This is a genomic window from Arenibacter amylolyticus (assembly GCF_002150785.1).
Taxonomy (GTDB): domain Bacteria; phylum Bacteroidota; class Bacteroidia; order Flavobacteriales; family Flavobacteriaceae; genus Arenibacter; species Arenibacter amylolyticus.
Genome location: NZ_MTAZ01000004.1, coordinates 1 through 230,686 on the forward strand (window position 1 = coordinate 1; position 230,686 = coordinate 230,686).

Here is a 230,686-nt window from a genome sequence, read left to right on the forward strand (position 1 = left end):
AGGCTAACGCCACTACCCGCTACATAACAACGGTCCGTGGTGGCGGTCAAGATAGCCGCAGGGTCGCTTGGATTTGTAATATTAAAAGTGTCGGTCACTGTACAACCACCGGCATCGGTAACGCGGATGGTGTAGGTGCCTGCTTGACTTAAACCGTTGAATACATTGCTAGACTGTGGTCCTAGGACCACGGTATTTGGTTGTACCAACTCATAGGTATACCCTCCCCAGCCCTCAGTAGCGGTGATGGTCACCGATCCGTCGGCATTACAGGTCAATGGGGTAAGGTTATAGGTAAAGGCTAGGGGGTTGGTAGGTTCGCTCACCGTAACGGTGGCCGTATCCGTACAGTTGGTAGTTTCGTCCGTAACCGTAATGGTATAGTCCCCGGCTACAAGATTCGTTAAAGTGATGGTGTTAGCAGACTGTCCTGTAATGGCAGTAGCTCCATTAATTGAGTAGCTGTACGTGGTGCTATAGTCGCTTACTTCAAAATCTATGGCTCCGTCCGCACTTCCTAAACAAGTTACATTATTAATTAGGGTACCATTTACCAGAATAGGATTTACGGGAGCAATGGTATAGGTCTCCATATAGGAACATCCTTTACTATCGGTTACTCTAAAAGAATAAGTATCGGGTGCCAAATTGTTAAAGGTGGCGGTCTTACCAGAGGCAGTAGTTGCAGCCATGGCTATGGGGGCAATAATCTCTATGGTTAAGGGATCAATACCGTTTAATGCAGTTACCGTAACATTGGAGGTTTGGGTAGGGCAGTTTGGAGCTGTAGATGAAAAGCTTAAATCGGTAGGCTCATCCATCGGATCCAATACAATGGTATTGGTAACAAAGGTACATTGGTTAGCATCTCTAATGGTAATATTGTAACTCCCACTGCCTAGGTTGGAAAAAGTTTCGGAACCTGGGCCTGATACAAAATTCACCCCATCTATACTATAGGAATAGGGCGCAGTTCCGCCAGTAACATTTTGGGCTTCTATGATGCCATCTTGAAGACAGCTATAGTCTTGCACAAGTACAGCATCCCCAGAAATTCCGGCAGTTTGCCCTCCAATGGTAAAGTTTTCTACAAAATCGCAACTAGCTCCCCCCTTGGATTGTGCAAGGGTTACCGTATAATCGCCTTGTGGTAAATTGGTAAAGGTGCCCGAGGAGTTGGTAATCATACTTCCATCGGGGTAGGTTATGGTATAACTTACCTTATATCCATTGGTTGCGGTCATATTATAGGTAATTGACCCATCTTCCGATCCAAAGCAGCTTTCATCGGATACCGAAGTAGTGTATTCCACTGCTGGGACCAGATCAATGTTAACAGTATTGGAAAGTACATAACAATTGTTCCGATCTACCACTGCAAAAGTATAGTCGCCTGGCTCAAGAATGTCAAAGATCTGACTAGTTTGAAATTTATTAGGTGGTATTGAAGTGATATTTGGATAGGAGATAATTGTATTTCCATAGTCATCCACATAAGACCAAATAGCATAGGTATGTGGTGTTTTACCCCCATAAGAGTCCATAAGAATATTACCCTCCCTACAGCTAATATGTTGGGAAATTCGGGCATTTAAGGTTAAATCGGCCTCACTGAGAACGTTCACCTTTTCTTCATAGAAACAACCATCATCAGTACGTACACGGATAATGTAATTGCCTGCATTTAAGTTTTGAAAGGTAAAGTTGTTGTCCGGTTGGGCAGTCTCCCTGTCCATTAGGGTGCCATTGCCACCGTTACTGCCATCGTCCAATCTTATTTCGTACTCATAATTGGCACGGACATTAAGCGCTTGGATGTTTATGGAACCCAAGTCTGTACAATTAGCAGGGGTGCTAGTGATATTTACTTGTAATGCCCTATTTCGTATTCCAATATCTGGGGTAGTAAATTCACAGGAACCGTCAATGGGTTCTCCCGTATTGGGATCTAATTGCATAATACCCACTCGGTAAGCCCCGTTGGTATTAATGTCAAAACTAGGTCCGTTATTGGCACTGTAGGGTACTTCAATAGAATTGGTAGAAAGGTTATATAATTGGTACCCATATCCATTAGGTAGGTTAGTAACGGTAATATTTCCAGGGGTAGTACATATAATATCATTGGAGGTATATTGTATGTCCAGATTGTTTTGGAATACATTGAAATAGAACCTACTAAAACACCCTCCCTGGTAATTTACTACCAATCGGTATTTTCCCTCCTGATTTGCTATAAAGCTATCGCCTACGGATACTTGGTTCCAAGTACAGGTTGCATTTTTGTTCCCACAGTCGTCCCCCGAATCCGCACAGCTACCTTCCACCAACCTTTCCCATACCATACTCTGGGCATCGGCAATATTTACTTGGATCAATTGGGAATCGTTCACCCCGCACAGAAAAATCTTGGGCAAGGGGCTGCCATCCACGGAACAGCTCACAATCTCTCCCTGTACGTCGTTGGTTGGGTCAGTATCGCTATTGCTATTGTTGAAAAAATCGACAATAGGATTTGTTTGGGTGGTCCCAAATCGCTCTACGGTCAACACCTCTTGAAAACCTTTACAGGGATCGGCCACTATTTTATCAACAATATAGGTGCCAATATCCCGAACCACAAAGGTACTAAGATCATTATCCGGATCTCCATCGGTTATCAAAGTATCGGCGGCATCCAATACCCCGTTTCCGTTTTCGTCCTTATACCATTTATAATCATCAAAACCTTTTCCGGCTTCCAACACCACTTGTTCCCCACAAAGTTGCACGGTTCTGGCAAAAGAGCAGTTGGAAAGATCGTCCAACAAAAAGTTGGTAGCTCCAGGAGTGGCAAAACCACATCCATCAAACTCGTACACGGAAGGATCATCGCTAATTACGTTACTGTTCAGTCGGCCTCTATAGGTAGAATAGGCCAAATTCTGAATAATATCCGAACAGGCATCTATGAAATCAAAACAGTTTTCCGCTACGGTAACCCGCATGCGAATACTATTGGCCGAGCGTCCTTTGGTCACCAAATTATTTGGAATAGTGAATATCACCGTCCTAGTAGCCGGATCGAAGGTATAAGTTACCCCTGCTGGTAGTATGAGGTTGGCCTCGTCCAGGGTAACATTTACAGGTAGAATATCCTTTATGGTATAATTTTCCGCATCATCGTTCCCCACATTTTGGAATTCCAATACGTAATCTAAGGTCTGGCCTAGGTTTACCCCCTGTCCGGTAATATCATTGCCCGCAATATCCTCTACGGTTTTCTTTAGGTTGATAACGGGTTCTATGATTTCTACATCAAAGGAAGTAAAGAAAATATCATATTTGTCCTGGGAGGAACTTGCACGTAAAATGGCCCCGGTTTCATTGTTGGGGATCACCCCATTGAGGGGGTTGTTGATATTAAATAAATCCACATCCCACCCCAGGGTGTTCACTGAATTTGGATTTCGATCGGTTACTAGAGCGTCACCACTGGTAATATTACTATTGAAGAAATTATTCGCAGGATTTACAGTGTTTCCTAATGGCGTAAACGACGCCATGGAGTTCGCTTTAATGGAGAGTCCGTCCCCACCAATTCTATTATCCCCCTCTAAGGCTGCCACCCCAAGTTGGGCTAATACCGGAAAAGGAGCGGGTAGGGTAGTAAAGCCATTGAACGGTATATCTACGGTCTCCCCGGATTTTATCCCGGCATAACCATCAAAGGTGGTGATAAATTTTCCTGGTAGATTGGGATTCTCGTAGACCACTACCATTTTCCAACCCCCGGATACCCCGCCAGAAATAGCATCACCGGAACTCGCTTTTACATTAGCAACAAAATACTCCCCATTGGGATCGGCCAAGCTGGTAACTATGGAGGTAACATCCTTATAACAGGCATAGGGACTATAATAATCAAAATCGGCATCCCCATCCCCGTCAAACAAGATCTCATCCGCCGTTAAATCCTGATAGGTCCCCCCTGGGACCTTAAACTTTAATTTATCAAAATCACTCCTATCATCTTCCTTAAAAACTGCAGACCAATAGAGTCCCGCATAGCGTATTTTGGCACAACTTATATCGGGTACCGTTAAGGTGGCACTACTACTGCTAAAGGTAGAGGGGTCGCCATCGATATCGATATACTGCATATCCAAGTTGTCATTGTATTCCGATGAGCGCCCAGTCGCATTGTAAGGATCGTTGGCTGAGACAGGAGAAACCCAAACATCTTCCCAACTTGTACACCATCCCCATCTATTCCTTTTAATACATCTTCTTTCCCAATACCCATCTGCTTGCCTATTGACAATATTATTCGCAATAAAAGTAATATCACCCCGTAATTCATCCTCATAACGAACCTCAAAATCGTTTTTCACCTGTGAAACCACAGTAAAAGTACCCAACAGTAAAAAACAAGTTAAAAACAGATGTTTGAAGGATATTGGTTTCATTTGCAAACGGGTTTGGTTGTAAAAAGCGCCCTATTCAAAAGAGGACAGATGCTAAAAAAAGGTGTTTTAAATAGTTTTAAACCATTGAATCAGGTAGTTATAACCACCCGAAACACCTACTAACAAATATTGACCTTAAGAGGGAGTACGTGAATTTATTGTTGTAGAGCGGTATAATTTTGTTGTGAAACCCCGATTAGGCATGGTCAGAATTATTTTCCTTAAACAACTCTAAAAAGGGGTGTCCGACCAAACCCCTATATAACCGATAACGGTGCCCCGGCCGACAACCGAATTAAAGATTTCTTTCGCGATTTATCGATTAATTTTGTAGTAAAAAGGGAACAAGGAGATGCCCTAATAAGGAGAAAGCGGTCTTCTAAAAACCACTAATTTGTGGCTGCATAAAGCTTCGGTGCTTAATAGCATTTTTTTAGGTAACCTGACTAGAGGATACCTTCATAATCCACATCTTATCGTTATACGTTTTGCTTAATTTGGTGTAATAAGATTCCAAGGCATTGTCCCAAGTACTGTGTTTCTTTAAGAAAACATACCGATAGTTATTTTTAGGGTTGATGAAGTAACTGGCACTATACCCTTGGGAGTTCAATAATTTAACAAACCTGTTAGCATTATTGGTATTGGCAAAAACATTGGCTATGATATAATAGGAAGTCTTCCCTCCTGTAGTAACCTCTACGGCCGCTACTTCCTTTCCGCCTACATTGTCCTTGACTATCACATTTTTGTGCAGTGAATCTTCATCATACTGGCCAGCCGTGTTCTTTAGCTTTTGAACATTGTTCACGTAGGCCTTTTGCGTATCCGTGCGGTTATCCACATTCATGATCCACAAATCGTCCTCATAAGCTCCACCAAATTTAGATTTATGGGCGGCTAGGGCCTCCTGCCACGTATCGTACCTTTCTAGGTATACGTAATTTAATCCATTCCTAGAATTTGTAAAATGGTTTGCGTGAACCCCTTTTTGAGAAAGTTTCTCCACAAATTGATCCCTATAGCGCTTGCCTTTGTAGACATTGGCCACCACGTAATACCCATTTTCTACTCCCTCTAAGTTCCGAAACTTTTTTGTTTTTACAGTTTGTTCTTTCGGGAGCTGCGAAACCCCATCTTTAACAGTAATGCTCTTATTGGTACTGCGGGCCATGTTATCAGTATGGACCACCTTACTACCGGGGCCCTTGGCCTGTAAAGCTTCTTTTATACTAATTGGTTTTTTATTCGTGTTTTCTTTGGATGCTTCAAGAGCCAAGGGAGTCTTTTGATTATTGGGCAGGTACATGTTTCTAGCTTTGGTCTCTAGGTCTGGCCGCTTTCCTTGGGTCTCCTCCCTTACCATTTTCATAACCATATGAAACCTGCGTTCCAAATCCCTTTGCCTGTTAGCCTCCAAGGAATCTAACCTAAAAATCAATTCAGAAAGAATCTGATCATTTTCTGCAAGGGTCTGTTTAAGTTTCTCCAGCTCCTCCTGTTGGGACAGCGCATCCTTCTCTGGTACAAGCTCATTAGCTACCAGCTGATCGTTATTATCCTCTAGCATAACCCTATCTTCGGTTAGATTTGGGGTGATGGAGTAGGCAAATGAAATTTCATGTGTCAATCCAAAATTGTCAAAGTTATTAGACAATCCCTTCTCCATAGTATAACCCAATGAAAGCCGCTGATTGAGGTTAAATCCGATACCTGCAGAGGCACCGTAAAAATCGTCGTAGCCAGTTTGCAACCAGCCAATTTTAGGCAGGTCTAAGATTAGGCTTCCTCCCAACACCACTTCTTCATTGCCCACCTTTCTAACGCGTACCAAGGGCATTAACCGTCCCTGTTCCAATAGGCCACTTCCATTTTTAAACTCATGGGTATATTGAAGGTGACTGGAAAATGTCTTGTCTTTAAATTCACTTACTGTGGAACTGCTCTTTAGGTTGTAGTCGAACAAGTTTTCCGCAAAAACTCCGAAATCGAAGGCACCATAGGAAATATTGAAACCGGGTTGAAAAGACAACAGATTGGATTCCTGTAGGCCATCCAAGGAAGGGTCGTTAGGATCTAATACCGATGCCCTGTTCCTATCAAAACCGCTGTTGTAATACGCCAAATTTGCACCAAAGGTAAAATTGCTCTTTTCGCTCAGTTTAATGCCATAGGCATAATTTGCCATCACCCCGTAATTGGTAATCATTCCTTCCCTTTGGGTATATAAACTTAGTCCCAGGCCATTGCGATCGCTTACCCTTCCACTATAACTTAAAAAATAATCTTGATTGTTATCGTCAAAAGATACCGATTGGTTTCTATGTAGGAGATTAATATAGGACTTGTTTTCCCTCACCGTAGAAAAGGTGGGGTTAATTAGGAACCGGTTAAACTTTAGCAAGTTTTGTGAAGGCACATCGTAGGCAATAAACGGATCATCCTCTTGGGCATTTATAGCGGTAAACGCCAGAAGGAAAAATACGATGTATATAAAATTCTTCTTGTACATAGTGCCTTAACGTATTACGGTTATAGTTCCTTTCTTTAAAGTCTTATTTGCTTTTCTAATGGTATAATAGAATACCATATTCTGCCTGGGGAAATTCATGGAAGCCGCTGGCCAATTGTTTTGGTATTGAAATTGGTTGAGCACCTCTTGTCCTTTTTGATTATAAATAATAACCTGGATCTCCGGATCCTTGGTATAGGAATTTGGGAGCACCCAAACATCATTATATCCATCCCCATTGGCAGTTACCACATTGGGTACCCCAAAGGTATCCTGATAGGTAACCACAAAGGTTTTGCTTACTTGGCAATCGTTCACCAATCCTACCACCCTATAGGTTCCTTCTTGGGTTAGGGTTAAAGAGTCCGAATCTCCCAACAACATATTATTTTCATTGAACCATTGGTAACTGCTGGCCCCACTGGCATAAATTTCTTTACTGCTCCCTTCAGGAAACAAAATCTCACCGCCTGCAGGGTTCAAAATTAGTAAAGAATCGTCCAAGGTAGTAATTACCACTTCATTTGATAGTAGGTCACAACCGTTTTTATTTACGGTTAGTTGATAAGTTCCCGGTTCGGAAACGCTTAACACCTCCGCAGTATCTGGCAACAGGCTGCCATCCTTGGACCAATAAAAAGTTTCCCCGCTCAGTGCGGTATCACTACTAATGCTCACCAGATCGGAGGGACTGCAAAATAAGGTAGCGGTACTAGAAATGGTAAGAATCTCATTAGATTGCAATTGAACAGGCAGAATATTGGAAACCGATGTAAAACTATCTAAGGAAGCGTTTATCGCATAATTTCCATTTTCAGCAGTATCAGTAAAGCTAATGGTACTGGAATTAGCTGCTGCCACGTTAGATCCATCCTTGGTCCACTGATAAATAAAGTCAGGTTCTAATTCCGAGGTCACCTCCAACTTAGATCCATCGGATAAAATCGCATCTATCTTAGTTACTTCCAAGGCAATACTCGTATTAACACAATCGGTATATTCTGTAACATAATCTATGGTCAACTCAAAATTGGCAGGTAGTACCACGGTTGTAGGATCGCTGATTTTGGTGGTAATTGGGCAACTCCCGCCACTATAGGTAACCTCCGCGTGATAAACCCCATCCGAATTGGCGGTTAAGCTACTTCCCGTTTCCCCACTCAGTGCAACACTATCTTTGTACCATTGATAGGTTACTGGCGAGGTATCTGCCGACACGTTTAAATTAATTGATTTTCCTGGTAAGAGGACCATATTTGCCGGATTGTCCCTACTCACCGTAAAGTCACCTGCCTGGGTTATGGTCAGGGGACTGGAAGTTTCGGTGCATATTCCGTTGCCTTGAACTTGGACGGTGTAATTCCCAGGGAATTGGGCATCGTTGGTATTAATAGTATAGGTATAAGCCCCCAAGGTACTTGGTTGTATAACACTACCATCTTTAAACCAGGTATAATACAGATCCGCATAGTTCATATTGGCCTCTAAAGGAGCTACTGCTTCCCCGGTACACAAAGCAGCTTTCGTTGGGGGGTTTATTTCCAATCCCACGCTGCTCCCTACCTGTACTTCAATGGAGAGAGACTGTGTATTGGATGATCCGGAACATGTAGCCCCATAATCCAATTCCACCACATAGAATCCGCCTTCAGAGACTTCAATAGACGGTCCGTGGCCTGCCACGGTGAAAGGCGAAGTGTCCTTATACCAATTATACCGATAGGTTTCTGCATTGGCTATATTGTATACTTCTAGGGTGGTGGTCCCTCCATCGCAAAGCTCTACCTTCATAGCGGGGCTAGGGGCTGTATCGCCCATTTCCCTAATTTGAAGGGGGGAATTATAATCGATATAATACATTTCAAAAGCGTCCGATACTGGACTGGTTTTAGCCGGATTGGTACTTCTTACGCGGAAGCGATATCCATCTCCCCGAGTAGTATTAGGCAGGGAAAAACTAAAGTTGAAGTCGAAATTAGCATTCTTGTCCGAAACCCTGGATAGTTCTGTTGGATTGGTAAACACGCCATTGGCATCGGACAATTCCAAAATAAATTCGTTATCCGCCGCAACACTCGGCAACCAGGTGAAATTTACAAAGTACTCATTGAAACTCTCCGAACCACAGGCCGCCGTCCAGACAGAATTCCCCGCTAAATTGGGATTATCCGCAGGTGTAGGCTTGTTTAAGGTCTGGGCACTACCAAAGGTCATTCCCAAAGCGAGATAGCTCAGAAAAATCATTAAGATTCCGTTTGGTAGGTTAAGTTTCATATCTTTTTTGATTTGAGCAACATTCAGCGGTCAATTTAGTGTGAATTAGGCCTAAAATTAATGGCTAAATTGTTGATATCTAAGGGATAACTTTTTTGATACTCCCTCTAACACCCTCATTTTCAAAGAAAGGGGGTAACAAATATGTCCTTTTACAAAGGGCTAGTGAATTTAAAGTTGTCAGCTTTCCCAAAAACGTTGTGAAACCCACTTTCTTGTATGCTTGCCACTTTTTATAGACTGCTTATACTTGTAATTTCGTTATCTTTGCTCCTCAAAATTAAGAATATGAGTGAAACATCCCGTTCGTTAAACTTTATTGAGCATATTATTGAGGAAGATCTAAGCAAAGGCTTCCCAAAGGATAAGCTTCGGTTTCGATTTCCCCCAGAGCCCAATGGATATTTACATATAGGCCATGCAAGCTCTATCTGCCTAAATTTTGGTTTGGGCCTTCGTTACCAAGCTCCCGTTAATTTAAGGTTTGATGACACCAACCCAATAAATGAGGAGCAAGAATACGTAGACGCTATTAAAAGAGACGTAGAATGGTTGGGATTTGAATGGGAGACCGAGTGCTATGCTTCCGATTATTTTCAACAACTATACGATTGGGCTGTAATGCTGATCCAACAGGGAAAAGCCTATGTGGACAGTCAGTCTTCCGAGGAAATTGCCCTTCAAAAGGGTACACCCACCGAGCCTGGTACGGAGAGTCCGTACAGAAATCGTTCCGTTGAGGAAAACCTTCGCCTATTTGAAGGTATGAAGGAAGGTAAGTTTAAGGAAGGGGAACACGTCCTTAGGGCTAAAATTGATATGGCCTCTTCCAATATGTTGATGCGCGACCCTCTGATGTACCGCATTTTACATCGCCCGCACCATCGTACAAATACCGATTGGTGTATTTATCCGATGTACGACTGGACGCATGGGGAAAGCGATTATATGGAGCAAGTTTCCCATTCCTTCTGTACGATGGAATTTGCCATGCACCGTGAGCTTTATGATTGGTTTTTAGACCAAGTGGTAGATGAGGATAAGGTGCGTCCCAAGCAACGGGAATTTGCCAGACGAAACTTTAGCCATACCGTGGTGAGTAAACGAAGATTATTGCAATTGGTGGAAAAAGGCGTGGTAACAGGATGGGATGATCCCAGAATGCCAACTATTTCTGGCTTAAGAAGAAGAGGATACACCCCAGAATCTATTAAGGCTTTTGCGCAAACCATTGGGATTGCAAAGAGGGACAATGTGGTAGATGTGTCGCTTTTGGAATTCCATGTAAGGGAACACCTAAACAAGATTGCCCCAAGGGTAATGGCTGTCTTAAATCCGCTAAAATTGGTAATTACCAACTACCCGGAAGGGGAAGAGGAGTGGTTAGAATCTGAAAATAATCCGGAGGACGAATCAGCTGGATTTAGAAAAATACCATTTTCCAAGGAACTATACATAGAACAGGAAGATTTTAAGGAAGAAGCCAATAGAAAATTTTTCAGACTTAAATTAGGAGGGGAAGTCCGATTAAAAAATGGGTATATCATAAAAGCTACCTCTTGTACCAAAGATGAGGATGGAAACATCGTAGAGGTACAGTGTACTTACGATCCGAAGAGTAAGAGCGGTAGTGGAACCGAAGAAAGCCTAAGAAAGGTAAAAGGAACCCTACACTGGGTTTCTGTAAAACACGCGGTAGAAGCAGAGGTAAGGTTGTACGATAGACTCTTTACGGATGAAACACCTGATGCGCATAAGGATAAGGATTTTATGGAATTTATTAATCCCGACTCCTTAAAAGTTATCAATGCGTTTGTGGAACCTAGTTTGGCTGAAGCCAAAGTTGGGGATAAATTTCAATTTCAGCGTATGGGATATTTTAATGTGGACAAGGACAGTTCACCGGAAAAATTAGTTTTTAACAGAACAGTAGGATTACGGGATACCTGGGCCAAAATTCAAGTAAAAAACTAGTATTACTATACTCTATTCCAATTATTATAACGATAGGTATTTACTATTGAAATCGAAAGCCACAGCGTTCATCTGCTGTGGCTTTTTTATTGAATAATGGTATTGGTCCGCCACAGCTCCAAGATGCGCTTAAATCTGCTTATATGATTAAATTAGCCAAAACTGGCCGCCTATCTCGGTTTACGTTAAAACTTTATGCGATTGCGCCCGTTCTGCTGCCTATTTACCATTAATTTTATTCCAAACGAATAAACGCCTAAGAATTAGGATAAGATAAAAAAGGGTGTTCCAAGGTTCATTTGGAAATCGTTCTTTTTTATCTTAAATTATTAATGGAATTATTAACATTTAAAAAGTTTAAAATTATGTCAAACTCAAGTGGAAATACTTTATTGGCCTTGCTCACGGGAGCAGCAATAGGTGCAGGGATTGGAATCTTATATGCTCCTGATAAAGGAATTAAGACTAGAAAGAAAATCAAGAAAAAAGCAAGGGAGACCAGTGATGATCTTTCCAACCGTTTAGTGCATGCAAAAGAAGAGCTTACCAAAACAGCAGAAGCTAAGAAGGTAGATTTTGAGCAGAAATTAGAGGAAACACTTTCCACCATGAGCTACAAGGCAGATGATATCATATCCGCGTTGGAAAAAAAGCTGACCGATCTTAAGGCTAAGAATGCCCAACTCCAAAAAAAATAAGATACTAAATGGCTTTGGAGAACTTAAAGGATAACGTATCCGAAATTGATAGAAATGTACGGGCTTATTTAGAAAATACCGAAGAGTACTACAAACTCAAAGGATTTAAAATAGGGATGCGAGGCATTAGTTCCTTGGTGAAACTTCTATTGATTGGAGGAATCGCCCTATTGGCACTGTTAATGTTGTCCTTTGCGTTCGCCTTTGGCATGGGACAATGGTATGACGATGTATTTCTAGGTTTTTTAACGGTAGGAGCGTTCTATATTCTAATAGGGATCATCTGCTACCTCTTTAGAGATCGATTGGACAAATCCTTATTAAAGAAATTCTCGCAATATTATTTCGATTAACTATGAACAACAAACCCGTATTTACTTCTTTCGAAGAAATAGACCATCGACTAAAAATTCTTAAGCTTCAACGGCAGATAGAAATGGAGCAGATCAAAATGCATGTTCAGGAGGCTAAGAACAGTTTTGTTCCCACTGCATTGATCGGTAGTATGGGAAAGTGGTCTAAGCGACTTTTCATTACCTTTATCACGAGAAAAATATTAAAAAAACTTTCCTAGGTTATTCCTCAACACATCAACGGCACTTCCATATAAGTGGATAATCCCGTACTGACAAGATTATAGATTGGTTTAATACTGGAAAATCCGATTAACCATCCTTCAGGAAATTGGGAATTTAATCGGATTTCCTGTGTTTATAATTCTAGATACCCCCAATATAATCAAACTTTCAGAACTATTTATCAATGGGTTTGTCCCCTTAGAACTCCAAGGTAAAACGATTGGTATATCAATTTCAGTATCGCAAAATAATACTACTGTATTCCTTTAAATAAAATGGGCTAAACAAAACAACCTTACCAGTTTATCTGTTTAACCCATTATAAAAATCATCTGGCTAGTACTGTTGGTCGTTAGGTATAACCAACTGGTATAAAACCAATACCTGGTACATCACCCTAGCGCAAGAAGTAATCTTTTACTACAGGCTACTATTACTCATCCTGCTTATTTTTATCCTTCTCTTCCTTTTGTTTTTTCATACTTTCCCCAATCATATTACTGGCCGTAAAGGAGGCCACCATATTATTTAACATATCACTTCCCGCCTGCGGGGAGTTGGGCAGTAAAATAAGATTGGTGTTGGTTTCTTCTCCGATAGACTGTAAAGTATCGTAATGTTGGGTAACCACGATAAGGGCAGAAGCTTCTTGGGAGTTAATACCTACTTTGTTTAATACCTCTACAGATTCTTCCAAACCTCGGGCAATTTCCCGTCTTTGATCGGCAATACCCTGGCCTTGTAGTCGTTTACTCTCTGCTTCGGCCTTGGCTTTTTCCACGATAAGGATGCGTGCAGCATCTCCTTCAAACTGGGCTGCTATTTTTTCCCTTTCGGAGGCATTAATTCGGTTCATGGCGGCCTTTACCTGGGCATCGGGATCAATATCAGTCACCAAGGTCTTAATAATGTCGTATCCATAATCCAACATGGCATCCTGCAATTCTGACTTAACCGCAATGGCAATATCGTCTTTCTTTACAAACACATCGTCTAACTTCATTTTGGGTACTTCGGCACGGACCACATCAAACACATAGGAGGTAATTTGATCATGCGGATATTCCAATTGGTAAAAAGCATCGTATACTTTATCTCTCAATACCACATACTGAACAGAAACTTTGAGTTTAACAAAGACATCGTCCAAGGTTTTGGTCTCTACAATGACATCCAATTGCTGAATCTTAAGACCAACACGGGTAACAATTTTGTCTACCAAGGGAATCTTTAGGTGTAATCCGGAATTTCGAACACTATGGAATTTTCCAAAACGTTCAATAATAACTGCCGTTTGCTGTTTTACAATAAAAAAAGCTGATAAAAGAACAATCAATCCGAGTAGCAAAATCGGAATTAAAAGAAATGAACCCATAATATTAAAATTTATTAAGTGAATGTAAGTTATTTCGTAATATACGGCTAGTTTTTTAAACCCTTACAGAAAATAACACCCCAAATTAATAATCTTCCAATATTATGGGTACACAACCTAAGAATAGGAATACTTCCCTTATGCAAGCTTAGCGATTGCGTTTTTTATTCTGTTAACGCTGTCCTCTTTCCCGATAAGCGCTAGAATATGGAACATATCCGGACCTTTCATATCACCGACTGTAATAAGTCGTAAAGGAGGCATTACCTTCCCAAAGCCCAAACCTTGTTCACCAATCCATTCCTTCACCTTTGTTTCCACATTTTCTGCGGTAAACTCGGATATGTTTTCCAATTGAACCAGTAATTGTTCCATAATCTCCGCAGTAGTTTCCTTCCACTGCTTCTTTACAGCCTTCTCGTTGTAGCTAGTGGGAGCCACAAAGAAATAGTCGCTCAATTCCCAGAAATCATTAATAAACGTAGCACGTTCCTTAATTAATTCAACCACTTGTTCTACATAGGGTAGGGCCAAACGATCTTCCGTAATGGATTGACCTTTGTTCTGCAAAATTTCTTTAAAATCAGCTGCCAATGCGGCATTGGATTGCTGCTGCATGTACTGGTGGTTATACCATTTGGTTTTATCTGGGTCGAATCGCGCACCAGACCGGTTTACACGCTCTAGTTCAAAGGCAGAAACCAGGTCTTCCAAAGAAAACAATTCTTGTTCCGTACCGGGATTCCAGCCCAATAAGGCCAAGAAATTAACCACTGCTTCCGGGAAATAGCCTGTTTCCTTGTAGCCTTTAGACTCATTCCAAGTCAAGGGAAATACAGGAAAGCCCAACTTATCGCCGTCGCGTTTACTCAATTTCCCCTTACCAACTGGCTTCATAATTAAGGGGAGATGGGCAAACTGGGGAACCTCCCAACCAAAGGCCTGGTATAATTGTTGGTGAAGGGCCAAAGATGGCAACCATTCCTCACCACGGATCACATGGGAAATTTCCATAAGATAATCGTCCACGATATTTGCCAAATGATAGGTTGGCATGCCATCACTTTTAAACAACACTTTATCGTCTAACACATTAGAATCCACTTCCATGTTACCACGGACCAGATCCGTAAGCTGAATTTTGGTGTCGGCAGGAGTTTTAAAACGTACTACATAAGGTTCGCCAGCAGCAATCCGTTTAGCTGTTTCCTCCTCGCCCAAGACTAGGGAGTTCGTTAACTTTTCTCTGTTGTGCTGATTATAAATAAAGGTTTTGCCATTAGCTTCGTGCTCTTTCCTATGGGCATCCAGCTCTTCACTGGTATCAAATGCATAATAGGCGGCGCCTTTATCCAGCAAAATTTCGGCATATTTTCGGTAGAGTTCCTTTCGTTCGCTTTGTCGGTAGGGACCAAATGCACCTTCCTTCCCCGGACCTTCATCAAAGGGTATTTTACACCAGTTTAAAGCATCTATAATATAAGCTTCTGCACCTTCTACATATCTATTCTGATCGGTATCTTCTATTCTCAATATAAAATCCCCCTGGTGTTTTTTGGCAAATAGGTAGTTGAATAGGGCAGTACGTACCCCACCTATATGCAAGGGGCCAGTAGGACTTGGTGCAAAACGAACTCGAACTCTCTTTGTCATCTTATTATTTTTAATTGCAAAGATACAAATTGTGGGTATTCCTACCCGCTGTTTAAGCAATGCTAGGCAAGCCTAGGGGCTATTTTTTTGTATCTTGGTAATAAAATAGGAACACCTTGGACAATTACCACAAAATAATTAGCAAGCTCAATGCTTTTACCACAAAGTACTACACCAAAATGTTGCTTACAGGAACGCTCTTGTTTCTGGCATTGGGCCTAATGTTCTTTCTCTTTATTTTAGGTATCGAATACTTTTTATGGTTAAATTCTACCGGTAGGCTACTGCTATTTCTACTTTTTATAGGGATAGAATTGCTTCTTTTAATTCGGTTCATCATCATTCCCCTCACATATCTATTCCGAATAAAACGCGGCATTACGCATAAGGAAGCCTCCTTGATTATTGGTAAACATTTTAAGGGTATAGATGATCAACTTTACAATCTATTAGACCTTGCTGATAATAATACCAAGTCCGAATTACTATTGGCCAGTATAGACCAACGCTCTCAAAAACTATCCGTAATTCCCTTTATTAAAGCAGTTGACCTGAGTGACAGTACCAAGTACCTAAAATACACTCTAATTCCCATACTTTTATTAGGTCTTATTTGGCTATTTGGGGATTTGGTTTCGTTCATGGGATCTTATAAGCGGGTGGTTAATTATGATATGGCTTACACACCGCCAGCACCCTTTCAATTTAAATTGCTTACCCCAAATCTAGAGGTTCTGGACGATGAACCATTTAGGATACAACTCACCACCGAAGGTAAAATAAAACCAGACGGTATAACTATGCTTGTAGAAAACAAGGAGTTTCTACTGCGGGAAGAGAAGGGGATATACCAATACGTATTTACACCTCCCTTAAATTCCCTTAGTTTTTATTTTTCCGCCAATGGCGTGCATTCCAAAAAATATAAGCTAAACGTAATTAATACCCCCACCATTCAAGAGGTGGGAATGCATTTAACCTTTCCGCCTCATACCAATAGACCAAACAGTATCTTAAGAGGAACAGGAAATGCCAACATTCCAGAGGGTACGCAAATAGAATGGAAAATACGTGCCCAGCACACCGATGAAATCACTTTAAGCACAAAGGATACCATCTTGAATTTTATGCAACAAGACACTGTCTTCTCTTTAAACCAAAAAGTATTTAAAAATACGGAGTATATGCTTTCAGCTTCCAATTCATCCTTAAAAAATCACGAAGAATTAGGGTATTCAATAACCGTAATTAAAGATTCCTCACCTACCATACGGGTGCAACAAGCGGTAGATTCCATAAATCCGACAATTTCCTATTTCCAAGGGGAGGCCACCGACGATTACGGCCTAAGTCAGATCCGATTGGTATATTTTCCTGACTTGAACGAATCTGCCACCCAACGACTGCTGATTTCACAACCTAATCTTAACTACGAGACGTTCTATTACACCTTCCCATCCGGATTAGAGCTGGAGCCAGGCACTACATATAGCTATTATTTTGAAGCCTTAGATAACGATGCTATTAACGGATCCAAATCCACAAAGAGTAGGGTATTCACCTCTAAAATCTTAAAGGAAAGTGACCTTTTGGACAAAGACATCCGGGAAAAAAAGCAAATTCTCACCAATATGGATCGTAGTATGGATCAATTTAAGCAGCAACAAAAATCTTTGGAAGAGCTAAAAAGAGATCAAAAGGAAAAGGAACGATTAAGTTTCAATGACCAAAATAATATTAAAGATTTTCTGAGAAAGCAGGAAAAGCAGGAAAAGCTAATGCAGCGTTTTAGAAATGAGTTAAAGGATAACCTAGAACGGACCAAGGAGGAGGACAAGTTAAACAAACTACTGCAGGAGCGACTAGAACGACAGGAAATGGAGGCCAGAAAGAACGAAAAACTATTGGAGGAACTAAAGCGTCTTACCGATAAACTGAATAAGGAAGAATTTGCGAAGCGATTGGAGGAGTTGGGTAAAAATCAAAAAAACAGTCAGCGTAACCTAGAGCAATTATTGGAGCTAACCAAACGGTATTATGTAGAGCAAAAGATAAACCGCTTAGCAGAGAAATTAAAGGAATTGAGTAAGGATCAACTCAATCTTAGCAAAAGTGATTTGGAAAGCGCTACGGAAGGACAACAAATCCTCAATAAAAAGTTTCAGGACATCACCGAGGAATTGGAGGAATTAGAGAAAGACAATGAAAGTCTAAAGAAACCAATGTCCTTAAGCAGGGATGAAAAAAAGGAAGCTTCTATCAAAAATGACCAAACAGACGCTTTAAAGGAATTGCAAAAACAGCCTAACCCCAAGGCTGGGGAGAAGCCCTCTAGCTCACAAAAAGCATCCTCCAAGCAAAAGTCCGCTGGCGAAAAAATGAAGCAACTGGGGGAACAATTACAGCAGGCCGCAGCAAGCTCTGGCCAATCTAGCATCATGGAAGATGCCCAGGTACTGCGCCAAATATTGGATAACTTACTACACTTTTCATTTAAGCAAGAGGAGCTTCACACCCAAATGATCGGTTTAGACCCCAACCCAAACCATATTAGCGGCACCTTAATAAGGCAGCAGGAATTAAGGGAAATGTTCAACCATGTAGATGATAGTTTATTTACGCTATCCCTAAGGCAGGCCAATATCTCTGAATTGGTAAATGAACAGATTACCGAGGTATATTATAATTTGGACAATGCCTTGGAAAGTTTCGCGGAAAATCAGTTTCATAAAGGCGCCTCGGACCAAAAGTATGTTCTTACGGCGACCAATGAATTGGCCGATTTACTAGCCAATATTTTGGAGAATCTACAACAGCAAATGCAAATGGGATCTGGAAGTGGCGGTGGCGCTGATTTTCAATTACCCGATATTATTATAGGACAGGAAGGATTGAAAGAAAAGATGGAGGGTCTTGGAAAGTCGGCCCAACAAGAAGGGGAAAATGGCGAAAAAGAAGGAAAGGGAAAAAACAAAGCTGGAGAAAATGGCGAGTCACAAAATGGGACCAATGGAGCGGACGGAGAAGGGGAAGGTAACGGCCAAAAAGAGGGCCAGTCCGGGAATCAGTTAAGTGAATCTCAACTACGGGAGATTTATGAGATCTACAAAGAGCAGCAAAAATTACGTGAGCAGTTAGAGAATCAATTAAACTCCCTCCTCAAGGAAGAGGAGCGAAAATTAGGTGAAAAACTAATAAAACAAATGGAGGAATTTCAGGATCAGTTATTAGAAAACGGCATCACCGAAAAGACCTTGAGTCAGATAAACGCGCTGCATTATGAATTGCTAAAATTAAAAGATGCCAGTATGAAACAGGGGGAGCAAAAAGAACGAGAGGGTCGCGTAGGAGAAGATATTTTTCAAAGTCCCATATTAACCACCCCGGAGGTATTCAAGAAATCCGGAAACGATGTTCAGATTTTAAATAGACAAGCCCTACCTTTGCACCAAACATATAAGAACAAAGTAAAGGAATATTTTAAAAGGGATGATTGACTTTCACTATTTAACGGATTTTCAAATCACTGAAGAATCCGTGTACACCGATTGGATAAATAGGATAATTTCCTCTGAAGAGGGCATACTAGATCAGTTAGATTTCATCTTCTGTGATGATGCTTATCTTCTTAAAATAAATCAGGAATATTTGGATCACGATACCTTTACGGACATTATCACCTTTCCTTATGGGGAAGGAAAAACCATTGCGGGCGATATTTTCATCTCTGTGGAGCGCATTGAAGAAAACGCCCAGACATTTGAAGTAGCCTTTGATATTGAATTGCGCCGCGTAATGGCTCACGGCGTACTTCATATGTTAGGATTTGACGACAAAAACGACCAAGAAGAACGGTTGATGAGAGAAAAAGAAAATGAAAAACTAAAATTGTTCCACGTGGAACACTAGAAATTATGTTTGATAAAGAATACGATGTTATTGTAGTAGGAGGAGGTCACGCAGGGGCAGAGGCGGCCGCAGCAGCGGCAAACTTGGGATCTAAAACCCTTTTAGTTACCATGAGCCTACAGAATATTGCACAAATGTCTTGCAATCCGGCTATGGGCGGAATAGCAAAAGGACAGATTGTACGGGAAATAGATGCCCTTGGAGGATACAGTGGAATCATCACAGATAAGACTGCCATTCAATTTAAAATGCTCAATAAAAGTAAGGGACCAGCAATGTGGAGTCCGCGAGCCCAAAGCGACAGGATGCGTTTTGCAGAGGAATGGCGATTAGCATTAGAAAACACCCCCAATGTGGATTTCTACCAAGAAATGGTTTCCGGATTACTCATAAAAGGCAACAAAGTAGTAGGTGTAAAAACAACCATGGGCTTAGAAATTAAATCCAAATCCGTGGTACTTACCAACGGAACTTTCCTTAATGGACTAATCCATATCGGAGATAAACAAATGGGAGGGGGACGATCTGGAGAAAAGGCGTCTACTGGAATTACGGAGCAATTAGTATCCCTTGGTTTTATAAGCGGACGAATGAAAACTGGAACTCCCCCAAGAGTAGACGGTAGAACTTTGGATTATTCCGTAATGATTCCGCAACCCGGAGATCCAAATCCAGAGACATTTTCCTATTTAGACACCAAACCATTAACGCACCAACGGGCTTGCCATATGTCGCACACCAGTGCATTGGTGCACGACTTGCTAAGGGAAGGTTTCGATAGATCCCCTATGTTCAATGGCCGAATTAAAAGTATAGGACCGCGTTACTGTCCGTCTATAGAAGACAAAATAAACCGCTTTGCAGATAAAGACAGCCATCAAATATTTGTGGAGCCAGAAGGGTGGAATACCGTAGAAGTCTATGTAAATGGATTTTCTACTTCCCTACCGGAAGACGTACAATTTAAAGCTTTGCGTTCTGTAAAAGGATTTGAAAAAGTAAAATTCTTTAGACCAGGCTACGCAATAGAATATGATTATTTCCCACCTACACAGTTAAAACATACTTTAGAAACCAAATTGGTAGACAACCTTTATTTCGCTGGACAGATAAATGGCACCACCGGATATGAAGAAGCGGCTTCCCAAGGATTGATGGCTGGTATTAATGCCCATTTAAAAATAAACGAAAAAGACCCCTTTATCCTACAAAGAGATGAAGCTTATATTGGGGTATTAGTTGACGATTTAATCACCAAAGGAACGGAAGAGCCCTATAGAATGTTTACCTCTAGGGCAGAATACAGAACGCTCTTAAGACAGGACAATGCCGATTTAAGACTCACCCCAATGAGTTATAATATAGGGTTAGCCACCAAAGAAAGAATGGAGCGTATGGAACAAAAGGAAAAAGAATCTAATTCCTTTATCCAATTTTTTAAGGATACTAGCTATTCTCCTGAAGACGTAAATCCTATTCTAGAGGATTTAAATTCTTCCTTAGTAAAGCAACCGGATAAAATGTTCAAAGTATTCTCCAGACCAAAAGTAACCATGGAGCATATGCGACAATTAGAACCGGTTTCTAAATATATTGAAGAACACCAACTGGATAGGGAAGTATTAGAGCAGACGGAAATCCAGGTGAAATATGCCGGATATATCGCCAAGGAAAAAAACAATGCCGACAAACTTCAGCGTTTAGAAAATATTAAAATCCCAGAAAATTTCAATTACGACAATATTAAATCCTTGTCTTACGAAGCCAGAGAAAAATTAAAATCCATTAAACCCATAAGCATTTCACAAGCCTCTAGAATAAGCGGAGTATCACCCAGTGATATAAGTGTACTTTTGGTTTATATGGGTAGATAATAGACCCAAAAAAAGGAGAAAGGAAGATATCCTAACAGTCTTCATTAAAATAAAAAAGGGAATGTTCCACGTGGAACATTCCCTTTTTCTATAAAATTAATTTCGTCGATGTATCAGTAGCCATAGAGAATCCATAACAGTTGTTAACCTAAATAGTCTAAGCTATTAACTGAAAACACACCAATATAAATCGTAGATTAATTAACTAGCAACAAACAAAAATTCAATCAAATAAACAGTTAGGGTACCCTAATTCGATTCATTTGTTCAGATTAATTTAAGAATCGAATATCTCTTACTCCAACCAAACTCCAAAAAATCATGCTAAAAATTTAAGATAAGATACCACCGATAGCAAAGGACAGAAATGATATGGTACAAAAAATGGTCCGATATTTAACCTGGTCACAATATTAAAAACTAATCAAAACTTACTGCCTACTAAAACCCCAATCATTTCCAATTCCCTTTTAATTGTACGCTATATTTGTCTTTTTTATACATCCCATATACAGTATCTTCGTCCCAATTAAACCCCATTTAGGAAAATGACCCAGGAGGATATTTATTTAAAATGTAAAGACCATTCCGTAAGTGGAGAAAAATTTAGCTTGCTATACAATGCTAAATACGATATGCTGGTCACTAAACCACAACCCGAAAATTTAGCATCCTATTACCAAAGCGAGGAATATATTTCACATACCGATTCCAAAAAAACACTATTAGATAAAATCTATCAGGCCGTAAAAGTCGTTAATATACGCTCTAAAATTTCCCTGTTAAAACAATATTCAAAACCAGGATCCTCTCTTTTGGATGTGGGCGCTGGCACTGGGGATTTTTTATTGGCTGCTAAAAATAACGGTTTTGAAACACTAGGAGTAGAGCCCAATAAAACAGCTCGGACAAACGCAGCACAAAAAGGTATTCGCTTAGAAAAAGAATTAGAGGCTATTTCTGATTCCAAATTTGACACCATCAGCTTATGGCATGTTTTGGAACATTTACCAGAACTAGAGGAACAAATAAAAATACTCATTAAACTCCTTAGCGAAAAGGGTACCTTCATCATTGCAGTACCCAACTATAAATCCTACGATGCATCCTATTACAAAAATTATTGGGCAGCCTATGATGTACCAAGACACCTATGGCATTTTTCAAAAACAAGTATCGAGAAGCTTTTTGAACCACATGGGTATAAAGTTGTAAAAACCAAACCCATGCTTTTTGACGCCTTCTATGTTTCCCTTTTATCCGAAAAATACAAGACCAAAAAATCTTCCTTTATAAAAGCTATTTTTATAGGATTAAAATCAAATTTCCTAGGATGGCGAACCAAAGAGTATTCTTCCCATATTTATGTGCTAAAAAAAGACAAATAAGCTATTTAAAGCTATTACAGGCTGTTTTATACAAGTATCCAACCTCTTATATACCAATTTATTTAAATCTTCTTAAATCAAATTTAAATAGGGTTATTTTAATAGGTAATAACTATCTTAAATTAAAATATCATTGATTATCTTTATATTTAAAATAAGATGCTTTTGAAGATACACCTTTATCAAATAAAATTAAATATCAAAATGGGAATCGATTTAATATTTGACAAATAATAAAAAACCTTTACTATTTTTACATGAAATATAAAAACTGGAATATGAAAAAATTAGTATTGGCAGTAGTCTTTCTAACTGTACTTTCTTGCCAACAGGAAAAAATAGCTTATGTAGATAACGTAAAATTGATGAACGCCTATCAAGAAAAAACAGATATTGAAAATAGGTTTAAAACACGTTCCGATAAATTTAATAAAAAGAGAGATAGTATCTCCCAAGCTTTTCAAATAGAGGCACAAGCTTTTCAGACCAAGGCACAAAAACTATCCCAGCAAAAAGCACAAGAAGAATACAGTGCCCTGCAACAACGAAGTCAGTTTATTGGTCAGCAATTACAACAAGAAGAACAAGAACTACAAATGAAAGGCCAGACAGAAATGGACAGCCTGGTATCCAAGGTAAAAAAAGAAATAAAAGCCTATGGGGAATCTAATGGGTATGCCTACATCCTCAGTGGAGGGGATGGGGGAGCCGTGCTTTACGGAAAGGACGCTCATGATGTTACCGATGATATTGTAAAAATCTTGAATGATAAGTACGCACCATAGAAGCAAGTAACCATAAATTTAAAAAGCCTTGAAATTAGTTTTTCAAGGCTTTTTAAATTTATAACAACCTGATACTAAGAAAACATATTAATTAAATCCCTTATATACTGTAATGCAGTGCTCCACCGCCCGACCAACCTATTATGGGTATTTATTGTATGTTTACCTACCAATGTTATAAATTAAAAGATAATGCAACAAAAAACCGCCATTCTGGTTTTTGCAAATTCTGCCAAGGAGGAAATAAAACATAAGCCCGTCCCTGGGGGCGAAGCATTGTTCACAGGTTTAAACGAACATACCCTCCGCCAGGTAAAACAAACCAATTTACCTTACTTTCATATTACGGAAAAAGAACAGGAAGGAACCAATTTTGGAGAGCGATTTTTAAACGCCATTAAACAAGTAATGGCCAATGGATATCAACAGCTGATTACCATAGGAAACGATACGCCACAATTAACCACTTCCCTTATATTAAAAGCCCAGTCTTCTTTAAATACCAAGGAAATGGTGTTGGGCCCGTCCCATGACGGAGGTTTTTATCTAATGGGATTTAATACTGCTTTAATAAATAGTTTAGATCCGCAACAATTTAAAAAGCTACCCTGGCAAACCGCCCAATTAGCAACCTGCTTTTATCAATTACTTGGACTAAACAAACAGCAAACCACAGTATTACCCACCTTGTTGGATTTGGACCGTCTAAGGGATTTTCAAATTATCACACAACAACCTACCAACCTACCACCTAGATTAAAATCGATTTTACAATCCATATTTGGGCTAAAGCAGCAGCTTAGCTATGGTTCAACCAGTTTACCTAAAAAATACTTAACCGATACCTTCTACAACAAAGGATCGCCCAAATCCATGCACCTTAGTGCTTACTGCAAGCAATTTTCCTTAGGAACATAATAGCGTTATCCTAGGGGTAAAAAATCTAAAATTTTATTTAAACCAAAATCGAGCGTAACTTTCAAGGGAATTGTCCTTTGGATTTACCCTCACTAATCACTATTTAAAAAAATAAATTACCATGTCAGATTCATATTACGATCCAGCAGACTTACGAAAGTTTGGAAAAATTAGCGAATGGAGTGAAGAACTAGGAACCAAATTCTTTGATTACTATGGAAAGGTATTTGAAGAGGGTGCTTTGAGTGCCAGGGAAAAATCCTTGATTGCCCTTGCCGTATCCCATGTGGTAAAATGTCCTTATTGTATAGATGCCTATACCAAGGATGGTTTGGAGAAAGGAATAACCAAGGAAGAAATGATGGAGGCCGTTCATGTAGGTGCAGCCATAGAAGGAGGGGCAACCCTAGTTCACGGGGTACAAATGATGAAAAAATACAACAAATTGAGTATGTAATATACCCCCTTCCAAGCTATTAAAGAATGCCACATACTTTAATAGCCTGGCAAGGGAGTATTTGAAACAATCACGATGGTAACAAAATCATTAAAAGCAAGACAGGACGAGCTTGCAATGGGAAATAAACAATTGGAGATTCTCAATGGTGGTCTCTTTAAGGAAGGGGAAATCCCCTATTTTAAAGATAAACTGGCTCAAATAGACAAGCTTCCTTTGCGTCCCAAAAAATTGGAAATCCTTCAGATCAACGTTGGCTATATGTGCAACCAAGTTTGCGAGCACTGCCATGTGGATGCAGGTCCGGACCGTAAGGAAATTATGACCAAAGAAACCATGCAAGCCTGTTTAGAGGTCATAAAAAACACCGGAGCCCATACCTTAGACCTCACAGGAGGAGCACCTGAAATGAATCCAAATTTTAGATGGTTTGTGGAAGAGGCCTCCAATTTAGGGGTGAAGGACTTCATTGTCCGGTCTAACCTAACCATTATCCGTGCAAACAAAAAGTACCACGATCTCCCTCAATTCTTTAAGAAACACAATGTTCACGTGATTTCTTCCATGCCACATTATACCAGGGGTAAAACAGATAAGCAAAGAGGGGATGGGGTTTTTGATAAATCTATACAGGCATTGAAAGATTTGAATGCTGTAGGGTACGGAATGCCCAACAGTCCGCTTAGGCTCGATTTAGTGTATAATCCCTCCGGAGCATTTTTGCCCGGAGATCAAAAAGCTATGGAGCGCGACTTTAAAAAGGCGTTGAAGGCCGATTATGATATAGAATTCCACCAATTATTCGCCATCACCAATCTTCCTATAGCTCGTTTCTTAGACTATTTAATCGCCTCTGGAAACTATGAGGATTATATGTATTCCCTAGTGGAAGCCTATAACCCTGCCGCTGTTGAAAATGTAATGTGTACCAATACTATTTCGGTAAGCTGGGATGGTTGGTTGTACGATTGTGATTTTAATCAGATGTTGGGTTTAAAGGTTGCCAGTAAGGTGCAACACATTAAAGAGTATAATGAGACACTCCTTCAGAATAGGAATATTATTATTTCACAACATTGCTACGGCTGTACCGCAGGTGCAGGAAGTAGTTGTCAAGGTAGCGTTATATAAGACCATTTACCGATAGTTTAAATACATACCACCACATTATAGCCCTTACAGACTTACCGGTCTCTAAGGGCTTTATAATTGGCTCTATTAAGGCAATTAGTGCATTTCATCGAATTTAAATCCACTTTTAACATTCTAAAGTAAATAATTGGATCAATCTGGAGTTAGGGTAACAGACTTATTGGTCTGTAACGATAATACCGAATCATGAAACATCAAATAAAAAAACTTGCCACCATGAACAGCATCCAGACCACAGGCTTGGAACTGTTCTATCAGAATGGGTACTACAACACCAGTATAGACGATATCCTTAAAAAATTATCCTTGTCCAAAGGAGCGTTTTACTACCATTTTCAATCCAAGGAAGAATTTTTTATCACCATAGCCCAGACCAACCTCTTTAGAAAGGTTTACCATCAATTAATAGCGCCCTTAGAGGGAAAGGAAGATCCCTTGAATACCATCCTTAACTGCTTGGAAAATGATCTGAAGAGAGCCGAAGAAAATTTCTTGGATTACGGGTTTGTTCTAGGAAATTTTATTAATGAATTCAATGGGAAAAATCCGGAAATAATGAGCTATCTCCTAGATATCGTAACCGTATGGAAGGTAAACCTAGTGACTCTTTTGCAAAAGGGAAAAACAGATGGATATATTAGCAGACATGTAGATAGTGAGGGCCTGGCCACTTATTTAGTTTCTTCTTATATGGGAATCCGCACCTTAATGGTAGAAGGAAACAGTAAACAACTTAGATATCAATACATCCAACAGTTACGTCAATATTTTAAGACCATGGACCAACCTACCTCGGTATAGACGGTTGGTTTTCTAAAATTTCAAAGGCTTTTTTTAGGATGGAACTAGGGGCAATGGTTTTCATGGCATTCTCATAGCCCGGTGGGAACTTATTTCCATAAACAGAAGTTGGGATAAGGGGGAATTGTTCCCTATCTGCCACTATGGTATTCCCTTTTTGTGCAAATGGATAAAATCCGGCATAGGGATGGGTTACCCCCCAAATGGTAAGGGTAGGTACCCCAAACATGGCGGCCAAATGTGCATTGCCACTATCCATGGCAATCATAAGTTGTAGATTGGAAATAAGGCTTAATTCTTCCTTAAAAGGAATCTTTCCTACCATGTTAATACAATTCCTATACTTAGATTCCCAGCTTTCCAAGGCCAACTTTTCCTTCTCACCACCCCCAAAAAGTAGTATTTGGTAATTATCTGTCTCGTTTAATCCAGCTACCACCTCTTCCATAAGTTCCAAGGGATACATTTTCCCCTCAAATGCAGCAAAGGGTGCAATACCAATCCATGGTTTATCAACACCCTTCAATACTTTTTGCGTGTCTAACGCTATGGTTCTACTAGAAAGTAAACTAAGATTTTCCAAGGACAAGGGAAATCCGAGGGCCTCAAAAACATCGGCATAGCGCTGATGCGTTGTTTTTAAGGGAAGAAATTTTTTCTTTTTTAGGGAGGTAAGGGCTTTTTTCTCGGCCCTTCCCTTATCTATCTGTACAAAAGGGGTAGATCCCAAGCCAAAATAGGCCTTTAGGACGTTACTACGCAACACATTGTGCAAATCTGCTACTAGGTCTATATCCAAGTCTTTTAACTCCTTATAGAGCTTCCAAAGACCTAAAACACCCTTGTGTTTTCCCTTTACATCGACTTCCTTTACTACCAGCCTAGGGAGACCTTCAAAAAGAGGTCTTAAAAATCCTTTTGTTAATACGGTGATGCGGACGTAGGGATGTTGTTGGAGTAGGGCGGAAAGGACCGGTACGGTCATGGCCACATCGCCCATGGCAGATAGCCTAATCACCAATAGGTGTACATCGTGCTGATCCTTTCCGTTACCTAAATTCACTTCTCCGTTTCCGATTTCCGTTTCCATAAGAATTTCTTATAGGGAACTAGGCAGGGCCTTAGTTCTTTTTGCGTAGTACCGGATTTAATTCGTCATCATTGTACATTTTCATCTGCTTGTACACCTTCATATATTTGTTCCCGGCTTCAATATCGGCCAACAGCTGGTCAATGGCAGTAGATAGATCCTTTCGCTGTTCTAATAAAATATTGAGTTTAGCCTGACATTTTTCTATATGCTCCGCGGAAGCGTCGGTCCTGTTCACCTCTTCCTGCATATGGTATATTTTTAGTGCCAAAATAGAGAGTCTATCTATGGCCCAAGCCGGACTTTCTGTATTTATAGTAGCGTCTTCCTTTATGGATACCGCTTCATATTTCTTTAAAAAATAACTATCTATATACTCCACCAAGTCTGTACGGTCCTGGTTACTGGCATCAATTTTCCTTTTCAGTTTCAAGGCTGCCACCGGATCAATTTGGGGATCCCTTATGATATCTTCATAATGCCATTGTACGGTATCTATCCAGTTTTTCCTATATAAGAGATGCGCAATATCGTCCTTGGGATAGGGGTTGGAAAAATCTTGGTCTACCCGGTCCTCCACATGATACTTTTCAATGCTTTCATTAAATATTTTAAAGGCAAAATCACTAAACATGGTATTCTATTTTAAGGACAAATATACCTTTAATTTTACTTAAAAGATGCGTGCCAACAGAACAATAAAAGGAAGAATGATGGTGGTAATAAGTACCAATTCCCTTATTCTTTCCTTTTTAATGGTCTCTACATAGGTAGTCATAAAAATTACCGCAGGAAAAAATGTAATTATTATAGGGTAATTATCGGAAGAAGATTTAAAGAAAGTGATTAGCAGGCCAACCAGAAATATGTAGAGTACCAATCGCATTCTCATTAACCACCCCAATCCTACCTTACCTAACCTCATATATCCCATAAAACCACTTAACAATATCACCAACACATAGAGAAGAAAGAAGGCAACTGTTTCATAATCCCCAAAATAAGAAGCATTAAAGGACACCTGAAATTTATAGTGATCTAACAGATAATCGGGGTTTCCCAAGACCACCAATACGGCCATACCAATAAGCAGCATAGCAATGATAGCTACAAAAGGGATAAGCCAATTTCGTATATTTTTGGAATGATAGAGATTTATGGCCACAAAAACCAGTATGAGATAGAGTAGGGCCCAATCGTAGAAAAGACTAGCGATCAAAATCCACATACTAGCATCAAAAATCTTGTGTTTTACATTTCTATAAGAGCGTAGACTCAAGATTCTACGTACTGCCAATAAAATAAAAAAACTGCAGAAAATAGCATTAACATCTAACAGCACACTTGGAAAAAACACTATTAAGAGGGTATAAAACAACATCCCCATGGAATTGGATCCGGTAATCTTATTCTTGTTTGCTATAAAATTTACGAGGAATAAACTAAACAAAATGCACCCCAGTATTACCGACTGTCCCGCTAGTTGTTCTAAGTTATAGGTCCTTTGGAACATGATTAAATGCACAAACCAATAGAAACCAAAAAGAAACCCTATAAGCAGTATGTAATTAATTGGCTTTGTTTTCCCAAAAATGCTTGAAATCATTCCAGTTTTTTATATTTTTGTAGGTAAATATAATTAAGATGAATACATTATTTCGCGGTATTGAGGATTTATTTGTAAACGTGCTTTTTGCACCGCTTGACGCCTTACGTGCCATGGAAAGTTGGTGGGCAGCCAATACGTTGAACTGGATTTTTATGATAATCTGTTTTGCCGCCTTCGTTTATTGGATGATGGAATTAAAAAAATATAACGATAGGGGAGAAGAAAACAAGGATATTACGGCACACGACTACCTTTAAAATATCGCTAAAAAACCAAACCTCAAGGAATTAAAAAAAAGATTGCAATTGCAATCTTTTTTTTATTCCCTTATAAGTTCTATTCCCTGTTCTATATTTAGTTTGTCTTTGGGTAGAAAGCCTTTAACGATAAGGACCAGTCCACAAAGAATTAGGATAATACCCAGCGCTTTTTTCACCAAATAAATTCTTCTTTTAGTCAGTTTTCTTCTCAATTGCTTGGCCAGAAGGATCTTAAATATATCCGTAACGAATAAGGCTCCTATCATGGCCCCGAAAAAAGTCCAGATTCTTTTAGGTTCATTGTCCAAACTAGGGCCCACCACAATTATAATCCCCAACCAAAATACCAAAACACCGATATTGATGAAATTCAATAAAAATCCTTTAACAAAGAGACTTAAATAATCTCCTTTGGTCACCCTAATTTTTTCTGGGGTGTGTTTGGCTTCCTTCTTTAAAACATTGGTAAGTCCGTAAACCAATAAAATAACGCCTCCAAATACATATAGCCCGGGTTGATTGCTTAAATTTTCCAACAATTGAAAACTACTGAAATAGGCGACGATTATAAAAATAATATCGGCTATTATAACCCCTAAATCAAAACAGAGCGCAGCCCTAAATCCTTTAATAGCACTGGTTTCCAATAGTACAAAAAAAACAGGGCCTATCATAAAGCTTAATAAGAAGCCTAATGGTATTGCCGCCTGTATATCTTCAATCATATTATTTAATTAACAACCTGGGAAATAGTACCCCGGTAATAGGGTTTAGTAGTTCACTTTAATTTTATTATGCTGGTAAGCTTTCTTCCGGATCCGTTACATTCGGATGATTTTCCCTCCAAATATCGTTGTTTTATCCATTTTTTTAGGGTTTCCATACACCAATACTTCACCACCTGCCTTTACGTTGGCGTCTACATGATCCGTTGCATGTATGACTGCCCTGGATCCGGCATTTACACTTACGGTACTTACTTTGGTTTTACAGTCTTTCCCATTGTAACTCCCCCCGGTATTAATATAGATCTCTTGGGTATGAGCACTGCCACTGGTGGTAATTTTACCGCCCATTATACTCTTTACATGCAACATTTCTACCGCTGTATGAATCACTAGCTCCCCTCCCTCTTGGGCCTTGAGGGTAAGCACCGCCTGTGCTATAGATTCATTGGAGGTAATCTTTGCATCCTCATTGGTATCTATCACCATTATCTGATCGGTATAATACAAATCCACAAAGGTTCTATACCCACTAAACAGTTTAGTTATATTCATACGGATCTTAAGAACCCCGTCTTTGTTTACAAAAGCAACGTCCTTAGTATTTGCTCCGGTAACCACGGCCCGGTTCACATCAGATTTAATAAGGTTTACAGACAGCCCATCATAAGCCTTTACCTCCTGAAAAGGCTTTAGCTCCTGTATAAATTTTTCGTTCTGCGCCTTAACCGATAGTACTCCGATTAATAGGCACAGCAGTATGGAAATTTTTTGTTTCATTCGCTTAAAGTTATCGTTCTTAGGACTTGGGAATTCCAAGTAATTACTCCAAATGGCAAAACTTAAATCCTCCTTTTCTTAGGCTTTCCTTACTGGACAGCTTAAAAAGGAGGTTAAAACAAACTATTTCTTAACACCACTATTTAGGCTTTCTTGCCCAAGAGGGAGAAATCTAAATGACGTTTCACCAGGTCGGTACTTTTTACCATAACCACTACTTCGTCTCCTAATTGATACGTTTTGTTGGTTTTTTGACCCACAATTGCGTAGTCTTTCTCGTCAAATGTATAATAATCGTCCTTAATATCCCTAATACGGACCATCCCTTCACATTTATTTTCAATAATCTCTACATATAGCCCCCATTCGGTGACCCCAGAAATTACTCCTACAAACTCACGATCCTTATGGTCTTCCATAAATTTAATCTGCATGTATTTTATAGAATCCCTTTCTGCATTGGCCGCCAAAGACTCCATATTGGAGGAGTGCTTACACTTTTCCTCGTAAACATCTGCCTTTGCAGAGGCGCCCTTATCCAAATAGTGCTGTAATAATCTGTGTACCATTACATCCGGGTACCGTCTAATGGGAGAGGTAAAATGGGTATAGTAATCAAATGCCAAACCGTAGTGCCCAATATTATCTACCGTATAAATGGCCTTGCTCATACTTCGGATGGCCAAGGTATCTACCAGGTTCTGCTCTTTTTTTCCCTTTACATCTTCTAAAAGCTGATTTAGGGAATTGCTAATGGACTTTTTATCCTTAAAGTTTAGTTTGTGTCCAAAACGGGAAATAATACCATTTAAGGCCATTAATTTTTCTTCATCCGGTTCGGCGTGTACACGATATACAAAAGTTTTTTCTGGCTTTTGCTTTCCTATAAATTGGGCTACCCTTCTATTGGCCAGCAGCATAAATTCTTCAATCAATTTATTGGCATCCTTGGACTCTTTAAAATAGACGCCTTGTGGCTCGTTATTCTCATCCAGGTTAAAGCGTACTTCTACCTTATCAAAGGAAATAGCGCCTTCCCTCATCCTTTCAGATCGCATTATTTTAGCCAATCTGTCCATGGTTAGGGTAGCATTAACGATCTCCTCATCTACCTGATAAGCCTTATCCCTAATGGATACCTCCTTACTGATATTTCCTTTCTTGGTTTCTATAATATGCTGTGCTTCCTCATAGGAAAATCGTTCGTTAGATTCCGTTACGGTACGCCCAAACCATTCCTTTTTGATGCGTGCCTTATCATCCAACTCAAACACTGCAGAAAAAGTATACTTTTCCTCGTTGGGCCTTAGGGAACAAGCATTGTTAGACAATACTTCGGGTAACATGGGAACCACCCTATCTACTAAATATACGGACGTAGCCCTGTTATAGGCCTCCTCATCCAGAATAGTATCTGGCGTTAGGTAGTGGGACACATCGGCAATATGGATCCCAATTTCATAATTTCCATTTTCTAGAACGGAAAAGGAAAGTGCGTCATCAAAATCCTTGGCATCCTTTGGATCTATTGTAAAAGTAAGGCTATTACGCATATCCCTTCTTTTCTCAATTTCTTCCTGTTTTATGGACGTGTCCAAGGTATTGGCAAACATTTCTACCTCTGCCGGAAACTCGTGCGGCAGGCCATACTCGGCCAAAATGGAATGAATTTCCGTATCGTGCTCTCCCGGCTTACCCAACACCTGCACAATCTTCCCAAAGGGAGAATCGGCATTGTCTGGCCATTCCTTTAATTCTACAATTACCTTATCCCCATCCTGGGCGGTGGATAATTTATCCTTGGGAATAAAGATATCTGTATACATTCTATAATCTGTGGGACGCACAAAGGCAAAATCTTTTTGCATATCCACAATTCCCACAAAATTATCTTTAAAACGGGACACCACTTTTGTAATCTCCCCTTCTAGCTTTTTTCCCTTTCTTTTAGGAAAAATATATACCTCTACTTCATCTTTGTGGAAGGCTTTTTTAAGCTTATTGAAGGGTACAAAAACATCGTCTTCCATTCCCTCTACCACAATATACGCATTCCCTCTTCCGGTAATATCCACTCTTCCAGTATGGTACGTTTTGGTACTAGCAATGGCCTTATAATTGCCCCTGCCCTCTTCCAAAATTCTTTTCTTCTCTTTTAATTCGGTCAATCGCTTTATAAGCAGATTTCTAGCGTTGGCATCTGTAATACCAATCTTAGCAGCTATTTGTTTATAGTTAAAGGTTTTCTTTGGTTCCTTTTCTAGAACCGTAAATATCCCTTTAGTTATTTCGTTTTTTAAATGATTCTTGCTCTTTTTTTTCTTCTTTGACATTAAGCGTTTAATTTTTGGAAAATTACGAATTTATATCCATTGTCTTTCTATTCTCTTTTAGAAGTTAATCTTTGTTGTTATCAACATATACTATATATACATCTTTCTTTTTTCTAAAATTTTTAAAAAAAATGATTGTTATTATTGTCTGTTGATAGGGGGAATAATTTTATGCTTTTATACTTGCTTTGAGTAGCATTGGAAGTTTATTGACAACTTATTGACTAGTAATTACAATAATTATCAAGGGATTGACAAGGTTATCAACAGTTATTGATAACTCCTTTGAACATAAAATTAGTGATAAGTAAAATTAATTTTACTGTTAATTACTTCGGATATGTGTTTAATATCTTTTGATGAAATTTGAAAAGTAAATTATTAATCTTCCCGAAACTTTTGTAAGGCAACTTTAAAACGGATATTAAAAATTTAATAGTAAGATTTTGTCGGCTGTTTATCAACAATTAACAAGTATTACTAAACCGTTAAATAACAACTGATTCCGTTTTTTTAGAAAATTATGTTGTTAATAAGGTGTAATATGTGGTGAAACCACTGGTATTTGTACATTTGTACTCTTCAATATAGTTGAAAATGAACGTTTTTATAATACTATAATCATAACCTAACTTTAAAAAGATGAAAATAGCCGTTGGAAATGATCACGCGGGAACCGAATATAAACTAGCTATTGTTGGCTACTTAAGATCCCTAGGTGTAGAAGTTGTTAATTATGGTACGGATGGGATAGAAAGTGTGGACTATGCAGATTTTATTCATCCTGTAGCTAGTGATGTTGATAAGGGCAAGGTTGATTTAGGAATAATAATCTGCGGTAGCGGGAACGGCGCTGCAATGACGGCCAATAAATATGAAAATATTAGGGCTGCCCTATGTTGGACAACCGAAATAGTAAAATTAGCTAGGGAACATAACAATGCCAATATTCTTAGCTTACCAGCAAGATATATTTCCTTACCTCAAGCTTTAGATATGGTAAAAACATTCCTAGATACTTCCTTTGAGGGGGGGCGCCATGAAGACCGAATAAAAAAAATACCCCATTGTATATAAAAAATGGTTGGTTATTGGAATCATAGGGTCCCATTCTTTAAATAATGCCAACTCCAAGCAGGATCATACCGTAGATTGTAGACTAAGATTCCTTTATATATGATTATCCAAATAAAAACTTTTAACCAATTAGAAACACAGGAATTATATGAGGTGTTGCAATTGCGATCCGAAATTTTTGTGGTGGAACAGGATTGTGTGTATCAGGATATAGATGGGAAGGATGAAGAGGCTACTCATTTAATGGGTAGAAAGAAAGATAAACTAGTGGGCTACACCCGAATTTTTGGTCCAGGACAATTATTTGAGGAAGCTAGTATTGGGAGGGTTATGGTGAAAAAAGGAGAACGTACGCACGGATATGGCAAGGAAATTATGGAGGCTTCCATAGAATTTATACGGAATAGTTTTGGGGATGTTCCCATTCGCATTTCTGCACAGACGTATTTGCTTAAATTCTATACCTCACTAGGCTTTGTAGCTCAGGGATCCGAATATTTGGAAGATGGTATTCCGCATATAGGGATGATAAGGAGATAAAGGATTATAATAAATAACACCTATATTATAAACAGAAAAACACCATATTAGCGGTGTTTTTTTTGTTTACAATATTATGAATCGGTTTAAATTCTGATAGGTGTTTTATCGGTTAGATTGATGTCTTCCAACATATTATCCGTGAATTTGTAATGCCCCTTTGTAGTGATAATTTTAAATCTATTGGATCTCATCCGGCTTAAGGTATCCAAGAAAAGCCATTTCGATTTAAGCATTAAGGGTCTTTCAGATTTCAAACTGATTTCAAAATAATATTTCCTTCCATTTTTTAAAGCCACTATATTGGGGGTAATTTTAGTATCGCTACCTTTTTTTAGAAAGGATTTTGGGCGATCATACCCTTCAATATCCGCTTTAATATTTTCAAATCCATGTGCTTCGAGATGGCTAACTGATTTTTTTATGAAGGCCTCATTTTCAGAATTTTGCATCTCGGAATTTTCAATCTTTGTCATAACGGAAAAATAATAATAAATCTTGTATATTACAAAATTTGAGGGTTCTTCTATAGGGAATTAGTACATTTTTAACAAAATTCACCTCATGTTGTTAAATTAAAGGCGCTGGTATAGTGTAGCCCAACTTTTTTGCTACTACCCTATACAAACAGTTTACATAAATAGGTTTTCCATTTAATCTTTTGGACGTATAATTTTTGGTCATCCTGGAGGATAGACCCCCTTGGGAGCAATTCTTTTTAATGAATAAATTTTTATAGATTTAGAGGTTTAATTTAAATGATATAAAAATTGGGGACGGTCCTTAAGTAAAACTAGGTAAGCTACTTGTTTTTTTATAGGGTCCCTATCTTAAAAAAAACATTATGCAACGGTATTGGAATGGATTTTTAGTTGTAATGGGGATGGTATTGGTAACTTCTTGTCTAAGTGGTAACAAGGAGGAAAACGCCGATCTAAAACATATAGTAGAGGAAATTAGACAGGAATATGCTCCGGATAAACGAGTAGCACTTTTAGAGGTAGAACTGTTGGCTACCGGCGGTAAAACGGTGCTTAGGGGCCAGAGCAACCTACCAGATGCCATCAGTGCCCTTAAGGAAAGGTTGAATGAAAAAAATATAGCTTATACGGATAGTATAGCGTTGCTGCCTGCTGCCAACTTGGAAGGGAAAATTCATGGTCTTGTACAAATATCTGTGGCCAATTTACGCGGAAAGCCTTCCCATTCGTCCGAATTGGTTACCCAGGCGATATTGGGAACCCCTGTGAAAATTCTTAAGGAAAAAAATAACTGGTATCTCATACAAACCCCAGATCGCTATTTATCCTGGGTAGACGCGGGAGGAATTACACGCTTGGAGGAAGTCGATTTCCTAACATGGAAAAGTACGGACAAGGTGATCTTTACCAATACCATGGGGCAGGCTTTCGCCGCTCCAGATAAAAACGCTGCTGTGGTCTCGGATATGGTGGCCGGAGGAATTTTGGAATGGTTGGGCGAGGAAAAAAACTATAATAAGGTGCGTTTTCCGGATGGGAGAACAGCTTACATCCTTAAAAGCGAGTCCCAGGATTACGAAGCTTGGTTAGCAGCCTTAGACCCCTCTCAGGAATCCTTGGTACATACTTCCAAAACCCTCATGGGGGTACCCTACCTTTGGGGTGGAACCAGTACTAAAGGAGTGGATTGTAGCGGGTTTACCAAAACCATATATTTTCTAAACGGTATTGTATTGCCTAGGGATGCTTCCCAGCAGATACATACGGGTAAGAAGGTAGACGAAGAGAAAAACTTTGACGAGCTGCTACCAGGGGATCTGTTGTTTTTTGGAACACCCGCCACCGAAACTTCAAAAGAACGGGTGGTTCATGTGGGGATGTGGATTGGGAATAACGAGTTTATACATTCTGCTGGAAGGGTACATATTAGCAGTGTAGATAAAACGGCGGATAATTTTGATGAATATAACCTCAACCGTTATTTACGCGCTAACAGATATCTTAAAGAGCCCACTGATGGCTTAATAGAATTGACTAAAACGCCCCTTTTTAAGGATTAAAGGAGTAGCGATAATAAATAGGCCCCATTACATTACTGATATAATGAAGGTAATGGGGCTTTTTTATGTTTAATAATCAGCGGAATATAAACTTCCCTTCTCTAAGGAAAGCTCGCTAATTTATAGGATCCTTTATTCTATAGAAGTACGGTTTTCCCAGTGCGCACCGATTCGTCTGCTGCCAGCACAATTTTTAGGCTGTTTACCGCATCGTTCAAATGATCGGAAAGGTCTAGATCCTCCTTAATGGCTTTTAATAAATAGGCCTGCTCTAACAAACATAAGCCATCGTGATCTGGTTCATCTTCGGTGGGGATAAGTTGATCCTTTTTTGTGAACTTCCCGGCCTCGTCCAGTTCGCTATAATGCAATTTTAAACTATTGGTCTTGGTATGGCCATCTATGTCCTGGGATTCGGCTTTCTCCTGGTCCATAATAGATACTGCCCCTTTGGGACCAATTACATCTTTTATAAAAACGGCGGTTTCACTCATCATGGGGCCCCATCCGGCTTCGTACCAGCCAACAGAACCGTCTTGGAACCTAACCTGTAGTTGACCGTAATTGTACATCTCGGAATCTATTTCCTCTGTTAAACGGGCTCCTATGGCGCTTACGCTAATGGGTTGGGATTGGGTCATTAAACACATGATATCTACATAATGTACCCCACAATCTACTATGGGCGACATAGAGTTCATCAGTTGTTTATGGGTATACCAATGTGTACCGGAACTTTGCTGGTTTAGGTTCATCCTCATCACCAAGGGTTTTCCTAAATCTCGCGCTACTTCTACAAACTTGGTCCAGGAAGGATGTACTCGTAGTATATAACCCACCACCATTTTTTTATTTTTTTCCTTGGCTAAATCTACCAGTTCCTGTGCCTCTTCTACGGTTAGTGCCAGGGGTTTTTCTACAAACACATGGGCATTTGCCTCCAAACTCATTTTTGCATATGGCGCATGGGTATCTGGGTAGGTATTAATAGATACCACATCTGGTTTGGTTTCTTGTAACGCATTTCCAAAATCGGAAAAAGTAGGTAAGCCGCCCAATTCCTTGGATAATTTTTCCCTGCTTTCCGGACTTCTGCTCACCAATCCCACAATTTCAAATCCATCTAATTTATGATAGGCCCTAGCATGGGATATCCCCATATTACCACAGCCCACTACTAGTGTTTTTAAGGTTTTCATGTTTTAGTTTTAGTCTCTACATTATATAATATGCAAAGTAAGAAATGTTGGTCTAAATTGGAAAGTTTCATCCTTTGGGAATATAACTTTAAACTTGGCGTATTTTCTATTTTACATATTATCACTACATTGTGTTTCCTTTCCATAGTATAGTAACCGATATGGAAAGACTATAATCAACCAAACCATCACAATAAACTTTCCATGGAGGGTTTATAAAACCGACAAACCAAATCTACTATGAGCAAGACCCTACCCCCCCTTAGCCAACGCTTGTTTTCTTTGGATGTATTTCGTGGCCTTACCATGTTTTTATTGATTGCAGAAGCAGCCGGATTTCATGGAAGTTTTAATGAATTGGTATCCGATAATAAATTATTGGAACCCATAGCAAGGCAGCTTGAACATCACCCTTGGAACGGACTTCGTTTTTGGGATTTGATTCAGCCTTATTTCATGTTTATCGTTGGGGTAGCCATGCCTTTTAGCTTAAGAAAACGATTGGCAACACAGACTAAAGCAGCTGTAAACCGGCATATTATTAAACGATGCCTTTTATTGTTCGCCTTTGGGGTGTTGTTGCATTGTGTTTATAGTAAGGCCTTGGTTTGGGAGCTTTGGAACGTGTTGGTACAATTGGCATTCACCATTGCCATTGCCTATGCTATTATGTCCTTGTCCCACAGAACTCAGATTATTATTTGTGTGGGCATATTACTACTTACGGAAGTGTTGTACAGGCTATATAATCCACAAGATCCCTTTGTAAAAGGAAGCAATTTTGGATCTTTTGTAGATCTATTGGTCATGGGAAAACTAAGTGGTGGCGGTTGGGTTTTCATTAATTTTCTACCTACTGCCGTACATACCATAATGGGGGTTTTATGTGGGCAATTATTGTTATCTGGAAAAAGCAATAGGGAAAAGCTGAAACCCATCCTGTTATGGGGCGCAATTCTGTTGGTATTGGGTTATGGTATGGATGTAGCCGGAATAACCCCTATCGTAAAACGTATTGCCACCACTTCCTTTACCTTGGCTTCTGGCGGGTGGACATTGCTTACCCTAGCCCTGTGTTATTGGTGGATGGATATTAAGGGACATAACAATAAATGGCTCCTTATTTTTTCTGTGGTAGGTACCAATTCCATTTTTATTTACCTGTTTTCGGAAACTGTGGGATCCCAGTGGTTTAGAGGATTTGGTCTAATTTTCTCTGAAGGGATCTTGGCACCCTTGGGGGTTAATCACAGCATTATTATGGTGATCAACTCCCTCCTAGTCTTATTTATGTTTTGGTATATCACCTATTTTCTGGATAAAAAGAAGGTCTATTTTAAAATATAAGCTATTGTTTTAGAGGGGGATTTCTATTTTAGAATGCCCCTATACGTTGCTTCATCTTTTAGCAGTGCCGTTGCGGTTTGGATAGCTTCGTCATGGACTAGGTGGTATTGGTATAGGCCATCTCTATAAAAATATCTTTTTAAGATTTCGTCCTCCAAATTCTTTTGAATTTCTGTTCTATACTTGTCCAAGGCTGCAGTCTTATCTTTATTCATGGCCAGTAATAGGGATTTGTATTGTTCGGTTACTTGGGTTCCGTACAGGGCACTCCCCTCGCTCCCCATTACTTCCTTTAAAGCTTTTTCTGACTTGGTTTCAAAGCTAAAATTACTATTGGATACATAGGCCTTAAACTGTTGGTACTCATTGTCTCCAAAGTTGAAATTCGCACTGCTGTTTAGTTGATTTTTATAATAATAATCGGTGGCAAAATCAAAAATAAGTTGATCTTCCATCAAGGCTTGGGTATAGGCATTTGTTTTTGCGGTGGCGATTTCGATATCTGGCAGAATGCCCCCTCCATCTTGTACCTTTCTTCCATTTTTGGTGGTAAAATCTTGGAAGCGGGTATTCTTAAGAGCATTCCCATCCTCATCCCGATTATTGTAATCCAAGGATTGGATACACCTGCCCGAAGCGGTGTAGTATCTAGAGATAGTGACCTTTAATTGAGTGCCATAGCTTAGTTTTAATGGGCGTTGTACCAAGCCTTTTCCAAAACTTCTGGCCCCTATAATAACGGCCCTATCTAAATCTTGAAGACTTCCGGCTACTATTTCACTGGCAGAGGCACTCCTGCCGTTTACTAATACTACTAGGGGTATTTCCGTATCTACCGGTTGCTTGGGGGTTTTGTACTCCCTGTTAAACTTTTTTACCTTGGATTTGGTAGTCACCACCAATTCTCCCTTAGGTATAAACAGGTTGGTGATATTAATGGCTTCAGACAATAATCCTCCCGGATTATCCCTTAAATCCAACACAATCTTCTTGGCACCCTTCACTTTAAGATCCAACAAAGCTTCTTTAGTCTGTGCCGTGGCTTTTTTGTTGAACTTGGACAGCACAATGTACCCCGTATCATCATTAATCATTTTATAAAACGGTACGGCATCTACTTCTATGGCTTCTCGGTTAATGGTGGTGGTCCTAGTTTCTCCTTGCCTAAGATAGGTAACCGTTACACCGGTATTTTTGGCCCCTTTTAGGAGTTCGTCTGCACTGTCCTGAATTTCGGAAATGGAAAGGTCCCCAATCTTAATAATTTCGTCCCCTGCCTTGAGTCCGGCTTTATCCGCTGGATAATTTTGGTAGGGTTCTACAATGAGTATTTTGTCTTTAAAACTTCGGACCGATGCGCCAATGCCGGAATATTTTCCCTGATTGTTTATTTTAAAAGTTTCTACATCCTGTTCATTCAAAAATGTGGTGTAGGGATCTAGTTCTCCCAGCATGTTCTTAATGGCGGTATCCATCAGTTCTGCAGGGTTGGTCTCATCCACATAGTTCATATTTAGTTCCTTGAACAGGGTGGTGAAAATCTCTATCTGTTTGGCAATTTCAAAAAAATCGCTCTTAAAGCTACTTCCAGCAATTAAAAAAGCAATTGCAAGAACTGGAACTAACATTCGTTTTAGCAATATCCTTTTCATATCAAGATGTTTATTATTTTTTAACGGTCCTATGTAATAAGCAGTTTTCCCTTCGTATTTGCCATAAGTTTTCTGAGGTGCTTATTGTATCTCTTTTGGGGCATTTTTTGCATTGAAGGTCTTCATCAATCGGATCATAGTGTCCGATATTTTTGCCTGTGTGGGCATCTCTTTCCCAAGATATAAAAACATAAACGCAAACTGCTTTTCGTTGTTGTTAAAAAGTAGCTGTTTATTAAGTCGGTACCCCTCCCGCATCAATCTTTTTATTCGATTTCTCTTTATGGCACTCTTAAAATTTCTTTTGGAAGCCGTGACCCCTACCTTATAGCGTGGCTGGTCCTTAAACCGCGTCTCTAGGTAGATCAGTCTAATGGGGTAATGGGTAACGGACGATCCTTCAGCAAATAACTGATCTATGAGCTTTTTGCTTTTTAACTTTTCTCTTTTTGGGAATTTATAGGTCATGCTGCTGTAAAAGTAAAATAAAAAGCACAGATATGGGATATGACCAGCATCATAGTTCACAATCTCCCTAACTATTACCTTAGGGTATCATTTTAACTAGCGAACCAAGTATGAGGTATGGGAAATTTACAAGTTGAAAAATTGAGGAACAACCCTCACAAGGCAAGATATATTAAGCAGTTATTAGGGGATATTAGGGCCTTAGAACATGTTTTGGAACACAAAATGTTTGAGCTTAGTCCTATAAGGATTGGTGCCGAACAGGAATTTTGTTTGGTAGATGCCTGCTGGCAGCCTTCCAATAAGGCGTCGGAAATACTTGAAGCAATTAGCGATTCCCATTTCACCCATGAATTAGCCCTTTATAACTTGGAGATTAATTTGGATCCCCTTCCCCTATCCGGAAAATGTTTTTCCCAAATGCACCATCAATTGAATCGCCTATTGGAAAAAGCCGATAAGGCGGCTGGGGAACAGGCGGTTAAAATTATCCTTTGTGGCATTTTGCCTACCATTTCCAAACGTCATTTAGATATGGACTATATGACCCCTATTACCCGTTATCAGATTTTGAACGAGGTGATTACGGAAATTAGAAACCACGATTTGGAATTTCATATAAAGGGGGTAGACGAGCTAAATATACGTCACGATTCTGTTTTGTTTGAAGGTTGTAACACCAGTTTTCAAACGCACTTGCAGATAGACCCCTACGACTTTGAAGATACCTATAACTGGTCCCAGGCCATTGCAGGGCCCATTTTATCTATTTGTACCAATTCTCCCATGCTGTTTGGAAAGGAATTATGGGAAGAGACCAGAATTGCCCTATTTACTCAGAGTGTGGATACGCGGGCCAGTAATTTCCTTTTAAATGAAAGTGAATCTAGGGTCCATTTTGGGAATAAATGGGCAAGAGGAAGTGTCGTTGATTATTTTAGGGAATCTATCTCCGGATTTAGAAGTCTTTTTTCTACAACAGAAGAGATGGATAGTTTAAAAGATTTGGAACAAGGAAGGATACCAAAACTAAAGGCATTGGCGCTTCATAATGGGACGGTGTACACCTGGAACCGCGTCTGTTATGGTGTTACCAATGGCAAACCCCATATTAGAATTGAAAATAGGTACCTGCCCGCTGGTCCCACTACCGAAGATGAGATTGCCAATATGATGCTTTGGGTGGGGGTAATGATGGGCAGACCCAAAAAGTATAATGCCCTCCATACCAAGATGGATTTTAAGGAGGTAAAGGGAAATTTTTTCCATGCTGCGAGATACGGGATGGCGGCACAATTTTATTGGGAAGGACAACTAATCCCCAGTCAACGGTTGCTGTTAGATCTTCTAATTCCTATGGCTTATAGGGGGCTGTATAAATTAGGGGTGGCAGCAGAAGATGTGGAACATTATTTAAAAATTATTGAAAAGCGGATTGCCACCCATAATGGTGCTCGTTGGACGGTGCTTAGCTATAGACATCTGAGAAAGGAGTTTAAGATTCCCGATGTTTTGGTCCTATTGACAGCCAAGATGTATGAGGGGCAGCAAAAGGGATATTCCGTGGACGGATGGCAGTTGCCCAGAGGAGATGTTTCTATATTGGACACAGATAACAGGAAGGTCTACCATCGGATGAGTGTGCGAACCATTACCGCCCAGGATAGTGATAGTACAGCCTTGGTATTGAAAATGATGCAGTGGAAAAATATTCATCATGTTCCCATATTAAATGATGATTTGGATTTGGTTGGATTGTTAACATGGACCGATCTTAAGGCGTATTTAAAAGAGCCCGATAAGTTTGATGGCCGGGTATCGGAAAGGATGAAAACGGAACTACATACCATACGTCAAGACGAAAGCCTAGACAGGGCCAAGGAATTAATGGAAAGTAAGGCCATAAATTGCCTACCAGTGGTACACGGCAAGAAGCTGGTTGGGATCATTACAAGCAGGGATTTATGATGAAAAAACCAGAAGCCTTGGGGGATGGCCGACTCATAGGCCATTTAAAAGGGGGTGATAAGGGGCCTACTATGGTGTTCTTTGGCGGAATTCATGGGAACGAACCTTCTGGGGAAAAGGCCATAGAAGAAGTTTTCCAAAAATTGAAGAAAGAAATTATGCCCCTTAAGGGGTCTATTTATGGAATCCGTGGCAATGTGATGGCACTTAAGTTGGGTAAAAGATTTATAGATCATGATCTAAACCGATTATGGACTGAAAAAAGAATGGAAGAAATCTTCAACAAATCGGAAGATCAACTTCTTAGGGAAGAAAGGGAATTGCTCGCTATATCCCATGTTTTGAAGACCATTCTGGATACAGAACCGGGTCCATTTTATTTTATTGATTTTCATACCACCTCCAGTGAGACTCCTCCTTTTATCACTATAAACGATGCTTTGATTAACCGAAAATTTGCAAGGCTTTTTCCCGTGCCCATAGTGTTGGGGATAGAGGAGTATTTAGAAGGTCCCTTACTTAGTTATATCAACCAAAAAGGGTATCTCTCGGTAGGGTTTGAGTCTGGTCAACACCTAGCCAAAGAAGCCGTGGAGAATAGCGTTGCTTTTATGTGGTTGGCCCTGGTATACGGCGGCGCTCTTTTAAAAGATTCCATTACCGATTTTGAGGAATACAAGACAAAACTTCAAGAATCGGGCGGTAATGATTCCAACTTTTATGAGATTTTCTATAAACACGGCCTTGAAAAAAGGGACCAATTTACCATGGAACCCGGATTCAGGAGTTTCGATCTAGTCAATAAAGGAAGTTTATTGGCCCAACACAATCATGAATCTATATTGGCAAAAAAACAGGCACGGGTATTTATGCCGCTGTATCAAAAGCAGGGAGAGGATGGTTTTTTTCTAATTAGAAAAATCCCTTCCCTGGCCTTGTGGTTATCTGCCGTATTGAGAAAAATAAAGATGAGTGCCCTGCTGCCCCTATTACCCGGACTATCCTGGGCAGATAAAAATAAGGGCATTTTATTGGTCAATAAAAAGGCTGCCCGATTTTTAGCAAAGCCATTTTTCCATCTGTTGGGATATCGGAATAGGGTACTCAATAAAAATGAAATTTTAATGATCAGTAGGGAGTCCACCGCTAAGAACAAGATGTACCAAGCTACCTGGTGGTACTAAAAAGAAAAATCCGTTTAACACAAGCTTTTGGGCCCATGTTAAACGGATTTATCCATTTGGTTAAACTGTTTTATTCTGAAGCCTGCCAAAAATTATTTTCCAAATCGACGTCTGCCATCAACTGGGAAGGATCTATAACAATGGCCTTAACGCTATCTAAAGGCTTGTTAAGCTCAAAACTATAGGTTGGGTATGCCCAGGCCCAGTTTGGTAATACGGTTCTTTCAAGGCCAGGATAAGGATTATCCTTCCCGCCGTACATCATCCTAAGCGGAGCATAATACGTTTCTTGGGTCCCGTCCTTGTAGATAACAAAAATATCTATAGGCATGGGCATGGAACCAATACGCTCTAAACTAATCTTTGTCTTATCCCCTTCTGCTACTACTTCTTTAATACCATAATCGATGGTTTTGGTAGTCTGGGTCCAGTCCGATAGGTACCAGTTTAATTCCATCTTGGACACTTTTTCTGCAGTCCTGATGAAATCGTTGGGTGTGGGGTGGGTAAACTTAAAATCCTCATAGTATTTCCTTAAGGTTTCCATCAGCTTATCCTGCCCTATTACATAGCCCAATTGGGAAAGGAAAATAGCGCCTTTGCTATAGGCAGCAACACTATATGCAAAATTGAGATCATAACGATCTGCGTGGGTGGTCTGTGGTTCTTCCATTCCAGATTCTATCAGCCTATAGTAGCTGTTATAAGATCCTTCAAAAGGATTTTCCTTGTTCTGATCCATAATCTGGTTCATACACAAACTGGAAATAAAGGAAGTAAAGCCTTCATCCATCCACTCGTGCTTGGTCTCATTAGTAGCCAATACGTGCTGAAACCATGCGTGGGCCAGCTCGTGGACCATTACGCCCACCAGGCTACCAAAGGATCTTTCCCCGGTAATAAGGGTACCCATGGCATATTCCATTCCGCCGTCTCCCCCTTGTATTACGGAGTATTGCTCATAGGGATATTCCCCAATGTTCCTGCTTAGGAACTCCATAGCTTCGGCTGTTTTAGACTGAAGGTTTTTCCAGTTCTCCAAAATGTCCTTGTTGTCCTTGTAAAGGAAATGCAAGGTAGGTCCGTCTTCCATCCGTAGCACATCGTGGATATAGTCCGGATCTGCCCCCCAGAAGAAGTCGTGCACCATAGGCGCTTTAAAATGCCAGGTAAGGGTTTTTCCCCTTTGCCTTTTCACTTTTGTTCCTGGAGCCTCGTATCCATGCCCTATTTCCTGGGCATTTTGTAGGTAGCCGGTAGCGCCAACGGTATACTTTTTATCCAAGGTAAGCTTTACATCATAATCGCCCCACACCCCATGAAATTCACGGGCTATGTACGGGGTTGCATGCCAGCCCTCAAAATCGTATTCTACCATTTTAGGATACCACTGCGTCATAGAAAGGGCTACCCCTTCCTTACTATTTCTACCACTACGTCTAATTTGTTGGGGTACCTGCCCCTCAAAGACCATATCAAAAGTAGTTTTACCGCCAGCTGGGATGGGTTGGTTTAGTTCTACCACCAAGATGGTTCCCTCTTCTGTGTATTTTACGGGTTGGCCATCCTGACTAAGTTGGCTAACACGTAAGTAACCAATTTCTTCCGGACTTAGGGTTGCAATTCTACTTACCCCTTCGTTCATCATTCTACGGTCTGGATCAGGGATAGTTTGTAAGCGAACATCCATTTCGCTTCCAGGTTGAAAGGCATTGAAATAGAGGTGATAAAATACCCGTGTTAACTCGTCCGGGGAATTATTGGTATACACCAATTTTTGGGTTCCTGTATATTGATAATTTTTAACATCCATGGTTACGTCCATGGTATAATCTACATGTTGTTGCCAATAGGCATTGTTGCCTTGGGCCTCTAATGTAGATGTTAGCCCACAGAGCGCAACGAACAATCCAATTAAAAATCCTTTACTTTTTTTCATTTTTATTATAGTTTAATTTTTCCTTTAGAAACGGCCTCGGCCATAATTAGGGCATTATAGGCATTTACCATTTTTCCGGATTTGGAGATATCTTTAAAATGCTTTGGTTTATCTGCATCGCCTCCTACAATTACTTGTAAGTTGGAGGTAAGTCCAGACTGCATTATTATTTTCTTTACCTGTGCGGCCGATAAATCTGGGTAATAAGACATAATAAGCGCTGCTACACCGGCAACGGCAGGCGCTGCCATAGAAGTACCCCCTTGAAATTCATATTCGTTACCTGGCATGGTAGAATAAATAGCGCTTCCTGGGGCAAACACGTCTACATTTATAGCTCCATAGTTAGAGAAGGAAGCTATCATTTCCGATCCATACTTACTAGTCAATGCTCCTACCGTAATAACATTATCGGCAATTTCTGGCCCGTTGTTAATTTGGTCGTTGGGGAAATTGGGGTTGTTGGGATCGTCCAGGTCTTGGCTAGAGTTTCCTGCGGCATGTACAAAAAGTACATCGTGCTCGGCAGCGTATTTAATGGCATCGTATACCCATTCTGCATTGGGAGAATAGGCTTTTCCGAAGCTACCATTAATTATTCTAGCACCGTTGTCTACTGCGTAACGGATGCCTAGGGCAATATCCTTATCGTATTCGTCTCCGTTGGGGACGGCACGGATACTCATAAGCTTTACGTTATTTGCAACACCGTTTGCACCAAGGCCATTATTTCTTTGAGCGGCAATTATCCCGGCAACATGGGTACCGTGACTCTCGTCTTCTACGCGGTTTTGCGGATTACCGTCTCCGTAGTTGGTATCGTTAATGTCATAGGGATCGTCCCCTACAATTTCCCTTCCGTTAAAATCCACATTGTAGTGGTAATTAAGTTGTTCTGCGAAATAGGTAATTCCTCTGTTTAATTCCTCCAACACCTCGGAAATAGAATCTTTAATGCTCAGCATCTGGGTTAGGATCCCCACGTTGCCAATCATGTTCTCATTTTCCGTATCTATGGCAGCCAGGTCTTCCTTGGTATAGGAATCTTTACCCAAGAAGGTTTTTACTTCAGTATCGGCATTTTTTACTGCCTGGTAAAGCTGCTCATAACGCTGTTTGTTGCTCAGGGCCTTTTCTGTATCTTTCTCCAATTCTTTCTTGGCTCTTTGCTGTAGTTCTTCATCCCCTAAACCTAGGGCAACAATCCTCGTCTTTTCTAGCTGTTCGTTATAGGAATCGCCCAAAAAGTTATAGCCATGGATATCGTCTACGTATCCGTTATTGTCATCGTCTATATTATTTCCGGGAATCTCCTTTTCGTTTACCCAAAGTACATTTTTAAGGTCTTCATGGGCAAGGTCCATACCAGCATCCAACACGGCAACTACTACAGTTTTACCTTTTCTATTTTTAATAATTTCGGAATAGGCCTTATCCACGCTCATTCCCGGGATGGTATCGGTAAGCAGGTCTAAGTGGCCCCAGTTTTTTTTCTCAGCCTCGGTAAGTTCCGAGGTTTTTAAGGGAAGGGTGTCTATATTCTCAATTGGGGTAGAAACCAGGGCGGTTCCACCACAACTAAAAAGAAGCGCAGAGGCCATGATGGCCAGCAAGGATTTGTTTACGTTCATCATTGTTTGTAGTTAAATTAAATTATAAAATTTTGTTGAAAGATCTGCCCGGATAATCCGCACGAAAGGTTTCTATACTGCCACGATCTGCCATGGTAACAAAACAGGTTTTACCATCTTTGCCACCAAAAGCGAGGTTAGAGGGTTTTTTCCCTTTCAGTTGGACTTCCGATATTATTTTTCCGTTTTTGTTTACCACTACCACGGTTCCTTTCCCATAACGGGTAATGTATAAATTTCCCTTATTATCGCATCGCATCCCGTCTAGGCCCTCGTCTTCAAAAGAGATCAATTCTTTCTTTTTGTGTACGCTGCCATCGGCATTAATGCTGTATTCCCAGACCTTGCGCTGTACGGATTCGTTCACATACAGCTTGCGGCCATCGGGACTCACTTCTATTCCATTGGTGGTCCCCATATTATCTTCCAAAAGCTTCAATTTCCCGTTAGGGGCTACCATCCAAATTCTCCCACTGCCTTCTGCCCAATTGGGATCGCTTAAATACAGGGTGTTATTAGGGGCAATGGCCAGGTCATTAGGCTGATTAAAGGTGGAGTCTTGTACCCATACCTCTGGTAGGTTGCTTCCTTTTTTAACCCTAAAGACCTTATGGCCCATATAATCTGCAATAAACATATCTCCTTGGGCATTAAAACGTATGCCGTTTCCAATGCTTCCTTTGGGCAACCTAAGGTAAATTTTTCCTTTTCCCTGCGGGTCTACCACCCCAATGGTTCCTTCTTCCTCATAATTAACGGCAAACAAGGCTCCCTGTGCGTTTACGGCCGGACCTTCTATTCCCTTGGTAAATACGTATTCTTCCGTAAAGTCGGTGCTATGTTTTTTTGCTGGGCTACAGCCTACAATTATTAAAAAACAGGTGAAGGCAAGGAGGTTGGCTTGATTCATATTATTTAAAAAGATGGTCAAAGGTATGTATTTCGTTTAAGCGCACTCCTCTCTCCGTGGTCTTTAAGGTGCAAATTTGATTATGGGCGTCGTGTTCCATAAACAAGTAATAGTCATTTTTTACCGCGGTTTCCAAAAAATGAGCTTTTTCGGAAAGGGTTACTAAAGGGCGGGTATCGTATCCCATCACATAGGGAAGGGGAATGTGACCTACCGTAGGGATGAGGTCTGCAACAAAGACCAAGGTCTTGCCTTGGTAGGTGATATGGGGTAACATTTGTTTCTCCGTATGACCGTCTACAAATAAGATTCCAAAATCTAATTCCGATTTTTCAACAAAATCGGTCCCATTCCTACTTATAAACCGCAACTGTCCACTTTCTTGCATGGGCAAAAGGTTTTCTGTTAAAAACGAAGCCTTTTCCCTAGCATTGGGTTTAGTTGCCCATTCCCAGTGGGCTTCATTGGTCCAGAAATGTGCATTCTTAAAGGCGGGTTCGTAGCCTGTTCTGTCCTTATTCCATTGAATACTCCCCCCACAATGGTCAAAATGCAGGTGGGTTAAGAATACATCGGTAATATCGTCCCGATGAAAGCCATGCTTTTTAAGGGAACGGTCCAAGGAATGGTCGCCCCATTGATAATAGTAACTGAAAAATTTTTCGGATTGTTTATTGCCCATTCCGTTATCGATTAGAATTAATCGATCGCCATTTTCGATCAAGAGGCATCGGGCAGCAAGATCGATCATATTATTGGCGTCGGCGGGATTGGTCCTGTTCCAAATCGATTTGGGCACAACACCGAACATGGCCCCACCATCCAACTTAAAATTTCCTGTTTCTATGGGGTATAGTCTCATCGAAAAAGATTAGTATGTGCAAAATAACAAAAGGAGTAGGTATAATGTTATAAACCCTATTTTATTAGTGGTTATTTAACATTTCAATTTATAGAATTAGCGGTAACTCCTACTATTCCAAATAAATAATCTTCTCATTCACACTAATATTTTCCTTAAAATGGAAGGGACGTTTATGACCCTGTTCGTCCATAATAAGAATAGGAAGGATGTCCTTATTTTTACCGTATTTTTTTACCCATTCCCTAGTAGTGCTATCTTCCTCTGCCTTTACTATTTGCTCTTTAAATTCATTGGCAGAAATTTTATAGGCCCAAGGGGTCAAATCTGTTTTACTTGCAAACAGGGAAGAGGCATCCATAGGGTCCAGTAAATTTAAGCCTGCAGCGTTTTCATCTGGAGAGATCAAAACCACCTTATTGGGGATATAGAAGGAATTATGAGCCAACTGGGTGGCAAGCATATTGATTTCGCTATTTCCCGTGAGCGCAATAAAGGTGTTTTTATCCTGGGCATTGGCCAGTTCAAAAGTGTCTTCTTTTAAGGCATTGCCGTAAATGGCATTCATCCCCATTTCCTTGGCCTCATTTACGAGGTCTTTATTAGAGTCTATCAAGACCACTTCCTGGTGTTCCTTCAGTTGGGATGCCATATAGCGCCCTAAGGGGTTTGCACCCAGAATAAGGTACCCCTTTCTTGAATCTTGCTTTACCAACTCCCCTCTTTTTCGCAACCAATTGGTAGTCCAGGTAAGGAATAAAGGGACGGTAAGCGTGGTGGAAATAGCCATAAATACCAAGATGGAAAATATTTCGGTAGTGATGATTCCCATTTGCAATCCAATGCCCGCTATAATAATTTCTACAGCCCCTCTTCCATTCATCCCAGTACCTATGGTAATACCTTCGCGCCATCCATGGCCACTAGGAAGATAGAATAAAGCAGTACCTACAATTTTTCCGACTACGGCACCTACAATGATTAAAATTAAAAGGGCAAGATCTGTTTGGAAGACTTCCAAGCTAACATGGAATCCGGCGGTGACAAAGAAAATAGGAGCTAGAAAACCTATAGACATGTCGTGAAATACCCCGGTAACTTCTTTAAAAACCTGACGGGGAAATACCCCATCCCTAATGAAGAGTCCGGCCATAAATGCTCCTAAAATCCCGTGGAGTCCGGCAATTTCTGCCAATTCTGAAAACAACAGGACAATAAGCACCATTATGGTAAAATGAAAGGTGCGGCTTATCGTCTTAAATTTGGACAATGCCTTGCCGATAAGTGGAAACATATAAATACCGATAATGACCGCGGCTGCAAAGAAGAGGATAGCCTTTCCGGCCACCCAGCTCAATCCGGCTGCATCTACACTACCCACGTCTACAAAACCGATGATTCCGGCAAATATTACCAATGCCAAAGTATCCGATATTAGGGCTCCGGCCATAAGAACATAGGCAATACGGGTGTCTAGTAATTTTAAATCTACTAAAATTCTACTTTTGGTAGCTAGGGAGGTTACCCCTACTGCAATACCCACAAATAGGGCGGCAATTTGGGTGCCATCAAAAATAATGATGGTATAGTATCCCAATACAAAGGGAACCACAAAGCCCCCTATAGCTGCAAGTAGGCCTGCCCATGAGGCTTTTCCTAAATCTTTAAAATTGATTTCCATTCCTATATAGGCCATGAGAAAGATGATACCCACTTCGGCCAAGGTGTCTAGAGCTGCAGAGGTTTCCAATAGGCCCAATAGCGCCGGACCAAGTACTATACCGATTAGAAGTTCGCCAAGAATGGGAGGAAACCCTACTCGTTTAGCTACCATACCGCCTGCCCAGGCAGCAAGTAAAACAAGTAGAAGATTTAATATTTGCAGTTCTGCCATAGGATACTAGATTTGAAAAGTAGGTCGGAAAAATACTTAAATATTGCTAATTGGCAAAGAAACCCTATAATATGTTAGGATTGTCCAACGGAATCCATTTACCCATATTGGCTTTGCAAATGGATCTTTATCAATAAGGGGATGCTAGTGAAGATAAGGTTTTTTCTGTTTTATTTTACATTTCTATGTAAGAAAACTTATCTTGTCCTAAAATATTATATGGTAGAACTTGCAGGAATAGTTGTTCTTGGTATACTGGCACAATGGGTGGCATGGCGATTTAAATTACCGGCCATATTGCCTCTTATTCTTATTGGTTTATTGGTAGGGCCCATTGCTACCTTGTTTACGGTGGATGGCACCAAATTAATTAGACCTATCTGGAATGAAAAGCAGGGCTTGTTTTTAGGGGAAAGCCTCTATCACTTTGTTTCCCTGGCCATTGGAGTGATACTTTTTGAAGGCGGACTTACCCTTAAGCGATCCGAAATATCCAGAGTAGGACCGGTGATTACCAAGCTGATTACGGTTGGCAGCATCGTCACCTTTTTTTTGGCGGGTGCAGCAGCACACTTTGTGTTTAACCTTTCCTGGCAAATTTCGTTTTTATTTTCTGCACTGATCATTGTTACGGGACCTACGGTTATTAGTCCCATTCTAAGAAATATTCCCTTAAAAAAAGATTTATCGGCCATCCTTAAATGGGAAGGTATCCTTATAGACCCTATAGGGGCCTTGGTAGCGGTCCTAGTGTTTGAGTTTATACGTATTGGGGAAGGACAGGGATATACTACTACAGGGTTGTTAGAGTTTGTTAAAGTGTTGCTGATGGGATTCACCTTCGGATTTACCTTTGCTCATGCCCTAACCCAAGTGATTAAGCGAAATTATGTACCGCATTATTTGTTGAATGTGGTGTCTTTATCCGTAGTACTTTCGGTTTTTGTGTTGGCAGAACTATTTGCGCATGAATCCGGACTGCTTGCCGTGGTGATTATGGGGATGGTGATGGGAAACACCCACCTGCCCAATATAAAGGAGTTGCTCTATTTTAAAGAATCGTTAAGCATTCTATTGATTTCCATGCTGTTCATTTTACTCTCGGCCAGTATGAATATATCGGAGTTGCAATTGCTGTACACTCCCAAAACCCTGATACTTTTTGCCTTGGTAGTTTTTGCGATAAGACCCATTGGGGTTTTCCTGAGTAGCATGGGCTCCAATCTTAATTTTAGGGAAAAACTATTTATAAGTTGGGTGGGTCCCAGAGGGATTGTGGCGGCAGGTATCGCCTCCCTGTTTGGTTCCAAATTGGTATTAAACGGAGAACCAGGTGCAGAATATATAACCCCATTGGTTTTTATGATTGTATTGGGTACGGTGCTGTTAAATGCATCTACGGCCCGACTCATAGCTAAATTACTGGGGGTATTTCTGGAAAAATCCGAAGGAATACTACTTGTAGGCGCCTCTTCCGTGGCTAGGTTGATTGGGAGCTATCTTAAAAAGAACAATAGGCATGTGGTATTGATAGATAATAACCAGACCAATATAGAACAGGCCAAAAAACTGGGCTTGGAAGCTATTGTTACCGATATATATTCCGATGCGCTTACCGATGATATAGAGTTGAGCGATATGGGTTACCTCATGGCTATAACCGGAAACTCGGACATTAACAAGTACGCGGTAGCTACTTTTAAAAAACAATTTGGGGAGAAGGGTGCTTTTAGGCTAATAGACTCCGAGGAGATGAACGACCCAGAGAACAATCCTAAGGAAGGCTTGTTTTCCCATACGGATGACTATATCAAGCTAACCGAAACCGCAAGGAGGTATCCCTCTATCAATGAAATTGAGTTAAAGGATAAGGAACACTACCAGGCCTTAATAGAAATTACGAAGGCAGATAAAGATATTGTACCTTTATTTTTTAAGGATGTGGATGGCGACCTAAAAATAATCTCCTCCTTTAGTACCGAACTAGAGGATATAGCCGAGGGAAGTAAGTTGGTATACTTGGGAAAAAAGATGGAGGCCGATGTAGGCGCCAATGGGGAAGAAGCAACGTCCCTTAAAGAGTAAGTTCCCAATGTATTATGGATGGCCTACGATTACGTACTAAATGTATTTTATAGTGGAGTTTCCAAGTAGTTGTACCCGTTTAGGAAATCATCTACTTATTGGTAGACTTTCACCCAATCTATAATCATTTGTACAGGGAGGTCCTCAGGAGCTACTTCTCCCACCCAGTTTCCGCCCAGCTGCATGTCCAACATAAAATAGAATGGCTGATCAAATGGCCATTGGCTGGGATCTACATCCGCTAATTTAGGATAGGTAAAAGTCTCTTTTCCGTTTAGGGTGAAGACCAATTTATCTGGGAACCATTCCAATCCATATACATTGTATTTTTCTGGATCAACAGCCACCGTGGTTGAATGTGGCGGAATGGAATTTTGTTTAAGTTCTAAGGTGTAGTAGGAGTGTATGGTCTGATAGATTTTATGCTCAAAGCTTAAACGCTCCATGATATCTATTTCCCCATTTCTTGGATAGGCCCCATATTTGGGTTGGTCTGCCAACATCCATAGGGCGGGCCATGCCCCTTGGGCGCTTTCCAATTTGGCTTTTATTTCTATTTTCCCGTATTGGAATGCAAATTTCCCTTTGGTAGATACGCCTCCGGTTAAATAAGGTACGGTATCTAGTGACCTATCGGGATTTACAATTCCCCGTAAATAGAGTTTTCCGTCTTTTATATGGATGCAATCTTCGTGTGGAGACATATAATTGCCCCAGTCTGCAGTATTTCTTTCTATAACGTTCCACTTCGCTGGATCCAAGAAATTTTCTTGGTCAAAATGTTCTTCCCAGATTAGTTTCCAGTCGTCTTCTTGAGAGGTGGTATGTTTAATGCCGCCACAACCCAGTATACATAATAGACCTACTAACAATAAGCTATAATGTTTCCAGGTGGTGGCAGTCATATCCCTTAGTCGTTCAATTTAAGTACAGCCATGAATGCTTCTTGTGGAATTTCTACGTTTCCTACCTGTCTCATTCGCTTTTTACCTTTCTTCTGTTTTTCCAACAGTTTTCTTTTCCTGGAAATATCCCCTCCATAACATTTGGCGGTTACATCCTTCCTAAGGGCTTTAATGGTTTCCCTAGAAATAATTTTGGCTCCAATAGCTGCCTGTATAGGAATATCAAACTGCTGTCTTGGAATCAATTTTCTAAGTTTTTCACACATTTTCTTACCAATGGTAGCGGCACTGTCAGCGTGGATCAATGCAGATAAAGCATCTACGGGCTGTCCGTTCAATAAGATATCTACACGCACTAATTTAGATGCCCTCATTCCCACCGGAGCATAATCAAAAGAGGCATATCCCTTTGAAACAGTCTTAAGCCTATCGTAAAAATCGAACACGATTTCTGCCAAAGGCATATCAAAATTAAGTTCTACCCGATCCGTAGTTAGATAGGTCTGATTGGTGATCTGTCCTCTTTTATCAATACAAAGGGACATTACGTTGCCCACATAATCTGCCTTGGTAATAATGGTGGCCTTAATATAAGGTTCCTCTACACGGTCTAGAGTGGAAGGGTCTGGAAGGTCCGAGGGGTTATTAACTATAATAGCTTCTTCTGGGTCCTTGCGGGTATAGGCATGATAACTAACGTTGGGAACGGTAGTAATCACCGTCATATCAAATTCCCTTTCCAATCTTTCCTGAATAATCTCCATATGGAGCATCCCTAGGAATCCACACCTAAATCCAAAACCAAGGGCCGCACTGCTTTCTGGTATAAATACCAAAGAAGCATCGTTTAGCTGAAGTTTCTCCATAGAAGCACGGAGTTCTTCATAATCCTCGGTATCTACGGGATAGATTCCTGCAAACACCATGGGTTTTACATCTTCAAATCCTTCAATGGGATTTTTAGTGGGACTGGCAGCATCGGTAATGGTATCTCCTACCTTTACTTCCCTAGCTTCCTTTATTCCGGTGATGAGGTATCCCACATCACCTGCTTTAATACTTTGTTTGGGATGTTGCGTCAATTTTAAGGTACCTACCTCATCAGCATAGTAATCCTTATTGGTAGCAACAAACTTTATCTTTTGACCTTTTTTAATTTCGCCATTAATTACCCTAAAGTAGGTTTCAACCCCTCTAAACGGGTTATAAACAGAATCGAATACCAATGCCTGTAGGGATTCGTCCACATTTCCTTTTGGTGCGGGGATTCGCTCAATAATGGCAGTTAAGATATCTTCTATCCCCAACCCGGACTTGGCCGATGCTGGGATCACTTCTTCGGGTTTACATCCTAGGAGTTCTACAATGTCGTCTGTTACTTCTTCCGGATTGGCACTGGGTAAATCTACCTTGTTTAATACAGGAATAATCTCCAAATCGTTCTCTAATGCCAAGTATAGGTTAGAGATGGTTTGGGCCTGTATGCTCTGTGCAGCATCCACAACCAATAAGGCTCCTTCACAAGCGGCTATGGAACGGGATACTTCATACGAAAAATCTACGTGCCCAGGAGTATCAATAAGGTTTAGGGTATATTTTTCGCCCTTGTATTCGTAATCCATTTGTATGGCATGGCTCTTAATGGTAATACCACGTTCCCGCTCAAGGTCCATACTATCCAATAATTGGTTCTGTTTTTCACGCTCGGTAACCGATCCCGTAAAATCCAACAACCTATCCGCTAGGGTACTTTTTCCGTGATCAATATGTGCAATAATGCAAAAGTTCCTAATGTTCTTCATCTATGCCTAATTTTCATTTGCTGAATTTGTCTCAGCATTTCCTAGTTCCATTTCCTTAGGTCTGATGCTAAGATGCTGCCCTTGACTGGAACTCATGGCAAAGATAGACTTTATCAACGATTTTTAAATTAAAATGTTACTCTCTCACTTGGTAGATTCCAATATTATTGCGTATTAAATCCATATTTTTTTCCCACTTGTGGTTTGCATGAGGCAGGAAGTTGATTTTTACTACAAAAAACTGCGCAGTGTCTTGCGAGCTATAAATAAAAAGCTAACTTTAACGTTTTTATAACATATCAAGTTTCTTGTGAAGACCCCTAGACTTCTTTTTTTCCCTCTGTTATTGTTAAGTACCTATCTCTACTCACAGGATTTTAAAATTTCTGGGACGGTAACCCACATGGAGGATTCAGAAATTTCATTTGCCAATATACTGCTCTATACCGCTGTGGATACTGCTTTTGTAAAGGGCTCGGTATCGGATGAATATGGCGCGTTTATTTTGGAACAGATCCCTGCGGCTTCCTATTTATTGCAAGCCAGTTATATGGGGAATAAATCGGAGTTTTTAGCCGTAGATCTTCAATCCGATTTGGAGGTAGGGAAGCTTTTGGTAGACAGTAAGGCCCAAGCCTTGGATGCCGTTGAGGTGATCTTTAAAAAGCCTACCATGGTACAGAAGGTAGACCGACTAGTATTTAACATAGCAAATACGGCACTTTCAGAATCTAGCCTCTGGGACGCATTAAATAGTACGCCCACGGTATTCATTATGAATAATGCCATCACCGTAAAAGGGGAAAAGGGGGTACAGATTCTCATAAATGATAAGAAGGTAAACCTTCCAGCAGAGGATATCCTAAATTTATTAAATGGAACTTCGGCCAATGGGGTGAAGTCTATAGAAGTAATTACTTCTCCTCCTGCCAAGTACGATGCCGAAGGAGGTACCCTGATCAACATAGTGATGAGTAAAAACTTATTGGCAGGTTATAACGGTGCAGTTTTTAATAGATATACCCAAGGAACTTTTCCACAGCATGTGCTGGGCTCCAATCATTATTTTAAAGGGGGGAAATGGGAAACCTATGTTAATTATAGCTTTAGTAGAAGAAAACGATTGGCCAATTATACGGATATCACGCATTTTATGGAAAATGGGAACATTACCGAATCATGGACCTCCAATCTAGAAAGTATAGACCATACCAAAAGACACAATGCCAGTATTTTTTTGGATTATAATATCGATGCCAACAATACCCTCAGTTTTTCATCTATTTCTGCCCTAACGCCCCAAAATAAGGGAAGGAAAAATTCGGAAACTATCATCCAAGAAACCGATGATCCCAATACTACTGGGTTTATCACTATCAACGATTCGGAATTTACTTCTGTAAATACGGCCTTCTATTTGGATTATGAGAGCAAACTGAACGATAAAGGGGCAGAGCTTTCCCTTAACGCCCACTATACGTTCTATGATTACGATAAAGATCAGGAATTAGATAACGATTTTTACGATGAATCTAGATCTATCGTCTATGAGAACGATTTTTCTACCACCAATCAGCAACGGACCAATTTGTTTAGCTTTCAGGCAGATTACAGCACCCCACTAGGGGAAAAGTCATACCTTGAGTCGGGATTTAAGTACGCCCTTACCAGTTCTAAGAGTCATATAGCCCAAGAGGGATTTGACCGTAACCAGCCAGGAATAGATCCTACGGAGGATGGTACCTTTATTTACGATGAGAATATATACGCCGCCTATGCCAGTATAGATACCCAATGGGAGAACTGGTCCTTTAAATCGGGGTTACGGGCAGAATACACTAGTACCTTGGGCGATTATAGCCTGGATAATCAGGAGATTGGAAATGATTATCTAGAATTGTTTCCCACCGTGTACGTGCAATATACCCCAGGGGAAAAGCATCGATTTGGTATCAACTTTAAAAGAAGCCTCATTAGGCCCTATTTTAATGATATTAACCCTTTTCAGGTTTTTCAGAGTAATAATTCCGTGGTGGAGGGCAATGTAAACTTGCAGCCTTCCTTTAAAAACTCCGCTATTTTTAGCTATACCTATAACAAGGATTACACCTTTGAACTATTTTATCGATATCACAAAAATTCCATTAGCCTATTTACGTTTCAAGATAATGAGAGCAAACTATTACGCTTTATTACAGATAATATAGATCGGGAACTGGCCTACGGGCTCGACTTTATCTACCGGAAGGAAATTCTTAGATCCTGGGACACCTATTTTCTGTCTTCTTATTTCTATGCCTCCGAACGTTTTATGGATAGGGATGCCACTACAAGCATAGACAATAATATGTGGACCTTGTTAGTGCAGTTTAAAAACAATTTTACCTTCCTAGAGGATAGCTCCTTGTCTGCAAACCTAAATTATACCTATGTTTCTCCTGTGGTTATCGGGAATTCTAGACAGGAGGCTTACAATATTTGGGAACTTGCGGTTAAAAAGAACTTATGGGACAAAAAAGCCACGCTTAGTCTCTCCATAAATGACCTCTTTAATCAGCTAGAATTGCATAATACCCGTAATTATGGCAATCAGCACAACATCTCTTATTACAGACCGGATAGTAGAACTATTACGGTAGGTTTTAGATATAATTTTGGGAATATGGGAATTAAAAACAACTACAAATACAAGGGTACCGCAGAAAGGGATCGCCTATAAGCCGTATTGTTGTTTGCCTTTTTACCGAACCAAGGGTGCTATTCATTCAATCTTTAGTCGCTTACACCTCCTTCGAAATATAGCGGTTTTTTGCCGAATTTAGTCCAACGATCAACAAAACAATGGCAGCCAACACCAAGGTGGCCAAGGGTACGTACCAATTGCCAGTAAGGCTAAAGAGCGCACCAAATACGGGCGGGCCACAGGCGGCAATAATGTAGCCTACCGTTTGCGACATGCCCGATAGGTCTGCCGCTTCCGTTGTGGTCTTGGTCCGCAGTACCATAAACATCATGGCAAGGGTAAAAGCCAAGCCCAAAGAAATACCGATGCTAATGACCGAGGGAACTATAAAATTGGTTTTTCCAAAAATGATTCCTGCCAAACCTAGCATCAGTAGGATAAAGGTAACCCATACTAAGGTGAGCTGATCCTTCATTTTAGCAGCAAGAATAGGACCAATGAGCATAATGGGCAATTGGGCCATTTGTATAAAGGAAAGTATCCATCCAGAGCGATCGGCATCCATCCCCCAATTTTGCAATACCGTGGGCAGCCATGCGGCCAAGCAGTAGAACAAGAGCGACTGTAATCCCATAAATATCGCAACATTCCACGCCAAGGTAGATTTCCAAAGGGTTTTGGAAGAAGATCTCTTGTGCTGCGCCTTATTTACTGGAGCGTTTTTTACTTGTGGATACCAAATAAATATGGCTAAAATGGCCAGTACTCCCCATATTCCTATAGAGCCCTGCCATCCCATACCGCTAGCCTGACCAATACGGATACTAAATCCGGCAGCTAGGGCCGAGGTAAGATTCATGGAAACTAAGTACATCCCAGTAACGATACCCACCTTGTTGGGAAACATTTTTTTAATGTAGGCGGGCATTAGTACGTTCCCCACGGTAATGGCGGCACCAATAAGGGCAGCGCCTAAAAAGAGGAAGGGTACATTGCCAACCGAACGCACAAACAATCCCAAGGCCAAGATAAACATGGAGTATAGCAAGAGTCTTTCCAATCCGGTTTTTCTGGCTACCCTAGGGGCAAATACGGATAGCAAGGCAAAGGAGATTAAGGGTATGGCCGTAAGGAGTCCTACAAAGGCCGGTGAAAGATGCAATACATCCGATATTTCGTTGATTACGGGTCCAACCGAAGTGATAGGAGCCCGTAAATTGGCAGCAATAAATAGGATGCCTAGGAGGATTAGCACTACTTCTAAACTTAATCTATACCCTATTTTATGTGCTATGCTAACATTGGTTTGCCCTTTCATAGTCTAATTGTATGCTTCAGAATTATAGAACCGACAAAGATACCTCTTAAAAATGGCCTAAGAGTTAAGGCTTCCTTAAAGCTTTTAAGGTTTGGTTTCTAGCCATTAAGCTAGTCGCACTTATTTTTTTTGACGGCTGATTTTCAGTTCCCTAGTGTAGGATTAGCGAATTTTTCTGTAATTTTGCAATCCAAAATTTATAAACGTACCGTTTTGCCGAAAATAGGAGACATAGAATTACCGGATTTTCCATTGTTGCTAGCGCCCATGGAGGATGTTAGCGATCCCCCTTTCCGAGCCCTTTGCAAGGAGCAGGGTGCCGATGTGGTGTACACGGAGTTTATCTCTTCGGAAGGACTCATCCGTGATGCCGCCAAGAGCGTCATGAAATTGGATATCTATGAAAAGGAGCGTCCGGTGGGCATTCAGATTTTTGGCGCCAACCTAGATTCCATGTTAAGATCCGTGGAAATCGTAGAGAAGTCGGGCCCAGACATTATTGACATCAATTTTGGCTGTCCCGTAAAAAAGGTGGTTTGTAAAGGAGCGGGGGCAGGTATCTTAAAGGATATAGACCTTATGGTATCTTTAACCAAGGCAATGGTAGAGCACACTAAATTACCGGTAACGGTGAAAACGCGTTTGGGTTGGGATCACGATTCTATTAAGATTGTTGAGGTTGCAGAAAGGCTACAGGACGTAGGTTGTAAGGCCATTTCCATTCACGGGCGTACCCGTGTACAAATGTACAAGGGGGAAGCAGATTGGGGACCTATTGCCGAGGTAAAAAACAACCAACGGATGCATATTCCCGTTTTTGGAAACGGAGATGTAGATACGCCAGAAATGGCTATGAAAATGAGGGACGAATACGGATTGGACGGCGCAATGATAGGTCGTGCAAGTATAGGTTATCCCTGGTTTTTTAAAGAGGTGAAACACTATTTTAAAACGGGAACCCACGCCGCACCTCCCACCATGGCAGAGCGGGTAGATGCTGCTAGGCGTCACTTGCAAATGTCTATCGACTGGAAAGGCGAAAAGCTAGGCGTATTTGAAACCCGCAGACACTATACCAATTATTTTAAGGGAGTTCCCAATTTTAAGGAATACCGGATGAAAATGGTGACCAGTGACCGCTCAGAAGACGTTTTTGCAGCTTTTGATGAGGTGTTGGATGTATTTGGAGAGTACGAGTTTGAAACCCCCTAAACATCGCTCAATCTAGCGATTACTGTCTAATTAACTTCTTATTAATACGGCTACTGGCAATCAGGGAGGCAAGGACTCCCAATACAAAGATGGTGGCTAGTACCACCAATACATTTAGGAAATTATATTCCACCGGATAGGCAAGGGTAGGGGTAATTTTAAGCCACCCCCATTGTATCTGGGAGGCAATCAATAAAGATCCCAGAAAGACGCCAATTAGTCCGCCAATTCCAGTAACCAACAGGCCCTGTAAGAAATAAATACGTCTAAGGGATTTAATGGTGGTTCCTAGATTATATAGGGTTTTGGAGTTTTGTTGTTTGTCCAATATCATCATAATAATAGCGCCTACCACGTTAAAAAGGGCGATGATAAGTACTAGGGTGAAAATGAGATAGGTGGCCAGGTTCTCGGTATTCAGCATTCGGTGCAAGGTACTGTTGAGTTCTATACGATCTTTTACCACCACCTGGTCAGAAAAAATAGCTGTAATTTCCTTTCTCAGATCTGAAATATTGGCCTTTGGTTGCAGTTTAAAATTGATGCCCGATAATTGGGTGCTGTCTTTCTCCAACAACGCCTGTACCAAGGGAAGATCGGCAAATAAGTATTTACGATCCAACTCCTCCTCTATTTGATAGATGCCACTGATGACCAAGGAAGCTTCGTTGTAAGAATCCTTTAGCTGCCGCTGTCCCAATAATCCCCCACCAGGTTTGGGGACCCGTATGAGTAACGGACTTCTAAAATTATTGATGCTTAACCCCAATAGGTTTGCAATGCCCTGGCCGGCGACCCCTTGTAGGGCATTGATTTCCCAATCCCCATAAAAATAAGCACTACTATCAATAGGGGTGGTTTTTAAGTACACAGAATCTATTCCCTTAATATAGGCAATGTGCGATTTATGATCGTGGGTAAGGTAGACTTTCTCTTCCAATTCCTTGGAATAGGCAATAACTCCAGGGAGCCCTTGGAGGGCCTTGTTCTGTTCCTCCGTAATATTGAAAAACTTACCGCTGACGGGTAGGGCTTTTAGGTCTGGATCTACCATATTGGTATAGGACAGGCTAAAAGTTTTTAGTCCGGCAAAACCCGAAAGAACAATAAACAGGGCTGCCGATCCGATAACGATTACCAAAAAGGTAATAAAATTGATAATATTCACCGCATTTTGGCTACTCTTGGAGCGCAGGTACCGCTTAGCGATGTAAAAGGGGAAATTCAATCTTAAGACTTTTTCCTTTTTTCCAATAAATCGGGGTTCTTAACCGGATTCTCCTCTCCCTTAAGGGATTTTTCAATACCATCTATATACTCCAGCGAATCGTCCAAAAAGAATAACAATTCGGGCACACGTCTTAATTGGTGTCTGGTACGTTGTGCTAATTCGTGTTTTATAATGGGCTCATTGGATTTAATTCCCTCCATCATTTCCTTGCCTTTATCGGCCGGAAAAATACTGAGATATACCTTGGCAATAGATAGGTCTGTGGTGACGGTAACTTTGGATACGGATATGAGCGTTCCTCTTAATCCTCCATCAGTCGCGGCACGCTGTAGAATATCGGCGATATCTTTTTGAATAACGCCGCCTATTTTCTTTTGTCTTTGTGTTTCCATACCGCAAAAATACGATATAAATGAATAGATTCTATCACTTTATTGGGATAAGCCGATGTTGAGCAGGGTTTGGAAAGCGGCAGTTAAAGGACGGGAAAGTGGTTTCCCTCAAATTCAGGATCATTTGGTTTATGGGCAAACCACTAAAAATGGAGCCTGGTTTTGAAAGTTGCCTATGTAATAAAGGGCTTAGGCGCTTATTCCCTGTAGTATTTTTATTAAATAAGAAGGAATTGTGGCAAAGGCTAGCCTTGCAACTCCCCTAGGAAAATGGGATATATTAGGTTTAAAAGTTGTATTTTTGATAGAAGGAAGCAACTACCATTGTGCTAGGATAGGCAATTGGGATAGGTGAAATTGTTTTTATTGGCTAAATTTATAGAAGAATGAAAAAAATAGAACACCTCGGAATTGCCGTTCACGATCTGGAAGCCTCCAATTTGCTGTTTGAAAAACTGTTGGGCGTATCCCATTACAAGATAGAAGACGTGGCCTCGGAAGGGGTAAGAACCTCATTCTTTGCGGCGGGCCCCAACAAGATAGAATTGCTGGAACCCACCAGTCCGGAGAGTCCCATAGCCAAGTTTTTGGAAAAAAAAGGAGAGGGCATCCACCATGTAGCTATTGCGGTGGACGATTTGGAAGCGGAAATAGCGCGACTCACCAAGGAGGGATTTACGGTATTGAACGAAAAGCCCAAAAAAGGAGCCGATAATAAATTAGTGGTTTTCCTGCATCCCAAGAGTACCAATGGGGTGCTTATAGAATTGTGTCAAGATGCCACTCCCCCGATAGATAAGTGGGGGATGGAGTGATTTTTTGGGTTCCGGGAACAGAAAAAAACAATAGTCACTTAAGTTTTTGTTGCAGTCTAGAAAAATAAATAGTAATATTGCACCCGCTTGCGTTTGGCAGGCCCGCAATTTTTGCGGTTCCTTATTGGATTTGTTGGGTGATCAGCCTCCCAATAGTAAGAATCAAGAAAGGAAATGGTCCTATAGCTCAGCTGGTTAGAGCACTTGACTCATAATCAAGGGGTCCCTGGTTCGAGCCCAGGTGGGACCACTTAAAGCGCAAAGCCCATATTTCGTAAGAAATATGGGCTTTTTCTTTTTGGAACAAGGGAAAACCGAAGGTTTACCCATTGGTACAAAAAGAAAAGGCAATGGCGTACGCCATGGGCTTTGCATTTTCAGGCGAGGTTGCCCTGGTCCATGCGCTTGCGCACTAACCCAGGTGGACCACAGAATTACGCTCCATATTAGTGTCTTTGTAGATAGGGATTCCCTTAGGTTTGCAGTGAATTATCGGCCCATATTCAGTAGCATTACTCAAAAGGAATAATTTTTACCCAATCGATATACATATAATCGATGTCAAAATTACTCTTGCCAATCCACCACGGAAACCAGATGCCCATAGAAAACTCGGCGGCATGATCCGGGATATTCTCAAAAGATTGATGAATTAGCTTATTGTCGTAATACCATTCTATTCTAGGTTGTTCGGTTTCTAATCCCGCATACCAGTCAAATCGATAAATATGGTATTCACCATCGGTTTGGTTGCCAATATATAGGTCTGCAGTGCTGTGATGTTCTTCGGAAACTCCACGCCAGTTAGACAATAACCCCCAATCTAGATCGGAATCCTCAGGTTTAAAGGGATATTGGTTCCGACCAGGAAATTCAAAATCAATCTCGTGATTGTACTCTTCATTTTCATAATAATAGGTCCAAAAAGCAGATAAAGCCCCTGGTTGAGGACAAATCTTAGCCCGGACCTTAAAGCTTCCCGAAGTAAACTTTTTCTTAGTACTGATGGCACCTCCTATCTTGGTATTTTGCCCATGGCCTTTAATATCCCCTTTGTAATAATCTCCCAATGCACGAATTACAAGATTCCCATCTTGGATAAATACATTTTCTGGGATAACCCCACCATGAGTTCCTTTAGGGATATTTTCTCCCCATTTAAAATTTAGAACATTCCATTTGTCAGTATCTATTTCCGAACCATTAAAATCCTCAAAAAAAACTTGGGCACTTAATGTCGAAGAAAGTTGACTCTGTAAGATAAGCACGCAAATGATGAAAATTGTTCTGGACATTAATTCGACGAATTGACTACAAACACATGTACTAATAAGAATCGTAAATATATCCTGTTTTATCCGTTAAAAGTACCTGCTTTGCTGGAATGCTAGTACAAAGTAGTATAAGATTATTAATTGATTAGTAGAATTCCTCATCTATTTTTTAACAAAAACATTATTTTAAATCAACTAAAACCTACTTATAACCAACTATTCACTACTTGTTCTTAACTTTAAAATATAATATTATTGTCTTTTAGGCCTTTATTTTGATGAGTTAGGATTTAAATAGGGGTGATAGGAAAAGCCGCCCAAAGCCTTGAAGCGGCTTAGTTGTGAGTGGAGGCTTACTACACTGGGCCGTCCCCCTCTTTATTATTTTTAGTCTTATTTGTAGGTATTTGTGAGCTGTTTTTATCCCGTATTTTATCAATAATTTCCTTAAAGTGTTCACCCGCTGCGGCTCTTCCTCCAAGTCCATAGCTTAAAGCAACCGCTACCGCAATTGCGCCCAAAATAAGACCAAATGCCAACTCAACAATCTCATTGGCAATTCCCATGGTGCGTAACGCAATAGCTATGAATAAAGCTAGTGATGCCGCACGTACAACTCCAGCAATAAAATTATTGTTATTGGATTGTTTCATCGTGTTGTAGATAATCATCGAAATATAATTACCGAGGGCTATGATTACCAATCCAAAGAGAATTTGTCCTGTCACCGCAAGAATATCATTAAGAATGTATGTTAACTGATCTAATCCCAATATTGCAACGGCTGTGATTACTCCAAAAAACACGATAAAGAAATATATTAGATTTGCTAAGAGTTTGGATAATGACTGATTTGCGCCAATCATATTTTGAATATTAATTTTTTCAGCGGCGCTATCAAGCCCTAAACTTTTGAATAGATCGCTTAAAAATGAAGCTAGATATTTTCCGCCCCAAATAAATATGAAGAGGATAAGTGCAGCAATAATTATTTCCCCAATTAAATCTGTAAACTTGTACAGGATTTCATTTGCTGGTTCCGATATTGCATTCATTTGCAATGCATTAAAAGCCTGAATCAAAAATGGAATGAAAATGATTATGAAAACTACTTTTTGAAGGATATTCACTAGCATATCCGTATCCTTAAAGCCCGTTTTATCTACCAATTTGTCAATAAAATTTCCCCCCATAGAGATAAGGCTAGAAACAAATTTCGCCAATAAATACCCTATAAATCCTATTAGTAGCGCGCCAATTAAATTTGGAATGAACGACAAAAATTCATTCAACATATTTTTAAGGGGGTCTAAAACTGCACTAACCTCCAATATCTCGAGCGTCATTAGCAAAACTATTACCATAATAAGGTAATATACTATTTTACCAAAAAAATGACTGATGCTTTTAGAGTGCTCTTCATCCATTACCTTATTACCCAGCTTGGTTTTGTCAAGTAATTTTGTAATTAGTTTCTGAAAGGCTTTCGCAATTATCCAACCAATTATTAAAACTAAAATAGCGCCTAAAAGGTTTGGTAGGTAATCCGTAATCGTATCTGTGAAGCGTTGTAATTGTGTTTCCATAATAAGATCTTATGTGTTAAATTGTTCTTCTTTTAAGATACGAATAAATTGTTAAATATTTGTAAAAAGAAGCGTCTAGATGCCTCATAAACAGCAGTCTTAATTAGGGATAGCACGCCATCCAAATGAAAGACAATTAATGGGGCTCCTTCCATTTCCAGAAATAGTGAATACTTTTAAGGGGAACTTCAGGTAGCGCTATATTTCCTCAAGGAAATATGGAGCCCTTCAATTTAAGGATTGCGTTTTTTGCAAACAGCTGTTTTTTAGGTTTTTAAGGGTGTTTTAGGCCGACTGTAAATACTATTGGGATTAAGATAAGCACTAGAGCCAGCCTATTTCTAAATAATTGAAAATTGCGTATATACGTTATGGGTTTATATTATTCTTGTCGCTATACCATCTTTTCAGCCATCTTGAAATGCCCTCCAACCCGGGATAAATAATTCTTTCAGTAATATTTGCTTGGTCTAGCTTATCCCTAATTTCCCATTTTAGTTCGGCAGGAATAATTACTTTTTTTAAATATTGAGGATGGATTTTAAGCCACTCCAATGGACTGGAATCCGGATCCAGCATAAACGAGAAAAGGGCAAATTGGTTTATGATGCGGTCGTCTAGGGAGGGCGGCTCAAAGAATATCATGGTATTTTTGTTCCTACTAGAAAAATCATAGAGTTCTTCCAAGGTATTACCGATATTTTGTTTTAGTTCCATAGAACTAAAATAGAACATATCCTTACTCAAAATAGGGGTTTTTAGTTCCTCGGGAAGATACTCTCTAAGTGCTACATAGTTTACCATCCAGATGGCACCGTCCATATGATAGGTGCTCATATCCTCTGTTAAAAAATGAAGTGCAACATTTGGGGAATGGGTCCAGTCTATAAGTCTTGTGGGAAGTCCATGGTGTTGCCCTAAGGAAATCCAGTTCCAGAGGTTGTTGTAGTCATCGATAAGGGTGTTTATTGGCGAGTACTTTTTAAAATTTCTAATCATTGTACCTTCTACCTTAGAGGGTATTCTTCCCAATCTTTGCAGACTTGTCTCTAATCCAAAATGGGCATTATAGACGCCCCTATACGCATAGGGAGATCTAAATCTGTCTATTTTTTCGTCTTTTTCTTTGAATAAAAACGCCTGTAGCTCCAACCAGTTTTTAGGTTCAAATATTTCAAAATCCACCATGTTTATAAATAGTTTTAATAGCTGCCAACAAGGCGGCCTAGTACAGTCTATTCCTCTTAAACCAATGAATACAGTGGAACAAATGGAGTTAGTCCCTAAGCGGTTTTCCGATGCATCGCACTGCAACCCCCAATTGGTTTACCATACTAAGATACAACGGTTTCGAGAAAGTTAGTTGGGCCATCATCTAGGTTGGGATTGGATTAACTTGTAAACCCGTATGATTTTGGTCAATAAAGACCCACTTACTTTCCTGTATCTTTATGGGTACAGGATTGGAAATGAATACTTTGTAACTATGTGGAGTCGCTTAAAAAAATTCTTTATAGAGACTGGCGATCTCTCCTTTTTTGCAGCCCGGTATTTTAAGGAGGCCCTAAAGCCCCCTTTCGAATTCCGAGAGCTGCTACGCCAATGTTATCAAATGGGGAACCGATCCCTGTTCTTGGTAGGCATCACTGGTTTTATCATTGGATTGGTACTCACCTTGCAGTCCAGACCTACGTTAATTCAGTTTGGTGCTGTTTCCTGGATGCCCAATATGGTGGGGATTTCTATTGTTAGGGAAGTAGGACCTGTTATTACAGCATTGATCTGTGCGGGGAGAATTGCATCGGGGATTGGGGCAGAGTTGGGCTCTATGAGGGTCACAGAACAGATAGATGCTATGGAGGTGTCTGGTACCAATCCCTTTAAATACTTGGTGGTTACACGTATCCTAGCCACCACGCTTATGTTGCCAATCCTAGTTGTTTTTGGCGACTTGTTGGCATTGTACGGTTCTGCCTTGGTAGAAAATATTAAAGGGGGCGTTTCTTTTCAACTTTATTTTAATACGGTTTTTAACGCATTAAACTTTTCAGATTTGGTGCCGGCAACTATTAAATCTTTCTTTTTCGGTTTTATTATTGGATTGGTGGGCTGCTACAAGGGGTATTATTGTAAAAAAGGAACAGCAGGCGTAGGCGTGGCGGCCAATACGGCGGTGGTAATGGCTTCCTTGCTGTTGTTTCTTGTAGATTTTATCGCAGTGTTTATTGCCGATATTTTTTACGAATTATGATATCGATATGGAAAATAAGGATCAGATAAAATATAAGGCAGAAAAACCGGACTTAGGGACGGTTATAGAAATCCGTGATCTTCGCAAGCGATTTGGCGATAACCATGTTTTAAACGGGTTTAACCTAACTTTAAAGAAAGGAAGTAATTTGGTGATTATGGGGAAATCCGGTTCTGGGAAATCCGTAATGATCAAATGTATTGTTGGGCTGGTAGCGCCAGATAGTGGTACCGTAAAAATACTGGGAAAGGAGATAAACAATTTAGATAGGGAGGCAATGGATGAATTGCGGTTAGATATAGGGTTTCTTTTTCAGGGAAGTGCGCTTTACGATTCCATGACGGTCCGTGAAAATCTGGAATTTCCGATGCGTAGGCACAAAAAAAAGTTGGGTATTAACAAGAATACCGAACCCTTAGTGCTAGAAGCTTTGGAAAATGTGGGATTGGCTCATGCTATAGACCTTATGCCTTCCGAACTTTCTGGAGGTATGAAAAGAAGGGTAGCCTTGGCACGAAGCCTGATTTTGAAACCTAAGGTAATTCTCTATGATGAACCTACTAGTGGCCTAGATCCCATTACCTCTAAAGAGATTATAGAATTAATGCACCGCATTCAAAAGATCTACGGCACAGCATCCCTCATTATTACCCATGATGTGGATTGTGCTCGAGTGATATCGGACCGAATCATCCTTTTGGTAGATGGCATAAATTATGCCGAGGGGACCTATGCCGAGCTATCCAAATCTACCGATCCAAAAGTAGCGGCATTTTTTAAAAAATAAGCTTATGGCAAAAACAAAATTGGAGAATTTAAAACTCGGGATATTTGTGGTTGTTGGCACCGTATTGTTGGTTATAGCTGCCTATTTAATTGGTAACAAGCAGAATATGTTTGGGAAAACAATTCCTATTAGCGCGATCTTTAAAAATGCAAACGGAATTCAGCTTGGGAACAATGTCCGTTTCTCCGGTATCAATGTGGGAACCGTAAAAAGGATAGAGATGATAAACGATACGGTTATTCGTATCCACATGATTATTGAGGAAAAAATGCAGCGGCATATAAGGAAAGACGCTGTGGCCTCCATTGGTTCCGATGGACTGGTGGGGAGTATGCTTATCAATATTGTACCTGGGGAAGGAACGGCTACCCATATTGGACCAGGGGACGAGTTAAAATCTTTAAGTAAGGTGGCCACTCAGGATATGCTTAATACCCTTAGCCTCACCAATATAAATGCTGCTTTACTTACGGAAGACCTACTTAAGGTATCCCAATCCTTAACCCAAGGAAAAGGCACATTTGGAAGGCTGTTGAATGATACCCTTATGGCCCAAGAACTACACCAGACTATCACCAATTTAAAACACGCCAGTAGTCAGGCCAGTAGTATGATAGCGGAAATGACCGCACTTGTAAAGCAGGTGGATATGGAGAAAAGTGCTGCCGGGGTTCTCCTAAAAGATTCTATTTCCGGGGAAAAGATGCTGAGTATAATCGCACACCTAGAAAACTCCAGTTTTGAGATTCAAAAGATGTCCGAAAACTTACATTCGGTAATCGGGGAATTCAAGGAAGGGAAGGGCACCCTAAATTATTTGGCTACGGATACTACCTTGGTTCGTCAGTTAGAAACTACCATGGAGAACGTTACCCAAGGGGTGCAAAATTTTAATGAAGTTACCGAAGCCCTAAAACACAATTTCTTAACCAGAAGGTATTTTAGAAAGTTGGAAAGAGAACAGAAAAAGGAGGACAAGAAAGCAGTGGACTAAGTGTAATACACTGCTTTCTTGGCTAATTTACCCCTTATTTTCTTATTCTATTTCCCGCTTCTTCCAACCAATTTTAGTCTGTAAGGCAAGTACAATGGCCACAAAACAGACCAAAGCAATCATTACAAGCCATTTTATTTCTGGGAGTATCGCCTCTATGCCACCACCATAGACCGCTACCTTCCTAAATCCGCTTAAGAACTGCGTTAGGGGTATGTATTGGGCAATATGCGCTATGGCATCGGGCATCGCCATAGTAGGCCACGTAAATCCGCTTAAAATAAAAGCGGGAGTAGATATTACCATTAATAGCTCGGTGGCCTTTAGCTGATTGGGGATTAGTACGGAAAACAACATCCCTATCATCATGGAGGCAAGGCTTAGCAGGGCTACTAATACAAACATAGCGGGATTGTAAACAGCTACGTCAATATTAAAGAAGGGGATAAACCTACTTACAATAAGCCACATCAGGGGAATAAATAATAGGAAGGGTGCCGACTTTAATGCTATGTGATATAGGGAGTTACGACTTACGCCTTTGAGTTTGGAAAAATATCCATCCTCAAAATCCCGAGCAAAAACCAACGCCATGGCCAGAAATATAACCTGCTGCATAATACCTCCCAATAATCCAGGGAGCATAAAAGTCACATAATTGCCCGTAGAATTATACAATTTATTAAAATTGATCTTAAATGGCTCGTAGGACTTAGCAGCTATATCCGGGGCAAGGCCCTGCTTTTGAAGTCCTGCTATTTCAATTCCCGCATTGAGGGTCAACAGCACGGATTGGATATTTACACTGGCGGTATTGGCCGTTAAAATATTCCCCATATTAAGGTCTACCCTAATTTCTGGATATCGTTTTTGTAAGAGGTCTGCCTCAAAATTGGAAGGGATGGTGATCACGGCCACATAGCCTTTAGCAGGCATTTCCTGGGCAATATCTCCCGCCAAGGGCCGTACATCACTGACCCATAAGGCTTCGTTATCACCAAAAGCATCGATTACCTTATCTGAAGCAGGACTGTTGTCCTGATCTATAATCACAATGGGGAGGTCCAGTACCTTTGCTTGCTGATAAACAAAACCAAACATAATTCCATATAGAATGGGTGCACCAAAAAATATGGCGATGAGCACGTCGTTAGAAAATATGCGACGGAACTCCTCTTTTACCAAATGGATAAATTGCTTCATGCTTAGTTTTATTTAAGAAGTACAGTAGCGTTAATTAGGAACCGTTGCCCTTCCGCGTTTTGTTCCGGCACCAATTTTAGTTCGTAAATAGCCTCGTCCAACTTGTATAAGGGAGAGGTGCTGGTAATATCCGCATACCTCGGTAACTGCTTAATAGCAACAATTTTAGAAGTACTCTCTTCCTTGGTATAGGGATTTAATACGGTAAGGGATTGCCCAATCTTGTAATCATAAATCTTAGATTCACTAACCGTAAATCTAAAATAGACCGTATTGGTCTGGTACCCATTAAAAAGGGTATAACCCGGACTGGCCAATTCTCCTGGTTTTAGGGTAATGGTCTCTATGGACATATCCGTAGGTGCAATGATGTATCGCTCGTCTTCGGCAATTAACACCTCTTTTTTGGCACCTTGGGCCCTTTCTAACTGTCCCTTTGCCTGTGCCAAGAGTTCTTCCCTGGTCCCTACGGTAACTTCGGCTTGTTTGGCTTCCAAGGCATGAAACTGGGCCTTGGCCATAGCTACCTTCATTTGTGTTTCCTCAAAGGTTTGGGTGGGGACCAAAGAGTCCTTGTACATGGCAGTTATCCGTTTTAGGGATTCTTCCGCAAATTGTAATTGTGCCTTACTGGCTTCTACCTGACTCGCTATTTGTTGCAACTGCTCTTTGGTGGCCCCATTATAGGCCATGTTCAATTGTCCTTGGGCAGCAAGAACAGCCCCCTCGGCCTGAAATAGTTTTGCGTCTATTTCGGGAACATCTATCAAGGCCAGGGTATCTCCCTGTTTTACTTTCTGTCCTTCAGTAACGTATACCTCGGCTATTCTACCGGCTAGTTTACTGCTAATAGCGAGGGTTTCAAACTTTACTTTTCCCCTTAGATCGGTAATTTCCTTATCGCGGTTACAACCGATTAAAAACAAGGTGGCGAAGCTTCCTATTATTATTGATTTATACATGATTTCTTTATTTGATAGTGAGATTAAAAACTAAGCTGTCCCTTGGCGTACAATAATTCTATAGCTGCCTTGCGCTGGTCGTAGTACGATTTCTGTAGTTGAAACTTTGATTGTTCAAGCTCGGTAAGGGCGTCCAATACCTCATTAACGGTGGTAAGTCCGTTTTTATACTGCTTGTTCGTCAGTTCGTAGTTAGATTCGGCTAAGTCTACCTCCAATTGCGTCATAAGGCTGGTCTCCTCAGCAGATTCCAACGATAATTGAGCCATGGTAATGCTTAAGGCTATCAATTCCTCGGTTTCCTTGATCTGTTCCCTATATTTTTCTCCCTCGATCTTGGATTGGTCACTTTTCAATTTTGACACAAAACCATCAAAAATATTCCATTTTACCCCTAGGCCCACATACCATTTTGGTTCCAAAAGGGAGAGGTCGTCCTCAATAAATTCGTAGTGTCCCTTAAGGGCTACTTTAGGAATAAAATTATTTCTTTCCATTTTGGATTTATAAGAAGTGGCCTTCTCTGCTTCTTTTAAAGCATTGATCTCATTGCGCTCTTTATTTTCCAGGGTTTCACTGATAGGAAAAGGCAATAGGTTGGGGCGCAGCGAATTCAAAAATTCAGGGTCGGCTCCCGTGTATTGTTCTAAGACCGATCTCACCAATCTCTGTTGATTTTTGGCTTCCACCTGTTTGGTGGCCAATTTTTGCTTGGCCAGATTTAATTTCTGACGGTCTATAGGAGTAGCTAGCCCATTTTTGATGGCAGCAGCTACAAACTTCTCCTGTTTTTCTAAATATTGGGACATACTTTTTAGCACCTCTTCCGATTTTATGGCCAGGCCTAATTTATCATAGAGGTCTATAGTTTTTAATACCACTTTGTCCGACTCAATTTTATTAGCGATTTCCAGGGAGTTGTGTTTGTGCTTGCTGGCCTTGATGGCATTGCTTACCTGAAATCCGCTAAAAAGCACCCAATCTACATCTACGGACGATTTTAGGATGTTTTTTTTCTGTAGTGGCGGTATATCGCTCAGTGGAATTCCTGGAGGAAAGGGATCGTTAAAAGGTACGCCAATGGCCTCCTTAATCAGCAATTTTTGAGTGCCAATCAAGAGGTTTTCCATATCGTCATTAAAGGTGATGTCATCGTTTAGACGGGTATAACTTCCGTTTAAATGTACTTTGGGAAGGAAGGTATTCCGTGCTTTCTGGGTTTCCTTGCGTACCTGCTCCATTTCCAAACTGTTAATCTTAATGGAACTGTTCTTGGCTTTGGCCTCCTTGATCAATAACAGCAGGTCATCGCCGAGTTCTTGGGCATGTAGTCCATTTCCTATGTTCAGGAAAAATAGCACTACTAGGCCCCATAAATGGTTCGCCTTGTTCATCATTTTGAGTGGATTAAAAAAAATAAAAAACAAAATTACCTATCCGATATAAGGTTTCCTTTGATATAAATCAAAAAACGAATTACGGGATACCAGGCCTTTGCAATAAATTAATAGCCACCCAAAGTAGACCTAATCCTTTGCCCGGATTCGGCTGAGGGTCTCTTGGGTAATACCCAGATAGGAGGCAATATGTCCCAAAGGGACCCTATGGTATAGGTTGGGATATTCATTAATCATGAATAGGTACCGCTCCTTAGCCGTCTGGAATTGAATGGCATTTAGTTTTCCCATAATATCGCCCATCAATTTAATCATCAATTTTCTTCCAAAACGCTCCATTAGCGGGAATTTTTGAAACAATCGCTCTAAATCCTCCCTAGAAATGGAGTGAATAACGCTGTCTTCCAAAAGTTCCAAGTGGTAGGTGCTCTGCTTTTGATGGAAAAAACTTTCCATACTGGTTAAAAAATTCCCCTCGTTAAAGAACCAAGCGGTGATATCCTTCCCTTCTGCATTGTAGTAGTAACTGCGAGCCACTCCCTTTTCCATAAAATAAAGCGTATTGCATACTACCCCTGCCTTGGCTAGGGTCGTGTTTTTTTTCAAGAGGTTCTCCTTAAAACTAGACAGGATTTGGTCTAGGTCTTCCTCCGGGAAAGCTACCACGGAAAGTAAATGGTCTCTTAGTTTCATTCAGCGTCTTTAAGCTAGGAATGTAATAAATAATTTTAAAAATTAGGAAGGTATTGGCTAGTAAATATAGGGGTTTTTCCGCCTAAAAGGGATAAGCTGATATATCTCATATTTATAGAATAGTCGGCAGCATACTTTTGTCAAGTGAATCTATGAACTAGGACATAGGAGATGCTTGGGAAGCCTGCAATATTCTATATCCGTATTGAATTAACGAGGATAGTATGAGTAAAGCCGTTTACATTGCCACCACCGGACCAGACAGTGGAAAATCTATTGTTTCCCTTGGGCTAATGCAGCAGTTATTGGGGAAAACCGCGAAGGTGGGATATTTTAGACCGATTATAGATGATTATAAATTGGGAGGGATAGACAATCATATCAACACCATGATTAGTCACTTCGATTTAAAATTGAGCTTTCAGGAATCCTATGCCTATACCCGGAGCCAAGTAATCCTTAAAAAAAACCAGGGGAGAGAAGAAGAAATTATAAGCACCATCATTTCCAAATACAAGGCGATGGAGGAGCAGTGCGATTTTGTGTTGGTAGAGGGGACCAGCTTTTCTGGGGAAGGAGCTCTAATTGAGTGGGACATCAATGTGCTTATCGCAAAAAACCTGGGTATCCCCGCCATTATCATTAGTAGTGGTGTGGGGAAAACCCTAGAAGAGTTTGTGGGCAATATGCAAATGGCCTACGATTCTTTTAAGGATAAAGGGGTAGAAGTACTCTCCATTATTGCCAATAAAGTGCAGCAAGAGAATGTAGAGCTAGCTATTAACGGGTTAAAAAAGGATTTGCCGTCCCATGTCCTTATCCATGCCATTCCCCTAAACCCTGTGTTGGCCAACCCTTCCATCAAGGAAATTGTGGAAACCTTGGATGGGAAGGTGTTATTTGGTGGCAATTTCATCAACAATCAGGCAGGGGCCTTTAGTGTGGGTGCCATGCAACTGCGCAACTACCTAACTTTCTTAAAGGAAGATAGCTTGGTGATTACGCCAGGGGACAGGGCCGATATTATTTTAGGCGCCTTACAGGCCCATGAGTCGGCCAACTACCCCTCCATTTCTGGGATTGTACTTACCGGCGGCGTTATCCCCGAAGATTCCATTATTAAACTAATTGAAGGCCTTTCGGATGTGGTTCCCATCATCTCCGTAAAGGGCGGAACCTTTGCTATCACCAATAAGATAGGGGCCATAAAATCGCAGATTTATGCAGAAAACAAACAGAAAATAACCACTTCTATCCTCGATTTTGAAAAATATGTGGATGTGGAGATGCTAACAGACCGTTTAATCACTTTTCAGGCAGAGGGAATCACTCCTAGAATGTTCCAACATCAGCTATTAAAAAAAGCACAAGGCCATAAAAAACATATTGTTTTACCCGAAGGTACCGATGAACGAATCCTAAGGGCGGCCGTTAAAATATTGGCATCCAAAGCGGCCAAGATCACCCTGCTGGGGAATCCAGAGCAGATCCTGGATAAGATATCCAAATTGGATATAGACCTGGATGTAGAGCAATTGGAGATTGTAGAACCAAAAACCTCTCCTATGTTCCAGGAGTATGCAGCCACCTTGCACGAGTTGCGAAAGCATAAAAATGTAAACCTTGCCATGGCGCGAGACCTGATGGAAGATGTATCCTATTTTGGTACCATGATGGTCCATAAAGGCCATGCAGATGGCATGGTATCCGGGGCAGCCCATACCACCCAACACACCATTTTACCAGCCCTGCAGTTTATTAAGACCGCTCCTGGGGTTTCTGTGGTTTCCTCCGTGTTCTTTATGTGTTTGGAAGATAGGGTAAGCATTTTTGGCGACTGTGCCATTAATCCCAACCCCACTGCAGAACAGCTGGCAGAAATTGCCATCTCTTCCGCAAGCAGTAGTCAGGCTTTTGGTATAGAACCTAGGATTGCGATGCTTTCCTATTCTTCCGGTAGCTCTGGCCAAGGACAGGATGTAGATAGGGTAAGAAAGGCTACGGAACTGGTAAAACAGCTTAGGCCAGATTTAAAGGTAGAAGGCCCCATACAGTACGATGCTGCGGTAGATATGGAAGTGGCAAAAAGTAAGTTGCCCAACTCCAAAGTGGCTGGCAGGGCCAATGTCTTCATTTTTCCCGATCTAAATACTGGAAACAACACCTATAAGGCGGTACAACGGGAAACGGGCGCCTTGGCTATTGGTCCTATGCTACAGGGACTTAATAAACCGGTGAACGACCTTAGTAGGGGGTGTACGGTAAGCGATATATACAATACGGTCCTTATAACTGCTATACAAGCCCAAGGATTATAAGGGGATAGTTGGATAGAAGTCATTAAGAAACCAAAGAAATAGATGCATATGAAAATTCTGATCATTAATTGCGGAAGCTCGTCCATAAAATACCAATTAATGCACATGCCCACGGCCCAGGTGCTCTGCCAGGGGATTGTAGAGCGTATAGGATCCCAGGATGCTATCTTTATCTATAAAACGGATAAAGATGAAGTAAACAAGACCCTAGCCGTAAAAAACCATAAGGAGGGACTGGAAAAAATAGCCACTTGGTTGGTAGATCCGGAGCTAGGGGTATTAAAAAATGCCTCCGAAATTGATGCCGTAGGACATCGAGTAGTCCACGGGGGAAATGGATTTTATAGAACCACGGTTATCAACCAAAAAGTAAAGGACAAGATCCATGAGCTATCAACCCTAGCCCCTTTGCACAACCCCCATAATCTGGAGGGCATTGTATTGGCAGAGAAGTTTTTTAGTGAAGCCAAGCAGGTAGCGGTTTTTGATACGGCCTTTCACCATACCATCCCTACCAAGGCCAGCAAGTATGCCATGCCCAATACGTTTTTTGAAGACCACAAAATTCAGGTGTACGGATTCCATGGGATCAGTCATAAATATGTTTCGGAAAAGGCCAATACCTACCTCCACAAAAAAGACTCAAAACTCATCAGTATCCATTTGGGGAATGGCTGCAGTATCACCGCTGTTCAAAATGGGAAGAGTATAGACCATAGTTTGGGGTTTACCCCTTCTAATGGACTTATTATGGGTACTCGCTCTGGGGATATAGACCATGCCCTAATTTTTTATCTGGTAGACACTTTGGGTTATCAACTGGATGAGGTAAAGACCTTGCTCACCAAAAAAAGTGGCATGTTGGGACTCACCGGGCATGTAGACCTTAGGGATATACAGGCAGAAGCCGAAAAAGGAAATAAAGACTGTGTGTTGGCACTGGAGATGAATGCATACCGAATTAAAAAATATATCGGCGCCTATGCCGCAGCGATGAACGGCTTGGACGCCATCGTATTTACTGCCGGAATTGGTGAAAACTCCTCCGTATTACGGAAAATGGTTTGTAGGGATATGGAATTCCTTGGACTGGAATTGGATGCAGCGAAAAATGAAATCCGCAATGCTGAAATCAGGGAGATAAGCACCCCAACTTCCCGAGCCAAGATCTTGGTAGTGCCTACCAATGAAGAACTGGAAATTGCCAAGGAAGCCTATAAGAAAGTCACACAATCTACGGAGGTAGAGTAGGGTAGATTTTTGGTTGTTACTTCATTTTCAGGATCTTGACTAATTATAAATATCACAAAAAGATTATCTTAGTCTGTGATAGGATTTCAGCAGCGGTAGGAAATCAATAGTGGATTTCATACGCCCAAGATGGGAGGATAGAAGGTGGGTATGACAGCAGTAGAAGAATTTATATATCAATACGAAGATGACCAAAGGAAGATTATGCTCTTCTTACATAATTGGTTGGCCTCAGATTTAAACCTAACCTGCAAAATGCGGTACAAGATCCCGTTTTACGATGGGAAATCATGGATATGTTACTTAAATCCGACTAATAAAGGGGAAGATCGAATTTGCCTTTGTTCGCGGGAACGAGCTTTCCAACGACCAGGGATTATTGGAGAGTAAAGGAAGAAAACAGGTTTTTAGCGTTGAATTCGAAAAACTAAAGGACATTCCGCAGCAAGCACTGCATGAAATCATTCAGGAAGCCATCTTGCTCGATGGTTCAAAACCTTACCCATCCAAAAGGAAATTAATATGAGACTGAACGCAGGAATTATTACCAAGAGACTCGTGGAGACTAAAAAATTCTATACGGAGAAACTCGGTTTTGATGTGGTATGGGAATCCGATTGCTTTCTTTTACTGGCAACACCAATCGGGGCTGACACAATTTCGTTCCTAGTCCCCAATCACCCTACTCAGGGAATAGATCGGTTTAGACAGGAATTTATGGGAAACGGCGTTTATTTGACCATAGAAGTGGAGGATGTGGATAGCACCTATAAAACCATTCAAGAAAAGGGGGTAGACATCGCTTTAGAACTGAGAACGGAAGATTGGGGAGACCGTCATTTTGCGGTAATCGACCCCAATAATGTGGGAATCGACTTTGTAACTCACACAGCACAGGAATAAAATTCAACTAATATGTAATGGGTATAGAGCATAGTAAGGACAATGGTTTTTACATGTTCCTGGTCCTTAGCAATCTTCGTCTCGTTGACAAGTTGGCAGCTCTGAATTACCCTTGTTCTTAGACACATATTAAAAATGAAAATACCAACAACCCTATTGCTTATATATTTTTGTATCAGTTGTCAACAGGTAACTGAGACCTACGATATGGTCATTGAGGATGTTACTATTATTGATGCTAAAAACTCGATATTACTACCCAATCAAACTATTTATATAAGGCAAGACCGAATATTAAAAATCACACCATCTAAGGGGAATAGCGGAATTATTGCCGATACCACCATCAATGGAAAAGGCAAGTACGTATTACCAGGTTTTTGGGACATGCACGTCCACACCTGTTGGAAGGACAGCTTAGACAAAACAGTGTTTCCAATATTTCTTCAGTATGGCATTACTGGAATTCGGGACTTGGGTGGAAGTTTGGAAATTTTAAATACTTTCAAGAATTGCGCTAAAGTTCGGGCTCATTTATATCCTAATTTATTTGGAGCCGGACCAATTCTTGACGGTGAGAAGCCTATTCATCCAGCCTTCAGTATTTCGGTAACCACAAATAATTTCAGAATAGTTTTAGATAGTCTAAGGAGTCAAAAGGTGGACTTTCTTAAAGTCTACTCTTTATTGCCAAGCAGTGTTTTGGACAGCATATCGGCTTATTCAAAGGAGAAGAAAATCGATTTCGCGGGACACATTTCTGAATACATTACTCCGGAAATGGCTGCGGTACGGGGTCAAAAAAGTTTTGAGCATCTTAATAAATTAGAGGAATTGCTTGATGATTCGGATAGGCTGAATAATTTTTTTGGAATTGCAGATGAACATGGGAGTTGGTTGTGTCCTACATTGGTGATCTATCAGCGAAAATATGAAATGGCAAATGGAGAATTTTTCTACCATTCCCTTTTTGAAGATCTGGATAAAGACCTGAAACTGGAATGGGAATATTTAAAGGAAGGGAGCACTCCAAAAATCGGTGATGAAATAAAAGAATCGACACTTAGATACCACAAACAAAAACAACTTGTTAAGGCTTTTTATGATCACCAAATTCCTCTTCTAATTGGGACAGATTTTGCAGGGATGCAGTTTGTTTATCCGGGATATAGTTATCATGAGGAATTAAAATTAATGGAAGAAATAGGAATCCCTCCCTTTGAAATATTGAAAATGGCAACTTGGAACCCCGCAGTGTTTTTAGGAATTTCAGAATCTTTCGGTACTATTGAAGCGAATAAAATAGCCGATCTAGTGTTGTTTTCTGAAAACCCAGTAGAAAGTATAGAAAACACCCTATCCATTGATATGGTTATAAAATCTGGTAAAATTGCTGATAAGACCTTTGCCAAAAACTAAGCATTGGTTGGCCGATACTGCCTTTTAAATATGTATTGGAGAAAGCCCAAAAAGCGCTTTACTTGCCTTCGGAATTGGCAAAACCGATTCTGACTTTCCCCTGGTAGGAATCGCTTTCCACATGAATTGCCACGGCTTTTAAGCCGTGGGTAGAAGCGCTAGCAAACCTCTGGACTTTAGTCCAATAAACTTAAAAAGGATATCCTATCGCAAAATTCAAGATGGGTTGGGAGAAATCCAACTCAAATCGGTCTCCCTTAGGTAGGTAGGGTTTCTGTAGGGGAGCAGCCAAATCAAACCGCAGCACAAAACTCTGTATATCTATACGGAGGCCCGCGCCCACGCCAATTCCCAACTCCTCCATAAAACTGGAAGTGAATTTCCCCCCTGGGAGAGCCTCATTTTCCTTTAGCAACCATACATTCCCCGCATCGGCAAAGACCGCGCCTTTTAGAAAGGAATAAATGGGGAATCTATATTCTAAATTTGCCTCTAACCTTATATCCCCGGACTGATCAAAAAAGGAACCAGCATCCCCTGTTTCGGGATTATAGGTGCCCGGGCCCAGAGAGCGAATCCTAAATGCCCGCACACTATAAGGTCCGCCAGAAAAGTACTGTTTGGAAAAAGGCAGGGTGCTACTATTGCCATAAGGAACCCCTATCCCTCCAAAGAGTCGGCCTACCAATGTTTGGGAGCTCCCTACCCGCCAGTGATACCTAAGGTCTATATCCGTTTTTGCAAATTGGGAGTAGGCCAAGCCTAAAATGGTCTTATCCCCATCTTCGGTAGATTTCTTTCCAAACAGGCCTAGGGTATTCCCTGCCAGGTCTACATTAGTGTTAAAAAACAGGGCGTTTTTCTTCTTGGGGTCTACCAGTTCGTTATAGGTAAAGGAGTAATTGAGACCGGCAATAAACTGTTGTTCAAAACTACTTCTTAACAAGGGGTTGTTATCCAAAATGGTCTCAAATTCTGCCGTGGTATTGGAGAGGTTTACGTAGTTGATATTTAGGGGATTTAGCTCATGATACACATACCTATTTTCGTTCCAGCCATAGCCAAAGATGTAACTGAAGGAGGTAAGGTTATACAGTTTACTTCTGTTTAGGTGTTCCATTCCCAGACTTATCTTGGTTTTGGGGACCGCATACCTAAAGCGTTCTTTAAATTTTACAAAGGATAACAACCTAGGAAAGATCAGGTCTGTTTTTAATCCAAATTGGGTACTGCTTAAGCCCGTACTATTGCTTCCTGCCAATTGGGTTTCATAGCCAACATTGCCAGTGATATTTAAGGTTTCCCCACCTCTAAATAGGTTTCTGTTGCTATAGGTGAGCGATAGGGTGGGGCCCGCAAAGTTGTTCGATTTGGATACGGCCTGTAACTCTGCCCGTAGGGAACGCTTGTTTAAGGGCGATAAATAGATATAGGCATCCAGTTTGGAGTACCCGTCGGTTTCCAGATTGCTATGGTCTTCCTTATACCGGATGTTCACATATTTATAGGTTCCAATGGAGGCCAATCGGTTACTGGTAAGCTTGGATTTTAGGGGGGCATAGGTTTCCCCTTCCTCCAACAAAATATAGGGTGCCAATCTCTTGGGCTTAAAAAAGTGGTTGTGCTGTATATACGTTATCTCCTCATATTGCACGGTATCCTTTGCCAGGCTATCGGTGGCCACGGAATAATTGGGGAATACCTGTATGGAATTTATGCGGTAAGGAACCAAGGATTTTTTGGGTACGTCTCGCTTCAACCGTAAAAACAGGTTAAACTGCTTGTTGTTATACTGATTGGTATCGGCTTCAAAGATTAGAAAATCGGCATTAAAATTATAATATCCCCTGGCCTTTAGATCTTGGTCTATACGTTCCCTTTCCATTTTAAATCGCTGAAGGTCGTAGCGTGTGCCAGGTCTTAGTAGGCTGTTTCCGAGCTTTTCCTTTATGTCTTGTATTATAGGAAGGGAATCGCCCTCCAATTGATAGGAAGCCAATTTGTAAGGCTTGGTAACGGCTACTTGGTGTGCCAAGGAGGCGGTTTTAGCCTTTTTATTTACCTGGGATGTGAGTTGGTTTCTAAAAAAGCCCCTGTTTTCTAGTCGGTTGTTAATTAGCTCCTGGGTTCTCTCCAAATCGATATCGCTAAGGTACACGGGTTCTTCCCCAATTTTTTTGTTCAGCCACCTATTTATAAATCCCGGTTTTTCCCGTTGTGCCATATAGTGGACCCATAGGCCGGGATACATGCCCAAGACCTTGGTATTGGGTTCTGGTTTAAGTAGGCTTTGTAATTCTCTGCTTACTTGGTTGAGGTCTGCTACGGTGGTATCTGCGTTTAGCTGAATTTCACCTTCCGTATACAACCACTGGTCCTCCGGAATATATTTCTTAACACTACATGCTTGCAGGACCCCTAGTAATAGGAGGGTTAAAAAATATTTTATTGATTGTTCGATTTTCAATGCGATGCTATTTTTTTTCGTTTTCTGCTTCCTCCTTAATGGCTTTGGCAAAAAGCTCCTTAAATTCATTAAACTCCTTGTTAAAGATCAGGGCAATTCCCGTAACGATCAATTGTCCGTCTATAACGCTTTCAAATTCATTTTTACGAAAGCCTTTTAGTCGATACCTTCCATTTTCGGTCAAGAGGTATTCTACACTTACATTCCCGATTACCGGGGTACTTTCCGCTCCAGAATTACCCCCTTCTATATTCATCTCGCTTCCCACCTGAACAATGAGTCGGTTATTGAAGAGTTGCTTGCTGGCGTTTACATCCAACTGGGTCCGCTCTTGGGGCGTATCCCCTTGGTAGTCCGTAAAACTTTCCAAACCAAAATCGAGTTCCACCCCAGTGCCTCCGATAAGCTTGTCCGAAAATTGGTTTAATTGCCCGGACAATACTTTGTTCACGTTGTCTTTGGCAATGGAGGCCGCCCCTCCAGAACTCCCATCACTGGTAGAGCCAGGGAAAAACCGATTTAAGACGAGCAGGGAAAATACCTGCTTGTTCAACTCTTCCTCCCTATTGTTTAGTTGTTGTACCCGCCCGTAAACATCACCTCCTAGGGATCCTTGTTTGTCTTCTGGGATGTCTAGGTTAAAGGATATCTCTGGTTGCAACAGCACTCCTTCTACATTCAGGTAGACTAAAAACGGCAGTTTTTGGCGGTATTTATTGGCAATTTCCGAACTGGCAGCCGAGGTCTGGGTAGCCATAAGGGGTGCGGCTGAGGTTTCCAATTTGTAAATGGCCCGTACCTGTAGTTCTGCATTGTATGGGTCGCCACTCCAAGTTAAGGTGCTTCCCGGGGCAATATCGAACCGCCGCTTTACCAGATTATAGAGACTGGCTTCGTAGTGTCCGCTACTTACCTCATACCTCCCTGCCAAGCTAGTACGACCGTTGGGATTGATGTCCAAATCAAATTCCCCCTTTCCGGTAACTTCAAAATTATCTCCGGACCGCTGGTCTATGACTATTTTAAAGGTGGCATTGTCCGCTACGTTTAGGGTGGCCGTAACGTCTAAACCTCTTAGTATTGAGGAGGTGGCGGTACTATCGGTGTTTTTGGTGATAATAGCATCCGGATTTTCTTTGTTCACAAAGAGCACCACCCCTTCGCGTTCCATCACTTCCAATTGGGATTCTGGAACTACAAAGGTTAAATTGGAACCTTCTACTACTCCTAAGTTTCCTGTTATTTTAGGGACGGATAAATCTCCCCCTACCGCTAGGTCGGCATTAAGTTTTAATGTTCCATAAAATAACTCGTTATCTTCCTTGGTGGCTTTAATGGGCTGGAATCCCTGGGTCTTTATTTTAAGATCGAAAGAAGGATTGCTAAGCTGTTCCGTATAGATACTACCGTCAAGGTGAAATAGGTGGTTATTGGCATCGGCTATGGAGAAGTCATCGAAATAAATCCCCTTATTATCTACTTTAATCTCTTCTTGTGGAAGGCTGAAAGTGGCATTTAGGGAATTCACCTTCAATCCGGCCTCCATAAATCGGAGATTCCCCTCGTACTTGGGATTTGCGGGGGTGCCGTTCACCCTAAATTCCCCTGCAAGACTGCCCGTTGGCTGAGAAATGCTTTCGGGTGCCAAGGCTGCTAGTGCCTTCATTTTTATCTCGTTGATGAGGAGGTTTAGGTTTAGTTGTGCCCCACTTTCCGCCGCAACATAATCGCCCTTAATGCCTAGGTTAACATCCCCACCAGAAAGGGAAAGGTCAAAATCATAGGTCTCTGCTGTTTTAGAATTGGCCGTTAATCTCAGATTCCCTAAGTCCGACTCCATAGCCGAAAATTGGGTTATTTCCATTTTTGCGACCATTCCGGTATCTCCATAGGGATCTTCAAAAGTAAGGTTGCCCTTTACGATCCCTGCTGCCAGGTTTTCTTCCGGATTTAAAAAACTAGTGAAGGTGCTCAGTCTAAAATTCTCAAATATCAATGAAAGGTCTTGATCTTTGTCAGCGTAATGACTACTGCTAAGCGTCATTACCTGCTGGTTTCGCTGCAGTTTAAAATCCTGAAGTTCTAAAAACCGCTCCGCTAGGACGATGTGGTTACTTTCGGGAATTTGCCATTGCTGTTTATTGAGCATCAGATTGGAAGGGTCTATTTTAAGGCGTAGGGTATCTTGGCGTACGCTTAATGTAGCACCTATATGCGCCAGTGTTGCCTCCCCATCGTAGGCATCAAAATTGAGACCTAGCTCCTGGTTTTTTAAAGTCCCACTTAAAGATATTTTGGGGATGGCAATAGGCCCTGAATTAATGGCTTTCCATCCAAAATTAACATCCAAGTTTTTTCCCGTGCCTTCCAGATCTAGGTGTAAGCTATCTAGGGTACTATCGTTATAATTGATATATGGGGCGCTGAGGTTGGCAGTTAGGTGTTGTTCTGCCTCATTAAAGCCTGCCTCTAGGTAGACGGTGTCCATTTTTTTTAATCCCCCTACAAAAACCTCTTCCAAGACGGGATCTTGTTTTATGGCCAACATCATTTTCATAGAAACCGGATCTTGCCCTGTTTCCTTGGCAGTAGTATCCTTAAAATAACCACTAAAGTGCCGCTTAAGGGCCTTGTTTAAGGAGGTTATATCGCTATTGGAACGCAGCTCCCCCTGTATTATCTTACTGTTGATATCTACTGTGGTCCTTTTCCCGTTGCTAGCGGCATTTACCTTAAGGTTGGTAACGGGATATGGAGTGTTCTCATAAACCAATAGGGCATCGTCTATTTGCGATTGCAGGGTAAAATCATCCGCATTGCCTTTAAAATTGGCCTGTAGCTTAAATTGGGCCTTCGTATCCCTTTTTGTAATTCCCAAGGCAGAAAGGTCTGCCCCTATCACATTGAGAAACAGTTCTACTTTTGAGGAAATGGAATCCAGATCTAGTCCAGCCTCCATTTGGGCGTTTAGGTTTTCATCCTTAAATCTTAGATTTATATTTCCCTTGCCTTGGTTTAGGGTCCCTTGTAATTTTAAATTGGAAAAATCATACCCTTGCCATTGTAGCTCGGTAAAATCGGTATCTACTTCCGCATGCAACGTATTTACAGAGCTACCACTCCCCGTGGCATTTAATGTAAAGGAAACTGGTCCCAATTGTTCATTGTTCAGCAGTTTTTCTAGGTGTAGTTGTACTACCTCTAACTGGCCATTGAATGCTACTAGCTCTTTGCTGGAAAAATTTCCGTCTAGGGAGATAGAACCATCGGGACTTTTTAAAATGGCTTGGGCGTCCATAGTCGCTAAGGTTCCCTTAAGTACTGCTGTTATTTGAATGGAATCTGGCAGGGTTACTCCTAATTCTTCCTCATTAAGAAATTGGGCAACATCGGTTTTAAGGGTAGTAAATTCAAGCTTTGGGAAATCTACATAGAGCGAATCTGTTTGCATTAGGTTAGATAAGGTTCCTTGTAGCTGTAGCGCGGTAGTTTTCCCCCATTGCAGGGCGGTATTTTGTAGTTGAAGATTCCCCAAGGTACCCTCTAGGAATAATTTTCCGGAAACCGACTTCTTAGCTAAAACTTGGAAAGCTTCGTTTTCTTTTAATGCAGCCCAAAAAGGGTATGCTTCCTCCAGGTGGAGCAGCAAGGAGGGCATGGCCACGGACACCTGGGCGGTTGCTGGCTTATTAAGAAAATCTGTGATGGAGGTATATTTTATTTTGATCGTTCCATTGAGCCTGCTTTTTGGGGTGGAAATATCAATATTAGTAAAGGAAACACCCTTGTCGTTGGCCTTAAGGTCTACGCCAAAATTATTTAGGGCGATGCCATCTTTTTGATAAAATGAAAATTGGGCTAGGGAGATTTCGGCAGCTTTGTTTCTTAAGAGCGCCGTCGGCATGTTTAGGTCTAGCTTGCTTATTGCTAAGGTAGTGGTAGTTACCAAATCCTTTGCTGCATCGTGCTCTTTGTAGGTGTAGGTAATATTATTATTCTCCATAACCACGGGGCCTGCTTCAACTTCCCAATTTGGCCATTTAAACTCCAAGGGTTTTTGGGTTTTAGTGGTGTCCTTGGGCAGCTGCTTGGTCACTTTTAGGTCACTATAAGCTACTTGGGAGTTGTGTAGTTCTAGGCGTTCTAGTGCTATCTTTCTATTCGCAAGATCTGCCTTGGGCAAGGCTAGGACAAAAGACCCAATGTTTAGCTGTCCTTCTATTTTACTGGGGAGGGAACTGTAGTTGGCCGCGGTATTTTCTATCGTTAACTGGTCTACCATAAGTAGAGGTAGTGTGTTCTCCGCAGAGGGTTCCGTCTCCTGTTGTAATTCTTTACTCTGGGAATAGGTGATGTGGGTGTTGGAGATAGAGGCGCTACGTATATGGAATACGAATTGCTCTAGGTCTATCTCCTTCATTCTTAAACGAAGATTACCCAACTGAAGCGAAGCGTCTAAACCGGCAACCTCATCCCGGAAATCTACCTTAAAGTCATTTAGTTTAATAGTCCCAATTTCCACTTTGGGCGGCGCGCTGCTAGTGCTGCTAGCGGTAGTATCGGTTGCAAAGGCATCTATCAGGAAATCAAAATTATAGACGCCAGTATTTTCCGAACGATCTATCTTGGCCACCACTCCCTCCCAGTCTAGGGATGCAATCCTAATTTTATCGCCCTTTATCAAAGGAAGTAAGGGGATGGATGCCTCCAAGGCTTTGGAATGTAGCAAGGTATCTCCCCGCTGGTCCTCAATATAAAGTCCCTCTACATAAGCGTTCCCAGAAAAGGTAAGATAGAGGCGGTCTATCCCTATTTTGGTATTGGTTTTCTCCGAAACATAGTGAACCACCTTGTGGATGATGATATTTTGTCCCCAGGGACTTCGGATAAAGAGGAGGAGTAAAAAAACAAGTGCCAGCAAGGCAAGGGCTATCCTGCCAATTATCTTTAGCGCTTTAGACTTTTTACTACGGTCTTTCTCTTTTTTTTGGGAACTCATTTTCTGTTTAGCTATGCACTTTTAAACAAAGCTAAGTGCAAAATGGCAGTTTCTATATCAAAGTTGATTTAAATTATGATTATTGCCATTATTAAAATCCGCTGTGGAGTATCATTGGACTACGCGGCATTAATGAAAGCTCCTTCTTTGAGACTAATAATTTAATAGGATGGCCGAGATAATAATCACGGCCAAAATAACCAATATCATCAGATTGTAAAATCTTCTCTTTTTCTTTTTTAGTTTGGATAGTTCACTCATATTGTGGGTAAAAATAGGGCTTTGCTTTTAGCTGTATTTCTGCTATCGCAATAGAAATTGACTTAAAAAGTAGGATTTTCACCACCCTAAAAAAGGTTTTTAGACCCCACTTTTAGGCTTTTCTTATGGTTTGGGAGGATATTACCCCTGCATTATTATCGATATCTTTGCAGTCTTAAATTTCGGTAGTTATGAAGCAGGACAGTAAACATAGTTTAAAAGGGATGAAGTTTTCGGTATTAGACTTGGTACCGGTGGCCCAAGGAAACACGCACCTCCAATCCATGGAAAATAGTTTGGCGCTTGCACAGCATGTAGAGCGATTGGGATATGACCGATTTTGGATTTCTGAACACCATAATATGGATACCCTGGTAAGTTCTGCCACCCCGCTTTTAATTGGGTATGTAGCACAGGGAACCAAAAGTATTAGAGTAGGTTCTGGTGGGGTGATGCTGCCCAACCACGCTCCTTTACTGGTTGCGGAGCAGTTTGGAACCTTAGAGACCCTTTATCCTGGAAGGATAGATCTTGGCTTGGGAAGGGCTCCCGGAACAGACCAGTTAACGGCCAAAGCATTGAGAAGGGACCGTCCCGAAACGGTGCACGATTTTCCCCGCGATATTGGGGAGCTGCAAACCTATTTTTCTTCGGAAAACCGCAACGCAGCCGTACGGGCCATCCCCGGAGAAGGATTGGATATTCCCCTGTACCTGTTGGGTTCTAGCACCTTTAGCGCTCAATTAGCTGGAATAAAAGGGCTGCCCTATGCCTTTGCCAGCCACTTTGCACCTACCCACCTACACGATGCGTTGCGTTTATACCATCAGAACTTTCAGCCTTCCAAGCAATGCAATACCCCTTACACCATAGCATGTGTAAATGTAATTGCAGCCGATACCGATGAGAAAGCCAAACTTTTAGAGACTAGTTTGCAACAGCTGGCCTTGGGAATTATCAGGAATACTAGAAAACCCCTAGCACCCCCAGTGGAAAGTATGGATGGACTTTGGCATCCCCTAGAAAAGGTGCAGGTAGAGAAAATGATGCACTATAGTTTTGCGGGTTCTAAGGAAACCGTGCGAAAACAGCTGGCATCGTTTGTGGAAGCTACCAGGGTAGATGAGGTTATGGTAGTGTCCCATATCTATAACCATGAAGACCGACTGCGATCTTACGAACTGCTAAGTACAATCTTTAAGGAATAGGCACGCAGGTTTTTAAAATTCCGTATTTTTGTGCGGTTCATGAAAAGTGTTTTTCAAAAAATAGCAGCATTTAGCCTAGCACTATTAGTGCTTGGTGCTACCATGTCTTTTACCGTGGGTATGCACTATTGCGGAAAGACGCTGGTAGATTATTCGTTCTTTAACAAGGTGGAAAGCTGTGGAATGGAAATGATGCAGGTTCCGGAAATTGAAAGCTGCTCCATAGTGGTAGATAACTGTTGTATGGAGGAACACCTTACCTTTGAAGGGCAAGACATTCTAAAAAGTTCATGGGACCAACTTAAATTTCAGCAACAAGTGTTTGTGGCTTCCTTTTCCTATGGTTTTTTACAGATCTACAAAGGGGAAAATACAAACACTCATCACTTTTTAGACTATTCCCCCCCCTATCTCGTACGGGACATTCCCATTTTGTATGAGACCTTCCTGCTTTGATTTTCATTACCTTATAGAAAACAGCGACTAACAGCAATAGTTGTTTAAGACCAGCTGCCAGTGTTTTTTATAGGACCCCTTTATTTGTGTAAGAATTACAAACAAGGAGCTCCATGGAGCACAGGGGATGGTTAGGGCTGCTCCCAGTTTAGATGAATATTCCCTGATGGAGTTATTGCGAAGATTGGGAGCGCAATGAACTAAGAAGCAGATTGGCGTGAAACAAGCCTATAAATTAGAATAACATTAATTATAAAATCAATTAAAAATGAATACAGTAAAACTAAAAATTGGAGTACTAGCCTTAGGATTATTAAGCATGGGAATGATGTCTTGTAAGGAGACCAAAAAGAATACCGATCAAAATGCAGCAAATGCACAGGCACAAGGAGTTGCTTCGGAACAAGAAGCGACGGGGGTGGCCTTGATCATCAACGATTATATGAAGCTTAAAGATGCCTTGGTAGGAGACAACCAAGAATTGGCTGCGAAAGCAGGGGAGACGCTGGCAGGCACTCTATCCACTATGGAGGCAAATACCTTGGCAGATTCCAAGGAGGCCGAGTTGCAGGCTATTATTGATGCGGCCAAGGAAAGTGCCAATCAGATTGCTAAGAGCGCTATTACCCAACAGCGAGAGCACTTTGAGGGACTTAGTGATAATTTGGTGAGCTTAGTAGCCATTGCCGGGACTCCAATGCCCTTGTATCAGCAATTCTGCCCAATGTATAAGGACGATAAAGGTGGTATGTGGGTAAGTACGGAAAAAGCGGTATTGAACCCATATTTTGGAAGCCAAATGTTGAAATGTGGATTTGTACAGAAGGAACTAAACTAGGCCACCACCTAGTATTTGGACAGGGACGATAGGAGTCGTATATTATCTTAGAAATAGGGTACTAGACGTCAGATATCTAGATGGGCATGAAAAAAAAGATTCTCGTAAAAAACATGGTGTGCAATAGGTGCATTACCTTTTTGGAACAGGAGTTCCAAAAGGTGGGCCTAAGGGTAGATTCCATTGTTTTGGGAGAAATTGTCTATGAAGAAAAAGAAGGAATTGGTGCCGCTGTGATAGAAGACTTGCTAAGGAGAAATGGCTTTGAACTAATAAAGGATACCGGCGAAATACTTGTCGAACAAATAAAATTAGCCTTGTTAGAAGCGGTAGATCAACTGGATGCCGGCTCCGAAGAAAACCTATCGTCCTACCTGTCCAAAAGACTTAATAGGGAGTATTCCGTATTGAGCAAATTATTCAGTAAATTAGAGGGAGTCACCATAGAACGGTATTATATCCACCTAAAAATAGAGAAGGCCAAAGAACTGATTCAGCTACAACAACTTAACTTCTCTGAAATTGCCTATGGTCTAAACTATAAGAGCAGTAGCCATTTGGCATCCCAATTTAAATCCATGACCGGGATGTCTATGAGCGATTATAAGAACTCACAGCAGTGGGGAAGGAAGCCTTTGGACCAAATAGTATAAACATCCTCCACAATTGTGATAACCATCTGGCTTTGGATGGGCTAACTTTGAGTTTTCACTTAAAACTTTTACAATGACACATACCTATACCATAGTTGGAATGACCTGTAATGGTTGCAGGAGCCACGTAGAGGAAACCTTGAAAAAGGTGGAGGGGGTTACCAATGCTTCGGTAGACCTAGCAAAGGCAGAGGCCACAATAGAAATGAAGGAGCATATTGGGATTGAGAAATTTCAAAGGGCTCTGGAGAAAGAAGGAGGCCGTTATAGTATTGCCATGCAGGGAGAGGAGCGGCTTCAGCAGCAGGAATCCCATAAAAACATCAATGGTGGCGGTACTGCCACCTATTCCATATTTGGAATGACCTGTAATGGTTGCAGGAGCCATGTAGAGGAAACCTTAAAAAAGGTGGAGGGGGTTTCCAATGCTTCGGTAGACCTGGCAAAGGCAGAGGCTACTATAGAAATGAAGGAGCCTATTGGGATTGAGAAATTTCAAAGTGCCTTGGAGAAAGACGGTGGCCGTTATAGTATTGCTATGCCAGGAGAGGAAGCACCGGACCACCTAAAAAATCCTAAAAAAGAAGTAAAGGGTACGGGAACAGGGACCTTTTACTGCCCTATGCATTGTGAGGGCGATAAGACCTACGACAAGGCAGGTGACTGCCCAGTCTGTGGAATGGATTTGGTGGAAGAAGTGAAAATGGATGCCTTTGGCGCTACCCAATATACCTGTCCCATGCATCCAGAAATAATAGCGGACGATCCCGGTGATTGCCCTATTTGTGGCATGGATCTGGTACCGGTGGAAGCAGATGTTTCTGCCGAAGAAAAGAATTACAAAAAGTTGCTCCGTAAGTTTTGGATAGCGGGAATTTTTACCCTGCCGATTTTTATCATCGCCATGTCCGAAATGATTCCCAATAATCCATTGTACAATATACTTTCCATGAATTATTGGAACTGGATACAATTTGCACTCTCTATCCCAGTGGTGTTTTATGCTACATGGATGTTTTTTGAACGGGCCTATTGTTCCATTAAAACATGGAACCTCAATATGTTTACCCTAATCGGTATTGGGGCGGGAGTAGCGTGGTTGTTCAGTTTTTTCGGCTTGTTGTTTCCCGATTTTTTCCCCGAACAATTTAAGACCCATCACGGAACGGTGCATGTATACTTTGAAGCGGCCACCGTTATCCTAACCTTGGTTTTAATGGGGCAGTTGTTGGAAGCGAGGGCACACAGTAAAACGAATAATGCGGTAAAGGAACTGCTGAAATTGGCTCCCAATAAAGCGACCAGAGTTGTTGATGGGGAGGAAGAAACCATTGCAATCCATAAGATAAAAATAGGCGATTTGCTTCGCGTTAAACCTGGAGAGAAAATACCGGTAGACGGAACCATCCGTGAAGGAAACTCGTCCGTAGACGAGTCCATGATTACCGGAGAACCCATTCCTGTGGATAAAGGGGAGGGCGATACCGTTAATTCTGGGACCATCAACGGTCAGCAATCCTTTGTGATGGAAGCCCAAAAAGTGGGATCGGATACCTTGCTGGCGCAGATAATAGAGATGGTGAACAAGGCCAGTAGGAGTCAGGCTCCCATACAAAAGCTAGCCGATAAGATTTCTGCCTACTTTGTGCCTATTGTGGTGTTGGTGGCTGTTATCACCTTTTTTGTATGGGCTATTGTAGGACCAGAACCTGCCTATGTGTTTGCTTTGGTAAATGCCATAGCAGTACTGATTATTGCTTGTCCCTGTGCGCTTGGACTCGCCACCCCAATGTCTGTAATGGTGGGGGTAGGGAAAGGCGCCCAATCTGGGGTCCTATTAAAAAATGCGGAATCGCTGGAGCGGATGGATAAGATAGACACCCTTATTATTGATAAGACAGGTACCATAACCGAGGGGAAACCCTCTGTAGAAAGTGTTAATAGTAGCTCTCCCGATTATAGCGAGGAGCAAGTACTGCAATATATCTATGCGGTGAACGCCCAGAGCGAACATCCCCTAGCAGAAGCAACGGTTAATTTTGCCAAAGAAAAGAAAGTTTCGTTGTGGTCCGTGACAGATTTTAATTCCGTAACCGGAAAAGGTGTTGCTGGAACCGTGGATGGTAAAAAAGTAGCGTTGGGGAATAAAAAGATGATGGAAGAAGCCCAGGTGAAGCTGTCTAGCCAATTGCAGGAAGCAGTTTTGGAAGAACAGAAAATGGGTAAAACCGTTCCCTTTTTAGCCGTAGATAATGTAGGTGTAGGCTATGTGGTAATCAGTGATAAGATAAAGGAAAGCAGTAAGAGCGCCATTGCGCAGCTGCAGTCGCACGGAATTGAAGTGATGATGTTGACCGGGGATAATCACGATACTGCAAAGGCGGTGGCAGAAACCTTGGGCCTTTCCAATTTTAAAGCCGAAATGCTACCACAGGATAAATTAACGGTGGTAGAGCAGTTGCAAAAAGAAGGTAAAAAAGTTGCCATGGCCGGGGATGGGATCAACGATGCCCCCGCATTGGCAAAAGCCGATGTCGGTATCGCTATGGGCACCGGAACCGATGTAGCTATAGAAAGCGCAGGGATTACCTTGGTGAAAGGAGACTTGCAAGGGATTGTAAAAGCCAGGAACCTGAGTGAAAAGGTGATGGGGAATATTAAACAAAACCTGTTCTTTGCGCTCATTTACAATACCCTTGGGGTGCCAATTGCAGCAGGAGTCCTCTATCCTGTATTTGGATTACTGCTCTCCCCTATGATTGCCGCACTGGCGATGAGTTTTAGCTCGGTATCAGTTATAGCAAATGCTCTGAGGCTGCGGGCAGCAAAAATATAACCCTAGAAAAGAGGGTGTTTTTAAGCGGACTTTGATTGATAAAATCAGAGTCCGCTTTTTTTTGTCCTAGTAGTACAAGGATGATAGGATTTCTGCCTACCCTTAGAACTAGCTTTGCGGCAAATACCCCACTCCACTCCTTAGCTAACAATAAGTTAACATAGCTTGGTTTTAATCACAATCCCTTAACATTCTACTTGAATCCGGTTAACCTGTGAAGCTCATATTTGCGGCCTATTAATAACTAATACAATCTTTAGAACAACATGATGAGGACGCAATTTATTTTAATAATGGCTTTATTGGCATTTGTAACCGGCCACTCTCAAAAACTCTTTGAGGGAACGGTTCTGGATGAGAACATGCTGCCCTTGCCAGGGGCTTCGGTAGTAATAAAAGGAAGCACCATAGGGGTGGCGGCCGATTTTGATGGGGTTTTTCAAATCGAATTGCCTACAGGTGACGAAACCTTGGTAGTATCGTACATAGGATATATTGCCCAAGAAATTGAAACGGGGGGTAAGGATAGGATGGACATTCAGCTACTACCAGATTCCCAAATATTGGATGAGGTAGTGGTTACCGCTTTGGGAATTAGTCGTGCAGAGAAAAAAATTGGCTATGCCACCCAAACCATCGATACCGAAATAATAGAGGAGGTAAATGCACCCAACGTGGGGAGTTTATTCTCGGGGCAGGTAGCCGGACTCTCGGTGAGTAATCCTACCGGACTTTTTCAAAAGCCATCCTTTTCCCTAAGGGGGAAAACGCCGCTGGTGGTTATCGATGGTATTGCCGTAGAAACCGATTTTTATGATGTTTCCGCCAATGATATTGCCAATATCAATGTGTTGAAAGGCACCACTGCCTCGGCATTGTATGGTTCTAGAGGTAGGAACGGGGCTATATTGATTACTACAAAAAATGCAAAAACCGATGGGTTGGAGGTCACCGTGTCCCATAATACCATGGTTTCAGCCGGATTTACCGTATTTCCCGAAACCCAAAACCAATACGGGAACGGTTCCAATGGGAAGTATGAGTTTTGGGACGGTAAGGATGGGGGGGTGTCCGATGGCGATATGATCTGGGGCCCTAAATTTGAACCCGGCGTATTGGTATCCCAATGGAACAGCCCAATCTATGATAAGGTAACCAATGAAACCATTCCGTGGTGGGGCGATGTTTCTGGTACCCAGTACGACGATAAGTCCAGATACTCCCGTGTACCTACCCCTTGGAAATATCACAACAACTTAAAAGATTTCTTGGAGCCGGGCTATATCGCCTCCACAGAGTTTGCCATCGCCAACAAATCGGAAAAAGGAGCCTTTAGATTGGCAGGGAATTTTTCTAGCCAAAAAGATAGGGTGCCCAACGCTAGCCTAAAAACTGGGGGCTTAAGCTTTAAGGCCACCACCAATTTATCCGAAGCACTTACGCTAGACAGTAAGTTGTCTTATAATAAAGTATACTCCCCTAACTATCCCAGACATGGCTATGGGCCCAAAAACCATATGTATACCATTCTAATTTGGATGGGGGACGATGTAAATGGAAAAGAATTGGACCAGCACCGTTACGTTCCTGGACAGGAAGGCTACCGGCAGGCAAATTATAATTACGCCTGGTATAACAATGTGTACTTTGCTGCCCATGAACTCAACCAGAAATACGATGCCGATCTTATAAACGCACAGCTGGCGCTGAACTATGATATTACTAATGAACTAAAAGTACAGGCAAGGGGATCTGCCGTGATACAGGATATTTTTGAGGACCGGCAAAGCCCCAAGAGCTATTTAAATTATGGCGATGCTAGGGATGGGGACTACAAGACGTGGAACCGAAACAGGCTAACGGTAGATTATGATATCCTTGCTACCTATAACAAAGATATATCCGAAGATTTTTCCTTTGATATCAATGCTGGGGCCTCCTCCTTTTATAGGAAATACCAGGAAGAGTACAATTCTACGGATGGTTTGGTGGTTCCTTTTGTTTATAGTTTAAACAATACCAAGGGATCGGTAGCGGCAAAAACCTATCTAGAGGAAAAAGCTACCAATAGCGTGTATGCAACCTTAGGAATGGATCTTTATAATGCCGTCTTCCTAAATATAGCGGCTCGGAACGATTGGTCTTCTAGCTTGCCAAAGGAAAATAGATCCTATTTTTACCCTTCGGCCTCCCTTAGTACAGTGGTATCCAATTATGTGAACCTTCCCTTAGGGATAGATTATCTAAAAGCGTTTGGCTCATGGGCGAAGGTTTCCAGTGACCTAGGGCCCTATAGTACTGCTTCCTACTATACCAATAATGGGGTGTTTGGAGGGAATGTTAAATTGGAATACCCCAATGGTTTGGTCAATCCCAATATTCAACCAGAAAGTTCTACCTCCTATGAATTGGGGTTGAGTTCGGCCTTTCTACAAAACCAATTGCGATTAGACCTTACCTATTACCATGTGGTAGATACCAACCAGATTATAGATTTGCCAATATCTAACACCTCTGGTTTTGAAAACCGAAAGGTGAACGGCAACGAATATACTACCAAGGGACTAGAGGTTGTTTTGGGGGCTACACCTTTTCGCACCGATACCTTTAGGTGGGATGCTACAGCTAACTGGAGTAGAAAGGTACAGCGGATTACGGACATTTATGGGGAGAACTCTACCTATAAGGACCTAAGGTTAAATGATCGTGCCGATAGTTATTATGCCACCGTTTGGCAGAAAACAGCTGATGGGGATTTAATTCTAAATGATCAGGGAATGCCCATTCGCGATAATTTTAAACAGCGATTAGGCCATTCCGATCCCAGTTGGACCCTTGGGCTTCAAAATACCTTTAAGTACAAAAACCTTTCTGTAAACATCGGTATTGATGGGGTTTGGGGCGGATTGATGCGTTCCGTAACGGTAGAGAAAATGTGGTGGGGCGGGAAGCATCCCAACTCAACGGAATTCCGGGATGCGGAATATGCCGCTGGGAAACCGGTGTACGTGCCCAATGGGGTTACCGTGACGGGAGGAGAATTGGTGCAGGATGTGGATGGTAGTGTTATTTCCGATACTAGGACGTATCAGAAAAACACCACTGCGGTAAGTTGGCAGACCTGGTCCCAAAATTATCCTTACCGGGCAGCAGTGAGCTATAAGGAAAACAAAAAGTTTGCGAATGTTTTTGATCGCAGCTTCTTTAAACTGCGTACCCTATCCTTTAAATATGACTTTACCGATTTGGCCAATATAAAAGGGGTAAAGCAGCTAGAGACTACCTTGAGCGGATATAATCTTTTCGTTTGGAAAAAAGCGGATATTATTGATCCCGACTTTGGAAACGACAACAACCTGCAAGACCCGTCTACCAGATATATCGGCATGGGGGTTAAGGTGAAATTCTAATAATGCTAATAAAAAGAACATGAATAAAATACCATTTTTAAGTTTTCTGATGCTGATGATCACCCTAACGGGCTGTACCGATCTTTCCGACATCAACGTAAATCCAAATAACGTAAGTGAGACCCACCCACAATTGTTGTTGACCAATATTGCGAGCAATGCATTTACGGTCAATGGTACATCGGCCTTATACGCCTCCAGAATGCTGGTGCAAACCGATGGGGAAAGCAACCTTCAATATTATAACTGGAGTCGCGCAGAGTTTGGGGATTACAATATGCTAGGGGAGGTAAGCAAGATGATGCAGGAGGCAGAACGTATAAAGAGTCCGGCCTATATAGCGCTATCTAAATTCTTTAGGGCCTATTATTTTTATAATCTTACGCTTCGCTTTGGGGATATCCCGTATAGCGAAGCCCTACAAGGGGAGACAGAGGGTAACTATGCCCCTAAATACGATGCTCAAAAAGAGGTGTTTATCGGGATATTAAAGGAATTGGAGGAAGCCAACTTACTCTTAAATAATAATACCGAGTTAATAGCTGGAGATATAATTTATAGCGGTAATTCGCTTAAGTGGCAACGCTTAATCAATTCTTTTAGGCTAAAAGTCCTTATTACCCTCTCTAAAAAGGAACATGATGCTCAATTGGGGGTTAAAGAAGCCTTTGCCAGTATTGTTGCCAATGAACCACTTATGGAGTCTAATGGAGATAACGGTCAGTTAGTGTATTTGGATGAGGAAGGAAGTAGGTATAGAGAGTTTAACTCCAGTAGCTACGGATCTGGGATGTATATGGATGCGACTTTTATAGACCGATTAAAGGAAAGACGAGACCCTAGATTGTTTATTTTCAGTGGAATTACTAAAAATGCCAAGGAAGCGGGACTGGCAATAGACGATTTTAATGCCTATGCCGGAGGCGATCCCCTGGCTCCCTATGCCGAGGTAAATGATAAGGCTGCGGCAGGCGATGTTTCCAAGGTAAATTTGAGATATTCCACAGACCCCACTACCGAACCACATAATTTGATGGGCTATTGGGAGCTAGAATTTATTCTGGCCGAAGCCGCGCTTAGAGGGTGGATAGGCAGCAGTGCCAAAACGCATTATGAAAATGCCGTAAAAGCTTCTTTTAGCTTTTATAATGAGTATGCCAAAAACTTGGAAGCGTATGTAACGGCATCGGATGCCGAGACCTACCTAAACGGTCCCTTGGTGGCTTTTGAAGAAGGGATGTCTATGGATAATAAACTGGAATTGATATTGACCCAAAAATACTTCACCACCTTTTTGCAGTCGGGCTGGAGCATGTATTTTGACCATCTAAGAACGGGATATCCCAATTTTGCACATTCCCCAGGAGTTACTCCTCCCACTAGGTGGATGTACCCTCAATCTGAATACAACAATAATACCCAACATGTTTCCCAAGCAATTGAAGCACAGTTTGGGGCAGGAAACGATAAGATAAGGGAAATTAGCTGGTGGCTGCAGTAATATTTTGGACTTGAATATGGGCTTCATATAATGGAATGTTTATTTTAGAGGTTGGGCATAGCTGCCAAGTAGTGGGGCACCCCTAGAGGGCCAGGGAGGCTTTGGATATATAAGGACCATACTATAGGGGAACGCAGTGTTTAGTTATGTTGTTATCCTTCCTTAGTAAGTATAGGGATTGCTGCCAAACCTTCTTGTTAAACCGTGGGTGTAGTCATAAACATCACCATTGAAACCAATATTTAGATTGGAGCAGTTGTTCCAATAATATAAATTTTAACACTATAAATAATTAATCAGATGAAAAGAAGCGTAGTAACTGTGATGATGGTTCTCCTAGCGGGAATATTCTCTAAAGGCATGGCACAAACCGACCAGCAACCCAATGTAATTCTTATAACCTTGGACGGACTCCGTTGGCAGGAGCTTTTTTCCGGAGCAGATCCCTTGTTGGTAACCAACAAAAATTATGTAGGGGATACTACTGGTTTAAAGGCCAGATTTTGGAGAGATACCCCAGAGGAGAGAAGAACTATTTTGATGCCTTTTTTCTGGAATAAAGTGAAAGAAATGGGACAGTTGCACGGAAATAGAAGCCTTGGGAATAAGGTAAACCTCACCAATGAAATGTGGTTTTCCTATCCTGGGTATAACGAGATCTTAACCGGGGAAGCAGACGACAAAAGGATTACCAGCAACAGAAAAGAGAACAACCCTAATAAGACCATCTTGGAAAGAGTGAATAACTTGCCTGCCTATAAGGGAAAAGTTGCGGCCTTTGGTAGCTGGGACGTCTTTCCCTTTATCATAAACAAAACCCGTTCTGGAGTGCCCGTGAACGCAGGTTTTGATATTGTAGAGGGCAATGACCTTACGGAAAGGGAAGTCTTTCTTAACCAATTACAGTCAGAAATACCTAGTCCATGGGGCTCGGTTCGTTTAGACGCTTTTACCAATCACTATGCTATGGAGTATATGAAGAGGAAAAAACCAAAATTGGTATTCATATCCTATGGGGAAACCGATGATTTTGCGCACGACGGCGAATACGATGCCTATTTAAAATCGGCTTTAAATACAGACGGATTAATAGAAAAATTATGGAATTTTACCCAGCAAGATCCCTTCTATAAAAACAATACTACCTTTATTATCACCACCGATCATGGGCGGGGTACACAACCTTTGGACACCTGGAAAGGTCATGGCTCTAGTACAGAAGGCTCCGATGAGGTATGGATAGTTGCCTTTGGTAAAGGCGTATCTGCCAAGGGAGAAGTTACAGAAGAAAAACAGCTTTATACCAATCAGGTGGCGCCCACGGTAATAAAATACCTAGGGGTTACCCTAGAAGGACCTGGTTTTAAAGGAAAAACATTGAAATTGGATAAATAATAATAGCTACTGACCATAATTGGTCCATTTTTAAAACTTAGTATCCTTGGAGTAGTTAATTCGGATACTATGTTGATCTAAATAAAAACTTCATCTCGAATCATCGGGATGAAGTTTTTTGTTAGTAACCACTATAAACATTGAGATTTCTAGGAAGTAGCGATTTAGATTGCCGATTGGGAATGTGATTGCACCTCAATTTCTAAATTGCTAAGAGTCTTGGTTGTACAAGCTAATTCTGCGAGTATCGCTATTCTAGCGCTTGAGAAGGTTTTCTCTAAATTAGAAAACAAGTCTTGATAATAGGCGATTCCGGAATTTAGATTTTTTATAAAGGTCAATAAATACTTTTCTTGTTTTTTATTCATGGAAAATCTGCTTTCTTCAATTTTGCTTTTTAGATAGTCCATATAGATTCCCAGTTCTTTTATAAACATATTGGGCCTGTCGGTTCTAGCTATAATATTGGTCCGACCATAGATATGATCGGTCATTTCCTGAAGTGAAACAATTTTAGAATAATAAGCCATATTTGGTCCTGGACAAACAGACACCCCCGGCCCCTCTGTTTTGGTATCCAAATCGTAGGCTAAAAGAGCAGATGTTCCCAAGCCCACACAGGTGCAAGATTTCTCGGTGATTTTATTGAATTTATAATCGTACTCGGCCTTGGAAATATCCTGGGTCTCCAATTCCTTGATTTTTATATGTTGATATTGCCTAGAAGCGGTACACAATCCTTTTTCCGTGTATTCCTTATTAAGGGCAACAAATTTCTTGGGACAAGAACTGCCAGGTCGCTTCTTATCAATTAATTGTTGTTTTTCCAGGTCTTTTGTGCTGCCTCTAAGGTTATGGAATGGAACCCCTAGAGGAGAAACGTCACTTAGATAAAGGTCTTTTTCCTTGGCAGCCACTAATTGATTCATCGTTGCTTTATCTACAGTAGTAGCTTCCGGAACCAATAGAAAAGGAGTTCCCCACCCTACGGAATCTACCTGGTAGTGGTTTAGTAAAAACTGATGTTCTTCAAAAGTACCCACACCTCCCTGAGCAGTAATTCTTAGGGGTAATTTTTGTGGAGCTTCCTTTCCCTTAGCCTCCAAGGCCGATGTTAACAAGGTGTAAATCTCTTCTTGCAGGGCCTGGCGGTTGTTCTTAAACTCAGCTAATATGGGGCCCATTAAATATCCGTCGGTAGCAAATGCATGACCCCCGCAATTTAAACCCGATTCAATTCTATATTCGGATACCCAAAGTCCCTTTTATGCCAAAAATTTTCCCTGTATCAATGCGGATCGATAATCGCTAACCTTAAGTACAATTTTCTTCTTTATAAAGCCATTACTATCTGGGTAGAAATCTTCAAAATTTTCCAGATAACTATACAATCTTGGGTTCATACCGGCAGAAAGAATAAGGGAAGAACATAGTTTACTGTTGGCGTATCCCCGAAGTGCAGCATGTGCATCATTAAATTCGGTAGGCAGTTTCACATCCTTTGTAAAATTATCCTTGTCTACCTTGGTCATGATATTAACATCCACACTCCCCATGGTTAAGTGCTCTTTTAACCATTTATTTACCGCACCTTTTTTAATTTCGTGGGAGGAAAATTTTTCCAACTCCTGTTTTAGGGTAGTGGCATCTGGAAGTAAGTTTAGGTAGGCACTTAGCTCTTTACGGGTATTGAAGGTGGAATTCTTAAGGGCTTCAAATTTTTTGTTCGCGGCATCATGGATGAGGTTCAGGTAACTGGTAATTCGTTTGGCCCTAAAATCTTCCAGCTTGTCTGAAATTTCTTGGTAGGGAACTTCAAATTTTTCGCAGTACATTTTACGAAGTTTTTCTAAAAGGATATCGTCTACCAGTGAAATAACGGAGTCTATCCCAAGGTGCGATACCTTTAAAGGAGTGTCTATGGTAAACCCTATTCCCATTACGGGTATGTGAAAATTGTGATGTGTCATAAAATTAATTTAAATATTTGATGCGGAGGAAGTAGGTGTTATTTAAAAGCGTTTTTAATAGTAGGGCGATGGTTTTCAGTGAGTTATAGTTAGCGTCCCCCTGTGTGTTAATCGTCAAAATTCACGATAAATCCAATGCTATTTCATGATTTTTATCATAGAATGAACATACTGATTAATTAAATTTCCCCTTATGGAATAGGTGAAAAGAGAGGGGTTTAAAAGTTTATGGGGTTAGTGTTTTAATAATGATAGGTTGAAGTTATGATAACCTATCGCTGGGGGATTAAGGGGATATTTGTAGGGAGTTGTTAAGGAAGTAGTTAGAGTTTGTTTTAATTGGAGGCTGGTGCATTGCACCAGCTTTTTTTTATCAACCCTATACTTTTTTATCTAAAAAGAATAAGGAAGGCCCCTATGGCAGTTAAAATCAGGATCATCCTTCTGTAAAACTGATCTTTTATAATCTTTACCAATCGCACCCCTACAAAAAGACCTAGAATAATTGCTGGAACTAATTTTAGGTTTATTAGCAGTGTTTCTGGGGTAATGGTCTTCCAGATAAATATGTGAAAGGGAAGTTTAAAGATGTTTACAATGAAAAACAGCCAGGCTGCAGTTCCGATGAATTCATTCTTAGGGAGCCTCATGGCCAAAAAATAGATGTTGGAAAATGCCCCCGCCAAATTTCCGATCATAGTGGTTATTCCTGCTAGGGTGCCTATAAAGCCTGCAAAAGCCCAATGGGTAGGGACATTTTTAGATTTTTTGCGGTCCCACCAATACATCATAGCTACGGTGAATAAGATAATAGCAGACATCCCAATTTTAAAAGTAGCTTCTGGTAGCTCTTTTCCAATGGCGGTTCCAATAAAAATCCCCAAGATCATCCATGGCAAAAAGGCTAGGATGTATTTCCATTTAGCATGTCTGTTATAGTAGATTACGGCGATGGTATCTCCTACCACTAGCAAAGGGACAAGCACTCCGGTAGAATCCTTTGCGCCAAAAGCCAAGGCCATAAGGGTAACAATGATGATGGATATACCTTTAATTCCCGCTTTGGAGATTCCTAAAACAAAAATAGCTGTAAAAGCAAGTATCCAGGTAGTAGCGGTAGTATCCATTGCGATTGTGAGATTCATTTGCAACATTTGGCGATCGTTCGGCAAAAGTATCCTAAAAAAAATTATCTTTATCGCTTTTTCAACAACCAAAGCAAAATTGATGGAATTAAGTACGCTTGATTATAGTTTTATAATCGTTTTCTTCTCAATCGTTTTATTTATAGGGGTCTATGTATCTAAAAAATCAGGATCTAGCTCCTCAGAATATTTTCTTTCTGGCAGGACCATGCCTTGGTGGTTATTGGGACTTTCCATGGTAGCCACTACCTTTTCTACCGATACGCCCAACTTGGTAACGGATATTGTTCGTACCAACGGTGTTTCTGGAAACTGGGTATGGTGGGCCTTTTTATTGACTGGATTGCTTACCGTATTTGTCTATGCCAAGCTTTGGCGGAAATCTAATGTAAGCACGGATTTGGAATTCTATGAGCTTAGGTATGGGGGAAAACCTGCCGAGTTTCTAAGAAAGTTCAGGGCCGTTTATCTAGGGGTGATCTTTAATGTGATTACTATGTCTGCCGTTACTTTGGCAGCGATAAAAATTGGAGGTATTATGTTGGGACTGGAGCCATGGGTAACCGTGGTAAGTGCTGGTCTTATTACAGTAACCTTTAGTGCCTTGGGTGGATTTAAAGGGGTGGTTTATACCGATTTCCTTTTGTTCTTCGTAGCTATGGGAGGTGCTATTGGAGCAGCCTATTACCTAGTGAACATTCCAGAAGTAGGGGGTTTAGAAGCACTTTTGGCCAATGAACATGTGTCGGACAAGCTTTCTATATTACCCGATTTTAGTAATACCAATGCCGTCATTACCCTACTTATTATACCATTGGCAGTACAGTGGTGGAGTTCGTGGTATCCTGGAGCAGAGCCAGGTGGTGGTGGGTATATCGCTCAGCGTATGCTGGCCGCTAAAAACGAGAACCATGCCATTGGTGCTACCTTCTTTTTTAACATTATGCATTATGCCCTAAGACCATGGCCGTGGATTTTGGTGGCATTGGCTTCTTTGGCAGTATATCCGGACGTAGCCAGTATACACGAGGCATTCCCTAACGTGGCTGCAGATAAGTTGGGACACGATTTGGCTTATTCTGCGATGCTGACCAAATTGCCTAGTGGACTATTAGGCCTGGTATTGGCTTCCTTGATAGCCGCGTATATGAGTACCATCTCTACACAGCTAAACTGGGGGTCTTCCTATATAGTATATGACTTTTACAAGCAGCAGATTAATCCAGAAGCATCGGAAAAAAGACTGGTTGCCGTTGGTAGAATCTCTACCGTGATATTAATGGTTTGTAGTGCCGTACTGGCCTTGTTGCTTCAAAATGCGCTACAGTTATTTGAGGTGTTGTTGGTATTTGGTGCAGGTACAGGATTAATCTTTATTCTAAGATGGTTCTGGTGGAGAATTAATGCGTGGAGTGAGATTACGGCCATGTTTGCCTCCGGGATCATTTCTATTGTATTAAAGCTTACGGCAGTGGGTCCTTTCTTGTTTGCCGCAGAATCTGGTGTTTTCCCGCAATGGGCAGAATACCCCTTTGTAGTGTTAACTACTACCATTATCTGGTTGGCGGCTACGTTTATGACCCAGCCCGAATCTAAGCAGGTGCTACAATCTTTTTATAAAAAAATACAGCCAGGAGGCCCGGGATGGTCCAAGGTGGTTAACGAAGCCGAGGCTGAAAATACGGACATAGTAAACTCCAAGGAAAAATGGAGTGTACCCTCTGGAATTAGTGCCATGCTATTGGGCTGTGTCCTCATATACTCTTGTATGTTTGCAACTGGTTATTGGATCTATGGCAAAACAACTCAGGCAATAATCTTAACAGGGGTAGCCATTGTTTCCGGACTATTGCTGGCAAGGGCTTGGAACAAGATGAAGGATCATATCCTATAAATATCAATCCAAAAGGATGTAGAAAATTAAAAAGAGCACCCATAGCGGTGCTCTTTTTAATTATGGTAACTGTTTATGAAAGTTTGGTATTACTGATATAAGGTATTGGTTGGTAGAGCGTCACGGTCGCTAAGAAAGAGGTGTGGAGAACTGGGCTAGACCTCCAAAGACATTAATTTAATCTCTAAGCTCCAATAGTCTGGATACGTATTTACCAATTACATCAAACTCCAAATTCACTACTGTTCCAACCTGGTAAGTGTTAAATACCGTATGCTCATAGGTATAGGGAATGATAGCTACGCTAAAGCTATCCTTTTTAGATCCTACTACCGTTAAGCTAGTGCCATCTATGGTAATGGAACCCTTTTCAATGGTTACATTGTTTAGGTCGGCATCGTAGCTAAAGGTAAATATCCAACTTCCGTCCTGCTCCTCAATATGAGTGCAGGTCCCGGTCTGATCTACGTGGCCCTGTACAATATGTCCGTCTAATCTTGCCCCCAAAACCATGGCGCGTTCCAGGTTTACGATATTCCCCGGTGTAAGGTTGCCCAGATTGGTTTTTTGTAAGGTTTCGTCTATGGCGGTAACCGTATAACGATCCTCCTCTATGCCTACCACGGTAAGGCAAACCCCATTGTGAGAAACGCTCTGATCTATCTTAAGTTCCTGGGTAATGGTAGATTTTATAGTGATGTGGAAATTGCTGCCATCCCGCACTGTATTTGTGACTTCTCCCAAAGTTTCAATAATTCCAGTAAACATGTGTCGTTTTAATTAATTAGTTTTGTGGGGTAAAATTAACGGTTTATTTTATATTAAACGACAATACAGTATGCAGGAAAGAGGGAAAATAAGATTGGGTATTTCCATTGGAGATCTAAATGGTATTGGGTGCGAGGTAGTACTTAAAACATTTGAGGATGTCCGAATGCTCGATTTTTGTACCCCGGTGATTTTTGCATCCAACAGAGCTATTGCCCATCAGAAATCTGCCTTGGGGATAGATATTAATTACAATGGCGTAAAAGAGCCCGCCAATGCTTTGGATGGGAAGGTGAATGTGGTTAATGTTTGGAAGGATACCCATAAGGTAGCGTTTGGCACCCCAACACCAGAGAGCGGGAAGTTTGCGATAGAATCCCTTAGGGCCGCCGTGGCAGCACTGAAGAACAATGAGATAGATGTCTTGGTAACGGCGCCTATCAACAAGAACAATATACAGGCCGAGGATTTTAATTTTCCTGGACATACAGACTTCCTAGCCCAAGAACTGGAAGGGGAAAGTCTAATGTTTATGGTGTCTGGCGATTTAAGGGTGGGGTTGTTAACAGATCACGTTGCTGTAAAGGATGTGGCAGCGACCATTACCCCGAAACTGATAAAGAGTAAGTTGGCTACAATTGAAAAATCCCTAAAGATGGATTTTGGTATACGAAAGCCAAAAATTGCCATGTTGGGAATTAATCCTCATAGCGGAGATAATGGCGTAATAGGGAAAGAAGACGATGAGGTATTGAAGCCAGTCATCAAAGAAATGACCGAAAAAGGGCATTTGGTTTTTGGGCCCTATGCCGCGGACAGCTTTTTTGGCTCGGACAACTACAAGCAGTTTGATGCTATTTTGGCCGCCTATCACGATCAAGGCCTTATTCCTTTTAAAACCTTGTCCTTTGGGAAAGGGGTTAATTATACCGCAGGCCTAAATAAAGTGAGAACTTCACCAGATCATGGAACGGCCTATGAAATAGCTGGGAAGGGAGTAGCCGATCATAGCTCTTTTAAGGAAGCAGTGTTTACAGGGATCAATATATATAGGAACCGACTGGAATTTAAGGAGTTAACCAGCGATGTTCTAAGGAAACAAAAAATTAAAAGATAGACGGTATCCATAGATTAAAAGAGGGTTATAGCGCTTGAGACCAATGCTTTAGGGCGTCTCAAAGCACTTTTATTTATTTCTTTTGATTTGTTGGGATTTTATAAAATAATAGTATCTTTGCACCCGCCTTAATTGTGGCGGGTACATTAAAAACAAGTGTGGACATGATGACGCATAAGGAGTTTAGTATTCCTTTTTCAGGGTTGAAACAGGGAAAACACGAGTTTGAATATACCATTGAAAATAAGTTCTTTGAGTCTTTTGAGTACCATGAGTTTCACGAAGCGGATATAGATATTTCCGTTACCCTGAACAAAATGAGTACTATGATGGAGTTGGAGATGCATGCGCGGGGAACCGTAAATGTAAGCTGTGACCTGTCCAACGAGCCTTATGACCAAGATTTAGAAGCTAATCTAGAATTGGCAATTAAATTTGGTGATGAGTATAATGATGACAACGATGAGATTTTGATTATTCCGCATGCGGAACATCAAATAAACGTTGCACAATACATTTATGAAATGTTAGTGTTGACCGTTCCGCAAAAAAGGGTACACCCGGGAGTTTTGGACGGCAGTTTGCAATCGGAGGCATTAGAAAAGTTGGCGGAGCTTCAACCAAAAGAATTAAAGATAGACGAAGAAGATATAGATCCCCGTTGGGACGCACTAAAAAAATTATTAACGGATAAATAAGTTTCATAATGGCACATCCTAAGAGAAAAATCTCCAAAACCAGAAGGGATAAAAGAAGAACGCACTACAAGGCTGTAGCGCCTACCGTTGCAAAAGACCCAACTACTGGGGAAATGCATTTGTTTCACAGAGCCCACTGGCATGAAGGTAAATTATACTACCGCGGGGAGGTTTTAATTGACCAAACAGAAGAAGCTGTAGCATAATTTGTACGGAAAAATTACAATATGAACTCCCACTTATATAAGGTGGGAGTTTTTTTTATCAAAGATTAAAAATCTAAGAAACACTATATAATTGGGCTGAAAGTCATAGAAAATTACTAATTTTCACAAATTTTCAGTTGTTTTTGAAGGTTTATCGATAAAAACAAATTTGGATGAGTAAAATAACGGCGGCAATTACGGCTGTAGGGTCTTATGTACCAGACTTTGTAATGACCAATAAAATCCTGGAAACCTTAGTAGATACTAATGATGAATGGATTACTACCAGAACCGGTATTAAAGAAAGAAGGATTTTAAAAGGAGAAGGTTTGGGTACCTCCTATCTCGCTATAAAAGCGGCAGAACAGCTTTTGTCCAAAAGAAAATTAGATCCCAAGGAAATAGATATGGTTATTGTAGCCACGGCCACCCCAGATATGATGGTGGCAGCTACCGCAGCCTATGTCGCTTCGGAAATAGGGGCTGAAAATGCCTTTGCATACGATTTGCAGGCAGCCTGTTCTAGTTTCCTATATGGAATGTCTACCGCCGCTAGCTATATTCAATCTGGAAGATATAAAAAAGTACTGCTGATTGGGGCCGATAAAATGTCTTCTATCATTGATTATACGGATAGAACTACCTGTATTATTTTTGGCGATGGTGCCGGAGCGGTTTTGTTTGAGCCAGATACGGAGGGATTAGGGTTGCAGGACGAATACTTGCGATCTGATGGAATCGGGAGAAACTTCCTTAAAATGGATGCTGGAGGTTCTTTATTACCCGCATCGGAGGAAACCGTTAAAAATCGCCAACACTTTATTTACCAAGACGGGAAGTCGGTCTTTAAATTTGCAGTTACCAATATGGCAAATGCCGCTGCGAAGATTATGGAGCGGAATAACTTAACTCACGAGGATGTTAATTGGTTAGTGCCACATCAGGCCAATAAAAGAATTATTGATGCTACCTCCAATAGGATGGGCGTAGAAGATTCTAAGGTGATGATGAACATACAAAAATACGGAAATACCACATCTGCAACGCTACCACTATTGCTCAGCGATTACGAGAACCAGTTGAAAAAAGGAGATAATTTGGTTTTCGCTGCATTCGGAGGCGGTTTTACATGGGGTTCCATCTATTTAAAATGGGCCTATAATTCTTAAATTAGACGAAACCTAAAAATCTAAAACGAACTAACTATGGATATTAAAGAAATTCAAAGCTTGATCAAATTTGTGGCCAAATCAGGGGCTAGTGAGGTAAAACTAGAGATGGAAGATATTAAGATCACCATCCGTACCGGTACCGAAGGTTCCAAGGAGCCTACCTACGTACAGCATGTTCCCATGAATGCTCCCGTTGCTCAACCAACTTTGCCGCAGGCAGCAGCAGAACAGCCTGCCGTTGAAGTTACTAGAAAAGCAGAGGCCGAGGAAGATGATAAACTGGTTACCATTAAATCCCCCATCATTGGTACCTTCTATAGAAAGCCTTCCCCAGATAAGCCTGCTTTTGTAGAGGTGGGGTCCGTTATAAACAAAGGGGATGTTCTTTGTGTGATTGAGGCGATGAAGTTGTTTAATGATATTGAATCGGAAATTTCTGGAAAGATTGTAAAAGTACTTGTGGATGATAGTTCGCCAGTAGAATTTGATCAGCCGTTATTCTTGGTAGACCCCTCATAAGAAATTTTTAAATGCTAAATGTGGATGACCCGATGTGATCGGAGTCATACGGGTTTAAAAATTTGGAATACTAATTAAAATTTCAAGAGATGTTTAAAAAAATACTTATTGCAAATAGGGGAGAAATAGCGCTTCGTATTATCAGGACCTGTAAGGAAATGGGAATAAAGACGGTAGCGGTTTACTCCAAGGCGGATGAGGAAAGTCTTCATGTTCGTTTTGCGGACGAAGCAGTTTGTATAGGACCTGCAGCAAGTAGCGAGTCGTACTTGAAGATCCCAAATATTATAGCTGCTGCGGAAATTACCAATGCAGATGCCATTCATCCTGGATATGGCTTCCTTTCGGAAAACTCTAAATTCGCAAGGATCTGTAAGGAACACGATATAAAGTTCATCGGTCCTTCCGGAGAACATATAGATAGAATGGGTGATAAGGCTACGGCCAAAGAGACCATGAAAAAAGCAGGGGTACCTACTATCCCAGGGTCGGACGGACTCCTAAAAGATTTGGACCACGCTAAAAAAGTAGCCAAGGAAATGGGCTATCCCGTAATGATTAAAGCTACTGCCGGTGGTGGTGGAAAAGGGATGCGCGCAGTTTTCAAGGAAGAAGATTTAGCAAGAAACTTTGAGAGTGCCGTGCAAGAGGCCAAAGCGGCCTTTGGCAATGATGGCATGTATATGGAAAAGCTGATAGAGGAGCCAAGACATATCGAAATCCAAGTTGTAGGTGATCAGTATGGAAAGGCATGTCACCTTTCAGAAAGGGACTGTTCCATTCAGCGTAGACACCAAAAACTTACCGAAGAGACGCCCTCCCCGTTTATGACGGATAAATTAAGGGATGCCATGGGTAAGGCGGCGGTGAAAGCAGCCGAATACATACAATATGAGGGTGCGGGTACCATTGAGTTTTTGGTAGACAAACACCGTAACTTCTACTTTATGGAGATGAATACCAGAATACAGGTAGAGCATCCCATTACCGAGCAGGTGATAGATTACGACCTTATTAGGGAGCAGATCTTAGTTGCTGGAGGTGTGCCCATTTCCGGAAAGAACTACTTTCCAAAATTACACTCCATAGAATGTAGAATCAATGCCGAAGATCCGTTTAATAATTTTAGGCCTTCTCCGGGAAAGATTACCACCTTGCACACGCCTGGTGGCCATGGAATAAGATTGGATACGCATGTGTATAGTGGATATACCATTCCTCCAAATTACGATTCCATGATTGCAAAATTGATCACTACGGCACAGACTAGGGAGGAAGCCATTAATAAAATGAAACGCGCATTGGACGAGTTTGTAATAGAAGGTATCAATACCACTATTCCTTTCCATAGGCAATTGATGGATCATCCAGATTATTTGGCGGGTAATTATACCACCAAATTCATGGAGGATTTTGAAATGAAACCAGTCGCGGAAGACTAATAAAGGCATCCATAATGCCTAAGATTTTTAAAAAGCGAAGTAAGCTGAACAATGAACAGCTTGCTTCGCTTTTTTTTATGCCTAAAAATAAGGGGGAATCCTAGCATTTTCCTTTAACTTTAACTGCATCATTACAAAGATATCGGGATATGAATTTAAGTTTTTGGGAATATAAGACCTGGCTCTCCAATCTAGATTTTACAGTGGTGGGCAGTGGTATTGTCGGACTCAATTGCGCTCTCCAGTTAAAAGAGCGATTTCCTAAAGCCAATATCTTGGTTTTGGAGAAGGGGATACTACCGCAGGGTGCTAGCACCAAAAATGCGGGTTTCACTTGTTTTGGGAGTATTTCCGAGGTGTTATCCGATCTTGGCTCACATACTGAGCAGGAGGTAGTGCAGTTAGTACAGAAGCGATGGGAGGGCGTACAGCTGTTGCGCAAGAACTTGGGCGATGCGCAAATTGGTTATCTTAATTACGGCGGCCATGAGGTGTTCCTAAAGGGGCAGCAAGAGCTTTATAACCGGTGTATGGATAAGATAGAGAGCGTCAATAGCCTTTTAGAACAGGTGTTTAAGGCAGACTGTTTTGCAGTGCATCCCAACAGCTTTCAGTTTAAGAATGTAGAAAACAACTATATCAGCTCTAGCTTTGAGGGACAATTGGATACCGGGATGATGATGGACGCCCTGCTCAATAAGGTTTACAAGGCGGGTATCAAGATTCTTAATGGCGTTCAGGTAAAATCGTATGCAGAATCCCATAGCCAGGTAGCAGTGGAAACAGATCAGTTTCAATTTAATACGAAACACTTGTTGGTGGCCACCAATGGTTTTGCTGGCCAATTGCTTCAAGAGGATGTTAAGCCTGCTAGGGCGCAGGTGGTAATTACCCAGCCCATAGACCAGCTTCCTATTAAAGGCACCTTCCATTTGGATGAAGGCTATTACTATTTCAGGAACGTAGGCAATAGAATTCTCCTTGGGGGTGGTAGGAATCTCGATTTTAAAGCGGAGGAAACCAGTGAGTTTGGGGAAACGCCTCTTGTGCAAAATCGTTTAGAAGAATTATTGAAGACCATCATCTTACCCGAAATTCCCTTCCAAATAGACAGAAGGTGGAGCGGAATAATGGGGGTGGGAAATCAAAAAAAGCCTATTGTTAAACCATTGTCCAATCGCGTGTTTTGCGGCGTGAGAATGGGAGGCATGGGGATAGCCATTGGGAGTAGTGTGGGCAAGGAGCTAGCGGCATTGGTAGAATAAATTATAAGCTTAAATGAAACCTACTGTAAGAGAGGCATTGTATCGGTATTGTGAAACGTATATTCAGGATAGATATGCCCGAATTGAAAGACAGATACAATCCCTACAACAGGCGCTAATCTCGGAGACCAAGAGTAGTGCCGGTGACAAGCACGAAACTGGGAGGGCAATGATCCAATTAGAGCGCGAGAAGTTGGGAAATCAATTGGCCGAGGTTGAGTTACTGCAGCAGCGCTTTAAAAAAGTACCCTTAGAAGGTGCTTCCGACCAAGTAGTTTTGGGAAGCTTGGTATTTACTTCTCAATACCATTACTATATTGGGATTAGTGCGGGTAAGGTTACCGTAGAAGACCAAACCTTCTTTGCTATCGCCCCCAATACGCCCATGGGGAAGTTATTGATGGGAAAATCCCAAGGCGAATGTATCAACTTTAATGGCAGCGAGTTTTGTATCACTGCGATTGGCTAGGGGAATTCCTGGCGAGAACTTCCCTGGTTAGAAAATGCAGGGCTTAATCCATACTTGGTTTTCCGCGATACGCTTTTTTTTGTGCCAATTGCTTCTTTTGTCTTAAGCGTTTTTCCTTAGAGGCTCGGGTAGGTCTTGTTTTTCGTCTAGGTTTCGGTTTCCTAAGGCCTGCTTCTAGCATTTCTAGTAGCTTCTCAATAACCCGTTCCTTGTTTTTGTGCTGACTACGGGTTTCTTCGCTCCAGAGTACCAAAACCTTTTCTTTGGTTAGTTTATGGGACAGTTTTTTGAGAATCAAGCTTTTCTCCTGATCCGTAAGGGAGTTGGATTTGCCAATATTAAAGTAAACCGCCACCTTGGAAGAAACCTTGTTTACATGCTGCCCTCCTGCCCCACTGCTGCGAACGGCCTTAAACTTTAATTCTTGTATAAGCAGCTCCTTGTCCAAACGGTGTTATTGTTTTAAACGTTGATTAATGGTCTCCAAAGAGATGTTTAGGAATACTTTCTTCTTAGGTTTAAGCGCTTTGTCTGAATGAAATCGGATAATTTCTTCCCCAGACAAGGCTTCTATAAGATAGTAGCTGCCCATAAAATAACTTTTTTTTACAACCACTGGGATCCCCGATTTTTTGGAGACCTTAAACTCATGGGCGTAGACAATTATTTTACGCTTGGTATCGGCATAGGATTTTACAATTTCTATGGGAATATGGTTTGCCTCGCCAAAAAGGGTAGCCGTGTAAATATTCCTAGGATTAAAGTAAAGAGTTTCCGTTTCCTCGTCTGCCAATATTTCCTGATCCCTAAGCACCAAAACCCTATCTGCATATCCCAAAATATCGTGGTGGTCATGGGTTGCGGTAATACAACTGATTCCTTTTTCCTTAAGATAGTTGAACAAATTTCTTCTAAGCTTGTTCTTTCTAAGATTGTCTATATGGGCAAAGGGCTCGTCTAGAAGTAATAATTCGGGCTCCTGTGCCAAGGCTCTGGCTAGGGCCACCCGTTGTTGTTGTCCGCCACTTAGTTTTTCTATCTTAACCTTGGAAAACTCCACCATATCTATCATTTCTAACAGTTCTTGGGTGCGCTCCTTTAATTCTTCGGGGTAGAAAACCGATAAGAATTGGCTAACATTCTCCTCTACGCTGGTATAAGCCATTAACTCTAGGTCTTGGGCCAAGTACTTCATATAGGGTTCTCCGGGCACCAAATTAAAGTTAGGTCCCAGCACTTTTTTATCTCCCCAATGTATTTCGCCTTCATTGGGTTGTAGAAGTCCATAAATAAGCTGAAGTAAAGTACTCTTTCCGCATCCGCTCTCCCCAACAATGGAGACATGTTCTCCTTTAGCTACAGTAAAGTCTATATCCGTTAGGATGGGTGCTTTGTGATATGAAAATGAAAGGGAGTCTACTTGTAACATGGTCTTGTGTTATAAGGGGTACTGGAATAAAAAAAGTCCATTTCAAAAAAGAAATGGACTTAACAAAAATATCAATTAAATTGAAACCTACCCTTTAATTTCCTTTAAAACTGACTGATTGGGAAGATTCTGGAAACCCATATTGTACAGGGTAAAGCCAAAAATGTCCGCAGTTTGCTCAATAGTCTTGCTCACTGGGGTGCCTGCCCCATGGCCGGCATTGACTTCTATCCTAATAAGTACTGGGTTGTCTCCTTCCTGCTTTTCCTGAAGGGCAGCAGCAAATTTAAAGCTATGTGCTGGTACAACCCTATCGTCATGGTCTCCTGTAGTAATAAGGGTAGCAGGATATGCGGTGCCACTTTTAACATTATGCACGGGAGAGTAGTTTTTTAGGTATTGGAACATTTCCTCGTTGTCCTCTGCCGTTCCGTAGTCGTAAGCCCAACCTGCACCAGCGGTAAAGGTATGGTAGCGCAACATGTCTAACACGCCCACAGCGGGAAGGGCTACCTTCATCAATTCCGGTCTTTGGGTCATAGTGGCCCCAACCAATAAACCGCCATTGGAGCCTCCTCTAATGGCTAAATAATCGCTAGACGTATAATTGTTGTCAATTAAATACTCGGCAGCCGCTATAAAGTCGTCAAAAACATTCTGCTTTTGCATTTTGGTACCGGCATCATGCCATTTTTTTCCATATTCGCCACCTCCCCTTAGGTTGGGAACGGCGTAAATACCACCTTGTTCCATCCAAACGGCATTGGTAATGCTGAAAGAGGGGGTTAGGCTAATGTTGAATCCGCCATAACCGTATAGGATGGTCGGATTTTTACCGTTTAGTTCCAATCCTTTTTTATGAGTGATGATCATGGGTATCTTAGTACCGTCCTTAGAGGTGTAGAACACTTGGTTAGATTCGTACTCTTCCGGATTAAAATCTATTTCCGGTTTCCAATACAATTCATATTCCCCAGTAGCTACATTGTATTTGTACGAAGAGGAGGGGGTATTGTAATTGGTAAAGGAAAAATAGAATTCCTTTTCATCTTTCTTGCCTCCAAAACCACCGGCACTACCGATACCGGGAAGCTTTACCTCGCGAATCTTTTTGCCATCATAATCGTACTGGTATACTTTAGAGATGGCGTCTACCATATATTCTGCAAAGAGGAATCCCCCACCAATGCTGGCTGTAAGAACATGCTCTGTTTCAGGAATTAGGTCTTTCCAGTTTTCGGGAGCTGGATTGGCCGCATCTACAGTAACTATTTTTTTGTTGGGTGCTCCTAAATTGGTAACCAAATATAGGGTAGATCCTACATTGTCTAAGATGGAAGTATCCGAGTCCGTATGGTCTATAATTGGATATAATTTGCTGTTAGGCTTGGTAAGATCTTTTATGAACAGCTTGTTCCCCGAAGTTGAAACAGAAGCAGATACCAATAGATAGCGGTTGTCTTCCGTAACCCTTCCACCTACGTAGCGGTGCTTTTCCGAGGGAATTCCACCAAAGACAAGTTCGTCGTCTTTTTGGGAAGTTCCCAATTTGTGGTAGTACAATTTGTGCTGATCTGTTTTGGCAGATAGTTCGCTGCCTTTAGGCTTGTCATAGCTAGAGTAGAAGAAGCCTTCATTGCCTTTCCAAGAGATGCCGCTAAATTTGATGTCCACCAGGGTATCCTCTACAATTCTGCGGGTTTCTGTTTCCATGACAATCACCTTACGCCAATCACTACCTCCCTCAGAAATGGAGTAGGCGGCTATAGAGCCATCGTCCGAAAAACTAAGACCAGATAAAGAGGTGGTGCCATCTTCAGAGAAGGTATTGGGGTCTAGGAAAACCTCTTCTTCCTCGTTATCCTTACTTCGGTATATAACGTACTGATTCTGGAGTCCGTCGTTTTTGTAAAAATAGGTGTAATCCCCTTCCTTAAACGGAGATCCCAATTTTTCATAATTCCATAAGGTCTCCAAACGTTTTTTTAGTTGGTCTCTAAAGGGAATTTGGTCTAAATAATCGAAGGTGGTTACATTTTGTTCTTTTACCCAAGCCTCCGTTTCCTTACTTCTATCATCTTCCAACCATCTGTAGGGGTCGGGTACCTCGGTTCCAAAATAATGGTCTACCGTATCAACTTTTTTAGTAACGGGATAATTCAACACAATCGCATCTTTTTTTTGATCTGTACCACAGGCCAGTACAAAGCTGGCAGCAATGGTGGTCAATACTATTTTCTTCATATGTTAATTAGATAGGTGAAGCTCAAAAATACTACAAAAAAAACCTTTGCAGCAAGTAAGGATGCAAAGGTATTTTTTAGGGTTCTATCTCCTTGCGGAGGATGTTGTAAAAACGTGGTGCCAAATGGCAGTCCTAGGTAGTGAGTTATACCAATTTATTCTCTACCAAGTACTCTGCAATCTGTATTACGTTGGTGGCGGCACCTTTTCTTAGGTTGTCTGCAACGATCCACATGTTTAGTGTGTTTGCTTGGGTTTCATCCCTTCGGATTCTTCCAACAAATACGTCGTCCTTGCCATGGGCATAAATAGGCATTGGGTAGGTGTTGGTATCTGTATTATCCTGTACAACAATACCTTTGGTTTCGCTTAGCATTTTACGAACCTCGGAAAGTTCAAAGTCGTTCTCGAACTCTACATTTACAGATTCGGAATGTCCGCCAGAGGTAGGGATACGTACTGCAGTGGCCGATACCGAGAAGCTATTGTCGTTAAGTATTTTTATAGGCTCCTGGGCCAATTTCATTTCTTCTTTGGTATAGCCGTTTTCCAAGAATACATCGCAATGAGGTAGCGCATTTTTCCCAATTGGGTACGGATAGGCCATTTCTCCTTCTACGCCGGCAATTTCATTTTCTAACTGTTGAACCGCTTTTACACCTGTCCCAGATACGGACTGGTAGGTAGAAACTACCACACGTTTCATTTTGTATTTATTGTGTAGCGGTGATAGGGCCATAACCAACTGAATGGTAGAACAGTTTGGGCTGGCAATAATCTTGTCTTCCTCGGTGAGTTCATGGGCATTAATCTCCGGAACAATCAACTTTTTGCTAGGATCCATTCTCCAAGCGGAAGAGTTGTCTATAACCGTAATTCCGGCCGCTGCAAATTTAGGGGCCCATTCCAATGAGGTGTCGCCACCTGCCGAAAAGACTACCAAGTTTGGTTTGGCTTCCAAAGCGGTTTGTAAGCCAATAAGCGTATGCTCCTTTCCTTGGAAAGTTAATTTTTTACCTACCGATCTTTCTGAGGCTACCAATAACAATTCGGTTAATGGAAAGTTGCGTTCTGCCAATACGTTCAGCATTACTTCTCCAACCATTCCAGTTGCTCCAACTACAGCTACTTTCATTGTAATAAAATTAAAATTGAGACGGCAAAGGTACTCATTAAAGCGTTGGGTACAAGCAATTCATCTAATTTTATTAAAAATATAACAGATTGTTACATATAAAACATTGGTGCGGAAAAAAACCGTCAGCTTTGTGCTAATGACAAGGCTAACGGTTTGGGTTGATTGGTTAGTTGGTGGTCTAATCTTTAGACCGGTACAATAAGATTGGTTTTATTGTTTCTTTAATAGGTCCCTAATCTGGGTCAATAATTCTTCCTGACTAGGTCCTTTGGGTGCTTCTTTTTTAGGAGCGGGTGGTTTTTTGGTTTTGTTGTACGCCTTTACAATAACGAAAAGTACAAAGCCTACAATTACTAAATTAACGATAGAATTTACCCATGCTCCATAACGGATAGCACTTTCTGGTTTGGTGACAGTCCCATCGGATGCAACTACTGCTTCGGAGAGTACGATCTGCATTTCTGAGAAATCCATACCGCCGGTAAAATACCCTACAATAGGCATCATAATGTCATTTACAAAGCCATTCACCACTAGGCTCACGGCACCCGCCAGAATAACTGCAACGGCTAAATCAATGACATTTCCCGTCATGATAAAATTCTTGAATTCCTTTAGCATACGCGATGGTTTAGTTTATTGGTTGGTTTTTGCAGTACTGCAATGTAATAAAAAAAATCTATCTTAACAAAATGCTAAAAATTATTTCCCGATGTAAACCCGCTTTATTCGTTGAGAAATTCCTGTTAGTAGTTCGTAGGAGATGGTATCGGCGTACGCGGCCATGGTATCTGCACTGTGAGTCTTGCCAAAAACAATTACTTCGTCCCCTTCTTGGCATTTTATTCCAGTAATATCTATCATCACCATATCCATACACACATTTCCAATAATGGGTGCCAGTGTTCCATTGACCCATACGTGTCCTTTGTGGTTGCCGTAGATTCTTCCCAATCCATCGGCGTGTCCCAAGGGTAAGGTAGCGGTAACCGTAGGGGAAGTAGCTATAAAGCCTCTGTTGTAGCCTACACTTTGGTTGGGTTCAATCTTGTGGATCTGGGAAATAATGGTTTTTAGGGTGGCAACCGGAATCAGTTGGGCGTCTTCGGAGGCTTCATTACCATAGCCATAGATGCCTATTCCGCTTCTAACCATATCAAATTGGGCCTGGGGATAATTAATTATTCCGGAGGTATTTAATAAATGTAAGAGTGGGCGGTCTTCAATTTTATCCAATAATTGGGTGGCGATCCGCTTAAAAGCCTCAATTTGGGAAAGGGAAAACTCCTGTTCGTTTATATCTTCGGAAGCCGCCAAGTGAGAAAATAAGGAGGCTACTTTTACTTCCTTAGCCCCTTGTAGTTGCTCTATGAGAAAATCTACCTCCCTTTCCGAGAACCCTATTCTATTGAGACCAGTATTAAGTTTTAAATGCACTGGATACCTAGTTTGCTGCAATGCTTTGGCAGTCCGTAAAAAGGAAGTTAAAACCAGTGGGGAATACAGGCTTGGTTCTAACCGGTGTTCTATTATTCTGGGAAAACAGACGCGTTGTGGATGTAGTACTAGGATGGGCAGTGTTACACCTGCTTCTCGCAAAGCCACCCCTTCATTGGTATAGGCAACGGCCAGATAATCGGCTCCCAAGTTTTCCAGTTTTTTTGCAATGGCTACGGAATCGCTACCATAGGCAAATGCTTTAACCACTCCTAAAAATTTGGTATCTTTCTTAATCTTAGACCTTAGGTGGTTGTAATTGTGTTCTAGGGCATGGAGATCTATCTCTAGAACGGTTTCTTGAACCTTGCTCATTTATTTTCTTTTGGCAATATCACCTCCTGGGAAGTAACTTGTATAGCATTCACTTTTTCCTTTAGCATTGCCTTGTAGTAGGCAGCTCTGCTTAAGGGTTCGTACTCTTCCGTTTCACCCAAGAGTACTAAATTTTCACTACGGGTCTTTCTAAAACTATAGTTGGCCAAGTTTCCGGTACGGGTGCACACGGCATGTACCTTGGTAACGTATTCTGCGGTGGCCATTAGCGCGGGCATGGGGCCAAAGGGATTGCCCTTGAAATCCATATCTAAGCCTGCTACCACTACGCGGATCCCCTTATTGGCCAAATCGTTGCAGACCGCTACTATTTCGTCGTCAAAAAATTGAGCTTCGTCAATACCCACCACATCACAACCATCGGCAAGCAATCGGATATTAGTAGCTGCTGGTACCGGGGTAGAGCGTATTTCGTTTGCATCGTGGGAAACAACCATTTCTTCATGATAGCGAGTATCTATCATGGGTTTAAAAATTTCCACTTTCTGCTTGGCAAACTGGGCTCTTTTTAAACGTCGGATAAGTTCCTCGGTCTTTCCAGAGAACATAGAACCACAGATAACTTCTATCCATCCGAATTGTTCTTTAGGGTTAACAGTATTTTCGAGAAACATTTTGTAATTTTAGACGAAAGTAATTTGTTTTCCGTTAATTTAATAGGAGGCATAAAATTATTAAAAAAATAATCCAAGTGGCATTATTGTTGAGAAAAGTTGGACTAGGGGCCATCTTTTGATTGCCACCCTTATATTACTTGTAGAATTGTGATAATGGTGCTCCCTAGGAGTCCAACTTTGGTAAAACTTATGAACATGAAAAAGAGACTTAAAGAGGAACTGAGAAAATTATCGACCGAAATCCTAACTGCCCGGGACATGGGGGACATTTCTTCCCTTTACGAAACCTCCAGGGAATTATATGAAAAGTTAGCGGTGTTAAAATATATAGAGGATAAGTTAAACGAGGTAGAGATCGATGTTTCCAAGAGTTCTATCGGCTCAAGATTTGAAACCATGGCCAATTCCGTTTTAAGTGCCAATTCCTCCGTACCCGAAAGCAATCCGCACAAAGAGGATATTATTACCCCAGGAATCGACACCATAAAGGATATGGTTTCAGAGATGCCTAGTTCTACCACCATAGATGAGGTGCTTTCCCAATTTACTTCCAAACAGGAGCTCATCAATGATAAGGACCTTTTTATGCGCAAAGAGGGGAGTCAGGCTAATCCTGTAAGTAGTAAAGACACCACCCAGGTCCATAGGAATATCAAGATAGACCTCAATGATAAACTGGCCTTTGTGAAGCATCTTTTCAATAATAGTATGGAAGACTACAATAGGGTCTTGTCTCAGCTTAGTACCATAGATACGGAAGAGCGATCTATTGCTTTTATTGTTAATATGGTAAAACCAGATTATGATAACTGGGTGGGCAAGGAAGAGTACGAAAAGCGCTTTATGGATATGATCTCAAGAAAGTTTTCCTAGAGAACTGCTTTAAAAATTTTTCAATTGCAAGCTGCCTATTCCAAAATACCATACCCAAGGGTATTTTGTGGGATATAGGTGTGCCCTTGGGGGCATTTTTCATTATTTTTACCAGCTATCACAACTGTTCATGGGGAAATTATACATTGTACCTACACCAATAGGAAATTTGGAGGATATTACCTTTAGGGCCATTAGGGTGCTAAAGGAAGTAGATCTTATTTTAGCGGAAGATACCAGAACCAGTGGTAAGTTGCTGCATCATTATGGGATAGAAACCAATATGCAGAGTCACCATATGCACAACGAGCATAAAATGGTAGACGGAATTGTAAAGCGACTACAGGCTGGGGAGAACATTGCACTTATCTCTGATGCAGGCACCCCAGCTATTTCGGATCCTGGATTTTTATTGACTAGGGCCTGTGTGCAAAACCATATAGAGGTAGATTGTCTACCGGGGGCTACGGCCTTTGTACCCGCTTTGGTTAACAGTGGCCTGCCCAATGATAAGTTTGTGTTTGAAGGGTTTTTGCCCGTAAAAAAGGGGAGGCAAACCAGGCTTACCCTCCTTGCCGAGGAACCCAGAACCCTTATTTTTTATGAATCTCCCCATAAACTGGTGAAGACCTTGGGGCATTTTGTCTCCTATTTTGGGTCGGAAAGGCAGGTCTCGGTTTCTAGGGAGCTTAGCAAAATGTACGAGGAAACTATACGTGGTACCCTGGAAGAGGTGTTGGCGCACTTTACCGAAAACCCACCAAAAGGGGAAATTGTAATTGTGTTGGCGGGTAAAAAATAAATAGTTCAAAATCCGCTTAAAAAAAACTAAATTGAGGTAATGTTATTACCTTGGTTTATTACCCTAATTACGGTACTCTCGATCTATTTTTTGGATCGATGGGAAAATAGGCATATTAAATCCCTCTTCGATTGGGTTCCCGCTATTCTTCTGGCATATATTATTCCTGCCATTATATCCTATGTGTTACAGCTAGACCTATCCCAAGCAACAATCCATCAATACAGTAAAGATTATTTTGTGCCCTTGGCTATAATCGCGGTAATGGGGAGCTTATCCATGATGCAGCTAAAATCTATTGGGTGGAAACCTATTCTATTATTTATTTCCGGGTCATTTTGTATTGCTTTGTTGCCCGTTATTCTCAGTCTGTGGTTTTCAGAAACCTCCCTGGTTTCCATTACCTTGGTCGCCGAGGGATATTGGAAGGGTATTCCGCCAATTGTTGGGAGTTGGATCGGGGGCAGTACCAGTCAGTTGGTCTTAAAGGAATTGGTAGATTGTCCTGAGAATATTTTTCTTTCCGTATTGGTGATGGATAATGTGTTGGTAAATGTCTGGACCATATTAATGTTCCAGATCATTAAGAAAAGTAAGTTCCTAAATCGAAAATTGGGGATTACGGATTTTGGGATGCCCCAAGAGCTAAGATCTGTTAAGAAACACGTATGGTCGGGATGGGTTTGTTTTTTAGTGCTCTTTTCGTTTGTTGTATTGTGCAATTGGATCCTTGATAGCTTTGTGGTTAAGATTATAGTGCTTTCTATAATTGGATTGCTACTAAGCAATGTTTTTCCTAGGTGGAACTTTAGGTTTGTTCTAAAATTTGGTGGTATACTAATAATTATCGTGATGGCCGTTTTGGGGTTGAAATTACGAATCGCGACGCTGGGCTTTAACACCTCTTTCCTCGGATTTTTAATCGTTTGGCTGCTTGGGCATTTTGTTTTTATGATAGGGGTAGCCAAGCTATTGAATATTAATATGGCGTGGGTACCCATAGCCAGTATGGCCAATGTTGGTGGAATTGCTACTGCCCCTGCAGTTACGGCTGCCTATGAGGAGAAATGGATGCCCCATGCAGTGATACTGGCCATTCTTAGTATGGCAACCGGTACCTTTTGGGGAATGTTCACCATTTATTTATTGGAGGTGTTATTAATTTGAACGTATTTATAAATCCTAGAGGAGTAGTGGAGGATTCTAAACGTGTTTTCCCTTCTCCCATCCGTATTTCTCCAAATAGCGTTTGCCACAGTCAACCGCATCTTTCTCCAAAGTGGTGCCCATGGTATCGTTCCATCTATTAAGGAATCCAAAAAGGGAAATTACGCCCAGCATTTCTACAATCTCACCTTCATCCCAATATTTGTACAGGTTTTTTTTGACTTTTGCATTCATGGTGTTGGGGACTTGGGAAGCTGCCAAACTAAAGTCTAAAGCGGCCCTTTCGGCTTCCGTGAAGGCCGCATGTGTCCGATATTCCCAAATATTGTTCAGCTTTTCGTTGTCGGTACCATAGCGTTCTGCGGCCAATATGGCGTGTGCCTGGCAATATCTACAGCCCGTAGCATTGCTGCTCACCCATGCGATCATGCGCTTTAAGGTAGCGTCTACCCGCCCATGATTGGCCATTACTGCCTTGTTTAATTGTATGAAAGCTTTGGAGATTTCGGGCCTATGCTGCATGGTCAATACAGAATTTGGACAAAACCCCAGAGTTTCGTTAAAAAATTCGGCCAAAACTTTTGTTTCGGGATCGTGGTTTATATCTAATGGGTTAACGAGCGGCATGGTTGTGTTTTTATACGTATTTTTGGGCAATACAAGTAACAAAAAATTTATATCGATGACAAATCATATTACTACTAAATGGCTTGGTAACATGACCTTTGAAAGCAATAATATCTCTGGTAACAAATTAATTATAGATGTTGCTCCCGAAGATGGAGGGGAAGGTCAAGGATTTCGCCCCAAGGCGTTAATGTTAACCAGTTTGGCAGGATGTTCTGGGCTGGATGTGGCTTCTCTAATTAAAAAAATGAAATTGGAGGTAGAAGAATTTACCATAGAAACCATTGCCGATATAACCGAGGAGCATCCTAAGTACTACAATAAGGTGAGGCTAGAGTACCATTTTAAGGGAGCTAACTTGGACGAGAAAAAATTACAGCGTGCAGTAGACCTGTCCATAGAAAAATATTGTGGTGTCATGGAAATGTTCAGGCAATTTGCAACCTTGGAAATTAAGACCATATTTAAAAAGTAATCCCCAAAATCCCCTTATATCTTTTTTGATGATCAGAAAATACCTTTCTATTCTAGGCCTCCTTTTTGGAGTGCTTCATGGCCTAGATGCACAAGAGACGCAACATATTATTTCACATAATAAGGAAACTATTGTTACCGACCCTTCCAAGGGCGCAAACAGTTATAAACGGGAAGTGGTCTTCCCTGGAAAAGAAAAAGAGATTAGGCAGATAATGCTAAATCTAAGATTTGAGTGTCCGGATGGGATGCGGTGCGCAGACTGGGATTATGTAGACCATATAAAGGTGATGCCCAAAAACGACTCCACTACCTATGAAATTGCTAGGATGCTTACCCCGTATGGAGGCCGATTTCAAAAGGATTGGAGTTTTAATTGGAAGGTAGATATTACGGATTTCAGTCCAATTTTAAGGGATTCTGTGGTGGTGGATTACATCCATACCGGATGGGAAGACAATAAAACAAGAGGTTGGAAGGTTACCGTAGATTTTGAATTTACCTATGGTAAGCCTGCTGTGGAAGCCTTAGCTGTTCATAAGATCTACGATGGCTATTTCAGTTATGGGGATAAGGCAGACCCTATAGAAAATCACCTAGTGCCGGTAAACCTCCAAGCCAATTCTAAAGCTACCTTCGGAAAAGTAAAGGTGTTGCAGACCGGTCATGGGATGGATGCCAATGGATGTGGGGAGTTTTGTGATAAATACCGGGAAATTCTTTTGAATGGTCAGGTTATTCATTCCCAGCAATTATGGATGCAATGTGGCGATAACCCCTTATATCCTCAGGCGGGTACTTGGATCTTTGATCGTGCCAATTGGTGCCCTGGATACCTCTTACAGCCAGATGAGGTATTGTTTAACCTCAGTTCTAACGAAGCCTATACGGTAGATCTGGATATGGAACCCTATGAAACGGAGAATCCGAGCGCCCGGGAACTACTGGTGGCCTATGTGTTAGAATATGGAAAAATCACCGCTGACAATGATGCTACTTTGGTAGACATAATCAATCCCTCCAATGAGGAGATCTACAGCCGTAAAAATGAGCAGGGCGCCCTAGCGGTGATCAGAATTAAGAACAACGGGAAAAACAACCTGAAATCCCTAATGGTGCACTATGGACTGGAAGGGGAAAAGCCCAAAAAGTTTAAGTGGGAGGGCGATCTCCCCTACGGAGAAACGGCATTATTGACCCTTCCCGAGGAAATATATACAGCGCAAGAAACTGCTATATTTAAGGTAGCGCTTAAGAGGCCAAATGGTAAAAAGGATGGATTTATGGCCGATAATGCCAAGCAATCTGTCTATACCCGTCCGGACATACTTCCCGAAAATGTGGTCATTTATTTTAAGACCAATAATAAACCAGAGCAGAATCAATACAAGGTGACGGATAGCTTTGGAAAAGTATGGTTTAAAAAGGATAGCGTATCCCTTTCGCCCAATACCATCTATAGGGATACCCTTCAACTGCCACAGGGGAATTATACCTTTATGGTAGAAGATTCTGCAGGAGACGGATTAGAGTTTTGGTACAAGGCTAGGGACGGCCGTGGAGACGCAAGGCTATTAGATACCCTTGGGCGTGCCATTAAGCATTTTAACTCCGATTTTGGAAGTCATATCATTTATAACTTTAGGGTAGAGCCCTCCGTTCCTTATCATTTGGATAATGCGCCATCGGTAACCATGTTTCCCGCTAGAACGGATGGGCCGGTTACGCTAGACTATTTTGCGAATGAAGCAAAAGAGGTAACGGTAACCATTAGCCAGCAAGAGGATGAATCCAAGGTTATGGAGACCCATTTGTATAGTACCTTAGACAAGGGAACATTTACCTATGACCTATCCTACCTGCCAAAAATGCGGTATACGCTAAAGGTAGAGGTAGATGGAGAGGTAATATTTAAGAATAGGATTAGGTTAAAAGAGTAAAGACTATGCGTTGGACCATTATGCCAAAACCGGAAGAGGAGCAGATCAATGCCCTTGCTACTGCGCTTGGGGTAGATGATTTGGTGGCACAGCTGTTGGTGCAACGGGGAATTACCACTTTTGACGAGGCCAAAAGGTTCTTTAGACCAAAATTGTCGCAACTCCATGATCCCTTTTTAATGAAGGATATGGAGTTGGCCGTTGCCCGTATAGAGGAGGCAGTGGCCAAGGGCGAGAATATCTTGGTCTATGGAGATTATGATGTGGACGGTACTACCTCTGTAGCCTTATTGTCTTCCTACTTGGAGTCTTTCTATCCCAATGTGGCTACCTATATCCCAGACCGATATACGGAAGGCTATGGGGTTTCCTTCCAAGGGGTAGATTTTGCGGAAGACAATGATATTACCCTTATTATTACGTTAGATTGTGGGGTAAAGGCTATCGATAAGGTGGCTTATGCCAAGGGAAAAGGAATCGATTTTATCATCTGTGACCATCATAGACCAGGGAGTGAGCTCCCAGAGGCAGTAGCCATCCTAGATCCCAAAAGGGAAGATTGTCCCTATCCATACGACGAGCTCTGTGGATGCGGGGTAGGTTTTAAACTTATACAAGCCCTAGGGTCTAAGAGAGGGCAAACCATAGACGATCTTATTCCCTATCTAGACTTGGTGGCAACTGCTATTGGAGCAGATATTGTCCCCATTACCGGAGAGAATCGTATTCTGGCCTATTGGGGATTAAAGGTAATCAATGAAAATCCTAGAATTGGGTTTAAGGCCATTATCGATCAAATAAAGAAAAAGGAACTTACCATTACCGATGTTGTTTTCATCATTGCACCCCGTATTAACGCTGCGGGACGTATGGAGCACGGCCAACACGCCGTAAACTTATTGCGAGAGCAGGATTTGGAAAAGGCAAAGGTATTTGCCAGCGAAATAGAGGTATATAATACGGATAGAAGAAATCTGGATCAGGAAATAGCGAAGGAGGCGCTGCTGCAAATCTCTGAAAATAGTGAGGAAGAAGCTTATACCTCCGTGGTTTATAAGGATGACTGGCATAAGGGGGTTATTGGGATTGTAGCATCCAGGCTAATGGAAACCTATTATAGACCTACCCTTGTCTTTACCAAAAGTGGGGATAAATTGGCCGCTTCTGCCCGTTCCGTGAAAGGATTTGATGTGTACAGGGCGCTGGAACAATGTGCAGATACCATAGAGCAGTTTGGCGGACATAAATACGCTGCGGGATTAACCATGTTGGAGGCAAACTACGAGGCTTTTAAAGCCCGCTTTGAAGAGGTGGTGTCCCAGAATATAGATAGAAAGCTGTTGTCGCCAGAAATTAAGGTCGATGCCATTATCTCTATCGATAACATAAGCCCTAAATTAATGCGCATTGTAAAGCAATTTGCGCCATTCGGTCCAGGAAACCAAGCTCCGGTGTTTATGGCAGAAAACTTGATGGATACTGGCTATGCCAAGGTGGTAGGTAATGATGGAGGGCATTTAAAATGTAGAATTGCAGATGCTGGGATAGGGTCCAGGGGACGAAGTTTTGATGCCATCGGATTTAATCTGGGGATTAAGTTAGATCGGGTAAAACAAAAGGGTTTTAGTGCGGTCTTTTCCTTAGATGAAAACGAATGGCAAGGAAAAATTAGCCTTCAATTAAGGTTGAAGGATGTTAAATAACCCAATACTTCCTAATTGAATAAAAGGAGATTCTAAAGGAATACCTATAAATATAGCATGGCCGGATTAGCGATTGCTAGCCTCGGGTTTATAGGTCTCTAAGGAGAGTTTGTTGTCTTGGAATACCGCATAGGTGAAATAAGTAATCCAATCTCCTAGATTTACGTAGGTGGATGTTGGATTCAGTTTTATTTCCAAAGGGAGGTGGCGATGCCCAAATATAAAGTAATCGTAATGTTGTTGTTCCAATTTTCGTCTGCAATAATGTACCAGCCACTCGTTTTCCTCCCCTAGAAATTGTACGTCCTCATCGCCAGAAATCATCTTGTTCTTAACGGATAGGTATTGTGCCAACTTTACGCCCAAATCTGGATGCAGCCAGTTGTACAACCACTTGGACAAGGGGTTGGTAAATACCTTTTTCATGCGCTTATAACCTTTGTCTCCTGGTCCCAAGCCGTCTCCATGACCTATTAGGCATACCTTGTTGTTTATGGAAAATACCTGAGGTTTATGAAATACCGGTATATTCAGCTCCTCTTCAAAATAGCCGTTCATCCAAAGGTCGTGGTTGCCTACAAAATAATAAATGGGGATGCCTGCATCCGAAATTTCCGCTAGTTTGCCCAGAGTACGTGTGAAACCTCTTGGAACCACCGTCTTATATTCGAACCAAAAATCGAATAGATCGCCCAATAAAAATATAGCGGCGGCATCTTTTTTAACCTCGTCCAACCATGCCACCAATTTTTTTTCCCTCGGGAAACTCAATTGGGGAGTAGGGGCACCTAGGTGATGATCGCTGGAAAAGTATACTTTCTTGCCTTCTGGGACTGTAATGGACTTCATCTAGGGATCTTTAATTGTCCGACGCGTACCATTCTGCAAAGGAAGAATCGGTTTCCTGCAGTCTAAGGGAAAATAGTTGGATGTTCTCTGGCAACCTTCCTTTAATCTTCTCGGCAAAGTGGATTACCATATTCTCACTGGTAGGTTGGTAATCGGCCAAAATAACGTTGTGTCCCCTATTGGTGAGTTCCTCAGCCAATTCTACATGGGGGGTGTTTTTGTTGAAAACGGTCGCGTGATCATATTTGTCCACCACTTCTTCCATCACTATTTTTTTTAGGTCACCAAAATCAATGACCATACCCAGCTTAACATGGGAGGTATCGGTAATAGGGGTTCCAATGACCGTTACGGAAAGTTTATAGCTATGTCCGTGTACGTTCTTGCATTTGCCATCATAGCCGTATAGGGCGTGCCCTGTCTCAAAATTAAACTGTTTGGTAATACGAATTTTACTCATAACTGTAGTTTGCGCTACAAAGGTAACCCATTCCTGTTAATTAAGGAGCTTTAAGTATAGGCTGTGTCCATGCCAACTCGTATTTCATATTTTCTATAGGATTTTCCTGGGGTTTGTCTGAGGTGATTTTTGCACGTACAAAGAGGAGGTCTTTTGGAAATTCAAATCGCGCTTTTGCGGCGTCCACAGATAGGAGTTCCCTTGTTTCTGTCTCTCCCTTCAGGCAGCCGATAAAAGAAATGGTGTAGCCTACCCCAGGCTCTGCAGCTACTGCAATGGTGAGAGCGTCATCGCTATGGTCCAAACTTGCGAGGGTAACACCGGTGCTGGCATAAAAATCACCCTTTTCCATGGCATGGATTAAGGAGGGGGCAGACAAGGTATCGGCCTGGACCATTACCCAGCCTCTTCCAGCATTGCTCCATTTATGCCCTTTTCTATGGTAGTTATGTGAATCGTCTGTGGCCAATCCGTACATCAGGGGTTTGTTATTGGCGATATAGGAGATGTTGATAAGGTCCCACATTTCTTCGGTGGAAATGTGAAGGGAATCGCCTAAATTATGTACCATGGGATGTCCGTTATATACTTCAAAAAACTGTTCTCCTTCAAGGGCTATCATGTCCTCTAAAGTAATACTGTAAAAAAAGTTGGGGTGATTAATGTGGGGCATAATGGGGGCTCCTGTTTCCCGACGCTGCTTTAAAATCTGGTTCAAATTGTTCTGCATGGTTTCTAGGACGCTATTGCCGCCCTGAGGATCTATTTTTTCTTGTATGTTTGTGGCATTAATATGCACATGCTTGTCCTCAAATCTATCCGTGATTTCTTCGGATTGGATTACCAAAAACTCCCCCTCTTTCTCAAATAGCTTACGGTATTCCTCGTAGGTTTTTAGTCGGACTAAGGTATTGGTCGACTCCTTATTGGTTTCTGCCCATTCTTCCCCATAAATGGTCAAGTAGTTATTATAGCTTTTTTGAAAAAGGGAATCGCTACGCACTGGTATCCATTTTTCCTCCATGGCAATGGTATTGTGGTCCGATAAGGCTATAAATTGATAGTTATTGGATTTGTACCAATGTAGGATTGGTTCGGGGAACTCGTCCCCATCGCTCCAAAAGGAATGGGTGTGAAGATTACCCTTATACCATGCTTTCCCTTCTTTGTGTTTTGTAGGACGAGGTTGTTCTTTGCAAGCTGATAGCACTAACAACATCACTATGGTCAGGGAGGTAAGGGGGTTTTTCATGGGTGGTTGGCTTATGCTAAGAAAGATAATAAATCTATCTCAATTTGGAGGTATGGGGTTGAAAATGATGAGGTTGTTCGTGAACGAATCATTTTTCTTTTTTATGTTTCCCTCATTTTCGTGGCTATAGATGCTCTCCATAGCTTCATGGGCATTATTGGGAAAATAGTCACGGGCCGTATGCTCATAGGAAATAAAAATGCCCGTCTACTAGCGTGGTAAACGGGCATTTCCTTTTTAAAACAGCTACCCCCCTTCATTACTGCCTCGTTTGGCTATGGAGAGAGCTGTGTATGCTATTTGGCTTCTTGTTTGCTCAATAAAAAATAACCTACGAAGGCTCCAATGATGGAGGCCACAAAGATGCCTATTTTGGCTTGTACCAGATAGGTTTCACTTGTAAACGCCAAGGAGGTAATAAACAAGGACATGGTGAATCCAATAGAGGCCAAGAACCCAAGCCCGAATAAGTTTCTAATAGTCATCCCAGTAGGAAGGGGGGCTACCTTAAGTTTTACAAGCAAGAGCGTAAACCCTACTACCCCAACGATCTTCCCTACTACAAGGCCAAGGGCTATCCCTAGTGCAATATTGGTGCTTAACAATTGCTCCATATCAATGGCTACGGAAACACCTGCATTGGCCAAAGCAAAAACAGGGATAATGAAAAAGGTAACAAAAGGATGCATTCCGTGTTCCAAGCGTTGTAGCGGCGGAATTATCTTTTTGGTATCGTCCTTTAGATTATCCAGGATGTGTATTTGCTCACTGGTTAAGGTGGGGATATTATGGTCTGGGTCGGCAGATTTAAATTTTGCAAGGTAATTTTGGATTTTTACTATATAGGTGTTTTCCTTGATGCTCATATCCGCAGGAATGGTAAATGCGGCTAGAACGGAAGCAATGGTCGCATGAACACCAGATAGCAAAAAGGCGGTCCAAACTCCCACGATTCCTAAGATGGCATAAAATAGAATGTTTCTAATCCCCATTTTATTCCCGATAAACATAATAAAGACACATCCTAAACCAATGGAAAGGCTTAGTATGGAAATATCTGAAGTGTAGAAAAATGCAATTACTAAAACAGCTATTAAATCGTCTATAATGGCCAAAGCGGTTAAAAACACCTTTAAGGATAATGGAATTTTATCACCTAAGAGGTAGAGCACGCCAAGGGCAAAGGCAATGTCCGTAGCCATTGGAATACCCCAACCATTGCTGGCTTCACCAGTAGGGTTTAATAGGATATAGATAATAGCGGGAATCATTACACCTCCAAGGGCACCACCAATGGGGAGTAGGGCATTTCTAGGATTGGATAGTTCCCCTCCTACAATCTCTCGCTTTAGTTCCAAACCAAGCACAAAAAAGAAAACCGCCATTAGCCCGTCATTGATCCAATGGAGTAGACTATAATTGAGAAAAGATTCCCCGTTGAATTGAAAGCCTAGTTTCTGTTCAAAAAAACTGAAGTAATATTCGGATAAGGGTGAATTTGCTAAAATCATGGCAATTATCACGCTAATTCCTAGAACAATTCCTCCAGATTTTTGTTGATGCATAAAAGTTTGAATGGGTTTGGTAACCCTGTCAATGGGGTAAGTTTTTTCTCCTGTCATAATTTTCTTTTCATTTTTACATGTAGCTTTACAAAACTACATTTTTAAAATTATCAGGTGCATTTTTGCCGAAAATTTTCAATACAAAAATTATCGGTCAAATCCATGAAATATTATAGGAGATTTAAAGTGGTTATAGGATTGACAGTCAGGTCTGTGTAGGGAGTCCACAGTCTTAAGGTGCTTGCTGAAAGTATGCATTCTACTTTAAATAGTCCGTGAAAATTCATGAGTTGCCGTGCTTAGGCCTATCTGCCTTGATGATATTTTGATAGGTGAAAAATTAAAGAAACATGTTTGGTAACTCGGGAACCCTAAATCCAAAACCTACACTCCATGGTGTGCAATACCATGTGCTTATCGTAATTCCCCTAAGCAGCTATTTAGGAAACGATGGGCTCCGCGCACTGCGAACCCTTTAGATAAACTACCTTTTGTATTTACGCCTATTGTTGAGTCTATTTACAAAATACATCACAAGAACAAGTAGGGCAAGAAGCGGAAATACCAGGTCTCCATTAAGAAATGCTATTATATCCATGACTATTTATCGGACTTATAAAACGAATAAAATCACTACTTATTGTTTTTTTACAAAATAAGCTACAATGGCCGAGGTAACTACCCCCATGGTTAAAGCGCCAAAAAAGGCTTGTAGCATATAACTCCCTAGGCTAAAGTACCCCTCTGCAATCTCCCTGTTCATTTTTTTGGTTTCTACGGAGTATTCAATAATGTTGTTAAAATAATCGGGAGAGATAACGGTACTGCTGATGTATTGGGTAAGCGGACTAAAGAGTGCGATGATGATAGTCATGGTTACCCCGGCGGTAAAGCCTTGTTTCCAGCTCATTTTACCTTCGTAGTCGTTGTTTCTCTTATCTAACAGGGCCAATACGTAAATAGTAATGGCTACAAGGGCAAATAAGTTGGTGTAAATAGCGTGTTTAGCAATATGTACATCGTGCAGTCCCACGTACTTTTCTAAAATCATCCAGGCCAGAACGGCTAGAAGAAACCTAATGGCCCATTTAAACTCGAGGCGGATTTTACTCATTTTTTATTTTTTAAATTTTTGAAGTACAGTTTTGGTGTGTTCGGACAGGGCTAAAGTTCCGGTCATTTCTGCCCGTTCTATTAATAGGGTCTCCCATTGGTTGGTGCCTTCCCAAAGTATCTTACGCCATTCTTCCAAGGCTTCGGGATTGTATTTTGCCAGGTTTTCCGTGAATAGCATTATTTCACGGTCCATAGAGGCAGTGGTATTAAAAATCTTGGAAAACAGGCCTTTTTCCTGTGCCCAATAGGCATTTTTCCATTCGGTGGGTGCCAAGGAAAGCTCGGACAATGCTGCTACTCCTATTTTGCGTTGTACTGCTGGAGCAATGACTAGAGGCGCAATTCCAATGGTGAGCTCGGATAAACGTATAGCGGCTGCTTCCGCCGCAAATACATAATCGCAGGCTGCAATAATTCCCAGTCCGCCACCCACGGTTTTCCCCTGGATTCTGCCCACAATTACTTTTTTACAACGTCTCATGGCGTTTATAATATTGGCGAACCCACTAAAGAACACCTTGCCCTCGGCCGCAGTGCTTACCTGTGTAAGCTGATTAAAGGATGCGCCAGCACAAAAGGTGCCATCGCCCTCCGATTTTAAGATAATAACCCGGACACTGGGATCTTCGGAACACTCATCAAAAGCTTTTGTGAGTCGATCCATAAGCTCCAATACAAAGGAGTTGCTGGCCGGGTGGCCAAATTCTACCGTTGCAATACCGTTGTCTATCTTAACGTATAAACTGCCGTTTGTTCTAGTTGTACCCATTGTCCTATAAATTTGAGAAATAATCCCCCCTATGGTCCGCTCTGGACCCGTATTGGTTATTTGTGGATTATGTTTTTAAGGAAACGTTCCTTAATGGTTCACCCAAAATTAAACGTTTTGTAGTAGCGGGCGAAACTTTTGCCTAAATTTCCAGACCAAAGCCCCACCACGTATCAACATCCAAATAGTAAAGGCTGCCCATATCCCATAAATTCCCCACCCTAAATATTTTCCAAGGTACAATAGCGGAATAAAGGCCAAAAAAGATGCTACAAGTAAAACGTTTCTCAAGTATTTCATTTCGCCAAGCCCTTTAAATAAGCCATCAAAGACAAAAGCAATCATATTTAAGGGCATACTGAGTATCAAAATAAAGAAAATAGCGTAGAAGGTTTCCAAGACCGCTGGGTCATTAGAAAAGACACGTCCAATAGGGTAATAAAATAGAAAACCAAGGGTTACTAATCCCAGGCTTACGACCAGGCCGTAGGTGGTTATCTTCTTTGCCAAGAGCCATAGACCGTTGTAATTCCTAGCGCCTAGGAGTTTTCCACCCATTATATTACCTGCGGCTCCGTATCCATCAATGAAAAAGGCCGAGAACAACCAAAGGTTTATCGCGATGGTATGTGCTCCAATATACCTATCTCCCAAGGAGGTAGCTTCCCTTACGGCGAGAATCATAGCGGCATTCAGTGCCAGTGCACGTACAAATAGGTTTAAACTCATTACTACGAGTCGGCCTAATTCTGGGTGAATTGGCAATCTAAGGGCCAAGCTGATATCGGTTTTGGTAATCAAAAGAACAAAGGCCATGATGGCCATCACCCCTTGGGCCATAAGGCTGGCCCAAGCAGCGCCTTCCAAATACATAGGAGATATATAACCCTCAATACCATACACCAAAATGATGTCTAATACAATATTTAAAACTGCCCCTGTAATGGCAATCAGCATGGGGTAATAGGTGTTTTGTAGACCGCGAAATATACCCATTACCGCAAATACGAAGAGGGTTAGGGGGAAGCCCCAAACGCGTATGGAATAGTAAGCGATACATAGCTCTAGAATTTTGCCTGTTGCATTCATCAGGACAAAAATTTCTTCCACTATAAAAATGGTGGAAAGAAGAACAAGAATACTCATGGATATATTTAAAAATATCGCTTGGGCAGGGAGGGCCAAAATCTTATCTTTTTTGTCTGCACCCACATATTGGGAGATAATGGCCGAAATGGCACTTCTTGTCTGGCCCAACACCCAAATAAGCATGGACAGGAAAGATCCAACAATACCTGTTGCAGCAAGGGATTCCATCCCGAATTCGGGAATGTTTCCTACGATTGCGGTATCTGTAATAGACAGTACGGGTTCTGCAATGCCTGCAATGGTGGCGGGTATGGCCAACTTATTAATCGACCTTAAATTTATTCCGGTATTCAATGGATCAACTTTTACAGTATTAGTTCGTAGCAAAGAAAAGGGTATTTGCTCTGTTTCGGAAAAAAGATGTGGCCCACTTCCTGGTAGCCTCTATTTTTATAAAAGGTATTGTTGCCTTCGTTTTTGCTAAAGGTGTCCAACCGCACCGAGACGGCCCTATTGGTGCGGGCATATTCCTCCGCATACTCCATGAGCAGTTTTCCATATCCTTTCTTCTGATGCTGGGGATGTACTGCCAAACGGTGTATGTAGTAATTGTGCTGGTTAGGAGTAGTCCAAGAGACGGAATGATACTCTGGATCCATAAAGGTAGAAATTACAATAGTCCCTATTATTTCTTGGTCAGTCTTTAAGAGGTAAAGTTCACCCCTACTTATATCCTTCTCAAATTTTTCTTGGGAAGGGTAACTTTCGTTCCATTGATAAATACCCACTTCTACCAAGGCCTTGGCACAGGCGGCAGTAAGCTTAAGAATTTCGGGGATGTCAGACTCCTTTGCCAAACAAATCATTCGCTAGCTTATTTAATAATTGGGCAAATTTATGGTTTTAAAGCTAGTAGAGATAGCTATTGTAGCGGCATATTTTGGTTGGACCATAGATTAAATGTAGCGAAAATTAAAGAGAATTAGTGAATAGAGGAGGATATTGGGTGTACCTGCTGTTTATAAGCATTGGTTTTGCGGGTATTTGTTAAAAAGAAGGATCTATTTGTTAAATAGCTGAAATTGTATTTTGAAAATGCAATAAAAAGTATTTTCTTTGCACCGTTCTATGGGGGATTAGCTCAGCTGGCTAGAGCGCTTGCATGGCATGCAAGAGGTCATCGGTTCGACTCCGATATTCTCCACCAAATAGATAAAAAAGGCTTCCAAAATAAATGGAGGCCTTTTTTTATTTTCTTTACTTGTGGGTATGGATAGGTGTATAATCCACGCTTAGCTTAAAGACTTTTTCGCAAAAAAAGAAATAAGTATTCCTGGAATGGACAAAGCGATTGCCAAATAAACCAAGCTCATGGGAGAATAAATTCCTAGTAATAGTCCTGCTGCAGAAGATGCGATCATAATGGAAAAGTTAAATACGGAAGACTGCACAGAAGTGGCAACGTCTTTAGCGGTTTCTACCTGTCTACTTACTGCAGCCTGAAGCAAGGTTACCAATGGACCAAAAGAAACACCCCATAAAAAGAAAGCAACATGTCCCACACCTGTTGTGCTTCCGAATAGTAGAAAAATACCCATAGAGATAATCAGCAACCCAAACATCGCAATGGTTAAGAGCCTTAAGTATTTATCGGTATATTTTATAGCCAATAGAACAGAAAGCAAAGAACCTATTCCAAAATATAACAAGGCGCTTTCCACTCCCCCTGCTAACGCTATTTCATCAACCAGACTTGTGATATACACATACACCCCATAATGTGCAATTACCCCAAGTAGGGTGAGTAGTAGTACAATTAAAACCGCTGGTATTTTTAATAGTGCAAAAGGCGATGAGCTTTTAGTGAGTTTCTCTCCAGGAATGGAGGGTAGTACAAAGAAACTGATTATGGCAATGGCAATAATCACGCCTCCAAGTCCAATAAACTCTGTTCGCCACCCGTAATCATTACCAATAGCTGTCATTATAGGCATCCCTATGCTAATCCCCAGGGTAGTTCCCGCCATAATTACTGCGATAGCCTTTCCGTGATGTTGTTCATCTACTAAACGCATCCCATAAGCAGCAATCATTGGCCACATCACCCCGGCGCAAATTCCCCCTAGTACCCTAAGAATACCAATTATGGTATAGTTGTGAACAAGTCCGGCCACAATATTGGAAACAGCGAACCCAACTAGCAAAATTAGTAACAGGTATTTTCGGTTAACCTGCATGGTCATAGAAATAAGCGGAATCGCAAAAATAGCAGAAGCTATGGCGTAGTAACCCACTAAGTTGCCTGTTTGCACCTCGCTAATATTTAAATCGGTCATCATCTGTGGGAGCACCCCCGAAGGCATCAACTCGGACAGGATTCCCACAAAAGTGACAGATGACATTAGAATCATAATCAGCCACGGAAAAACACTTTTAGTTTGTGAAGAAATACTTTGTTTGCTCATAGTTTTGCAAATATATAATGAAAGTTGCCGTGGTCTTTTGGTTATTTGTGCAATAACTAAAACAGCCACGGCCACAGTCTTTTTTACGTGCTAATAATTTAGATGAAAATTAATTTATAGGCTCAAAGGAATATCGTATTCCACTTCTTTACGGCGGAAAAGGAATTCTCCATTACGTACAGATGCTAAAACATCTACTCTTTTACGGATAGCTTCATAAACAGAGCTTTCATTTAATACGATGAAGTTTGCTTGCTTTCCTACCTCTAAACCATATTGGTCTTGAATGTTTAAACAACGAGCTCCATTATAGGTAATTAGATCAAAATTAGTTGCTACTTCTTCCGGAGACATAATTTGAGCTAGGTGGATTCCGTTATCCAGGATATTCATCATATTACCACTACCCATAGGATACCAAGGATCGTTGATGGAGTCTTGTGCGAAAGCAACATTAATCCCTAAATCTAAGAACTCTTTCACCCTAGTGAGTCCGCGACGTTTTGGATAGGTGTCTTGTCTACCTTGTAGATAGGCATTTTCCGTGGGACAGGAGATAAAATTCATCTTGCTCTTTTGAAACAAATCCATCATTCTAAAGGCATAGGAATTATCTGCTGATCCAAAGGAACAGGTATGGCTGGCAGTGGTTCTACTTCCGTAGTCTTCCATGAGAACAAGGGCATTTAAAAGCTCCACAAAACGCGAATGTGGATCATCGGTTTCATCGCAGTGAACATCTATAAGTTTATCGTATTTTAAAGCAAGTTCAACGATGTCGTGAACAGATTTTTCTCCAAACTCCCTAGCAGGTTCGTAATGGGGAATTCCGCCCACAGCATCTGCCCCCATTTTAAGAGCTTCTTCCACTAAATCACGTCCGCCTTTATACATGTACATTCCTTCTTGTGGAAAGGCTACGATTTGAATATCAACGGTGTCTTTTAGTTCCTCCTTCATTTCCAGCATCGCTTTCAATGCCGTGAAGTTTGGGTCCGTAACATCTATGTGGGTACGGATGTGCTGTACCCCTTGGGAGACCTCATCCTTTATTCCTTTAAGGGCAAGCCTTTTTACACTTTCTACGGTCAGGGTTTCTTTAAATTTCGGCCATAATTCAATGGCTTCAAACAAGGTTCCAGAACCGGCCCCTTCTTGTCCAAGCTCAGATAAGGTATATACGTAGTCTAAATGCAAATGCGGATCTACATATGGAGGTAGCACAAGCTTTCCACGGAGGTCTATTTCCTCTTCGCATTGGGGTAAATTAGTTCCAATTTGAAGGATTTTTCCATTTTCTACAATCATTTCGCTTGCTGCATCGTTGCGGTAAAACTTCGCATTGAAAAACTTTTTTTTCATCATAGATTAATTTTTAAAATTTATATATCTCATTGGGAATTACAAGTTATCCCAATGAATGTTGGTCCACCCAATATGGATAGAACTGCGATCCTCGAAGTTGTAATTTTTTGCAATAAAGTGACCATAGGCCCTAAGATATGCCACATATAAAGGGAGCCATTGAATACTTATTGTCCTATAGGAGGAATGTAGGGGGTCTTGTTGATAATTGGCACCTAGACCACCCAATAGGTGTTTCTGAAAAACGGAAGTGAAATTTCTTGTTTGACACAAAAATAGGGTAATGTTTGTGATTTCGGAAGCACCTCTGACCTGGCAAAAGGAATGTTGGCCAAGATTTAACTAATTTGTAGCGATTTTAAGAATTCTATTAAGGATTTGGAGGTTGGTTAAAGGCTTAGATGCTTCTTGGGAGAGAAGGATTGTGGCAAAGCTTAGCTAGAGAAGTGCCAAAACAGGAATAGTTTTAGAGTTTTGTTCTACGGACTTGCACATTGTTAAACGCGAAATCACGTGGATTGTGCTTCCTTAGCTTTAAAAAACAACAACCTTAAACCTATATGCCTCGTATATGGAATTTCCTATTATTTATCGTGATCCAAGTAAATTGGAAATAGGGGGTTGAAGTTAAAGTCATAGATTAACGAGGTTTCTACACTCTTCACATAATCTTTGGTTACGTGGTCCATAATAAAATCCCTTAAATGGTCTTTGTCCCTGGCCGCGATGTAAAGTAAGAAGTCACTGTAGCCAGCCATGTGATAAATGCTTACCACTTCGGGTAATTTCTTCATGGAGCTCTTGAAGTCCTCTACCACTTCTTTGGTGTATTTCGTTAATTTTATAGATACCATAGCTTCAATATTGGTACCCAGTTTAGAAGAGTCAATAAACGCATGGAACCCAAAAAACATTTTATTTCGCTCCAATTTCCGCATTCTTTCGGAGCAGGTAGACTCTGCAATACCAACTTCAGCGGCAATTTGCTTATTAGATAGCCTTGCGTTCTTCTGTAAAAGCTTAATAATAAGCTCATCTATTTCATCTAATTCGGTGTTGCTGCCTTTTCTTCGAATACTATTCATGATAAGTGGGTGTATGTTGCTTTTCTTTACCTTGCGCCGCTATATTACGAATTTAAATTCAATTCAATACGCTATGGTGAACAATATTAGGAGAAGAATTAAGGAGTTAAAGGAAATTAGCTGGCACTACGATGCTGATATAATCAATTCATTAACCAAAAATATTTCGGATGCAGACTCAAAGCATATACTGTTACAGTACGCTAACGAGTTAGACCTGGCTACCTCCTTATGGAATTCCTTTATTGAAGAGGTACAAGAATCGGATATTAGCAGGTATTTGTCAGACTTAACACATCTTTCGGTGAATACGGTGGAAGAATCCAGGCTCATCCTCATCTTAAGAACTGCTATGGCCATAAAGAGAGGTTTGTTGGATACGGTCCCCAATGAGCTTGTTGTGCGCGGGGTGATGGATTTGTTAAGGGCGAATGGCAAGCGAACCAAGGTGTTTTATTTTTCCGATACCATAAAAGATGGGGATATAGCGAAATCCAAAATCAGGGATCACTATGAAATTATAAATGAAAAATATGGGGCTTTTGTTCAAGTAGTAGACTACATAGGCTCTACGCCGGGCAGAAGCCTGCAAACAGGGAGTCAGGTACTCGATTTATTAGGTAGTAGGGCCGAGTTGGAGTCGGATTATCACGAAAATACCATATGTAGATCGGTAAATGTTTTTGTAAATAACGCCAGTAGGGCTAAGTTTGCAGGCGAAGAAAAATCGAAGGGGTCAAATTGTCTTTGGGCAAGGGTGCGGGATCCTAAAACCAATGCCTTGCACAACATCATAGGTGTTGATAACGAGGTGTTTATGCCGTTCAGGGAGTATATTGAGGAATTGTATGTAATAAATGGCGTCCCAGATCACAATATGTTAAGTGATCTAAGTAAGGGAACACAATTTAGGTCGCTTAAACATTTTATCATTCCACAGGCACTTTCTGCAATTACAAGAGGCGGATGCCCTCCAGGATTTGCAGTAACAAAGGTGGCGGTGAATGATCAGATTCCTGGTTTGGAAATAGGGCCAAATGAGGTCATTATTGTAAACCCAGACCATTATTACAATGGTAAATCGCTCTCTAAATATGCGAGTGGAATGTTTGGAATAGCGGAATACCTTGGAGTGGAATTAGATACTGAAGTGAAAGCAGAGTTTTTCCATCCAGATACGAATGAGCTTATGGATACTAGAACGCTTATCATTACTGATCACCTTGGAAAGCATGGGGGTAGGGATACTATCACCAATGGTTCTAGTAGGGGGTTAAATGGTTTTATTCTTCCAGAAGTTGGGCGGTCATGGGATAAATCCAGTTTTAATGATTATGCATTCTATATAAAGGAGATGCCAATAGGGACAAGAGTAAAATTTTCGAGGGTATAAAGCCGAATACATAAAAATGAATACTTATATAAATTAATGTAAATGAAGTCGTTATTATTATTGTTAACATTGAGTTTTACGCTTTCCGTATCTGCCCAAAACATTTTTTCGGGAAAAATTGTAGATTCGGATAATCAACCTTTAGGCGGGGTAAACATCGTGATAGAGGGAACCAGCACCGGAACTACCTCCGATTTTGATGGAATGTTTTCCATTTCATCCAATTTAGAGCAACCAATTTTAATATTTTCCACTTTGGGCTTTAAAACTCAAAAGCTAAGAGGGGCTGCAGCGATGGTGGTTGTTATGCAAGAAGGGGCTGAGGCGCTTTCTGAGGTGGTATTGGTAGGGAGTAGAAACCCCAGACAGACTAAACTATCGACCCCTGCCGCGGTAGATGTGGTAGATGTTTCCAAGATAAAGCTCACTACAGCGCAAACAACGGCTAATGACCTGTTGTCTACCCTTGTTCCTTCTTTTAACTCTAACAGGCAGTCTTCCTCCGATGGTACGGAGCACGTAGATCCTGCCTCCTTAAGAGGTTTGGGGCCAGACCAAGTACTGGTATTAATTAACGGCAAGAGAAGGCACACCACCTCCCTATTAAATAATCAAGGGACCGTCGGTAATGGGACCGTAGGTACGGATTTGTCTTCTATTCCTTCTTCGGCCATAGATAGGATAGAGGTGCTTAGGGACGGAGCAGCTGCACAATATGGTTCGGATGCTATTGCAGGAGTAATAAATATTATTCTAAAGAAAAATATTGGAATGGAAGTAGGTGCCACCTATGGCGTTACCTCCGCTGGCGATGGGGAAACTTACAATTTCAACTTTAATTATGGAGCTGAGGTAGGGGAAAATGGAGGATTTATTAACCTTACCGCAGAATACAACGATAGGGGCAAGACTACAAGAACTCAAAACCATGAGCTTATCATATACGATCAATCCGATCTAGGTAATTACTTCGCCTATTTTGGAAATGAGGAAGCAAGACAACGCGATGATGAGTTAATCGCTGCGGCCGGATTAACAAGGGATGATTTCAATTTTCAAATAGGGGATGCTGCCATATCAAATGCACAGTTCTTTCTAAACTTTGAATTGCCTACTGGTGAAACTGGGAAGTTTTATGCTGCGGGCGGAGCTAACTTTAGAACGGGTACAGGATTTGGTTTTAGAAGATTGCCTTCGGAAGGCCATGTGCTAGAGATTTTCCCCAATGGTTTTCAGCCGGAATTAAGAACTAATGTTACCGATCATTCCATGATAACGGGTTTTAAAACACAATTAGGAACCTGGAATTTTGATGTAAGTAATACCATAGGAATCAATGACTTTAATTATACGGTCTCAAATACCGTGAATGATTTTCTAGGAGTAGATAGTCCAACTTCCTTTAGGGCTGGAGGTCATTCCTTCCTTCAAAATACCGCCAATCTAGATTTCTCTAAGTTTAACGAAACGGTAATGAGTGGATTGGGGATGGCTTTTGGAGCTGAATTTAGATATGAAAACTATCAGATACATGTAGGTGAAGAGGGATCGTACATTGGGGACGGGGCCAATTCCTTTCCCGGGTTTGCTCCTACCAATGAAGTAAACGAAGGGAGAACCTCTGTAGGGCTGTATGCCGACTTTGAACTTAACTTTACCGATAAATTTTTACTGGCACTAGCAGGTAGGTTCGAAGATTACAGTGATTTTGGGAATACTATCAATGGTAAGGTAGCCGCTAGGTATCGCCTTACCGATAATTTTGCGCTTAGAGGGGCCTATGGTACTGGGTATAGAGCCCCGTCCTTGCACCAGCAGTATTTTAATAATATTACCGTTGATATTGTCGATGGAAATTTAATTCACGCAGGTACCTTCAGAAATGATAGTAGCGTTGCCCAATCCTTGGGGATTCCAGCGCTTAAGGAAGAAACATCTACCAGTATAAGTGTTGGATTAACAGCAAGGGTCGCTAGAAACTTTCAGGTTACCTTAGATGCTTACAGAGTAGGGATTGATGATAGAATTATCTATACGGGCGATTTAGGAAATGACCCTTTTGGTGAGCCCGTACCAGCCTTACAAGAAATTTTTGAACCCTTTAATGTAGCTTCGGCACGCTTTTTCACCAATGCGGTAAATACCACTACTACCGGAGTAGATTTAGTGATGAATTATAGGGTGCCAATGGGTGTCAATAGCTTAAATTTCTCGCTATTGTATAATCATAATGAAAATGAAGTAGCGGATGGTATCAAAAATTTGCCATCCACCTTTATAGGTCAAGAAGAGGTATATTTTGGTGCGAAGGAAAGAAGTCTTATAGAGACTAATAACCCAAAGGATAAGGGGATATTTACCATAGATTTTACGGGTGATAAACTAGGATTGATGCTGAGAAACACCTATTGGGGCGAAGTTACCCGTAACGAAGCGCCCTTTGGAAGAGCTCAGCGACATGATGCAAAAGTAACCACCGATTTAAGTGCGACTTATAATTTTAATGGGAAATTATCTTTGGTAGCAGGGGTAAATAACCTGTTAGATGTTTATCCTGATGAGCAAATCATGGATAACAGCTATTTCGGGGTGTTTAAATACGCGCCCGTTCAAATGGGAACCAACGGAGCATTTTACTTTGCAAGATTAAACTATAAACTATAGGTAGTCTATAAATTTCAATCGCATTTAATGGAAAATAACCAAGCACTGCATCGCTATATTTTTGTGTAATAAGCTTGTGAATCAATGAAGATAAAACATAAGATAGGGTGGAAAACTGCTGCAGCTTTGGTTATTTCCAATATGATTGGTACAGGTGTTTTTACCAGTTTAGGATACCAGCTTGTCGATATTCAGAATACTTGGAGTATTGTACTCATTTGGGTGTTGGGGGGTGTATTTGCCTTAGTAGGGGCATTTACCTATGCAGAACTAGGCACTAATTTTGATGACTCTGGAGGGGATTATATCTTTCTTTCCAAATTGATGCATCCCTTGGTGGGCTATGTATATGCTTGGGTATCCTTAACGGTAGGTTTTACCGCACCCATTGCAATTTCTGTGATGGCCATGAAAAGCTATCTCAACCCAATAAATCCGGCTATTTTCAATGAATGGTTTGGGGTGTTGGTTATTTTGATCCTCACTGCGGTCCACTCCATAAGCGTAGGACAAAGTGGGAAATTTCAAAATATCACTACCCTGGTAAAGTTGGGGTTTGTAGTGGCTTTGATTATCTTGGGTTTTAGCTATGTGCCGGTGCAAGAAACTGCTATAGATCTCAGTAATTCATGGCAAGGGGAAATACTGCTTCCTGGTTTCGCTGTTTCCTTACTCTATGTTACCTACGCCTATACCGGTTGGAATTCTGCAGCCTATATTGTAGATGAAATTAATGACCCAAGGCGAAACCTACCAAAGGCCTTGATCATTGGAACGGCCTTAGTAACGGTACTCTATGTATTAATGCAGGTGGTGTTCTTAAAGCATGCCTCCGTTGAACAGATGTCTGGTAAAGTAGAAATAGCCTTCATAGCCTTTAAGAACCTATTTGGGACTCTAGGTGGCAATTGGGTAAGCTATTTAATTGCAATTCAACTGATCGCAACAGTTAGTGGGTATTTATGGATAGGGTCCAGGATTACCTATGCCATGTCTAAAGACCATTCTTTATGGACAAAATTGGCAGTAAAAAGCAAGAGTGGAATACCCGTTAGGGCCTTGTGGTTACAAGCTATAATTAGCATTGCACTTACAGTGACAGGAACGTTTGAACAGGTCTTATTGTATGCAAGTTTTGTATTACAACTTATGGGCACCTTAACGGTTGCCTCTATATTCTGGATTAAGGGTAGGGAAGGGGCTTTTAGGAGTCCCTTTAAACCCTTCTTGCAAATAGCGTTTGTGCTTTTTAGCGTTTGGATATTGGGGTATATGCTGCTTGAGAAACCGGTGGAAAGTGCCATCGGATTGCTTTTTGTGGTATCGGGTGTAATTACCTATTATATGTCTAAAAGAAGAAGGTCTTTTAATAAAAACTAGGGTGCACCTATTCTTTAAGTCGATGTCTTATTGCTGAGGTAAGAGAGAGCAATAGCCACTTCAGAAATTTAATTGGTCTTCTCCGGCACCTTGCTCTTTACGGGCCCACTAAAACCTATGGGTGTCTTCTTGTAGGGGCGTGTAGAAAACCTGTAGATGGACAACCCTCCACGATAGCTGGTTAGAAATAATTCCTTGCCTACTTTAGAATTCCATATTACCTACAGTTTCTGCAAAAGAAAAACCCCTTACAGCATTAACTACCAAGGGGTTTTTATCATTTCTATATCTCGTCTCTCCCAGCGCATCCAACGGATAGTGAAAAGCATTGGCTTGTTACCAACATTCCAACGGAATAGCTTATAGCTTAAAGATGGCGAGATATGCGTGGTTCATTCTCACTAATTTAAGCGGCTATTTATCACTGCTCTTTACCGGGCCCACTAAAAACCCATGGGGGTCTTCTTGTTGGGCCGTGGAGATAAAATGTACATAACTAAGTCCGTGAATAGTTTCGTAGTTTAGGGGGATGGAAGCTACTTCCTTCCCATTTTCATCCGTTACCACACAGTTTTTGTTCTCAGTTCCAAAGTCATAATTAAAATGTAAGGTGTGCCATTTATTTTCTTGCAATCCGTCTAATGGATAATTGTACATGGCAAACTTATAGGCAGTGGTATCCGAGGGATTAAACCAGCGGTCACTAAGGCTTATCCTTCCTCCCTGACTGTTTTCGGGAATATAAACCGAGGTGCTGAACCGCCCCTTTTGCAAGGCTGGAAAATTCCATACCGCTCCCTGAGTGGCTATTTCTAGGGTCTCACTATCCCTTCTAGCGATTTTTAGCACCTGTTTGCTAGCATCTGTTGGATCTGTTACCAAACGGGCTCCTTCCTCCCTATTATAAGCGCAATGACCTATGATTCCCTTTTGATAAAGGAAGGTGGTCCAGGTATCCAATCCGTTTCTAAAATCGTCTTCCCTGGTAGTTTCTTTTAGCCACTCCGGATCAAATAGCAACATCTTTCTATGGTCTCGGTGCTGTCCTAAGGAAACCAGTACTTTTCCACCTGGTAATTCCACAGATTGATTTTGGTGTACGCTCATATCCAAGCTTAAGCTTTGATCGGCTACCCCAAAATTAGGATCGTTCCTATTTGGATTTAGGAAAAGCTCACGGAAACCCGTCCACGTTTTTCCATCGTCCTCGGAGATGGCGGCATGCAGTACATCGCGATTGGTAAATACATCTTCCCAAACGCCATTAACGCCTTCTTTTTCGGGCAAGGGGGTAGTGTTGTTCCAGATAAAAAGTAATTGACCATCCTTCAATCGTTTCATAGTGGGCATGGTAATGGTCCCATAAAATGAGGATGGTTTTAATGGGCTCCACGTTTCCCCTCCGTCTTCGGAAAAACTCTCGTAATGTTGGTCTTGGGCAGTACGTGCCAACATCCATATTCTACCGTCGTTTAATTCGATCACTGTTGGTTCAACGGCGCCATGGTTCCATCGTGTTCCTTTGTGAACGCCACCGGGCTGGTGTGGGGGCGACTGTACAAATTGGGAGCGTTTCCAGCTTAATCCGTCGTCATCGGAATAAAAAACACCACAACCAAAACGGGCCGTGCTGTGGGCGCCTACCAAAATGCGTTTGCCTTCCCGGATAAACACGGGAGGCTTCAACATAATATAGCTGCCTTCGTCCTCTTGCGCTTCATACACCTGGGTTTTTGTCCAATCCCCATCGATGCCTCCATTAGAGCGGACCGCCAACACGCCATTTTCTCCTGTTTCCAAGCGGACGTATTCTCCGGTCAAAGGGCTTTTAACATCGGCGCCTATCCATTTGTTTTCTACGGCTACCGAATCCCAGGTAAACCCGTTGTCCATGCTTCGTAAGTAGTACGATGTTCCTTCTTTATTGCCTTCACCGTAATTGTAGTGTCTAATCTCCCCATTGTCTAAACGGGTTAGTCCAATAAAGGCATTGTATGGGGGAGTGCCTACCACGGTAGGTTGGTATACCTGGTCTAGTGGACCATTGCAGCTGGCTAATAATTGTAAAATAATAAGGGGAATGCCTAAATTCCTTAAAAAACGCAACTTCATCATATTTCCTAGTAATAGTGCCCTTCTTGGCGATTAAAAAATAATGGCGCAAGATAGTAAATTAGGGATACTAGGGATCCAGGAGTTGTAGAATTGGGATAGATTTAATAAGGCATTCCCCTCAGCAAATAAGGTGTTTTCGTGCTTATTTCTTATTCAGGATCTTAAAGAGAAGTTCTGGTTCGTCCGTAGTGATAAAATCCACATTTTGATCCAAGAAATAGTTCATGTCCTCCTCCTGGTTTACAGTCCATACGTTCACTTTTAGTCCTAACTCCTGCGCCTTTTTAATCCAAGTGGGGTTGTTTTTGTAGACTTTGTGGTTGTAATCTATTCCGGTATAGCCATCCGCCTTAAGTTGGGCCGGGGTTTTATCCCCATTTAGGTAGGCCACTTCTGCTTCGGGGTCTAATTGACTCACCAATTTACCCGCGTCGTAGTCAAAGCAGATATATTCTACCATATCACGCCCATCTAATTCGTGCACCATGGCCACGGACAGTTCGGCTAGTTTAAGCGTGCGCTCCTTATTGGAGGGGGCCGATTTAATTTCTAGGATCAGTTTGGTGTTTTTCTGTTGTAGACCTTCCTCCAAATACTCCCTCAAGGTCGGGATTTTCTCTCCATTGGGGAGCTTCTTGGATAGCAGCTGCTCATAGGTGGAGGTGTCAATTTCTATTCCAAGAAAGTCCCTGTCGTGGTTCACTACCGGAACATTGTCCTTGGTTAATCGCACATCAAACTCCGCCCCAAAACTATTCAATGAAATGGCTTCTTTTAGGGCAGCAATGGAGTTCTGCGGAATTTCCTTTGTTTTCCATGCGCCTCTATGGGCTATAACGGGGTTTTTTACCGTTTCTGCACAACTTCCAAATAGAAGTGCTAGAACTAGGAATACTCCTAAAGCTTTACTGGTTTTAGCGGATAAAAATCTTAACATCATAGGTTTAATTATTAAAGAATGATTCGCCCCAAATTATAATTTAGGACGAATCATTTTGGGTATGTAATTTACTTATTTAAAGGGTGATCACTAATAATTTTCTAGGCTACTGATAACAGCATGCCCCTTGTTTTTCCTTTTATGATTAACTCATATCCAGGGAGAATATTTTTGGGCGCTCCATGGTTTCGGTATACACATTGCCAAAACGGTCTGTAACCCTAATTTCTAGGGTAGTATCGGGTTCAGAGGCCGAAACCTTAAACAGGTGTGCCGTATCGTTGGTCACAAAAGCGCCTGTAGGGGTGGCCCCTGCATTAAGTCGCAATGCTTCATAGGATACAATATGCAAGGGGTCTTTGGTATTTACCCGGGTAACGGCTAGCTTATTGTTGTTTTCGGTTACTTCAATATCCCATTGGCTATCGTACCCCCATAGATTGATCAACACTTCATTGTTCACACTTTTCTGGGAGTAGGGTTCGGCGTAGGGGGCGAGTGTTTCCTCCGTAGTATTCGGAGCAAATTCGGCAGCGGTTATTTGCACTTGGTTGAGGTCGTAGGTACGGAACTGGTAATCTTCTTCAAAACCTATGCTCTTGTAGCGCCATTTAATATCTTTTCCGTTCATCTGCCATATGCTATAACCTCCGGGGCTTCCATCCTTGCAAATGTGATTTCCGGCATAACCATCCCTTCCGGTCCACCACCACGTGGCGCATATTGCACCGGTATTGTGCTCCATAAGGTTGGTTTCTTCTTCTACCCTATAATTTATATGGGAGTGCCCAGATAGTACGTGTACCGTGGAGAAGTCTTTTAAGCAGTCTACGAGGGTGCTTCCGTTATCCAAGGCATATCCATTCACTTGGTTTTCGTTGGCATCCAAGGTTGGTCTTTTATACAAGGGGGTATGCATGGCCACTACAATAGGGGTGCTTTTATCGGTAATAGCGGCTAGGTCTTTTTTTAACCATGCTATTTGTTCTGGACTGATATTGGTATTGTAATTGCGATCCCCCTCATTTCCAACACTTCCACCCGTATTTAGGTATTCTACCGTATCTAACACCACGTAGTGCACCTTTCCTAGATTGAAGGAGTAATAGGTGGGGCCTATCACCTCCCTATACTTATTTTCAGCTTCCCAGTCGTCAGCATAATAAGGGTCGTAATCATGATTCCCTATTACATTAAACACGGGGGAGTGCAGCATATTCATATAGGGAAGGTAGTCGTTCAGTCCAAAGTCATTTCTGTACCAGTAGGTATCCCAGGTCATATCGCCTAGGGTAAGCACATATACCTTGGTGCCATCTGCCGCATATTGATCAATGGTTGCATTTACATCCGGTAACACCTTGCCGGTAAATTGGTCAATGTCGTTGTTTCTCTTTGCCAAATGCCAATCGGCCATAGGGATTACCACATGGTTATCGTTGTTTACCTTGATCAGGGAAAAATCCCTTTGGTCTACCGTAGAGGTGTTATTGCTCAATCGCTTAAAGAACTGTGGTGCCTTCCCTACATTGGTTGCCTCGTAATTGGAGGGTAGGGAGATAAAGACAAACCCAATTTTCTTTTGCGAGGAAAGGTAATATACCCCTTGATCATCGGTAACGGTCACTTCATACCCGTCGGAAACCACTACTCCTGGAATTCCTTTCCCATCGGAATACACCACGCCTTTCACCGTCATGCCCTCAATATCCGGGATGTTGAGATTGGCTACCAAATTTAGGAGTACCGCACCCAAAAGAAGGTTTTCTGCTCCGCGTACTACATTTATCTGATAACTACCTGTGGTTAATCCGTTAGGCACAGAAAAGGTGACCGTTCCATTGCCAATGGCGGTCACCTCGTTGTTATAGGTTATAGTGGTGTCTAGGGTGGAGGTCAATTTAATTTGATCGCCCATTTTAAACCCCTTTCCGCTAAGGGTGATGGTTTCCCCTTGTTTTACATCCATGCTGGAAGGGATGGAGACTCCCGTGATGTTCAGGTTGTTGTCCTCATTAAACTCAACAGAGTCGGTCTTCTGACAGCTGGAAAATGCCAGCCCTATGCCGCTTATTCCAGCGATGGTTGATAATCCACCTATTTTTATAAATCTTCTTCTCGTATGTTTCATTGCTAGTTGGTGCTATTATTCGATTATTTCTACTTTAATATCGTCAATGAAAATACGATTCTTATTAGGGGATGCATTGCGTAGATCATAGTCGCCACCCAGTAGCTTAAAGCGTGTTCCAGCATCGGCTCCGGTAATAGTGAATTCGTATTGTGCCGATGGCGCCTGCCATACTTCCGTACATTCAGGATCGGCATCATAATCGGGCCAATTATCAATAGTCATGGAGTTTACGCTGACGGTTCCGGCACCAAGCACCTCAATATTTAGGGTATTAGCATCCCGTGTACCTTTTAGGGTTTGGTAGGGGACTGCCTTAAAGGTGACACGTACCGTTGCGGGTTCCTCTAAGTTGGATAAGGCCGGAGAGATTAAATCCCCACCATAATTGGTTTTCCCCAACTTTACAAATCCAGTACGGGCATATACCAGCTTCTGATTACTGGAAAAAGTGTTTTCGGTACTGGTCCATCCCATGCCCAACTCTTCCGGGGTCCAGCTATCCATTCTTTTCTCTCCGGTGGTGGTATAGAATATGGTGCTTCCGTAAGTTAACCAGTTAAAGTTTTCCTCTAGAATAATATTCCCTGCAGACTGGGTAATGATAATTTCCTTGTCTAGACCAGGTTGTTCTGAGGAGGTAACAGTGACTTTGGTGGAGCGCTCTTCACTGATATTCCTATCGGCAAGGAGTTGTATGCCCTCTTCCGTTACTTCTATTTCGGAAAGCCAGCTACTGTCTTCTATGGTGTAGGTCCATGAAACATTTGCCTTTACGCCAATGGTGAGTGCTCCCTCTGCAGAGGGTACGGCTATCCCTTTTTCCTCATCATCCAGGGTGATGTAGGGCACATTGGCCTCTTGATCTACACGGAACAATAGTGGCTGCTCTTTTCCATCAACCACAAAGATGAAGTTTATGGTGCGCGGGTCAAAGGTGTCGTTTTCCGAAACGATGATTTTAAAAATACCGTCGTCCTTTCCTTCTGTAGGGAAGGTCTTTGCCCAATTCACCTCTTCTTGCGGTATAATCTGCCATGGACGGTTAGAGCGTACCACATAACTTTTGGTGTTGCCACTAACACCCACTTCCAATCCGGTAGGGTTTTCCTCTATCGCGAAGAATGGCTCCCCGGAAAACTCGCTGTCATCATCACTGCACGCGGTAAAGGTTAGGGATAGTGAGAACAGGGCCAATAGAAGCACTAACCCAATCCCGCTTTTTGTTTTATTATTAGTCGTATACATGATTATTGTTTTTTACGGTTGTTATTTTCCTTCCTCAATGGCTTGTTTACTCCACCATACCGGTGTTTTCATATTATTATCCCCTCCCATTCGCTGTAGGGCTTGCTGTGCATTTTCATTGTTCGTAGCCATGGTAGTGGTAGGATAAGCAAAACGGGTTGGAAGAATATAATCATTAAACACCGCTCCGTTCCCGATGGTTAAATTGGGATATCCGGTACGTCGGTATTCATGATAGGCTTCCATTCCAACAAAGAATAAAGCCAAGTATTTCTGGTTCCCAATCAGTTCTTCCTTATTGGTAGCTGCATCCCAAGAAGCGAGTTCGGAAGAAAGGAGCTTGGTAATATCCTCAGTGGTAACGGTAACTGGCACCTCGCTGTATGCGCCCATTTCGGCCCATCTTTCCACGGAAGCCGTAACGGCGCTTTCGTAATAGGTCTTGGCTGCGGCTTCCCCTCCAGGAATTCTTCCCTTTAAGGCTGCTTCTGCCAATATAAACTGCACCTCGGCATAGTCCATATAGGTTCCGGGAGCATCGGGTCTTACAAATACGGCTGCATTGAGCCAAGACGAACCGCGGTCTGCAGTGCTCTGATCCTGTTCCGATACCCCAGCTATGGTACCCTTCCAGATATTGTCTGGATTAACGTTTACGTTGGGATTCTTCTTTCCATAAATGGGAAGACGTGGATCTTCGTAGGTTTGATTGCCGTTTCCATCGGTTACTACGGTCATCTTTATTAGTTGCTCGGTTAGTTTTCTACCCGAACTGGTAAAGTCCCCTTCGTTGCTATTGGCAAACTGACTTCTATAGGGATCATTTCCAGAGAAGATTACCGTTGCATTATCTGCATTGGAGGTGAAAATGGGGAATTTGTCCGGATTGTTAAGAATTTCATTCATTTTTGCACCGGTCTTCATTTCACTTCTTCCGCTCACCCTATTGAGTAATCTTAGGTATAGGGAGTTGTTGAATTTTTGCCACTGCTCCATATTCCCATTGTACATACCATCTAGGGAAGGTTTGGCAAATACGGGTTTGGTAGCATAAATAGCATTGGCGGTTAATAAATCATTGAACATCTGCTCGTATACTTCCTTTTGGGAGTCGAACTTGGGCTTGGTGGTTCCATTTGGTTTTCTTGCCGAAAAAGCTTCGGAGTAGGGAACATCCCCAAACATGTCTGTTAGGTTACTCATATACAATACTTTTAAGGTAAGGGCAATAGCTTCCAAGGAAGCTTGGTTCTGCTCTTGACTCAAATCGTACATGTGCAGTGCGTTGTTGGCGTAACGGGTATATAGATTCCACACACTTTGCCAGTTCCCGTCACTAATAAAGTAACGGTGCTCTTGTCTGGTAGTACCACCGGTAAAGGCGGTAAACTGTATAAGCTCATTGTTCCAATACCAGGAGTAGTACATCCAGGCATTGGCACCATTATAGAGCAAGGGCTCAAACATACCGCTTGCTTGTATTTCCCCAACAGTGGTCCTATTAGGGTTGGTATTTATCTCTTCAAAATCAGAGGTACAGGAAAAGGTAATTCCCGTTATAAATCCAATTAACATTATTTTTTTCAAATTGTTCATATCCTGATTATTTAGAATGAGAATTTTACGTTAAAACCATAAGATCTTGTCATGGGGAAAGACATGGATTCTATCCCTTTATGGATTTGGGATCCATTGACCATTCCTGTTTCCGGATCGTATTGGGGGAAATCTGTGATGGTAAACAGGTTAGTGGCGTAAACCCCTAGGCTTATCTGCTGAAATACATCTGTCCTATCCAAGAAACGCTGTGGTAATTGGTAATCCAATCGCACTTCCTTCAACTTTAAAAAGGAGGTGTCAAAAGTATTCATCTCCGTATTATTTCGGTTCCAGATATAGGAGTTGTAATAACTCTGAATGCTTTTGGTAACCGTATTGTTTTTGGTGTAACTCACGGATCCATCGGTATTGGTTACCACATTTACTCCAGGGTGAACCAATCCATCATACCTTCCTTCCAAGGAATTTTTCAACTTTCCTTGATATGAAAGTGCAAAGTTGGTCACGGAAAAGGTATTTCCACCCATTTGTCCGGTAAAGGCGGCCGATAGAGATAGGTTTTTATACCTAAATCGCTGTACCATACCTCCCCTCCAATCGGGGTTTACTTTTCCAATTCTACGATCAGGAGATTCATCCAGTATGGGATATCCGTCGGCATTTACAATATGCATTCCCGAAGCATCTACCTGCTCTCCATTCTCATCCGTATAAAAGGATCCTTCCGGTGCGCGCTGAAAACCTCTTCCGTAGATAACGTGCATTTCTTCGCCTACATAGGAATAGATGTAGGTACGGCCTCCAATAGTGGTTCCCATATTGGTTTGTAATGGTTCATTGGGATCCCATCCGTCTTGTAGGCTCACTAATTTATTATTGTTCTTAGACCAAGTAAGGTCAAAGGACCAATCGAAATCTTGGGTTCTCACTGGTGCAAAATTTGCTGACACTTCCAGTCCCTGATTCGTAATTTCCCCTGCATTAATTTTCATGCCGGTTGCTCCTGTAATTTGATCTACATCTACGGACACAATTTGGTTGGTGGTAGAGGAGTGGTACCAGGTTACATCAAAAGAGACCCTATTTTTAAAGAGTTTCGCTTCTAGTCCTGCTTCCCAGCTTTCCACATTCTCCGGTTTAATTAACGGATCTGGGATGGTGCCTGGTAAGGTATAACCACCGGGGTAGGAGGAGTTTCCGTAGTATTGGTCCAGGGAATAGGGTGAGGTATCGTTTCCTACGTTTGCCCATGAAAACCGTAATTTGGCAAAATCTACCCAGGGTGCGTTCTGCTTAAAATCTAGGACTCTATCCATCAAGATACTAGTGGCCACCGAGGGGTAAAAGAAGGACCAGTTGCCTCTAGAAAGGGTACTAGACCAGTCGTTACGTCCAGTGACATCCACAAAATAGGTTCCGTCCCAGCTAAAGGAAGCCATTCCAAATAAACTATTTACTACCTTTCTACTGCGATAATTATAGGGCTCTGGAATTACCCCAGTAGGTAGGTTGTTGGTATGATAAATACCCTCTTCACCAAGTTTGTCCAAGGTAAGTCTGTTGTTGTAGTATTCGTTGATTCTATTGTTGCCCCCTACGAAAGTAGAAAGACCAAAACGGCCATCTGCTAGGTCATCGTTGGTATAGCGCAACATAAAATCATTATTGTTTTCTATAACACGTACGGTTTGTTCACGGTAAAATCCGTCATGATAGCCAGTGGTGTAAAAGGGTCTTCTCTGGGTACGGAACTCATCGGACCAGTCCAGTCCAGAACCAACGTCTAGCGTTAATCCTTCCATTAGATCAAAGGTGAGTCCAACATTTCCGAAAACTCTGTTTTTATCGTAAGCATTGGTTGCCTCGTATAAGGTTCTGTATGGGTTAAAGCCATTGGTGGAAGGATACACTAATCCTTGGCCGTTTTCGCCACCAGCAAACCAATTGGCATAATTGTACCGTCCTTCAAAATACTCTTCCTTCCAAGCATCAATACTATTCACGTTAAATCCCCAGACCAATGCGTACATGGGGTTGCTGGCGCTATACCCACCGCCGGGCATGTTGTCACTATTTTTAAGGTAATAGTTGATCTTGGTATTGAATTTTATTTTATCGCTGATGGGCGTATTAAAGGCTAAGGAAACGGTCTTTTTATCAAAGCCCGTATTGGGTAAGATCCAATCGTTCTTATAGTCGGTCACCGAAAAACGGGTAGACGTTCCTTTACCATTGCTTCCGCTTAGACTAACGGTATTGCTGGTGGTTAAGCCAGTTCGGAATAGGCCCGTATACCAATCGTCCTGGTACTGCCAAGGTAATTTTGTGAACTCGCCCGTATCCCAGTTTTTGGAGGCGTATAGATAGCGCAATTTTCCTGGGTCAAACTTTTCTCCAAAAGTATATCTGGAGTAACGTCTTGGGACGGCTACCCCATCCGGGGCCATATCTTCGCTCAATTCCCAAAGGGAATATTCACCTGCTCCCATATCAGAGCCATTTCCATATTCTGTTTGAAAATCAGGAAAGTATCCCGCTTGTTCAAAGGTCACGGAAGAACTAACACTTACCCCAAGGCCTTTGCTTTTTCTTCCAGATTTAGTGGTGATTACAATGGCACCGTTTGCGGCACGTGATCCGTAGAGTGCAGCTGCTGCCGGACCTTTTAGGACCGAAACCGAAGCAATATCATCGGGGTTGATGTCACTCATACCATTTCCATAATCTATCGGGGCATCCCCTTGTGCATAGTTACTTACACTTTTGGTGGCAGTAGCTCCAGAAGTTACAGGGACCCCGTCTATTACAAAAAGCGCCTCGTTGCTCCCGTAGTTTAAAGATTGGTCTCCCCTTAAGGTAACCCTCATAGATCCACTTGGTCCAGTCCCTGCCTGATCAAAGGTTAATCCGGCTACCTTTCCAGACATGCCGTTTAACCAGTTGCCGGTAACTGTTTTGTTTATTTCTTCACCGTCTACTTTGGCAATGGAATACCCTAGGGACTTTTCTTCCCTGGTAATATTAAGGGCGGTAACCACAACCTCGTCTAGGGCAGCTGCATCCTCTTGCATTGCAATTTCCAAGTGGTCGCCAGCACGTGCTGTTAGTTCTTGGGTAACGTATCCTATAAAAGAAACAGCCAAAGTTATTTCCTTCTTGCTAGCTTGTAGGCTAAAGACCCCGTCAAAATCGGTAACTACCCCATTGTTGGTGCCTTTTTCTAGAACTGTAGCACCCGGCAAGGGAGTTCCATCGGCATAAACAGTACCCGTTACTGTTTGTCCGTACGAAAACGACGTTATCGCAAATAACATCAGTAGCGTAAAAAGTTGGTCAATTTTTCTCATGAGAATTTAATTATTTAATAATTCTTGGTCAAATATAGATGCTTGGTTAATGCTTGGTATTAAGGGAATATTAAGTTCCTGATTCGTCAATTTTGGTTTATTTTAAAAGGTTGATCAATAACACTTTGGGAATTAAAATGGAGATGTTGCATAGAAGTATGGTTTCGAATTGTTATTTACATTACTCAATAATACATAATTAATCTGTATTTAAAAACAAAGTGAAATTATTGAAAGATTAATGAAACAAAATGGTCCTTGTTACGATTGAATAAGGGGGTGCTTGTACCAGTTTTTAGTTTCGATTGTTTTCTAGTGTCCTTAGTTTAGGGATGTGAGAGTGCCAACATAAGTAGGGCGGCTAGGGTTCCTCCCATTATGGGTCCTACTACGGGTATCCATGCATAGCTCCAGTCGCTGTTTCCCTTTCCCCGTATGGGCAAGATGGCATGGATAATCCGTGGTCCTAGGTCTCTGGCTGGATTGATGGCATATCCAGTGGTTCCGCCCAAAGACAAGCCAATGGCCCAGACAACAAAGGCAACTGGTAGGGCTCCCAAGGATCCAAGTCCAATCACTGTTTCTTGGTCTACGATGGTGGCATCCGTAAAATACAGCACTGCAAATATCAAAACAAAGGTGCCTATGAGCTCACTTATAAAATTGGCTCCGGTATTCCGGATGGCGGGATCTGTACAGAACACCGCTTTTTTTAAGCCGTTATCCATGGTGGCATCAAAGTGTTTCTTGTACATAGCCCAAACTAGAAAGGCTCCCATCATGGCGCCAATAAATTGCGCCAAGACATAGGAAGGGACCTCCATCCAAGGGAAGAGGCCTGCTACAGCTAGGCTTATGCTTACTGCCGGATTGAGGTGGGCGCCACTATAAGGGGCCGCTACCACAACACCTACATAGACGGCCAATGCCCAGCCGGTGGTGATTACAATCCATCCGCTGTTTTGGCCTTTGGTTAGGTTTAAGACTACATTGGCCACCACGCCGCCTCCTAGGAGGATTAATAGCATGGTGCCGATAATTTCTGCAATAAATGGCGTCATAATTAATTGGTTTAGTGGTTATTAGTTTTGTTTGGCCCAATGTTGTAGCGCGTCAATGGCCCGGTGCCAACCTTTGATCCCTTCTTCAATTGTGGCCCGATTTTCGGTTGGGGTAAAATTCACATCGGTTTGCCATATTTTTTGAATTTCTTCCAAGTCTTTCCAGTAACCTACCGCCAATCCGGCTAGGTATGCGGCTCCCATTACCGTGGTTTCTATCACTTTGGGGCGCACTGTGTTGGTATTGAGTACATCAGATTGGAACTGCATCATCAGTTTGTTTACCGTAGCGCCTCCATCCACTCGTAGCTCTTTTATGCTCACTCCAGAATCGGCCTCCATGGCCTTTAAAACATCCATGGTCTGGTAGGCTATGGACTCTAGGGAAGCCCTAGCAATATGGGCGTCGGTGGTGCCACGAGTGAGCCCAAAGAGGGTGCCCTGAGCCCGCTGGTTCCAATAGGGTGCCCCTAAACCTGCAAATGCAGGGACAAAGTAAACCCCGTCCGAATTCAGTGCCATATTGGCTAATTTTTCCACGTCCGACGACTGATTGATTATATTGAGGCCGTCCCTTAGCCATTGCACCACTGCCCCTGCAATAAAAATACTTCCCTCTAAGGCATACTGAGTTTTTCCGTTGATCTTCCATGCTACTGTGGTAAGTAGATTATTAGTAGAAATAATGGGTTTGTCCCCGATGTTCATGAGCATAAAGCATCCAGTGCCATAGGTGTTTTTCACCATGCCAGGTTTGGTGCACATCTGTCCAAATAGGGCAGCTTGTTGATCTCCCGCTATACCGGCGATAGGAATTTTTTGTGCAAAGAAATTGGGGTGTGTATAGCCGTAAACCTCACTGGATTGCTTCACTTGGGGCAACATGCTTTCAGGGATGTTGAACAGCTCCAAAAGTTCTTTGTCCCATTCCAGGGTGTTGATATTGAATAGTAGGGTCCTGCTGGCATTGGTTACATCGGTAATGTGGAGATTTCCTTGCGTCATTTTCCAGATCAACCAGGAGTCTATGGTGCCAAATAACAACTCCCCGGCATTGGCGCGTTCTCTTGCCCCGGCCACATTATCTAAGATCCACTTCACCTTGGTGGCCGAGAAGTAGGAGTCTATGACCAATCCCGTTTTTTCCCTAATTAAGTCCGATTTTCCCTTCTCCTTAAGTTCGTCACAGTAGTCGGCCGTTCGTTTATCCTGCCATACAATGGCGTTGTACACGGGTTCCCCGGTATTTTTGTCCCAGACCACAGTGGTTTCCCGCTGATTGGTGATCCCAATGGCTGCTATATTGGCGCCGCTGAGTCCTTTTTTGGTAACTACCTCTGCGGCCATGCCAGCTTGGGCAGACCAAATTTCAATGGGGTCGTGCTCTACCCATCCCGGTTTGGGAAAGTACTGGGTAAATTCTTTTTGGGCGGTGGAAACTATGTTGCCCTTCTTGTCAAAAATAATAGCCCGAGAGCTGGTTGTGCCCTGGTCAAGAGCAAGAATAAATTTCTCCATATCAGTTGGAAATCTTGGTTTTTAAGTTGATTTTCTGTTGTTTGTCACTCGCTACGCTTTCCTGTAAAACATAGTGAATGGCGATTGCGTTGTAGTCGGCCAGTTGTTTTTGTTGCCAAGCTTGATCTCTATTCAGTTCCAGCGCCATGATTTCCGCTACTTTTGGAGCCATGTCAATGGAGGCCTGTGCGTCTAAAAACAAGGCTCTAACCCTGCGTGCAAGTACATCTTCTACCGTTCTTGCCATTTCATTGCGGACGGCCCATACCACTTCTGCGCAAAGGAATTCCATTTTGGGGTGTAGTTTTTCTCCCAGTTTGGGCGATTTCTCAATGAGCTCTAAAATGGCCTTCCGGTCCGATCCGTACACAGAGAGATGATCCGTAGGGTCTAACTCCTGGGTAGCGCCGTGAATGGGAAGGTGGGTGGTGGCACATTCTTTTTTGGGCAGCTTCCCTAATTTTATAGCCTTCTCCATAGTGTCTTCTGCCATCTTCCGGTAGGTGGTCCATTTTCCTCCGGTGATGGTGAGGAGGTGCGAGTTTGAAATCAAAATCTTATGGCTTCTAGATATTTCCTTGGTTTTTTCCGAGCCGTCCTGTGGGGCGGCCAAAGGCCTTAAGCCGGCAAAAATGCTGAGGACGTCTTCCCTGCCCACTCTTTTGGAAAGGTAACTGTTCGCAGTTTCAATAATAAAGTCAATTTCCTTATCTAAGGCAATGGGCTCCAAGCTATGATCATCCAAAACCGTGTCCGTGGTTCCCACTAAGACCCTATTGTGCCAAGGGACCAAAAACAACACACGCCCATCATTGGTCTTCGGGATCATAATGGCATCTTCCCCTGGTAAGAACGATTTGTCTAATACTAGGTGGATTCCTTGACTTGGGCGGACCATGTTTTTCGCATCTTTATTGTCCATTTTTAAAATTTGGTCCGTAAATACACCTGTGGCGTTGATGACCACTTTGGCAGGGAGAACGTACTCTTTGTTGGTTTCCTTGTCCATGGCAACTACTCCGTTTACAATACCTTCCCCATCTTTTGTGAGTTGTGTGACCTGAAAATGGTTTAAAAGCGTGGCGCCTTTTTCTATACAGGTCTGGGCAATATTTACAGCTAGTCTGGAGTCGTCAAATTGACCATCGTGATAGAGCACGCCGCCTTTGAGTTTTTCTGGTTTAAGGGTGCCTATTCGGTCTAGGGTCTCCTTTCTATCAATAGGGATAGATTTCCCTAAGCTGAGCCTTCCCGCCAACAGGTCGTACACTTTTAGCCCAAGCGTGTAAAAGATGCCTCCCCACCACTTGTAATTGGGAATAATAAACGATTGGTTTTTTACCAAGTGGGGGGCATTTTGTAGCATCAACCCCCTTTCGTACAAGGCTTCCTTTACCAGGCCTAAATCGCCCTGCGCCAAATAACGAACCCCGCCATGCACTAATTTGGTACTCCTACTGGAAGTTCCTTTGGCATAATCTACCTGTTCCAGTAACAGCGTTCGGTATCCGCGAACGGCACTGTCCAAGGCAACGCCAAGACCCGTGGCTCCTCCGCCGATAATGAGGACATCCCATTTATCCGGGCTGTCTATTTGCTGTAATAATGCTTCTCTATTATATAAATTCACTTTCGATATATTTCAAAACTTTTCAATATTAATTAAAATTCCGATAAACAAAAACAAATTGATCGCTAAAAGAAAAATATCGAAGGTTTTTTCGATGAAATTCATTCCTTTTATGTATAAACCAATTAGGGGGGGAATCATATTCCTGATGCTTTGTTGTATTTTTGCCGTCCGAATTCATTTTTAGCTATATTTTGATATCTTCGTAAGGTTTCGTTTAAAGATGGAAGAGGGAAGAAACAATTAATAGGAGAGCTTAAAATAATACCCGCGAAAAACCTTAAGTCATGAAAAGACACCAAATTATATTGGAGAAATTAGCAAAGGAAAAGTATGTAGAGGTGTTGGACCTATGTAAAGTTCTAGGTGTTTCGGCCGTAACCATCAGAAAGGATTTAAAATTCCTAGAGGAAAAGGGGTTATTGTTCCGCACCCATGGTGGAGCCTCCTTGGAAGATCCTTATATCAATGATCGGCATGTTACCGAGAAGGAAAAAATATCGGTAGAGGAAAAAAAAGGGATTGCCCAAGCCGCTGCTTCCCTTATCGTGGAAAACGATTCTATTTTAATTGGGTCTGGGACTACCGTACAGGCATTGGCCAAGTTTTGTAAACCCATTGGGAAGTTAATGGTTATTACCTCTTCCTTGCATGTAGTGCTCGAACTCATAAAATTTAAGGATGTGGACGTGCTGCAACTCGGAGGCTATGTAAGGCATAGCTCTGCTTCGGTAGTGGGTAGCTACGCATTACATATCTTGGAAAACGTATCCTGTAGTAAGTTTTTTCTAGGAGTAGATGGGATCGATTTGGACTATGGGCTTACCACAACTAATTTAGAGGAGGCCCAATTGAACAGGAAGATGTTGTCTTCTGCACAAAAGACGATTGTCTTGGCCGATTCTTCAAAATTTGGAAAGAAGAGTTTTGCCAAAATTTGTAATATAGATCAAATAGATCAGATAATTACGGACAAGGGAGTTTCTACCAACGTGGTAGATAAACTGGAAGACATGGGCATTGTGGTGACTATCGTCTAAGACCTTATGGTGGGTATCTTGGCTGTGGGGCCGGTAACAATCAGTGGATTAACTAGTTCTAAGTGCCAAGGACCGCGATGGGCAGATAACTATAAAAATTACTACTTCCTTCTTAGTTTATCCCCTTATTAGACCTAACTTTGTCGCCGAAATGGGGTGCTTGCTGTTTACAGTAGGCTGAGATGATACCCAAGAGCGTGTATGCGCTGTACCTGATCCGGATAATGCCGGCGTAGGGATCTCAACCTATGGATATTTATCCATAACTTCTCTTGGTTCATCGTCCCCTTTCATTGCTTAAAACGAGATTGATGAACGTAGACTTTTTAATGAATCTTACTCTATTGGAGGCCTTGGGCACCGGCTTTGGAATTACCCAGGTGCTGTTGGCCAGGAATAATAATGTGAATAACTATCTCTTTGGCATGGTATCCATTTTGCTAGGGATATACGTGCTTTATCACTCCAAATTGTATGCAGATATCCTGCTGAGCATGTATTATTTTGTGATGAGCATCTACGGTTGGGTGTATTGGAAGTTTGGAAAGCAGAAAGAAGCGGCTCCTATTTCGGCATCCACCATACAAGAACATCTAAAGGCACTGGGAATTGTCCTAGCTTGTTTTCTTCTAATGGCCTATTGGCTTAAGTACCATACCAATTCCGATGTTCCCATCTGGGACGCTGTAGTGGTAGCCTTCGCTTGGGCCGGGATGTGGCTAATGGCACGAAGAAAGCTCGAAAATTGGATTTACCTTAATATTAGTAATATAATCTCCATACCCCTGCTTTTTTATAAGGGGTTGTATATCTATGCGGGGCTAACCATCTTTTTATTCATGGTGGGTACTTCCGGATATTTGAAATGGCGCACAATTGTAAAGAATGAGAGAAAGGATCAATTTCACCCAGCTAAGGAAGCAGTGCTTTAATGCCCATCAATTCCCAAAGGAGGTCTTAGATTTTATCGAAAGAGAGAATCTATGGAATATTTGGGTGCCAAAACAGTACGGTGGCCTGGAGATGTCCCTGGTAGAGGGATTAAAAACATTAAGGCTGCTGGCAGAGATCGATGGCAGTTTGGGGTGGACGGTAACCCTATGTAGTGGGGCTAACTTTTTTATTGGAAATCTTCCGCCAAAAGTGGCAAATGAAATCTTTGGCGGCCAGGCATCCCAAGTTTGTTTTGGAGGTAGTGGCGGGGTGTATGGAACAGCCGAAAAGCAGGGTGATTTCTATAAGATTTCGGGGAATTGGCATTACGCTACAGGAGCGGTCTACCTCACCCATTTTACCCTGAATGCCAAGATTATAGCGCATGGGAAAGAATTGCAGAATGACGATGGCTCCCCAATGGTCCGTTCCTTTTTGCTTCCCAGAAATAAGGTGAAACTTATTAAAAACTGGAATACCATGGGACTAAAGGCTTCGGTGACACATTCCTTTGAAGTGAAGGAGGTTCTGGTAGATCAAAAATATAGTTTTTGGTACAATCAAGTGCAGCTAGATTATCCCATATTTAAAATCCCTTTTACCGCATTTGCCGATCTAACACTTTTGGCTAATTATATAGGGATGGCAGCCCACTTTTTGGAGGAAGCCAAAGCAATACGGCCCCAAAAAGAGTGGGGTGCATTAGAGGAGGCCATAGAGCAGGCCGATGAAAAAATGTTCCAATCTGCCCAAGAGATAACAACTGCGAGTGTAGATCAAATAATTTGCACAGATACCAGCCTTCAAGAAATTCACACCCAAGCGGTAGAGTCGGTACAGCTAATTACCAAAGCTATATTTAGAACCTATCCCTTTCTTGGGATTGCTGCAAGTAGGGAAAGTCATCCCATTAATCAAGTATTCCGCGATTATTTTACAGCCACACAGCATCATATATTTACTAAGGGTAGATGAGCCAAAGATGGGCTAGCAGCGTCGTAGTCTTATAGCCGCTGGTTTTCAATGTTTCCTGGGAACAGAGGTGCCCTATTTTTATGGGATTATCCAGATTGGGTAGTTTATTGGTAATTATAGAATTCTTTCGTAGGACCAGGTTTTTCTTGAAGGGTTGATAGCTAATGTTTTAGGGGGTTGGGAGATGGATTCGCCTAGTTTTTAAGAAAACTATAACTACTTATTTTTCCACTTCAGGACTTATAATTTTATCTTGAGGTAAAAGTAAAATATAATGGAATTAAAAGGTAAAATAGCCTATATAACGGGCGGATCAAAAGGTATTGGGTACGGAGTGGCCCAAAAATTGTTACAAGCGGGAATGAAAGTTGCCGTGAGTGGTAGAAATTTAGAAACGGTAACCCAAGCAGCCAAGAGTTTAGGAGCAGAGGATAATGTACTTGCCTTGGCGTCCGATGTCACTAAATTGAAGGAGGAGGAAAAGGCAGTGGCACAGATTGTTGATAAATGGGGAGGCGTAGACGTGGTACTCGCCAATGCGGGAGTAGGACATTTTGCGCCTATAGACCAAATGTCAGACGATCATTGGCACCAGATGATAGACACTAACCTAACGGGTGCCTTCCATACATTAAAAGCGTCTGTAGATGCATTAAAAAAGAGTAAGGGATACTATATCACCCTGGCCAGTTTGGCAGGGACCAACTTTTTTGCCCAAGGAGCTGGCTATAACGCCAGTAAATTTGGCGTTGTAGGTTTTACTCAAGCTGCAATGTTAGACCTAAGGGAATACGACATTAAGGTGTCTACCATTATGCCAGGTTCCGTAGCTACCCATTTTAACAATAATGAACCCTCTGATAAGGATGCATGGAAAATTCAACCAGAAGATATCGGGGATCTGGTATTGGATTTACTGCGGATGAACCCCAGAACCTTACCTAGTAAAATTGAGGTAAGACCCACAAGACCAGATAAAAAGTAAGTTACACCTCTTTTTCGGTCAGGGGAATATCCGGATTGCAAATTTCGGATATCAGTTGATTTAAAACAGTGGTAAAAAGGGCGATAGTTTCTTGGGTAATTTGTTTATCCTTGGTTCTACTGCCCTTTTTCTCTTTGGTGGCAAAGCTTAAAACTCCCGATTTCAGGTTTTTAAAGGATATAATTCCAGCCTCTAAAGAGGGTGTTGGTGTGCTATGATTATACATTAGAGCATAGCATAGGAGTTGAAAGCACTTACTGTATTTATAATCTTCAATAATTGGGTCCCATGCTATCAGCTCCACATCTCCCTGCATAACCTTACCCGTTTTATAATCGATTATTCTAGGTTGGCCATCCTTTTCGTCTATACGATCTAATTTTCCCTTTAAAACAATGGGAAAATCGATCCCAGGTATTTCCAGTTCCATCCTTAGATTTATTTCAATCCCTATAACCCTAATTTCATGCTTTTTTACAGCCTCTATTTCCATGGCCAAAAAATTGGAAATATATCGGAGAACTACCTCATAGGCAATAAGATTTATCCCCTTGGAGATATCCCCTTCAGCAAAACTCTTGTTAAAGTGGTATAGCACGGTGGTTTTTACCTTCCCTTGCATGTCTTGGACCATAGCTTCCGTTAGTACTTGGTTGAGGTAGGGCTTATAGAGATCTTCTAGGCTGTCATGAACAATGGTTCCAAAGGTATTGCTCGCAACGGTTTCCTCCACTTCTATAGTTTCGTTTATCCCTAAGAGGTTTCGCTTATAAAAATCTATAGGATTCCGTACATAGTTGGTCAACGAGGTTGGAGAAAAGCCATTTTCCGCATGTTTTTTTATCAACTCCATAAGGCCGGTATCTTTGTGTACGATTTGCAGGGTTTTGGGAGTCGATTGTATTTCTGGAGCGGCGATGCTTTCCTTTATCTGGGATATTTTATTTTCGTCTGTGAGTAATTGGGTCAGTAACCTGCTCTTTTCCCCTCCTTCCAATACATCGGGTTCGGTATTGTAGACTAGGTAAATATTCTTCGCTCTTTGTAATAGTCGATAAAAATGATACGTATATACGGCGTCTTTCTCCTTGTAGGTTGGGAGCTGATAATACTTTTTTAGGTCGAAAGGAATAAAGGAGTTATTAGATTTTCCCGATGGAAGGATACCCTCGTTCACTGAGGTCAGGATAACGGTCTCAAAATCTAAGGCCCTACTTTCTAACATTCCCATTATTTGCAGGCCTTCCAATGGTTCTCCCTGGAAATCTAGCGTCTCGGTCCTCAGCAATTCCCTATAAAGACTTTCCAAGGATTTTAGGTCGTTTATAAACGCATAGGTGGCCACCATTTCCTGAAGCTGGTTAAAGAGGGAGTAAAACTTGTAGAGGTATTCTAGCCCTAAGTTATCCTTTGTCTTTAAAAATTTTTCCTTGAGACTTAATACTACTTTCTGGCAGTTAATTAAAAATTGTGCTGCGCTTTGCTGTTTCTCTAAAAAGAATAGGTCTAAGAGCAGCTGAATTTCCGGGGTGTCCAAAACTAGGTTTTTGGGACTTACAAAGGCCCAGTTGTTCTTCTTAATCGTGTCTGCCAAAAGGGAGGCATGGTTCTTATTATGGTGTGTAAAGAGTAGCTGTACATAAGGATGCGAAAGAAAATCCAATACTTGCTGAAAGTACCAGCCTGCCCCATCCTTTTTTAAATGTAAATCCAGGTACTGGGAGAACATGCTAGCCAGGGGTGTACTGCTTAAGGGGTATCCCATGGTGATGTTTACGGTATCTATTTCCTGTGGAATAGAGTTGAGCAGCGGGTTTAGGAGATTTTCATCTCCTAGGACAATGGCGGTATTCTTTAGGTTGGCCGCATTTTTCTGTTTTAATTGTAATAGGAGGTTGCCCACGTATTTGGTCTGGGAAACATTTTTTGGTACCCCTATAATATGGATGTTTTTATGATGGGAGTAATAATTGGTGAGGCCTTTTAGTGGGTTGTGCTGTAACCAGGGCCAGTTCTTTTTATGCTGTCTAATAAAGTAGCCGGCATCGTGCACGGGATCATTTAAGAAATAAGGGTCTATATCCCACAGTATCTCGGCTTTTCCTTTGGATAGTAACTCCTGTATAATATGGGACTCTGCCGTGTTCAGCGCATTAAAACCTGCAAATACATGGGTCGTTTCTGGTCTGTTTTCCAAGTATTGTGGTAATTCTTCACAGGCAGTGCGGTAAATAAGTCCTTGATGCCCTATATGTTTGTCTTTAAGTAATTTATTGAAGGTAGTATATAGGGGGTGTAATTGCTTCCAAAATTGAAGGTAATTGGTAATGATCTGGGATCGATCTGCCTGTAGTGACCAATGATTTAGCTCCTGGATGTCCTTTAAGTAGGAGAAAATATCCTGGGCGTCTATGAGGTAGCGATCTATTTCATTAAAGTCCTGAAGTAAGATCTGCCCCCATTTTGCAAATGCGGCAAAGGGTTCCCTATTTTCTTTTTCAAGGTTTTGGTAAGCTTCATATAGCGTAAAAAGTTGCTCTGTACTGCTAGCGGTTTCCAATTGGGAGATGTGTGCTACAAAGTTCTCTATGCTATATATTTTTGGCGCAAAGCAGGTTTTATTCGCCGTGTTCGCCAAAGCGGTTTTAAGCACGGTTCCCGCTCTTTTACTGGGAAGTACTACGGTGATGTTGTCTAGGGAGGGGTATGTATCTAGGAGGTGGTCTACTATCTGTTGAATAAAGCTTTTCACAAATGGATATGTTTTGCAATTGATTTACGCCCTAAATATAGGATATAGATTGTAGTTAAGGGCGGACTTGGTAACTTAATGTTTTTGGAAATATGAAGAGGGATTAACAAGGTGGTAGACTAGGTCTTAGCCGGGGTGTAAACGAAAAAAGCTCCGCAATCGCGGAGCTTTTCTTAATATCTATTGGTATTGATGATTACTTCACCAAGTTAATTTCAACTCTTCTGTTTTGAGCTCTACCTTTAGAAGTATTATTAGTAGCTATTGGCTTATCCTCACCGTATCCAATGGCAGATAATCTGAACTCTTCAATTCCTTTGTCTACTAAGAACTCCTTCACAGAAAGGGCTCTAGCTTCAGAAAGTCTTTGGTTTAGAGTCTTGCTACCTACACTGTCTGTGTGTCCTTCTACTGTAAACTTAGCATTTGGATACTCTTTAAGGATAGTAATAATATCTACCATTACAGATGTAGAGGAAGCTTTGATAGTAGATTTTCCAGTATCAAACAAGATGGTTCTAGCATACTCGTTTAATTGCTTCTGTACTTCTTCAGTAACCTCAGGACAACCTTGGTTGGCTACGGTTCCAGCAACATCTGGACACTTATCGTCTTTGTCTAAAACACCGTCTCCGTCAGTATCTGGCCATGGGCAACCGTTGTTGGCAGCAGGACCAGCCTCGTTAGGACACTCATCATCCTTATCGGCAACACCGTCACCATCAGAATCAGGACAACCGTTTAGAGCGGCAGGACCAGCTTCGTTAGGACAAGCATCATCCTTATCGGCAATACCGTCTCCGTCGCTATCAGGACAACCGTTCATTTCTTTGGAACCAGCTTCGTTAGGACACTCATCATCCTTATCTGGGATACCATCGCCGTCAGAATCTGGACATCCGTTAAACTGAGCTAAACCTGGAATTTCAGGACAAGCATCGTCTTTGTCATAGATACCATCTCCGTCCGTATCTACACCACCAAATTTGATGGCAATACCTGCCATGTGCTGAAAATGAGTGATAGCTGCAGGTCTGCTTGCGGTAGCATAATCCTCAAAAACGTGCTTGTAAGCAGTCTGAAGGGTAAGGCCAATGTTTTCGGTAAACCAAACATTAACTCCAACACCACCATTTAGGGTTCCAGCGCCAATTTCGTCTATCCAAGTATAACCACCACCGATTTCTACGAACGGATCAACCACAGTGTTGCTTAAAAAAGCGTACTTAATGGTTCCGTCTACTGCATAGTGAGATAAATCGTCTACACTAACATCCCCCCATTTATCGATACGGTTCAAGGAACCTCTTGCACCTACGGAGAAACCACTACCTACATATTTCGATACTCCTACGTAAGAGATAGACGGTAGCATATTCCAGTGGTCTGTAGCATTGAAGAACTCATTTCCAAAGCTGCTAACATCCTCTGTTGGGAAAACGTCAATTGCGTTTGCACCGAATGTTATTTGCCAAGGGTTATTATCGTCTTGCGCTTGTATGTTGTTAAAACCTACAAGGAGTAGGGCAACAACTAGTATTCTGCTAAGATGTTTCATGTTAATTGATTTAAGTTTAAGTGATTATTAATTACAAATGTAAGTTGTTAAAGTTTATTAACAAAATCATTTAATTGGTTTTTTTAACTCAATCCGTAGGAGAAAAGCTTCAATTAAATTATTTCCAAACTTTTCCCAACCTCCGTAAATGCTTTAATGGCATGGTCTAGATGTTCCTTTTCATGTGCGGCCGATAGCTGAACACGTATCCTTGCCTTGTCTTGGGGTACTACCGGATAAAAGAATCCAATCACGTATATCCCCTTTTCCAGTAACATTTCTGCCATCTTCTGTGATAACTTGGCATCGTAGAGCATTACCGGAACAATGGCAGAGTCTCCATCTATAATATCAAAGCCGGCCTTCTTGATTCCTTCCTTAAAGTAGGCCGTGTTTTCGTCCAGCTTCTTCTTTAAGCTCTGGTCCTTTTCCAAGATGTCGAATACCTTTAATGAGGCCCCCACAATAGCCGGAGCCAAGGAGTTGGAGAACAAATAGGGTCTAGAACGTTGTCTTAGGATTTCTATGATTTCCTTTTTTCCAGTAGTATAACCACCCATGGCGCCACCCATGGCCTTGCCCAGGGTCCCTGTAATGATATCTATCCTGTCCATTACATTCTTTTCTTCTAGGGTGCCCTTTCCGGTCTCCCCAATAAAGCCGGTAGCATGGCACTCATCTATCATTACCATGGCATCGTATTTTTCAGCTAAATCACAAATTTCATCCAGAGGGGCAACCAAGCCGTCCATGGAGAATACCCCGTCCGTCACAATGATCTTGAACCTAGCGTCATCTGCATTGGCCTGTTTTAATTGTGCTTCCAGATCGCCCATATCATTGTTGGCATAGCGATACCGCTTAGCTTTACACAAACGAACCCCGTCTATAATGGAGGCGTGGTTCAGCGAATCGGATATTATGGCATCGGCAGCGGTCAATAGAGGTTCAAAAACGCCTCCATTGGCATCAAAGGCAGCGGCGTACAATATGGTATCCTCGGTGCCGTAGAATTCAGCGATCTTTTTCTCAAGCTTTTTGTGAATGTCCTGGGTTCCGCAAATAAAGCGTACGGACGACATGCCAAATCCGTGAGAGTCCAACGTATCCTTTGCCGCTTGTATTACCTCTGGGTGGGAAGAAAGGCCTAGGTAGTTGTTAGAGCAAAAATTAATAACTTCCTGTCCTGTATCTGTTTTTATCACCGCACCCTGTGGGGTGGTGATTATTCTTTCTTCTTTGTAAAGTCCGGCCTCTTTAATGGCGGCTAATTCGTTCTGTAAATGTTCTTTAATGTTTCCGTACATAACTTTAATTAAATTATAAAGTCGAATATAATATCTTCGTTGATATAAACTAGAATTTTGTTTTCTATTTCATAGCCCATCCCTTCCAATGCTGCTGCATACACATGAAGTTGCTGGTGATAGGCTTCATTTTTCATCCCCGTTTTGTAATCGATGATTGTGGCTTGTTTTCCGTTTAAAACAATACGGTCTGGTCGCAGGATTTTTCCATCCTGAGTAAGGATCTCCTGTTCGTTTCTAATTTCCAAATCCTTGCCATAGTACCTGGATAATTTTGGATGCATCACAATGCCGGTGACCTTTTCCAGTATTTCAGGCTCATCGTCTTGGGATAGCGACCCGTTTTTTACCGCTCCCGTTACGGCAGGTGCAATGTCTTCCTTACCGTTTATTTGGCCCATAATTAGATGGACTAAATTTCCTTTGTTTATGGCCGTTTCCCTAGTGGTGTCCCAAAGTGCTCCCGATTTTGTTAAGATGCGAAATTCAGGGCGGTCCTTATAGCTGTACAGATAGGGGATATTCTCTTGTGAATCCGTAGCATTTTCGTTTCCGTCAGCAGCTTCTAATTCACCAAACTGGTATGTTAGCTTGTTATCCTCCCAAAGCCCTTTTTCTCTTAGGTAGTGGATAAATAGACCAGAGTAATAGTTGGTTTTATGTACATTCTTAGCGTCGAGATCCTTTTTGGAAATGATGTAAAGCCCTTTTTCGGCCCTAGTCAGTGCTACGTACAATAGATTAAAGGCATCTAGCTCCAGTTTGTGTTGTTCTTCCTCGTAAATAGCCTCGGCCATTGCGCCATAGGTAAGTACATCCTTGTTTTTGTTGATTAGAAGTTCTGGGAAACCGTTAAAGGAGTGCTCGGGAACGGGAATCCACAATTTGGGATCTATTTCTTCGTATATATTGGAGTTGGCAAAGGGGAAAATCACAATAGGGAACTCCAATCCCTTAGATTTATGGATGGTCATGATCTGCACGGCATCTACATTTTCTGGGGCCGTAATGCTCAGTGAATCCTTCTTCTTTTCCCAATGCGCCAAAAATACTTGACTGTTGGCGCCTTCCTTTTGTTCTACCTCCTGTACCACATCCAAGAGATAGGTGATATAGGCGTCCGAGCTTTCCGCTAGGTCAAACTTCTTAATGGCCTGCTCCAAGCCATCGTAGACAGAGGATTGCCTTAATTCTTCCAGCTTAAACCCGTATTGGTTCTTCAACAAACTGTCTACCTCCTTAAGATGGGTTTGTATTAACTGGTTTAGGTTTTTTTCATCCTCAAATAAAAAGGAGAGGAGCTCAAATGAGATTTCCAAATCATCGGGTTGTAGGCTGTACCGAAGAAGATTAATCAGAAACCGAACCTTTGGATTGCTGTTTAGTAATAGCGTTTCGGAGGAAATAATGGGGATGTTCTGCTGCATTAGGAAGTCGGCGATAACAATTCCATCTTTTTTCTTCCGCGTTAGGATGCATATATCCTTTAGGGAATACTTCTTTTCCAGAATCTGTTGTAAGCTGTTCCATACAGCCTGGCAATACAATTCGTTTTGGTCTAGGTCTTCCTCATTATTCTCTATAAAGGATAGCTGTACCATGCCACCCTTTTTGCTGTTATACGCTTGTTGGTTGCCCTCTATAAATAATTTATTGTAAGTGCTGTTTTCCAGAAATTCACTGGTACGGGTAAAGAAGTCGTTATTGAATTTTATGACCTCTTCATGACTCCTATAGTTGGCGGGTAGATTGGCTGTTAAAGGGGGATAAACAAATGGGTTTTCGTCTAGGTTAATTAGGTTTAGAAATTGCTCTGCCCTACCACCCCTCCATCGGTAAATGGCCTGCTTGGCGTCGCCTACTAGCATTAGGGATCCAATTTTCCCCAGTGCGTCTTCGCTTTCCAAGGCATTGCCTATCAATGGAGTTAGGTTGTTCCATTGCATTTGGGAGGTGTCTTGAAATTCATCTATAAAATAATGGCGGTACTTTTCCCCGATCCTTTCATAGATAAAAGGTGCTGGTTGATCTTTTATTTCGTTGGATATAAGACTGTTGAAGGAAGAGATTGGAAGTAGGTCTCGCTCTAACTCCAAAGTCTTTATTTCTTGTTGTATAGCGTTTAATACGGTTAGAGGGACTAAGTTTTTGTAGGCGTTCCGCATAAGGGAAACCGCGGTGTGGTTTTCTTTTATGTGTTGAAAATGTTCGTTGAACTCGGAATGGAGTCCGTCTAAAATAAGCTTGATGTCTTCTGGGCAGGTCTTGGTGTAGAGTGGTTCAGAATCAAAATTTTGTTTCCAGCCCGACTTAAAATCCATCTTTAGGTCGCCCGATGCTATTTTTTGAATGAATTTTGGAAACCAGCCCGATCTAAAGTTTTTGAACTCTAGCCCGTTTCTTTCAATAATGGCTAGGATGTCTTGGGCATCTTTCAATATTTGCTCCTCCAAAACCTTGGTGTTTTGGGACAAGGTGGTTTTCAATTTCTGAAAATCGTGAATCTGCTTACCTTCTAGCTTTTTTAGGTGTGGCAAGTGGTTTTCATTAAAGAGCAATTTTCCAACCTTATGTAGATCAAAGCTTATATCCCAGCTTTTGTCCTCATCTATCTTTTCCAGGGCAAAATCTATCATCACCTTGGTGAGCTCCTTATTGCTGCCTGCCTTGTTTATTAATTTGGCAATGGCCTCATCCAACAATCCATCGGTGTCCAAGACCACTTCAAAATTCTGGGGTAGTTTTAGGTCCTTGGCAAAAGTTCTAATGAGGCGATGGGTAAATTTATCGATGGTAGAAACATCAAAAAAAGCATAGTTGTGTAATATCTCCTTAAGGGCCTGTTTCGCTCTTTTTTGTAGAATGGCTACCTCCACATTTAGCTCCTTGGATATGTCCAATAACATATATGGGATCTCGGTTTCCACTCTTGCCCTTCCAAAAATGAAAAGGCTGCCCAGAATACGCTGCTTCATTTCGTTTACCGCCTTGTTGGTAAAAGTGATGGCGAGAATATTCCTATAACTCTTGTTTAAATCGGAGGAAAGGATTATTTTGAGGTATTCTTTGGCAAGGGTATACGTCTTTCCGGAACCGGCGGATGCGTTATAAATTTTGTATGGGGCCTCTTGCACGTCGTTTTAGTCGCAAATTAAGCAATATATGATAGTTCTTAACATATTTTTAGCTGAAAATCTTAAGTAATATCTTATTTTTGGGATAACAACATTAATTTTAAAAAACAATATTATTATGGCTTTTGAATTACCTAAGTTACCTTATGCGTATGACGCATTGGAACCACATATTGATGCTAGGACCATGGAAATTCACCATACCAAGCACCACAATGGATATACTACCAATTTGAATAATGCTATTGAGGGCATCGATATGGCCAATAAGTCCATTGAGGAGCTGTTGAAGAATTTGGATATGTCCAATGCAGCAGTTAGGAACAATGGAGGTGGCTTTTTTAACCACTCCCTATTTTGGGACGTTATGGGACCAAATGGTGGTGGTGAGCCTAAGGGCGAGCTAGCTGATGCTATCAACTCTAGCTTTGGATCTTTCGAATCTTTTAAGGATGCTTTCGCTAAGGCGGCAGCCACTAGGTTTGGTTCTGGTTGGGCTTGGTTATGTGTTCATGAGGGAGGTAAGTTGGAAATTTGTTCTACTCCTAACCAAGATAACCCACTAATGCCGGATACTGGCTGTGGAGGATTCCCAATTTTAGGATTGGACGTGTGGGAGCATGCTTATTACTTAAACTATCAAAACAGAAGGCCAGATTATATCAACGCTTTTTTCAATGTAGTTAATTGGGAAAAAGTAGCTGCTTCTTACGCAGATAAAAAGTAATTTATTCCATTGCTTCCCGTTAGCATAGTTTTTTGTTAACGACTTGCATAACATCAAAATCCCGTCTTAATTAGGTTTAAGACGGGATTTTTTTTGAAATAGAAAAGGGTGGGAAACCCCACCCTTTTCTTCCCAAATCTTACCATAGGCTTAAATCTACTCATGCTATGGTGCAACTAAAATAAGAGTATTATGGTACATAACAAAAGAGTTCAAAGACGTCTCAGCTTAATTATAAGCTGTATTCGTATGAATTTTGCTGACTGGGAGGAGTTTTGTGGGCCATTGAATATCCTTCTCTGAGACTGCAAATTTGATGTCAGTCAATGGATTCGGCCTCTAATGAAGTAACAAGAAGGCGCTGTCCATTAAATTAAACTTCTACTTGCTGTGAGAGTGGTAGGGCTTAAAAATAGAGGATGGCATCAATTCGGATAGTGTTAAAATAAAAAGACAGAGCTTATCGCTCTGCCTTTTTCCCCAAATCTTACCATAAACTTAACCTACTTATGCTATGGTACTCCAAACATAAGATTACCAAGGAAAGGGAAAAAAGGTTTTGGATGAATGTCTGCTTAAAAGAGTTGAAATGCATCTTTTGGTAAAAAAGAGGCTGGTATGTGGAGGTGGTAGGGAGAAAATAGTAGAAAATAAAAAAGGCGGGGGAATACCCCGCCCTTTTTGCCCCAAATCTTACCATGAACTTAATTCTACTTATGCTATGGTACTGCTAATTTAATAGCAGTCTGTGCGACATAGGTTAAAACTGCGATAAAAAGTGATTTTTACCGATGAAATTCCCTTTTATCCCATTCTACAAGTCAATTAATAGGCTCTTTCGTTTTTGCCTTCATAAAAGTTTATGAATGCCTTATTTACTACCCTATTACCACCTGGCGTGGGATAATCCCCCGTAAAATACCAGTCTCCTAAATTCTGTGGACAGGCTAGGTGTAAGTTGTCAATAGTCTGGAAGATAATTTCAACCTCTGCCTTAATGTCTGGCGGACTTAATATTTCGCCGATCTTTTCGGATAATTCCTCATCCGTAAAGGGATCGTAAAACTCTTTTACATAGTTGATGATTTTGGCGTCTGGGTTGTTCACTTGATTAACGCACTTTTGATAGATTTCCTCTACTAAATGCATGGTGCCCCGGTCTTTATGCAATTCCAGCGCGGCCCTAAAAGCAACAAAGTCTTCCAGTTTAGCCATATCTATTCCATAGCAGTCGGGATAGCGGATCTGAGGTGCAGACGAAACCACCACAATTTTCTTGGGAGATAAGCGGTCCAATATACCTAAGATACTCTTTTTAAGAGTGGTGCCCCGTACAATACTATCGTCAATAATAACCAGGTTGTCGCCCTTTTTTACAGATCCATAGGAAATGTCATATACATGTGCTACCAGATCGTCCCTACCATTATCTTGGGTAATAAACGTTCTTAGCTTGGCGTCTTTAATAGCCACCTTTTCTATTCTTGGCCGTACTTCTAGGATATCGTGTAATTCCTCTGCCGTAATTTTCCTACCAATAGAAAGAATCTGTTCCTCTTTCTTTTTGTTCATATAATTCTGAGCGGCGATTACCATTCCAAAGAAGGAAGTTTCGGCCGTGTTGGGGATATAAGAGAACACGGTATTTCTTATATCCTCTTTAATGGATTTAAGGATCAAGGGGAACAGTAATTTTCCCAACTCTTTTCTTTCCTGGTAAATTTCCTTATCGCTTCCCCTAGAGAAATAAATACGTTCAAAAGAACACGCCTTACGCTCCGTAGGCTCTACAATCTTTTTGATTTTTACCTTGCCGTTTTTCTTGATGATAATTGCATGTCCAGGAGCTAGCTCCTTAACATCTTCAAAAGCAACGTTAAAAACGGTCTGTATGGCCGGTCTTTCGGAAGCTACAGCAGCCACCTCGTCGTCTATATAGTAATAGGCAGGGCGTATCCCAGCGGGGTCCCTAAGAACAAAAGAGTCGCCATGGCCTAACATTCCGGCCATCGTATAGCCACCGTCAAAGTTCTTTGCAGCCCGCTTTAGAATTTTGGCCACGTTTAGCCTTTCGGCAATAATGGGGGAGGCCTCCCTTTTATTAAAGCCCTCCTTTTTAATTTCCTTGTACAATTTGGCAACCGCATCATCCAAAAAGTGACCAATCTTTTCCATAACGGTTACGGTATCGGCCTTTTCTTTAGGATGTTGGCCTATTTGAATCAGGTTGTCAAAAAGCTCATTAACATTGGTCATGTTAAAGTTTCCGGCAACAATAAGATTCCTGTGCATCCAGTTGTTCTGTCTTAGAAAGGGATGTACACTTTCTATACTGTTTTTGCCAAAGGTCCCGTAGCGAACGTGCCCTAAAAGCACCTCTCCAATATACGGAATGTAGCGTTTTTGCTTGGCTACATCATCAGCGTATTCTGGGTTTTCCTTTAGGCTGGTGTTGATGCGGTCGTTGATCTGCGCAAAAATATCCTGTATGGGTTGCTTGTCTATGGATCGTACCCGACTCATATACCTTTCGCCAACCTCCATGTCTAACTTTATGCTGGCAAATCCAGCTCCATCCTGACCCCGGTTGTGCTGTTTTTCCATCATTAGGTACATCTTATTTACTCCGTAAAAGGCAGTACCGTATTTTTCTTTGTAATACTCCAATGGCTTTAGCAACCTTATTAGGGAAACTCCACACTCGTGCTTAATGGCGTCGCTCATTTATTCTGGAATTAAAAATGCCTTGAAAGTTCAAGGCATGCGATTATTGTAATTCTATATCAAATTGGGTCAATTCCCTAAATTGGATCAACCTGTTGTTTACTTCTTCTTTGTCTAAATTTGTCATGCGTTCGGTTCCAAATTTCTCCACGCAGAACGAGGCGAGGTTAGATCCGTGGATAACGGCGCGTTTAAGACTGCTGAAATTAGCATTCTTATACTCGGCCAAATATCCGGTAAAACCACCGGCAAAGGTGTCGCCCGCTCCAGTAGGGTCAAAAACCTCCTCTAGGGGAAGTGCAGGGGCAAAAAACACTTTGGATCCCTGGAATAACAGGGCACCGTGCTCTCCTTTTTTGATGACAACGAATTTTGGACCCATTTCCTGAATCTTTTCAGCTGCCTTTACCAAAGAATATTCTCCAGTAAGCTGCCTGGCTTCTTCGTCGTTTATGGTGATAACGTCTATATGCTTAATAACTTCCATTAATTCGTCCAAAGCATGGTCCATCCAAAAATTCATGGTATCCAATACTATTAGCTTTGGTCGTTCTTCCATCTGATTAATTACACTTAATTGTGTGCTAGGGTGCAAATTGCCCAGCATCACTACGTCTGCATCCTTAAAATTTTCTGGAACTAAAGGTTCAAAATCGGCCAATACATTAAGTTCGGTAGACAAGGTGTCCCTAGAGTTTAGGTCGTTGTGGTATTTACCGCTCCAAAAAAAGGTTTTTCCGCCTTTTACTACTTGTAGGCCCGTAATATCTATGTTCTTGCTAGAAAGTAAGTCTAAATATTCTTGGGGGAAATCTTCACCAACCACTGAGACGATGGCCGATTTCAGATTAAATTGGGAGGCTGCCAGTCCTATAAAGGTTGCCGCCCCGCCCAGAATTTTGTCTGTTTTCCCAAAAGGGGTCTCAATAGCATCAAAGGCAACAGTGCCTACAATTAATAGTTTGCCCATTAAGTCTTAAAATTTGTGCAAAGATAGGATATTGAAATACCAATGCAATAGGGTTGGAAATCAATTTTTAAATATTTTGAATTTACTATACAAGCTAGCGTGAACATTTTTCTGCGGTTGTTTTGCATGTTTATATTGGTTTTGGTACGGGCGACGTCGCCTATCTTTCGAAATAGGTAGGCTGGCCTGACTGAATAGGCTGACACGCAGTAGCTGTCTTAATTGGCAGGATTTGTGAATTTGTAGCGCCTATGCTAGCGCGAGCATCATTTTGCTTGTGCTAAATATGAAATTGCGGAATCTTAGAGGAGAGCTACCTTTTAGTAAGCTTCTATTACCTTTTACTTCCTCCCAAAATCGGCAGGAATCTCTCCCCAGGCCTTGGTTTCCCATTTTACAATTACCGTAGTATAGGTATTGGTCTGTAGCCAGTTCTCTGCTCGCCTAACCAGTTCGTAGACGTCTTTGTTTTTAGTAGATTCCGTTAGCTTGGAGTTGCATTTCTTTTTGCGCACCCAGCTCATGGCCGTTCTAGAATCCGTATAGATAATCCTATTGCTATTGTGCCGTTTCAAATACGCGAGTCCGTGTACCAGCGCTAAAAACTCCCCTATATTATTGGTGCCCTGTTTAAAGGGGCCTTGCCTAAAGAGCTCTTTTTTGGTCTTGGTATCCACCCCACGGTATTCCATGATGCCGGGATTGCCACTAGAAGCGGCATCCACGGAAATGGAATGGTAATTGGGGGCGCCTATTTTTGAAAGTTCTTGTGGGGTCAAACCCTGGGTTTTGGTGTTTTTGCCCTTGTAGTCCTCGTAATTTCCATTAAAGGCTTTTTGGGCGGCCTCGCGGGTGGGAAACGACTTGTATTGGGCGCCCTTATAATTATTGATGGCTGCTTTACATTCTTTCCAGCTTTCGTAAATGCCGGGCTTTAATCCCTTCCAAACTGTATAGAATTTATTGTTTTTGGCCATTATAATTCCCTTATAATTTTGTGGATCACTTTAGGGAAGTGTTCGTATTCCAGTTGGTGTACCTTTTCTGCAATGGTCTCCGGAGTGTCTGTAGCATCCAGAGATACACTTTCCTGGGCGATGATAGCGCCCTCATCGTAATTTTCATTGACATAATGTATGGTAATCCCTGTCTCCGTCTCCTTGTTTTCTTTCACGGCTTGGTGCACATGCATGCCGTACATTCCCTTGCCCCCATACTTTGGCAATAGAGCGGGGTGGATATTTACAATTTTGTTGGGGAAATTTTGAATGAGGTTTTCAGGAATTTTCCATAGAAACCCAGCTAAAACTATTAGATCTGGATTTAAAGATCTAAGAACATCCAATACGCAATCCGATTTGTAAAAGGAAGTCCTGTTAAAATAAAGGGCGCTAATATGTAGGCGATTGCATCGCTCAAAAACCATGGCCTTTCTATTGTTGGAGAGCACACATTTAACCTGGACCTCGGTACTGTCCTTAAAGTATTCGATGATGTTTTCTACATTGGAACCAGATCCGGAAGCAAAAAGTACAATTGTTTTCATTAGGTGTTAAGGGCTAGAAATCGGAAAAAATTTTGGGTAAAAGTACTACTCTTGTACTTAAATTTATTAAATTAGGTTACATTTTAAGGACAAATGGTGGTATTAATCTAAAGTTTTTTATTTTTGCCAATCAATTTAAATTTTTAAAACCGATATTATTATGTCAGACATTGCATCAAGAGTAAAAGCTATCATCGTAGATAAGTTAGGTGTTGACGAGAACGAAGTGGTAACCGAAGCTAGCTTTACCAACGACTTAGGCGCGGATTCATTGGATACTGTTGAGTTGATAATGGAATTCGAAAAGGAATTTGATATCCAGATTCCGGATGATCAAGCAGAGAATATTGCTACAGTTGGTCAAGCTATAAGTTATATAGAAGAAGCCAAGTAATTTTATGAATTCTTGAACAAGTTTCAAAATTATCCATGTGGTAAGGACGCTGCATGGATAATTTTTTTTAATTTACGCATTACTTATTAGGATAAACAAAAATCTGTTTCAATGCAATTAAAGCGAGTTGTGGTTACTGGTCTTGGAGCTTTAACGCCCATAGGCAATAATATAGAGGAATACTGGGAGGGTCTTAAGAACGGAAAAAGCGGCTCTGCACCTATTACCTACTACGATACTGAGAAGTTTAAGGTGAAATTTGCGTGCGAGCTAAAAGGGTATAAAACCGAAGATTATTTTGATAGGAAAGAAGGACGTAAACTGGATAGGTTTGCGCAATATGCCCTTATAGCTTCGGATGAGGCCATAAAGGATTCTGGTTTGGATTTGGATAAGATAGACAAGTTTAGGACTGGAGTAATCTGGGGAGCAGGAATTGGCGGCTTGGAAACTTTTCAAAACGAAGTCATGGATTTTGCGAAGGGAGATGGGACCCCACGGTTCAACCCATTCTTCATTCCTAAGATGATTGCAGATATTGCTCCAGGGAATATTTCCATTAAGCATGGATTTATGGGGCCCAATTATACAACCGTCTCAGCATGTGCCTCTGCGGCCAATGCTATTATAGACGCGTTAAATACGATTCGTTTGGGGACTTGTGATGTCGTGGTAACCGGTGGTAGTGAAGCTGCTGTGACCATTGCAGGTATGGGTGGTTTTGGAGCCATGCATGCACTTTCTACAAGAAACGATGAACCCGAAACAGCTTCTAGGCCATTTGATGCCACTAGGGACGGATTTGTTCTTGGTGAAGGAGCCGGAGCTTTAATACTAGAAGAATACGAGCATGCCAAAGCAAGGGGTGCCAAAATATACGCCGAAGTAGTGGGTGGAGGATTGTCTAGTGATGCTTATCACATGACTGCACCACATCCCGAAGGAACAGGTGTGATTCGGGTAATGGAAAACTGTCTAAGGGATGCCGGATTAAAACCGGAAGACGTGGATGCTATTAACACCCACGGTACGTCTACACCCCTTGGGGATGTGGCAGAATTAAAGGCCATTACCGAGGTATTTGGAGATCATGCCCCAAATATCAATATCAACTCTACAAAATCCATGACCGGACATTTGTTGGGTGCTGCAGGAGCTGTAGAAGCCATTGCTTCCATCTTGGCGATGGAACACAGTTTGGTGCCGCCTACCATCAACCACACTACGGTAGATGATAAGATAGATCCAAAACTTAATCTAACGCTTAACAAAGCGCAGGAAAGGGAAGTAAATGTTGCTTTGAGCAATACCTTTGGATTTGGTGGACACAATGCGTGTGTTATTTTCAAAAAAATTAGTTAAGTCATCAGGTTATGAACTTTCCTTCCAATTTATTTTATTCCCATTCCAAAAAGGATGGGAATTTTTTTTTGGGAATGAAGAATATTTTGGGTTTTAAGCCCAAAAACCTGGAAATTTATCAAAAAGCCTTCGTTCATCGGTCTGCCAATTGGCGAGATGATGATGGTAACCCCGTTAACTATGAGCGCTTGGAGTTTTTGGGAGATGCGATGCTAGGAACCATTATCTCCAAGCATTTGTATACCAAAGTGCCCCAGGGCGATGAGGGGTACCTTACCAAAATGAGGTCTAAGATTGTAAGTAGGGAGCACCTCAATGAATTGGGAAAAGACCTGCAGCTTATCGATTTTGTGGAAAGTAAAATCCCGAAATCGCGTTTTGGGGATAATATCCACGGTAATGTTTTTGAAGCGCTGGTGGGCGCTATTTACTTGGATAGGGGATATAAATATTGTGAAAAATTTATTGCCGAACGGGTGATTGCGCCCTACGTAGATATTGAGCAGTTAGAGGGGAAGGTGATCAGTTATAAAAGTCTGGTGATCGAGTGGTGCCAAAAGCAAAAAAAATCCTTTAACTTTGAAATATATGAGGATACGGGCAACGATACCGTTAAACATTTCGCTGTAAAGTTGAAGATAGATAGTAAGGTGGTGGCAAAGGCAAGGGCTACCTCTAAGAAGAAAGCAGAAGAGCGAGCTGCCAAAAGAGCTTACTTTGCCTTACAAGACAAAATGAAAAATTCTTAGGTGAAAATATGGTGAACTCCAACGTTTTAGTTGCTTCTGGATGTTTTTATAGGTTCTATAGACTAGGCTTGTTTCTTTATTAACCCTATATTTACGACTTTTCACGGAAAGTATGGCGGCGATATATAAAATTTCGGAAGATTTTTATGATGAAGATTTTACCTTAATCGCTTTACACTCTAGCAGAGAAGATTACTCGCTGGTGTATGCACTGAACGCTTGTCTGAAATTAAAACTAAAACGAACAAAAAAGGATCTGGAGATAACCTCCAACGGGATGTTTCCGTTCTTTGATTGGAGGGATGAAATCAATGATCGTTATTATACCCTGGTTAGTAATAATAGCGTAGGAAAGGAAGAATTAAACGTTGGAAACCTTTTCCAGGACCAGCCCTCAATTACTGCCTATAGTCTAATTCCAGAGTACAAGGACGTAGATTATTTTTTAAAGGTAGCGCATGATGAACTGGACTTGGAGGAGAAAATTCTCAAGGCCGTGCTAACCATCCCAAAGGTGATTACTGCCTATAGCGTGGATGTAAACAAACTGAAATCAAGAAATAATTTAATATTTTATTAGAATGCCAGCATTAAAAAAGACAAAAATAGTAGCCACCCTAGGTCCAGCTACTAGTAAGAAGAGTGTTCTTAGGGACATGATAGGAGCAGGAGTGGATGTCTTTAGGATAAATTTTTCACATGCCGACTACGAAGATGTTAAGGAGCGCATTACTATGATACGCGAATTAAATGAGGAGTTGGGGACCAATACGTCCATTCTTGCAGACTTGCAAGGTCCTAAATTACGGGTGGGGGTAATGGCCAAAGAGGTGATTGTTTCCCCAGGAGACGAGATTACCTTTGTTACGGGAGAACCTTTTGAAGGGGACTCGGAGAAAGTATATATGAACTATGTCCAATTTCCAAGGGATGTGAAGGCGGGAGAACGTATTCTGTTGGATGACGGGAAATTAATGTTCGAAGTAGTTTCAACCAATAAGAAAGATGCGGTTAAGGCCAAAGTGATTCAAGGGGGCCCCCTTAAATCCAAAAAAGGCGTAAACCTGCCCAATACCAATATATCCTTGCCTGCACTTACAGAGAAGGATGTGGAGGATGCCATCTTTGCGATCTCTCAGAAGGTAGATTGGATTGCCCTTTCCTTTGTAAGGTTTAGTCAGGATTTGATAGACCTACAAAACATTATTAAGGAGCATTCCGAGCATAAGATCCCAATCATTGCAAAAATTGAAAAACCAGAAGCGGTAGAAAACATCGATAAGATTGTTGCTTATTGTGATGGTCTAATGGTGGCCCGAGGTGATTTGGGAGTGGAAGTTCCCGCCCAAGAAGTGCCCCTTATCCAAAAGCAGTTGGTACTGCGTGCCAAAGAGGCAAGGATCCCTGTGATCATTGCTACTCAAATGATGGAGACCATGATTACCAGCCTTACCCCAACGAGGGCAGAGGTTAATGATGTGGCCAATTCCGTAATGGACGGGGCCGATGCGGTAATGCTTTCCGGAGAGACCTCTGTAGGGAATTACCCAGTACAGGTGATAGAAAAGATGGCAAGTATCCTAGTGAGTGTGGAAAACTCGGACCTTATTAAAGTTCCCCACCAGCACCCACACATCAGGACCAATAGATATATTACCAAAACCATTTGTTTTCATGCTGCCAATATGGCCAATGAGACCAAAGCCAAGGCAATTTCTACGCTTACCAATAGCGGATATACCGCATTTCAAATTTCTGCTTGGAGACCTAAGGCACATATTCTGGTTTTTACCTCCAACAAAAGGATTCTTACCCAGCTTAACCTGCTATGGGGCGTAAGGGCATTCTATTACGATAAGTTTGTATCTACAGACGAGACCATTGAGGATGTTAACAGAATGGCCTGCGACAAAGGATTTTTGGAAGTTGGCGATATGCTTATCAGCTTGGCTGCCATGCCTATAAAGGCAAAAGGAATGGTAAATACGCTAAGAGTATCGGAAATAGGAAGTGAAAGCTTTTCTAAATAAATAGCATATTAGTTTTATAGCAAACACCTGCTGGGTCTTAAGATCTAGCAGGTTTTTTTATGCCTATCTATAGGTCAAACTTCAACTGTACGGATAGTGATTTCTGGGCTTCAGGGGTGGTTTTCTCCGTGTTTAGGTTAGAGAGTGAAATACCGAGTAAGCGCACGGAGTTCTCCAATTTTTCTTGATATAGCAATTCCTTCGCCAGTTCCAAGATTAAATTTTGGTCTGCAATGAAATAGGGAATGGTTTTGCTCCGTGTCTGAAGGGTAAAATCGCTATATTTTATTTTTAGGGTGATGGTCTTTCCTGCAATATTAGCCTTTTTGAGGCGGCGTTCCAATTCGCTGGCAATATGCTTTAAACGCTCCAGCATAAAGACCTCACTGCTCAAATTTTCGCGAAATGTTCTTTCGGCACCTACCGATTTTGGAATCCGGTTGGGCTTTACCGGACTTAAATGAATTCCCCTTACCACTTGGTAGTAATACTGACCGCCTTTTCCAAAATGTTCCATAAGGAATTCCAAGGATTTTTGTTTTAGGTCCAAGCCGGTAAATATTCCCAATTGATACATCTTGTCTGCGGTTACCTTCCCTACCCCGTGGAATTTTCGAATTTCCAGTTTTTCCAAAAAAGGTAGTACCTCTTCGGGGTTTACCGTTTTCTGTCCGTTGGGCTTGTTGTAATCACTGGCTATTTTGGCAATAAACTTATTTATGGAAATTCCTGCCGATGCGGTTAACCCTACCTCCTCCAAAATCCGTTTTCGTATTTCTGTCGCAATTAGGGAGGCAGATGGATTTCCTTTTTTATTGTTGGTAACGTCTAAATAAGCCTCATCCAAGGAGAGGGGTTCTACTAAATCCGTATATTCCAGAAAAATATGCCGTATATGGAGTGATATTTCCTTGTACCTATCAAACCTGGGAGGCACAAAAATAAGATCGGGGCAGTTTTTTTTGGCGAGATACCCGCTCATGGCGCTGCGCACCCCAAATTTTCTTGCCTCATAACTAGCCGCGGCTACCACCCCTCTTTTTTCGGCCCCGCCAACGGCAAGGGGTTTCCCTTTTAAGGTAGGATCATCCATTTGTTCTACGGAAGCGTAAAACGCATCCATATCCACATGGATTATTTTTCGTAGCGGAAAATCCATTTTCATACTGTAAATTTATAACAACTATAGGGGAGTGGACCTATTTATTGGTTAAACTCGCACTGGATAAAAATAATAAGTCTATGGATGCAGAATCAAAATCTGCCATTATATTGGGAGCCACCGGGTTAACAGGTGGTGTTTTGCTGAAGATGCTCTTGAAAGATGATCGCTATGCTAAAATAAAACTCTTTTCTAGATCTTCAGTAGGATTTACCCACCCCAAATTGGAGGAGCATCTTGGGGATTTGAGGAAATTGGAAGAATTTAAATCTCTTTTTACTGCAGATGAGGTGTATTGCTGTATAGGAACCACCAAGGCCAAAACGCCGGACGCATCCATGTATAGGGAAATAGATCTTGGGATTCCGGAAGCAACGGCAAAACTTTGTAGTGCAAACAACATCCATACCCTATTGGTTATTTCGGCTTTGGGAGCCAATGCCAACAGTAGGGTTGGTTATAACAGGCTAAAAGGTGAAATGGAAGAGGCTGTAATGGATTATCATATTCCCAAAACACATTTTTTACGTCCTTCCCTAATATCGGGCAAACGAGCAGAAAAAAGACCAGGGGAATGGTGGGCCAATCAGCTTATGAAGGTGTTGAATCTGGTGTTGGTAGGGCCTTTGGAAAAGTATAAGTCCATAAGACCGGAAGCCATTGCTGCGGCGATGGTCTGGTTGGCCAATAATAAATGCGAACAGCTGTATTTGGAATCGGATCAGCTTAGAAAGATAGCCAAGGACGAATTGGGGTAGAAGTGGGTGGATTAAAATAAAACAAATCAACAAAGTGATAGAGATAGAACGTAAGTTTTTAGTGAATTCGGAGGCGTTTAAAGAAGATTCGGTGAATGCCAACAGGATTGTACAAGGTTTTCTCAATACCGATCCCCTGCGTACGGTAAGGGTGCGCATAAAGGGCGATACTGGGTTTTTAACCGTTAAGGGAAAGGGGAATGACCAGGGTACTACCCGTTTTGAATGGGAGACCGTACTCCCTCTAAAAGAGGCGGAAGCCTTGTTGAAACTGGCCGAGCCAGGAGTTATAGAGAAGATTAGGTATGAGGTTCCTAGGGGGAAACACCTATTTGAAATAGATGAATTCTTTGGCGATAATAGCGGACTTATTGTTGCCGAAGTTGAATTGGAGCGGGAAGACGAGCCGTTTGAAATCCCGGATTGGTTGGGGAAAGAGGTCACCGGAAACCCCAAGTATTACAATTCGCAATTGAGTAAGCAACCTTTTAAAACATGGGAAAAATGAAGTATTTAGGCTATTTGTTTCTTTTTGTATTGGTAATTGGCTGTAAGGAAACACCCGAAAAAGCGGTGGATGCCAAAGCGGAATTCCCCGCGGAAAAGGTATCTGTGTTAGAGACAAAACGGGAGTTGGAAGCAAGGGGATTTAAGATCTTCGACTATGTAGACCAGAAAACCAAGGATACTATCTTGATGCAGCAATATTTTATGGCTTTTTTAAAAAGAGGCACAAATACCTCCCAATCCAAGGAGGAGCTAGATAGTCTACAGGCACTCCACCTGGCCCATTTGGGAAACATGTACGAATTGGGCTATGCAGATATCTCCGGCCCCTTCGGCGACGATGGGGAGATCCGTGGGATCACCATTTACAATGTACCTACCCTAAAGATGGCCGATAGCTTGGCTAATTTGGATCCCATGGTAGCAGCGGGTAGGCTCGCTATTGAAATACACCCATGGTGGGCTGCTAAGGGCTTTTCGCTACGTTAGCGTCTTTCCCTATCCTTCTGGCCAGCGAGGGCCTTAAACCGCCATTAGAATGGCTACGTAGTGACAAACTGCGGCTGCCAGTACAAAAAAGTGCCAGATGGCATGATTAAAGGGATATTTTCTCCACAGATAAAAAATAACCCCAATAAGATAAAGGGCGCCCCCGATGAGAATCATCGTCATTATTCCGGAAGGAATGGTCTCAAAAAAAGTGCGGCCCCCTACGATCATAATGCAGCCCATGGCAATGTAGATAAGGGTGGAAACAAGGTTCCATTTCCCGGTGAAAAAGATCTTGAAAATAATCCCTACAGCCGTTAGCCCCCACAACACGGATAAAAGGGTGATGCCAAAGGGGGTATTTAAATAAATCAATAGAAATGGGGTATAGGTGCCAGAGATGAGGAAATAAATACTGATGTGATCCAGAATTTGAAAGATTCGTTTGGCCTGCGGGTGTTGAAACCCGTGATAAAGTGTAGAGAAAGTAAAAAGCTGCAGGAAACAGAATCCATAAATGGCCGCTCCAATAACTCCTGGAGTGTTATTGCTGGATATGGCAAAGGCTATTAAAACGGGAATGCTTACAATCCCGAATATAATTCCAAATCCATGGATGATGCTGTTGACGAGCTCTTGCTGAATTTGGGCGTTGGAGTTGGTGGTTGGCATAATCTTCAATTAAAGCTATGGTATCTAAAGTATTCCCTTTGTTCAAATTTACAAAATTGGTTTCTCGATAAATACAAAGGATGCCCCTTGTCCCATATAACCGTCCCAACTTGTTCCCGGCTCAGGGGCGCACCGTACCTATACGTTGGCCCCCCGGAAAAAGCGCCAGCCTATCGCCAGCCTCCACCAAGGGCCTCATACAGGGTCACAATGGCGTTTAGCCTACCAAATTGGGAGTCTATTAATCTCAGTTCGGAATTAAGCGCATTTTGTCTGGCGGTCAATACTTCCAAGTAATTGGCAAATCCGTTGTTCAATAGTTCTTCAGAATAGGTCTCTGCTAGTGTATAAGAGGCAAGTTCCTTTTTTCGGGCTTCAATTTTCTGGCTTTCGGCCTCATAGGTGTACAAAGCGTCCGAAACTTCTTTTCCCGCAATTAAGAGCGTTTTTTTAAAGTTTAGCAGGGCTTGTTCCTGTTGGGCCTGTGATACCTCGTACTGTGTTCTTATTCTTCTTCCGTTCAATAGCGGCTGTGCTAGGGATCCCGCTAAATTGGAGAATAGGGAGCTGGCACTGAATAAATTATCCAATTCAAGGCTTTGAAATCCTCCCGAAGCAGTGAGTCGCAAGGAAGGGAAAAATTGGCTCCTTGCCACATTGGTTAGTTCAAAAGCATTGATCAAGCTGTACTCGGCCGCCATAACATCGGGTCTGTTAACCAATAGGTCTGCTGGGACGCCCGTGGTTAATGCCGTATTTATTTGCTGGTCTTCCAGGGTGCTTCTTACGACCGTTTGCCCCGCTTCGCCTAGGAGGATGGAGAAGGTATTCTCTAATAGTTTTATATCCTTTTCTAGGTCTATCAACAAAATCTCGGTAGTGTACAATTGCGCCTCCGTCTGTTTTACCGCCACTTCCGTTACCTGTCCGGCATCCTTAAGGGCTTGTGTAGTAGTAAGGCTACTTTTTCTAGACGCTATGGTTTCTTTTAGGAGGTCTTTTTGCCTATCCAAGGCCAAGAGTCTAAAGTAAGTGCTGCCAATGGCGGCTATCAGGTGTGTTTTTACTGCCTGGTGGGCTGCCACAGTTTGTAGGTAGGAGGCCTGGGCAGCTCTGTCCATACTTCTGATTTTACCCCAGATATCGGCTTCCCAAGAAAGAGAAGCAGCAAGCTGATACTGTTCCGAGGCAGATCCGCCATTCAATCCCATCGGCCCGTTTTCTGAAAAAGTAGATCGGCCATAGCTAGCGGAGGCATCCAGGGTAGGATAATAACCCGATTTTCCTTGTTTTAAATAAGCCTGTGCCGCCTGTATGTTCTGAAGTGCAACCCTAATATCCAGGTTGTTTTCTAACCCTTGGTGGATATAATCCGTTAAAATGGGATCGGTGAACAATTCGGTCCATGATACCGTGGCCATGCTGAGGCTATCGGTCATCACATAATCGGTACGGTACAATGCCTCGTTTTCCAAAGAAGGTCTAACATAATCCTTGGCAGAGAAACAAGATTGCATCAATATCGGAATTATGGTCAATAAGATCAGTCGGTACAAAGTGTTGTTTTGCATAATATCTTCTACTAATTTTCTTCAATGGTTTCTTCTGTGGGAACTCCAGTAACTTTTTCTTGAAGCCACTGGAAAAGGATAAATAAGACGGGTATAATAAAAACCCCGACTACTGTTCCTACTAACATACCGCCAACGGCACCTGTACCAATGGCATTGTTACCTGCGGCCCCTACACCCCTTGCTACTACCAATGGCATAAGCCCAAGGATAAATGCAAAGGAGGTCATTAAAATAGGTCTTAATCGAGCTCTAGCTCCCTCTAAGGCCGCCTCGGTAATAGAGAGGCCCTGCCTTCTTCGTTGAATAGCAAATTCCACAATAAGAATGGCGTTTTTTGCCAATAGTCCTATCAGCATAATCAAGGCAATCTGGAAATAAATATTGTTTTCCAAACCAAGGAATTTGGTCGATAAATAGGCGCCCGCTACCCCAACGGGGAGTGAGAATAAAACCGCAAATGGCAGTAGATAACTTTCGTATTGGGCAGATAAAAAGAAATACACGAATACAATACTGAGCAAAAAGATGACTCCAGACTGGCCGGCCGAAGCTATTTCTTCCCGTGTAATTCCGGAAAACGCAATCTCGTAGTTTTGAGGTAGATTTTGTTCTGCCACCTCTGTCACGGCCTTAATTGCATCCCCCGAACTATATCCTGCTGCTGCTGATCCATTTATAGTTACAGAATTAAATAGGTTAAATCTACTCACCGTCTGTGGACCATAGACCCTGCTCAGGGTTACAAATTGGGAGACCGGGGCCATTTCGCCATTGTTATTCCTAACAAACATGCTATTTAGGCTGTTTTCGTCTCTGCGGTCATCGGGTTTTGCTTGTACCATCACCCTAAACTGTTTTCCAAACCTACTAAAGTCGGCCGTGTACAAGCCACCTATATACCCTTGTAAGGTCCGCAGTATACTGCTTATCTCTACCCCAGCTTCTTTGGCTTTCGGAATGTTGATATCCATCTGCAGCTGAGGAAAATCCGTACTAAAGGAATTAGAGGCATAGCCAATTTCCGAACGTTGGGTAAGGGCTGCGGCAAAATTGTTTGCTATAGTGTCCATGGACCTAAGGCTTCCTGCGGAGCGGTCCAAAATCTGTACCTCAAATCCGTCCGAAGCTCCAAAACCCGGGATGCTAGGAGGGGTGAAAAATATAATATTAGCATCTGTGATATGCCCTGTCTTGGCAAATAACTGTTGGATAATGGTTTCTATGGAGGTTTCATCAGTGGTTCGCTTATCAAAATCTTCTAGAAGGATAAAACCCATACCATAGGAGCTACCCGCTCCGGAGAAAAAGTTTCTTCCTCCTTGTATGGAAGCGGTTCTTACCCCTTCTATGCTTTCAATAGACTTATAGATTTCCTCGGTAATACTAAAGGTTCGGTCTAAGGAAGCGCCTTTAGGAAGCTCCATATTCATAAAGATCACACCCCTGTCCTCAGAGGGTACAAAACCTGTAGGGGTAGTGTTGTTCGCCCACCATATGCCCGCTACAGATACAAGTAATATCACTACTGTAACCCAGCTGTTCTTTACTAAAAACCTTAGGGATTTAACGTATTTGTGCGTGGTGGCTTCAAAACCAGCGTTAAAGGCCGTATAAAATCTATTGATGACGGTCTTTTTCTTTTCCCCTTCCTTTTTGGTGGGTTTAAGGAAGATGGCACATAGTGCCGGACTCAGGGTTAAGGCGTTCACCGCAGAAATAAGAATGGCGATTAAAAGGGTAACCCCAAATTGTTCATAGAAAACCCCAGACGGTCCTTGGATAAAGGTAATGGGGATAAAAACCGCTGCCATTACCAAGGTAATAGAAACAATGGCCCCGCTAATTTCGTTCATGGCGCTTAAGGAGGCCTTCTTTGCCGAGGTGTATCCATCCTCCAGTTTTGCATGTACCGCTTCTACAACCACAATGGCATCATCCACAACAATCCCAATTGCCAAAAGAAGGGCAAATAGGGTAAGGAGGTTCAGGGAATAGCCTAAAAGGTTTAGGAAGAAAAACGTTCCTATAATGGATACCGGCACCGCAATAGCGGGAATTAAGGTCGATTTAAAATCTTGAAGGAAGAGGAATACCACAAGGAAAACCAATAAAAACGCCTCAATTAAGGTTATCTGCACCTTAGTCATGGACGCTGTGAGGAATTTATTGGTATCGAAATTTACAATATAGTCCACCCCAGGAGGGAACCCCTCTTTTAGCTCATCCATTTTCTCATAGATCTGCTCTATGATCTGTTGTGCATTGGAGCCTGGAGTTTGAAAAACCCCAAAGCCGACTCCGGGATAGCCCCTTGCGCGACCAATAGAGGTGTAGGAAAACGCATCTAATTCTACTTCGGCAACGTCACTTAGCTTTAGAAACTGACCATTTCCCAGCGATTTAATAATAATGTTCTGATATTCTTCGGCAGTCTTATAGCGCCCCTTGTACTTTATAACATACTCAAAGGATTCCCCAGAGTTTTGACCAAGGGATCCGGCAGCAGCTTCCAAACTTTGCTCTCCAATGGCTTGGGTAACATCCGTTACGGTTAAATTATAAGAGGTTAGCTTTACGGGGTCTAACCATACGCGCATGGCATAGTCCTTTCCTCCAAAAACATTTACATCCCCAACCCCTTTAATACGTTGTAACTCTGGCTTAACGTTAATATTGAGGTAGTTCTGTACAAAGGTATCGTCATAATCTGGATTGGTAGAGTATAGGGAGGCGTACATAAGCGCCGAGCTTTGTCGCTTTTGGGTAATCACTCCAGATCGGATTACTTCTGCAGGCAACAATGCATTGGCACGTGCAACCCGGTTTTGTACGTTCACCGCAGCAATATCGGGATCTACCCCTTGCTCAAAATACACGGTAATACTAGCACTACCGGTGTTACTGGCAGTAGAGGTAATATAGGTCATGTCCTCTACCCCGTTAATTTGCTCCTCAATGGGGACTATTACACTTTCCAGAATGGTTTCGGCATTGGCCCCTGGGTAACTAGCGGATACCTGTACGGTAGGTGGGGCAATATCCGGGTATTGGGTTACCGGTAAGGTAAGGAACCCCAATCCGCCTAGTAATAACAGAATAATGGATATAACGGTGGAAAGTACGGGCCTTTCTATGAATGTCTTTAGCATACTGATTTATTTAAAAACAGGATTGTAAGAGTTTATAATGCTATCCAAACTGGTAGGTTGTGGAATAATCGGCAGTCCTGGTCTTACTTTGCCAAGTCCGTTCGCCAGTATCTGTACGCCTTCTTCCAATCCCTCAATAACCGATAAGCCATTAACGGCAGCCTTAACGGTCACCGATTTAGAGACCAGGGTATCGCCTTGAACCAGGTATACAAACTTTTTTCCCTGCTGTTCGTAGGTGGAAAGGGTGGGGATCACCAATACATCGTCCATTTTATTGGGTAGAATAATGCTACCGCTGTTACCGTTTCTTAAAAGACCTTGGGGGTTGGGAAAGGTGGCTCTAAAAGTAACCGTCCCGGTTTTAACATTGATCTCTCCGCTTATTGTTTCTACTTTTCCGGGATGTTCGTACAAAGAACCATCGGCGAGGATTAATTGCACTGGGGGTATGTTTTGTACTTTTTCTTCCATGGAATTGCCTTCCAATTCCCGTAGGAAGCCTAATAGATCCCTTTCATTCATCGAGAAAAAGGCATATACGTTCTCTATACTGGATATAGTGGTCAAGGGCACGGCATCTTGGGCACTTACCAAGTTTCCTTTCCTAAAGGGTATGGAGCCTACTACGCCGTTAACCGGACTTTTTATCTGTGCGTAATCTATGGACGCGGCTATGCTCTGATAATTGCTCTTGGCCTGCTCCAGATTGGCTATGGCCGTTTCTAGCTGTACTTTGCTTATTATATTCTTTTCTACCAAAGGACGTAATTTATCTACTTCCACTTGGGCAGAATGTACCCTGGCTTGTGCCGCGGCGGCATCCTGGGTAAGGGTTTGGGTTTCCAAGGTAAACAGTAATTGTCCTTTTTTTACCCGCTCACCCTCATCTACCAATACATCTTGGATATAGCCAGCTACCTTTGCGCGTACCTTACTATTAATGGTACCCTCTATACTGGTGGGGTATTTGGTAAAATTATCCACGGATCTTTTCGCTACCTTAATTGTAGGGTAGGGAGCTGCTTCTTGCGAGCGAACCGAAGGTGCCTTTTCTCCACAGCCGCTGAACAAGGTGATGCTGAGGACTAGGGTTGCAATTAGTGATCTTTTCATTTGGAATTGGTGTTAGGGGTGTTTTCTAATTTTTCTTTGAGTTGCTTCAGATGGTCAATAAAATAGTCTGCAAGCTTGGTATAGGTTTGTATGTATTGTAAGCCGGGCATTTGATCTAAGGAGGGGACGCCATCCTTAAACATGTTCTTTTTAAAACGATAGACTTTTAAGTGCATTTCCTTTTCCATCTCCCACTGGGCTATTTTTTTATCCAATTGCTCCGTTAAATCGTTGGGAGCTATTTTAAAATAGCGTTTACGTTCCCCAGGCTTGGTAAAATAAACAATACGCCCAGCAGCCTGTAGTAGTTGTAAATTGGTGGAAATGGAACTTTTGCTGGCTTTTAGGCCCTCAACAAAGCTATCAAAGGAAATGCCTTCTTCATCGGTAAGGATTAACATGGCAAAAATCCGTGCAGCAAGGGGAGACAATATTTTGTTGTTTTCAAAATATACCCCTAGCTCTTCAATCAGCTTATTTTTTTCCAGATCGTTTGTCAACGCTACCAAGTTTCTGCTAAACATACAAACTTAGTATTGGTTCAGAAGAAAGCGAACCGAGAACGCGTTAATTTTAAGTTAAAAATGAATGCCTTAAGGTGGGGGATCAGTGGATTAGTTGGCAATTACCCCCTCTATCTCCATTACGGGGAGGGTGCTATAGTTGGCTTCCTTAATGGTGTCCTGTGCCAAGACAAACCTTTTTTCATAGAGCTTGTTATCTGCAAAATAGGTGACAAAAAACTCGTTGTTGAAAGAAAGTACCCCCTCTTGCAGCAACTCTATTTTTCTGTAGGACTTTGCAGGGATATCCCCCAGGCCGTGTCTCATGGTAGAGGTTTTTTGGTCTCCTTTATAGCCTGTAGAAACGGCAATTACCCCTTCTATGGAGCTTTCCCGATCGTTTATGATATAGGCATTCCATGTTTTTTCTAGGAATTCGTCGTTCCATTCATGGACAACGCCTATGTAGACATTCTTTGAAACAGGTATTTCTATGTCCTTCTTCACTATACAGTGTATCTAAAGATGATTGTATTCTGGATGTGTAAATTGACGGTTATGTCATTAAAGGGCGCTTTTAAATTGCTCCAAGAAACGCATATCATTTTCACTCAGTAATCTAATATCGGAAATTTGGTGTAATAACAGTGCAATACGGTCTATTCCCATCCCGAAGGCAAATCCTGAATACTCATTGGGATCTATCCCGCAATTGGTAAGGACATTAGGGTCTACCATACCACATCCCATAATTTCTAACCAGCCGGTACCCTTGGTCATTTTATAATCTGCTTCCGACTCTAATCCCCAATAAACATCCACCTCTGCACTCGGTTCCGTAAAAGGAAAGTAAGATGGGCGTAAGCGTATTTCAGATTTTCCAAAGAGTTCCGTAGTGAAAAACTGTAGGGTCTGCTTTAAATCTGCAAAAGAGACGTCCTTGTCTATATAAAGTCCCTCTACTTGGTGGAAGAAACAGTGGGAGCGGGCAGAAATGGCCTCATTCCTATATACTCTTCCTGGGGAAATGGTCCTGATAGGGGGTTTGTTGTTCTCCATATATCTTACCTGTACGGAGGAGGTATGCGTACGCAACAGAATATCTGGATCGGTCTGGATAAAAAAGGTATCCTGCATATCCCTTGCCGGATGGTATTCCGGAAGGTTTAAGGCGGTAAAGTTATGCCAGTCGTCTTCTATTTCTGGACCTTCGGATACATTGAAGCCGATTCTAGAAAATATGTCGATTATCTGATTCTTAACAATGGAGATAGGATGTCTAGATCCCAATTTTATAGGTTCTCCAGGGCGAGTAAGGTCGCCATAGATTCCGTGGGCCAGCTTTTCGTTCTCCAGTGCTTGTTTTAAGGTGTTTACCTTTTCGGTAACTACGGTTTTTAGTTGGTTAACCGTTTGTCCAAACTCTTTCTTCTGTTCGTTGGGAACGTTTTTAAAATCTGAGAAAAAATGATTAAACAATCCCTTTTTTCCCAAGTATTTTATTCTAAATGCCTCAATGGCGTCCTTGTCTGAGGAAGTAAATTTTTCTACTTCCAAAATATGTTCCTTTATCTGATCTATCATTACAATGGGTTAGCTTGGATTCTCATCAAGAATTGATCCGCAAATTTAAAACTTTTATGGCAAGCCACGAATAGATTTTATCTAAATCTATTTTGCCGAAGCCTTCTCCGGCTCCTAGGGGCTAATGTAATGATGTTTTTATGGGGGATGCTATATAAGGATGTTGCCGCTAAATAGTGTTGGCAGACACTATATAACGGCATTTTACTACCACAAGCCCGGAATACCGTAAAGACTATAGGTCTTTGTAATCCAAGCGATAGATTTCCATAATGTTGTTGAGGATTCCCTTGAAATCTATTTTTAGGTCTATTAACTTCCCTGTCTTTATGTCGAAAACCCAACCGTGAACAATTAGGTTTCTTTCCCGATAGGCGCGTTGTACCGCGGCTGTTTTAATAAGGTTGATACATTGTTCCTGTACATTTAACTCTACCAGACGATTGTATTTTTGCTCTTCGTCTTCAATGGCATTCAGCTCATTCCTATGTTGTCTGTACACATCCCTGATGTTCCGTAACCATGGGTTTAAGATCCCGAGGTCTGCAGATTGCATGGCGGCTTTAACGCCTCCACAGGAATAATGCCCACAGACGACAATGTTTTTTACCTTCAGGTGGTCTACCGCGTAGTTTACAACGGACATAACGTTGAGGTCTATACTTATTACCATATTGGCAATATTGCGGTGTACGAAGACTTCCCCTGGGCCAAGGCCCATCAGTTCTTCGGTGGTGACCCTGCTGTCCGAACACCCAATATATAGAAGGTCCGGTTTCTGACCCTTGTCGAGATTCTTGAAAAACTCAGGGTCATTGGCCAGTTTATCTTGTATCCATTGCTCGTTGTTCTTGAAGACGTCGTTTAGGCTATCCATCTGAATTGTTTTTTTTTTTTAAAGTTGGGAAAGGTCCAGCTAGAATTGCTTCCAAAGGGACGCTGTGTTCCCAATTTCTATTAATCGGGGGCAAGATAATTATAAAATTAAAGGGAAATATATCGTGGCGTTGCTTTTTTTTAAGCCGAACGCTTAAAATAGTGCCCTAATCCGAAGCGGATAAAAAAGCGGTTTTCTTGCTGTAGGCGATGGCTACCAGAAATGGGACTGGTTTTCAGCAGGTATCCTATTTAGAATTCCTTTAGTTCCCGAATCTCATCGGATACCAGCCAGCCAGTTTTTCCATCTGCGATTTCAATCTTTTTCCATCCCTGCATTTCCTCAACCACCTGTACTTTGGTGCCGGCGTGTAGATTAAAGATAGCCTGACTCCTGTTGTTGGGTTCAGATTTTATTGGCGCTTGCTCCACAAAAATGATGGCAGGCCTATCTGCGTGGTAATTATTGTACTGTAGGTAGGCTAAGGTGGCAGAGCTGAGCGTTAAAACCAGAAAAGAAAGGCTGGTGATAAATGCGATGCGTTTTTGAGATGAAAATCTGAAGAAATAAAACGCGATGTAAAACCCAACAAATAAAAACATAAATGCCACTGCCGTATAGGCCCATTGGTCATAGGTTAGGTAGCTGGTCACCGTATCGTAAAATTTGGCGAGGGTTGTTTTGGGTAAGGGTTCTATGGCGTCCATGGTCATATTTCTGGCAAATGACAGATTGTTCAATATGTCCTGGTCCCCAGGTTTTAGTAACAACGCCTTCTCGTAATAATAGATGCTGGGGGCAATATCGTTTAGTTTATAGTAGGTATTGCCAAGATTAAAATATAGGGCTGCAGAGTGCTCACCGTTCTCCAAGATCTGAAGATAGTTATCTGCTGCCTTTTGGTACTCTCCCTCATTATAGAAAGAGGTGGCCTTTTCAAATAATTCTTGGTTCTGGGAATATCCCAGGGTTCCAAGCAGAAAGAAAAGAACTGTTAATACACGTATCATGACTTAAATTTGTTTGTCTAATTGTGAAATAACCTCGCTGGCTTTGTCGTAGTCTTGTTGCATTTGCACTTCGGTAGATGGGCTGTACCTAGCCATTTCACAGCTTTTCAACAGTCCGATAAATCCGTCCTTAGTAAGCTCGTCTACCTTCTTCTCTTCTAATAAGGTGGCAATTTTCTCCTTACTGAACTCCGAGGTTTCTATCTTTAATTTCGCCTTTAAATAATTATGTAGCGCTTTTTCTAAGGCAACATAGAACGACTCCTTGGAGCCTTGGGCTTTTTTGGCGGCAGAAAGATACTTTCTGGCAAGTCTGTTTGCTCTTTTAATTTTATTGCCTTCCACGTCACTAGTGATGGCCTCCCGTCTTTTTCCAAAAATGATGGCCAACGGTATAAGGGATAAGGGGAGCAGCCACCACATAAAAAAGGCGGTAGATCCAAAGAAGGAGCGGGTGCTTATAGCGGTTAGATTGGGGGTTAATTTGTTAAAGACAAATTGATCAGATGCTGCTACCACAAGCTGTCTGCTTCCAATACTAGGTGCCTCTGCAGTGATGGCTCCGCTAGTGGGGCCCTCCAGCACATTAATCATGGCCTCTTCTGAATTTAAGGTGTAGTATCTTTCGGTCTTGGGGTTAAAATAACTGAAGGAGATACTCGGAATGGGGTATTTACCCCTATAGGTAGGTACCACCGTATAGCTGTTTACTACCTCTCCTTCCATGCCAGATAATCTAGTGCGTATATTCTCAGTGTATTCCGGATCGTATACCTCCAGAGAGCTGGGGAGGTTTAATTGGGGAATTTCAAAGAGTTTTAAATTTCCCTTTCCTTTTATAGTGACTGTCGTTTGTAGGGATTCTGAGGCGTTTAAATGGGTTTTGCTCGGGGTCACAAAAAAATCGAACTCTCCTACAGCACCACTGAAACCTGCTGGTTTGCCTTCTGTTGGAAGCGGTTTTACCTGCAGGGTTCTTCTTCCAGCAGAGACCGTTTTGTTGGCTTGTGCCATTACCCTTCCTCCAAAAAAATCGCGTTTATTGGTAGGTACCTGTAGACTAACGTCTAGGGAAAGAGGCTCTAACTCCAATTCCCCTTCTCGTTGGGGATAGAGTACTACTCTTTTTAGGATTACGGACCTATAGGGCTTTCCATCGTAGGTGGTGTTTTCTATGGTGTATTTAGTAACGGGGATATCCTGACTCCAAAAGTTATTGTACCTCGGATTGTCCAAAGCCCTAAAGTTGGTTACGTCTACATGTGGGCTGGCGTAAAGCTTGTAAACCACGGTAACAGCCTCATTGAGATAGGGGTTGGTTTTAGAGATTTCTGCAACTAAATGCAAGCTCTCATCCGCTACGTCGTCTATGGTTTTTTCTCCGGATGGCCGGTCTACAGCTGCGGTTACCTCTACCTCCTTAGGCAAGGATTTGTAAGTAGTGCCATCTATGTCTATGGTGGCCTGGGAGATAGTGAATTTTCCCCTGGCCGTTGGGGCCAAGGTATAGCTGTAGGTTTTGGAAAAACTTCTTACCCCGTTCACCCATGAAGAGCTAATAGATTGAGAAGGTCCCATGACAATTCTGAAGCCGTTAAAATCTGGCGGACTAAAATTATCGCCGTCCTTGTTCATAGTAAAATCTACCCGAAGCCTTTCGTTAATGCCCAGCTTATCCTTGCTGAGTTCCATTTTAAAAGTAACCGAATCATCATCGTTCTGGGCATTAAGCGTACTGGCCAGGAACAATATTGCTATAATCGATATGTATCTTTTTAGTTCCACTGTTCTACCAATCTTTTTCGTTCTTAATTTTAGGTCCTTTTATTTTTTTGGCATCTATCTTTTCCTGAACTTTCTTTTCTTCGTTCTGCATGGCCTCCAACAAGCTTCTTACCTGCTGTTGAGATAATTGGTTGGGTCTTGGTTGAGGTTGCTCCTGCTGATCTCCGTCTTTGGGCTGCTGATCCTCTTGTTCCTTTTCATTACCATCCCCATCTTTCTCATCTTTGTTTCCTTCATCGCCCTGCTCCCCATCTTCCTTGTTCTGATCCTGATTGTCTTGTTGATCGTTCTTATCCTCTTGGTCTTGCTCTCCCTCTTGCTTATCCTGATTCTGATCTTGTTGGTCCTTGTTGTCTTCCTGGTCCTGATCGTCCTGATCTGGATTGTTTTTCTGCTCTTCCTGTTGCTTTTTCAGCATCTCCTTAGCCAGCGCAAAATTATATCGGGTCTCCTCATCGGTAGGATCGTTGCGCAACGCCTCCTTGTAGGCTTCTACCGCTTTCTGGTATTCCTTGTTCTTCATAAACACGTTCCCCATATTGTGGAATGCCCTATGCTTATCTGCCTTGCTGGAGGCATTTTCGGCGGCTTGCTTAAACCTGCCAAAGGCTTCCGTGAAGGTTTCGTTCTGGTAATAGGCATTACCCAGGTTGTACGGGGCTACACTGTTGTTAGCATTTTCGGAAATAGCTTTTCTGTAATTTGCCTCCGCGTTTACAAAATCCTCCTCCTCCAAATGCTGATTGCCCAACCAGGTATAGTTGGTTGCTTTGTTGATGGATTTTAGGGTTTCCTTATCCACCTCCTGTGCATGGCCAAGAAACCCGAACAATATAATAAGAGCTACTATCCTTTTCATATTCCTTGGTTTATACTTCCTTCTCATTAAATAGGTTCAACTTTTTTAGCCACTTGGTTTTTCTATCCAATACAAAGATGTCTAAAAATAGAAATAAAAGCCCTGCTCCCAAAAACCATTGAAATTGATCTTGGTATTCGGCAAACTGCTTGGCTTCAAATTCTGTCTTATCTATGCGGTCTAATTGATCTTTTATGAAGGTAACAGCTTCCTTGGTGTTTTCTCCGTTGATATATGATCCGTTGCCTTGCTCGGCAATATCCTGCAAAGTCTGTTCATTCATTTTGGTAATGACCACTTCTCCTTCTCGGTCTCTTAAAAAACGTTCTACAACCCCGTTTTTCTTAATGGGGATTGGGCTTCCTTTGGTGCTTCCTACGCCAATTGTAAAAATCCGAATGTTCTCTTTCTCTGCATCGGCTACACTGTTAGAAATATTCCCTTCGGAATGATCCTCCCCATCAGAAATTATAAATAGCACCCTATTGGTCTCTTCCCCATCATCGTAATAGGTAGTGGCCAAATTAACGGCTTGGTCAATGGCGGTCCCTTGGGAAGAAAGCATGTTGGTGTTCATGTTTTGTAGGAACATTTTTGCTGCCCCATAATCCGTGGTAAGGGGTAATTGCGGATATGCCTGTCCTGCATAGGCTATAATCCCGATACGATCACCTGCCAATTGATTGATGATTTCGGACACCAAGCGTTTTGCCTTGTCCAATCTATTGGGAGCAATGTCCTCGGCTAGCATACTTTTAGAAACATCTACTGCAAAGACTATATCTAGGCCCTCCCTTTTTACGGTTTCCAATTTGGTGCCCATTTTGGGGTTCACCAGTGCTAGCGTTAAAAAAGCAATTCCAAGTAGGAGGAGAATCAGTTTTAATGTGGCCTTAAAATTGGATTTGTCCGGCGTTAATCGTCTTAGAAGGGAAAGGTCTGCAAATTTTCTTTGCGTCCTTCTTTTCCAAATTTGCAACAATACAAATAGTACGATCATCACCGGGATGATGAACAACAGGTATAAATATGTTTTTTCGTCTAATTGAATCATTTTTCTTTCTTCATTTCTAAGGATTAAGGTAGAGGGGGTTGCTTAGGCCAATGGCTAAATAAAACTCCTGAACAAGGTAATCCTTGTCAGCCACTCCAATAAAAGCAACGCTCCTGCCAAATATACCCAAGGTCTAAATTTCTCCTCGTATTTATAGTAGGTAAACTCCTCTATATCCGTTTTTTCCAACTTGTTTATTTCATCGTAAATGGCCTCCAACTTCTTATTGTCCGTCGCCCTAAAGTATTTCCCCCCGGTAGTCTCGGCAATGGATTGTAAAAGGGCCTCGTCTATTTCCACGGCTTCCATGGCATATCTAAAAGTGCCATCGGCATTGTAGGCCACGGGGGATAGGGCATTGCCGTTGGTCCCTATGGCTATGGTATAGGTTTTTATTCCAAATTCTACTGCAAGGTCGGCCGCCGTTTGTGGTTCAATAAAACCAGTATTATTTACTCCGTCGGTAAGTAGTATAATTACCTTGCTTAAGGCCTTGCTGTCTTTAAGTCTGTTTACTGCGGTTGCTAGGCCTAGGCCAATAGCGGTACCGTCATCTACTTGCCCGTAGGTGATTTCCTTTAATGCCTTTTGTACAATGGCCTTGTCACTTGTGATAGGGGTCTTGGTATAGCTTTCCCCAGCATATACCACCAATCCAATTCGGTCATTGGGCCGTTTGTCAATAAATTCTGCCGCTACCTTTTTTAGGGCTACCAACCTGTTGGGTTTTAGATCTTGTGCCAACATACTGGACGATACGTCTATAGACATTACTATGTCTATCCCTTGGGTGGTCTTGGTCCTAGTAGAGATATCCTCGGTCTGTGGTCTGGCCATGGCCACGATAATCGCGGCTAGGGCCAATAAGCGCATTGCAAACAAGAGGGGCTTTAATTTTGGCAGCAGGCTCGATTTAGGGAAACCCTCTATGCTCGATATTTTAAGGGAGGCGGTTTGCTCCTTTCGTTTTAGAAAATACCATAGCACCGCCACTGGCAGCAAAAGTAAGAGCCAGAAAAACTGTGGGTTTGCAAAGTAGATATTCTCAAACATTTATAAGGTTGTTTTTACTTCAACTGAATTTAAAATCCTCTCTACAATTTGTTCGGCATAAGGGTCGTCTGCCTGCCAGCTAAGGATCAGGTTTTGTTGAAAACCCTTGCCGCCAAAAAATAGCACGGCATACTTTCCGTTTACCAATTGCTCCGAATCCGGAACCGCAAACTTTCCGCTTCCATAAAGTTTTACTCCTCTTACGCCCGTACGAGTGGTAAACTCCTCTTGTTTGGTAATAATGTTTCTAGCTCCCTGTGCTTCAAAATTCTGCAATATCTGTTCCGAAGATTTTTCATAATCAGGTTCTTCAGACTGAGCAAGAAGGATAGAAGTGGTGGCTACGGTAAACAAGGCCGAAGGGTTTCTATAGGCAAAGGCTTGCATTTCCTTGATGGTAGCCTGCGATTCTGCCGGTAACTTTACCGCCTGGCGCAATAGCACCTTAGGGGTTTCTACGCTCACTGGAGGGAAACCGTAATCGCTCTGTACCCAATCCCCTTCCAGTAATTCTTTGGTGGGATGGCCCAATACAGTATCTTTAACATAGTCGAATCCGTAATAGCCTACGGCGGCAACCCCAGTAAATACCAATAATAAAACGGCGGCCAGGGAGGTGTAAACCAGTTTTTTTCGTTGGCTCTTTTGCCTAATTTCTTCCTGGTATTCTTCCTGCTGCATTAGCTCTTCGGGAGTAGGCTCTGGAATGGCTTCCTTTGTTTTGATAACAATCAATTCTACCGATTTTCTATCGGCTTCGGCTACGGATGTGTCGGGTTTGGACTTGGCAAATTTTACCAGGTCCGAAGTTTGCAACACTTTTTTGAATTGTTGGATGGTTTCTTGCTCCAGTTTCAATTTCCCCGCATCCTTCATCATTTCCAGCTTGTCTATCAACTGGTCCGTGGTGCTTTCCATGGCGGCTACATGAACGTCTTCCTCCAAATAGGAGCGTACAATGTTCGTTAGTTCGGAGTAGTATGTTTTATAGTCGTCCTGAATCAGATATTTGGAGTTTTCCAATTGTTTTAAACCCAGGATAGCCCTATCAAAAGGAGGTAGTAATGCTACTTTCTCCTCTTCACTGAGGGGTTTTTTTCTAAAAACAAACCAGTAAAGAAGTCCGCCTAAAACAAGGAGAATGCCCAAAATCCAAAGAATTAAGCCCCACGGAATAGAGCGACTCTTTTCTACCGCGATCAGGGGTTTTATGTCGTACATCTTTTGTACCGTGGTGTCCACGGCCACGTTGGCTACATTTATTACGAGCGAATCCGTGAAAAAGTGCTTCCCATTAATTTCAATCATCTGTGCGGGTAGGGTGTAGGTGCCAGAATCAAATTGGGTAAGGGCATAAGTTTTTTGAAGGGTTAGTCGATCTGTTTTTCGTATAGTATCGGTCATTATTGCTTCCACGGTCTCTAAAGGCGAAAAGGTTTGGCCCTCTGGAAAAACCACATGGGATAAGGTGTCGGTTTCTACGGTTACCTTCCAATGTAGCTGTTCCCCAATTTTAATGGCCGTCGTATCTACCGAAGAGGTAATAGTGGGGGCTGATTGGGAAAAACCGGGTGTTGCTACCAAAAACAGGCATACGGCCAAGGCGCGCAATAAATGCGAAGCATATTTATCTCTAATTAAAAACACAGAATCCTTCATTTGTATTAACCTCGTCGCTTAAAATAGCCTAACAATTTTTTCACATAACTTTCATCTACCCTACAGCTTAATACTCCGCAACCCGCTTTGGTAAAGGAGTCTTTAAAATATGCCACCTTATCGTGGTAGTATTTCCCATAGGCGCTCCTTACTTGTTTAGATTGGGTGTTTACCAATTGTAGGGTCCCTGTCTCTGCATCCTGCATTTGTACCACTCCCAAATTGGGAATTTGTTCTTCCCTTTCGTCAAAAATCCGAATACCGGTCAGGTCGTGCTTTTTGCCCGTAATCCGTAAGGTCTGGAGGTAATCATCCGCAATAAAATCGGAGAGTACAAAAACAATGGCCTTTTTCTTCATCACGTTCGTGAGGAATTTTAAAGCTTTGCCCACATCGGTTTTTGTACTTTTTGGAGAAAACTCCAGCAATTCCCGGATTATTCGCAGGGCATGACTTCTTCCCTTTTTAGGGGGAATGTACAGCTCCACTTCATCGGTAAATAAAATTAAACCTACCTTATCGTTGTTCTGAAGGGCGGAAAAGGCCAAGGTGGCCGAAATTTCCGTGATGACTTCTTTCTTAAATTGATTGTTGGTACCAAAGAGTTGGGAGCCACTCACATCTACCATAAGCATCATGGTTAGCTCTCGCTCTTCCTCAAAAACTTTTACATAGGGTTCGTTGTAGCGTGCAGTTACATTCCAATCTATAGACCGTACGTCGTCCCCAAATTGGTATTGGCGAACCTCGCTAAACGTCATCCCCCTGCCTTTAAAGGTAGAGTGGTACTCCCCACCAAAAATATGGTCGGAAAGACGCCTGGTCTTTATCTCAATCTTACGTACTTTTTTTAGTAATTCCTTGGTATCCATTTTACAGTTTGCAGTTTACATTGATAAGTATTCAGCCATAGCCGAGGCTGTTGTGCTGGGCTGTTGCTTATGGACTGATAACTGTAGACTGATTAAGGTACTTCGATCTCGTTAATGATCTTGTTTATGATTTCCTCCGAAGTGGTGTTTTCTGCCTCTGCCTCATAGGTAATGCCTACTCTGTGACGAAGAACATCTAAGGCAACCGCCCGTACATCTTCGGGGACCACATACCCTCTTCTTTTTATAAAAGCATAACATTTGGCTGCAGTAGCCAAATTAATACTACCCCTTGGAGAGGCACCAAAGCTTATTAAAGGCTTAAGGCTTTCCAAGTTATATTTCTCTGGGTATCTAGTGGCAAAAACGATGTCTAGGATATATTTTTCAATTTTCTCATCCATATAGACTTCCCTGACCGCCTTTTGCGCCCGCAATATCTGATCTACCGTTGCTACTCGCTGTACTTGATCAAAAGAGCCGTTGAGGTTTTGACGGATTATCAACTGTTCCTCGTTAAGCTTAGGGTAGTCTATCACCGTCTTTAGCATAAAACGGTCTACCTGGGCTTCCGGTAAGGGGTAGGTCCCTTCCTGCTCTATAGGGTTCTGGGTGGCCATTACCAAGAAAGGCTTGTCCAAAATAAAGGTCTCATCCCCAATAGTTACCTGCTTTTCCTGCATGGCTTCCAAGAGGGCCGATTGTACCTTTGCGGGGGCTCGGTTTATCTCATCCGCCAAAACGAAATTGGCGAAAATGGGACCTTTCTTTATGGAAAAGTCGTTTTCTTTCATGTTATAGATCATGGTCCCTACCACATCGGCCGGTAAGAGGTCTGGGGTAAATTGAATTCTACTAAAGCTGCCGTGCACCGCCTTGGCCAAGGTGTTAATCGCCAAGGTTTTTGCTAAGCCCGGAACCCCTTCCAAAAGGATGTGACCCTGACCCAAAAGACCTATGAGTAATCGTTCTACCATGTGCTTTTGCCCAACGATCACCTTGTTCATTTCTAAAATAAGTAGGTCGATAAAAGCACTCTCCTGTGCAATTTTCTCGTTTACAGCGCTGATATCCACCGAAGTATTTTGTTCCATATAGCCCTTTGTTTGTTTTTTGAGTTAGTTTGTAAGATCCAAAAGAGGATGCAAAATGAAAATTTATTTAGTTATCGGCTGTTAATGTATGGTTAAATATTGTTGAATGACCTATAATTTATGAAGTATTTAAGGGATTTATTCATATTTTCACAAACATATGTAAAATAAATCGACCAATCCAAAAAACGAATATTGCATTGAAATTTATAGCCTGCTTTATCCGCGGATAGTACCTTCAATAATCAGGGCGGATCTAAGCCTTCCAACAGTCGTTTTTTCTGGAATTATTTTACTCCCTTTCTAAGTTGTTGGGAGTAATTCCTAGACGCTATTACGGAAATAGTTTTATGCAAAATTTAAAATACAAAACCATGCACTCATCAAATAAAAAACCAGTAGCATTTATAACAGGGGCCACCAGTGGTATAGGGCTGGAAACGGCCAAGCTGTTTGCTTTAAATAAAATAGATCTTATCCTCTGTGGAAGAAGACAGGATGCTTTGGATGCCTTAACAAAGGAGCTATCGCGCTATGCCAAGGTGCATACCCTAACTTTTGACGTCCGTGATAAAAAGGCTGTTTTTAAGGCGATTAACTCCCTTCCTGTTGATTTTTCAGATGTGGATATCCTTGTGAATAATGCGGGCAATGCACACGGTTTGGATGGGTTTGATACGGCTAGTATAGATGATTGGGATGCCATGCTAGATATTAACGTTAAAGGGCTGCTGTATGTTTCCAAAGCAATAATTCCCAAAATGGTGAAAAAAAGGTCGGGACATATCATCAATATTGGTTCCATTGCCGCTAAGGAAGTGTATCCTAAGGGGAATGTTTATTGCGCCAGTAAGTACGCAGTAGATGCCATAAACCAGGGTATGAGGATAGATCTCAACGAGTATAATATTCGGGTAGGGGCCATTCATCCGGGGAAGGTAGAAACGGGATTCAGTAACGTCCGTTTTAAGGGCGATGTGGAAAAAGCCGCCAAGACCTATGAAGGCTATGAGCCCTTGCAGGCTAAGGATATTGCAGATATTATCCATTTTGTAGTTACCAGGCCCTATCATGTGAATATCGCCGATTTAATGGTGTTGCCAACCGCGCAGGCTTCTGCTACTATTGTGAATAAAGAACCATGATTAATAAGCGACTACTTGTAAAAAATCTGTTGGCCCATAACGATGAAAATAGTTTTTACGATAAAAAACAATCTATAAATATTGGGCAGAAGGAGGGAAAGGCAAAATTCTTAAAACATGTTTGTGCCTTGGCAAATAGCAATCCCAATAACAACTCTTTTATTGTCATTGGCGTAGGGGATGAGAAAAATGACATTATGGGGGTCGATTTTTTCGATGATAGCAAAATCCAGAATCTTGTAAATGCCTATTTGGAGAATCCGCCTCGGATCGCTTATGAGAATATTCCTTTCCCGCATCTTCCTTCGGGGAAGGTAGTAGGGCTGGTGACCATTAGGTCTAACGGAAAGGTCTGTTCGCTACGAAAGAATATATGGAAGTATTACGGGGGAACCGTTTTTTTTAGGGAGGGCAGTATTAGCTTGCCTAAGGCTTATGGGGTGGAGTTGGTGGATTTAAATTCCCAAGCCGTAGCCACTATTGAGCAACACGCCAAAAACAATATTGAGCTTACCCTAGACGGGGTGGTCAACTTCCTGATGGAGAGGCACAAAGACCTTAGTAGTTCCTATAAGGTTTTTAAAGAACAATTTGTGGTCTGCTGGGCAGGAAATGAGAAAAAAGTGAATGGAGAGATCTACTACTCGCGGGTAGATATAGAACTGATTACCGAACAAGTAAAACTCTTCTATTCGGAATTTGATGAGATTACCATTGCCTATGACGAGGATTCCTTTACTACTATAGAATATGTGCAATTGGGACTGAGCGATCAACAAAAGTATTACCCCCTAGAAAAAGTAGTGCTCACCTTTTTTGAAAATGGCACCTATACCATTCTAAGTGATTTAATTTTTGAGCCTCCCCGTTACGATAAAAAAACACTATATCATATCTACAATGCCAATTTGGCCCTTTTAAAAAAGATAGAGGCAAATAGGAAGTTAACCCCTAATGAAAAACGGGATCTCTCCTTATTGTCCGATACCATGTTGATCTGTTATGTAAATGGGTTTGAAGAGGCAAAAGAGGTCATGGAAGAGGCCAAGCCTATGATTAAGAAGTACGACCTTCCTACGTATCAATCCATAAAAGAATCGCTCCGCATCATTAGAAAGGTGAATTATAGTTAATAAAGTATAGGGGTTAAAGCCGGTCTAGTTGATTTTGGGTTGGTAGGGATTCTATGGCTCCGTAGTTGGTAGTGGTAATGGCCCCAGCCTTATTTGCGATTAAAACCATTTCTTCTAAGGTGCTAAATGGCAATGCTCTGTGGTTTGAGGTGTTTTCTAGCTTGGAGATTTGATACAATAGGCATCCTATAAAAGCATCGCCTGCTCCTGTAGTGTCTACAGGGTTTACGGAAATACTCGGAATTGTCTTTTGGGTAGTGGCCGTGCTAAGGTAGGTGCCTTCCTTGCCTAGGGTGATGGTAATGGTTTCTGCTCCTAAGCGATGCAAAAAGGCACAGGCTTCTTGTAGGTCTTGTTTTCCGGAAATTAACTGGGCTTCTTCCAGGCTGAATTTTGCCAGGTGGGCTTTCTCAATAAAGGGGAGGCATTTCTCCACAAAAGTAGCTTCCTTGCCTTTCCATAAATCGGTTCTAAAGTTGGGGTCAAAGCTTATAAACGCATCTACCAGTACCGCATCTTGTAAATAGCGGGTATAGGTGTCTTCCAATTCACCGCCCAAAAACGCAGTGGCGGCCCCAAAGTGGATAATTTGGTTTTTAAAGTGGTTTATTAAGCTGGGATCATGCCGCAACTTCTGGTCGGCACCTCTGCTAAAAACAAAATCGCGTTCCCCATCTTCTGCTAAGGAAACAAAAGCCAAGGTGGTAAAGGTGGTAGCTAGTTGTGTTAGGGAGGTGTTTACCTTGCCTTGCTCCAAGGTGTGTAAAAGAAAGGTGCCAAAGGGGTCCTTTCCAACGCATCCCACAAAATAACCGCTCCCATTTAATTTGGCTATGGCGGCCGCAACATTGGCGGGTGCGCCCCCAGCCTTTTTGGAGAAGTCGGTAGCCTTGCTAAGATCGTTACCTTGTTGAGTAGCAACAAAATCGATCAATAATTCCCCGATGCAGTATACGTTTTTCATCCACTTGGTTTTAGAGGGTTGGGTGTTTTACAATGGATGTTAAGGTAATAAAAATATTGCCATCAACTACCCCTACTGCTTAAGTGGGGGATGGTTGATGGCAATTAGTTGTGGGTTATCCACATTTAGAAGATCCGCAATTCTTACAGGTAAGGCATCCCTCCTGATAAATTAGATTGTTGGATTTACAGCTATCACATTTTTGGCCCTTAACCTCAGTGCCATCCGCTACATAGCGTTTTAAGGCTCTGGCCACCCCATTTTTCCAGGTGTTTATAGACTCGCTGTCTAGTTGTAGGCTATTGATAAGGTCTACTACCTTTTCAATGGGCATTCCGTGGCGAAGGGTGCTCGAAATTAGTTTGGCATAGTTCCAGTACTCTGGATCAAACTTATGGCTAAGCCCTTCAATAGTGGTTTTGTAGCCTCTTTTGTTTTTGTATTGAAAGTCGTATCTGGAAGATCCATCTTCATTTCTGTTCTTTAAGATCAGTCCGCTATTAACCCAACGTGGGATCAGGATACCATCTTCGTCGTCAGACATTCCAGTAAAGATCTCATAAGGTTTTCCATCGATCAGGCCAATAAAGGCGATCCATTTTTCCTTGTTATTTTGAAGTCTTACTACGTCTGCTTCCAATACTTGAGGACGTTTAATTGGGAAGGGAGTAAGTGCTTCTTCGCTCTCTTCTTTTTTGGCATCATTGCTAATTAGTACCCCAGATCTAGATCCGTCTCGATATACAGTAACACCTTTGCATCCTGCCTTCCATGCTTCTAGGTATAATTTACCTACCAATTCCTCGGTAGCGTCATTAGGGAGGTTAATAGTAACGCTAATGGAGTGGTCTACCCATTTTTGTACGGCCCCCTGTAAGCGTACCTTGCTTAGCCAATCTACATCGTTGGAGGTGGCTTGGTAGTAAGGAGATTTTTTAACGATGGTATTTAGCTCTTCTTGGCTGTAGTTTTTATCGGTATCTATGCCATTAACGGACATCCACTGCTTAAAGCGGTGGTGAAATACCGTGTACTCTTCCCAAGAATCTCCTACCTCGTCTACAAAGTCTACACGAACGTCCTTGTCGTTAGGGTTTACCTTACGTCTACGTTTGTAAACAGGTAGAAAGACAGGTTCTATCCCAGAAGTGGTCTGGGTCATAAGGCTGGTAGTTCCGGTAGGTGCGATGGTTAAAAGGGCAATGTTCCTGCGTCCATACTCTAGCATCTCATAATACAGCTTTTCATCTGCCTCCTTGATGCGTAGAATAAACGGATTGTTCTTTTCGCGCTCTGCATCAAATATGCCAAAGGCTCCTCTTTCCTTGGCGGTGTAAACGGAGGCTCTGTACGCTTCTAAAGCGATGGTTTTATGAACTTCAACAGAGAATTCGTTGGCTTCTTCACTACCGTAGCGCATACCTAGCGCCGCTAACATATCGCCTTCCGCGGTGATACCGATACCTGTTCTTCTTCCTTCCTTGGCCTTTTCCTTGATTTTTTCCCATAGCCTAAGCTCTACCGCTTTAATCTCGTCTAGTTCGGGATCCGATTGTATCTTTGCTAAGATCACATCGATTTTCTCCAATTCTAGATCAATAATATCATCCATAATGCGCTGGGCGGCAGCGATATGTTGTTTAAACAGTTCAAAATTAAAGCTTGCTTCCTCGGTAAAAGGCTGATCTACATAAGAGAATAGATTAATCGCCAAAAGTCGGCACGAGTCATAGGGACATAATGGAATTTCTCCACATGGATTGGTAGAAACGGTTTCATACCCAAGATCTGCATAGCAATCTGGAACAGATTCCTTGGTAATTGTGTCCCAGAACAGGATGCCCGGCTCTGCTGACTGCCAAGCATTGTGGACAATCTTGCCCCACAGCTTTTTGGCGTCTATGGATTTGGTTACTTTAGGGTCTGCACTGTGGATAGGGAATTTTTGGATGTAAGGCTGGTCTGTTTCCACAGATTTCATAAAAGCATCGTCCATTCTAACAGAAACATTGGCTCCCGTTACCTTCCCTTGCTCCATTTTGGCGTCTATAAAGTCTTCCGTATCCGGATGGTTAATGGAGACTGAAAGCATCAAGGCTCCTCTTCTCCCATCTTGGGCCACTTCTCTAGTGGTGTTAGAGTAACGCTCCATAAATGGTACCAGTCCAGTGGAGGTAAGGGCAGAGTTTTTTACCGCAGATCCTTTGGGACGTATATGGGAAAGGTCGTGGCCTACCCCACCACGTCTCTTCATAAGCTGTACTTGCTCTTGGTCTATTTTTAAAATACCTCCATAAGAATCGGACACACCTTCATTGCCAATCACAAAGCAATTAGAAAGTGAGGCAATTTGATAGGGGTTTCCAATACCTGCCATAGGGCTTCCTTGGGGTACTATATATTTGAAATCCTTGATGAGGTCAAATACCTGTTCCTCACTTAACGGATTGGGGTATTTTTTTTCAACCCTTGCTATTTCCCGTGCAATGCGACGGTGCATATCATTTGGGGTCTGTTCGTAAATGTTACCGTCAGAATCTTTTAGGGCGTATTTATTTACCCAAACCCTAGCGGCTAAATCGTCTCCTTTGAAGTATTCAAGGGAGGCGTTGAACGCTTCTTCCTGGGTATAGGTCTTTTTGGTGTCTGGAGCTAATTTTGTCGACATGGAATGATATTAAAATGTTAATGGAGTTGTTCCTTAGAAAGTGTAAAAGTATTAAATTTTTTGGCATAAACAACTATGTGTCATTTCATAAAGTTTACAAGAAAAAACACGTAAAAAGCTGATAATGAGTAAGTTGATATTTTATTAACATTCAGAAGTTAACAAATAAAATTAATTGTAATTGTTTTGTCTTTCGATTAATTACTTGTATATTAAAGGGGTTTTCTACCGTGTTTTTGGGGTTAAATGCTAGTGATTTAATGGATTACGACTCATTTAATACCCTCTTTTTTACATCGTATTTAAGCTTTTATACCCGCTTTCCAATTTTGCTATGGGATGGTAATTCCCATTTAAATTTTACCTGAAAATAAGTTCGTGCCGTTTTAAAGGTGTCAGAAATAAGAACTACCTAGGTGTTTTAAAGGGGTGCTATGGGGTAAATAGAGCGTCTCTTTTCCTAGAGCGGCCGTATTGCCTTTTTTTTAGCGGCTTTTCTCCTTGTTATAATGGTGCTAATTGCGATTTTTGCAATATGAGAACATTGGTAATAGGAGATGTACATGCCGGATTAAAGGCTTTAAAACAGTTGCTAGAGAGGGCAAGGGTCACTTTGGACGATCATCTAATCTTTTTAGGGGACTATGTGGATGGATGGAGTGAGGCAGTGGACACCATAAATTTTTTACAGGACTTAGAAACCAGGCAAAGGTGTACCTTTATAAGGGGTAATCACGATGCGCTTTGTAATCATTGGTTAAAAACCGGCGAACACAATGAGCTTTGGGTGCAGCACGGAGGAAGTGCTACCCTAGCTTCTTATAAGGGAGTATCCGAAAAGGTGAAACAAGCTCATATTCAATTCTATGATAATTTGCGAAATTATTATATTGATGATGGAAATCGCTTGTTTATTCATGCAGGTTTTACTAATTTAAAAGGGGTGGAGCAAGAATATGACTCCAAAAACTTTTATTGGGATAGAACGCTTTGGGAAATGGCCTTGTCCATGGATCCTTCGCTTGCTCCTAATGATAAATTGTATCCCAAGAGATTGACCCATTATAAGGAAATATTTATAGGTCATACCCCGGTTACCAGAATTGGAATGACCACTCCTAAAAAAGCGGCCAATATTTGGAATGTAGATACAGGTGCGGCCTTTAAGGGACCGCTTACAGTGATGGATATCGCTTCCAAGGAATTTTGGCAGAGCGATCCGGTGCATTTATGGTATCCAAATGAAAACGGTAGAAACTAAAATTTACTGTAAAATGGGGTGCCTTTTTAAAGAGATTATTAGGATATTTACATAAAAATAGGAACGATGTCTACTATTGATAAGAAAAAAAATATAAGGTTGGAAGTAATGAAGGCCATTGAGAGTAAGGTCGAAGGTTTTATTGACTCCTATCTTATCCCGATCGAAGAAATTTGGCAGCCTACAGACTTTCTTCCCGATTCACAGAGCGAGGGCTTCATGGATCATGTGGCTCAGATTAGGGAGGAAGCAAAAGAGCTTGGATATGACCTATGGGTTACGCTGGTTGCAGATACTATTACCGAGGAAGCGCTACCCACTTACGAATCCTGGTTAATGGACGTGGAGGGTATAGATCAGCATGGGGAGAATAAAAACGGCTGGTCTAAATGGGTACGCCATTGGACGGCCGAAGAGAATAGGCATGGTGATGTGTTGAATAAATATCTTTATCTGTCAGGAAGGGTGAATATGAGGGAAATGGAAATTACTACCCAGCATTTGCTTGCAGATGGGTTTGATATAGGTACCGATAGGGATCCCTATAAAAACTTTGTGTATACCTCCTTCCAAGAATTGGCTACCAACATCTCCCATAAGCGGGTGGGGCAAATGTGTAGAAAAGGTGGTAATACCCTGCTAGGGAAGATGTGTAATATCATTGCTGGTGATGAAATGCGCCACCACTTGGCTTATAGGGAGTTTGTAAAGGTCATTTTTGAGCAGGATCCCAGCCAGATGATGATGGCTTTTGCCGATATGATGAAAAAGAAAATTGTTATGCCGGCCCACTTCTTAAGGGAGTCTGGAGGAACCATTGGTGAGGCGTTTGAAAACTTCTCTAACTGTGCACAGCGGTTGGGGGTGTATACCGCCCATGATTATATAGATATCTTGAGGAAATTGAATGCCTATTGGGATCTTGGTAATATTAGGGCGTTGGATGATGATGCTGAAAGGGCCAGGGATTACTTAATGAAACTCCCAGAACGTTTGGAGCGCATTGCCAGTAGAATGAAATTTCCTGAAGACCAATATACCTTTAAGTGGGTAGAGGCCAACGGAAGAATGCGATAGGTCTTTAATCCTTGTCTTCCTCCTGAGGGTGGACTCGTGAAAATAGCAAGCCGATTCGGGTTTCGGTTTTACACAAACTGAAACTCGAATCGCTTTTTTTTTTTTTTTGAGGAAAAAGACAAATGCTTCCGCTTTCATTTCTAATTAATTTAGGTGGGCCATATAAAACCATCCTCTATTATCTAACTATAAAATGGAGTAGGATTATAGGGGTGTTCTCTTGCTTTAGATGGAAATTATAGACGCTCCATGGATTGAATCACAAGAGATTAGTAAACTTTTATCGGGAAATTTACCAACTACACACGTTTTAAGACCATCCATATAAATTTTGGTGCAGACTTCAATAAAAAACACAATATTGGGGCATCATTTGAAACCTGTAAGACCTATTTTTCACGAACTCAGTTCGATGTAAAATGGGGTTTTGTAGATTTAAGTTAGTTTGAGTTAGTTTGGTTAAACCCGCAGCTATTGCGAATTTGCCTATTCGGGGGGAGGGGAAATTTATAGTGGCTTCGGGTTTTAGCATGTTATATACCGAGCAGTGATGAATTTGCGAGGATGGTGTAGAGGACTAGTGGGTCTATAGGGATTCGTCTCATTGGGTTATCCCTAAAACGAGTAACATAAATTAAAAAAGCCGTTCTTTCCATAAGAGAAGAACGGCTTTTGAACTTTGATAGGGTCTTGGGCTTATAAGTCAAATTTAATTCCCTGCGCCAAGGGAAGTTCGGTGGTGTAATTAATGGTATTGGTTTGTCTTCTCATATAGATTTTCCAGGCGTCGGAACCAGACTCACGTCCGCCTCCAGTTTCCTTTTCGCCACCAAATGCCCCTCCAATTTCGGCACCTGATGTACCGATATTCACATTGGCAATACCACAGTCGCTCCCATAAGTAGATAAAAAGCGCTCTGCCTCTCTAAGGTTATTGGTCATTATGGCCGAGGATAATCCTTGTACCACTCCGTTTTGAATGGCAATGGCATTCTCTACATCCCCAGAATATTTTAGGAGATAAAGAACTGGGCCAAAGGTTTCGTGCTGAACAATATCGTAACTGTTATCCGCCTCGGCAATGGCAGGTTTAACATAGCATCCGCTCTCATAACCTTCACCTTCCAAAACTCCGCCTTCCACAACTATTTTTCCACCTTCTTCCACTACCTTTTTCAGGGCTTCTTGGTAGTTTTTCACAGCGTCCGCATCAATCAAAGGACCTACATGATTGTTTTCGTCTAAGGGGTTCCCTATCCTTAGCTGATGGTATGCGGCCACTATGGCGTCTTTTACCTGATTGTAAATGGACTCGTGGATGATGAGTCTTCTGGTGGAAGTACAGCGTTGTCCTGCGGTACCTACCGCGCCAAAGACAGCCCCAATCACGGTCATTTTAATATCGGCATCAGGGGTTACTATAATAGCATTGTTTCCGCCTAGCTCTAAAAGGGATTTCCCTAACCTTGCCGCTACTGCCTGGGCAACAATTTTCCCCATCCGTATAGAGCCTGTGGCTGCCACCAATGGGATGCGGCCATCGTGGGATAAAAATTCCCCTACCTTGTAATCTCCATTGATTAAGCAGGAAATACCCTCTGGCAAATTATTTTCCTTAAAAACCGCTGCAGCAATATTTTGGCAAGCAATTCCGCAAAGCGGTGTTTTTTCACTTGGTTTCCAAATACAAACATCCCCGCATACCCATGCTAATGCCGTATTCCATGCCCAAACGGCGACCGGAAAATTAAAGGCCGAAATAATTCCTACCGGACCCAGTGGGTGGTATTGTTCGTACATTCTATGTCCTGGTCGCTCAGAATGCATAGTGAATCCGTGTAGCTGTCTAGATAAACCTACCGCAAAATCACAGATGTCTATCATTTCTTGTACTTCTCCCAATCCCTCCTGGTAACTTTTTCCCATCTCGTAGGAAACCAATTTCCCAAGGGGCTCCTTTAATTCCCGAAGCTTATTCCCAAACTGCCTAACGATCTCGCCTCGCTCTGGAGCTGGTTTTGTTCGCCATTCCTTAAAAGCGGTGGTAGCCGTTTCCATCACCTGTTCGTAATCTGCTTTGGTGGTGGTTTTAACTTTTGCTATTAAAGCACCATCTACGGGAGAGTGGGATTCTATAGTTGGTCCCGATGAAAAATTGTTAGAACCCGTAGAAGTTCCTTCATTAATATCTTTGATCCCCAAGGCAATGAGGGCATCTTTTATTCCAAATTCTTGCGCTATTTTTGACATTTATAACTTTTTAAGCGTTAATTGTGATATTTATCAAATCTACAAATTTATAAGAGCATTTTTGCAATGCGAAACAATTTTGTTGGGTCAGAGTTCGCTTAATGCTCCCCGTCCGTTACAAATCGCGGGTCTACCGGCATTACCGTTCCGCAGTTATTACAGGTGCGTAGCTCCTTGGAGCCGTAAAAAATATTGAAATGAGCTAGAAAATCCTTTTCTATATCATTTAAGGTGAAATACACTTCGTATAGTTTGTGGTTGCAATTATCGCAAAACCAAAGTAGTCCATCCTCTACGTTCATATCTGCCCGTTTGCGTTCTATTACCAGCCCTATGGAACCCTCATGTCTAACCGGGCTATGGGGAACCTTGGCGGGGTGAAGGTACATGTCGCCGGGACCCAAATGCATGGTTTTCTTTTCTCCGTCTTCCTGAACATACACCTCTATATGCCCTTCTAGTTGATAAAAGAGTTCCTCGGTTTCATTGTAATGATAATCTTTTCTAGCGTTGGGGCCGGCCACTATCATCACAATATAATCTCCAGATTCCGTATATAGGTTTTTGTTCCCCACTGGGGGTTTTAGGACGTCACGATTTTCGGAGATCCATTTACCTAAATTAAAAGGTTTCGATATAGCCATGTGCTTTAATATTTGTTGCGAATCATTGTGTGCGGGTGTGGGGAATGGTTAATCCTTCAATGAAAGCTATCCTATTACCCATTTCAGTCTCAAAAATAAGAAAAGTAAGGCCATTCTAGGGATGCAATCGGGAATTTTAGGCCTTGGCAGTAATAAATGGGCTCTGTTAATCCTTCCTAGCAAGGGTGTGGGTTCTTATGGATTGGCATTAGAAGGGACGGACTTAATGAAATTAGGTGAAAAAAAGTTTTTGCGGTTTTGCACGCAACCATTTATGAAGTTTTGCATTTTAAAGGTTGATGACAAAATATTTATCTATGAAATTAAGAAATGCATTAATGGGTTTGGGGACCGTAGTCCTTGCAATGGGTTTTAATAGTTGTGATATATCCAATGATTCGGATTTTCAATGTCCTGAAGACTTTACCGGGGCCCTCTTGGAAAACGAAAATGGCTTGGTTGGGAAATGGGAATTAACCGGTATTATGGCAGACAAGGAGGTAGACCTTACCAGTGATGGGGAGGATAATCCCACCAAGGATATTTATGCTCAATATTCGGAATGTGAGAAAGACACCGATTTTGTTTTTTCCTCGAATAGAGGGTATACCAACTCCCAAGGACAGAATGCCGATAATTGTACCAATAAAGTAACGTTCTCTGGAACCTGGCGATTAACCAATCAGGCATTGAGTCTTGTAAGGGACTGTTCCATGGAAAACTTACCGCTAGAATTCAATGAGGAGAAATCTACTTTTTCCTATAAAGGGGATTATACGGTAACGGATGTCCATGGGATGAAGATTAGAACGGAAGTTACCTTTACCTATTCCAAAGCGCCAAACGATCTTGAGTCGGCAAAATAATATGTTGGGCTCTTTGTACTAGAACGGCCAGACTTACTAGTCTGGCTTTTTTGTGAAATTACTTTTGTGAAGGGGCAGGTATTAATAGCCTAAAATCCCATAAAGTTTTCCTCTTCGTCCTCCTGGTTGTCATTAAATAAAGGGGCTTCCTTTAGTACTTTGCTAAAAACAAAGGCCCCTATTTCCTTCACGGGGGTGTATAACTTGGATTCCGCTATATACTCGGGTTTAACAACACCTAGTTGATTGTTGCCCTTGTCAAAAAATACCAGCAATGCCCCAAGTATTACCGCAACTTTTAAGGTGCCAAACACCGCTCCGGCCAGTTTGTTTAAAAGCCCTAACATGGCAAAGTCGGCAATTTTCGTCAGTATTTTTCCAATGAGAACAATTAAGATTACAATGAGGATAAAGGTAATCGTAAAGGCAATTGTATTCATATATTTCTCATCCCAGTCCATATTTTCGGACAGATATTCCCCTACGATATAAGAAAAATGGATGGCCCCGTAAAGACCGGCGATAACGGCAATCAGGGAGGCTAACTCTACTAAAAGGCCATTTTTAATGCCTTTGTATAGACCATATAGTAATAATAGGCCTAAAATGATGTCCAAAATCTCCATTCTTAATTACGCTTTTGACAAATATAGAACTTTGATTTGTACCTTTGGTAATTCTTTGTGTTCCTAATTGGGAATGTAAGCAAAGAGCAATTTTCAGTTAAAATTATCATGTCTAGAGATATACAGTTAAAAGAAAGATGGCGGGTTTTGGTAGAAAAACTTTCTGCCCAATTTGCGGATAATGACCCGTTAGATTTGGATGCAATCATCTATTTAGTAGGACTTCAGGAATTAGGTCAGATCCATAGGAAATTTAAAAAGGATGAAAAGCTAAACCTCATGCATATCGCCATTTGTAGGGTGTTGGAGCCTTATGGGTATTATGAATTCGATTATTTTGATGAAGATGGCTGGCCGCATTATACCATTAAAGAAGAATTGCCTGCCTTAAAAGCTGGGGAGCAATCTATTTTGATGAAAGAGGCCTTGGTGAGTTACTTCGTAGAAAAGGAATATATAACCTAAGCCCCATAAGGGTGTTTTTTAACACCTTTCTTCCTAGCTTTTTCCACTTGTCCATTTGTTGTTTTCAAGGATAGCGAGGGCAATCTGCAAGCTTATGGGTGCTTTTATGACCTCCTATGAAAAGAAGTTACCTATAGGTTTGTTATTTATCTATGGCCATTCCATTCATAGGACAGAGTTTTTGGACAACTATACGGACGCTCCCTACCGTAAGTAATCACATTGTCCTTTGGAGCTTGCACTTTTTCTTTTTTGTTTTGATATGGGAAGCCAATCTTTTATCTTTAAAGGAGAGTGGTTCTTACAAAAATGTTTTTGGGCCAGCTATTTAACCCGAAAGAACTATGAAAAACAATCTTCCCTTCACTAACTTGGACAGAGCCGACACGGTTGGTAAATTAACAGAAACAACTTTTGATCTCGTCATTATTGGGGGAGGTATAACCGGAGCAGGTATTGCCCTGGATGCCGCCGCTAGAGGAATGAAAGTGGCCCTGGTAGATAAGGGAGATTTTGCCTCCGGAACCAGTAGTAAATCCACTAAATTAATACATGGAGGGCTGCGTTATCTAAAGCAGTTCGATTTTTGGTTGGTGAAGGAAGTGGGGTCAGAAAGGGCCATTGTACATAAACTAGCGCCGCATTTGGTGGTGCCAGAGAAAATGTTGCTGCCCTTAATAGAAAACGGTTCCTATGGTAAGTGGCTCACCTCTATCGGACTAAAAGTATACGATATTCTAGCACAGGTGACCGGGGACGATAAGCGACAAATGCTGGAAAAGAAGCAAGCCCTAAAACTGGAACCGCTCTTGCCTAAAAAGATCCTTAAGGGGGCCGGCTATTATGCGGAATACCGTACCGATGATGCGCGACTAACTTTGGAGGTCATAAAAACCAGCCTAACATATGGGGCTATCGCCCTAAACTATGCCGAGGTACGCCAGTTTGATTATAAAAATGGAAAGGTAACTGGAGTAAGGGTAACGGATCATTTGGGGGGAAGTGGGTTTACCATACAATCCAAATACGTGGTAAGCGCCGCTGGGCCATGGGTAGATGAGGTAAGAGCACTGGATGATGAGATAAAAGGGAAGCGGCTACACCTTACTAAAGGGGTGCACCTAGTTTTTCCTTATAGTAAGCTGCCTCTAAAACAATCGGTCTATTTTGATATTCCGGATGGGAGGATGATGTTTGCCATCCCAAGAGGGAAAATTACGTATATAGGTACTACGGACACCAATTACAAGGAGGATAAAGATGAGGTGCGGGTAGGTATGGCCGATGCCCTTTATTTAATATCCGCGGTGAACAATATGTTTCCTAAAATCAACTTAGAGTTGGGGGATATCATTTCTTCCTGGGCGGGTCTGCGGCCCTTAATCCACGAAGAGGGGAAATCTGCAACAGAACTCTCCCGAAAGGATGAAATCTTCACTTCCAAATCCGGTTTAATCAGTATTGCGGGAGGGAAACTCACCGGTTATCGGAAAATGGCCGAACGGGTGGTGGATAAGGTGGCAGAAAAGTTGGAGGAGGAATACAGCACAAAAACTAAGGATTGCACCACAGATAAAATAGCGCTCTGTGGGAACGATTTTAAAAAGTACAAACACGTTAAAAAATATATCTCCAAAATTTATGAGCGATTGGCCCCCGAGGGTTTTTCAGAATACCATGCCTGGTTCTTGGTAACCACTTACGGGAAGCAGACAGAAACAATCTTGGCGGAATACGCCAAGTTAAAAGAAAAAGATCCTAACGTTCGTATGGCTAAGGCCGAGTTGAGATTTGCCGTTGATTATGAAATGGTAGCAAATCCTATGGATTTTTTCATCAGAAGAACAGGCCGACTCTATTTCGATATTGATAGCGTTAAAGAACTGATGGAACCCCTTTTAAAGGAATTTCAAAAGATCTATAAATTGGACGACACTATAGTGGACGGCTATAGAAAAACCCTGCAGGCAGATATCTCGGAACATTCGCGTTTTACGCTAGACAGGCCGTAAGCAGTGCCTTTGCGGTGCCTGTTAGGAAAACCGCCGTGGTTAATCTAGCTTCTCAGTGAGCTCCATAAAGACCTGTTTAGGGTTTTCGTGCTTGTACAAAACTTGGTAAACCGCATTTAAAATGGGGGTCTTCTCCTCTTTTTTTCGGTCGCTTATAATTAAATAGGCACTATTGGTGGCGTAATATCCCTCGGCAACCATTTTCATTTCCATCATAGCACTCTTTACCGTATACCCCTTGCCAATCATATTGCCAAACATACGATTGCGACTAAAAACAGAATATCCGGTAACCAAAAGGTCTCCCAAATAGGCCGAATTGTTGATGTTACGTTTCATCTTATGTACCTGTTTAATAAAGCGCTTCATTTCCCGAATAGCGTTGCTCATCAGTACACTCTGAAAATTATCGCCATAACCAAGTCCATGCGCAATTCCGGCTGCTATAGCATATATGTTTTTCAGCATGGCAGCATATTCGGTGCCTATGATGTCATCAGAAATTTTACACTTTATAAATTCACTGCTGAGGTGCTTGGCCACTAATTCTGCCTTTTCCGTATCTGCACAGGCAATGGTTAAATAAGAAAGTCGCTCCAAGGCCACCTCTTCTGCATGGCAAGGACCAGTGATTACTCCTATGTATTTAAAGGGGACCTCGTAGTTTACATTAAAATGTTCCCCAACAATCAGGCTCGATTCCGGGACAATTCCCTTAATAGCAGAGAAAATAATCTTGTCTTTTAAGGATACGGTCAATGGCTCTAATTCTGAATGCAAAAACGCCGATGGAATGGCAAAAATAAGGACATCTGCATTGGAGACAGCTACATTTATATCATCGGTGAGTCGTAATTGCTCCGTTTTAAACTCTACAGAGCTTAGGTAATTAGGGTTATGCCTATGAAGCTCAATATGGGCTATGGCATCCTTATTCCGCATATACCATTGTACGGTATCAGCATTTTCTGTTAACATCTTTACAATGGCGGTAGCCCAGCTTCCTCCTCCTAAAACGGCGATATTCATATCGTTTTTCATCAGCACAAAGGTATCAATTTTTACTTCCTCTCTATAGGGGTCCCATTTCTCTATCCAAAATCCCAGACAATAACTAGTCCCATAATCTGGAACAACCACTTTGGAAGATTACATATTTTAAGGTTTCCCATGAAATAAGAAACCTATGGTGAACATGGGGAGCACTCCCTAAGCCACCTTCTTACGGGGCGACAATGTAGGGCGGTTTTCTGAAGTTTCAAAACACCCTTAGGGTAGAAAAACAATAGGGCTAGTATCACGGTTAATGGGCCTGTGGTTGGCAAAATGCTCCTCTAAGTAAATTGAGAAATCCTAATTGCTTGATGATCAGGCGCGAGGAAAAGCGGCATGAAGATTGATTAAAGCGATTTGAGTAACCGATTAAAAGAAAGCTTATGAGAGCTGTTAAATTATGGAGCCTTTTAATATTAATGGGACCCTTGGTCGCAAGTTGTTATGTGGAAAATGTAGAGGAAGAGGATTATTTACAACAAGCTGGTTCCAATCTTAGGGAATTACTGCATTCCTACGAATTGTGGTATGTAGATATAGACGCTAGCATGGGAACGGGGGAGGTGCCCTTTCTACAGCGAGCATTTACGGTATCCTTTAAAGGGGGAGCCCTGTATGCCAACAATAATTTGGTAGGGTTTGGAAAAACAGGCAATGGTTATGGAATTCCAGTGGGATTATTTAACACCGAAAAAGGTTGGTTAAATATAGATCATGATGTAGATGGCCTTTGGGGCTTGGAAGTTTTTGTGGTAAACGATAATACCATAGAACTCTATGACGGTCAAACAGATACCTCTTACTTTTTAAAGGGTTACCAAAGAGCCAATTTTAATTACGATCGAATTTTCTATGACAATCTCCAATATTTTCTTCAGGAATATGACCTATGGGAGAAAGTATATACTAGTGAGGAGGGGGAGATTAATGCGTTTGATGAAGAAAACTTTTTGCAGTTCTACGAAGATGGGAACGGTGGTGGTTTTCGTTCTTCTTTGGATGCCAGTGGAACTAATTTAAATGAGGTGAGCTGGGATTATATGGGGCGTTATCAGGTTTTTAACCTGCTCAATGAAGAGCTGGTAAAGGCCGTAACATTGGATTATGACTTTATGGACAACGATTATTTTGAACTTTATGTTATTAACGATCGTACGTTAGAACTTTACCATACTGGTAGTGGCACTGTCTATACTTTTAAAGGACGCGGTTTTATTACCTACCTTAAATCAGATGGCTCACAAAGAGACAAAAAGAGGATAAAATCTTCCAATGCCGTTATGGAAGAGTCCGTGAAAAGGAAAAGATAACTGCATTTTAAGGTAAGCAAGGAAATATTGAAGGTTTAGGTTGGTTGGTTAAAGCCGTCCCTGCGTAGTGGTAGGGGCGGTTTTTTATTAGGGAGCCGCTGTGTTTTAACGATATCATGGAATCATTCTTTGTGGACGATAGTTAAAATCTTCTGGGCTGGTCTGTATATTTATGGTGCTCCTTCTTAAAATCGGAAGGATTCTGCTGGTTTAACCTTTTAAATATCTTGTTAAAGTAAGACAGACTTTCAAAGCCGCAATCAAAACAGGCTTCACTTACGTTTTTGCCCTTGAGTAATAAGCGCTTGGCCTGACTTATTCGATATTGGTTTAAAAATTGGATAAAGGTATTGCCAGTGGCTTTTTTAAAATACCTGCAAAAGGCCGCCTTCTCCAGACTACAAAGATCGGCTACCTCGTCTAAAGTTATTTTGTGCTGATAGTGGGCATCTACATATTCGTATACCTTCTTTAATCGCTGTTGTTCCTTTTTGGAATATTGATTAACTACGGGATGGGGGTGTAAGAGTTCATATTCCTGGCTGTTGGCCAATAGGTGTAATATATGGAGCACTTCCAAAAATTGCTCAAAGGGAGGCATACCGTATAGGGTCTTCATTTTTTTTCCAATGATAGCCTTGGTCTTACCGTAAAAGACGATGCCGTGCTGCGATCGTTCCAAAAGGGTATAGAGGTTAGAGAACTCCGGCATTTCCTTAAATACCTTGTTTTTAAAATGAGGTTTTAAATGCAGTACTTCTTTCTCATAAGCGGTCTTCACCCCGTAATCAAAATTTAAATGGGGAATGTTAGACCCAATCAGGACTAGATCGCTTTCCAAATAGGAGGAAATATGTGTTCCTACATGTCTGGTGCCACTTGCACCCTCTATGTAAACTAGTTCGTATTCTGGGTGAAAATGCCAATAGAACAAATCGTTTAATCTGGGATGGTGCAAGAGATAAAAGGACTTTTCCGCATCCGAACCTATTTTTTCGAGTTGAATCTTCATGCACTATATAACAATATTGTTCAGTGTATTGCCCTGTCACTTCATTAAATGTCAATATAGTTCAAATTACGGTCAATATCAAGGTGGTTTCAGTTTTTGTTGATGGCTACATTTACTATTAGCTAATTAGACAAATTGTTAACTTAAAACTAGTGGTTATGCAAAAAATGGAAATGGGGAATAAGTACCATGAGGAAATTCCTGGAAACCCGTCTACGGCAACTTCCAGCAAGATGAAACTGAACGATCGGACAAAAGACCAGAGCCTACGGGTGCTCAGTGAAGCCGATTGGGATTTTTGGGTGCACAACGGTTATATTGTGATCAAAAATGCCATTACAAAGGCCCAGGCCGATGAAACCGCCCAATTCTTATGGGAATTTGATGAAAAAGACCCCAAGGATCAGGAGAGTTGGTATGCGCCGCCAAGGGCAGAAATGAAGATGAAAGAGCTAGCAGGAACGGGAATGGTGGAGGTGTACAACAATCAATTGTTATGGAACAATAGGCAACAACAGCGTATCTACGATGCTTTTGTAGATATCTGGGGCACGGAAAAATTATGGGTCACCATTGATAGGGCCAATCTAAATCTACCCAATCGGCCAGGTTATGAACAGAAAGGTTTTATCCACTGGGATTATGATCCGGAGACCAAACCCCAAAATGTTCAAGGTGTTTTAGCGCTATCCGATCAAACCGATGAGAATGTAGGCGGTTTTCAATGCATCCCTTGGTTGTATCGCAATTATGACAGCTGGAAACGTACCCAGCCAGAGGATCGGGATCGATTTCAGCCAGATGTAAGCAATTTGCAGGATAAAATTGTGAAGGTAAAAATGGAAGCTGGAGACCTGTTGATCTTTAATAGCACCCAACCCCATGGTATAAGACCTAATCTTAGTAAAGACAAAGTGCGCATTGCGCAGTATATATCCATGATGCCCGCCGAAGAAGATAATACTGCCTTACGCGATTGGCGGGTGAATTCTTGGAAGAATAGAGTGGCTCCAGAAGGCTATGCTTTTCCAGGGGATCCCAGAAATTGGGAGCAATTAAAATACCCGCAAGCAACATTAAGTGAGTTGGGGGAGAAGCTTTTAGGGTTAAAAAGGTGGTAAAGAAGGAGCGTTCTCATTTTTTGCGGTATAATGCCTCATTAAAGAATAAAAACCAGTATTTTTGCCTCCCTTAAAACGCAAATGTGAAAAAGTATTTAAATCTATTCGATTTTAGGCAAAAAGTAAATTACAGAACAGAGGTGTTCGCGGGGCTTACGGTGGCTATGACCATGATACCAGAATCGCTCTCGTTCGCAATTTTAGCAGGACTTACCCCCCTAACCGGGCTTTATGCTGCTTTCATTATGGGGATTGTTACGGCAATCTTCGGAGGAAGACCAGGAATGGTCTCCGGAGGAGCAGGGGCTACTGTAGTAGTGTTAATCGCATTGATATCTTCTCACGGAGTGGAATACCTTTTCGCGGCCGTGGCTTTGGCCGGACTATTACAATTAATGGTTGGCGTATTCCGGTTTGGGAAATTTGTTAGACTTATCCCCCAACCAGTAATGTTCGGATTTTTAAACGGACTGGCGGTGATTATTTTTATGTCGCAGGTAGACCAGTTTAAATCCATGGGAGGTGGGGAAAATTCATGGATGGAAGGGACAGCACTGTATACTATGCTGGGCTTAACACTTTTGACTATTCTAATTGTATCGGTATTGCCCAAGATTACGAAAGCGGTTCCTGCTTCCTTGGTAGCGATATTAGTGGTCTTTGGCGTAGTGTATTTTCTAGGTATAGAAACGAAAAAAGTAGTTGATATTGCCTCTGTAAGTGGCTCCTTACCGTCGTTCCATATCCCGAATATCCCCTTTACTTGGGAGACGCTAAAAATTATTTTTCCCTATGCTATGGTGATGGCTGGGGTTGGACTTATAGAATCGCTACTAACCCTTAATATGGTAGATGAGATCACCAATACCAGAGGGAAATCCAATAGGGAGGCTGCTGCACAAGGTGTTGCTAATATTGCTAATGGATTCTTTGGTGGTATGGGCGGATGTGCCATGGTTGCCCAAACCTTGGTGAACGTTGGTTCTGGAGCAAGAGCAAGGCTGTCTGCAATTATTGGGGCTTTGACCATCCTGCTGATTATCCTTGTAGGAGGGCCGGTGATAGAGCAAATCCCGATGGCCGCCCTAGTAGGGGTGATGATGGTAGTTGCCATTGGAACCTTCGAATGGGTGAGTTTTAAAATACTCAATAAAATGCCGAAGCACGATATCTTTGTTTTGATATTGGTAGCTGCGGTGACGGTTGTGCTTCACAACTTGGCCCTAGCGGTACTCATCGGGGTAATTATATCGTCTTTAGTATTTGCTTGGGAAAGCGCCAAGCGAATTAGAGCAAGAAAACGTGTAGACGAGGATGGTGTTAAATACTATGAAATATATGGTCCCTTATTCTTTGGTTCTACCACTACCTTTTTAGAAAAATTTGATGTGGATAACGACCCGGAAGAGGTGGTGATAGACTTTAAAGAGAGTAAGGTGGTAGACATGTCTGCCATAGATGCCCTTAACAAAATTACGGCTCGGTACCAGAAACAAGGGAAGAAATTACGACTGAGACATTTAAGCAGTGATTGCTTAAGATTGTTGTCCAATGCCGAAAGTGTGATAGAGGTAGACATTATTAAAGATCCAACGTATAAGGTGATGGCAGATAGGGTGTAACCTACGTGCAGTTCCTGAAAAATAGCTAGCCCCGTATCCAAAAAGATAGGGGGCTTTTTTATGGGTCATTATGGAGGCATTAGAGTTTCTTATTTAATAGCCTACAAGCTATTTGTTCTCTAGCTTTAAGTTGTATAGGCTTGCCTAGTAAAAGTCCGCTGTTCCTTTCTTAAGGGAGCTGAAAGGTCTAGGTCAGGGAATGGATACAAAACAAAGCTAAGGATAAGAGAAGAGGTACAGGAGGGGTAAGATGTAATCTAGAAATGAGTCCCTAAACTCAATTGGGTGAGCGCCGATTTAGTTTTGGGAGCCTCACTAAAGAATACACACAATCCTTACTGTAGTGTGTAAAAACAAAAAAACGCCAACCAAGGCCATAGGCCATTGATCAGCGTTTTTCTATTTAATAAGGTTTCCTAGCCTACAGGGTTCTGAAATATTCAGCAACCGCTCTTGCATCCTCTTCTGATAAATTCTGATTCAGCATAACGGCATTGTTGTATTCTTTAAGTAGCGCCTTGGCAATTGGATCTTCCTTAAGCATTCCGTCAGGGTTTAAGATCATATTCATAACCCATTCTGGACTTCTTCTTTCATAGATTCCTTTTATTGCAGGTCCAATCATTCGCTGGTCTACCATATGGCATGCCACACATAGGGAGCTAAAAATCTTCTCGCCCTTAGCGGCCATATCTTTATCTATATTGTCGCCGAAAGTAACGGATTTAATGGGACCAACCCCTTTGTTGTCCATGTCAATCGGCACTCCTTCACTTTTCGTAACCGCTTTTACTTCCTTCTTTGTGCGGTTCATTTCAAAACCGGATTTTTTCTCTTCTTTTTTCTCACCACAGCTTATCATTAAGCCCAAAATGGCGATAGGGATCAGTAGTTTTTTCATTTTTTTTTTAATTAAAGCACTAAGATAGGAAATAGATTTTTTATTGCTGCTCTTCAATGAAATTTAATGCCCTTTTTTCCGTATAGCTAATATTATTATGCTCATAGAAACCAACATGTCCGCCGTAGGTGGGCGACTCAAAAAAAACCGAGCGGCTATTCTGCGCCTCTCGGTAGGGATAGCATTGTTTGCCTAGGAACGAATCGTTTTTGGCATTGATGATTAGGGTGGGAATGTTTATAGACTCCAAGAATTGCAGGGAGCTGCATTGCTCGTAATAATCCATGGCATCCAAAAAACCATGGGCCTTACTGGTATATAAGTCGTCAAAATCCTTCAGGGTTTGGATACTGGCAATTTCATGGTCGCTTATTTTCTGGGGGAAAAGCGCTTGTTTGGCACGGAGTTTTTCTACCAAACGTTTTTTAAACCGATGGGCGTACAAACGGTTTTTGGGCTTTAATAACTGCTCTAGGGAGCTGTGAAGGTGGCAGGGTACCGATACGGCAATGGCACTTTTTATTTCCTTAGGGAGGCTGCGTTCCTCGCCCAGATATTTTAAGGCCAGATTACCGCCAAGGCTAAATCCCTTAAGGTGAATTTCATTATAACGGTCCTTTTCTAAAACATGCCGTACCACTTGCTCCAGGTCTTCCGTGGCCCCAGAATGGTAAGATTTAAAGAGATGGTTATTGGTTCCGCTACAACCTCTATAGTTAACCGCACAAACATCTATTCCCGCTCCAACAAATTCCTTGGCTGCTCCGGTGATATAAGGGCGTTTCGAATTTCCTTCTAAGCCGTGCAATAGAATTGCTACCTTGGAAGTGCTCCCACTGGTAAAGCTCCAGTCTAGATCCATAAAGTCTCCATCCGGGAGATGGAGTCGCTCCCTCTGCTGAGGTGGCTCGCTTACCCTTCTTAGCAGGCCAGCATAAATGGTGGCAATATGGCCATTTCTAAAAGGAAATGGCGGATGGTATTCGGAAGTGATTATAGGCATAAAAGTTTGCTTTACTTTGGGTAGATTTCCAACCGCTTTGCCTGTTCCTCAATGGATGACTTGAATTCAGATTTTAAAGTGGTTATCAGTTCGGAAACGGTGGGCACATTGTCTATAGAGGTGACTCCTTGCCCTGCAGACCAAATAGTTTTCCATGCCTTGGCCTCAGTATCCAATTCTTTTCCAAAGTCTATTTTGGTATCTTTTTTTAAATCGGCCTCAGTAATCCCTGTTGCTTTTAAACTGTCATACAAAAAGTTGGCGTG

179 protein-coding genes, 2 tRNA genes and 2 pseudogenes (1 of these 183 cut by a window edge) are annotated in these 230,686 nt (G+C 41.8%); 83 read left to right on the forward strand and 100 right to left on the reverse strand.

All coding sequences use genetic code 11. The annotated features are described in order from the left end of the window. From BV214_RS00820 to BV214_RS00830, 3 genes and pseudogenes are all read right to left on the reverse strand, one after another. Positions 1-4,448: pseudogene (locus BV214_RS00820) on the reverse strand (SprB repeat-containing protein); the annotation flags it as partial. Positions 4,449-4,881: 433 nt separating this feature from the next. Beyond that, positions 4,882-6,960, reverse strand: coding sequence for a PorP/SprF family type IX secretion system membrane protein (locus BV214_RS00825; protein WP_086475585.1), 2,079 nt, complete (start codon positions 6,958-6,960; stop codon positions 4,882-4,884). Positions 6,961-6,966: 6 nt separating this feature from the next. Continuing rightward, entirely contained in the window at positions 6,967-9,234 is a 2,268-nt protein-coding gene (locus tag BV214_RS00830) for a T9SS type B sorting domain-containing protein (protein WP_245806722.1), read from the reverse strand. A gap of 288 nt (positions 9,235-9,522) precedes the next feature. On the opposite strand from BV214_RS00830, the gene BV214_RS00835 reads away from it, so the two are divergent. The 4 genes from BV214_RS00835 (at position 9,523) to BV214_RS00850 (ending at position 12,480) form a co-directional block, all read left to right on the forward strand. Further along, positions 9,523-11,208: a glutamine--tRNA ligase/YqeY domain fusion protein gene (locus BV214_RS00835; RefSeq protein WP_086475586.1), complete on the forward strand. Its 1,686-nt coding sequence runs from the start codon at positions 9,523-9,525 to the stop codon at positions 11,206-11,208. A gap of 365 nt (positions 11,209-11,573) precedes the next feature. Continuing rightward, positions 11,574-11,906 carry a YtxH domain-containing protein gene (locus tag BV214_RS00840; RefSeq protein WP_086475993.1) on the forward strand — a complete coding sequence of 111 codons (333 nt, stop codon included), beginning with the start codon at positions 11,574-11,576 and terminating at the stop codon, positions 11,904-11,906. Between the two features lie 8 nt (positions 11,907-11,914). Further along, positions 11,915-12,259: a hypothetical protein gene (locus tag BV214_RS00845; protein WP_086475587.1), complete on the forward strand. Its 345-nt coding sequence runs from the start codon at positions 11,915-11,917 to the stop codon at positions 12,257-12,259. 2 nt (positions 12,260-12,261) lie between these two features. Continuing rightward, positions 12,262-12,480 carry a DUF6327 family protein gene (locus BV214_RS00850; RefSeq protein WP_086475588.1) on the forward strand — a complete coding sequence of 73 codons (219 nt, stop codon included), beginning with the start codon at positions 12,262-12,264 and terminating at the stop codon, positions 12,478-12,480. A 437-nt stretch (positions 12,481-12,917) separates the two neighbouring features. On the opposite strand, the gene BV214_RS00855 is transcribed toward BV214_RS00850, so the two are convergent. Together BV214_RS00855 and gltX are read right to left on the reverse strand one after the other, a co-directional pair. Next, positions 12,918-13,859, reverse strand: coding sequence for an SPFH domain-containing protein (locus tag BV214_RS00855; RefSeq protein ID WP_086475589.1), 942 nt, complete (start codon positions 13,857-13,859; stop codon positions 12,918-12,920). 138 nt (positions 13,860-13,997) lie between these two features. Then, entirely contained in the window at positions 13,998-15,512 is a 1,515-nt protein-coding gene (gltX, locus tag BV214_RS00860) for a glutamate--tRNA ligase (protein ID WP_086475590.1), read from the reverse strand. 116 nt (positions 15,513-15,628) lie between these two features. Between gltX and BV214_RS00865 the strand changes: the two genes are divergently transcribed. From BV214_RS00865 to BV214_RS00905, 9 genes are all read left to right on the forward strand, one after another. Then, the gene (locus tag BV214_RS00865; RefSeq protein WP_086475591.1) at positions 15,629-19,009 is read left to right on the forward strand and encodes a DUF4175 family protein; all 3,381 of its coding nucleotides are present in this window, start codon (positions 15,629-15,631) and stop codon (positions 19,007-19,009) included. After that, positions 19,002-19,421 carry an rRNA maturation RNase YbeY gene (gene ybeY, locus BV214_RS00870; protein WP_086475592.1) on the forward strand — a complete coding sequence of 140 codons (420 nt, stop codon included), beginning with the start codon at positions 19,002-19,004 and terminating at the stop codon, positions 19,419-19,421. Before BV214_RS00865 ends, ybeY begins: the two co-directional genes overlap by 8 nt. A gap of 5 nt (positions 19,422-19,426) precedes the next feature. After that, positions 19,427-21,295 carry a tRNA uridine-5-carboxymethylaminomethyl(34) synthesis enzyme MnmG gene (gene mnmG / locus BV214_RS00875; protein ID WP_086475593.1) on the forward strand — a complete coding sequence of 623 codons (1,869 nt, stop codon included), beginning with the start codon at positions 19,427-19,429 and terminating at the stop codon, positions 21,293-21,295. Between the two features lie 548 nt (positions 21,296-21,843). Further along, positions 21,844-22,683: a class I SAM-dependent methyltransferase gene (locus BV214_RS00880; protein WP_086475594.1), complete on the forward strand. Its 840-nt coding sequence runs from the start codon at positions 21,844-21,846 to the stop codon at positions 22,681-22,683. A 278-nt stretch (positions 22,684-22,961) separates the two neighbouring features. Further along, on the forward strand, positions 22,962-23,468 hold the full coding sequence (locus tag BV214_RS00885; protein ID WP_086475994.1) for an OmpH family outer membrane protein: 507 nt from the start codon (positions 22,962-22,964) through the stop codon (positions 23,466-23,468). Positions 23,469-23,660: 192 nt separating this feature from the next. Then, positions 23,661-24,386 (forward strand): TIGR04282 family arsenosugar biosynthesis glycosyltransferase, encoded by a 726-nt coding sequence (locus tag BV214_RS00890; protein WP_086475595.1) that lies wholly within the window; start codon positions 23,661-23,663, stop codon positions 24,384-24,386. 121 nt (positions 24,387-24,507) lie between these two features. Beyond that, a complete protein-coding gene (locus BV214_RS00895) occupies positions 24,508-24,843 on the forward strand; it encodes an arsenosugar biosynthesis-associated peroxidase-like protein (protein WP_086475596.1) in 336 nt (111 codons plus the stop codon). Positions 24,844-24,918: 75 nt separating this feature from the next. Further along, complete coding sequence (arsS, locus tag BV214_RS00900) at positions 24,919-25,974, forward strand: arsenosugar biosynthesis radical SAM (seleno)protein ArsS (protein WP_086475597.1); 1,056 nt, start codon at positions 24,919-24,921, stop codon at positions 25,972-25,974. A 207-nt stretch (positions 25,975-26,181) separates the two neighbouring features. Beyond that, positions 26,182-26,796 (forward strand): TetR/AcrR family transcriptional regulator, encoded by a 615-nt coding sequence (locus BV214_RS00905; RefSeq protein WP_086475598.1) that lies wholly within the window; start codon positions 26,182-26,184, stop codon positions 26,794-26,796. On the opposite strand, the gene BV214_RS00910 is transcribed toward BV214_RS00905, so the two are convergent. Genes BV214_RS00910 through BV214_RS00920 form a run of 3 tightly spaced genes read right to left on the reverse strand, consistent with a single transcriptional unit; the run spans position 26,783 to position 29,492 of the window. Beyond that, positions 26,783-27,886 carry a glycosyltransferase family 9 protein gene (locus BV214_RS00910; RefSeq protein ID WP_317045151.1) on the reverse strand — a complete coding sequence of 368 codons (1,104 nt, stop codon included), beginning with the start codon at positions 27,884-27,886 and terminating at the stop codon, positions 26,783-26,785. The two genes, BV214_RS00905 and BV214_RS00910, sit on opposite strands and share 14 nt — an antisense overlap. A gap of 31 nt (positions 27,887-27,917) precedes the next feature. Further along, entirely contained in the window at positions 27,918-28,520 is a 603-nt protein-coding gene (locus BV214_RS00915; RefSeq protein WP_086475599.1) for a DUF4254 domain-containing protein, read from the reverse strand. Between the two features lie 39 nt (positions 28,521-28,559). Continuing rightward, positions 28,560-29,492 carry a DUF6427 family protein gene (locus tag BV214_RS00920; protein ID WP_086475600.1) on the reverse strand — a complete coding sequence of 311 codons (933 nt, stop codon included), beginning with the start codon at positions 29,490-29,492 and terminating at the stop codon, positions 28,560-28,562. Between the two features lie 38 nt (positions 29,493-29,530). On the opposite strand from BV214_RS00920, the gene BV214_RS00925 reads away from it, so the two are divergent. Continuing rightward, positions 29,531-29,752 carry a DUF6341 family protein gene (locus BV214_RS00925; protein WP_086475601.1) on the forward strand — a complete coding sequence of 74 codons (222 nt, stop codon included), beginning with the start codon at positions 29,531-29,533 and terminating at the stop codon, positions 29,750-29,752. Between the two features lie 62 nt (positions 29,753-29,814). Here BV214_RS00925 and BV214_RS00930 read toward each other — a convergent pair whose 3' ends face one another. From BV214_RS00930 to rnr, 3 genes are all read right to left on the reverse strand, one after another. Then, a complete protein-coding gene (locus BV214_RS00930) occupies positions 29,815-30,480 on the reverse strand; it encodes a LysE family translocator (protein ID WP_086475602.1) in 666 nt (221 codons plus the stop codon). A 96-nt stretch (positions 30,481-30,576) separates the two neighbouring features. After that, positions 30,577-31,260, reverse strand: a complete 684-nt coding sequence (locus BV214_RS00935; protein ID WP_086475603.1) for a head GIN domain-containing protein — start codon at positions 31,258-31,260, stop codon at positions 30,577-30,579. Positions 31,261-31,403: 143 nt separating this feature from the next. Then, positions 31,404-33,593: a ribonuclease R gene (gene rnr, locus BV214_RS00940; RefSeq protein WP_086475604.1), complete on the reverse strand. Its 2,190-nt coding sequence runs from the start codon at positions 33,591-33,593 to the stop codon at positions 31,404-31,406. 642 nt (positions 33,594-34,235) lie between these two features. Here rnr and BV214_RS00945 point away from each other — a divergent pair. Then, positions 34,236-34,670 carry an RpiB/LacA/LacB family sugar-phosphate isomerase gene (locus BV214_RS00945; protein ID WP_086475605.1) on the forward strand — a complete coding sequence of 145 codons (435 nt, stop codon included), beginning with the start codon at positions 34,236-34,238 and terminating at the stop codon, positions 34,668-34,670. Between the two features lie 99 nt (positions 34,671-34,769). Next, positions 34,770-35,210 carry a GNAT family N-acetyltransferase gene (locus BV214_RS00950; protein ID WP_086475606.1) on the forward strand — a complete coding sequence of 147 codons (441 nt, stop codon included), beginning with the start codon at positions 34,770-34,772 and terminating at the stop codon, positions 35,208-35,210. An 86-nt stretch (positions 35,211-35,296) separates the two neighbouring features. On the opposite strand, the gene BV214_RS00955 is transcribed toward BV214_RS00950, so the two are convergent. Then, positions 35,297-35,686 carry a hypothetical protein gene (locus tag BV214_RS00955; RefSeq protein ID WP_223883383.1) on the reverse strand — a complete coding sequence of 130 codons (390 nt, stop codon included), beginning with the start codon at positions 35,684-35,686 and terminating at the stop codon, positions 35,297-35,299. A gap of 368 nt (positions 35,687-36,054) precedes the next feature. Between BV214_RS00955 and BV214_RS00960 the strand changes: the two genes are divergently transcribed. After that, positions 36,055-37,251: a C40 family peptidase gene (locus BV214_RS00960; RefSeq protein ID WP_086475607.1), complete on the forward strand. Its 1,197-nt coding sequence runs from the start codon at positions 36,055-36,057 to the stop codon at positions 37,249-37,251. A 137-nt stretch (positions 37,252-37,388) separates the two neighbouring features. Here the strand turns inward: BV214_RS00960 and BV214_RS00965 are convergent, their stop codons facing one another. Then, entirely contained in the window at positions 37,389-38,450 is a 1,062-nt protein-coding gene (locus tag BV214_RS00965) for a Gfo/Idh/MocA family protein (protein WP_086475608.1), read from the reverse strand. Positions 38,451-38,690: 240 nt separating this feature from the next. Here BV214_RS00965 and BV214_RS00970 point away from each other — a divergent pair, with 240 nt between their 5' ends. Continuing rightward, positions 38,691-39,797 carry an acyltransferase family protein gene (locus BV214_RS00970; protein ID WP_086475609.1) on the forward strand — a complete coding sequence of 369 codons (1,107 nt, stop codon included), beginning with the start codon at positions 38,691-38,693 and terminating at the stop codon, positions 39,795-39,797. Between the two features lie 23 nt (positions 39,798-39,820). On the opposite strand, the gene BV214_RS00975 is transcribed toward BV214_RS00970, so the two are convergent. Continuing rightward, complete coding sequence (locus BV214_RS00975) at positions 39,821-41,449, reverse strand: S41 family peptidase (protein ID WP_086475610.1); 1,629 nt, start codon at positions 41,447-41,449, stop codon at positions 39,821-39,823. An 81-nt stretch (positions 41,450-41,530) separates the two neighbouring features. Beyond that, the gene (gene rnpA / locus BV214_RS00980; protein WP_086475611.1) at positions 41,531-41,917 is read right to left on the reverse strand and encodes a ribonuclease P protein component; all 387 of its coding nucleotides are present in this window, start codon (positions 41,915-41,917) and stop codon (positions 41,531-41,533) included. 117 nt (positions 41,918-42,034) lie between these two features. On the opposite strand from rnpA, the gene BV214_RS00985 reads away from it, so the two are divergent. Continuing rightward, a complete protein-coding gene (locus BV214_RS00985; RefSeq protein ID WP_086475612.1) occupies positions 42,035-43,885 on the forward strand; it encodes a CBS domain-containing protein in 1,851 nt (616 codons plus the stop codon). Further along, positions 43,882-45,069, forward strand: a complete 1,188-nt coding sequence (locus BV214_RS00990) for a M14 family metallopeptidase (RefSeq protein ID WP_086475613.1) — start codon at positions 43,882-43,884, stop codon at positions 45,067-45,069. Before BV214_RS00985 ends, BV214_RS00990 begins: the two co-directional genes overlap by 4 nt. A 70-nt stretch (positions 45,070-45,139) precedes the next feature. Here the strand turns inward: BV214_RS00990 and BV214_RS00995 are convergent, their stop codons facing one another. From BV214_RS00995 to BV214_RS01015, 5 genes are all read right to left on the reverse strand, one after another. Next, positions 45,140-47,008: a M1 family metallopeptidase gene (locus BV214_RS00995; protein WP_140157697.1), complete on the reverse strand. Its 1,869-nt coding sequence runs from the start codon at positions 47,006-47,008 to the stop codon at positions 45,140-45,142. A 5-nt stretch (positions 47,009-47,013) separates the two neighbouring features. Further along, positions 47,014-48,639 carry a S8 family peptidase gene (locus tag BV214_RS01000; RefSeq protein ID WP_086475614.1) on the reverse strand — a complete coding sequence of 542 codons (1,626 nt, stop codon included), beginning with the start codon at positions 48,637-48,639 and terminating at the stop codon, positions 47,014-47,016. Between the two features lie 22 nt (positions 48,640-48,661). Beyond that, the gene (locus BV214_RS01005) at positions 48,662-49,549 is read right to left on the reverse strand and encodes an SMP-30/gluconolactonase/LRE family protein (protein WP_086475615.1); all 888 of its coding nucleotides are present in this window, start codon (positions 49,547-49,549) and stop codon (positions 48,662-48,664) included. 1 nt (position 49,550) lies between these two features. Further along, positions 49,551-50,411 (reverse strand): MBL fold metallo-hydrolase, encoded by an 861-nt coding sequence (locus tag BV214_RS01010; RefSeq protein WP_086475616.1) that lies wholly within the window; start codon positions 50,409-50,411, stop codon positions 49,551-49,553. A gap of 112 nt (positions 50,412-50,523) precedes the next feature. After that, entirely contained in the window at positions 50,524-52,305 is a 1,782-nt protein-coding gene (locus BV214_RS01015; RefSeq protein WP_086475617.1) for a monovalent cation:proton antiporter family protein, read from the reverse strand. 219 nt (positions 52,306-52,524) lie between these two features. Here BV214_RS01015 and BV214_RS01020 point away from each other — a divergent pair, with 219 nt between their 5' ends. Beyond that, on the forward strand, positions 52,525-54,390 hold the full coding sequence (locus tag BV214_RS01020) for a cation:proton antiporter (protein ID WP_086475998.1): 1,866 nt from the start codon (positions 52,525-52,527) through the stop codon (positions 54,388-54,390). A 95-nt stretch (positions 54,391-54,485) separates the two neighbouring features. Here BV214_RS01020 and BV214_RS01025 read toward each other — a convergent pair whose 3' ends face one another. Both BV214_RS01025 and lepA read right to left on the reverse strand, forming a co-directional pair. Beyond that, the gene (locus BV214_RS01025; RefSeq protein ID WP_086475618.1) at positions 54,486-55,295 is read right to left on the reverse strand and encodes a glycoside hydrolase family 16 protein; all 810 of its coding nucleotides are present in this window, start codon (positions 55,293-55,295) and stop codon (positions 54,486-54,488) included. 5 nt (positions 55,296-55,300) lie between these two features. Beyond that, positions 55,301-57,097: a translation elongation factor 4 gene (gene lepA, locus BV214_RS01030; protein ID WP_086475619.1), complete on the reverse strand. Its 1,797-nt coding sequence runs from the start codon at positions 57,095-57,097 to the stop codon at positions 55,301-55,303. Positions 57,098-57,407: 310 nt separating this feature from the next. Here lepA and BV214_RS01035 point away from each other — a divergent pair, with 310 nt between their 5' ends. Continuing rightward, a complete protein-coding gene (locus BV214_RS01035) occupies positions 57,408-59,816 on the forward strand; it encodes an outer membrane beta-barrel family protein (protein WP_140157698.1) in 2,409 nt (802 codons plus the stop codon). 61 nt (positions 59,817-59,877) lie between these two features. Here BV214_RS01035 and BV214_RS01040 read toward each other — a convergent pair whose 3' ends face one another. Next, complete coding sequence (locus BV214_RS01040; protein ID WP_086475621.1) at positions 59,878-61,098, reverse strand: CynX/NimT family MFS transporter; 1,221 nt, start codon at positions 61,096-61,098, stop codon at positions 59,878-59,880. 213 nt (positions 61,099-61,311) lie between these two features. On the opposite strand from BV214_RS01040, the gene dusB reads away from it, so the two are divergent. Then, a complete protein-coding gene (dusB, locus tag BV214_RS01045) occupies positions 61,312-62,310 on the forward strand; it encodes a tRNA dihydrouridine synthase DusB (protein ID WP_086475999.1) in 999 nt (332 codons plus the stop codon). A 19-nt stretch (positions 62,311-62,329) separates the two neighbouring features. On the opposite strand, the gene BV214_RS01050 is transcribed toward dusB, so the two are convergent. Then, complete coding sequence (locus BV214_RS01050) at positions 62,330-63,538, reverse strand: ABC transporter permease (RefSeq protein ID WP_086475622.1); 1,209 nt, start codon at positions 63,536-63,538, stop codon at positions 62,330-62,332. Between the two features lie 2 nt (positions 63,539-63,540). Beyond that, a complete protein-coding gene (gene rbfA / locus BV214_RS01055) occupies positions 63,541-63,933 on the reverse strand; it encodes a 30S ribosome-binding factor RbfA (RefSeq protein WP_086475623.1) in 393 nt (130 codons plus the stop codon). Positions 63,934-64,319: 386 nt separating this feature from the next. Here rbfA and mce point away from each other — a divergent pair, with 386 nt between their 5' ends. Further along, complete coding sequence (gene mce, locus BV214_RS01060) at positions 64,320-64,748, forward strand: methylmalonyl-CoA epimerase (RefSeq protein WP_086475624.1); 429 nt, start codon at positions 64,320-64,322, stop codon at positions 64,746-64,748. Positions 64,749-64,924: 176 nt separating this feature from the next. Further along, positions 64,925-64,998 (forward strand) — tRNA-Ile (locus BV214_RS01065). A gap of 262 nt (positions 64,999-65,260) precedes the next feature. On the opposite strand, the gene BV214_RS01075 is transcribed toward BV214_RS01065, so the two are convergent. From BV214_RS01075 to BV214_RS01085, 3 genes are all read right to left on the reverse strand, one after another. Then, entirely contained in the window at positions 65,261-66,043 is a 783-nt protein-coding gene (locus tag BV214_RS01075; protein ID WP_086475626.1) for a glycoside hydrolase family 16 protein, read from the reverse strand. 335 nt (positions 66,044-66,378) lie between these two features. Then, positions 66,379-67,608 carry a mechanosensitive ion channel gene (locus BV214_RS01080; protein WP_086475627.1) on the reverse strand — a complete coding sequence of 410 codons (1,230 nt, stop codon included), beginning with the start codon at positions 67,606-67,608 and terminating at the stop codon, positions 66,379-66,381. A 369-nt stretch (positions 67,609-67,977) separates the two neighbouring features. Beyond that, positions 67,978-68,796: an FRG domain-containing protein gene (locus BV214_RS01085; protein WP_086475628.1), complete on the reverse strand. Its 819-nt coding sequence runs from the start codon at positions 68,794-68,796 to the stop codon at positions 67,978-67,980. A gap of 298 nt (positions 68,797-69,094) precedes the next feature. Here BV214_RS01085 and BV214_RS01090 point away from each other — a divergent pair, with 298 nt between their 5' ends. The 3 genes from BV214_RS01090 to BV214_RS01100 are packed head-to-tail and all read left to right on the forward strand — an operon-like array spanning position 69,095 to position 71,640. After that, positions 69,095-69,859, forward strand: a complete 765-nt coding sequence (locus BV214_RS01090; RefSeq protein ID WP_086476000.1) for an MlaE family ABC transporter permease — start codon at positions 69,095-69,097, stop codon at positions 69,857-69,859. 7 nt (positions 69,860-69,866) lie between these two features. Next, positions 69,867-70,646, forward strand: coding sequence for an ABC transporter ATP-binding protein (locus BV214_RS01095; protein WP_086475629.1), 780 nt, complete (start codon positions 69,867-69,869; stop codon positions 70,644-70,646). A 4-nt stretch (positions 70,647-70,650) separates the two neighbouring features. Beyond that, the gene (locus BV214_RS01100; RefSeq protein WP_086475630.1) at positions 70,651-71,640 is read left to right on the forward strand and encodes an MlaD family protein; all 990 of its coding nucleotides are present in this window, start codon (positions 70,651-70,653) and stop codon (positions 71,638-71,640) included. Positions 71,641-71,682: 42 nt separating this feature from the next. Here the strand turns inward: BV214_RS01100 and BV214_RS01105 are convergent, their stop codons facing one another. The 4 genes from BV214_RS01105 to BV214_RS01120 all read right to left on the reverse strand — a co-directional run bounded on the left by BV214_RS01105 (position 71,683) and on the right by BV214_RS01120 (position 75,895). Further along, positions 71,683-72,843 carry an ABC transporter permease gene (locus tag BV214_RS01105; protein ID WP_086475631.1) on the reverse strand — a complete coding sequence of 387 codons (1,161 nt, stop codon included), beginning with the start codon at positions 72,841-72,843 and terminating at the stop codon, positions 71,683-71,685. Between the two features lie 8 nt (positions 72,844-72,851). Next, positions 72,852-73,805, reverse strand: a complete 954-nt coding sequence (locus BV214_RS01110) for an HlyD family secretion protein (RefSeq protein WP_086475632.1) — start codon at positions 73,803-73,805, stop codon at positions 72,852-72,854. 23 nt (positions 73,806-73,828) lie between these two features. Further along, entirely contained in the window at positions 73,829-75,202 is a 1,374-nt protein-coding gene (locus BV214_RS01115; RefSeq protein WP_223883457.1) for a TolC family protein, read from the reverse strand. A gap of 129 nt (positions 75,203-75,331) precedes the next feature. Further along, positions 75,332-75,895, reverse strand: a complete 564-nt coding sequence (locus tag BV214_RS01120) for a Crp/Fnr family transcriptional regulator (protein ID WP_086475634.1) — start codon at positions 75,893-75,895, stop codon at positions 75,332-75,334. Between the two features lie 224 nt (positions 75,896-76,119). On the opposite strand from BV214_RS01120, the gene pta reads away from it, so the two are divergent. The 5 genes from pta to BV214_RS01140 all read left to right on the forward strand — a co-directional run bounded on the left by pta (position 76,120) and on the right by BV214_RS01140 (position 81,786). Then, the gene (gene pta / locus BV214_RS01125; protein WP_086475635.1) at positions 76,120-78,213 is read left to right on the forward strand and encodes a phosphate acetyltransferase; all 2,094 of its coding nucleotides are present in this window, start codon (positions 76,120-76,122) and stop codon (positions 78,211-78,213) included. Between the two features lie 48 nt (positions 78,214-78,261). Beyond that, complete coding sequence (locus BV214_RS01130; protein WP_086475636.1) at positions 78,262-79,464, forward strand: acetate/propionate family kinase; 1,203 nt, start codon at positions 78,262-78,264, stop codon at positions 79,462-79,464. A 328-nt stretch (positions 79,465-79,792) separates the two neighbouring features. Beyond that, a complete protein-coding gene (locus BV214_RS17170) occupies positions 79,793-79,990 on the forward strand; it encodes a DUF1801 domain-containing protein (protein WP_394334908.1) in 198 nt (65 codons plus the stop codon). After that, positions 79,987-80,367 (forward strand): VOC family protein, encoded by a 381-nt coding sequence (locus BV214_RS01135; RefSeq protein ID WP_086475637.1) that lies wholly within the window; start codon positions 79,987-79,989, stop codon positions 80,365-80,367. Before BV214_RS17170 ends, BV214_RS01135 begins: the two co-directional genes overlap by 4 nt. A gap of 135 nt (positions 80,368-80,502) precedes the next feature. Further along, positions 80,503-81,786 carry an amidohydrolase family protein gene (locus BV214_RS01140; protein WP_086475638.1) on the forward strand — a complete coding sequence of 428 codons (1,284 nt, stop codon included), beginning with the start codon at positions 80,503-80,505 and terminating at the stop codon, positions 81,784-81,786. Positions 81,787-81,976: 190 nt separating this feature from the next. On the opposite strand, the gene tamL is transcribed toward BV214_RS01140, so the two are convergent. Both tamL and BV214_RS01150 read right to left on the reverse strand, forming a co-directional pair. Then, entirely contained in the window at positions 81,977-84,253 is a 2,277-nt protein-coding gene (tamL, locus tag BV214_RS01145; protein ID WP_245806723.1) for a translocation and assembly module lipoprotein TamL, read from the reverse strand. A gap of 7 nt (positions 84,254-84,260) precedes the next feature. Next, positions 84,261-89,252: a translocation/assembly module TamB domain-containing protein gene (locus BV214_RS01150; RefSeq protein WP_086475640.1), complete on the reverse strand. Its 4,992-nt coding sequence runs from the start codon at positions 89,250-89,252 to the stop codon at positions 84,261-84,263. 452 nt (positions 89,253-89,704) lie between these two features. Here BV214_RS01150 and BV214_RS01155 point away from each other — a divergent pair, with 452 nt between their 5' ends. The 8 genes from BV214_RS01155 to BV214_RS01190 all read left to right on the forward strand — a co-directional run bounded on the left by BV214_RS01155 (position 89,705) and on the right by BV214_RS01190 (position 101,810). Further along, on the forward strand, positions 89,705-90,721 hold the full coding sequence (locus tag BV214_RS01155; protein WP_086475641.1) for an LLM class flavin-dependent oxidoreductase: 1,017 nt from the start codon (positions 89,705-89,707) through the stop codon (positions 90,719-90,721). A 39-nt stretch (positions 90,722-90,760) separates the two neighbouring features. After that, the gene (locus BV214_RS01160) at positions 90,761-91,177 is read left to right on the forward strand and encodes an HYC_CC_PP family protein (RefSeq protein ID WP_086475642.1); all 417 of its coding nucleotides are present in this window, start codon (positions 90,761-90,763) and stop codon (positions 91,175-91,177) included. 268 nt (positions 91,178-91,445) lie between these two features. Next, complete coding sequence (locus tag BV214_RS01165) at positions 91,446-92,015, forward strand: DUF3347 domain-containing protein (RefSeq protein ID WP_086475643.1); 570 nt, start codon at positions 91,446-91,448, stop codon at positions 92,013-92,015. A gap of 86 nt (positions 92,016-92,101) precedes the next feature. Continuing rightward, positions 92,102-92,668 carry a helix-turn-helix domain-containing protein gene (locus tag BV214_RS01170; RefSeq protein WP_086476001.1) on the forward strand — a complete coding sequence of 189 codons (567 nt, stop codon included), beginning with the start codon at positions 92,102-92,104 and terminating at the stop codon, positions 92,666-92,668. A 73-nt stretch (positions 92,669-92,741) separates the two neighbouring features. Next, positions 92,742-95,504, forward strand: coding sequence for a heavy metal translocating P-type ATPase (locus BV214_RS01175; protein ID WP_086475644.1), 2,763 nt, complete (start codon positions 92,742-92,744; stop codon positions 95,502-95,504). 293 nt (positions 95,505-95,797) lie between these two features. After that, positions 95,798-98,914, forward strand: coding sequence for a SusC/RagA family TonB-linked outer membrane protein (locus tag BV214_RS01180; RefSeq protein ID WP_245806724.1), 3,117 nt, complete (start codon positions 95,798-95,800; stop codon positions 98,912-98,914). 19 nt (positions 98,915-98,933) lie between these two features. Further along, a complete protein-coding gene (locus BV214_RS01185) occupies positions 98,934-100,415 on the forward strand; it encodes a SusD/RagB family nutrient-binding outer membrane lipoprotein (RefSeq protein WP_086475646.1) in 1,482 nt (493 codons plus the stop codon). Positions 100,416-100,715: 300 nt separating this feature from the next. Then, on the forward strand, positions 100,716-101,810 hold the full coding sequence (locus tag BV214_RS01190; RefSeq protein ID WP_086475647.1) for an alkaline phosphatase family protein: 1,095 nt from the start codon (positions 100,716-100,718) through the stop codon (positions 101,808-101,810). Between the two features lie 164 nt (positions 101,811-101,974). Here the strand turns inward: BV214_RS01190 and BV214_RS17175 are convergent. After that, positions 101,975-103,780 (reverse strand): annotated as a pseudogene (locus tag BV214_RS17175) (hypothetical protein). 389 nt (positions 103,781-104,169) lie between these two features. Next, positions 104,170-104,925: a sulfite exporter TauE/SafE family protein gene (locus tag BV214_RS01200; protein ID WP_245806725.1), complete on the reverse strand. Its 756-nt coding sequence runs from the start codon at positions 104,923-104,925 to the stop codon at positions 104,170-104,172. An 82-nt stretch (positions 104,926-105,007) separates the two neighbouring features. Between BV214_RS01200 and BV214_RS01205 the strand changes: the two genes are divergently transcribed. Continuing rightward, positions 105,008-106,819 (forward strand): sodium:solute symporter family protein, encoded by a 1,812-nt coding sequence (locus tag BV214_RS01205; protein ID WP_086475648.1) that lies wholly within the window; start codon positions 105,008-105,010, stop codon positions 106,817-106,819. Positions 106,820-106,996: 177 nt separating this feature from the next. Here BV214_RS01205 and BV214_RS01210 read toward each other — a convergent pair whose 3' ends face one another. Next, complete coding sequence (locus BV214_RS01210) at positions 106,997-107,587, reverse strand: riboflavin synthase (protein ID WP_086475649.1); 591 nt, start codon at positions 107,585-107,587, stop codon at positions 106,997-106,999. Positions 107,588-107,657: 70 nt separating this feature from the next. On the opposite strand from BV214_RS01210, the gene pdxA reads away from it, so the two are divergent. The 8 genes from pdxA to BV214_RS01250 all read left to right on the forward strand — a co-directional run bounded on the left by pdxA (position 107,658) and on the right by BV214_RS01250 (position 114,475). Then, a complete protein-coding gene (gene pdxA, locus BV214_RS01215) occupies positions 107,658-108,704 on the forward strand; it encodes a 4-hydroxythreonine-4-phosphate dehydrogenase PdxA (RefSeq protein WP_086475650.1) in 1,047 nt (348 codons plus the stop codon). 164 nt (positions 108,705-108,868) lie between these two features. Beyond that, the gene (locus BV214_RS01220) at positions 108,869-109,402 is read left to right on the forward strand and encodes a YceD family protein (protein WP_086475651.1); all 534 of its coding nucleotides are present in this window, start codon (positions 108,869-108,871) and stop codon (positions 109,400-109,402) included. Positions 109,403-109,410: 8 nt separating this feature from the next. Beyond that, the gene (gene rpmF, locus BV214_RS01225; RefSeq protein ID WP_026808788.1) at positions 109,411-109,608 is read left to right on the forward strand and encodes a 50S ribosomal protein L32; all 198 of its coding nucleotides are present in this window, start codon (positions 109,411-109,413) and stop codon (positions 109,606-109,608) included. A gap of 173 nt (positions 109,609-109,781) precedes the next feature. Beyond that, entirely contained in the window at positions 109,782-110,777 is a 996-nt protein-coding gene (locus BV214_RS01230; protein WP_086475652.1) for a beta-ketoacyl-ACP synthase III, read from the forward strand. Positions 110,778-110,813: 36 nt separating this feature from the next. Next, positions 110,814-111,299 carry an acetyl-CoA carboxylase biotin carboxyl carrier protein gene (gene accB, locus BV214_RS01235; RefSeq protein ID WP_086475653.1) on the forward strand — a complete coding sequence of 162 codons (486 nt, stop codon included), beginning with the start codon at positions 110,814-110,816 and terminating at the stop codon, positions 111,297-111,299. Positions 111,300-111,388: 89 nt separating this feature from the next. Further along, positions 111,389-112,741 carry an acetyl-CoA carboxylase biotin carboxylase subunit gene (gene accC, locus BV214_RS01240; protein ID WP_086475654.1) on the forward strand — a complete coding sequence of 451 codons (1,353 nt, stop codon included), beginning with the start codon at positions 111,389-111,391 and terminating at the stop codon, positions 112,739-112,741. Between the two features lie 149 nt (positions 112,742-112,890). Further along, positions 112,891-114,006 (forward strand): NAD(P)/FAD-dependent oxidoreductase, encoded by a 1,116-nt coding sequence (locus tag BV214_RS01245; protein ID WP_086475655.1) that lies wholly within the window; start codon positions 112,891-112,893, stop codon positions 114,004-114,006. A 13-nt stretch (positions 114,007-114,019) separates the two neighbouring features. Continuing rightward, positions 114,020-114,475, forward strand: a complete 456-nt coding sequence (locus tag BV214_RS01250; RefSeq protein WP_086475656.1) for a 3-oxoacyl-ACP synthase — start codon at positions 114,020-114,022, stop codon at positions 114,473-114,475. A gap of 43 nt (positions 114,476-114,518) precedes the next feature. On the opposite strand, the gene arfB is transcribed toward BV214_RS01250, so the two are convergent. The 7 genes from arfB to BV214_RS01285 form a co-directional block, all read right to left on the reverse strand. Then, a complete protein-coding gene (gene arfB / locus BV214_RS01255) occupies positions 114,519-114,923 on the reverse strand; it encodes an alternative ribosome rescue aminoacyl-tRNA hydrolase ArfB (RefSeq protein WP_086475657.1) in 405 nt (134 codons plus the stop codon). Positions 114,924-114,929: 6 nt separating this feature from the next. Then, entirely contained in the window at positions 114,930-115,904 is a 975-nt protein-coding gene (locus tag BV214_RS01260; protein WP_086475658.1) for an ABC transporter ATP-binding protein, read from the reverse strand. An 87-nt stretch (positions 115,905-115,991) separates the two neighbouring features. After that, on the reverse strand, positions 115,992-118,148 hold the full coding sequence (locus BV214_RS01265; protein ID WP_086475659.1) for a prolyl oligopeptidase family serine peptidase: 2,157 nt from the start codon (positions 118,146-118,148) through the stop codon (positions 115,992-115,994). Positions 118,149-118,293: 145 nt separating this feature from the next. Continuing rightward, positions 118,294-119,283, reverse strand: coding sequence for an aspartate-semialdehyde dehydrogenase (locus BV214_RS01270; protein WP_086475660.1), 990 nt, complete (start codon positions 119,281-119,283; stop codon positions 118,294-118,296). A gap of 213 nt (positions 119,284-119,496) precedes the next feature. Further along, entirely contained in the window at positions 119,497-119,907 is a 411-nt protein-coding gene (mscL, locus tag BV214_RS01275) for a large conductance mechanosensitive channel protein MscL (protein WP_086475661.1), read from the reverse strand. Between the two features lie 81 nt (positions 119,908-119,988). After that, positions 119,989-121,098, reverse strand: a complete 1,110-nt coding sequence (gene alr / locus BV214_RS01280; RefSeq protein WP_086475662.1) for an alanine racemase — start codon at positions 121,096-121,098, stop codon at positions 119,989-119,991. Then, positions 121,095-121,733, reverse strand: a complete 639-nt coding sequence (locus tag BV214_RS01285) for a thymidine kinase (RefSeq protein ID WP_086475663.1) — start codon at positions 121,731-121,733, stop codon at positions 121,095-121,097. Before BV214_RS01285 ends, alr begins: the two co-directional genes overlap by 4 nt. 198 nt (positions 121,734-121,931) lie before the next feature. On the opposite strand from BV214_RS01285, the gene BV214_RS01290 reads away from it, so the two are divergent. The 3 genes from BV214_RS01290 (at position 121,932) to BV214_RS01300 (ending at position 124,578) form a co-directional block, all read left to right on the forward strand. Next, positions 121,932-122,609 carry a hypothetical protein gene (locus tag BV214_RS01290; RefSeq protein WP_086476003.1) on the forward strand — a complete coding sequence of 226 codons (678 nt, stop codon included), beginning with the start codon at positions 121,932-121,934 and terminating at the stop codon, positions 122,607-122,609. Positions 122,610-122,739: 130 nt separating this feature from the next. Further along, positions 122,740-123,411, forward strand: a complete 672-nt coding sequence (gene rsmI, locus BV214_RS01295) for a 16S rRNA (cytidine(1402)-2'-O)-methyltransferase (RefSeq protein ID WP_086475664.1) — start codon at positions 122,740-122,742, stop codon at positions 123,409-123,411. Positions 123,412-123,450: 39 nt separating this feature from the next. Further along, entirely contained in the window at positions 123,451-124,578 is a 1,128-nt protein-coding gene (locus tag BV214_RS01300; RefSeq protein ID WP_086475665.1) for a DUF819 family protein, read from the forward strand. 36 nt (positions 124,579-124,614) lie between these two features. Here the strand turns inward: BV214_RS01300 and BV214_RS01305 are convergent, their stop codons facing one another. Beyond that, on the reverse strand, positions 124,615-125,205 hold the full coding sequence (locus tag BV214_RS01305; RefSeq protein ID WP_086475666.1) for a carboxymuconolactone decarboxylase family protein: 591 nt from the start codon (positions 125,203-125,205) through the stop codon (positions 124,615-124,617). Between the two features lie 55 nt (positions 125,206-125,260). On the opposite strand from BV214_RS01305, the gene BV214_RS01310 reads away from it, so the two are divergent. Genes BV214_RS01310 through recJ form a run of 3 tightly spaced genes read left to right on the forward strand, consistent with a single transcriptional unit; the run spans position 125,261 to position 129,322 of the window. Further along, complete coding sequence (locus BV214_RS01310) at positions 125,261-125,680, forward strand: OsmC family protein (protein WP_176328432.1); 420 nt, start codon at positions 125,261-125,263, stop codon at positions 125,678-125,680. 28 nt (positions 125,681-125,708) lie between these two features. Further along, positions 125,709-127,619, forward strand: a complete 1,911-nt coding sequence (locus BV214_RS01315) for a peptide-N-glycosidase F-related protein (RefSeq protein WP_086475667.1) — start codon at positions 125,709-125,711, stop codon at positions 127,617-127,619. A 5-nt stretch (positions 127,620-127,624) separates the two neighbouring features. Next, a complete protein-coding gene (gene recJ / locus BV214_RS01320; protein WP_086475668.1) occupies positions 127,625-129,322 on the forward strand; it encodes a single-stranded-DNA-specific exonuclease RecJ in 1,698 nt (565 codons plus the stop codon). 66 nt (positions 129,323-129,388) lie between these two features. Here recJ and BV214_RS01325 read toward each other — a convergent pair whose 3' ends face one another. From BV214_RS01325 to BV214_RS01365, 8 genes are all read right to left on the reverse strand, one after another. After that, on the reverse strand, positions 129,389-130,171 hold the full coding sequence (locus BV214_RS01325) for a UDP-2,3-diacylglucosamine diphosphatase (RefSeq protein ID WP_176328433.1): 783 nt from the start codon (positions 130,169-130,171) through the stop codon (positions 129,389-129,391). Between the two features lie 10 nt (positions 130,172-130,181). Continuing rightward, on the reverse strand, positions 130,182-130,631 hold the full coding sequence (locus BV214_RS01330) for a 6-pyruvoyl trahydropterin synthase family protein (protein WP_086475669.1): 450 nt from the start codon (positions 130,629-130,631) through the stop codon (positions 130,182-130,184). 40 nt (positions 130,632-130,671) lie between these two features. Next, positions 130,672-131,883, reverse strand: a complete 1,212-nt coding sequence (locus BV214_RS01335) for a CehA/McbA family metallohydrolase domain-containing protein (protein ID WP_086475670.1) — start codon at positions 131,881-131,883, stop codon at positions 130,672-130,674. A 296-nt stretch (positions 131,884-132,179) separates the two neighbouring features. Then, the gene (gene nhaA / locus BV214_RS01345; protein WP_086475672.1) at positions 132,180-133,505 is read right to left on the reverse strand and encodes a Na+/H+ antiporter NhaA; all 1,326 of its coding nucleotides are present in this window, start codon (positions 133,503-133,505) and stop codon (positions 132,180-132,182) included. Between the two features lie 580 nt (positions 133,506-134,085). Further along, on the reverse strand, positions 134,086-134,562 hold the full coding sequence (locus tag BV214_RS01350; RefSeq protein ID WP_086475673.1) for a DUF4199 domain-containing protein: 477 nt from the start codon (positions 134,560-134,562) through the stop codon (positions 134,086-134,088). A 3-nt stretch (positions 134,563-134,565) separates the two neighbouring features. Beyond that, positions 134,566-135,333: an enoyl-CoA hydratase/isomerase family protein gene (locus tag BV214_RS01355; protein WP_086475674.1), complete on the reverse strand. Its 768-nt coding sequence runs from the start codon at positions 135,331-135,333 to the stop codon at positions 134,566-134,568. Between the two features lie 108 nt (positions 135,334-135,441). Next, positions 135,442-136,776 carry an MATE family efflux transporter gene (locus BV214_RS01360; RefSeq protein WP_086475675.1) on the reverse strand — a complete coding sequence of 445 codons (1,335 nt, stop codon included), beginning with the start codon at positions 136,774-136,776 and terminating at the stop codon, positions 135,442-135,444. Positions 136,777-136,787: 11 nt separating this feature from the next. Further along, on the reverse strand, positions 136,788-137,288 hold the full coding sequence (locus BV214_RS01365) for a GNAT family N-acetyltransferase (protein WP_086475676.1): 501 nt from the start codon (positions 137,286-137,288) through the stop codon (positions 136,788-136,790). Between the two features lie 264 nt (positions 137,289-137,552). Between BV214_RS01365 and BV214_RS01370 the strand changes: the two genes are divergently transcribed. After that, positions 137,553-137,629 (forward strand) — tRNA-Ala (locus BV214_RS01370). 85 nt (positions 137,630-137,714) lie between these two features. On the opposite strand, the gene BV214_RS01375 is transcribed toward BV214_RS01370, so the two are convergent. The 3 genes from BV214_RS01375 to BV214_RS01385 all read right to left on the reverse strand — a co-directional run bounded on the left by BV214_RS01375 (position 137,715) and on the right by BV214_RS01385 (position 141,337). After that, positions 137,715-138,887: an MFS transporter gene (locus tag BV214_RS01375; protein ID WP_086475677.1), complete on the reverse strand. Its 1,173-nt coding sequence runs from the start codon at positions 138,885-138,887 to the stop codon at positions 137,715-137,717. Positions 138,888-139,001: 114 nt separating this feature from the next. Beyond that, positions 139,002-140,252, reverse strand: a complete 1,251-nt coding sequence (locus tag BV214_RS01380; protein ID WP_245806726.1) for an amidohydrolase family protein — start codon at positions 140,250-140,252, stop codon at positions 139,002-139,004. Positions 140,253-140,836: 584 nt separating this feature from the next. Next, a complete protein-coding gene (locus BV214_RS01385) occupies positions 140,837-141,337 on the reverse strand; it encodes an Lrp/AsnC family transcriptional regulator (protein WP_086475679.1) in 501 nt (166 codons plus the stop codon). Positions 141,338-141,410: 73 nt separating this feature from the next. Between BV214_RS01385 and BV214_RS01390 the strand changes: the two genes are divergently transcribed. The 3 genes from BV214_RS01390 to BV214_RS01400 all read left to right on the forward strand — a co-directional run bounded on the left by BV214_RS01390 (position 141,411) and on the right by BV214_RS01400 (position 146,774). Beyond that, positions 141,411-142,730 (forward strand): hypothetical protein, encoded by a 1,320-nt coding sequence (locus BV214_RS01390; protein ID WP_140157699.1) that lies wholly within the window; start codon positions 141,411-141,413, stop codon positions 142,728-142,730. Between the two features lie 42 nt (positions 142,731-142,772). After that, positions 142,773-145,394, forward strand: coding sequence for a TonB-dependent receptor (locus BV214_RS01395; RefSeq protein WP_245806727.1), 2,622 nt, complete (start codon positions 142,773-142,775; stop codon positions 145,392-145,394). Between the two features lie 84 nt (positions 145,395-145,478). Beyond that, positions 145,479-146,774 carry an APC family permease gene (locus tag BV214_RS01400; protein ID WP_086475681.1) on the forward strand — a complete coding sequence of 432 codons (1,296 nt, stop codon included), beginning with the start codon at positions 145,479-145,481 and terminating at the stop codon, positions 146,772-146,774. 414 nt (positions 146,775-147,188) lie between these two features. On the opposite strand, the gene BV214_RS01405 is transcribed toward BV214_RS01400, so the two are convergent. From BV214_RS01405 to BV214_RS01445, 9 genes are all read right to left on the reverse strand, one after another. After that, complete coding sequence (locus BV214_RS01405) at positions 147,189-148,889, reverse strand: sialidase family protein (protein WP_086475682.1); 1,701 nt, start codon at positions 148,887-148,889, stop codon at positions 147,189-147,191. A gap of 142 nt (positions 148,890-149,031) precedes the next feature. Beyond that, positions 149,032-149,829, reverse strand: coding sequence for a glycerophosphodiester phosphodiesterase family protein (locus BV214_RS01410; RefSeq protein ID WP_245806728.1), 798 nt, complete (start codon positions 149,827-149,829; stop codon positions 149,032-149,034). A 145-nt stretch (positions 149,830-149,974) separates the two neighbouring features. Continuing rightward, positions 149,975-151,960, reverse strand: coding sequence for a calcineurin-like phosphoesterase C-terminal domain-containing protein (locus BV214_RS01415; RefSeq protein WP_086475683.1), 1,986 nt, complete (start codon positions 151,958-151,960; stop codon positions 149,975-149,977). 15 nt (positions 151,961-151,975) lie between these two features. After that, positions 151,976-153,208: a BACON domain-containing protein gene (locus tag BV214_RS01420; RefSeq protein ID WP_086475684.1), complete on the reverse strand. Its 1,233-nt coding sequence runs from the start codon at positions 153,206-153,208 to the stop codon at positions 151,976-151,978. Positions 153,209-153,229: 21 nt separating this feature from the next. Continuing rightward, positions 153,230-154,804 (reverse strand): SusD/RagB family nutrient-binding outer membrane lipoprotein, encoded by a 1,575-nt coding sequence (locus tag BV214_RS01425; protein WP_086475685.1) that lies wholly within the window; start codon positions 154,802-154,804, stop codon positions 153,230-153,232. 11 nt (positions 154,805-154,815) lie between these two features. Continuing rightward, complete coding sequence (locus tag BV214_RS01430; protein ID WP_086475686.1) at positions 154,816-158,115, reverse strand: SusC/RagA family TonB-linked outer membrane protein; 3,300 nt, start codon at positions 158,113-158,115, stop codon at positions 154,816-154,818. A gap of 326 nt (positions 158,116-158,441) precedes the next feature. Next, on the reverse strand, positions 158,442-159,176 hold the full coding sequence (locus BV214_RS01435) for an MIP/aquaporin family protein (RefSeq protein WP_086475687.1): 735 nt from the start codon (positions 159,174-159,176) through the stop codon (positions 158,442-158,444). 21 nt (positions 159,177-159,197) lie between these two features. Then, a complete protein-coding gene (gene glpK, locus BV214_RS01440; RefSeq protein WP_086475688.1) occupies positions 159,198-160,694 on the reverse strand; it encodes a glycerol kinase GlpK in 1,497 nt (498 codons plus the stop codon). Position 160,695: 1 nt separating this feature from the next. Next, complete coding sequence (locus BV214_RS01445) at positions 160,696-162,333, reverse strand: glycerol-3-phosphate dehydrogenase/oxidase (protein ID WP_086475689.1); 1,638 nt, start codon at positions 162,331-162,333, stop codon at positions 160,696-160,698. A gap of 278 nt (positions 162,334-162,611) precedes the next feature. On the opposite strand from BV214_RS01445, the gene BV214_RS01450 reads away from it, so the two are divergent. From BV214_RS01450 to BV214_RS01465, 4 genes are all read left to right on the forward strand, one after another. Continuing rightward, complete coding sequence (locus tag BV214_RS01450; protein ID WP_086475690.1) at positions 162,612-163,364, forward strand: DeoR/GlpR family DNA-binding transcription regulator; 753 nt, start codon at positions 162,612-162,614, stop codon at positions 163,362-163,364. A gap of 311 nt (positions 163,365-163,675) precedes the next feature. Further along, positions 163,676-164,296, forward strand: a complete 621-nt coding sequence (gene pnuC / locus BV214_RS01455) for a nicotinamide riboside transporter PnuC (RefSeq protein ID WP_086475691.1) — start codon at positions 163,676-163,678, stop codon at positions 164,294-164,296. Next, the gene (locus BV214_RS01460; protein WP_086475692.1) at positions 164,250-165,272 is read left to right on the forward strand and encodes an acyl-CoA dehydrogenase family protein; all 1,023 of its coding nucleotides are present in this window, start codon (positions 164,250-164,252) and stop codon (positions 165,270-165,272) included. Before pnuC ends, BV214_RS01460 begins: the two co-directional genes overlap by 47 nt. Before the next feature lie 274 nt (positions 165,273-165,546). Next, on the forward strand, positions 165,547-166,257 hold the full coding sequence (locus BV214_RS01465) for an SDR family oxidoreductase (protein WP_176328434.1): 711 nt from the start codon (positions 165,547-165,549) through the stop codon (positions 166,255-166,257). A 1-nt stretch (position 166,258) separates the two neighbouring features. Here the strand turns inward: BV214_RS01465 and BV214_RS01470 are convergent, their stop codons facing one another. The 4 genes from BV214_RS01470 to BV214_RS01485 form a co-directional block, all read right to left on the reverse strand. Then, a complete protein-coding gene (locus BV214_RS01470) occupies positions 166,259-169,009 on the reverse strand; it encodes a PD-(D/E)XK nuclease family protein (protein WP_086475694.1) in 2,751 nt (916 codons plus the stop codon). 196 nt (positions 169,010-169,205) lie between these two features. After that, positions 169,206-170,567: an OmpA family protein gene (locus BV214_RS01475; protein ID WP_086475695.1), complete on the reverse strand. Its 1,362-nt coding sequence runs from the start codon at positions 170,565-170,567 to the stop codon at positions 169,206-169,208. 113 nt (positions 170,568-170,680) lie between these two features. Further along, positions 170,681-171,874, reverse strand: a complete 1,194-nt coding sequence (gene kbl / locus BV214_RS01480; RefSeq protein WP_086475696.1) for a glycine C-acetyltransferase — start codon at positions 171,872-171,874, stop codon at positions 170,681-170,683. Between the two features lie 8 nt (positions 171,875-171,882). Continuing rightward, positions 171,883-175,008, reverse strand: a complete 3,126-nt coding sequence (locus BV214_RS01485; RefSeq protein WP_086475697.1) for a UvrD-helicase domain-containing protein — start codon at positions 175,006-175,008, stop codon at positions 171,883-171,885. 118 nt (positions 175,009-175,126) lie between these two features. On the opposite strand from BV214_RS01485, the gene BV214_RS01490 reads away from it, so the two are divergent. Further along, positions 175,127-175,735, forward strand: a complete 609-nt coding sequence (locus BV214_RS01490; protein ID WP_086475698.1) for a superoxide dismutase — start codon at positions 175,127-175,129, stop codon at positions 175,733-175,735. A gap of 825 nt (positions 175,736-176,560) precedes the next feature. On the opposite strand, the gene BV214_RS01500 is transcribed toward BV214_RS01490, so the two are convergent. From BV214_RS01500 to purN, 4 genes are all read right to left on the reverse strand, one after another. Further along, positions 176,561-178,459, reverse strand: a complete 1,899-nt coding sequence (locus BV214_RS01500) for an amidophosphoribosyltransferase (protein WP_086475700.1) — start codon at positions 178,457-178,459, stop codon at positions 176,561-176,563. A 43-nt stretch (positions 178,460-178,502) separates the two neighbouring features. Next, complete coding sequence (locus tag BV214_RS01505) at positions 178,503-179,429, reverse strand: PfkB family carbohydrate kinase (RefSeq protein ID WP_086475701.1); 927 nt, start codon at positions 179,427-179,429, stop codon at positions 178,503-178,505. Positions 179,430-179,770: 341 nt separating this feature from the next. Continuing rightward, on the reverse strand, positions 179,771-180,406 hold the full coding sequence (locus tag BV214_RS01510; protein ID WP_086475702.1) for a ribonuclease H1 domain-containing protein: 636 nt from the start codon (positions 180,404-180,406) through the stop codon (positions 179,771-179,773). Further along, positions 180,406-180,975 (reverse strand): phosphoribosylglycinamide formyltransferase, encoded by a 570-nt coding sequence (gene purN, locus BV214_RS01515; RefSeq protein WP_086475703.1) that lies wholly within the window; start codon positions 180,973-180,975, stop codon positions 180,406-180,408. The genes BV214_RS01510 and purN overlap by 1 nt, the downstream gene beginning before the upstream one ends. A gap of 160 nt (positions 180,976-181,135) precedes the next feature. Between purN and BV214_RS01520 the strand changes: the two genes are divergently transcribed. From BV214_RS01520 to pyk, 5 genes are all read left to right on the forward strand, one after another. After that, complete coding sequence (locus BV214_RS01520) at positions 181,136-181,369, forward strand: acyl carrier protein (protein ID WP_008269813.1); 234 nt, start codon at positions 181,136-181,138, stop codon at positions 181,367-181,369. Between the two features lie 111 nt (positions 181,370-181,480). Continuing rightward, positions 181,481-182,731: a beta-ketoacyl-ACP synthase II gene (gene fabF, locus BV214_RS01525; RefSeq protein WP_086475704.1), complete on the forward strand. Its 1,251-nt coding sequence runs from the start codon at positions 181,481-181,483 to the stop codon at positions 182,729-182,731. 11 nt (positions 182,732-182,742) lie between these two features. Then, positions 182,743-183,480: a ribonuclease III gene (gene rnc / locus BV214_RS01530; RefSeq protein WP_086475705.1), complete on the forward strand. Its 738-nt coding sequence runs from the start codon at positions 182,743-182,745 to the stop codon at positions 183,478-183,480. Positions 183,481-183,592: 112 nt separating this feature from the next. Continuing rightward, positions 183,593-184,060, forward strand: coding sequence for an IPExxxVDY family protein (locus BV214_RS01535; RefSeq protein WP_086475706.1), 468 nt, complete (start codon positions 183,593-183,595; stop codon positions 184,058-184,060). 1 nt (position 184,061) lies between these two features. After that, positions 184,062-185,510, forward strand: a complete 1,449-nt coding sequence (gene pyk / locus BV214_RS01540; protein ID WP_086475707.1) for a pyruvate kinase — start codon at positions 184,062-184,064, stop codon at positions 185,508-185,510. 67 nt (positions 185,511-185,577) lie between these two features. Here pyk and dinB read toward each other — a convergent pair whose 3' ends face one another. Next, positions 185,578-186,675, reverse strand: coding sequence for a DNA polymerase IV (dinB, locus tag BV214_RS01545; protein ID WP_086475708.1), 1,098 nt, complete (start codon positions 186,673-186,675; stop codon positions 185,578-185,580). A 77-nt stretch (positions 186,676-186,752) separates the two neighbouring features. Between dinB and BV214_RS01550 the strand changes: the two genes are divergently transcribed. Genes BV214_RS01550 through BV214_RS01560 form a run of 3 tightly spaced genes read left to right on the forward strand, consistent with a single transcriptional unit; the run spans position 186,753 to position 188,426 of the window. Next, entirely contained in the window at positions 186,753-187,430 is a 678-nt protein-coding gene (locus BV214_RS01550) for a Rossmann-fold NAD(P)-binding domain-containing protein (protein ID WP_086475709.1), read from the forward strand. Between the two features lie 34 nt (positions 187,431-187,464). Continuing rightward, complete coding sequence (locus BV214_RS01555; protein ID WP_086475710.1) at positions 187,465-187,938, forward strand: CYTH domain-containing protein; 474 nt, start codon at positions 187,465-187,467, stop codon at positions 187,936-187,938. Beyond that, a complete protein-coding gene (locus BV214_RS01560; protein WP_140157700.1) occupies positions 187,935-188,426 on the forward strand; it encodes a YciI family protein in 492 nt (163 codons plus the stop codon). The genes BV214_RS01555 and BV214_RS01560 overlap by 4 nt, the downstream gene beginning before the upstream one ends. A 33-nt stretch (positions 188,427-188,459) precedes the next feature. Here BV214_RS01560 and trhA read toward each other — a convergent pair whose 3' ends face one another. The 16 genes from trhA to BV214_RS01640 all read right to left on the reverse strand — a co-directional run bounded on the left by trhA (position 188,460) and on the right by BV214_RS01640 (position 207,287). Next, positions 188,460-189,098 (reverse strand): PAQR family membrane homeostasis protein TrhA, encoded by a 639-nt coding sequence (gene trhA / locus BV214_RS01565; protein WP_086475711.1) that lies wholly within the window; start codon positions 189,096-189,098, stop codon positions 188,460-188,462. Positions 189,099-189,268: 170 nt separating this feature from the next. Further along, positions 189,269-190,669 (reverse strand): efflux transporter outer membrane subunit, encoded by a 1,401-nt coding sequence (locus tag BV214_RS01570; protein ID WP_086475712.1) that lies wholly within the window; start codon positions 190,667-190,669, stop codon positions 189,269-189,271. Between the two features lie 11 nt (positions 190,670-190,680). Next, the gene (locus tag BV214_RS01575; RefSeq protein ID WP_086475713.1) at positions 190,681-193,821 is read right to left on the reverse strand and encodes an efflux RND transporter permease subunit; all 3,141 of its coding nucleotides are present in this window, start codon (positions 193,819-193,821) and stop codon (positions 190,681-190,683) included. Positions 193,822-193,827: 6 nt separating this feature from the next. Continuing rightward, positions 193,828-194,937, reverse strand: a complete 1,110-nt coding sequence (locus BV214_RS01580) for an efflux RND transporter periplasmic adaptor subunit (RefSeq protein ID WP_086475714.1) — start codon at positions 194,935-194,937, stop codon at positions 193,828-193,830. Then, positions 194,934-195,461, reverse strand: coding sequence for a GbsR/MarR family transcriptional regulator (locus tag BV214_RS01585; protein ID WP_086475715.1), 528 nt, complete (start codon positions 195,459-195,461; stop codon positions 194,934-194,936). The genes BV214_RS01580 and BV214_RS01585 overlap by 4 nt, the downstream gene beginning before the upstream one ends. A 90-nt stretch (positions 195,462-195,551) precedes the next feature. Further along, on the reverse strand, positions 195,552-195,947 hold the full coding sequence (locus BV214_RS01590) for a hypothetical protein (RefSeq protein WP_086475716.1): 396 nt from the start codon (positions 195,945-195,947) through the stop codon (positions 195,552-195,554). A gap of 57 nt (positions 195,948-196,004) precedes the next feature. After that, entirely contained in the window at positions 196,005-197,024 is a 1,020-nt protein-coding gene (gene pheS / locus BV214_RS01595; protein WP_086475717.1) for a phenylalanine--tRNA ligase subunit alpha, read from the reverse strand. A gap of 235 nt (positions 197,025-197,259) precedes the next feature. Next, positions 197,260-197,901, reverse strand: a complete 642-nt coding sequence (locus tag BV214_RS01600) for a carbonic anhydrase (RefSeq protein ID WP_086475718.1) — start codon at positions 197,899-197,901, stop codon at positions 197,260-197,262. A gap of 251 nt (positions 197,902-198,152) precedes the next feature. Beyond that, positions 198,153-198,911 (reverse strand): SH3 domain-containing protein, encoded by a 759-nt coding sequence (locus BV214_RS01605; protein ID WP_086475719.1) that lies wholly within the window; start codon positions 198,909-198,911, stop codon positions 198,153-198,155. Between the two features lie 3 nt (positions 198,912-198,914). After that, positions 198,915-200,696, reverse strand: a complete 1,782-nt coding sequence (locus BV214_RS01610) for a BatD family protein (protein ID WP_086475720.1) — start codon at positions 200,694-200,696, stop codon at positions 198,915-198,917. A gap of 4 nt (positions 200,697-200,700) precedes the next feature. Further along, on the reverse strand, positions 200,701-201,555 hold the full coding sequence (locus BV214_RS01615; protein WP_086475721.1) for a tetratricopeptide repeat protein: 855 nt from the start codon (positions 201,553-201,555) through the stop codon (positions 200,701-200,703). A 10-nt stretch (positions 201,556-201,565) separates the two neighbouring features. Beyond that, positions 201,566-202,609: a VWA domain-containing protein gene (locus BV214_RS01620; protein WP_086475722.1), complete on the reverse strand. Its 1,044-nt coding sequence runs from the start codon at positions 202,607-202,609 to the stop codon at positions 201,566-201,568. A gap of 54 nt (positions 202,610-202,663) precedes the next feature. After that, the gene (locus BV214_RS01625) at positions 202,664-203,662 is read right to left on the reverse strand and encodes a vWA domain-containing protein (RefSeq protein ID WP_086475723.1); all 999 of its coding nucleotides are present in this window, start codon (positions 203,660-203,662) and stop codon (positions 202,664-202,666) included. Next, positions 203,663-205,309, reverse strand: coding sequence for a BatD family protein (locus BV214_RS01630; protein ID WP_245806729.1), 1,647 nt, complete (start codon positions 205,307-205,309; stop codon positions 203,663-203,665). A 17-nt stretch (positions 205,310-205,326) separates the two neighbouring features. Beyond that, positions 205,327-206,193 carry a DUF58 domain-containing protein gene (locus BV214_RS01635; RefSeq protein ID WP_086475725.1) on the reverse strand — a complete coding sequence of 289 codons (867 nt, stop codon included), beginning with the start codon at positions 206,191-206,193 and terminating at the stop codon, positions 205,327-205,329. 92 nt (positions 206,194-206,285) lie between these two features. Then, entirely contained in the window at positions 206,286-207,287 is a 1,002-nt protein-coding gene (locus tag BV214_RS01640; protein ID WP_086475726.1) for an AAA family ATPase, read from the reverse strand. Positions 207,288-207,661: 374 nt separating this feature from the next. Here BV214_RS01640 and BV214_RS01645 point away from each other — a divergent pair, with 374 nt between their 5' ends. Together BV214_RS01645 and BV214_RS01650 are read left to right on the forward strand one after the other, a co-directional pair. Next, a complete protein-coding gene (locus BV214_RS01645) occupies positions 207,662-208,432 on the forward strand; it encodes an SDR family NAD(P)-dependent oxidoreductase (RefSeq protein ID WP_086476009.1) in 771 nt (256 codons plus the stop codon). Then, on the forward strand, positions 208,429-209,565 hold the full coding sequence (locus BV214_RS01650; RefSeq protein ID WP_086475727.1) for an ATP-binding protein: 1,137 nt from the start codon (positions 208,429-208,431) through the stop codon (positions 209,563-209,565). The genes BV214_RS01645 and BV214_RS01650 overlap by 4 nt, the downstream gene beginning before the upstream one ends. Positions 209,566-209,578: 13 nt before the next feature. Here BV214_RS01650 and BV214_RS01655 read toward each other — a convergent pair whose 3' ends face one another. After that, on the reverse strand, positions 209,579-210,529 hold the full coding sequence (locus tag BV214_RS01655) for a carbohydrate kinase family protein (protein ID WP_086475728.1): 951 nt from the start codon (positions 210,527-210,529) through the stop codon (positions 209,579-209,581). Positions 210,530-210,644: 115 nt separating this feature from the next. After that, entirely contained in the window at positions 210,645-213,197 is a 2,553-nt protein-coding gene (locus BV214_RS01660) for an adenosylcobalamin-dependent ribonucleoside-diphosphate reductase (protein ID WP_086475729.1), read from the reverse strand. Positions 213,198-213,732: 535 nt separating this feature from the next. Here BV214_RS01660 and BV214_RS01665 point away from each other — a divergent pair. Further along, positions 213,733-214,458 (forward strand): metallophosphoesterase, encoded by a 726-nt coding sequence (locus BV214_RS01665; protein WP_086475730.1) that lies wholly within the window; start codon positions 213,733-213,735, stop codon positions 214,456-214,458. Positions 214,459-214,524: 66 nt separating this feature from the next. Further along, positions 214,525-215,535: an acyl-ACP desaturase gene (locus BV214_RS01670; RefSeq protein ID WP_086475731.1), complete on the forward strand. Its 1,011-nt coding sequence runs from the start codon at positions 214,525-214,527 to the stop codon at positions 215,533-215,535. A gap of 696 nt (positions 215,536-216,231) precedes the next feature. Here BV214_RS01670 and amaB read toward each other — a convergent pair. Next, the gene (amaB, locus tag BV214_RS01675) at positions 216,232-217,785 is read right to left on the reverse strand and encodes an L-piperidine-6-carboxylate dehydrogenase (protein ID WP_086475732.1); all 1,554 of its coding nucleotides are present in this window, start codon (positions 217,783-217,785) and stop codon (positions 216,232-216,234) included. A gap of 98 nt (positions 217,786-217,883) precedes the next feature. After that, positions 217,884-218,429: a 3-hydroxyanthranilate 3,4-dioxygenase gene (locus BV214_RS01680; protein ID WP_086475733.1), complete on the reverse strand. Its 546-nt coding sequence runs from the start codon at positions 218,427-218,429 to the stop codon at positions 217,884-217,886. Positions 218,430-218,746: 317 nt separating this feature from the next. Here BV214_RS01680 and BV214_RS01685 point away from each other — a divergent pair, with 317 nt between their 5' ends. After that, positions 218,747-219,295 carry a DUF5004 domain-containing protein gene (locus BV214_RS01685; RefSeq protein WP_176328435.1) on the forward strand — a complete coding sequence of 183 codons (549 nt, stop codon included), beginning with the start codon at positions 218,747-218,749 and terminating at the stop codon, positions 219,293-219,295. An 89-nt stretch (positions 219,296-219,384) separates the two neighbouring features. Here BV214_RS01685 and BV214_RS01690 read toward each other — a convergent pair whose 3' ends face one another. Continuing rightward, the gene (locus BV214_RS01690) at positions 219,385-219,921 is read right to left on the reverse strand and encodes a CvpA family protein (protein WP_086475735.1); all 537 of its coding nucleotides are present in this window, start codon (positions 219,919-219,921) and stop codon (positions 219,385-219,387) included. A gap of 108 nt (positions 219,922-220,029) precedes the next feature. On the opposite strand from BV214_RS01690, the gene BV214_RS01695 reads away from it, so the two are divergent. After that, positions 220,030-220,386, forward strand: a complete 357-nt coding sequence (locus BV214_RS01695) for a hypothetical protein (RefSeq protein WP_086476010.1) — start codon at positions 220,030-220,032, stop codon at positions 220,384-220,386. Positions 220,387-220,730: 344 nt separating this feature from the next. Continuing rightward, complete coding sequence (locus BV214_RS01700; protein ID WP_086475736.1) at positions 220,731-222,398, forward strand: glycerol-3-phosphate dehydrogenase/oxidase; 1,668 nt, start codon at positions 220,731-220,733, stop codon at positions 222,396-222,398. A gap of 39 nt (positions 222,399-222,437) precedes the next feature. On the opposite strand, the gene BV214_RS01705 is transcribed toward BV214_RS01700, so the two are convergent. Next, complete coding sequence (locus tag BV214_RS01705; RefSeq protein WP_086476011.1) at positions 222,438-223,439, reverse strand: NAD(P)H-dependent glycerol-3-phosphate dehydrogenase; 1,002 nt, start codon at positions 223,437-223,439, stop codon at positions 222,438-222,440. A gap of 395 nt (positions 223,440-223,834) precedes the next feature. Between BV214_RS01705 and BV214_RS01710 the strand changes: the two genes are divergently transcribed. After that, positions 223,835-224,761, forward strand: a complete 927-nt coding sequence (locus BV214_RS01710; RefSeq protein WP_086475737.1) for a nicotinic acid mononucleotide adenyltransferase — start codon at positions 223,835-223,837, stop codon at positions 224,759-224,761. A gap of 142 nt (positions 224,762-224,903) precedes the next feature. Here BV214_RS01710 and BV214_RS01715 read toward each other — a convergent pair whose 3' ends face one another. After that, a complete protein-coding gene (locus tag BV214_RS01715; RefSeq protein WP_086475738.1) occupies positions 224,904-225,773 on the reverse strand; it encodes an AraC family transcriptional regulator in 870 nt (289 codons plus the stop codon). Between the two features lie 158 nt (positions 225,774-225,931). On the opposite strand from BV214_RS01715, the gene BV214_RS01720 reads away from it, so the two are divergent. After that, positions 225,932-226,894 carry a phytanoyl-CoA dioxygenase family protein gene (locus BV214_RS01720; protein ID WP_086475739.1) on the forward strand — a complete coding sequence of 321 codons (963 nt, stop codon included), beginning with the start codon at positions 225,932-225,934 and terminating at the stop codon, positions 226,892-226,894. Positions 226,895-226,977: 83 nt separating this feature from the next. Further along, on the forward strand, positions 226,978-228,516 hold the full coding sequence (locus BV214_RS01725; RefSeq protein ID WP_086475740.1) for a SulP family inorganic anion transporter: 1,539 nt from the start codon (positions 226,978-226,980) through the stop codon (positions 228,514-228,516). Between the two features lie 421 nt (positions 228,517-228,937). Here the strand turns inward: BV214_RS01725 and BV214_RS01730 are convergent, their stop codons facing one another. The 3 genes in view from BV214_RS01730 to BV214_RS01740 are tightly spaced (at most 40 nt apart) and all read right to left on the reverse strand, a layout consistent with a single transcriptional unit that may run on beyond the window. Further along, positions 228,938-229,417 carry a c-type cytochrome gene (locus BV214_RS01730; protein WP_086476012.1) on the reverse strand — a complete coding sequence of 160 codons (480 nt, stop codon included), beginning with the start codon at positions 229,415-229,417 and terminating at the stop codon, positions 228,938-228,940. Between the two features lie 40 nt (positions 229,418-229,457). After that, on the reverse strand, positions 229,458-230,420 hold the full coding sequence (locus BV214_RS01735; RefSeq protein WP_086475741.1) for a YheT family hydrolase: 963 nt from the start codon (positions 230,418-230,420) through the stop codon (positions 229,458-229,460). An 11-nt stretch (positions 230,421-230,431) separates the two neighbouring features. Further along, on the reverse strand, positions 230,432-230,686 hold the 3' end of the coding sequence (locus tag BV214_RS01740) for an NAD(P)H-dependent flavin oxidoreductase (RefSeq protein WP_086475742.1). Its footprint extends 720 nt past the window's final position; the window shows 255 of its 975 coding nt (coding positions 721-975); its start codon lies off the right edge, out of view — the gene reads right to left on this strand; its stop codon occupies positions 230,432-230,434.

Excerpts from the sequence above, each read along its gene's own strand:
- BV214_RS01005 (WP_086475615.1), bottom strand. The coding sequence starts at position 49,549 with ATGAATCAAGCCAACCTCCTTGCCTTCACCTGTTTTTTAATAATTGTA.
- BV214_RS01015 (WP_086475617.1), bottom strand. The coding sequence starts at position 52,305 with ATGGCAGAACTGCAAATATTAAATCTTCTACTTGTTTTACTTGCTGCC.
- lepA (WP_086475619.1), bottom strand. The coding sequence starts at position 57,097 with ATGAAGAACATTAGGAACTTTTGCATTATTGCACATATTGATCACGGA.
- BV214_RS01615 (WP_086475721.1), bottom strand. The coding sequence starts at position 201,555 with ATGAAAAGGATAGTAGCTCTTATTATATTGTTCGGGTTTCTTGGCCAT.
- BV214_RS01170 (WP_086476001.1), top strand. The coding sequence starts at position 92,102 with ATGAAAAAAAAGATTCTCGTAAAAAACATGGTGTGCAATAGGTGCATT.
- BV214_RS01080 (WP_086475627.1), bottom strand. The coding sequence starts at position 67,608 with ATGGAAACACAATTACAACGCTTCACAGATACGATTACGGATTACCTA.
- BV214_RS00885 (WP_086475994.1), top strand. The coding sequence starts at position 22,962 with ATGAAAAAATTAGTATTGGCAGTAGTCTTTCTAACTGTACTTTCTTGC.
- BV214_RS01450 (WP_086475690.1), top strand. The coding sequence starts at position 162,612 with ATGAAAAGACACCAAATTATATTGGAGAAATTAGCAAAGGAAAAGTAT.
- kbl (WP_086475696.1), bottom strand. The coding sequence starts at position 171,874 with ATGTACGGAAACATTAAAGAACATTTACAGAACGAATTAGCCGCCATT.
- BV214_RS00955 (WP_223883383.1), bottom strand. The coding sequence starts at position 35,686 with ATGACAAAGATTGAAAATTCCGAGATGCAAAATTCTGAAAATGAGGCC.
- rpmF (WP_026808788.1), top strand. The coding sequence starts at position 109,411 with ATGGCACATCCTAAGAGAAAAATCTCCAAAACCAGAAGGGATAAAAGA.
- BV214_RS01165 (WP_086475643.1), top strand. The coding sequence starts at position 91,446 with ATGAATACAGTAAAACTAAAAATTGGAGTACTAGCCTTAGGATTATTA.
- rnr (WP_086475604.1), bottom strand. The coding sequence starts at position 33,593 with ATGTCAAAGAAGAAAAAAAAGAGCAAGAATCATTTAAAAAACGAAATA.
- rbfA (WP_086475623.1), bottom strand. The coding sequence starts at position 63,933 with ATGGAAACACAAAGACAAAAGAAAATAGGCGGCGTTATTCAAAAAGAT.
- BV214_RS01355 (WP_086475674.1), bottom strand. The coding sequence starts at position 135,333 with ATGGGTACAACTAGAACAAACGGCAGTTTATACGTTAAGATAGACAAC.
- BV214_RS01700 (WP_086475736.1), top strand. The coding sequence starts at position 220,731 with ATGAAAAACAATCTTCCCTTCACTAACTTGGACAGAGCCGACACGGTT.
- BV214_RS01115 (WP_223883457.1), bottom strand. The coding sequence starts at position 75,202 with ATGATGAACAAGGCGAACCATTTATGGGGCCTAGTAGTGCTATTTTTC.
- mscL (WP_086475661.1), bottom strand. The coding sequence starts at position 119,907 with ATGCTAAAGGAATTCAAGAATTTTATCATGACGGGAAATGTCATTGAT.
- BV214_RS01315 (WP_086475667.1), top strand. The coding sequence starts at position 125,709 with ATGATCAGAAAATACCTTTCTATTCTAGGCCTCCTTTTTGGAGTGCTT.
- BV214_RS01150 (WP_086475640.1), bottom strand. The coding sequence starts at position 89,252 with ATGAGTTCCCAAAAAAAAGAGAAAGACCGTAGTAAAAAGTCTAAAGCG.
- recJ (WP_086475668.1), top strand. The coding sequence starts at position 127,625 with ATGCGTTGGACCATTATGCCAAAACCGGAAGAGGAGCAGATCAATGCC.
- amaB (WP_086475732.1), bottom strand. The coding sequence starts at position 217,785 with ATGTCAAAAATAGCGCAAGAATTTGGAATAAAAGATGCCCTCATTGCC.
- BV214_RS01400 (WP_086475681.1), top strand. The coding sequence starts at position 145,479 with ATGAAGATAAAACATAAGATAGGGTGGAAAACTGCTGCAGCTTTGGTT.
- BV214_RS01660 (WP_086475729.1), bottom strand. The coding sequence starts at position 213,197 with ATGTCGACAAAATTAGCTCCAGACACCAAAAAGACCTATACCCAGGAA.
- BV214_RS00920 (WP_086475600.1), bottom strand. The coding sequence starts at position 29,492 with ATGATTTCAAGCATTTTTGGGAAAACAAAGCCAATTAATTACATACTG.
- BV214_RS01475 (WP_086475695.1), bottom strand. The coding sequence starts at position 170,567 with ATGAAACATCTTAGCAGAATACTAGTTGTTGCCCTACTCCTTGTAGGT.
- BV214_RS01415 (WP_086475683.1), bottom strand. The coding sequence starts at position 151,960 with ATGAAACATACGAGAAGAAGATTTATAAAAATAGGTGGATTATCAACC.
- BV214_RS01200 (WP_245806725.1), bottom strand. The coding sequence starts at position 104,925 with ATGAATCTCACAATCGCAATGGATACTACCGCTACTACCTGGATACTT.
- trhA (WP_086475711.1), bottom strand. The coding sequence starts at position 189,098 with ATGCCAACCACCAACTCCAACGCCCAAATTCAGCAAGAGCTCGTCAAC.
- BV214_RS01645 (WP_086476009.1), top strand. The coding sequence starts at position 207,662 with ATGCACTCATCAAATAAAAAACCAGTAGCATTTATAACAGGGGCCACC.
- BV214_RS00840 (WP_086475993.1), top strand. The coding sequence starts at position 11,574 with ATGTCAAACTCAAGTGGAAATACTTTATTGGCCTTGCTCACGGGAGCA.
- purN (WP_086475703.1), bottom strand. The coding sequence starts at position 180,975 with ATGAAAACAATTGTACTTTTTGCTTCCGGATCTGGTTCCAATGTAGAA.
- dinB (WP_086475708.1), bottom strand. The coding sequence starts at position 186,675 with ATGAAAATGGATTTTCCGCTACGAAAAATAATCCATGTGGATATGGAT.
- BV214_RS01375 (WP_086475677.1), bottom strand. The coding sequence starts at position 138,887 with ATGAGCAAACAAAGTATTTCTTCACAAACTAAAAGTGTTTTTCCGTGG.
- BV214_RS00910 (WP_317045151.1), bottom strand. The coding sequence starts at position 27,886 with ATGGAAACGGAAATCGGAAACGGAGAAGTGAATTTAGGTAACGGAAAG.
- BV214_RS01335 (WP_086475670.1), bottom strand. The coding sequence starts at position 131,883 with ATGAAAAACCCCCTTACCTCCCTGACCATAGTGATGTTGTTAGTGCTA.
- BV214_RS01690 (WP_086475735.1), bottom strand. The coding sequence starts at position 219,921 with ATGGAGATTTTGGACATCATTTTAGGCCTATTATTACTATATGGTCTA.
- BV214_RS01410 (WP_245806728.1), bottom strand. The coding sequence starts at position 149,829 with ATGATGTTAAGATTTTTATCCGCTAAAACCAGTAAAGCTTTAGGAGTA.
- BV214_RS01020 (WP_086475998.1), top strand. The coding sequence starts at position 52,525 with ATGGTAGAACTTGCAGGAATAGTTGTTCTTGGTATACTGGCACAATGG.
- BV214_RS01085 (WP_086475628.1), bottom strand. The coding sequence starts at position 68,796 with ATGGTGGATTTTGAAATATTTGAACCTAAAAACTGGTTGGAGCTACAG.
- BV214_RS01260 (WP_086475658.1), bottom strand. The coding sequence starts at position 115,904 with ATGTTACAAGTAGACTCCCTTTCATTTTCATATCACAAAGCACCCATC.
- BV214_RS01510 (WP_086475702.1), bottom strand. The coding sequence starts at position 180,406 with ATGGCCAAAAACAATAAATTCTATACAGTTTGGAAGGGATTAAAGCCC.
- BV214_RS01040 (WP_086475621.1), bottom strand. The coding sequence starts at position 61,098 with ATGAAAGGGCAAACCAATGTTAGCATAGCACATAAAATAGGGTATAGA.
- BV214_RS01095 (WP_086475629.1), top strand. The coding sequence starts at position 69,867 with ATGGAAAATAAGGATCAGATAAAATATAAGGCAGAAAAACCGGACTTA.
- BV214_RS00915 (WP_086475599.1), bottom strand. The coding sequence starts at position 28,520 with ATGTTTAGTGATTTTGCCTTTAAAATATTTAATGAAAGCATTGAAAAG.
- fabF (WP_086475704.1), top strand. The coding sequence starts at position 181,481 with ATGCAATTAAAGCGAGTTGTGGTTACTGGTCTTGGAGCTTTAACGCCC.
- BV214_RS00925 (WP_086475601.1), top strand. The coding sequence starts at position 29,531 with ATGAATACATTATTTCGCGGTATTGAGGATTTATTTGTAAACGTGCTT.
- BV214_RS01300 (WP_086475665.1), top strand. The coding sequence starts at position 123,451 with ATGTTATTACCTTGGTTTATTACCCTAATTACGGTACTCTCGATCTAT.
- BV214_RS00835 (WP_086475586.1), top strand. The coding sequence starts at position 9,523 with ATGAGTGAAACATCCCGTTCGTTAAACTTTATTGAGCATATTATTGAG.
- BV214_RS01160 (WP_086475642.1), top strand. The coding sequence starts at position 90,761 with ATGAAAAGTGTTTTTCAAAAAATAGCAGCATTTAGCCTAGCACTATTA.
- BV214_RS01575 (WP_086475713.1), bottom strand. The coding sequence starts at position 193,821 with ATGCTAAAGACATTCATAGAAAGGCCCGTACTTTCCACCGTTATATCC.
- BV214_RS01285 (WP_086475663.1), bottom strand. The coding sequence starts at position 121,733 with ATGTTTCTCGAAAATACTGTTAACCCTAAAGAACAATTCGGATGGATA.
- BV214_RS01720 (WP_086475739.1), top strand. The coding sequence starts at position 225,932 with ATGCAAAAAATGGAAATGGGGAATAAGTACCATGAGGAAATTCCTGGA.
- BV214_RS01390 (WP_140157699.1), top strand. The coding sequence starts at position 141,411 with ATGGTGAACAATATTAGGAGAAGAATTAAGGAGTTAAAGGAAATTAGC.
- BV214_RS01600 (WP_086475718.1), bottom strand. The coding sequence starts at position 197,901 with ATGGATAGCCTAAACGACGTCTTCAAGAACAACGAGCAATGGATACAA.
- BV214_RS01535 (WP_086475706.1), top strand. The coding sequence starts at position 183,593 with ATGGCGGCGATATATAAAATTTCGGAAGATTTTTATGATGAAGATTTT.
- BV214_RS01420 (WP_086475684.1), bottom strand. The coding sequence starts at position 153,208 with ATGTATACGACTAATAATAAAACAAAAAGCGGGATTGGGTTAGTGCTT.
- BV214_RS01520 (WP_008269813.1), top strand. The coding sequence starts at position 181,136 with ATGTCAGACATTGCATCAAGAGTAAAAGCTATCATCGTAGATAAGTTA.
- BV214_RS01330 (WP_086475669.1), bottom strand. The coding sequence starts at position 130,631 with ATGAGTAAAATTCGTATTACCAAACAGTTTAATTTTGAGACAGGGCAC.
- BV214_RS01490 (WP_086475698.1), top strand. The coding sequence starts at position 175,127 with ATGGCTTTTGAATTACCTAAGTTACCTTATGCGTATGACGCATTGGAA.
- BV214_RS01100 (WP_086475630.1), top strand. The coding sequence starts at position 70,651 with ATGGCAAAAACAAAATTGGAGAATTTAAAACTCGGGATATTTGTGGTT.
- BV214_RS01120 (WP_086475634.1), bottom strand. The coding sequence starts at position 75,895 with ATGAAACTAAGAGACCATTTACTTTCCGTGGTAGCTTTCCCGGAGGAA.
- accC (WP_086475654.1), top strand. The coding sequence starts at position 111,389 with ATGTTTAAAAAAATACTTATTGCAAATAGGGGAGAAATAGCGCTTCGT.
- BV214_RS01180 (WP_245806724.1), top strand. The coding sequence starts at position 95,798 with ATGGCTTTATTGGCATTTGTAACCGGCCACTCTCAAAAACTCTTTGAG.
- BV214_RS00935 (WP_086475603.1), bottom strand. The coding sequence starts at position 31,260 with ATGAAACAAAAAATTTCCATACTGCTGTGCCTATTAATCGGAGTACTA.
- BV214_RS01685 (WP_176328435.1), top strand. The coding sequence starts at position 218,747 with ATGAAATTAAGAAATGCATTAATGGGTTTGGGGACCGTAGTCCTTGCA.
- pdxA (WP_086475650.1), top strand. The coding sequence starts at position 107,658 with ATGCAGGAAAGAGGGAAAATAAGATTGGGTATTTCCATTGGAGATCTA.
- BV214_RS01705 (WP_086476011.1), bottom strand. The coding sequence starts at position 223,439 with ATGAAAAACGATATGAATATCGCCGTTTTAGGAGGAGGAAGCTGGGCT.
- pnuC (WP_086475691.1), top strand. The coding sequence starts at position 163,676 with ATGAACGTAGACTTTTTAATGAATCTTACTCTATTGGAGGCCTTGGGC.
- nhaA (WP_086475672.1), bottom strand. The coding sequence starts at position 133,505 with ATGACAGGAGAAAAAACTTACCCCATTGACAGGGTTACCAAACCCATT.
- BV214_RS01665 (WP_086475730.1), top strand. The coding sequence starts at position 213,733 with ATGAGAACATTGGTAATAGGAGATGTACATGCCGGATTAAAGGCTTTA.
- BV214_RS00895 (WP_086475596.1), top strand. The coding sequence starts at position 24,508 with ATGTCAGATTCATATTACGATCCAGCAGACTTACGAAAGTTTGGAAAA.
- BV214_RS00945 (WP_086475605.1), top strand. The coding sequence starts at position 34,236 with ATGAAAATAGCCGTTGGAAATGATCACGCGGGAACCGAATATAAACTA.
- BV214_RS01735 (WP_086475741.1), bottom strand. The coding sequence starts at position 230,420 with ATGCCTATAATCACTTCCGAATACCATCCGCCATTTCCTTTTAGAAAT.
- BV214_RS00975 (WP_086475610.1), bottom strand. The coding sequence starts at position 41,449 with ATGAAAAGGATATTGCTAAAACGAATGTTAGTTCCAGTTCTTGCAATT.
- BV214_RS01585 (WP_086475715.1), bottom strand. The coding sequence starts at position 195,461 with ATGTTTAGCAGAAACTTGGTAGCGTTGACAAACGATCTGGAAAAAAAT.
- alr (WP_086475662.1), bottom strand. The coding sequence starts at position 121,098 with ATGAGCAAGGTTCAAGAAACCGTTCTAGAGATAGATCTCCATGCCCTA.
- BV214_RS01625 (WP_086475723.1), bottom strand. The coding sequence starts at position 203,662 with ATGTTTGAGAATATCTACTTTGCAAACCCACAGTTTTTCTGGCTCTTA.
- BV214_RS01105 (WP_086475631.1), bottom strand. The coding sequence starts at position 72,843 with ATGAAGCAATTTATCCATTTGGTAAAAGAGGAGTTCCGTCGCATATTT.
- BV214_RS01550 (WP_086475709.1), top strand. The coding sequence starts at position 186,753 with ATGGATGCAGAATCAAAATCTGCCATTATATTGGGAGCCACCGGGTTA.
- BV214_RS01730 (WP_086476012.1), bottom strand. The coding sequence starts at position 229,417 with ATGAAAAAACTACTGATCCCTATCGCCATTTTGGGCTTAATGATAAGC.
- BV214_RS01210 (WP_086475649.1), bottom strand. The coding sequence starts at position 107,587 with ATGTTTACTGGAATTATTGAAACTTTGGGAGAAGTCACAAATACAGTG.
- pheS (WP_086475717.1), bottom strand. The coding sequence starts at position 197,024 with ATGATAGATCAGATAAAGGAACATATTTTGGAAGTAGAAAAATTTACT.
- rnc (WP_086475705.1), top strand. The coding sequence starts at position 182,743 with ATGAACTTTCCTTCCAATTTATTTTATTCCCATTCCAAAAAGGATGGG.
- BV214_RS00855 (WP_086475589.1), bottom strand. The coding sequence starts at position 13,859 with ATGGGTTCATTTCTTTTAATTCCGATTTTGCTACTCGGATTGATTGTT.
- BV214_RS01435 (WP_086475687.1), bottom strand. The coding sequence starts at position 159,176 with ATGACGCCATTTATTGCAGAAATTATCGGCACCATGCTATTAATCCTC.
- BV214_RS00880 (WP_086475594.1), top strand. The coding sequence starts at position 21,844 with ATGACCCAGGAGGATATTTATTTAAAATGTAAAGACCATTCCGTAAGT.
- BV214_RS01010 (WP_086475616.1), bottom strand. The coding sequence starts at position 50,411 with ATGAGACTATACCCCATAGAAACAGGAAATTTTAAGTTGGATGGTGGG.
- BV214_RS01680 (WP_086475733.1), bottom strand. The coding sequence starts at position 218,429 with ATGGCTATATCGAAACCTTTTAATTTAGGTAAATGGATCTCCGAAAAT.
- BV214_RS00890 (WP_086475595.1), top strand. The coding sequence starts at position 23,661 with ATGCAACAAAAAACCGCCATTCTGGTTTTTGCAAATTCTGCCAAGGAG.
- BV214_RS01670 (WP_086475731.1), top strand. The coding sequence starts at position 214,525 with ATGTCTACTATTGATAAGAAAAAAAATATAAGGTTGGAAGTAATGAAG.
- BV214_RS01310 (WP_176328432.1), top strand. The coding sequence starts at position 125,261 with ATGACAAATCATATTACTACTAAATGGCTTGGTAACATGACCTTTGAA.
- BV214_RS01250 (WP_086475656.1), top strand. The coding sequence starts at position 114,020 with ATGAAACCTACTGTAAGAGAGGCATTGTATCGGTATTGTGAAACGTAT.
- BV214_RS01405 (WP_086475682.1), bottom strand. The coding sequence starts at position 148,889 with ATGATGAAGTTGCGTTTTTTAAGGAATTTAGGCATTCCCCTTATTATT.
- BV214_RS01220 (WP_086475651.1), top strand. The coding sequence starts at position 108,869 with ATGATGACGCATAAGGAGTTTAGTATTCCTTTTTCAGGGTTGAAACAG.
- BV214_RS01135 (WP_086475637.1), top strand. The coding sequence starts at position 79,987 with ATGAGACTGAACGCAGGAATTATTACCAAGAGACTCGTGGAGACTAAA.
- BV214_RS01265 (WP_086475659.1), bottom strand. The coding sequence starts at position 118,148 with ATGAAGAAAATAGTATTGACCACCATTGCTGCCAGCTTTGTACTGGCC.
- rsmI (WP_086475664.1), top strand. The coding sequence starts at position 122,740 with ATGGGGAAATTATACATTGTACCTACACCAATAGGAAATTTGGAGGAT.
- BV214_RS01350 (WP_086475673.1), bottom strand. The coding sequence starts at position 134,562 with ATGAGTAAAATCCGCCTCGAGTTTAAATGGGCCATTAGGTTTCTTCTA.
- BV214_RS01365 (WP_086475676.1), bottom strand. The coding sequence starts at position 137,288 with ATGATTTGTTTGGCAAAGGAGTCTGACATCCCCGAAATTCTTAAGCTT.
- BV214_RS01635 (WP_086475725.1), bottom strand. The coding sequence starts at position 206,193 with ATGGATACCAAGGAATTACTAAAAAAAGTACGTAAGATTGAGATAAAG.
- mce (WP_086475624.1), top strand. The coding sequence starts at position 64,320 with ATGAAAAAAATAGAACACCTCGGAATTGCCGTTCACGATCTGGAAGCC.
- BV214_RS00950 (WP_086475606.1), top strand. The coding sequence starts at position 34,770 with ATGATTATCCAAATAAAAACTTTTAACCAATTAGAAACACAGGAATTA.
- BV214_RS01140 (WP_086475638.1), top strand. The coding sequence starts at position 80,503 with ATGAAAATACCAACAACCCTATTGCTTATATATTTTTGTATCAGTTGT.
- BV214_RS01425 (WP_086475685.1), bottom strand. The coding sequence starts at position 154,804 with ATGAACAATTTGAAAAAAATAATGTTAATTGGATTTATAACGGGAATT.
- BV214_RS01505 (WP_086475701.1), bottom strand. The coding sequence starts at position 179,429 with ATGGGCAAACTATTAATTGTAGGCACTGTTGCCTTTGATGCTATTGAG.
- BV214_RS01155 (WP_086475641.1), top strand. The coding sequence starts at position 89,705 with ATGAAGCAGGACAGTAAACATAGTTTAAAAGGGATGAAGTTTTCGGTA.
- BV214_RS00825 (WP_086475585.1), bottom strand. The coding sequence starts at position 6,960 with ATGTACAAGAAGAATTTTATATACATCGTATTTTTCCTTCTGGCGTTT.
- BV214_RS00850 (WP_086475588.1), top strand. The coding sequence starts at position 12,262 with ATGAACAACAAACCCGTATTTACTTCTTTCGAAGAAATAGACCATCGA.
- BV214_RS01465 (WP_176328434.1), top strand. The coding sequence starts at position 165,547 with ATGGAATTAAAAGGTAAAATAGCCTATATAACGGGCGGATCAAAAGGT.
- BV214_RS00970 (WP_086475609.1), top strand. The coding sequence starts at position 38,691 with ATGAGCAAGACCCTACCCCCCCTTAGCCAACGCTTGTTTTCTTTGGAT.
- BV214_RS01325 (WP_176328433.1), bottom strand. The coding sequence starts at position 130,171 with ATGAAGTCCATTACAGTCCCAGAAGGCAAGAAAGTATACTTTTCCAGC.
- BV214_RS01710 (WP_086475737.1), top strand. The coding sequence starts at position 223,835 with ATGAGAGCTGTTAAATTATGGAGCCTTTTAATATTAATGGGACCCTTG.
- BV214_RS01270 (WP_086475660.1), bottom strand. The coding sequence starts at position 119,283 with ATGAAAGTAGCTGTAGTTGGAGCAACTGGAATGGTTGGAGAAGTAATG.
- BV214_RS00985 (WP_086475612.1), top strand. The coding sequence starts at position 42,035 with ATGGGAAATTTACAAGTTGAAAAATTGAGGAACAACCCTCACAAGGCA.
- BV214_RS01190 (WP_086475647.1), top strand. The coding sequence starts at position 100,716 with ATGAAAAGAAGCGTAGTAACTGTGATGATGGTTCTCCTAGCGGGAATA.
- BV214_RS01655 (WP_086475728.1), bottom strand. The coding sequence starts at position 210,529 with ATGAAAAACGTATACTGCATCGGGGAATTATTGATCGATTTTGTTGCT.
- BV214_RS01640 (WP_086475726.1), bottom strand. The coding sequence starts at position 207,287 with ATGGAACAAAATACTTCGGTGGATATCAGCGCTGTAAACGAGAAAATT.
- ybeY (WP_086475592.1), top strand. The coding sequence starts at position 19,002 with ATGATTGACTTTCACTATTTAACGGATTTTCAAATCACTGAAGAATCC.
- BV214_RS01245 (WP_086475655.1), top strand. The coding sequence starts at position 112,891 with ATGAATTTAAGTTTTTGGGAATATAAGACCTGGCTCTCCAATCTAGAT.
- BV214_RS01185 (WP_086475646.1), top strand. The coding sequence starts at position 98,934 with ATGAATAAAATACCATTTTTAAGTTTTCTGATGCTGATGATCACCCTA.
- BV214_RS01025 (WP_086475618.1), bottom strand. The coding sequence starts at position 55,295 with ATGACTGCCACCACCTGGAAACATTATAGCTTATTGTTAGTAGGTCTA.
- BV214_RS01715 (WP_086475738.1), bottom strand. The coding sequence starts at position 225,773 with ATGAAGATTCAACTCGAAAAAATAGGTTCGGATGCGGAAAAGTCCTTT.
- BV214_RS01230 (WP_086475652.1), top strand. The coding sequence starts at position 109,782 with ATGAGTAAAATAACGGCGGCAATTACGGCTGTAGGGTCTTATGTACCA.
- BV214_RS01175 (WP_086475644.1), top strand. The coding sequence starts at position 92,742 with ATGACACATACCTATACCATAGTTGGAATGACCTGTAATGGTTGCAGG.
- BV214_RS01205 (WP_086475648.1), top strand. The coding sequence starts at position 105,008 with ATGGAATTAAGTACGCTTGATTATAGTTTTATAATCGTTTTCTTCTCA.
- BV214_RS01110 (WP_086475632.1), bottom strand. The coding sequence starts at position 73,805 with ATGTATAAATCAATAATAATAGGAAGCTTCGCCACCTTGTTTTTAATC.
- accB (WP_086475653.1), top strand. The coding sequence starts at position 110,814 with ATGGATATTAAAGAAATTCAAAGCTTGATCAAATTTGTGGCCAAATCA.
- BV214_RS01500 (WP_086475700.1), bottom strand. The coding sequence starts at position 178,459 with ATGAGCGACGCCATTAAGCACGAGTGTGGAGTTTCCCTAATAAGGTTG.
- BV214_RS00960 (WP_086475607.1), top strand. The coding sequence starts at position 36,055 with ATGCAACGGTATTGGAATGGATTTTTAGTTGTAATGGGGATGGTATTG.
- BV214_RS00905 (WP_086475598.1), top strand. The coding sequence starts at position 26,182 with ATGAAACATCAAATAAAAAAACTTGCCACCATGAACAGCATCCAGACC.
- BV214_RS01380 (WP_245806726.1), bottom strand. The coding sequence starts at position 140,252 with ATGATGAAAAAAAAGTTTTTCAATGCGAAGTTTTACCGCAACGATGCA.
- pta (WP_086475635.1), top strand. The coding sequence starts at position 76,120 with ATGAGTAAAGCCGTTTACATTGCCACCACCGGACCAGACAGTGGAAAA.
- BV214_RS00930 (WP_086475602.1), bottom strand. The coding sequence starts at position 30,480 with ATGATTGAAGATATACAGGCGGCAATACCATTAGGCTTCTTATTAAGC.
- BV214_RS01695 (WP_086476010.1), top strand. The coding sequence starts at position 220,030 with ATGTCTAGAGATATACAGTTAAAAGAAAGATGGCGGGTTTTGGTAGAA.
- BV214_RS01305 (WP_086475666.1), bottom strand. The coding sequence starts at position 125,205 with ATGCCGCTCGTTAACCCATTAGATATAAACCACGATCCCGAAACAAAA.
- BV214_RS01620 (WP_086475722.1), bottom strand. The coding sequence starts at position 202,609 with ATGATTCAATTAGACGAAAAAACATATTTATACCTGTTGTTCATCATC.
- BV214_RS01395 (WP_245806727.1), top strand. The coding sequence starts at position 142,773 with ATGAAGTCGTTATTATTATTGTTAACATTGAGTTTTACGCTTTCCGTA.
- arsS (WP_086475597.1), top strand. The coding sequence starts at position 24,919 with ATGGTAACAAAATCATTAAAAGCAAGACAGGACGAGCTTGCAATGGGA.
- BV214_RS00965 (WP_086475608.1), bottom strand. The coding sequence starts at position 38,450 with ATGAAAACCTTAAAAACACTAGTAGTGGGCTGTGGTAATATGGGGATA.
- BV214_RS01605 (WP_086475719.1), bottom strand. The coding sequence starts at position 198,911 with ATGATACGTGTATTAACAGTTCTTTTCTTTCTGCTTGGAACCCTGGGA.
- BV214_RS01075 (WP_086475626.1), bottom strand. The coding sequence starts at position 66,043 with ATGTCCAGAACAATTTTCATCATTTGCGTGCTTATCTTACAGAGTCAA.
- BV214_RS01290 (WP_086476003.1), top strand. The coding sequence starts at position 121,932 with ATGAAAAAGAGACTTAAAGAGGAACTGAGAAAATTATCGACCGAAATC.
- BV214_RS00845 (WP_086475587.1), top strand. The coding sequence starts at position 11,915 with ATGGCTTTGGAGAACTTAAAGGATAACGTATCCGAAATTGATAGAAAT.
- rnpA (WP_086475611.1), bottom strand. The coding sequence starts at position 41,917 with ATGACCTATAAATTCCCAAAAAGAGAAAAGTTAAAAAGCAAAAAGCTC.
- BV214_RS00830 (WP_245806722.1), bottom strand. The coding sequence starts at position 9,234 with ATGAAACTTAACCTACCAAACGGAATCTTAATGATTTTTCTGAGCTAT.
- BV214_RS01570 (WP_086475712.1), bottom strand. The coding sequence starts at position 190,669 with ATGCAAAACAACACTTTGTACCGACTGATCTTATTGACCATAATTCCG.
- BV214_RS01560 (WP_140157700.1), top strand. The coding sequence starts at position 187,935 with ATGAAGTATTTAGGCTATTTGTTTCTTTTTGTATTGGTAATTGGCTGT.
- BV214_RS01000 (WP_086475614.1), bottom strand. The coding sequence starts at position 48,639 with ATGAACGTAAACAAATCCTTGCTGGCCATCATGGCCTCTGCGCTTCTT.
- glpK (WP_086475688.1), bottom strand. The coding sequence starts at position 160,694 with ATGGAGAAATTTATTCTTGCTCTTGACCAGGGCACAACCAGCTCTCGG.
- BV214_RS01580 (WP_086475714.1), bottom strand. The coding sequence starts at position 194,937 with ATGAAAAGATCACTAATTGCAACCCTAGTCCTCAGCATCACCTTGTTC.
- BV214_RS00995 (WP_140157697.1), bottom strand. The coding sequence starts at position 47,008 with ATGAAAAAAAGTAAAGGATTTTTAATTGGATTGTTCGTTGCGCTCTGT.
- BV214_RS00990 (WP_086475613.1), top strand. The coding sequence starts at position 43,882 with ATGATGAAAAAACCAGAAGCCTTGGGGGATGGCCGACTCATAGGCCAT.
- gltX (WP_086475590.1), bottom strand. The coding sequence starts at position 15,512 with ATGACAAAGAGAGTTCGAGTTCGTTTTGCACCAAGTCCTACTGGCCCC.
- pyk (WP_086475707.1), top strand. The coding sequence starts at position 184,062 with ATGCCAGCATTAAAAAAGACAAAAATAGTAGCCACCCTAGGTCCAGCT.
- BV214_RS01650 (WP_086475727.1), top strand. The coding sequence starts at position 208,429 with ATGATTAATAAGCGACTACTTGTAAAAAATCTGTTGGCCCATAACGAT.
- BV214_RS01130 (WP_086475636.1), top strand. The coding sequence starts at position 78,262 with ATGAAAATTCTGATCATTAATTGCGGAAGCTCGTCCATAAAATACCAA.
- BV214_RS01385 (WP_086475679.1), bottom strand. The coding sequence starts at position 141,337 with ATGAATAGTATTCGAAGAAAAGGCAGCAACACCGAATTAGATGAAATA.
- BV214_RS01460 (WP_086475692.1), top strand. The coding sequence starts at position 164,250 with ATGAGAGAAAGGATCAATTTCACCCAGCTAAGGAAGCAGTGCTTTAAT.
- BV214_RS01430 (WP_086475686.1), bottom strand. The coding sequence starts at position 158,115 with ATGAGAAAAATTGACCAACTTTTTACGCTACTGATGTTATTTGCGATA.
- mnmG (WP_086475593.1), top strand. The coding sequence starts at position 19,427 with ATGTTTGATAAAGAATACGATGTTATTGTAGTAGGAGGAGGTCACGCA.
- BV214_RS01090 (WP_086476000.1), top strand. The coding sequence starts at position 69,095 with ATGTGGAGTCGCTTAAAAAAATTCTTTATAGAGACTGGCGATCTCTCC.